A 230,686-nucleotide genomic window follows, 5' to 3' on the forward strand; every position below is an offset into this window, starting at 1 on the left:
AAAACGGTTGACATGAACATTGAACACGTTCATGAAAATGCTGACCTTAAGGGTCTCTTCCTTCAAAAAACGCTCTTCGCGTACCTCGCCGACAAAAACCACCTTGCCGTCGGCGGGCGCCACCAGCGCATTGGGTTCGTTCGGCACAAGCCTTTCGGGGTTGCGGAAAAAATAAACGCTGAACAGGGTCAAAAGAAAGAAGATAAACGTCAGAAAACCCCAGTCCAACAGGCCGAAGACCAACGTAATAAAAGCAAAAAGGCCGATAAAGGGATAACCTTCCACGGCAATGGGCTGATTACGGTTACGCATGGCATCCTCTTATCATAAGCTCAGATAAAAAAACGGGGACCGCTGGGCCCCCGTTCGGTTCACAATGATCAGTTGCGATCCTTGTCGACGATCTTGTTTTTGCCGATCCAGCTCATCATCGAGCGCAGCTTCTCTCCCACCTCTTCAATGGGGTGCTCCATGCCGCGGCGACGCATAGCTTTGAGCGTCGCCTGGTTGGCCTTGTTCTCGAGCATCCACTCAAGGGCAAACTTGCCGGACTGGATTTCATCGAGAATCTTCTTCATCTCCTTCTTGGTTTCAGCGTTTACGACACGCGGGCCCCGGGTCAGATCGCCATATTCGGCAGTGTTGGAGATGGAATAGCGCATGTTGGCGATACCGCCTTCATACATCAGGTCGACGATAAGTTTCAATTCGTGCAGGCACTCGAAGTAAGCCATCTCAGGCGCATAGCCCGCTTCGACCAGGGTTTCGAAACCGGCCTGTACGAGGGCGCTTGCGCCACCGCACAAGACCGCCTGCTCACCGAAAAGATCCGTTTCCGTTTCTTCCTTGAAAGAAGTCTCGATGATGCCGGCACGGCCGCCGCCGTTGCCGCTGGCGTATGCCAGGGCCACATCCTTGGTATTGCCGGAGGGATCCTGGTGGATGGCGATCAGGGTAGGGACGCCGCCGCCGCGCGTATATTCGTGCCGCACAAGATGCCCCGGACCTTTGGGTGCCACCATGAAAACGTTGGTATCTTCACGGGGAACGATCTGATCGAAATGGATGTTGAAACCATGGCCAAAGGCTAGATAGGCGCCCTGCTTGAGATTGGGTTCGATATCCGAACGGTAGAGATCGCCCTGCAGTTCGTCGGGCACCAGAATCATCACCACGTCGGCCGACTTGACCGCTTCACCAGTTTCCAGAACTGTCAGTCCGGCTTTTTCAGCCTTGGCCCAGCCGCTGCTGCCTTTGCGCAACCCCACCACGACGTCGAGACCGCTGTCTTTGAGATTGTTGGAGTGGGCATGCCCCTGGCTGCCATAGCCGATGATGGCAATTTTTTTACCTTTGAGTACGTCGAGATTGGCGTCCTTATCGTAATAAACTTTCATTTTCTTGCATTTCCTCCTGCTGATGGTCTTGAAATATCGACAAATAACGGATTTTTATAGCATAGCTTTTCATCAGGCACCAGAGCTTTCGCCCCGCAAACCTTCGGTCAAGCAATGCCAATGCTTGATAAAAGTCGTTAACTGCTCTTCCACCCTTTGGGGCCACGCCCGATGACCACAGGCCCAGATCGTACGATCTCTTTGATCCCCAGCGGCCGCAGCAATTCAACGATGGCATTGATCTTCCCGGGTGCCCCGGTGACTTCAACCGTATAGGATTTAGGCGTGACATCAACCACCTTGGCGCGGAAGATATCGACGATACGCAGAACTTCCGCACGGCTCTCCTCTTCAGCGCAGACTTTCACCAGGGCCATTTCACGTTCAACGAAGTCGTGGCCGGTAAAATCAATCACCTTGATGGTATCGATCAGCTTGTTGAGCTGCTTGGTGATCTGCTCCAGGATCTGGTCGTCGCCGGAAGTCACAATCGTCATGCGGGAAATGGATGGATCAAGGGTCGGAGCCACCGACAGGCTCTCGATGTTAAAGCCACGCCCGGAAAAAAGTCCGGCCACGCGCGACAACACGCCGAACTCGTTTTCCACCAGAACAGAAATCGTGTGTTTCATAACAATTCCTTTGCTTGATCAGAATAAAATCCGAACAGCCGACGATCAGCTGGCCAGAACCATTTCATTGAGTCCCGATGCCGGCGGCACCATGGGCAGCACATTCTCTTCACGGGAGATTCTGAACTCCATAATAACCGGGCCGGGAGTTTCAAGCCCTTTTTTGATCATGGCTTCCACTTCGTCAGGTTTCTCGGCGCGCAGTCCCGTTGCACCATAGGCTTCTGCCAGCTTGACAAAATCGATGGGCAGCTCCATGCAGGTCTGGCTGTAGCGGCGATCAAAGAACATCTCCTGCCACTGACGCACCATTCCGAGGAAATTATTATTGAGAATGACGATCTTGACCGGCAGGCGATACTGAACAAGCGTCGCCAGTTCCTGGGAATTCATCTGAAAGGAGCCATCACCGGAGATATCGATGACCTGCCGGTCGCGAAAGGCGACCTGGGCTCCCAGGGCGGCAGGCAAACCATACCCCATCGTGCCGAGACCGCCCGAGGTCAGGAAGGTGCGGGGTTGGATAAAATCGAAAAACTGCGCCGTCCACATCTGATGCTGCCCCACCTCGGTGGTGATAATGGCGTCATCCCGGGTCAGCTCGCGAATCTTCTCGATCACAAACTGCGGCTTGATGACGGAGGTGGAGGGTGTGTATTTCATGGGGTGGGCTTTTTTCCACTCGGCAATTTCCGAACGCCAGCCATGGGTGCGCTCTACAAGCGCATCGACTTTGTCACCCTGCTCCTTCATCTTGTCGGCCAATTTCTGCAGGACATCATTGAGATGCCCGACAATAGGCAGATCTACCCGGACGTTTTTCTTGATGGACGTCGGATCGATATCGATATGGATGATCTTGGCATTGGGCGCAAAGGTTGCGATCTTGCCTGTTACACGGTCGTCGAAGCGGGCCCCGGCGGCGATAAGGAGATCACAGTTCGTCACGGCCATATTGGAATAATAGGTGCCGTGCATCCCGAGCATGCCGAGACAGAGGGGATGGCGACTGGGAAAAATCGATTTCGCCATCAGAGTCGTCGTCACCGGCAGCTGAGCCAGTTCGGCCAGTTCTCGCAGTCCCTGCGCCGCGTCGGAAAGAACCGCGCCTCCCCCCACGTAGATGAGAGGCTTGCGGGCTTCGAGGATCATGCGGGCGGCTTTTTCAATCTGACGAGCATTGCCACCAACCGTCGGCTTGTATCCTGCCAGTTCGACCTTGTCAGGATAGGAAAAAACCGTGCTATCAAGCTGAACATCTTTGGGAAAATCAATCAGGACCGGTCCCGGCCGGCCGCTGCGGGCAATATGAAAGGCTTTTTTGACAATGGTCGTCAACTCGTTGATGTTGCGCACCAGAAAGTTGTGCTTGGTGATGGGTCGGGTGATACCCACCATATCGGCTTCCTGGAAAGCGTCGTTTCCAATCAATGCAGTCGGAACCTGCCCTGTGATGACAACCAGAGGGATGGAATCCATGTAAGCCGTGGCGATGCCCGTTACTGTATTGGTCGCCCCGGGTCCGCTGGTCGCGATAGCGACGCCCACCTTGCCGGTGGCCCGTGCATAACCGTCCGCAGCATGAACGGCAGCCTGTTCATGGCGGGTCAGAATATGATTGATTGGGTAATCCATCAGGTCGTCGTAAATATTGATGACGGTGCCTCCGGGGTAGCCGAAAACGGTATCGACCTCCTCGCGAAGCAGACATTCCAATAAAATTTTCGATCCGGTCAATTTCACCGCACATCTCCTCCGTTGTCTTAATCCTGGATATAATCATGGAATGCCGGAATCGATCAGGCCCTCCATGGCTTCCTGTGCGGACTTCCCCAATCCGCAATCATCAAAACTTTGAAATCAGAATTTCAAAAAACAATTTATTCAGGCTTTCCCGTGCCGAAGATCCGTGACAAAGGCCTCCACAACATATTGAAGCGACATGTCGACTATTCGGCCTTGGTGACCGCGCCTGTGTAGGCAGAGGTGACAACCGAGGCATAACGCGCCAACCAGCCTGTCTTGATTTTCGGTTCGGGTTTGGTCCAGTTCCTGCGACGCTCGGCAAGGGTCTCGTCATCGACATCAAGCTCAAGGCGCCTGTTGGGGATATCGAGCTTGATTCGATCCCCTTCCTGCACAAGCGCAATTGGGCCCCCCTGGGCGGCTTCGGGAGAGATGTGGCCGATACAGGGGCCGCGCGTTCCACCGGAAAAACGCCCATCGGTAATCAATGCCACACTGTCTCCAAGCCCCAACCCCATCAGCGTCGCAGTGGGAGCAAGCATTTCACGCATGCCGGGACCGCCCTTGGGTCCCTCGTAGCGAATCACCACCACATCACCGGCCTTGACATCTCCACCCATCAAAGCTTTCATGGCCTCTTCTTCGGAATCAAAACAGCGGGCGCGTCCCTCAAAATTCATCATCTTTTCCGAGACTCCGGACTGTTTGACAATCGCGCCTTTGGGTGCCAGATTTCCAAACAGGACGGCGATGCCTCCCTCCGGACGGACCGGGCGATCCACCGGCTGAATGATCTCCTCGTCGACCTCTGAAATACTGTCGATGATCTGCCGAATGGTCAAGCCGCTCAGGGTGGGATTATCAGCGATCCGATCACGCAGTTGATAAAGAACCCCGGAGACGCCGCCGGCCGCATCAAGATCTTCCATGAAATATTTGCCGCCCGGATTCATGGAGGCGAGCTGCGGTGTCTGGCGACCCAGTTCGTCAAATACTTCCAGCGGCAGGTCGACGCCGGCTTCTCGGGCCACGGCAAGCAGATGAAGAACAGTGTTGCTCGACCCACCCAAAGCGAGGTCGATGCGAATGGCATTTTCAAACGCGGCCCTTGTCATAATCTGGCGCGGTGTGATGTTGTCACGCACCAACTGCACCACACGTTGCCCCGAAGCAAAAGCAAGGCGCCTTTTATCGGCAGATACCGCCGGGGTCGTCGCGCATCGCATCAGACTCATGCCCATGGTTTCAGTCAGAATCGCCATGGTGTTCGCGGTAAAAAGTCCCTGGCACGATCCGGCCCCGGGGCAGGCCTTGTCCTCGCAGACCTGCAGCTGTTGTTCATCGATCACTCCGGCCTTGTACTGGGCCATCGCTTCAAAGGTGTCACTGACAAAGGAGTAGCGACGCCCTTCTGCGCCACGCCCGGTCATCATGGGGCCGGCCGTCACAACGATACACGGTATATCGAGTCGTGCCGCGGCCATGAGCATGCCGGGAGTGATCTTGTCGCAGTTGGTCAGCAGCACGAGACCGTCAAGGCGGTGTGCTTCGGCGACGGATTCTATCATGTCGGCAATCAGTTCGCGGGTCGGCAGAGAATAGTGCATCCCCCGGTGGCCCATGGCGATCCCGTCACACACCCCCGGGATGCCGAAGATAAAGGAAAAGCCGCCGCCGGTATGAACACCTTTTTCAATGAAGCGCTCCAGATCGCGCATGCCGATGTGTCCGGGGATCAGATCGGTGAATGAACTGGCGATGCCGATGAAGGGCTTGTCCATCTGCTCGCCCGGTACCCCGGTTCCTTTGAGCAAGGCCCGATGAGGAGTGCGTTCAAATCCCTGGGTGATGACGTCGCTGCGTTTGGGTGCCATATTCGGTGTATTCCTTATCTTTATATTGACGATTCAACACAACCCGCCCCTTTGCATCCCCGGCTGCGCTGTTGGCGCATTTTAGGAAAACAAATTGCGGCATATTGAACAGTTATATCATTTTAAATAATTTTGGGAGATCGCTTCTTCACAGAATGACAACAGGGGTCTGCAAGAGACCCCTGCCGCGAACTGAATGAAGTTGACTTTTAAGGTGTTCAGGCGTGCTGAGCAGGCTGGCAGGTCCGATCCCGCAGAATTCGCCTCATTTCGTCCTTGCCCGCCAGCTTGATCTTCTGTATTTTCTTTCGCTCGAATTCTTCCTCGGGGGATAAAAACTTTTTCCGCTCGAATTCGTCAAGTTCCCTCTCCAGCAGCTGGTGTTCCTCAAAAAGCATCCGGAATCTGGCGTTTTCACTCACCAGCTGCTCAACTAACTCCATGTCCATTTCCTCCATGGGCACCTCCCGAGAAAAGGTTAGAGGGTTTAAAAGAGCTTACGGAAACATGATTTTAAAATATCCAAACCGTCACGGGTTGTCAACCTTGCAAAGCCCCCTCGCTGCGTCGTTTTTGCCACGCAATTTCAGCTTCTGACGCTCGCAGGTAAACAGGCTTCACCAGCCGGGCGCTGCCAGCTTCAGACGCTTGCGCATCAGCGGCCGCCAGTAGGGCCACCATGGAAGCACGCGGCCAGTTCAAAGGCCCTTCCACAAAACGAGCCTGGGTACCAAGCACAGACTCAATCAGCTCGCGGTACACCATGGCGCCCTCCCCGACAAACAGGGTCGGTTCGCTGATCTGCTCAACAACCGTCGCAGGAGAAGCGACCCGCTCAGGGCAGCAGGCAGAAGCGCGTCCCTGTCGCACATGATATAACCCGGCGTAGACCTCTTTTTTGCGCGCATCGAGCATGGCACAAATCTGGCCTTCACAGCCCGCCGCATTCATGGCCAGCGCCTGCAGCGAAGAGATGCCGACCAGAGGCTTGGTCAAGGCAAGGGACAGACCTTTGGCCGCTGCCATCCCGACCCGCACTCCAGTAAAAGATCCGGGACCGCGTGTAACGGCAAAAAGATCAATCTCCTCAAGGGTAACGTCCGCATCAATCAGGGCTCGGTCGATAACAGCCGTTATACGTTCGGCATGACGTGCCCCCGTGTTGAAGTAGTTTTCGCTCAGCAGCTTCGTTCCGCGGCAGACTGCTGCGCTGCCCGCGGAGGTGGCCGTATCGATGGCGAGGATCGTCTTCATAACCTATCCCATGAAGATGCGGACAATATCATTGTAAAACGCCACCACCATCAGCATGATCAGCAGCACCAGCCCGATCTGCTGGGCAATCTCCCGTGTGCGTACAGACAGGGGCCGCCTGAAAACCAATTCGAAAAGATTGAAAAAGATATGCCCGCCGTCAAGGATCGGGATCGGCAACAGGTTGAGGATTCCCAACTGGATACTCAAAAAGGCCAGGACGGTCAGGATGCTCGAAACATCTGTCTGAGCAGCCTGCCCGGCAATCTGCACCACCGTGATCGGTCCGCCGATATTTTTCGTGGAAACGTGCCCGCTGAACAACTTCTGGACAAAAACTACGGTGAGTTCGATAAGGTCGTAGGTCCGCTCGGCCCCTGCAGCGACAGCTTCAAGAGGGCCGAATCGCTTCATCACAACATCTTGGGCGGGGGCAATTCCAATCAGATAATCATCGCCCCGATCTCCCCTCTCGGGCGTCACTATGTATTCAAGGCGCTCACCGTTTCGCTCAACGACAACCGGGACGGCCTGCCCTCCGGTTTCCTGGATTGCGTTTTTCAGATCAAACCAGGACGAAATTTCATGGTCGCCAACGGAGATTATCAGGTCGTCCTGCTCCATCCCGGCTTGCGCAGCGGGCATGTTAGGAGCAAGGGCACCGATACGAGCCGCCTGATCGGGGAAAAGCCCCAGACTTTGGAACTCAAGGTTACTCTCTTCGACGGGAATGGTGAGTTCGACGTTCTCCCCGCCACGTAAAACCTCAAAGCGCAGCGAATCTCCAGCAAGCGAAATGAGCTTTTTGTTAGCTTCATTCCAACTGGCAACGGGAATATCGTTCACCGCTTCTATGCAGTCGCCCTGAACAAACCCGGCATTCGCTGCAGGACTCTCGGGAGCGACAAATCCGACACAGGGTTCGCGATCCAGAAAAGCGGGAAGATTGACACCGAGCATGAAGGCCAGCGGCAGAACGACAAAGGGCAGAATCAGGTTCATGAAAGGTCCGGCAGCAACGATCGCCATGCGCTTTGCAGGAGACTTGGCCGCATAGGAACGCGCCTTTTCCTCTTGCGTCAATTCGCCCGTTTCCCCATTTTCGCCTCCGCCCTCACCAAGCATCTGCACATACCCCCCGAGGGGAACGGCACAGATCATATACTCGGTTTCACCCCAGGTTTTCGAGAAAAGCCTGGGGCCGAAGCCGAGGGAGAACTTCAGCACTTTGACTCCAGCCATTTTGGCGACGCAGAAATGACCGAATTCATGGATAAAAACCAGAATCCCCAGCATGATGATTCCGGCAGCAATCGTAATCATTGACTCTCTCCTCCTCAGGAAATCTCGCTGATGACTCGACGGGCACGGGTACGAGCCCACCGATCGACCCTGAGAACATCGTCGATGTGTTCAATTTCGTCCTCTCGCGGCAGCTCAAGAACGCTCGCAATGATGCGGCTGATATTCAGAAAAGAAATTCCCCCGTTGAGAAAAGCTTCCACCGCCACCTCATTGGCGGCATTGAGGACCGCAGGTGCGGAACCGCCCTCGCGCAAGGCATCGTAGGCAAGCTTGAGGCAGGAAAATTTCTGGGTGTCCGGTTTTTCAAAGGTCAGTGTCCCCAGCTCGCAGAGATCAAGCGCGGGAATTTTCAAAGGCAGCCGCTCCGGGTACGAGAGCGCATAGGCAATCGGTGTCCGCATATCGGGAACCCCCATCTGCGCAATCACCGAACCATCGATATACTCGACCATGGAGTGGACGATGCTCTGCGGATGGATGTGGACATCGAGCCGCTCGGCCGGCAGATCGAACAACCAATGGGCCTCGATCACTTCAAGGCCCTTGTTCATCATGGTCGCCGAATCGATGGTGATCTTGCGCCCCATCTCCCAATTCGGGTGATTCAAGGCATCGCCCGGCGTAACATGCGAGAGTTCAGCAAGGGAGCGGTTGCAAAAAGGGCCGCCAGAGGCCGTGAGAATCAAGCGGCGCACGTCATGCTTGCGGTGCCCCTCAAGAGACTGAAAAATAGCAGAGTGTTCGCTGTCGACAGGAAAAATGCGAACCTCTTTTTCAAGGGCACGGCTCATAACCAGAGAGCCGGCGCACACCAGTGTCTCCTTGTTGGCCAACGCGATGTCCTTGCCGGCTTCAATAGCCGCCATCGTGGGCACCAATCCGGCGGCCCCTACAATAGCGGAAACCACCATGTCGGCGTTGCCATGAGTCGCGCAGGCCACCAGGCCCTGAACACCGGAAAGCACTTCCGGGCCCTGGGGGCCGAGACGACGACGCAGCTCTTTGGCCTGCGACTCTGAAAGGACCGCAACAATTTCAGGACGGAAAGCGCGGATCTGTTCATGGAGCAGGTCGATATTGTTTCCGGCGGTCAAAGCCACCACCCGGTATTTGTCGGGATGAGCCGCTACAATATCAAGCGCGTTGACGCCAATGGACCCGGTAGATCCTAAAATCACAAGATTTTTCATAACAACGGCCTAAAAATCCTTCAGCAGGGCAAAATAATAAACGACGGGAAAAATCAAAATCAGACTGTCGAGACGGTCAAGCAAACCACCGTGCCCGGGGATCAGCCCACCGGAATCCTTGACGCCGAAACTGCGCTTGAGCATGGATTCTATAAGATCGCCGATCTGCGCCAAAGGTCCAAGAATCAACGCCAGAAAAAGGCCATCAAGGAAGCCGATTTCAGGCAGAAACCACATTGTGGCGATCACGACAGCCAGTGCGGCTCCGGCCATGCCGCCGACAGCGCCTTCGATACTCTTGTTCGGGCTGATTGCCGGATAGAGCTTGTGACGGCCCAGGGACACCCCGACAAAATAAGCGGCGGTGTCACTGGCCATAGTGAGCAGCAGGATGAAAAAAATCCAGAGCTTTCCGGAATCGAGAGTCGCCAGCGCACCAAGATGGGCCAAGGGGATGACGAGATAGAAAATACCAAGAAAAATCAGCCCGATCTGCTGCATCACCGTTTCGAGATCGTGAAAACGGAACAGAAACCAGGCCAACCAGAACACGGTGACCAGACTCAATCCGGCCAAGACCGGCACCGTATTCATGGAGGCGATCAGCAAAGACAACAAAGCGCCGAGGCCGGTCGCGAGGTGGCGCTCGACCCATCGCCCGTCAGGAAGCACGATCTGGTGAAATTCGTTTAAAGCCAGCGCCGTCACCACAAAAACAAGAAGGCTGAAGAGAAAGGGGCCGGCGAAGTAAACGTAAAGAATCAACGCGGGCAGTGCGATGATTCCAGTAATAATTCTCTCCTTAATGGCGAGCCTCCTTTGTTCCGTTTCTCGAAAACGTGAATCCGAGAGGAGTGAGGTTTCGGGATCGGCAGAGAATGCCGTTTTCGCGAAATCAGGGGAAACGGGAATTTCGGCCTGAACAAGTTGTTTCGTCCTTATTGTCGCAGCGACACGAAGGCCAGTTATTCGTCAAAATCCCCGCTACGCTGCTCATCCGTCAGTCCGAAACGGCGGCGTCGGCGCCCGAAAGCCCTGAATGCATCATGCAGATGCTGGTGATCAAAATCAGGCCAGAGCGTATGGGTAAAATACAACTCGGTATAAGCCATCTGCCAGAGCAGAAAATTACTGATGCGCATCTCTCCACTGGTTCGGATCAAGAGGTCAGGTTCAGGCAGCATTGCCGTATCGAGATGCTCGTCAATCATCGATTCGGTGATGGCATCCGCTGAAATTTCTCCATCGGCAACCCGCCTGGCAATTTTACGCATGGCGCGGGTGATTTCATCGCGGGATCCATAAGAGAGTGCGAGAGTCAGGGTCATTCCGGAGTTGCGTTCTGTACGTTTGATCGTATCAGTCAACATGCGCCGCACAGAAGTGGGCAGACGTTCTATATCACCGATCACATTGAAGCGAATGCTGTTGGACAGCATGGTTTCAAGTTCTTTTTTCAGATAGGCCGTCAGCAACTCCATCAACGCACTGATCTCTTCATCCGGCCGCCCCCAGTTTTCATAACTGAACGCATAAAGAGTCAGGTACTCGACCTCGAGACGGGAACATTCCTCGACAACCCGACGCACAGTTTCAACCCCTTGCCTGTGGCCAAAAACACGAGGCTGGGATTTTTGACGGGCCCATCGGCCGTTGCCATCCATGATAATTGCGAGATGCCGGGGAATACGCATGAAAATTCTCTGACTGGGAGATAGCGAACGAAGCCGCGAGATTTTTTAAGCTAGCATGAAAGCTTCGCGGGGGCAAGTTCTTGAAAAGACAGGCATGTTAAAAACGGGGCGCCTGAAGGCGCCCCGTGCGGAGTGTTTCAATCGAGGCAGGACTAAACTTCCATGACCTCGGTCTCTTTGGAGGAGATCAGCTCATCAACCTTTTTCACATACTGGTCGGTGAGATCCTGGATGTCTTTCTCGCCACGCTTGAGATCGTCCTCGGAGATCTCTTTTTCCTTCTCCATTTTCTTGAGCGCATCGTTGCCGTCACGCCGGACGTTACGTATTGCGATCCGAGCGTCTTCGCCCATACGCTTGACCAGCTTGACCATTTCCTTGCGGCGCTCTTCGGTCAGGGGAGGGATCGCAATGCGGATCACCTGCCCATCGGAAGAGGGATTAAGCCCGAGGTCTGATTTCAGAATGGCTTTTTCAATTTCGGGAATCAGATTTTTTTCCCAGGGCTGAATTATGATCATGCGCGGCTCGGGAACCGTCAGCGAACCCACCTGATTAAGAGGGGTCGGAGTGCCGTAGTAATCGATCCGCACCTCATCGAGCAGAGCCGTGGAAGCGCGGCCGGTGCGCACCTTGGAAAACTCCTTCTTGAGCGCATCAATTGCTTTATCCATGCCGGAGCGTGTTTTTTTCAGGATGTCATCATACATAGTCTTCACCCTCCCTTGACGATGGTCCCGATATCTTCACCCTTGACAGCTCTCACAATATTACCGTCGACGGTCAGATCGAAAACCATAATCGGCAGATCGTTATCCATACATAGCGAGGTGGCCGTGGCATCCATGACCTGAAGTCCCTTCTTGAGCACTTCAAGATAGGTCAGCGTGGAATACTTCACGGCATCATGATCTTTTTTCGGGTCAGCACTGTAGACCCCGTCAACCTTTGTGGCTTTCAGAATGATATCCGCGTTGATCTCCATCGCACGCAAACTGGCGGCGGTGTCCGTGGTAAAATACGGGTTACCGGTACCGGCAGCAAAAATAACCACCCGCCCCTTTTCGAGATGGCGGATAGCACGGCGCCGGATATAGGGCTCAGCGACCTCGCGCATTTCAATGGCAGACAGCACGCGGGTCAGAATGCCCACCTGCTCCAGGGCATCCTGCATCGCCAGGCTGTTCATGACCGTGGCGAGCATCCCCATGTAATCGGCGCTGGCACGGTCCATCCCCTTGGACGCTGCCGCCACTCCGCGAAAAATATTGCCGCCCCCGATCACCAGCGCCACCTGCACGCCAAGGTCGGTAACATCTTTGATTTCCTGTGCAATATTGCCGATAACGGTCGGGTCTATACCATACCCCTGGTTGCCGGCGAGAGCTTCGCCACTGAGTTTGAGCAATATGCGGCGATAATGAACCTCGGAAGCGGCCATGGTGACGTCCTTTTGTTGATGGGGTTCTACTTGCTCAGAGCTGCGACTTCAGCTGCGAAATCATCGGCCTTTTTCTCCAGACCTTCTCCAAGCTGGTAGCGGGCAAAACGGGTCAACCTGACTTCGGCGCCAATCTGCTTTGCCAGATCAGCGACAACTTTCTCGACCTTCAGATCGGGATCGATGACATAAGCCTGCTCCAGGAGGCAGATCTCGCCGAAAAACTTTCCAAGCTGACCCTCAACAATTTTCGGGATGATGTTCTCGGGCTTCCCGCTCTCCTTGGCCTTGGTCGCCATAATCTCTTTTTCACGGGCAACCACATCTTCCGGCACTTCATCGCGGCTCAGATACTGCGGGTTGGCCGCAGCGACATGCATGGCCAATTGACGGGCGAGGGCAGAAACCGCTTCTTCGCTACCTTTTTCGGTCTGAAGCTCAACCAGGGTCCCGATCTTGCCGCCGCCATGAATATAAGAAGCGACTGTGCCGGGCTTTGCTTCAAAACGAACAAAACGGCGAATATTCATATTTTCGCCGATGGTGGCAATCTGGTGAGTCAATTCTTCAGCGACGTTGCGCTCGGTCCCGGGAAAAGGCAGCGCATTAAGGGCGTCAACATCGTTCGGGGAATTTTCAAGAACAACCTGGGCCACGGAAGAAACGAACCCCTGGAAAGCCTCGTTTTTGGCCACAAAGTCCGTCTCGGCGTTAACTTCTACCAGTACGCCCATGGCTCCTTCACCAGCTGCAGCGACCAGTCCTTCAGCGGCAACCCTGCCGGATTTTTTGGCGGCGGCGGAAAGACCTTTTTTGCGCAGCAGATCGACCGCTTCCTCCATATTGCCACCAGCTTCAGTTAACGCTTTTTTGCAGTCCATCATGCCGGCGCCGGTTTTTTCGCGCAGCTCAGCTACCATCGAAGCAGTGATACTCACAGTGCAAACCTCCAGATTTATTTATCGGCGGCGAACCGCCGGAATAGAAATTTCTGAACAAAATCTTGGGAAAAGCTTAAAAAAGGCGGCTCCATGCAGGAAACCGCCCTTTTAGGTCAAACGAAAAGACTTCAGGCCCCGGCAGCCGGAGTCGCAGCGGATTCTTCCTTTTCGGCAGCAGCTGCCTCGGCCGCCTGCTCTTCATCCGCCTCGGCACCTTCGGCCTCGGCCCGGAGTTCCGCTTCACGATTTTTGACGCCGTCAAGACAGGCATCTGCCATGCGTGAGGCAAACAGGCGAATGGCGCGAATCGCATCGTCATTGCCGGGGATGATGTAGTCAATATCGTCAGGGTCGCAGTTGGTGTCAACCACCGCTACGACCGGAATGCCGAGTTTGCGGGCTTCTTTGACCGCGATGTGCTCTTTTTTGGGGTCGATCACAAACAAGGCACCGGGAAGCTTGGTCATGCTTTTGATGCCGCCGAGACTTCTTTCGAGCTTTGCGCGCTCACGTTCGAGCTGCAGAACTTCCTTCTTGGTCAGCAGGTCATAAGTGCCGTCCTCGGCCATGGCCTCAATCTTCTTGAGGCGATCGATACTCCCCTTGATCGTCACGAAGTTGGTCAGCATGCCGCCGAGCCAGCGGTTGTTGACAAAATACTGGTCGCAGCGCTGCGCTTCCTCGCTGATGGAATCCTGCGCCTGTTTCTTGGTGCCGACAAAGAGGATCTTGTCGCCGTTTTTGACTGTTTCGGACAGAAAATTGTAAGCGGTTCTGAAGTAGCGAACCGTTTTCTGCAGGTCGATAATGTAAATACCGTTGCGGGCGCCAAAAATGTAAGGCTTCATTTTCGGGTTCCAGCGACGGGTCTGGTGTCCGAAATGGACACCGGCTTCAAGCAGTTGTTTCATTGAAACGTGAGCCATGGTGTTTCTCCTGTTTTGCGGGTTAATGTTCCTCCGTCCTCTTCGCAACTTTCGCGACCGGTCGCCTGCCGGCACCCCACGAAAACAATCCAAGGACGTGCGTAATGAATAACCACAAGTCTATATCATGTGGAAAGCGGCTACTGCAAGTAAAAAATAGGCAATTTGGCGGTTTACAAGGGTGAAGAACTGGACTAATATTTCGCGCTATGGGACTCTTTGCCGCGCGACACCGCTATATCCTGCGTGAAATTCTTGCTCCTTTCGCATTGGGGCTGGCGATCTTCACATTCATTCTGTTGATGGGACGCCTGCTGCGACTGGTGGAGCTTGTTCTCAACAAGGGCGTGCCGCTTATAGACATCATCAAGCTGTTTGTCTTTCTGCTGCCCTCTTTTCTGGTCCTGACCCTGCCCCTCGCATTCCTGCTGGGTGTTCTTCTCGGCTTCGGCAGGCTTTCTACCGACTCCGAGATCATCGCCCTTAAATCATCGGGCATCAGTCTTTATGACATGTCAAAGCCTGTCCTTGCGCTGAGCCTCGTTGTCAGCCTGGCCACCGGAGTGCTGTCGGTTTGGGCTCATCCGCACGGCAAACGCGCCTTCAAAGAGCAGGTGTTTCATATCGCCCACAATCGCGCGACCATTGGCATCGAACCCCGGGTATTCAACGATGAGTTTGATGGACTCGTGCTCTACGCAAATGATGTCGAGGATAATAGCGGCCTTTTGAAGGGCCTGTTCATTTCGGATCAACGTATGGCGCAGGAGCCATCAATCATCATCGCCGATCAGGGGCGGGCCATTCCTGACCCCGATAAACTGACCCTGAACCTTCGCCTGCGCGATGGCACCATACACCGGCAACTTGACCGCAAAAAAGATGAGGCCTATCAGATTATCGACTTTGACAGCTACGACGTTCAGCTCGATCTTGGCTCTCAACTGCGTGACATCAGCGAGCGTCGGGTCAAGGAAAGTGAATTGAGCTTCAGCGAACTGCAATCGCTGATTTCAGAGTCCGAAGGAACGCAGCGCAACGCCTATCTTGTCGAGCACCATCAGCGCCTGGCTCTTGCGCCGGCGGCGACCCTGCTTGCCATCATCGGCATTCCTCTCGGGATTCAGTCGCGGCGATCGGGACGAGGCGGCGGCTTTGCCCTCGCTCTGATGGTCTTTCTTGCTTACTACCTGCTTTTTTCTTTTGCCCAGGCATTGGGAGCCGAGGGGATCATGCCGCCCTGGCTTGTCATGTGGCTGCCCAACATCGCCTTTTTGATCTCGGGGATCTGGCTGCTGCACTTTACGGCGCAGGAGAAAAAAATGACCGCCTTTGAGCGTTTCGATGAATGGAAGCGACGCCAGTTACAACGAATCAGGCGCAGGAGGCTTGATTGAACCGCATCAACCGCTATCTTCTGAAAAGTTTTTTCCATATCTTCATTCTGGCCCTGACCACTTTCATCGGGCTCTACCTGCTCATCGATTTTTTTGAAAAAGTCGACGATCTTCTTGAATACAAGGCGGGACTGGACCTTTCTCTTTCCTATTTTGCCTTGAAAATTCCCCTGATTTTCTCCCAGGTCTGTCCGATGGCAGTCCTGATGGCGGTTTTTATGACCATTGGCGGGCTGGCCCGCACCAGCGAATTAACAGCCCTGCATGCGGGTGGCGTCAGCCTGGCACGCATAGCAGCGCCCCTGATCGCAACCGCCTGGATGATTTCTCTTCTTCTACTGCTGGTCAACGAAAACCTGGTTCATTCCAGTGTCCGCACCATGAACCACATCTGGGACGCACAAATCAAAGGGGAACAAAGCCTGTCTTTTAAAAGCGACCGGCTGTGGCTGCGCGAAGGCAACAGGATCATCAACATCCAGACAGCCGATCCTGATCGGGAACAACTCAATGGCGTGTCCCTTTTTCGCTTTAACGAAGATTTCAGACTTCTTGAACGGTTTTCAGCGGACCAGGCAACATTCAATGAAGGGGGCTGGCAGGTTGAGGGCGGTCTGCTCTACCGTTTCAATCCGGAAAGTGGGGAAATGAGCGAGACAGTGCGCCTTGACCAGCAATTTCTGCCGCTGGATAAGTCTCCGCAGGATTTTCGGATTGTTGAACGGAAAGCAGAAGAGATGAATTTCAAGCAGCTGCGCTCTCATGCCCGAAAGCTGCGCGCTGAAGGCTACGATTCAACCCGCTTGCGAGTCGATATGCATAATCGCCTGGCTTCCCCCTTTGCCGCCCTGATCATGGCATTTATCGGCATACCCTTTGCCCTGCAGAGAAGGCGCGGCAGCAGCATCGCTCTTGGAGTGGCCATCACCATAGCCATCGGTTTCGGCTATCATGTTCTCCAGGCCATATGCCTCGCCCTGGGCTATGCTGAACTGCTGCCCGCCATCGTCGCCGCCTGGGTGACCAACCTGATATTTCTGCTGTTCGGACTTTGGCTGCTGATGAGAGAGACATCGGCCTGACACACGTCACGCCCGGGGGCCATCGCTTGCCAAATGCTGACAATCTGCTTGACTGTCTGCCACGATCTCAGTGCGGAAGTGCCGCACCAAAAACAGGGAGGTTGCCATGCACCGGATGATGTCGGCTTTGATATTATTGGTAAGTTTTCTGAGTGTTTCGAGCTTTTCAGCCGAAATTGTCTCCCTGGCACCGAACACCGGGGAACCAGGCACAAAGGTGACTTTGAAGGGGGGGCCTTTCAGCCCTGAAAGCCGGATCGAATTCGGAGGTGAGGCACTCTCCCCACGGCTCCTGTCGGAAAGTCGTGTGACCTTCCTGGTTCCGGAGGTACCGGCGGGAGATTACCGCATCACCGTCAGGGATGGGCAAGAAAGCAACGATTCCGTTTTTTTCTTCCGCGTTACAGATCCCGCACCCTGGGTCCATGAAGTATCGCCATCGGACATCGACATCTGCTCGCTGGACGGCGAGCGGCGCATCACCATCGAAGGCCGGAATTTCCATACCGAAGCACAGGTCCTGCTGGACGATGCCGCAATTCAACCGCAACAGATTACTGCAGAGCAGATCGTTGTGCAGCTTCCCGAACTCGAAGGCGGGCGTCACCTTCTGCAGGTGGTCAACCCCGATGGCAGCAGAACACTGCCCCAGGCACTGCGGGTCAACAGCATACCCGAAATCCACTCCGCTTCATCCGGAGAGGATCATGTCAATTCCTACCAGGTCATTCTGACCGGTAAAAATTTCCAATACGACTCCCACCTGCGGGTTAATGGGAAGCGGGTGGAAAAGGCGGCGCAGCAACGCCCGGGCGCTGATGCCCTTGAATACGTCGACTGCACCACCTTGATCTACACCCGCTACCCGGTCTCACGGGAACTGCGCCGCATATCACTCCAGGTGGTCAACCCCGGCGGCGAACAGAGCCCGGTGTTCCATGCGACCATGCCTTGACTGATCACGCAGCCAGGACTTAATAGCGATAATGTTCCGGCTTGTACGGGCCTTCTTTCGGGACACCGATGTAACCGGCCTGCTCGTCACTCAACTCAGTCAGCATGGCCCCAAGTTTGGTGAGTTGCAGCCGCGCCACCTTTTCATCCAGATACTTCGGCAGAATATAGACTCCGATGGGATAGCGGTCGGGATGGTTCCACAATTCAATCTGTGCCAGGACCTGGTTGGCGAAAGATGACGACATGACATAGGAGGGATGGCCGGTGGCGCAGCCCAGGTTGACCAGTCGCCCTTCAGCCAGGAGAATGATGCGCCGCCCGTCCGGCAGGATGATGTGATCAACCTGCGGCTTGATATTTTCCCATTCATACTGGCGCATGGCGGCCACCTCGATTTCATTGTCGAAATGACCGATATTGCACACGATGGCGTTGTTCTTCATCTGTACCATGTGGTCGTGGGTAATGACATTGATATTGCCGGTGGTGGTTACGAAAATATCGGCTTTATCCGCCGCGTACTCCATAGTCACAACCTTGTAGCCCTCCATGGCAGCCTGCAAGGCGCAGATAGGATCGATTTCCGTCACCCAGACCTGGGCCTGCAATCCCCGCAATGCCTGGGCACAGCCCTTGCCGACTTCCCCGTAACCGCAGACGACAGCGACCTTGCCGGCAATCATCACGTCGGTGGCGCGCTTGATGCCGTCCACCAGGGACTCGCGACACCCGTAGATATTGTCGAACTTGCTTTTGGTCACCGAGTCGTTGACGTTGATGGCCGGGAAACGAAGCCGTCCCTCCTGATGCATCTGGTAGAGACGATGAACACCGGTGGTCGTCTCTTCGGTCACGCCCCGGATATTTCCTGCAACCCGTGAGTACCAATCAGGCTGAGATGCGAGCCGCTTATTGATGGCGGCAAAAAGATAACGCTCTTCCTCACAGGTCGGGTTGGATGTGACGGAGGGGTTTTTTTCCGCAGCACATCCCAGGTGCAGCAACAAGGTCGCATCACCGCCATCGTCGAGAATCATGTTGGCTTTCTCACCGTCTTCCCAGTCGAAAATGCGATGGGTGAAATCCCAATACTCTTCCAGCGATTCCCCTTTATAGGCAAACACCGGGATGTCCTGGGCAGCAATTGCCGCCGCGGCATGGTCCTGGGTTGAAAAGATGTTGCATGAGGCCCAGCGCACCTCGGCACCAAGCGCCACCAGGGTTTCGATCAGCACCGCGGTCTGGATGGTCATGTGCAGTGAGCCGGCGATACGAGCTCCGCGCAGCGGCTTGCTTTCAGCGTATTCCTGGCGGATAGCCATCAGCCCGGGCATTTCCGTTTCGGCAATGTTCATCTCCTTGCGACCCCAGTCGGCAAGGCCGATATCATGAACAATATATTCCGGGCTGGATGTTGAACTTTTCTGCATGTTGTAGATCTCCTTTAGTGCTTTTAAAGTGAAATAACCGCTTGAGCGTGTCCGGCTATCGCTGGATGATTTCGAGATGAAGTCGAATACGAATCAATGTTTATTGCAGAGAGAAGGTTGCGGTGTGCAAACGGCCACTCTGCAACTCTTTTAACTGAAGGCGAAGCTGGGCGGGCGTATCGGCTTCAGCAGGGAAAAACAGGAAACCCCGCCCCAGAATTCCGGCATCAATCGCCTCGTTACGCAACTCTTTGTTGCCGAGATCACGCGCAATGCGACGTCCGGCGTCATTGTCCCCCAGCTCCTGAGCGCCACCGAAAACAGCGCCTCCGGCGCCGCCGAGGGCCGCACCCTTGGCAGCGGCTGTGCCGACATTTTCACCGGTCAACACACCGATCGCGGCCCCAAGAAGAGCGCCGCCAGTTGCACCCAGCACTCCGCTGCGCCCGGCGCTGCCGGCAATCCGGGAGTATTCGGAACTCTTTTCGACCCGTTCGTAGGCTGAACGGCTGTCAAGCACATTCCACAAAACACCCTGCGCGTCAATAAGAAAGGTCTGTTCAGGGACAATACGCAGGGAGGTCTCCCCCTGGTTGTCGATCACGACCTGAACAGGCTCAATCCCGGCATTGACAATATCAAAGCCGAACGCATCCTCAGCCGCGCTTTTGTCAGGGTAAGCCTGGGCGGCAACCTGAGCGCCCGCCATGACCTGCATGTTGGGATAGGCAGAAGGAATCTTGAACCCAACTTCCTGACTTTTATAGGTGTTACAGGAAAAAAGCAGCGTGAGAACCGCCAAAGCGAGCAACCCACCGATCTTCTTCTGAATAGTCATATCCGTTTCTCCCTGGTGAAAGACCGGATCGATCATCCGGCCATTGCGTCAGTCTTGGGCTGAAATGTTCCGCCCCCATAATGATAACGACCCTCGTTGCAATCAGCAACTTTTCTCCCGTTGCAAAAAAAACGGACCTCCGAAAAGGTCCGTTTTTTATCACTCAATTGAGGCAAGGATTAAAGACCGGCGCGTTTGCGCAGCGAGTCGATCCGGTCTGTTTTTTCCCAGGTGAAGTCAGCTTCAGATCGACCGAAATGCCCATAAGCCGCAGTTTTTCGGTAAATGGGGCGCAAAAGATCCAGCGTTTCGATAATGGCGCGGGGGCGCATATCGAACTCTTCGCGCACGATACGGGCAATATCGTTGGATTCAATGCGGCCGGTGCCGAAAGTGTTGATCATGACCGAAACCGGTTCGGCGACGCCGATGGCGTATGCCAACTGTACCTCGCACTTGTCCGCAATACCTGCAGCCACCACATTCTTGGCAACATAGCGCGCCATATAGGAGGCGCTGCGGTCGACCTTTGACGGATCCTTGCCGGAAAAAGCACCGCCACCATGGGAGCCCTGCCCGCCGTAGGTATCGACAATGATTTTACGTCCCGTCAAACCACAGTCACCCATAGGCCCGCCGACCACGAAACGCCCCGTCGGATTGATGAAATACTTGGTGTTTTCATCCAGCAATTCCGCCGGGATGACCTTGTTGACCACCTCTTCCACAATGCCTTCGCGAAGGGTTTCGTAGGTCACGTCAGGCGCATGCTGGGAAGAGACAACCACGGCATCGACACGAATCGGCTTGCCATTGATATACTGCACAGAAACCTGCGCCTTGCCGTCGGGGCGCAGGAAGGTCAGCAGGCCGGATTTGCGTACCTCTGACAGGCGTTTGGTCAGACCGTGGGCGAAAACGATGGGCATCGGCATGAGCTGCGGTGTCTCGTTGCAGGCGTAGCCGAACATCAGCCCCTGGTCTCCAGCGCCCTGCTCTTTATACATGCCCTCGCCTTCCGTGACCCCCTGGGAGATATCGGGAGACTGACGATCAATGCTGGTCAGCACCGCACAGGTCTCATAGTCGAACCCCATGGCGCTGTCATCGTAGCCGATCTCTTTGATTGTCTCGCGCACCACATCCGCATAATCAACGCGGGCTGTTGTGGTGATTTCACCGGCGATAACCGCCATGCCCGTGCTCACCATGGTTTCGCAGGCGACACGTGCATTCGGATCCTGAGCCAGGATAGAGTCAAGGATTCCGTCGGAAACCTGGTCGGCAACTTTATCGGGGTGCCCCTCGGTCACGGACTCGGAAGTAAAAAGAAAATCAGTCATACCCATGGGGTTTCTCCTTTGCTGAGCAAACGATATAAAAAATTACCTAACTACGCGATCGGCTTAAAAAAGTCAAGAAATTCAGACGACCAATCAGATTGCAGGCGGGCCGAATATATCGGGAAAGCGGTGCGCCATGTCCTCTTCCATGTAGCGATTCACCTCATGAGCCGTGGGCAGCTTCAGAAGCTGTTCCAGCACATCGACACCCACCTGACGGCTGATCTGGCGAATGACCCGTTTAACGCGGGGAATGCAGGCTGCGTTCATGGACAGTTCCGTAAAGCCAAATCCAAGCAGAATGGGCGCATACAGAGGCTCGGCCGCCATCTCTCCGCACATGCCGACCCGGATCCCGGCGCGACGCCCGGCATCACAGACCAGTTTAATCGCACGCAGAATGGCCGGATGAAGGGGCTCGTACAAGTAGGCAACGTGCTCGTTGCCGCGATCGACCGCAAGGCAATACTGGATGAGATCATTGGTGCCGATGGAAAAGAAATCGACCTCCTCCGCCAGCAGATCTGCGACCAACGCGGCGGAAGGCGTTTCGATCATGATGCCGATTTCCACATCTTCATCAAAGGGTTGGTTTTCCTGCAGCAGTTCTGCACAGACTTCGTCAAGAAGAGCACGGCACTGTCGCATTTCAGCGACCCCACTGATCATGGGAAACATGATGCGAGTACACCCGAAAGCCGAGGCACGCAGGATAGCGCGCAGCTGCTGCTTGAATAAACGGCGTTCTTTAAGGGAAAACCGGACGGCCCTGAGTCCCATTGCGGGGTTGGCTTCGTCGGCCAGGTTGATTTCGGGCACAAATTTGTCCCCGCCCACATCAAGGGTGCGTATCGTCACAGGTGCAGGAATCATCTTCTGCACCATGTCGCGATAAACCTTGAACTGCTCCTCTTCCGAGGGCGGCTCCGACCGGTTGAGAAAAAGAAATTCGGTTCGAAACAAACCGATCCCTTCTCCACCATGAGCGATTACTGCGGGGATTTCCTGGCTCAGCTCGATATTGCCGCGCAATACAACGAGATGCCCGTCCGTCGTCTCTGCCGGAAGATCGCGATAGCTTTCAAGTTCCTTTTCCAGGTATTCAAAAGCCTGCTTTTTGGCCAGATATTCTTTGAACGTTTCCGGGCTCGGATTCAGGATGACTGTGCCGGCGTTGCCGTCGATGACAATCGGTGTTCCAGGCCGCACCAGGGCGCTGACATTTTCAAGGCCGATGACTGCGGGGATTTCAAGCGAGCGGGCAAGAATTGCCGTATGCGAGGTCCGCCCACCGACATCGGTCACAAAGCCGGTCACCTTCTCCCGGTCGATCTGCATGGTGTCCGCGGGAGAAAGCTGGTGTGCGACGACAACGGCTTTGCGCTCGATTTCGCTGAGATTCTTCTCCCCTTCACCAAGAAGGTTTCGCATCAGGCGTTCGCCGATGGAATCGATGTCACTGCGGCGGTCGCGCAGATATTCATCCTCGATGGAATCGAAGAATTCGCGGAATTTATCCAGGGTACGCTTCAGGGCGCTTTCAGCATTGAGGCTGTGCTGCTCGATGTGCTCGATCGTGCCGTCCACAAGCATTTCATCTTCAAGGATGAGCAGATGAGTATCGATGATATAGACATGGTCACGCAAGCGGGCAGAGGTAACGCTGGCTTTGAGTTCAAGCAACTGACGCCGGGAATCTTCCAGCGCCCGGCGAAACCGGGCAATCTCATCCGGAACCTGCTTGGCCGGCACGCGCCGGTCGACGATCCCGCGACGCGCGCGGTTGTAGAGGAAGCTTTCACCGATGGAAATCCCGGGTGAAACACCGAGGCCCACCAGAAAAGTATCCATCGGGATGTTAGAGTTCTCCGAATCCGTCATTGATCAACTGTCCCAGGGTTTCCATCGCTTGCTGTTCATCGTCACCGTCGATCACCAGAGTAATGCGGCTGCCTTGAGCGGCCGCCAGCATCAGGATTCCCATGATGCTCTTGCCGTTGACCTCAACGGCATCTTTTTTGACGGTAATCTCGGAACGAAAACGATTGCAGGATTGAACCAGCTGAGCCGCAGCTCGAGCGTGTAATCCAAGTTTATTTTTTATGATAAATTCCTTGTTGATCATCTAAAAATTTCCCTCACAAAAAAAGGCCGAGGCCGATCAAAGTCAGAGTGCTCACCAGAATCAGCACCAGATTCGAAACTCCCTTCCTCGCAAGCCAGCCCAGAAGGACAACCAGAAAGGGGAAAAGAAATCCCCATGCCGCGGAAAACTGAATCTGCCTCATATGCATGAAAGTCAGGTAAGCGCCAAGCCCCCCCAGCAAAACCACGGTGGTTTCTTTGGCGCGAATGGCCAAGTCCGGAAAGTGGCGACCCTGAACCACGTCCACCAGCCGCACACCTTTGCCATAACCATGCCGGAAACCGACGACCCGGGTCCAGAGATGGGGCAGGTTGAAACACAGCAGAAAAACAAAGGGCGCCCACAATGACCCTTTGAACGCAAAAAACAGGGCAACGACCGCCGCCAACGGCCGGATCCCTCCCCAGAACAGGGCGTCTCCCATGGCAGCGAAGGGGATCATGACCATCTCCTTGAACTCAGCCGGGCCGACCGGCGGCTGTTGTCCGGCAGCGACAGTCTCCTCCAGGGCAACCGTGGTGCCGAAAACCGCAGACGCCATATAGGGGTGCGTGTTGAAATACGCCAGGTGGCGTGCGCAGGCCGCTGACAGATCCTCGCCACGGTAAAGGTGACGCAGGGCGGGGGCAATGACATAGAGCGCCCCAAGGTTCTGCATGCGCTCGAAATTCCAGCTGGCCTGCAGCAAAAAGGCGCGCAGCATGACCCGCAGAAGAGTCCCGCGAGGAACCCGTTTAATGGTACAGGGTTGCGTCATACTCCCTCACTTCAGGGCAGAATCAACCACATCAAAAGGAAAGCCGTGACAAAGGAAGCGCTGAAGAGCGTCACAGCACGGCTGACATTGATGGCGGCAAGAATTGTTGCCGTTCCCACCAGTGGAAATGCCAGCAGCAGCCATCCCTTCATCTGTGTCACCGTATCGAGTAGATCGAGACCGATCAGATAAATAACGATCCACCCCGGCACAACGATCCCTGCATATGCAAGAAAGCTCGCCAGGGCAAAATGGACAAGACCGAGCAAGTGCCATTTTTCAATGGCATGCGTCTGTCCGGCGGCAACCCCTTTTTCAACACGGCGCAGCAGATCGGCATTGCGCTCCCGCACATAGCGATCGAACATCTGTCCCACCTTACCGAAGGGCATCGCCGTCAACAGGCAGAAAAGCGCCCAGGCGGTGGGCGATCCATCAAACCGGGAAGCGGCGGCAACCGAGAGCACCGTCGCAGCCACCGTCACCTGGGTGTCATCGGGCGGGATTGCGGCACCAACCGGAAGTCTCCCCAGCCATAACAGCTCGACCAGGGCGCCGATCTGCAGACCGACCCATGCATCGCCGAGAACAAACCCGGTCAACGGGCCCGCGACGATGGGGCGGGAAATCATAAGCTGAAAAGCCGCGGTCCGATCAAGGCCGAGGACAACGGCAATCAGCGACCCAGTGAAAAATTCGCTCCAAGGCATATCAATCCGGTATGTTACGGATCAGCTTTCTCCAGTTCTGTCCTCGATCCGCAGGCACGCACCGCGAGACAATTTCCACCCCCTCGCGCTCAAGCTGGCGAAGGTTTTCAATGTCTTCACGGTCCAGATGAATGGTGCAGGAAAAAGCAACCGTCTCTTTTCCCTTGTGCATATTGCCGAGATTGAGTTGCGTAAAGGGCACCCCCTGCCGGTGAGCACGCAATGCGTCCGAGGAGGAAGCAAAAAGCAGAAGAATGCGATAAGAGGAAAACCGAGTGCTGCTGGACAGGTCCCGACTGATCTCATCCACCGTGCCGACCACCACTTTGAGGGACCGCGGCACGGAAGCCTCCACCATCATGCGCCTGATCGCGGAAGAAGCCAGTTCATCGTTTGCCACCAGGATGCAGGTTGCGTGAGTGTGGGGCACCCAGGCTTCAAGGACCTGGCCGTGAACCAGGCGATTATCGACACGCGCCAGAACGATGCTCATCGCGAGTGCTCCTCAGCGATCAAGAAAATCACTGGCCAGGGCCATGCTTTGCTGCCCATAAGCCTTGAGCATTGCTGCAAGCTGCGATACGTCCAGGTCTTCACGACTATTGAAAAATTTCAACACCATCGGGAGGTTGACCCCGGTGAGAACTTCAATCTGTCCCGGCTCCAAAAAAGAGATCGCCAGATTGGCAGGAGTCCCGCCGAACAGGTCTGTCATAATCAGAACCCCTTCGCCATCAACACGCACCGCTTCGATGGCGGCGGCAAGAGCCGACCTCGCATCCTCAACACTGTCCTCTCGCTGAATACAGACCGCTTCAGCCTCTTCGATGGGGCCGACGATCATCTCGGTCGCCCTCAGCATTTCCAGCGCTAATCCCGCATGGCTGGCGATCACCAGTCCAATCATACTTCACCTCTTCTCGATGTCGCGATGGCCGACCTCAACCACAAACCCCTGCCCCGCAAGGAAAGGGCGTAACACCTCGGCAATAGAGACGCTGCGATGTCGTCCGCCAGTGCAGCCGATGGAAATGGTCAGGTAGCTTTTCCCCTCCCGGCGATAATGAGGGAGAAGAAACCCGAGCATGTCACGCAGCTTCACCAGAAATTCCGTGGCCGCCTCCTGCTGCAGGACGTAATCCCGCACGCCCGGATTCAAGCCCGTCTGCGGGCGCAGGGCTTCGATAAAATGGGGGTTGGGAAGAAACCTGACATCAAAGACAAGGTCCGATTCGACCGGAATCCCGTAACGAAAGCCGAAGGACTGAACCTTGACCATCAGCGGTAGAGGCCCGTCAGCGCCGAGGACAGACTGTTGAACCTGGTCACGCAGTTGATGAACGGTCAAGGCGGAGGTATCGAACACCTTCGTTGCGAGACGCTTGAACCCCGCCATCAGTTCACGTTCCCGGGTTATTCCTTCGAGTACGCCTTCCTGACGGGCCAGCGGATGGCGGCGACGGGTCTCTGAGTAACGCCGGATCAAAACCGGATCGGATGCTTCAAAGAATAGAATTTCCAGCGGATGACCCGCCTGTCGGACCGCATTCAGGGTCGATTCGTAGTCCGCGAGAAAGTCCCGGTTGCGAATGTCGATCACCACCGCCACTTTCGGGGTGAACCGCACCCCCTGTTCCGTCAGCTCAAGAAAGCGGGGCAACATGGCCAACGGTAGATTGTCGACCACGAAAAAGCCCTCATCCTCCAGCACACTGGCGGCACTGGACTTGCCGGAACCCGACAGGCCGGTGATAATCAAGACCCTTTTATCTGTCATTCCAGGTTATCCCCAATGATCGTGTGGGAGTGAAGACGTGCTGTCTCGGCCATTCGCTGTTCGAGGCGATCCTGAAACTCGCGCGCGCTGTGATATCCCATCTCCTTGAGAAGCTGGTTGCGGGCCGCGACCTCGACAATCGTGGTAATGTTGCGCCCCGGTCTGACCGGAACACGCTGCAGGGGAATCGGGATATTGAGCAGAGTCAGCGTTTCTTCTTCGAGGCCGAGCCGGTCATACTCGCAATCCGCCTCCCACTCAACCAGTTCAATCACCAGATCGATCTTTTTACGTTCGCGGATGGCGGCGACCCCGAACAGATGCTTGATGTTGATAATTCCCAGCCCCCTGATCTCCATATGATAATGGAGCAGATCGATCCCCTCGCCGAACAGAACGGCGGGCAGTTTCGATCTGACTTTGACAACATCGTCGGCCACCAACCGGTGCCCGCGCAGAATCAGGTCAAGCGCACATTCACTTTTGCCGATCCCACTTTTGCCCATGAGCAGAACGCCCACACCCAGCACATCAACCAGAACGCCATGCGTAATGGTGGAGGGGAGCAACCGTTCTTCCAGAAATTTTGTAATCAGGGAGATGAAAATGGAACTTTGATGGTGAGTGCGCAGAAGCGGGATGCCACGCTGTGCCGCCTCCTTGATCAATGTTTCAGGGGGGTCCTGTCCTTTGGTAATGATGAAACAACAGACATCAAGGGCACAGATATTGGCGATGTTTCGCCCGGCTTTTTCCGGTGAAAGCTGGGCAAGGTAGGTCAATTCGGTCGACCCCAGAACCTGGATGCGGTCAGGGTGAAGATTGGTGGTATAGCCGGCCAGAGCCAGCCCCGGTTTCTGGATCCGCGGCATACTGACGCGCTTCTCCAAACCGACCTCTCCAGCCAGGAGTTCAAGATCAAGACCGGCTTCCTCTTCGCCGAGAAGTTCTTTAATGCTGAGTTCAGCCATAACTCACTGGTCAAGAAGAGTTGAATACCATCAGTAAAGCAGTAGTCTAACAGGCTTAAGCCTCTACGTCACAGGTTTTGCTCTTCATCGGCAATGATACGATGAATTTCCTCAGTGCTCTCCGCCCCCATCAACTTCTCCCGGGCTGGAATATTTTTGAGCAGTTTGGAAATGCGGGCAAGTGTTTTGAGGTGAACGCCGACGGAGTCTTCAGGGGCAATCAGCAGAAAGAAGAGATGCGCCGGACGCCCGTCCATGGAATCAAAATCCACACCGCCCCGACTGCGTCCGAAGGACAGCATGAGATGATCGATTTTCTTGAGTTTGCCATGGGGGATGGCAACGCCGTCCCCGATTCCGGTACTCCCCAACCGTTCGCGCTCTTTCAGGACGCGGATGACCTCATCGCGATCGATCCCTTTTTCAACCGACAGCAGCGCATCGGTCAAGGTTTCCAGAACTTTGGGCTTATCATCGGCCCGCAGGTCGGCAACGATCGCCCCGGGTTGCAATATATCGGAAATTTTCATGATGATGTGTCGGGCTCCTGATGACCCGATTCGCGGGCTGTCTCGCAGCGAATCAACGCAATGGGGGAAGAGAACAGATCCCCTTCCCCCATTGCGCGGGCCATGTCAAAAAATTCAAGATGCCTGAGGAATAATCAGGCCGTAATTACCATCTTTGCGGCGATAGACAACATTGATGTCTTCTGATTCGTCATCGGTGAATACCAGAAAATCCTTATGCATCAGGTCCATCTGCATGACCGCCTCTTCAACGGACATAGGCTTCACCGGGAAGCTGTGGCTGCGCACGATGACCGGCTCCTTGCCGCTCTCTTCAAAGCTTTCGGCTGCAAAAATCGATTTCCGGATCTGGCGCTCACGCCCGGAAGAAGGCTTGTGATTCTTGAGCTTTTCCTTATAACGCTTCAATTGCCGCTCGATTTTGTCTACGACCGCGTCAATGGCCGCATACATGTCATTGGTTTCTTCACTGCCCTTAATCGTCACACCTTTAGCGACCAGGGATACTTCGGCACGGTGGCGGATTTTCTTCTCGACACTCATGACAACCTGTGCATCGATGGGCTCCTCGATGTACTTCTTGACACGTTCGAGTTTTTCTTCCGCGTAATCGCGCAGAGGATCGCTGGTTTCCATGTGTCTGAACGTCACGGCAATCTGCATAAATCAACCTCCTGATGTGAAACGATCTTCGAATGAAGTCTTATTGATATTATAACCGCTAACGCCGGTCTCGCACGTGTATGCGGTTTTGCCACCGGTTCCAATTCGGGAACAAATCAATTCCGGATGAGAACCGACCTTTTATTCCTCCCCCACCGGGGATGTCTGGACACCAGCTAAAAGAGACGTTTACGCTCGGTGGAAGAACCGATGCCGAGCATCTCGCGGTATTTGGTCACCGTTCGTCGAGCTATATTGATGTTGTCTTTTTTGAGCAGATCGACAATTTTCTGATCTGAGTAGGGCTTTTTGGGGTTTTCTCCGGCGACGATTTCCTTGATGCGGCTCTTGACGCTTTCCGACGCAATGGAGCCGCCTCCCGTAGTATGAATCCCACTGTTGAAAAAATATTTAAGTTCAAAAAGCCCCTGCGGGGTTTGAACATACTTGTTGGTCGTCACACGGCTTATGGTCGATTCGTGCATCTCAATGTCTTCAGCGACGTCACGCAGGACCAGCGGTTTGAGATAATCGATCCCTTTTTCAAAAAATTCACGCTGAAACTTGACAATGCTCTTGGTCACTTTGTAGATCGTCCGCTGCCGCTGGTGGATGCTTTTGATCAGCCAGACGGCGCTGCGCAACTTCTCCTGAATGTATTCGCCGGCTTTTTCATCGACCAGAGAGTCGTTGGTCATTGCATTGCGATAGAAGGAATTGATGCGCAGGTTGGGCAAGCCTTCATCGTTAAGGACGACCACGAATTCATCGCCGATTTTATATACGAAGATATCGGCAGTAATGTACTGCACATCTTCCTGGTTATACTGTCGCCCGGGACGCGGATCGAGATTGGAGATGATCCGTGCAGCTTCAAAAACCTCATCGAGGCTGACCCCCAGAGCTTTGGCAATAGCAGGGTATTTGCGGTTCTCCAGTTCGTGGATATGATCACGCAGAATGATTCCGACGATGGAGTCCCCCATATCAAGGCTTTCGGCCTGACGCAACAGGCACTGCTGTAGATCGGGGGTTGCGATGCCGGGAGGATCAAACTCCTGTACCAGCTCCAGGGCTTTTTGTGCGGTCTCAAGGTCGCAGTCGCACGCCTCGGCGACCTCCTCCAGGGTGGCCTTGAAAAAACCGTCCTCATCGAGATTGCCGATAACTTCCGTCGCGACTGCGCGGATCCGGTCATCAACCCGGGAGAGGTTGAGCTGCCACATCAGGTGATCGGTCAGGGTGGATTTTTTGGTCAGCAGATTCTCGTAGGAAGGGCGGTCCTCATCATCTTCATAACTATCGGCAACGGACCCACCGAGATTGTACCCCTCAAGATATGTCTGCCAGTCAATGTCGTTGACGCCTTCACCGTCACCTTTGATTTCCGTGGCCGATTCCTGATCAGCTTCTGTGCCGGCCTCACTCGCCCCATCAACAGCTTCCTTCGCCTCTGCGGCTTCCTGCTCCGCCTCTTCCTCCTGCCCTTCATCGAGGATAGGGTTTTCCTCCAGCTCCTGCTGCACCACGTCGAGCAACTCCATGCGTGAGAGTTGCAGAAGCTTGATGGCTTGCTGCAATTGGGGTGTCATCACCAATTGCTGGCTCAGTTTTAATTGTTGGCGTATTTCAAGGGCCATATCTAATTATTCCGCTAAAATTCCTTAAAGATTGATTCCATTTAAACCCTATTTGAGCCGCAAAGGCCAGAAAAAATTCAGCCATTCCGCCTTCTAGAGGGCGAATTTCTCACCCAGGTAAACCTGGCGCGCCAGAGGGCTGTCGGCAATCTGCTGCGGAGAACCAAACTCGAGGATGCGCCCTTCACTCAGGATGTAGGCACAGTCACAAACTCCCAGTGTCTCTCGGACATTGTGATCGGAGATCAGAACCCCGATTTTGCGGTGCACCAGCTGGGCGATTGTTTTTTGAATGTCGAGAACCGCAATAGGGTCGATGCCGGCAAAAGGTTCATCAAGCAGGATAAAAGAGGGCTCCAGCACCAGCGCGCGGGCAATTTCAACGCGCCGCCTTTCTCCACCGGAGAGGGCATATCCATAGGAACGCGCGATGTGGGTAACGCCAAAATCCTCCAATAACTGATCGCAGCGCTGTCGCCTTTTCCGCAGAGGCAAACCGAGGGTCTCAAGAATGGCCAGCAGGTTGTCCTCCACCGTCATCTTGCGGAAAATGGAGGCTTCCTGCGGCAGGTAGGATATGCCGGCCCGGGCTCTCAGATACATGGGCCACTGCGTGATATCCTTATCGTCAAGAAAGACCTTTCCCTGATCGGGACGGGTTAACCCCACAACCATGTAAAACGAGGTGGTCTTTCCCGCGCCGTTGGGACCAAGGAGGCCCACAACCTGACCCGATTCGACAGAGAGGTCGACGCTACGCACCACCTGACGCCCACGATAGGATTTACACAACCCCTTCGCTTCGAGCCGGTGCGCCATTATTGCGTACCGTCCTTCTCATCCTTGGGGTGAAAGATTGCGCGAACCCGGGAAGAGCCCTCCCCCCGTACAGTACTGCGATTTTCATTGAGAAAGACCGTGATTTCATCCCCCTCGACGAAATCATCCCCTTCGGTTATGCGGGGCGATCCGGTCAACACAATAATGGCCTGCTGCTGATGCATCACACCGTGTTCACCTGTCGCAACACGATTACCCTGCTCGATCCGCACGCCGCCTTCCGCTTCGATGCGCTCAATAACCTCTGAATTCTGATCGAAAAAAATCCGCAGCTGATCAGCCTCGATGGTCAGATCTCCCTGCCGGGCGACAGCATCGCCGGTAAAGAAAATGCGCCGCGGATCGCTCAGAGCCTCCATGCTCTCGGAAGTGACTTTAACAGGCTCTTTATCGGAAAAACCGAGGGGCTCGGCTCCATGCACCCAAACAGGAGCCCCGCAAAGAGCGACCAGAAAAACCAGACACAGACGAATCATTCAGCTTGCCTTCCCATCAACCGTCCATCGATATGAGCTTCAACTTCCTGCGGAATCTCCAGAACGCGGTTGTCTACGTTCAGACGTAAACCACGTCCGGCCACATCAAAACCATCAAAAAGAATCCTGACCGGATCTTCAGAAGTGATAAGGCGCCGGGCGTCATCATAAAACAGACGTTCGCCTGTCAATGTATAGCCTGAGGCACTCTCCACCCGCACATCATCCCAGACTTCAAGCTCCCGTGTCTCAGTATTGACTTCACCATGACGGGCGGACAGGAAGATATTGCCGGATTCGCCTTCCTCGTTGAAAAAGATCACGCGTGGATTGGCGATCCGTGTGCGGGCCTGATCTTTGTGGTAGCCGGCTGAATCAGCCACGATGGTCCACTGTTTTTGTCCCTTGCGGGTTTCGGTGTACTCGAACTGCCCAAGGGAAAGATCAGCAACCACTTCCTCGTCTGCATTTTCGGGAGCGGGCGTTCTGGCCTGAAAATTCAGAACAACTACGACCGCAAGAATCAAGATAACCGCAACCAGAAGAATTGCGGGCCAATGTCGACTTTGGATTTTTTTAATCATCAGGCTTTCCAGTATACCACCGACACAATCTGATGTAAAGCGGCGCAGAAGCCATTGGCACGGGTTTTGAATAGAGCGGTTTTATTCCTCGGCGGAATCGGTGAAATATCGCTTCGTCACATCATCCCAGCGATTTGAATTCTTCAGGATCAGGTCGCAAACCTCCCGCACGGCACCTCTTCCGCCCTCAGCGCGTGTGACATAGTGAACAAAGGGCCTGATCTCCTCCACCGCGTCACCAACGGCCACAGCAAACCCGACCCGCCGCAGAATGGGAAGATCAACCAGATCATCACCGATATAAGCCACTTCGCTGTCGTCAAGGCCCAACTGAGACAGAACCTCACGATAGGAAACGATTTTGTTTTTGGCTCCCTGGTGCACGATCTCGATCCCAAGTTCGTCGGCACGGTGACGAACCACCTGGGACTGGCGACCGGTAATGATGCCGACCCGAACCCCTGCACGCTGCAGAAGCTTAAGACCGTGACCGTCTTTTACATTGAAGGTCTTGCTCTCAAGCCCGTTATTATCATAGATGATTCTCCCGTCGGTCATCACACCGTCGACATCGAGAAGCAGAAGTCGGATTTGACGGCAGCGCGCCTGCATCATGCCACCCCCGCCTTGAGCAGATCATGGATATGAATGATACCCACGGGAACCGGGCTCTGATCATCCTCAAAAACAAAAAGAGAAGTAATGCTGTGCTGCTCCATGCGTTGCAGCGCTTTGGCCGCAAGGTTGCCGCGCAGGATCCGTTTGGGGTTGCGAGACATAATCGAACTGATGGGCTGATTCAGGATGTCAAAACCGCTTTCGATGCAGCGGCGCAGATCCCCGTCGGTAAAAACACCGACAAGCCCTCCGTTTTCATCCACCACCCCGGTCACACCGAGCTTTTTACTGGTAATTTCAAACAGGGCTTCCTTGAGCAGCGTCTGTTCGCCAACCAGCGGCACATCATCGCCGGCATGCATCATGTCTTCAACGCGCAGCAGGAGCTTTTTACCCAGGGAGCCTCCAGGGTGAAATAGTGCAAAATCCTCTGCGCGAAAGCCGCGCTGCACCAGCAAAGCCACCGCCATGGCGTCACCCAGAGCCAGAGTGGCCGTGGTGCTGGCGGTGGGGGCAAGGCCCAGAGGGCAGGCCTCTTCCTTGACCGAAATATCGAGAGTCACATCACCCGCCCGCCCCAGGGCGCTGCCCACATTACCGGTCATTGCAATCAGGGGCAGTCCCATCCGTTTGATAACGGGAAGAATCCGCGTAATTTCTTCAGTTTCACCGGAGTTGGAAACAGCAATCACGACATCGCCCTTCATCAGCATGCCGAGATCCCCGTGAATGCCCTCTGCCGGATGTAAAAAGAGCGCAGGCGTGCCGGTGGATGCCATGGTTGCTGCCACCTTTTGACAGATCAGCCCCGATTTGCCCATGCCGGTGATGACCACCCGACCGCGGCACGCCAGAATCATCTCCACCGCCTTTTCGAAGCGGTGATCGAGACGGTCACTCAGCGCAAGAATCGCATCGGCTTCAACCTGCAGTACGTTTTTCGCTGTTTCAATCATGTGAAGGAATCTCTTTTCTGACCAGTGCGTCGATCGCCAGGATCTGTTCAAGCATGGGGCGGAGATGATCCAGTGCAAGGCTGTTGGGCCCATCGCATCGCGCGGCATCCGGATTTTCATGGACTTCCCAGAACAGTCCATCGATTCCGACAGCGGCGGCGGCTCGCGATAACGCACCGACATACTGGCGCTGGCCGGCACTGGCGGTTCCTGCCCCGCCCGGCAATTGAACGGAATGAGTCGCATCAAAAACAACCGGATGCCCCATTTCACGCATAATCACCAGTGAACGCATATCAACGACCAGGTTGTTGTAGCCGAACGACGCTCCGCGCTCAGTCAGCAGAATGCGGTCGTTGCCCGACTCTTCGATTTTTTCCACCACATTGGCCATGTCCCAGGGGGCAAGAAACTGACCTTTCTTGACATTGACCACCCTGCCGCTGCGCGCAGCGGCCACCAGAAGATCGGTCTGCCGTGAAAGAAAGGCCGGAATCTGGAGGACATCAAGCACTTCGGCTGCCGGGGAAATCTGGCTGATCTCATGAATATCGGACAGCAGCGGCAGGCCGACCTGCTCTTTCACGCGGGAAAGAATTCGCAGCCCCTCCTCCATCCCAGGACCCCGGAATGAGGAGATCGAGGTGCGGTTGGCCTTATCAAAGGAAGCCTTGAAGATGATTCCAATACCGAGGTCCTCGCCAAGCTTCCTCAGGAAAGAAGCAATGCGCAGGGTCGCCTCCTCATCCTCGATGACGCAGGGGCCCGCAATCAGAACCAGGGGGAAGCCCTCCCCCATGGTGATATTGCCGATGGTAGTTTTACAGGCCATAACCCTACAGTGCCTCCCGTTGCTTGAGACAGGCGCCGATGAACGACTCGAACAAGGGGTGGGGATCCATAGGCCGGGAACGGAATTCCGGGTGGAACTGGCAGGCAAGAAACCAGGGGTGGTCGCTGAGTTCGACAATTTCAATCAGGTCTGTGCCCGGATTGACTCCGGACAGCCCCAGGCCGCCTTCCCGCAATTGATCGCGATAGGTATTGTTGAACTCATACCGATGGCGATGGCGTTCACTGATCATCGGCTTGCCGTAAATTCGGCGCGCCAGCGTCCCTTCTTCCAGGGCGCAGTCATAAGCCCCCAGACGCATGGTGCCGCCCTTGCGGATCACTTTCTTCTGCACTTCCATGATATGAATCACGGGGTTGCGAGCCTCTTCGCGAAATTCCGTGGAATTGGCATCCTCCAGGCCGCAGACATGGCGGGCAAACTCGACCACCGCCATCTGCATGCCGAGACAGATGCCGAAAAAGGGAATATTGTTTTCCCGGGCATAGCGAATCGATTCGATTTTTCCTTCACTGCCGCGCTCGCCGAACCCACCAGGAACGAGAATTCCGTCGACCCCGTCAAAAGTCTCGCCAACCCCATGGCGCTCAATGGCTTCCGAGTCAACGTAGTGCAGCACGACACGGCAATCATTGGCAATGCCGCCGTGAATCAGGGCTTCGGAAAGAGACTTGTAGCTTTCCGTCAGCTCCACATATTTGCCGACAATGGCGATCGTCACCTCGGAGGCCGGCTCCTTGACCCTTTTGACGATGCGATGCCAGGCGGTCAGGTCCGGGGCTTTGGTCCAGATGTTGAGAAATTCGATGATCCGCTCGTCAAGCCCCTGTTCATGGTAGGCGATGGTCACCTCATAAATGGTTTCCACATCCCGTGCCGTGATCACGGCCTCTTCGCGCACATTGCAGAACAGGGCAATCTTGCTCTTCATGTCCCGCGGCACTTCCCGGTCGCAGCGGCAGAGAAGGATATCGGGCTGAATGCCGATCTCCCGCAGCTCTTTGACGCTGTGCTGGGTCGGCTTGGTCTTGAGCTCGCCTGCCGTGGAAATATAGGGAACCAGGGTCAGATGGATATAGAGGACATTTTCGGCGCCGCGGTCCGTTCGGAACTGCCGGATGGCTTCCAGGAAAGGAAGAGATTCAATGTCGCCGACCGTACCACCGACCTCGACGATGGCGACATCGACGCCTTTAGCGTTTTCGAAGATCTTCGACTTGATCTCATTGGTGATATGGGGAATAACCTGGACGGTACCGCCGAGATAATCCCCCCGGCGCTCTTTGCGGATGACGGAGTCGTAAACCTGGCCGGTCGTGAAGTTGGACTTGCGGGTCAGGCTGGCGCTGGTGAAACGCTCATAATGGCCGAGGTCCAGATCGGTTTCGGCCCCGTCATCCGTGACGAAAACCTCGCCGTGCTGAAAAGGGCTCATGGTGCCGGGGTCCACGTTGATATAAGGGTCCATCTTCTGCATGGACACCCGCAGGCCTCGAGCCTCGAGCAGCGCACCTATGGCGGCGGCCGCCAGCCCTTTTCCAAGCGACGACACGACGCCGCCGGTAATAAAGATAAATTTGGTTTTCATCGGCGAACCTCAAAAATCGGATTATTTCAAGCTCTTACATTGGCACGCAGAGCCTGTGAATCAGGATCAAAGGGCAGATTCTACACGCCCCTTCAAAAAAAGAAAACCCCCATTTGCTCCCCCCTCCATTGGCGCCGCGCTTCTTCCCGCAACTCTTTTATAAACCGATTTTGCGGGGCTTCCTACCCTTGCTGCAGAACGGCACGTACTTTTTCGAGATCTGCCGGCGTATCCACTCCCGTAGAAACCAACTCGGTGAAGGCCACGTGAATGCGAATCCCATGTTCGAGGGCGCGCAGCTGCTCAAGCTTTTCCAGCGCCTCGAGAGGGGTGGGTTGCAGACGGGGAAATTCAAGGAGAAAATCGCGCCGATACACATAAAGCCCGACATGTTTGAAGGCGACCATGCGGGAAAACTCGGCGGACAGCTCATCCGCGAAATCTCGCGGGTGGGGAATGGGTGCACGGGAAAAATAAAGGGCGAACCCCTCCTGGTCGGTGACCACCTTGACCACGTTGGGATTGAGAAACTCCTCTGCGGACCGTAGTGGGGTTTTTAGCGTCCCCATGAGAATGCTGCCGTTGTGACGCATGGGAGCCAACGCCGCTTCCACCATTCGCGGGTCGATCAGAGGTTCATCCCCCTGCACGTTGACCACCAGATCATCATCAAGATCCGCCGCCACCTCGGCCAGTCGGTCGGTGCCAGAAGGATGGTTGTCGCGCGTCATGCGGGCCTGGCCGCCGAAACCGTTCACCGCGTCATAAATACGCTGGTCATCGGTTGCAACGATCACGCGGCTGATGCCGGGGACCTGCGCCACACGCTCATAGACCCTCTGAATCATCGGCTTGCCGAAAATATCGACCAGAGGCTTGCCGGGAAAACGGCTCGAAGCATAACGGGCCGGAATGATGGCGGCAACTTTCATAATGACGGTTCCTTTCTGGGAGGGCAACGACAGAGCATCCGGAAAAGCCTACGCAATGAAACAAAAACCTGTCAAGCCAACAAAAAACCCCCGCGTGCGGCAGGGGCGTCATCTTGAAAAGAGGGAGCAACGGCGCCAGAGAACTCTCAGGTTTTGCGTACGAAAATCTCGCGAGCCAGGTCCTGGTCAACCGCAAACTGGGAATGACCCACTTTGAAAATATAGGACGGAAAGGTCTGGTTAAGAACCAGCGCCGTCCCGGGCAGAACGCCCATACTCATCAGTTTCTGCATTTTTTTAGGCTCGTCGGTGCTCAGGTAAGCAATTTCCCCGGTCTGCCCCGGTTTGAGTTCTGTCAGCGCGACAACCCCCACCTCACCGTGACGCTTGGCATCCTCGCAGCATTTTCCGGGAGGAATCGGGTTGCCGTGCGGGCAGGTCGTCGGATGGTTCAACAGGGTGCAGATCTTGGTGCCGACCCCTTCATGAAGCAGGTGCTCCAGCTCGCAGGCTTTGGCATTGCCCGCCCCACCCTTCACGTCGAAGATGTCCATCATCAGTCGCTCGGCCAGACGGTGGCGCCGCACCGTCATGCGGGCTTCAGGGCGCCCTTCCTTGCGAAGATAAACCCGGTCCCCCCTCACTTCGACAAAGGTCCGGCGCTGCAGTTCGGCCAGGGCTTCATCGTCAGGGCCGACACCCAGCGTGCTCAGATGTGCCGCATTCTCCCCCTGCTCTTCAACGGCGATCCAGAGGGCTTCAAGGATCTCTTCAGCCTTGGCGGAAACATTCATGATGACTCCTTCCCGTTCTTATCCTTCTTGTCCTTGCCGCCCTCGAGCCACTTTTTGAGCAACTTCGGCGGCAGCGGATTTTTATAGCCGCAATAAGGGCAGTGTATATTCCGGCACCCGCCGGGGCAGAGCCCGCAGGCTCGCTGTTCGATATTCTCGGGAATTTCGCGTCCACAGAAAGCACACTTCATGAGAGCAGCCCCGTCATCAGCAGAAAGCGGTTAAGTAAAGCACCGCTGGTAAAAGCAAGTATCGAGACAAAAACCAGTATACTCAGTGAAACGCGCCATCCCCGCTCTTTTTTCATCATCAGAAATTGAGCGATGCAGGGCACGAAAAGAGTCAGCGTCACTGCCGCAACGGTCAACTGCACCGGGGTCAGCAGGCCGCTGGTCTGCAGGTCATAAAGGCCGGCCGCCCCGAAATCACGCCGGAAGAATCCGAAGATGAAGGCCGCCGAGGCCTGGTTCGGCAGCCCGAGCAAAGACATGACGGGATGGAGTGAAGCAACGATCTTTTCGAGCACCCCGCTCATCTTACCCGCCCACAGCAAGACCGAAGCCAGAATAAACAGGGGGAAAATTTCGATAAAATAAGATTGCATCCGCGTCAGGGTTTTGACCATGACGTTGCGAAATTGGGGCAGACGCAAAGGAGGTATCTCCATATAGAACATCGGCTGCTCACCCGGCATCACCCGCGCCGCCAGCCAGCCGATCAGCAGGAAGATCAGGACAATGCAGAGGGTCCAGACCAGCAGGGCACCTGGGACTCCTGAGAGCAGCCCCAATATCACCCCGAGCTGGGCACTGCACGGGATAGCCAGCGCCAGCAGAATGGTGGAAATGACGCGTTCGCGTGTCGTCTCCAGGGTTCGGGTGACCATGGTCGCCATGGTGTCGCAACCGAAACCGAGCACAATGGGGATCACCGCACGCCCATTGAGACCGATACGCTTGAATACCCGGTCGACCAGCATCGCCAGTCGCGGGAAATAACCGGTATCTTCGATCAGACTGAAGGCAAGGAAGAACGTCCCGACGATGGGCAGCACCAGGGCGACCGCATAGCGCACCCCCAAGGTCAGAACACCGTATTCGCCCACCAGCAGTTCGTAAAGCCATTCCCAGACGAGATAGCGCTCGCCCAGCCCCATGATCCAGGGGTTGATATGCTCCTCGAACAGGACGCCTTCAAGAAAGTCGACCACCGTGCCGGCGCCGAAGCCGCCGACGAATTTGTACAAACCAAAATAGAGGATCAGCAGCAGGAAGGGAACCCCCGTCCAGGGGTTCATGGTAATCTGTGAAAGGCGCTCTGTCCAGGCAAGGGTACCGGATTCGCTTTGATGGATCACGCCATCCAGCAGCCCTTTGCAGACGCGTTTTCTCTCAAGGCTGATGCGTAGATGAAGGTCTGTACGACGCTCGAAAACAACCTCATTGACGGCGGCACGCACCGCGGTGAAATTTTCTTTCTCCGTGCTCTCAACAAGGCTTTCGATCTCTTCATCGCGCTGCAGTAACAGCAGGGCCAGAGCGCGAGGGGAAAGTCGATAATCGCCCTTCAGGCAAGAGGCAACTCCCTTGATATCCTGCTCAAGATCTGCTGCATAGCCGAAAACAGCGTGCCGGGAGGCGTCGTAGTCCTTCAAAATCTCCTGGAGGCGCGCCAATCCCTGACGCCGCGCCATCACCGCCCCGACAACCGGGACCCCCAGCTTTTCCTGCAACAGGTCGATATCGATCTTCATGCCGAGACGTTCGGCTTCATCCATGATGTTGACAACCAGCACCACGGGAAGCCCGGCCTCGATCAGCTGCACGGTCATGGGCAGCATGCGATCGAGATTGCGCGCATCGATGACATGAACCACCGCATAGGGATGCTGCTCGAGCAGGATCGTGCGGGCGACGCGCTCTTCCTCGGTAATCGGCATCAGAGAGTACATGCCGGGCGTATCGATCACCTCGAACTTGCGGCCTTCGATATCGCACTGCCCCAGGGAGATTTCAACCGAGGTTCCGGGATAATTGGAGACCGTCGTGTAAGCGCCGGTCAGAACATTGAACAGGACACTTTTACCGACATTGGGGTTGCCGACGAGGATGACTTTGGGAAGATCCTTCGCGGAAGGGGTTGACTCAGACTTCATAAACGCCGACCTGTAAGATTGACAATCATTTTCAGAGGAATAATTTTAAAAGGAATCAGGATGAGTGCTTTTTACGGCAATCATCGCAGAGGCCGTAAAGCTCCAGCCGATGGTTGAGAATCTTGAAACCGTGTCGCGCTGCGACCTCGTCCTGCATCTGCTCGATGCGGGGATCCTCAAATTCAATGATGCGCTTGCATTCGGTGCAGATCAGATGATCGTGATGATGGGATTCTCCCGCCACCGTTTCATAGCGGGTCTGACCATCACCGAAGTTGTGTTCTTCCGCAATTCCGCATTCGGAAAAGAGTTTCAGGGTCCGGTAAACAGTGGCATAACCGATATGCGGATGCTTTTTGCGGATTTTCAGATAAAGCTCTTCAGTCGACAGATGGGCGCCGGCCTTCAGAAACTCGTCAAGAATGATTTCCCGCTGTTGGGTCGATTTCAACCCCTGGTCGGAAAGGTAGGAGCGAAACCTGTCCCTGATGCGATCCATAAGCCCCTCTCAAAGTGAAAACGATAATCAACTTATTGATTTTCAGCGCCAGGGTCAAGGGAAAAGACGCCTGAGATATGGCGCCTAATTTCTACCCTGTCACCGGCATAATGCGATAGAGATAACCGGTCAACCTGGAGAAAAGATCGAAGAACAGCATGATTCCGACCACCATCAGCAACCCGCCGGAAACGATTTCCATGACGCGGATGTGTTTTTTGAAACGGTTGAAGAAGGAGAGAAAACTGTGAAACAGCACGCCGGCTGCAAGAAACGGGATCCCAAGCCCGGCAGAATAGGCTGAAAGCAGGTAAACCCCCTTGCTCACCCCACCGCTGGTGCCGGCGGCAAGAGCCAGTATTGCTCCGAGAATGGGGCCGATGCAGGGCGTCCAGCCTGCGGCAAAGGCCACGCCCACCAGGAGCGTGCCGATGAAGCCGGTGGGTTTGCTCGCAAGGTGAACGCGCTTTTCACCCAGGAGAACCCCGAAGTGAAACAGCCCCGAGAGATGCAGACCGAAGAGAAAGATCAGGACGCCCCCGACCTTTTGAACGATGCCGAGTCCTTCTCGCAGATGACTCTGAAAGGAGTGGGACGCCCAGCCGGCTATCGCGCCCATGGTCACGAAAACCAGGGAGAACCCGAGAATAAAGACCAGGGAGTGGAAAACCACCGACACCCGCACCTTGGTGCTGGGGTGGGCATCCTTGAGCTGACCGAAGGAAATACCGGTAATGTAGGTCAGATACGAGGGGATAAGAGGCAGAACGCAGGGGGAGAAGAATGAGAGAATCCCTGCTGAAAAAGCGATCCAGAAAGTAATATCCGCATTGGCGCTCATGGACACTCCTCTACTGGCTCATCAGGCTGGTGAGGTAATCGATGGTGTCGGACGTTGCCCAATCCCGCGGACCGATAATATGATTGACTACGACGCCATTGGGGTCAACGATGAAGGTTTCAGGAAACCGGTAAACCCGGTAGAGTTCCTGGGCCTGACGGTTGGTATCGAGGGGAATCGGGAAAGAGAGAGGCGTCTTCCGGAGAAAATCTCCCAGGACCTGGCGCGCATCCTCTTCTACATTGATGGCAAGCATTTCGAAGGGTTTGCCCTGCATGCGCTGATACAAACGTTCCATGGACGGCATCTCTTCCCGACACGGAGGGCACCAGGTCGCCCAGAAATTGATCATCACCACCTTGCCGCGCAGATTGGCGAGAGTGACCTCGGCACCACTGAAGGTCTTGAGAGTGAAGTCCGGCGCGACGCTGCCGACCCGCACTGTTGGAGCAGGCGGTGCGTCCGGACGGGGCGAACCGGCCAGGGCAGCCATAGGCGCAGCTAAAAGAAAAATCCCCGCAAAAAAAGCCAATAGACGGATCATAATGTCAAAATCCTTTCGGTCGATTCAATGTCCCATATTGAGGCCGCTCAGGGCAGTATTTATGCAATAAAAACGGATCTGCCTAAAAGCGACACTTAAATATTCCAATTCCCCTATGTTTATCTCTCACCCTGGGAAAGTCAAGACTCCTGCTCCCAAAGACGTTCGACAATGGCCATTTCGTCTTCGGAAAATCCGAAATAATGCGCCAGTTCATGCATGACGGTTTCAAGTAGAACCTTTTCCAGTGGCTGGCCGGTTTCTTCAATGTAACTCTCAACCGCACCTTGATAAATGATGATGACATCGGGAGGGCAGCTGCCGTAGTCATGGGTCCGCTCGGGCAGGGGCCAGCCCATGTAATAGCCGAGCAGGTCCCGCGGATCGGCCAGTCCAACGCACTGCAGCGTCTCCTCGTCGGCCCAGGGATGAACCTGAAAAGAGAGGTTGTCGACCCGCTCTATAAATTGGGGCGGAATCGCGGATATGGCGCGCGCCACGTGTTTTTCAAATTCGGCAGCAGTCATTCCTCGAGCCCCTGCCCGCGCGCCACACGGAAAACCGAGGAGAAACGCGCGATTTTCTCGCCCTTTTCATCCTCCAGAACGGCTTCGCCATAAAAAGTACGCCCCTGCGGCCGGCTGACCGATGCTCTCGCGATCAGGACTCCTTCCTGTACGGGAGCCATGAAGCGCGTGGTCAATTCGGTAGTTGCAAAGTGGGTTCCTTCAGGCAGCACACTTTTTATGGCCATGGCCACGGCCGTGTCGGCCAGGGCGGTAATCGCCCCGCCGTGCATCAACCCTCCCCCCTGTGCCAGCTTTACCGTGAACGGCATCCGCAGGACAGCTTTCCCGCTGGCGGCTTCATCAATCACCATACCGAGCAGGTTTTCAAACGGAGCGGTGTCGATCCAGCCTCCCATCTCAAATGGCAGCGCCTCTCCAGCACGCATCATCTGTTCGCCGTCCGTCAGCAATCGGGACATTTTCTCTCCTTTCCGGCGACGCTCCGCGATCATCGAAATCGAACAGAGCTTTCAGCTTTCACCACCGGAGTTAAACTCTTATCTGAAATACTACCTTTTAATGCCGTATTTCTCCATCCGATAAATGAGGGTGTGACGCGGTATGCGCAAAAATGCCGCGGCCCGCGTCTGGTTGCCGCCATGACGATGAAGCGCCTCGACAATGGCCTGCTTTTCAATCTCTTCCAGGGCAACCCCTTCTTCGGGCATGTTCAGCAAAGGCGGACTCTGCCCCCCTTCCCTGTCCAGTGACTGCGATTGCTCCAGTGGAGTAAAATCCTCAACAGTCAAACGATCTTTATTTCGAAGAATCAGCATGCGTTCAACGCAGTTTTCAAGTTCTCGCACATTTCCGGCCCAGGGCAGGTTGCTCAGTTTTTGCAGCAGCGCATCGTCAACCCTGACCCCCTGGCCTCCATGTTTGCTCACGAAATGCCGCACCAGCAGGGGGATATCGTCTCGCCGCTCGCGCAGGGCCGGAAGGGTCACAGGAATCACCGCAAGACGGTAGTAAAGATCTTCGCGGAATGATCCGTCCTCCACAGCCTGCCGCAACTGACGATTGGTGGCGGCAATCACACGCACATCGACTTTAACGGGATCCGCGCCAACCGGCTCGATTTCACGCTCCTGCAAAGCACGCAGCAGTTTGGGCTGAAGATCAATGGGCAATTCACCCACTTCATCGAGAAACAAGGTCCCGCCGCGGGCCTGCTCAAATTTTCCCGCCCGATCGCTCACCGCCCCGGTAAATGATCCTTTGCGATGGCCGAACAGGGTACTTTCCAGCAGATCGTGGGGGATCGCGGCACAGTTCACCGCCACAAAAGGGCCCTGCGACCGATCGCTGCCGTGATGGATGGCCCGGGCGACCAGCTCCTTCCCCGTTCCACTTTCCCCCAGCAGCAGGACGGTGGCCTCTGTTGCCGCCACACGCCGAACCACCTCGAACACCTGCTGCATGCGCGGAGAGATTCCGACGATATGAGAAAAGTCGACCCGGTCGTTCAACACCTCGCGCAACCGGGCATTCTCAGCCTGCAGACCGCGAAAATCAAGGGCCTTGGCCACCACCAGGCGCAGTTCGTCGCGGCCAAAAGGTTTGGTCAGGTAGTCATAAGCCCCCAGCTTCATGGCCTCTACAGCTTTTTCCACCGAACCGAAGGCCGTAATGACGATAACAACGGTGTCGGGGCTTTCCTCCTTGACGGCTTTGAGCACCTCATAGCCGGAAATACCCGGCATGGCGATATCGGTGATCACCAGTGATGGGTCCTCATTCCGAAACAGGTCCAGCCCTGCTTCGCCGCTTTCAGCAGTCAGCACCCGATAGCCGCTTTCTTCAAGGCTGAATTCCAGCACGCGCCGCAGGGAGGCATCGTCTTCGATGATCAGGACTGTAGGCTTCGTCATGAATTCTCCGTTGTCTCAGCGGGCACAAGGGTCAGAACAAAAGCCGTTCCCTTGCCGGGTTCGCTGGTCACGCTCAATTCCCCGCCGTTCTTTTTCACCAGTCGCTGCGTGATGGCCAACCCCAGACCGATGCCCTCGGTTCGTGTCGTGAAAAAAGGAGTAAAGATCCGCTCAAGGTGCTCCGGCGCAATGCCCGGTCCCGTGTCGCTGAAAGTGATTTCAACATGCTCCGGGTCCCGCTGCAGGCCGACGTCCAGACGCCCCCCTTCCGGCATGGCCTGCACGGCATTGAGAACCAGGTTGAGAAACACCTGCTTGAGCTGTTCCCCGTCGCCCACGACCAGGCCGGCACTCCCTTGCTTTTCAAGAGCCACGCCCTGCTTGTCCGCCTGCCTTTGGACCAGCGAGAACACATCCTCAAGCACCTGCCCTGGATCAAAAAAAGATCGCTCCATCCTGGCAGGCCGGGCGAAATCAAGAAACTGCTCGACCACGCGATTGAGTCGCTCGACCTCGCGCAGCAGAATCAGGGCGAATTCGTGGCGCCGGTCGGACGGGTCGATCCCATCCTGCAGAATTTCTGCCGTCCCACGAATAGACCCCAGAGGATTGCGGATTTCGTGAGCCAGTTCAGCGGAGAGCTCTCCCAGCGCGGACAAACGATCGGCGCGTCTAAGCTGCTCCTCCACCTCCAGGATCTGATCGGCCTGCCGACGCAGGGCAGCAAAGCTTTGTTCCAGCCGTTTTGCTGTGCGCTGATAGCGGTTTTTCTGTTTGCGCTCGGCCAGAGTCAGAAAGCCGGTCACAAAGCCGATGACGTTGTAGAGCAGAATTTCAAGATATTGTTCCGGAGCGCTGGCCGGGTGATGCCCCCATTGAAAGATGACATGGGGCATGTAGATAATTGAAATGGCCAGGGAGGTGATCAGACCGCCGCGCAGCAGAAACCACAGCCCGCCAAGAACGATGGGAAGGTAGTAGAGCCGGCGGTAGATATCGTGAAAATGCGCTTTTTCTGTTCCGGTCAGATAGTGCAGCGCAGTGATCGCCGCGACGAGGCCGATCAGAAAAACAAGACGGATTTTATCATTTTTTGTCATAGGTTTTTGTACAGCGGGAGCGCAGCTCTCCGCAACCCTTTTTATGGCTGCCAACCATTCAGGCGCCACACGGCAGGCGGCAGTTCACAGATAAATATTGGACACCTGCGACGCCACTGGGCTATTCTTCTGCGGGAAAATCCCCGAACCGCCGGGCAGGAGCGCTTCATGGTACTTTTTCTGGACATTCTCACCATCGTCATTCCAGTCTTTTTGGTGATCGGGTTGGGCTTCGTTCTCAAGCGTCTCAACCTGATCGACGATCATTTCCTCTTCCAGACAAACAGGCTTGTGTATTACGTCGCCCTGCCGCTGCTGCTTTTCTACAAGATCGGGACCGCTGATTTTTTTGCCAATTTCAACGGGTCACTGGTGGTCGGTTCATCCCTGGTGATTGCCATCGGCTTTGCTGTGAGCTATGGCTACGCCGCTCTGCGCGGATATGCACCCGCGACCCGCGGCGCCTTCAGCCAGGGTGCCTTCCGCGGAAATCTGGCCTATATCGGCCTGGCCATCGTCTTCAATGCATATGGCGAGGACGGCTTGACCCGGGCGGGAATCCTGATGGGGTTTCTGGTGCCCGTTCTCAACTTCTTCGCCATTCTTGCCCTGTTGTGGCCCCATCGCCGGGCCGGAGGGCACCAGGGACGCGCCTTCTGGGTGCGCCAGATCGCTTTCAATCCCCTGATCATCGCTTCCTTCGCTGGGATCATCTGGAGTTTTCTCCATCTGCCAATACCTGTCATTTTAGACCGCTCCCTGCATATCGCCACCGGCATGACGCTGCCATTGGCGCTGCTGGCGATCGGCGGCTCATTCTCTCTGCAGAAGCTCAAGGGGGATCTGACCTGCGCCCTGCTTTCCACCACCATCAAGATCATCTGGCTCCCGGTCATCGCCACCGCCCTTCTTTACACCATGGGAGTGCGGGGGCAGGATCTGGCCATCGGCGTGCTGTTTGCCGGAACGCCCACAGCCACGGCGACCTACATTATGGCGCACCAGTTGAAAGGAGACGCCGAACTGGCCGGCAGCATCGTCATGATGTCGACACTGCTTTCGGCGCTGACTTACACCCTTGCGCTGTTTATTCTCGGGAGTCTGGGATTGTGATCCGTCCGCAGGTTTCCATCCTGATGGCGGTCCGCAACGAACAGGCGCATCTGCCGGCGGCGCTGGCTTCCTTGCAGGCTCAGAGCCTGCGCGACTGGGAGCTTGTGGCCGTCGACGACGGCTCGCGCGACCGCACTCTGCATCTACTGCGGCAGGCAGCCGCTGCCGATCCTCGGGTTCGGATCATCCCACGCCCCCCACAAGGACTGGTCGCAGGACTCAACACAGGCTTGCGTCATTGCCGCGCCCCGCTGATTGCCCGCATGGACGGCGACGATATCTGCCATCCGCGGCGCCTGGAGCTGCAGTCACTATTTCTGCGACGCCAATCCGAGATTGGCCTGGTTGCCACACGTGTCCGACATTTTCCGCGCTGGCGATTACGAGACGGGATGCGCGCATACGAGCAGTGGCAGAACGAGGCACTGGACCATGAGAGCATCATGCGCGAACTCTATGTAGAATCACCCTTCGCTCACCCGAGCGTGATGATGCGCCGCAGCATCCTGCTTCAGGCGGGAGGGTACCGGGACATGGGCTGGGCTGAAGACTATGATCTGTGGCTGCGGCTTGCCCGTCGAGGGGTACGCTTTGCCCGCCTGCCGCAAAGCCTGCTTTACTGGCGCGACCGACCGCAGCGATTGACCCGCACGGCGCAGAACTGCTCTGCCGAAGCGTTCCGTCTCTGCAAGCTGCATCACCTGCAGAGAAGTTTTCTTAAAGATGAAGGTGAGGTCACCCTGTGGGGTGCGGGGATGGAAGGCAAAGCGTGGCGCAGGATTCTTGCGCAGGCCGGGGTAAAGGTGACGCGCTGGGTGGAAGTCGACCGCCGCAAGATCGGGCAGAAGATTCATGGTGCCCCGGTGGTTCCCATTGACGCCCTCAAAGCAGGAGAGGGCCCCGTCCTGGTCACTGTCGGCGCTCGGGGTGCTCGTTCACAGATTCGCACCTGGAGCCGTGAAAAAGGCTTGAAGGAAGGACGAGACCTGATCTTCGTGACCTGAACTCTCTTGAAAACTGCAATACAGGGAGGACTTTCAATGTATTCACCGTTTAATATCGGCGCTCGCTTCACTATCACTCCGCCGGGAGACGCCTCTGTCGAAGACGAACGCATCCCACTGGTTATCGCCAAAGGGGCATTCGGCTCCGGTGAACACGAAACCAGCGCCAGCTGCCTGGAAATCCTGGAAGAACTACCACAGGTGCAGGGGGCGCGTGTTCTTGATCTGGGCAGCGGAACCGGCATTCTGGCCATCGGCGCCCTGCATCTCGGCGCGGCACAGGCAGTCTGCATCGATATCAACCCCGATGCGGTGCGCACCTGCCGCCTCAACTGCGAGCACAACGGCGTGAGCGAACGGGTCACCCACATTGCCGGCAGCCTGGAGTCCGCCAAGGAGCGTGACTTCGACCTGATCCTCGCCAACATCTACGGTGACCTCCTGGTCGATTTCGCACCCGACCTGGTCTCGCGCGCCCGTACCGGGGGACTGCTACTCTTATCAGGGATATTGTGGGAATACAACTTCGAGGTGCGACAACTTTACGAAAAGCTCGGCTGCCGGGTTGTCAAAAACCGCATGCTGAACGAATTCAGCACGGTGCTGCTGGAAAAGATCTGATCCCGAAGTCGCAGGAACAGAGAAGGGCACTGACTTGAAATCAGTGCCCTTCTCTGTTTTCCTATTGTAGCCAATCACGCTATTTCCAGCCCTGAACCCGCTCCAGACTCTGCTGCAGAATCGCCAGTTTCTCCCGGGCGTCGGCCAACTTGCCGCGGTCTTTTTCGAGTACGGCCGGCGGTGCGTTGGCGACAAACTTTTCGTTGGACAATTTTTTGGTGAAGAAATCGACATCCTTCTGCACCTTGGCAATCTCCTTGGCGAGACGTTTTTCCTCCTCCTCGACATCGATCAGGCCGGCCATGGGCAGCAGAACCTCGATCTCTCCCGCAACCTGGGTCGCGGCTTTTTCCGGCCGTTCGATTCCGACGCCGAACTGAAGATCCTCCAACCCGGCGAGGCTTCGGATGTAGTCCTGTCCTTCTCTCACAACCTGAGCGTCGCCCTCATTCCTGATATCGAGCACCGCGGTAATGCGACGGCTTGGGGCCACATCCATTTCACCGCGGATATTGCGGATCGCGCGGATGACCTCCATCAGAAGCTCCATACGGGCCGGGCCCTCATCGCCGAAAGCGGCATAGGGAGCGCCGGTGGGGTAGTCGGCCTGCATCAGGTAAGATGTGGGCCGCTCTCCCGGCAGGCACTGCCAGATTTCTTCGGTGATAAAGGGCATGATCGGATGCAACAGCCGCAGCAGCTGCTCAAGCACCACATACAGTACGCTCTGGGCACGCCTGCGACTCTGTACATCATCCCCGTAAAGATCTCCCTTGGACAACTCAATGTACCAGTCGCAGAAGTTGTGCCAGGTGAAAGCATAAAGGATATTGGCCGCATCGTTGAATTTGTAGTCGGCTAATGCCGCATTGGTGTCGCGGGCCGTCTGGGCGAGACGGGCCAAAATCCACTGATCAGCCTGTGACAGCTCAAGCTGATCGAGGTTCACATCCTTCGGATCGAACCCTTCCAGATTCATCAGGGTGAACCGCGCAGCATTCCAGAGCTTGTTGGCAAAAGCCTTGTAGCCGGAAATCCGGTCAGTAGACAATTTAATGTCGCGCCCCATGGCGGCAAAAGCAGAAAGAGTGAAGCGGAACGCGTCGGCGCCGTACTCATCGATGATGGTCAGGGGATCGATGACATTGCCCTTGCTCTTGCTCATCTTCTGCCCCTGGGCGTCGCGCACCAGGGCGTGGATGTAGACCTCCTTGAAAGGGACCTGATCCATGAACCGCAATCCCATCATCATCATGCGGGCCACCCAGAAAAAAAGGATGTCAAAGCCGGTGACCAGGCAAGAGGTGGGATAAAATTTCTTGAGGGTTTCCGTCTGCTCGGGCCAGCCCATGGTCGAGAAAGGCCACAGGGCAGAGGAAAACCAGGTATCGAGAACATCGGTTTCCTGGCTGATGTCGCTGCTGCCGCAGTGGGCACAGACAGACGCATCTTCCCGGGACACGGTGATCTCGCCGCAGGCACCGCAGAACCAGGCCGGGATGCGATGCCCCCACCAGATCTGGCGGCTGATGCACCAGTCCTGAATGTTGAACATCCACTCGTAGTAGGTCTTCTCCCACTGCTGGGGAACAATGCGGGTTTCACCCTGCTGCACGGCACGGATCGCCTCTTCAGCCAGCGGCCCGACCTTGACATACCACTGCTTGCTCATATAGGGCTCGATGACCGTCTTGCACCGATAGCATTCACCCACGGCGAGCTTGTGGTCCTCGATCTTCTCCAGCAACCCTGCAGCTTCCAGGTCGGTCACCACAGCCTTGCGCGCTTCCATGCGGTCCTGCCCCTGGTAGGGGCCGCCGTTTTCGTTGATGCGGCCGGATTCATCAAAAATATTGATAAATTCGAGGCCGTGGCGCTTACCGATTTCAAAGTCGTTGAAGTCGTGGGCGGGGGTGATCTTCACCGCGCCGCTGCCGAACTCGCTGTCCACATACTCATCGAAGATGATGGGGATTTCGCGATTCACCAACGGCAGCATGATGCTCTTGCCTACCAGGTCGGCGTAGCGCTCATCGTCGGGATGCACGGCCACTGCTGTATCGCCGAGCATGGTTTCGGGGCGGGTGGTGGCCACCACCAGGGTGCGGTCGCTGTCCTTGACCGGGTAACGCAGATGCCAGAAATGCCCTTTTTTGTCAGCGTGTTCGACCTCAAGGTCGGAAAGGGCGGTGTGGCAGCGCGGGCACCAGTTGATCAGGCGGTTGTCCCGGTAAATGAGTTTATCCTCGTACAGGCGGACAAACACTTCCCGCACCGCTTTGGACAGCCCCTCATCCATGGTGAACCGTTCGCGCTCCCAGTCGCAGGAAGCTCCCAGGCGCTTGAGCTGATTGATGATCTGCCCGCCCGACTCCTCGCGCCACTGCCACACGCGGCGCACGAATTCCTCGCGGCCGAGTTCATGCCGGTCCTGCCCCTGCTGCGCCAGCTGCTTCTCCACTACGTTCTGGGTGGCGATACCGGCATGGTCGGTACCCGGCATCCATAGAACCTCGTGACCGGTCATGCGCTTCCAGCGTGCGAGAACATCCTGCAGGGTATTGTTGAGCGCATGGCCCATGTGCAGCACCCCCGTCACATTGGGCGGCGGAATCACAATTGAATAATGGGGCCTGGGGGAGTTTTCATCGGCATGGAAACAACGGTCCGACTCCCACCGTTGATACCATTTGTCCTCAACCTCGGTCGGCTCATATCCTTTGGGCAGCATAGGTTCCATTACAGCGATGTTCCTTTATCAATAAATGGATGATGTAAGGTGTTGAAATCAAAGGCGCCGCAGTGGATAAAGCGGCAGAAAAACGAAATGGGGATTGTAGCAATCCCCATTTCATCCGTCAATATTGTCAAGCGCGCTCGCCCCTGTGTTCGTTATTTCAAAGCGTCCTTGATCTTGCGGATTTCATCCTTGATCAGGCTCTCCGCCAGGTCGGGCACCACTTCCCAGGCGACTTTTTCCAGAATTGAACCGGCCAGGCGGTTCACCACCTCGTCGGCAACCTTCTGCACAATGGCTTCAACCCGTTCTTCATCGAGTTGAGGCGGGGCTGCGGCAACCGTCGCACCGCTCGCTGGAGTGTCCTGTGAGACTGCAGGGAAAGCGAAGGAATCGGCAGCGGGCTGCGATACGGCCGGGCCGGTTTCAAGCGTTTCCTCAGATACGGCCCCTGGCTCCTCGTCTTCGACGGTGAAAAACGGTTCTGGTGTTTGCTGTTGCAGGTCCTGCTCTTCAGAAAACTCATCCGACTGGTCATCTGACAAGAGAGCTGCGAAAGAATCCTCTCGCGATCCCGTTCCAATTTCTTCTTCGACATCATCGGCCGACTCTGAATTGTCCCAATCCGCGAGAGGGAAAGACTCCTCCTCTTCAGCTTCGGCCAGTCCCTCGCTGAAATCCTTCTCTTCAGGTGCAGCGGTCGAATCCATTTCTCCCGAGACCAGGCCGAAATCCTCATTCGCCTCATCCTCGACACCCTCCTGGAAAGGGAAGGGGTCGGTTTCATCCGACGTAGGACCAGCCTCCTCTTCAAGGATATCCGCATCGTCGAGTTCGAGAATATCCTCCTCATCCTGGCCGTCTACATCCTGAAGGCCGACCGAACCGGAATCATACACCGGGGCGGGCTCTTTCTCCGGCGCCATTTCTTCCTCGTCAAAGGAGAACTCGCCCCACACACCGGCCTCCTCGGAGGCGATCTCACTTTCCCCTTCGGCAGGGAGCTCCGCGTCAACGGGAGGTTCTTCCGCAGAGGGCTGGGCGCTCGCAGGAACGGCGAGAGATTCAGGAGCACGCTGCAGCAGCTTGTTGACCTTATCGATCAGCGCCTGTGATTCGAACGGTTTGGCAATCCAGTCATCAGCGCCGCTTGCGCGCGCCTTGTCTTCATCAAACGGCTCGAAGGTGCCGGACAGCAAAAGGACGGGAACCCCTTTGAATTGCGAATCCTTTTTTATGGCCTCACACAATTCATAGCCGTCTTTCCCCGGCATCAGCACATCAGCCAGGATCAGGTCGGGCTTCTGATCCTGCGCCATCTCAAGCGCCGTATCGCCATTATCCGCGATTGCGAGGTCAACATCCTCATTGGCGAAAGTGATTCCGATCACCTTTTGAATCGTGATGCTGTCATCGGCCAGCAGCAGTTTTTTGCTCATTCAAGCCTCCTTGGCGCCGCACCCGGACATGGGACAGCAGTAATCATGGGCAATGGGGCAAAAGCCGGTCTATATCCAGAATGGGGTAACGTTCGTTTCGGTAGATCATTTCCTGCGAGCACCCCGGGATCAGTGGTGCTTCACAGGCAGCAAAGCAATCAACACCAGCGTTCACAATTCTGACAGCGCGATCGCAGGGTAAGCCGACATATCCAAGCTCTGTCGCACAGACAAGAACATATTTTCTTTCCGTGCAGCAAGCATCCTGCCGAAAATCGTGTTTCGGAATAATTTTTTCAAAATGCAGAACGGGAACCCATTCCTTCTCGAACCGAAAAACGCCATTCATCGACGCCCGCATTCGAGGCAGTGGATAAATCCGCGGCCCGGGTTCCACCCTTAGAACTTTCCCGACAGGGATCGTGAGAGCAATGCCACCACAATGAAACAGACAGAACTTCTCATTCATGACCGCTTACCGCAGACTTTAATTCTTTCGGATCACAAACCACAAGGGGCTCATTACGCCAGAACGCTAAAAGCCGGTAACGCACCCGATCACCGTCACAGAGCAGCGGAGGCACATCGCCTATTTCAAATTCCTCTGCGGGGAAAATACCATCGACCGCATCAACCATCAATGCCAGATTTGTCTCCGCCGCGGCGACAACCAATGCGTTCGTGACTGAACTCCCGTCACTTGGCAGGCACTCAAACCAACTGCGTCCATCAACAACAGGGATTTCGCCACCACGCAGCGAAATAGTATCAACAGGGTGACACGGCAGCAAAGAATCGTCGAGAATTTCTACTAAAGAGGAAACCGGCAGGCAAAATCCAAACACGCCTATTCGAAAGACAAGATACATATTCCTATTCTCACCGGCTGCCATGCAAGACGTTCCTGATGAAACATGAAATAATATAATTAGCTAAAACTAACACCAAAAAGTCAGGGAGTCAACTTTGACGCACTCGCAAAAAACCAGAGGATGGCTAAGCAAAAATTTCGTCCTACAAGGCCTGGTGGTTTTTCAGGGGCGAAGGCATACATCAGGTATGTCGAGGTCCTGAAAAAACGCCGTAACGCCGTAGGACGGACTTTTTGCGACGCCATCAACTTTGTTCACCGCGAATTCAATGGGTTTGGAGAAGTCAGAGAATCTTCCAGGGCTGCGGCAAAAACAGTTCATGGTACAGATTCATTGCATATCGGTCAGTCATCCCCGCAAGGAAATCGGCCGTGGAGACGTCCATTGAATCACCTTCGCGCCGCCGTCCGCCATAGGCTGTCAACTGCTCCTCGTCCTGCACAAAATACTGGTAAAGTTCACGCAGGATGCGGGCGGCCTTATTGAAGTCATCGTGGACGCTGCGGATACGGTAAACATTTTCATAAAGCCAGTCGCGTAAAGAAATAACCGCGTGCGCCATCTCCTGCGACTGACGAATCTCGCTTCCACCTGCTGCCATGCTGCATTCAATCATGTCGCGCACCATGCGGTCGATACGTCGGCCATGCGTGGCACCCAGCACAGAGACAATATCGCGCGGCACCTGCTCGAAGGCAATCACTTCTCCGCGCAGGGCATCATCAAGGTCGTGATTGACATAAGCCAGAATATCGCAGCGCCGTACCACCTGCCCCTCAAGCGTCAGAGGCAAGGCTCCGGGTTGCCCCGGATCGATGGGGCCAATTCCTTTGGAGTGTTTCAGAATGCCGTCACGCACTTCGTATGTCAGATTCAACCCGTGCCCGTCCTTTTCAAGTTTCTCTACCACACGCAGGCTCTGACGCACATGATGAAAACCATCAGGCACAAGTTCATTGAGCACACGTTCACCGGCATGACCAAAAGGTGTATGGCCCAGGTCATGGCCCAGAGCAATCGCTTCCGTCAGATCTTCATTCAGATCGAGGGCACGCGCAACGGTACGTGCAATCTGAGAAACCTCAAGAGTATGTGTCAAACGGGTACGATAATGATCGCCCTCAGGAGAAAGGAAAACCTGTGTTTTGTGCTTAAGCCGCCGAAAAGATTTTGAATGGAGAATTTTGTCCCGGTCATGCTGAAAGACAGTGCGGACACTGCATTGTTCCTCAGTTTCTTCCCTGCCTCGTGAGTCAAAACTTTTCACTGCAAAAGGGGAAAGAACAGACCGCTCTCTTTCTTCTATTTTTCTTCTTATGTCCATACAGTTTACTTTCCAGAGCAAAAGAAAGACATCAGGGTGTGGTTATTTATATTGACGTTGGCAGAACAGAAACAGATCCTGTTTACAAAATAAAAGCTACAGTTCGACATTTTTACTTGATTTTATATGCAATTTTTGTATTTTCTGAAACTATAGAAACGAAACATTAATCGAACTTTCGGCAAAACAACAACTCTGGAGGACGGAACACAATGCCTACACTTCTTGAAATGGCTGCTGAAATCGTGGCGGCTCATGCATCAACCACACAAATGACAAAAGAAGACCTGGTCGCTGAACTTGCTGAAATTCACAATGCTCTGCAGGCCATTGAAAAAGGCGAATCCATTTCGGTTGGAGAAACTGACCAGGCGCAGAGTGATGCACCGGTCATTTCACGCAAAAAGGCTTTCGGAAAAGACAAGATCACCTGCATGTTGTGTGGCAAAGAGATGAAAACCCTCTCCCGCCACCTCAAAACCGCCCATGACATGAAACCGACCGAATACCGCAAGCGCTTCGACATCCCGCGCACTCAACCGCTTGCCGCCCGCAATTATTCTGAAAGCCGGCGGGAAATGGCCAAGGAACGCGGACTCGGAGAGAACCTGGCCAAGGCCCGCGCGGCACGCGCCAAGAAAAACGAATAGATTTTATCAGCAACCTATCCATTTCGCCCCGGGCGGTGACCAGAATTGATCATCGCCTGGGATTTTTACATTGAGGAGCAGAAGACCGGGCCGGTCCTCACGCGACAATCAAAAATATGATCAAAACAGGTTGAAGGAGATCGACTTGATTCGAACACCATCCTCATTCAAGATCTCCACTCTCCAGTCTCCGGTCCATTCCGGCAGGATATTCTTGGATGACCAGGTGCGCCAGTAGGAAGACCGCACCGGCAGAGTGATGCGTGCCATCTCCTCATCTTCGTAATACCACACATGGCTCACCGAAGTTTCTTCAAGCGCACCCTCAATCCGTGTGAAACAGTAGATTTTCCCCACGTCCGACGAGTAGCTTTCGATGGCATCCACCGGCGAGCGATCGATTATATCGGTGGTGATCACCGCCTCGCTGACCTCAAGTGCCCAGACATTGGTTGCCGCCATAAAAAAGAAAACAGACCACAGAATCAGAAAAACCGCCCTGTTGCGAACCGCCATGTGAATTTCTCCTTGCTGCATTTGAAAATCGGATTTTATCTGTCCTTATAGCATAAATTCCCTACTTTTTGGACAGCTGTTTAGCGAAAAATCATTAAATCATACATTGCACTTGACCTGCAGAAAAAAAATGATTAGAGTTTAATAAATATACATATACTTTCAAGGTTAAGAGGTTCACTGATTTCACACTAAGGGGCGGATCGATGAAACGGGTTCTGGTTGCGTCGAAGCATCAACATCTTCTGTCAAACCTCGATATGGTCCTCAAACACTGGGGATATCGTTCGCTGACTTCGCATCATCACGACGACATTCTGGAACAGCTCGAAACGACAGAGCCGGATCTGGTGATATTTGATGCACCCTGGTTGAGAGAGAACCAGTCCCATCTCACCCCCTTGCTCCCCCTGCTTGAACGCCGCAGCAAAACACATTATGCAATCCTGGAGGATGAAGAGACCCCTTCACCGGAACTTTCTTCTCGACTCCCGCAAAAACGGGTTGCGGCGGACATTTTTTCCATTTACAGCCTGACTCAGTCCCTGCTCCAGAACCATCCGCGCAGACGGCTCAGAACCGGGGTACATCTGCCGGGCATGTTTCGGCGCCAGGGGCGGTGCTGGAATATGGGGCAGATCATGACCCTGGGTACCGGGGGCATGTTTATCCAATCTGGCTTTCACCTTCAGCGCGATGAGGCGCTGCACCTCTGCATCCCCCTGCTTGGAATGAAACGGGAAATCGAAATAAGCGGACGTGTCCTTTACGCGATTGAACCCTGCCAGGAAAACAACTACCGCCAGGGCTACGGCATCGAATTCGAGGGGCTGGTCAATGAAACTGCACATGCCCTGCGCCGTTTCGTGGCCGGCTGTTTTCTTCACGGAATCGAAAACGATCAAACGTCAAATCCTGAAATATTTTTCACTCCTGCAAATCCCGAATACTCTTTGCAAAAGATGGCCGTTTGATCTCAGACAGCGGTTCATATCCTCAATGGTTCGCTCTGCAGCAACACCTGCAGACCGCTGATTGATCCCCCGGCCAATCACCCCCCCTTACGTTTTACATTCATCTTCAAGTATAATCGAAATTTTGAAACTGTACCGTCAGGGCTTCACTACCCCCGGGGTAGATTGTCGCCACCGTCCTGAACAGTCATTCCAGCTTTCAGGTTCGGATACCCCTATTGTTTTTTTTTATACTGCAGGAACTTATTCATGCACTCTGACTGCATTTTCGTTCATGGCGCGCGCCAGAACAATCTCAAGAATCTCGATCTGGAATTGCCTCTCGGTGAACTGGTCGTCGTCACCGGCGTTTCCGGTTCCGGCAAATCGTCGCTGGCCTTCGACACCATCTACGCCGAAGGGCAGCGCCGTTACGTGGAGACCTTCTCCCCCTACGCGCGACAGTTCCTCGACCGCATGGACAAGCCCCAGGTCGATCGCATCGACGGCATCCCACCGGCGATTGCCATCGATCAGACCAACCCGGTGCGAACTTCGCGCTCCACCGTGGGGACTATGACAGAGCTGACCGACCACCTCAAGCTGCTCTTCGCACGGGGCGCCCGCCTGTATTGCCGCCGCTGCGGCAGCGAAGTACGACAGGACACCCCGGAAACCATTGCCACCAGGCTTCTCGATCAACTGGCGGGGCGCCGCGCCCTGATCACCTTCGAAGTCAGGATCCCGGAGAAATTCGGCCCGGAGGAGATCAAGGAACATCTCGCCGCGCAGGGTTACACCCGCATCCACCGCGAAAGCGGCGACACACTGGAGGTGATTCAGGATCGAGTCGTCCTGTCCGACCTGCGCCGCGACCGCCTGGTGGAGAGCCTTGAAGCCGCCCTGCGGGTCGGGCACGGCCGCCTGAGCGTCATTCCCTTTGCTGACGACAAGACGCCTCAGCCCCCCCTGCGCTTTTCCGCCGAAAGACACTGCGCCCAATGCGATATTTCCTTTTCGGAACCGCAGTCCAATCTGTTCAGCTTCAACTCTCCCATTGGCGCCTGTGACACCTGCCGCGGTTTCGGGCGCACCATGGGGATCGATCCTAATCTGGTCATTCCGGACGAAAGCAAATCCTTGTTTGATGGCGCGGTCAAACCCTGGCAGAGCGAGAGCTACCGCGAATGCCAGGAGGATTTGATCAAGTTCGCCGATCAACGCGGCATTCCCGTGGACATCCCCTGGCGCGAGCTGAGCGACGCGCAGCGTGCCTGGGTGATGGAGGGAGATGGCGAATGGGAAGACGGCGTATGGTACGGGGTTAAACGCTTCTTCGACTGGCTGGAGGGCAAAAGCTACAAGATGCACATCCGGGTGCTGCTCTCCAAGTACCGCTCCTACGATCTGTGCCCGAACTGCGGCGGCGCGCGCCTCAAAAATGAAGCGCTGCTGTGGCGCATCGGCTCCAGAGAGGATGCAGACGCGGTGCTCGCTCCGCAGAAGCGCTTCCGCCCCACCCATCTCGACATGAGCGACGCGCAGCTACAGGCTCTGCCGGGGTTGACCCTGCACGACATCATGCGTCTTCCCATCGACCGTTGTCTGCGCTTTTTTGAGAGGCTTCAGCTGCCATCCTCCATTGCGGAAGCTGTCGACCCGCTGCTGGGTGAAATCCGCACCCGACTGCGCTACCTGGTGGATGTCGGGCTGGCCTACCTGACCCTCGATCGCCAATCGCGCACTCTTTCAGGGGGAGAAGTGCAGCGCATCAACCTGGCCACCGCTCTCGGAACTTCGCTGGTGAATACACTGTTCGTCCTCGATGAACCGTCCATCGGCCTGCACCCCCGCGACATGAACCGGGTCATCGGTGTGCTGCACCGATTACGCGACGCCGGCAATTCACTGCTGGTGGTGGAACACGATCCCCAGGTGATGTGGGGCGCGGACCGGATCATCGACATGGGACCGGGGCCGGGCAAAAACGGCGGGCAGATCGTATTCAACGGCTCCCCCCAGGCTCTGCTTGAATCAGGCCAATCTCTCACCGCTCAATACCTGTGCGGAGAAAAGACGGTCGCCGCCCCATCGAACAAGGTGCCGGAGGAAAATGCGCCCAGACTGATCATCGAGGGGGCCGCCGCACACAATCTCAAGGAGGTCGACGCCTGCATTCCGCTGCAATGCATGGTGGTGGTCACCGGCGTCTCCGGCTCGGGGAAGTCCACCCTGGTGCAGGATGTCCTGTACAACGCGCTGAGCAAGATCAAGGGCAGGCCGGTCGAACCGGCCGGGGCCCATCACGCCATCCGTGGCCATGAGGAAATCTCCGAGGTCGTCCTGATCGATCAGTCCCCCATCGGCCGCACCACCCGCTCCAATCCCGCCAGCTACGTCGGCGCCTTTGACGCCATCCGCGCCATTTTCGCCGATCAGCTCGTGGCGCGCGAGCGCGGCTATACCAGCGGCACCTTCAGTTTCAACACCGGCAACGGGCGCTGCCCCACCTGCGGCGGCAACGGCTTCGAGCATGTCGAGATGCAGTTTCTCAGCGACGTCTACCTGCGCTGCCCCGACTGCGACGGCCGCCGCTTTCGTCCCGAGATTCTCGAGATCAAGGTGCACGGGGCCGATGGCGGCGCCGGCAAATCCATCGCCGATGTACTGGAGATGACAGTCGCCGAAGCGCTGAGCTTTTTCGCAGACAGGCCTGAGGTTTTGCGCGGGCTGGAACCGCTGGAAGCGGTCGGGCTCGACTACCTCTCCCTCGGGCAGCCGGTCCCGACCCTCTCCGGGGGCGAAGCCCAGCGGCTTAAGCTGGCCGGGCATCTCAGCGCCACGCAGGGGCGCAAAAAGAAAAGCCGTAAAGGGATGCTGTTTCTGTTCGACGAACCGACCACCGGCCTGCATTTCGATGACATCGCCCGGCTGCTCAAAGCCCTTCGCAGATTGCAGTCTGAGGGGCACTCCCTGCTGATCATTGAGCACAATCTTGATGTCATCGCTGCTGCAGACTGGCTGATCGATCTGGGGCCGGAAGGAGGCGAAGGCGGCGGCAGGATTATCTGTACCGGCTCGCCTCTGGAGGTCATGGAGTGTACGGACAGCCACACGGGCCTCGCCCTGCGCCAATACATCGACCAGCAGCAGCGCAACGAAGCCTCGGCCAGGATGGGAAAGAGTGGCTCGGATCGAGGAGAAGCCGCGAGTTTTCCGTCCCCGGGGCGAAAACAATCAATCGACCGGCAGATCTGTGTTCACGGCGCCCGGGAGCACAATCTCAAAGGGGTCAACGTCTGCCTGCCCCGGGATGCATTCACCGTCATCACCGGAGTCTCCGGATCGGGGAAAAGCACCCTGGCCTTCGATATTCTGTTCGCCGAGGGGCAGAGACGCTACCTCGAATCCCTCAACGCCTACGCACGGCAGTTCGTGCAGCCCTCCTCGCGTCCCGACATCGACGCGCTCACCGGAATCCCGCCGACGGTCGCCATCGAGCAGCGCACCAGCCGCGGCGGGCGCAAAAGCACCGTCGCCACGTTGACAGAGATCTACCACTTTCTGCGCCTGCTCTTCGTCAAGCTTGGCGTTCAGTACTGCCCCGAGTGCAACATCCCGATCGAGCCCCAGTCCCATGAAGCGATCGTCGCCCGCCTGATGCGCGACTCCAAGGGACAGGAGATTTCCCTGCTCGCCCCGCTGGTGGTGGGGCGCAAAGGCTACTACACCGATCTGGCCAAATGGGCGGCCGGCAAAGGGTTCTCCCACCTGCGGGTTGACGGTGTGGATACGCCGACCGACAACTGGCCGCGGCTCGACCGCTTCCGCGAGCACAACATCGACCTTCCGGCAGGAGATGTGAAGGTCACGGCGGAGAATGAGGAGTGTCTGCGCGAGCGCCTCCATCGCGCTCTGGATTACGGCAAGGGGGTGGTCAAGGTCGCGCTCGTCGGATCCGGTACCCAAAGCAGGGACACGATCTTTTCAACCCGGCGCGCCTGCCCCGACTGCGGGCGCGGCTTTGAGGAACCCGATCCGCGTCTGTTCTCGTTCAACAGCAAGCACGGCTGGTGCGAAAGCTGCTACGGCACCGGTCTGCGCCTGGTCGGTTTCGATGAAGAGCAGAGCGGCGAGGAGATCTGGTGGAACGCCTGGTACGAGGGGGAAGAGCAGCCCTGCCCTGCCTGCAGGGGGACACGACTGCGCCCCGAGGCGCTGGCCGTGCTTTTTCACGGATACAACATCGCCGAGCTGACGGCCCTCTCCATCGTCCGCGCCGAGGAATTTTTCCGCAAGCTGAGCCTCAAAGGCCGCGAAGCTGACCTGGCACGGGACATCGTCGCCGAACTTGAATCCCGCTTCGCCTTTCTGCGCGAGGTGGGCCTGTCCTACCTCGGTCTCGACCGTGCCGCCCCCACCCTCTCCGGCGGCGAAGCGCAGCGCATCCGTCTCGCGGCACAGCTCGGGTCAAACCTGCGGGGCGTCTGCTATATCCTCGATGAGCCCACCATCGGTCTGCATCCGCGCGATAACCGCATGCTGCTCGACACCCTGGAGAAACTGGAGCAGAAAGGCAATACCATCGTGGTGGTGGAACATGATGACGAAACCATCCGCCGCGCCGGACACCTTATCGACCTGGGCCCCGGAGCCGGCGTCAATGGCGGCCGGATCGTCGCAGAAGGCACGGTCGACGACCTGATGGCCGCGCCGGAGTCCCTCACCGGCCAGTTCCTGCGGACCCCCCTTTGCCACCCGCTGCACAAACGGCGTCGCGTCACTCAGCGCAGCGCCCACCTTGAAGTCAAGGACGCCCGCCTGCACAACCTCCAAGGCTTCGATCTGCGCCTGCCGCTGGAGCGGCTGGTATGCGTCACCGGCGTGTCAGGCTCCGGCAAGAGCACTCTGGTGCGTTCCGTACTGCACGACAATCTGCGTCGCGGCCTGGCGCAGAAGAACAAGGATGATTCCCCCCCGTGGAGCGGCTGCCGTGAAATCAAGGGATGGGCCTCAATCCATCGCATCCTCGAGGTCGACCAGACGCCCATCGGTAAAACGCCGCGTTCCTGCCCGGCCACCTATGTCGGTTTCTGGGACGACGTTCGCAAACTTTTTGCAGGGACCGCCGAAGCGAAAATGCGCGGCTGGGGTCCAGGCCGCTTCTCCTTCAATACGCGCGACGGCCGCTGCCCGGACTGCGAAGGTCAGGGGACGCGCAAAATCGAGATGAGCTTTCTGCCCGATGTCCGCATCGTCTGCGAGACCTGCGGCGGGCAGCGCTTCACCCGGGAAACCCTGGCGGTCACCTACAAGGACAAACACATCGGCGACGTCCTTAAAATGACCATCAACCAGGCCACCGAATTTTTCAGCGCTCACAAAAAAATTCACCACGCGCTGCGGCTGCTGCAGGATGTCGGCCTGGGCTACCTCACCCTGGGGCAGCAGAGCCCGACCCTTTCCGGCGGGGAGGCCCAGCGCATCAAACTGGTGACGGAACTGGCCAAGGCCCCGGCAAACGGTGCTCCTCAGGGCAACGCCAAGAGCGGCAGGAAAATGCGCGGCGGACCGACCCTCTACATCCTCGACGAACCGACCATCGGCCTGCACATGGCCGACGTCGAGAAGCTGATCCGGGTTCTGCATCGCCTGGTCGACGCGGGCAACACCGTGTTGCTCATCGAACACAATCTCGACATCATCGCCGAAGCCGACTGGCTGATCGACATGGGGCCGGAAGGGGGAGAGGAAGGCGGAAGCGTCGTTGCGCAGGGCACGCCCGAACAGGTCAGCCGCAAGGAGAATGGGTCACATACCGCGCGGATTCTGGCTGAGTTTCTGAAAGAACGTAAGAAGATCGTGAGGAGTGAGGAGTGAGGAAATCAAGGATAATGTTTACTTTTACAACCATTCCGTCGCGCGATATGCTTCGTCCACACTCCAGATCGTAAGGACTCTTCGATATGTCGCACTATTTCTGTCTGCCGTTTTCCACGCACCCACTGCGCGCCGCTCTTTACGACGAACTGCACGCGCGCCCGTTTCAGATGATCTCCGCGCCGCGGCAGATGACGCACCTGGCCTTTCGCGCCGAACCTGCGGAAATGACGCAGGCCTTTGAGCTGATCTGTGACCTGTGTCGCCGCTACAGCGTCAACCAGCCGACATCCGACGAGGTGTCCTATCAACAGGATTTCGGCGAATTTACGGTGCGGTGGGAGAAGCACATGGAGTTCTACTCCCTCACCTTCTCCCGCGGCGGTCCAATCCATGACCCGCCTTTCGAGCATCCGGTCATCGACCTGTTGCCGACGGACTGGCTCTCATCCCTGCCCGGCCAGGCCGTATCGGCCTTTCACATCATCGTCGACGACGGTCAGCTGAATTTCGACCACGAGAACCTGACCCGCATCTTCGAAGGGCAGCGGCTCATGATGAGCCAGCCGAAACAGGGTAAGGCGATCATCTGCACCGCCTTTCGCCTGCACAGCGACGGCTTCGGCCGTTTCATGGTTCAGAACCGCGGCCTCTCCGACTACCAGATGGGACGGCTGATTCAGCGCATCATCGAACTCGAAACCTACCGCCTGCTGGCGCAGCTTTCCCTGCCCCTGGCCAAGCGCATTGCGCCGCAACTGCAGGAACTCGACCGCGAACTGGCCGAGATGCTGACCCACGCCCCCACCGAGGAGAGCGCTGAAACGGACCGCATCATCCTGGAACGACTCTCGCGCCTCTCGGGCCGGCTGGAAATGTGGCGCGCCGAAACCAACCACCGGTTTTCCGCGACCCGCGCCTATCATGATCTGGTCTTGAGCCGGTTGCAGAATATCAAGGAAGATCCGATCGAAGGCTACATGACCTTCACTGAGTTCATGACGCGAAGGCTCAACCCGGGCCTGCGTACCTGCGAGTCGGTGCAGAGCTGGATGGAGGACCTGTCGCGCCGCATCGAACGCGCCGGGGACATGATGCGCACGCGCGTCAATCTCATGCTGCAGGATCAGAACAAAGATCTGCTCGCCACCATGAACCGGCGGGGACGTCTTCAGTTTCGCCTACAGGAAACCGTGGAAGGACTCTCGGTAGCCGCCATCAGCTATTACATGGTGGGGCTTTTGAGCTATCTTCTCGACGGCCTGCCGCTGGACCGATGGAACCTGGAGAAAAACATCCTCCTGGCGGTGCTGGTGCCGGTGGTGGTCATTGTGATCTGGGGACTGATCCGCCGGGTCAAGCACCGTCTGATCAAACAGCCGAAACACGACATCTGACAACTCTGAAGGGAATCAACCGATGGATATTCTGACGGGGATTTTCATCGAATGCTGGAATATTCTGGCCGAATCTGCGCCCTACATTCTGTTTGGCTTTTTTGCGGCGGGGGTGCTCAAGGCCTTTCTCCCCGAGGAGGCCGTGGCGCGGCATCTGGGAGAAAAAAGCCTCGGCTCCGTCATTAAAGCATCTTTGCTGGGGATTCCTCTGCCCCTGTGCAGCTGCGGCGTCATCCCCGCGGCAGTCGGCCTGCGCAAACAGGGGGCAAGCAAGGGATCGTCCGCCGCGTTCCTGGTTTCCGTCCCGGAAACCGGCGTCGATTCCATCGCCCTGACCTGGGCCCTGCTCGATCCGATTATGACGGTGGTGCGCCCGGTGGCCGCCTTCATCACCGCCACGATCACCGGCGTGGTGATCAACCAGATTCCGGACAGTCCGTCACCCGAGGTGAAAGAGGTTGAAACGCCGGCATCCGGCTGTGGCTGACCGAGCGACCAGGGCGAAGGTTCTTCGCCCACCTCCCGCCCGTCAAAAAGCGCGCGCCTGCGCGCCGGTCTGGACTATGCCTTTGGAGAGCTGCTGCAGGATATCGGCAAATGGCTGCTGCTCGGCATCGGCCTGGCCGGCATCATCGCCTATTTCGTCCCGGACGATTTCTTTCTGCGCTTCATGGATCAGGAGTGGCTGTCGCTGCTGGTGATGCTGGCCGTCGGCGTCCCGCTCTATATCTGCGCCAGCGCCACCACCCCCGTCGCAGCGGCGCTGGTCCTCAAAGGATTGTCCCCCGGTGCAGCGCTGGTGTTTCTACTTGCGGGTCCTGCCACCAACGCCGCGACCATCACCGTGGTCGGCCGATTCTGGGGGCGCCGCGCCACCCTCGCCTACCTGATCAGCATCGCGGTCTGCTCGGTTCTGATCGGCTGGCTCACCAACCGCCTCTATGACTGGGCGGATATTGACATCACCCAATGGGTCGCGCGCGTCGGAGAAACAGCCGATCACCCGGTGATGATCATTTCGGCGGTTGTGTTGCTTTTTTTGATGGGTCGGGCTTTTTTTCGGCGGGGGTGAGAGGGCTGGGGAGCGCTTGTTCGCGAAACGGGATAGCTGGTGCTCTCTGCCAAGGGTATTTGTCGCCAGGAGGGCGACAACTAAGCGCCAGGGATGGCTTCATGCGGCCCTTGGCTGAGAGCACCAGCTATCCCGGGCACCCGACTGAAAATTTCATAAAATCAGACACGCGCCTCCTGCGGCGATTCAGAATCCTTTCCCCTCGGCAGCCGCAACGAAAGTGCTCCCGCCGCCAGAAGAAACAGCATGGAAACCCACAGGCATCCCGTCAGCCCCGCCACCTGAAACACCACGCCCGAAAGCAGGGTGCCCACCAGGCGACCTGCGGCATTGGCCATGTAGTAGAAGCCGACATTGAGGGCGACATCATCGCTTTCAGTGTAGGCCAGGATCAGGTAGCTGTGCACCGCCGAGTTCAGCGCGAACACCACTCCGAACAGAGCAAGCCCTGCCACCACCGTCACCCAGGGGGACAAGCCGGCATGGACCCCCAGCGCGATCAGCGCCGTCAGCACCGCCAGGGCAAACGCTCCCAGACTCGCGGCACCCCCCTTGGGCGTGCCGCCCGCCAATCCACGCCGCAACAGGTTGGGCGCCAATGCCTGCACGCCGCCGTAACCGATCACCCACAGGGCCAGGAAACCGCCGACCTCGGCATGCCCCCACCCCAGACCGGCGGACAGGAAAACCGGCAGCCCCACCACGAACCAGATGTCACGGGCACCGAACAGAAACAGGCGCGCGGCGGAAAGCAGATTGATTTCACGGCTTTTCGACAAAATGCTTGAAAACGCTACTTTTTTCTTCACACGCCCCATCTCGCGGGGCAGCGACAGGACCGCAGCCGCCAGCACCACCGCCAGCCCTGCCGCCATGGCGTAGAGGGCGCCGCGAAATCCCAGCGCGGTCAACAGCACGCCGCCCAGGAAAAACCCGGCTCCCTTGAGGGCATTCTTAGAGCCGGTCAGTATCGCCACCCACTTGAACAGCGCCCCCTGGGCATCCCCAGGGATCAGCACCTTAATCGCACTTTTGGAACTCATTTTGGTGAGATCCTTGGCAATCCCCGAAAGCGCCTGCGCCGTCATCACATAAGCGACTGAAACGACCACACTCCACCCGGGGTCGAGCAGCGCCAGCATGGACAACGCCAGGATCTGCAGCGCAAGCCCTGCAAACAGGGTGAGCTTGAGCCCGAAATGGGCACCGATCCAGCCCCCCACCAGGTTGGTGACAATGCCGAAGAATTCATAGAACAGAAAAAGGAACGCGATCTGCACCGGCGTGTAGCCCAGCGCGTGGAAATGCAGCAGCACCAGCATGCGCAGAGCGCCGTCGGTCAGGGTAAAGCCCCAGTAGGCCCCGGTCACCAGGGTGTAGTTGCGCAGATCACTCATCACAGACTCGAAGCTACTTTTCTGCACAGTTCCATCATGCGGTTGGCATAGCCGATCTCGTTATCGTACCAGGCGTAAACTTTGAGCTGCCGGCCGTCCACCACCATGGTGGAGAGCGCATCGATGATGGACGAACGGGGATCTCCCTTGAAATCAACGGACACCAGCGGACGGTACTCGATGCCGAGAATGTCTTTAAGGTAGGTCTCGGCGGCCTCCTGAAACAGGCCGTTGACCTCATCGACGGTCACGTCGCGTTTCATCTCGAACACCGCGTCGGTGATGGAACCGGTCAGCAGCGGCACCCGCACGGCGTGACCGTTGAGCTTGCCCTTGAGTTCGGGGTAGATCAGGGTAATGGCGGTGGCGGACCCGGTCGTCGTCGGGATCAGCGACATGCTCGCCGCCCGCGCCCGCCGCAGGTCTTTGTGCGGCGCGTCGACAATGATCTGGGTGTTGGTCATGTCATGAATGGTGGTGATCACGCCGTGGGCGATACCGATCTTTTCATGCAGCACCTTGACCACCGGCGCCAGACAGTTGGTGGTGCAGGAGGCGGCGGTAAGGATATGATCCCTGCGAGGATCGTAAAGGTGGTCATTAACCCCCATCACCACATTGAGCGCACCCTGCTTGACTGGAGCTGCGACGATGACTTTTTTTACCCCCCGGTCGAAATAGGGCTGGAGCTTCTCCGGCGTAAGGAACTTGCCCGAGGACTCAATGACGATGTCGACCCCGTATTGATCCCAGGGCACCTCCCCCGGCGCCGGGTTTTCGCTGAAACCGATCCGCTTGCCGTCCACCACCACTGCGTCCGCTTCATGTCCGATTTCGCGCGGCCAGCGGCCATGTACCGAATCGAACTCCAGCAGATGAGCGGCGCATTCAGCGCCCCCCTTGACTTCATTGATATGAACAATATCGAATTGGGGCCAGTCCCAGGCCGCGCGCAGAGCCAGTCGCCCCATGCGGCCAAATCCGTTGATACCGACGCGGATGCTCATAAAAACAAATCTCCTTGCCAAGAATGATTTTTTTCGGGAACGATAGGACTATTTCTGTTAGGAAATGATGAGGGGGGTCGCAAAAACCCATCAACAAGATGGGCTGTCTTTCTGCTTTTTGACCTCGCGCAAGCGCTTTCGATCTTCAATAACCCAGGCGCGCTGCGGAAACTGCCGTTCGAGAAGACTGATCAGCTCCTGCTGCAACGGGCATAGGGAAGGCGCCAGGCGGTAGAACATCCACACTCCCCGTCGCTCATCCTCCACCAGCCCGGCATGGCGCAGATTGGCCAAATGGCGGGAGACCGTCGATTGAGGAAGCTCAAGCACCGCCATCAGGTCGCAGACACACAGTTCTCCCTCCAGCAGCAGGGACACAATGCGCAGACGGATCGGGTCGGATAATGCCTTGAAAATTTTCGCTTCGTGTTTCATAATCGGAAATGTATCCGGATAAGCGGATTTATTCAACTATAATTTTTCAGTTTTTAAAAAAAGCACACCTTTGCAGCTCTCTCCAAACAAAAGACTGTCACCCAATAATCCGCAAGCCATCATCCGATCATCATGAAACATGCTTGCCACATTTCAGATTGTGAGCTATGACTTTCGTTATGCAGAATCCGCACAACGCTTTTGATCTCTGTCCGGATGTCACAGGAGTGATTCTCGCGGGGGGGCGCAGTCGCCGCATGGGCCGCGACAAGGCGACCCTGGAGATTGGCGGTCAGACTCTTTTCGAGCGCACCCTGACAATGTTGCAGGGCATCTTCAGCCGGGTGCTGATTGCAGGAGATCGCCCAGACCTGGCCACGGCGCAGGTTCCCTGCGTGCCGGATATCTACCCTGGCAGCGCCCTCGGCGGGCTGCACGCCGCGCTCAAGGCTGCGGCAACGCCCTGGGTGTTTGTCACCCCCTGCGATCTGCCTTATCCGGATGAACTCCTGATCCGCCTGATGCTGGACCATCGTGAAGGACATGAGGTGGTCGTACCCCGCACCCCCCAGGGTCTTGAACCGGTTTTTGCGCTCTACCACAAAAACTGCCTCCCCCTGATGGAGGAGATGCTCCGGCAGGGCGATTATCGCATTTACGATTTTTATCCGCAGGTACGTGTCCATCACCTCGATGTTCAGATTCTTTCTGCCGACTGGCAGCGCGCCCTGCTTAATCTCAATACGCCGGAAGACCTCCGGCGCCTGAAAAAGGAGTCTCTCATGTCGCCCCCCGTTGTTTCCATCGTGGCTAAAAGCGGTACCGGAAAAACGACCCTGCTGGAAAAACTGATCACTGAGATGAAATCCCGCGGCTACCGTGTCGGTGCAGTCAAGCACGATGCTCACAGCTTCAGCATCGACCATGAGGGCAAGGACTCCTGGCGCATGACCCAGGCCGGCGCTGACACCATGCTGATCACTTCGCCGGAAAAAATCGCCATGGTCAAGCAGAACAACCGGGCCGAAGAACCGCCGCTGACCGAAACCATCCAGACCTATTTCAACGATGTCGACATTGTTTTGACCGAAGGGTTCAAACGCAGCGCCATGCCCAAAATCGAAGTCCATCGCAGAGAACGAAGTCCCCGCCTGCTGTGCCGCGGCGAAGAACACGATTCCACCCTCTTCGCCGTCGCCTCCGATGAACCGCTGGAACTCGACGTTCCGGTCTATGACATCAACGACGCCAAAGGGCTTTGCGATTTGATTACGGAGTGTTTTCTGTCATGAAACCCCTGGAGGTGCGGTCCAAGATCTGGCTGGAAGTCGACGGCGCGCCTCTGCTCGGCGACGGCCGCGAGCGACTGCTGCGGCTCATCGACGAATTCGGCTCGATCAACGCCGCCGCCCGCCGGATGGACCTCAGTTACCGCCGGGCTCTGGGCTTTGTTCAGGCCATGGAGGAGAAACTTGAAATCCCGCTGGTGCTGCGGGAGAAAGGCGGGGCCGGGGGCGGCAGCTCTTCCCTGACCCCGGAAGCGCGCGTACTGCTGGGAAAATTCGATCGTCTTCGCCAGGGAGTCAACCAGGCGATCGACGAAAAATTTTCCGCCATTTTTAACGAGTGAGCAACTCCCTACCCCTGGGGTCGCAGCTCCCTTGACAAGGGTGTCTGGCGCCAGGGATGGCGCCAGTCAAACGGCCATGGACGGCGAAAAGTGCCCCTTGTCAAGGGAGTTGCGACCTCAAGCTAACCGTCACACGGATGAAAGGACTGACCGTGCAACGCATTGTCTCCATCATCATAATCTTCTGCGCCTGCATCATGCTCACGTTTCCTGCAACTTCTGCCGCCCGGGCGCAGAGACCCGCAATCGCCGCCGCGGCAGACCTGCAGTTCGCCCTGCAGGAGATTGCCGCCCGTTTTCAGGAGGAGACGGGCCTGGAGGTCAGGTTATCCTTCGGATCCTCGGGGAACTTCACTCACCAGATCGCTCAGGGAGCCCCCTTTGAGCTGTTTCTGTCGGCAGACGAAAATTACATCTTTCACTTGGCCCAGAAAGGGCTCACTGCCGATCAGGGCGCACTCTACGCGATCGGCCGTATCGTCCTGTTTGCGCCCCACGGCTCGCCACTTCGTGTCGATGAATCATTGCAGGATCTGCGGGCCGCCATAACGGACGGCCGCATCAAACGGTTTGCCATCGCCAATCCGGAACACGCGCCCTATGGCCGCGCAGCACAAGCCGCGCTCGAGCATGAGACTCTGTGGAAGCCCCTTTCGCCTTTCCTGGTTTTCGGCGAAAACGCCAGCCAGGCCACGCAGTTCGCTGCGGCCGGCACTTCTCAGGGCGGCATCATTCCCCTGTCACTCTCCAAAGCTCCGCAGATCAGCCGACTCGGCAGCTTCGCCCTGATCCCCGCCGATTGGCATGCCGGCGAGCCTCTGCGCCAGCGAATGGTGCTGATGAAAACGGCGGGCGATACAGCTCGGAAATTCTACCACTACCTGCAGCAACCGACCGCTCGTGACATATTCGTTCGATTCGGTTTTCTACTGGCTGACGAGGACAATCATTGATGGATTGGACCGCGATTAATCTCTCCGGCAAACTGGCACTGGTGACGCTTCTCTTCCTGATGCCCCCTGCCATCTTCACCGCCCGCTGGCTGGCAATGACATCCCTGCGCGGCAAACACTGGATCGAGGGCCTGCTGGCGCTGCCGCTGGTTCTGCCGCCCACCGTCGTCGGCTATTATCTGCTGGTGGCCATGGGAGGAAACGCCTTCCTCGGGGGCTGGTTCGAAGCCGTCACAGGCAGCACCCTGGCCTTCAGCTTTACCGGCCTGGTTGTGGCCTCGGTCATCTTCAATATTCCCTTTGCGGTGCAACCCGTGCAGCGCGCGTTTGAAGCGATCTCGCCGGAGATCCACGAAGCGGCCAAATGCTGTGGACTGACGTTCTGGCAGGCATTTTTCAGGATTGATCTGCCTCTGGCGTGGCCAGGGATTCTGTCAGCCTGCGTGATGACTTTTGCGCATACTTTGGGTGAGTTCGGCGTTGTGCTCATGGTGGGTGGCAACATCCCCGGAGAGACAAAAACCGTGGCCATCTCCATTTACGACAGGGTTCAGTCTTTCGATTTCGGTTCCGCCGGCGCCATGTCGCTTCTGCTTCTCGTCATCTCCCTGGCAACCATCGGGGTGAGCTATGGGCTGGTGGCCCGTCTTATGAAACGGCGGCATTCACCATGAGCCTGTCCCTTGAACTCCACCATGACGCACCGCCCCTGGATTTCCAGGCGGAGATCCCCGAGGGGCGCATCACCGCCCTGGTCGGTCCTTCAGGCAGCGGAAAGACGTCGATTCTGCGAACCATTGCCGGCCTTCTGCGCATTCGGCACGCACGCATTTCTCTCGCCGATGAAATCTGGGACAATGCACCCACACACCGTTTGACGCGAGACCGTTCAATCGGGTTGGTATCACAGAACTACGGTTTATTCCCTCACCTGAGCGTTCAGGGCAATGTTGAAGCGGCGCTGACCCACCTCCCCCCTTCCCGGCGCAGGGAGCGCGCTCTCTCTTGCCTCAAGCTCGCCCACATTGCCGGGCTTGAAAAGCGCCGCCCCCATGAGCTCTCCGGGGGGCAGCGGCAAAGGGTCGCCCTGGCACGGGCCATCGCCCGTGAGCCCCGGGTGCTGCTGCTCGACGAACCTTTCTCCGCGGTCGACCGCAGCACGCGCAAGCGCCTGTACGTGGAGCTGCGCCGTATTCACCAGCAACTCGGCGCCACCATCCTGCTGGTGACTCACGATCTGGACGAAGCTGCACAGCTGGCATCGCATCTGATCCTGATCAACCACGGACGTCTGCTCCAGGCCGGCCCCACCAACGAGGTTCTGACCCGTCCCACCAGCGAGCAGGCTGCACGCCTGCTCGATATCCCCAATATTTTTGAAGGGCTGATTGTGCCCGGATTGCAGGAGACGACTCAGCTCCGTTGGGGCCCCCATACTCTCAACACGGCCGGCGAGTTCCCGTCAACGCCGGACGGCAGGGTGAAATTTGCCGTGCTGCCGCAAAACATTCTCATGGTCAAAGAGGGCAAGCCCTGGGGGCGTCATCTTGAGAACCCGATCCCGGTCACCATTACAGAAGTTATCGCTCTCGGGGGGGAGATCGTTCTCTGGCTGAACCCCGAGGGGCTGCCGAAGGTCAACCTGCAGATGCGCCTGCCCGAAAGAGCCCTGCGGCGTTATCCAGTCACGCCCGGCACCCGGGTCACGGTCTGTCTGCGGCCAACGGAGGTGATTCCCCTGGCCGCACCTGAAGAGGGGCTACCTGAGGTGGCACAATCTTGAAACCGTTCAGCAACCTGGCCAAAAAGCAGCGCACTCCTGGTCATTGAAGAAATTTTCCCATGCCCTATCTGATTATTTAAAAAGGGGAAGAAAGAGCACCGGCAACTCAGTCTGCCGCGACACCTCGTTGGCGACACTTCCAAGAAGCGCTTCCTGAAAAAACCCCCGCCCATGGCGACCCATGACGACCAGCGAAAAACGGTCGCTGCGAGTTCGGTTGACAATTTCCTCCCAGGGGGTGCCCTCGGCCCACTCTGTTTCGACCTGGCCTCCTGCTTTCTCCAGCCGCTGTTTCAATTCATTCAGCTGGTTATCGACCTGCTTGCGGTGGTTTTCAGCCTCCTGTCCGGAAAGGTTTATTTCAACAAACTTGTCGTCGATGACGTGCAGCAGGGTCAAGGAGGATTCGTATTTCTCAAGCAATTTTTCCAGATAGGCAATGATCTGGTCGCAGTTGGCGGAAAAATCCACGGGGACAAGGATATTCTGAAACGAGTTGAAATACACCGACAGCTGGCAGCTATCCCCCTCTCCCGTCACCCGGACTGGCGCGAGAAAAACGGGGCGATCGGCGATCTGCAGCATTTTAAAGGAGACACTGCCGAGCAATGACCGCCACAGGCCATGGCCACGGGAACCGATCACGATGGCGTCCACATCATGCTGCTGCGCAAGCATGTTAAGCTCCCGGGCGGGGATGCCGAGATGCACCTCAGTTGTGACATCCAGCCCTTCAGCACGCAAAAGATCCGCCTGCCGCTGTATTTCAGGCACATCCTCGGACTTCATCCGATCCTCGAGCCCCGGGGCGTTGGCGACGTGAATGATATGGGCAAGCACCACATGCTCGAGGCCCAGGGCTTCGAATTCGCCAACACAGCGCATCAGGCAATCCGACGCCGTGGAAAGGTCGGTGCCGATCAGAATCTTTTTGAACATAATCATTTCTCCTTCCAGAGAGTTGGCGACAAATGAACTCAGGATATGAAGTAGCGCCGCTGAAACCAGAAGGCGACATTCACCAGTGCGATCATCACCGGCACTTCCACCAGAGGTCCGATAACCGCCGCGAACGCCGCGCCGGAGTTGATCCCGAAAACGGCGATCGCCACCGCAATGGCAAGCTCAAAGTTGTTACTTGCGGCAGTGAAGGCAAGGGTGGTGGTCCTGCTGTAATCCGCTCCGACTTTTTTGCCCATATAAAAGGATAGCAGAAACATCAGTACAAAATAGATCAGCAGCGGGATGGCAATGCGCACCACGTCCATAGGGATCTGCACGATAAGATCGCCCTTGAGGCTGAACATCACCAGGATGGTAAACAGCAGAGCGATCAAAGTGATGGGGCTGATCCTGGGCACCACGACATCGTGATAACGCTTGCGTCCCATCATTTTAACGCCGATCAGACGGGTCAGAGCGCCGGCGAGGAAAGGGATGCCGAGGTAAATAAAGACGCTTTCAGCAATTTGACCAATCGTAATGTCGATCACTGCCCCTTCCAACCCGAAGAACGGCGGCAGGACACTGATGAAAAACCAGGCGTAGACACTGAAAAAGATGACCTGAAAAATACTGTTGAAAGCGACCAGACCGGCGGCGTATTCAGTATTGCCCTCAGCCAGCTCATTCCAGACGATGACCATGGCGATGCAACGCGCCAGGCCGATCATGATCAGGCCGATCATATATTCGGGGTAGCCGTGCAGAAAGACGATGGCGAGAATGAACATCAGAACCGGACCGATGACCCAGTTCTGAATCAGTGAAAGCCCGAGAATACGCTTGTTGCGAAAAACATCGGGCATCTCTTCGTAGCGCACCTTGGCAAATGGTGGATACATCATCAGGATCAAGCCAAGAGCGATCGGAATGTTGGTGGTGCCCACCGTGAAGAAATTGACGAATTCCTTCATCCCTGGAATGAGCCAGCCCGCTCCAACCCCGATCACCATGGCGGCGAATATCCAGAACGTGAGATAGCGGTCGAGAAAAGAGAGTTTTCTGGTAATGCCGGTAGACATGAAGGCCTCCTTTTAATATCCGGAAAATCTGTTGAAACACGACAAAAACCTTTATATCCGGATATCCGGATTCATTCAACGTTTTTCTTGTATATTCCTGATAAATAGCTGAGAAGAAGAGGGTTTAACGAGAAGATTGGGAAAATAGCAGAACGGATCCAACCTGACTGAAGGAATCCAATCACAGGGGCGCAGTATAAATCAGCCGAATTCCGCCGGCAATCACCAGGACACCGCAGATTTTTTTGAGCAATACAGCGCCCCTGGATCTTTCATTCCAGTCCAGATAGCGTTGAATCACTTCGGTGAAGGTGCCGGCCAGAACGATGACTGCACAGTGGCCGACAATCAAAGGGATGCTTGCCAGATGGCAGGGGGAGGGCACCACGCTCAACACGCCCCAGGCCAGAGCCGCCGACAGGGCCAAAAGCGGTGCCCCACTGACCGCCTCGGTGAGTGCGATAAACAACGATTCCATTTAAAACACCACGCAAATTCATAAACAGACCTCAAATCCTGTAGCGACCCTGTCAATCCCGCAATTCTGCCGCGCATTCAGACAATGCCCGTTTCAACCCGCCAGCAGTTTGGCGATCTGCTCGGGCTTGAGCAGCTTGCCCTGTGAGACGACCTTGCCGTCGATGGCGAGTCCCGGCGTCGACAACACGCCGAATTTGGTGATTTCGTTAAGGTCACTGACTTTTTCCAACTCGATCTCCTGTCCGACGGATTGAGCCGCAGCCTTGGCGTTGTCGGCGAGTTTGTTGCACTTGGCGCAACCGGTTCCAAGAATCTGAACTTTTTTCATCTGTCATCTCCTTTAGTTGAATTGAAGCACTTGCCTGCCGTGCTTCTACAGGGTGAAAAGCGAACCGTAAATCAGACCGCTGATGGTGGCCATAATGATGACCAGCACCACAAAGACAACGGTTTTTTTGGTGCCGATGACGCTGCGGATCACCAGCATGTTGGGCAGGCTCAGGGCCGGCCCCGCCAATAAAAGAGCCAACGCAGGCCCCTGTCCCATGCCGGAGCCGATCAGTCCCTGCAGAATCGGCACTTCGGTCAGGGTGGCGAAATACATAAACGCGCCCACGACGGAAGCAAACAGGTTGGCCTGCAGCGAGTTGCCGCCCACCATCTGCGCGATCCACTCCGAGGGGATCAGCGCCTCATGACCGGGACGGCCGAGGAGCGCACCCGCGATCAGAACGCCCCAGAACAACAGCGGCAGGATCTTTTTGGCGAAATCCCAGGTGGTTTCGAACCATTCGGGCAATTCCCCGTCTTCGTCATCGGATGTCGCAGTCAGAACAGAGAGGCCGATGGCTCCTGCGACAAACGCCAGGGAAGGATACTGGGGGAAAACCAACGCCAACAGCAGCACCGGCAGGCCTGCCAGCAGCATGCGCCACTTGTTGACGTTGAACCAGGTCACCAGAATGACGGCCAGCGCAAGTGCCAGCGCCCCGCTGATCGGCCACTTCATCTGATAGATGAGATGCCACACGCCCGTCGGTTCGCTCGACTGCCCCCAGTTGGCAAAGACCAGGATCCCTACCATGCTGGCGAAATAAAGCGCATTCTGCCACAGGGGACGGCTGACTTCCGGTTCCGGCATGGCGGCTGCCGCTTCACTCTTTTCCAGCTCCTCCCTGCGGAAGAAGAAGTGCATGCAGACGCCGATCACGATGGCGAAACTCACTGCGCCCACCGCGCGGGCGATCCCCATGGACGGCCCCAGCACCGCGCCGGTCAGGACAATCGCCAGGATATTGATCGCCGGGCCTGAATAGAGAAAAGCACTGGCCGGTCCCAGCCCTGCGCCCATGCGGTAAATGCCGGCAAACAACGGCAGGATGGTACAGGAGCAGACGGCAAGGATGCTGCCCGATACCGACGCCACGCCGTAGGCGAGAAACTTGTTGGCTTTGGGACCGAGGTATTTCATGACGGAGGCCTGGCTGACAAACACCCCCACCGCGCCGGCAATAAAAAAGGCCGGTATCAGGCACAGAATCACATGCTCCTGGGCGTACCACTTGACCAGGTACAGCGATTCCCACAGGGCATTTTCCACCCGCGGCGCCTGCTGCAGCCACTCCACCGGCAGGTAATAACAGGCGATGAAAACCGCAATGATTGCGGCCAGGGGCTTCCATTCTCTGGACCAATCCATTTCAACAACTCCGCGAATTATTCTTTTTGGTCAAATAGCCAAATATCAGAACAAAAAAAGGCAGACTCAGCCCGCCTCGGGTTCAAGAAACACGGCATGCTCCCGTGCCCGGGATTTAAGCACCGATTCCACGCAATCAAAGAAATTGAGAATGCAGGGCACGCGCAAGCGGTAGAAAACCTGGTTGCCGCGCTTTTCAGCCGCGACCAGCGCCGCTTCCCGAAGAACGGTCAGATGCTTTGAAACCGTCGAGATATCCGCCCCGGCGGCATCGGTCAATTCACGCACGCAGCGCTCGGCGACGGACAACTCTTCGATAAGAAGCAGGCGGGTTGGGTGAGCCATGGCTTTGAGCACCTGCGCCCGTGCCTCGAGATGCGCTTTGCGATCTGGATTCATTGGATCTCCTCTCAATATTTGGCAATATAACCAAATAGCCAAACACGTGCAAGGGGGATTTTACATAAAATCAACTCCTCCCCCCAGCGGGGGGAGGTTGGGAGGGGGGAGCGCGCAATTTTACCGTATGCCCCCTCCCTAACCCTCCCCCGCTGGGAGGGAACCCCCTTTCTGAGAATTGACGCTCATCAGGTTGATTTTTTCCCGAACCGTCGTCCCGCAATGACGGCCTGTCCGAGAGCCAAGCCTCCATCATTGGGCGGAACCTGCCGGTGAAGCAGGACGTCGAATCCCCCCTCCGTCAGAATTCTGTTCGTTTTTTCCGTCAGGATACGGTTCTGAAAAACGCCCCCGGAAAGAACCACCCGCTCCAGCCCTGTCTGGAGTCGGATACGGCGACAGACCTCGGTGATGACTTGCGCCAGGCCGTTATGAAAGCGGATGCTGATCCATGCCGGACCGTGCCCGGCGCGAACATCCTCCACCACCTGGCGGATCAGCGGCGCAGGGTCGCAGACCAGAAGATCTCCGTCGTTACGAATCTCAAAACGGTAGGCAGCGGCCCCATCCCCCCTTTCGATGGCCTGCTCCAACTCAAGGGCCGCCTGCCCTTCGTAGCTGACGACCTGCCGTACACCGGCCAATGCCGCCACCGCGTCGAACAGCCGCCCACAGCTCGAAGTCAGCGGACTGTTGAGTTTTCTCGCCACCATCTGCTGCAGCAATCGGCGCTCCTGATCAGTGAAGCCGTCATCATGACTCAACTGTGGGATATCCTCTCCGTAAGCATGCAGCAAGGCGCTCAAAGCCATGCGACGCGGCTCGCGGGTTGCGGCGTCCCCGCCGGGCATGGGCAGGCAGGCCAGATGCCCGGCACGACGGAAATTTTCGAAATCACCCACCAGGAATTCGCCGCCCCAGATGGTCCCGTCGAGGCCAAGCCCGATGCCGTCGAAAATAACGCCGATCGCCGGCGCGTCCACGCCGTTGTCGGCAAGACAGCTCGCCAGGTGGGCATGGTGGTGCTGCACCGCCACCCGCGGCAACTCGTCGCGCGCCTGGGCATAATGGGTGGAGAGATAATCGGGATGCAGATCATGAGCGAGAACTGCAGGACGCGTCGCCAGGATCTCTTCCAGGTGCGCCGCACTCTGCTCCAGGGCACGATAGACCTCGTGGTTTTTCAGGTCGCCGATATGCTGACTCAAAAAGGCCCGGTCGCCCTGAGTCAGGCACAAGGTGTTCTTCAATTCTGCGCCCAGCGCGAGCACCGCAGGCCGGGGAGAAGACAAAGAGACTGCACGCGGGACATAGCCGCGCGAACGGCGCAGCATCATGGGGCGATCCGCCAGAACGCGGGCAATGGAGTCGTCGGTGCGGGTGTGGATGCGGCGGTCATGCACCAGGTAAGCATCGGCGATACCGCAAAGGCGTTGCGGGGCGTCGTCGTTGCGATAAACGATCGGTTCGTCACTGATATTGGCGCTGGTCATCACCAGGGCGCGAAAGTTCTCGTGCAGCAGCAGATGATGTAGCGGCGTATAGGGCAGCATCACTCCGAAGGATCTGTTGCGCGGAGCCACCAGGGGGCTGAGGCCATGTTCGGGAACCTGATCGAGCAGGACAATCGGGCGAGCGGTGGAGGTGAGCAGGGCTTGTTCGGCGGCATCGATCCGGACCAAAGCCCGGGCAGCCTCCAGATCGCGGACCATCAGAGCGAAGGGCTTTTCGTCCCTGGCCTTGCGCCGGCGCAGCTCGGCCACCGCCTCCGAATGACCTGCATCGACCGCCAGGTGAAATCCACCCAACCCCTTGATGGCCACAATCCGCCCCTGCCGCAACAGCTCGGCCGTTGCGGCAACAGGATCATCAATTTCGAGCAGCGGCTGCCCCTGCGCCGACAAAAGACGGACCTGGGGGCCGCAGTCCGGGCAGGCATTGGGTTGGGCGTGGAAGCGGCGGCTGGACGGATCTTCGTATTCCTCACGGCAGGCGTCGCACATGGCAAAGTCCACCATCGTCGACTTATCGCGATCGTAAGGAATTCCGGTCACAATGGAGAAGCGCGGCCCGCAGTGGGTGCAGTTGATAAAGGGGTAACGGTAGCGGCGATCGGCAGGATCGAACAATTCCCCCAGGCAGGCTTCACACACATGGGTATCCGGCGTGATACGGGCAGTTTTTCCCGCCGCCTCAACGCTCCCACGAATAACAAACTGCTTATCCCCCTGCAGGGGACAATCCGTAACATCAAACCGGGTAATCTCTGCCAGAGGGGGAATCTTGTCTCTTAAATCAGACAGAAAAGAATCGAGGGACAAGGAAGCGCCCTCCGCTTCAATCATGACACCGCGGGAATCGTTGCACACCCAGCCGCGAACACCATGGAGGCGTGCGATCTGATAAACAAAAGGGCGAAATCCAACCCCCTGCACAATCCCTTCGATTTCAATACGCTTGCGCTGCAACCCACAAAACCCTTTCAATCTACGCCTCACGCCTCACGCCTCACGCCTCATGCATCACGCATCACGCATCACGCCCATAACGTTACCACCCCTCAAACAATCAAAGCAATGCGAGGCGGAACACACCGACGCCCCTGCCGGATAAAAAAAATCCCCCGCTTTCGGAGGGGATGAAAGCGGGGGGATAAGGCCCGGGAGGGGACCGGGCCTTTTGGAATGGGGAAGAATCAAGTTATTCGTGCACGGTCGCTGCCCAGTTTGGAATCTGGTCGAACACCACGTCGAAAACAGGAATGACCAGCAGGTAGGTCACCGCAACCGCAAAAACGATGCCGATGATGTTGAGCCCGAAGCCGCTGCGCGCCATCTGCGGAATCGTGACGTACCCCGAGCCGAAGACAATGGCGTTGGGAGGGGTCGCCACCGGCAGCATGAAGGCACAGGAGGCAGCGATGGCGGCAGGAACCACCAGCAGCAGGGGATTCTGACCGAGCCCCACTGCCACAGCCGACAGAATCGGCATAACCATAGCGGAAGTTGCCGTATTGGAGGTCATCTCAGTCAGGAAGATAATCAGCGCAGCGACCGCCAGCACCAGCACGATGATGGGTGCGTTTTCCAGCAAACCGACACGGGTTCCGATCCAGGTCGCAAGCCCCGTTTCCTTGAAGCCAGCCGCCAAAGCCAGGCCGCCGCCGAACAGAATCAGCACGCCCCAGGGCATCTTGACCGCCCAGTGCCAGTTCATGACAAACTCGTTTTTCTTCATGTTGATCGGAATCAGGAACAGAAGACAGGCACCGGTCATGGCAATGGCCGCGTCGGTCACCAGAGCGGGATCCGGAAACAGAAACCCGAGTTGTTTGCGGAAAATCCAGGACAAAGCGGTCAGACCGAACACCAAAGCAGTCCAGCGCTCGCCGGTATTCATTGCCCCCATTTTTTTCAGCTCAGCGTTGATCAGATCGCGACCGCCGGGCACTTTTTTGAGTTTCATCGGGTTGGCCACCCGCGTCAACCACAGCCAGCACACAGGCAGCATGAACAGTACCAGCGGCACACCAACTTTCAGCCAGTCGGCAAAACTGATTTCAAAACCGTAGGTTTTCTGCAGGTAGCCGGCAAGAACCGTATTGGGCGGGGTGCCGATCAGGGTGGCGATGCCACCGATTGAGGCCGCATACGCGATCCCCAGCATCAGGTTGAGGCCGAAAGAAAATTTATCCGGGGAGAAATCGATTTCCTTGTCCAGCCCTTCTCTCTTCCCCTCTTCGACCACGTGAGCGATGATCGCCAGACCGATGGGCATCATCATAACGGTGGTGGCGGTGTTGGAGACAAAGGCCGAGAGGGCCGCAGTCGCCACCATAAACCCGAAAATCAGGCGTGCTGGGGAGAATCCGACCGTTTTAACGATGTTCATGGCGATGCGACGGTGCAGATCCCAGCGCTGCATGGACAGCGCAATGATAAAGCCACCCATGAACAAAAAGATCAGATGGCTGGCATAGGGCGCGGTCGCCTGCTTGGTATGCATGATACCTAGCAGGGGAAACAGCGCGATGGGCAGAAGACTCGTAGCTGGAATCGGAATCGACTCGCACATCCACCAGGCGGCCATCAGCAGCGCCACAGCGGCCATTTTCTGAGCGGCAGGCTCCATTTCAGTCGGCGTAGGCAGCAGCAGCATCAGCACAAAAAGAACCGGCCCCAAGATAAGACCGAAAAGCTGGCGCCGAGTGTATTCGCTGGGATCACCTTCTTCGACCCCGCCGGGTCCGGACTTCAACCGCCCGACATGCTCCGCCGGGGCTTCTTCAATTTCATCGGCCAGATCGACGTCGCTCTCCCGACGACCATTGCTGAATGCCAGGTGATCCTCTTTGAAACGCCGCAAAAGCGCCTGAGGCCGCACCAGGCAGAGGGCCTTGGTTTCGTCGTGCATACGCCAGAGGCGATCCCACATGGTTGAAAGCATCTTTCCTTCTCCTTCCAAGCAAATTGATAAAAATGCAGCACCTGAATTCTTGTGCCCCGTGGGGCTGTCCTGTCAAAAAACAACACGGAACACCAGGCGACAAAAAGACCGGTTTTGATTTTTAGCAATGCAGGTGCCAAAAACTCCGCGATATATCAAAGGCCACATGCCATATCCGGTAAAACCCTGTTTTCATACTACTTTAAGGATCACAAAAAGATTATTTTCTAAAATATCGTTATAAAATTCTTGAACATAAGTCACGACATCTTTCCTGTCAGCAAGGCTGATTTCAGCCTCTTCTGTTGATCTCCCCTCAAAGTTCTACCCGTTATTGCTGTAAACAGCATAAAAAAACCCCTGGCTGATTTTCGCCAGGGGTGTTGTGCAGGCCCTTGTTGCAGATCTTGAAGATCAGTCTTCCTGCTCCGCCAACTGGTATTTTTCCAGCTTGTATCTCAGGGTTCCCCGCGGAAGGTTAAGCAGGCGCGACGTTTTGGCCACATTGCCGCCTGTGATCGCAAGCGCCTTGGAAATCAAATCTTTTTCGACCTGGTTGATGATCTCCTCGACCACGATCCCTTCCGGTGGGATCTCAAAGGAGAAAGGCACTTCACGGCGGGGCGGTCCGCCCCAGATCTCGCGGGGTAGCATTTCGGGAGTGATCACTTCCGCATTGTGCATGATGCAGATTCTTTCAACGACGTTACGAAGCTCGCGTACGTTGCCAGGCCAGTGGTAGCGCATCAGCAGATCGATGGCCGGCCGGGAAACATCACGTATCGCCTTGTTGAACTCCCGGCTGAAGCGTTTAAAGAAGTGGTCGAGCAACTGAGGGATATCCTCCCTTCGCTCTCTTAAGGGCGGCATATGGATCGGGAACACATTGAGTCGATAGTAAAGGTCTTCGCGAAATTCACGGTCGTCGATCGCCTGCTTCAGATCGCGGTTGGTTGCGGCAATGACACGTACATCGATATCGATGTTGCGCACCCCACCGAGGCGGCGGATCTTGCGATCTTCAAGCACGCGCAAAAGCTTGACCTGCAGGTTGAGGCCCATCTCGCCGATCTCATCGAGGAAAACCGTGCCTCCGTTGGATTCCTCGATCAAACCGATCTTTCGGTTCTTGGCATCGGTAAAAGCGCCGCGCTCATGACCGAAAAGCTCTGTTTCCAGCAAGTTGAAGGGTAGAGATCCGCAATTGATTTCGACAAAGGGACGCTCCTTGCGGGACGACAACTGGTGGATGGCGCGAGCGACAAGCTCCTTGCCGGTGCCGCTTTCCCCGGTAATCAGCACGGTGGCGTGTTCATGTTTTGCCACCTCCTGGATCTGGTGAAAAACCTGCAGCAACTGGGGGCTGGAGCCGATCATGTCGGTCTCGCCGAATTGAGCACTGCCCTCACGCTTGAGATGCCGCACCTCGCGACGCAGATTCTGGGTTTCCAATGCCAGCTTGACGATCAGATGAATGGCGTCGGCCTTGAACGGTTTTTTAATGTAGTCGTAGGCTCCAAGCTTCAGCGCCTCGACGGCACTCTCTACCGTCCCATAGCCGGTGATGATGATGACCAGAACCTCCGGATCAACCTCCCGCAGTTCCCGCAGGACATCCAGGCCGCTGCGGTGACCGAGATTGAGATCGAGCAGCACCAGGTCGATCTCCTCTTCACTCACCCGGCGCACCGCTTCCTCGCTGCTGTCCGTGGAAAAAGGGCGGTAACCATCATCTGCAAGAATACGTTCCAGGTTCTCGCGGATAAACGCTTCATCATCGACAATCAGGATTTTTTCCATGGGCATTTATCCTTCTCAGCTGCCCTGCCTTTTCGGGGCAGTTCTCAGCAGAAAACAACGTAAAATATGAATAACACTGATGCTATTGATTCTGGAAGGTATTGGCAACAGAAAAATGGTGGATTTTCGCCACATCACCCCAACGGGAACCAGAGAACGAACTCAGTGCCTCCTCCCGGCTGGCTGTTGACCTCAATACGGCCGCCATGATCGGAGATAATATTGTGAGTAATCGAGAGTCCAAGCCCGGTGCCCTCCCCCTTGCTGGTGTAGAAAGGCTCAAAAATCAACGGCAGGCGATCCGGCGCAATCCCTTCTCCGGTATCCGAAATTTTCACGCAGACATGATCATCAACCCGGGCGGCGGCGACCTCGAGCCTGCCCCCTTGCGGCATGGCATCGATGGCGTTGGTCAACAAGTTGAGGAAAGCCTGCTTGAGCTTGGCGGCGTCAAGCGCAAAGCGAGGCAAGGACTCCTGGATATTTTCTTCCAGCATGATATTCGCGCGCTCGCACTGCTTCTGCACCAGAAACAGAATATCACGCAACACTGGGGCCACATCCCCCGGCTGCAAAGAGGATTGAGCCGTGGTGGCAAAGGTGAGCAGTTCGTTGACCAGGCCTTCAAGGCGCTCCATTTCGCACAGGGCACGCTGAATCAGTGCCTGGTCTTCAGGATTACGCAGCAGGCGGTCATGCAGGTCATCGAGCATGATGCTGATGCCGGTCAGGGGATTGCGAATCTCGTGGGCGATGCCGGCACTGAGGCGCCCCAGGGAAGCCAACCGCTCCATGCGCCCGAGATGTTCACGCAGGTTGACCCGCTCGGTTAAATCCTCCACCGTCAGGATGCGCCCGGACGAGCGAGGCGCCAACAACGGCAGAAATGCAATCCGCAGGGTAATCCGCTTGCCGTTTCGTTCAACCTGCAGATACTGACTCCACCGCCGACTGACATCCTGCTCCAAGGCGGGACGCAAGACCTCCAGCATCTCCGGCCACTCCTGCAGGTAATTAAAGAGGTCCAGACTTTCATCGCAGGCCGCGAGACCGAGAATAGATCGTGCAGGACCATTGACCGAAGTGACGCGGTGGTGACCATCGAGGGTCAGAATGCCCGTTTCGATATTTTCGAAAACCGTTTGTTTGAAATTGCGTTCGCGAATAATCTCCTTGCGTGAACGGCGCAATGCTTTCAACGTCTTCATCAGACGTTCACGGCGATGGTTCAATTCGCCGGCCATGGCATTGAATGCCTGGGCAAGCCGCCCCACCTCGTCATCACCCTTAACTGCAACTTCGGTTCTAAGGTTGCCGCGGGCCATCGCGCGGGTTCCATCCATCAATCTTTCCAAAGGGCCGGTAATACTGCGCGAAAGCCACCAGGCAGCCAGGAAGACGACCGCCATCGTAAACCCGACCAGCAACCATGAGCGGTGCATGAAGCGGGTCACTTCCCGTTGGATGACAGATGAGGTCTCGATAGCCGGCTGATGAAACTGCCGCAATTCAGCTCCGATAGTAACGCCTCCCCAAACCTCGCCGGAAACCCCACTTTCAACATCGTACAACACGGGCGCATAGGCCATGATTTTACGGGATCCCCCGACATTGGTGACATCGACAACACCCGAGTTACCCTCCAGAACATCCCGGGCGACGACGGGATAGTTGGGATGGATAAAACCCGCATGCAGAAGGTTGTATGGAATGGCACCACGCGCGACCGCTTCGGGCGAGGAGCGGGTCGTGTATGGCGGAACCAACCGCCCACTGGAATCGAGCCCGCGAATATCCCAGAATTTCGGGTGGGTGATGATCCACCCTTCATGATCGAACATGAAGGCGTAATTGCCGCTTTCATAAGAGGGGAAAACGACGTACTTCTCCTCCGTCGGCGTGATGTGCTGAGTAAATTCCATCAAATGGCGATGATCGAGAGAGAGAACCACCACGGCCTGCAGAGTGCCGTCCGATGCATGCAGCGGAGCGGCAAAACGAACAACCCCCCGGTATTTCCTGCCTTCCACCGCATCTTCGGGACGCCTCTCCCCTGCCAACTGCTCCCGCTTGTCGACATGCCACCCCGTCACAGGCGAAACATAGACGCCGCCAGCGGGCAGACGCCTGGCCTGCAGAAAGTAATCTTCGGTCAGGTAGGTTGTATTGGCAGGGTCGGAGACATCGCGCAGATCAGCCGAAACCTCGCCCTCCTCAATCCGCAGCATCTCCCGGCCATCGGGATGTATGAAGGCGATCTCCCGATAAAGAGGAATGGATTCACGAACCTCGACAGGCTGCTGATTGGTTCCGGCCCGATACCAGACTGAGCGGCGGTGCTGATTGTAGAAACTCAGATACGCCTCTGCGTCGGGTTCAAGCAAAGCAAGGTCAAACAGATCCGCCTCGACCCGCCTCAAAAAATCAGCAGTCGACTCTGCGACCATCTCCGCGCGCAGCACAAGTGCGCGCGAAGCCTGAGAATCGAGAGCTTCAGTCGCACTGCGCCGCAGGTAGTCCTCCACCAGCCAGAGATTATTGGCGGAATATACGGCGAGAAATCCGAGGGGAAGCAGCGCAAGCAGCAGAAAAGCAAACAGAACTTTTTTATGAAGAGTCAAACGCGGCATGGCGTGATTATACCTGAACCACACCCGTAAATAGAAGAGGCATTGGATAAAAGAACGATATGGAGAGCGTGAAGGAGGGCCTCTTTGTCAGACTCAGGAGTGGCAGCGATGCGGTTCCTGATCCTGAGACATGGGGGGCCGGCCGGCATTGATCAATCGGGTATCGAGCGCCAGCGGCAGAAGACGCAGATGCTTTTTCATGACTTCTTCCAGACAGCGTCCGTCATGAATGATGACGTCATTGGGAGCGATCTCCGTCAGGGCCAGAAGAGATCCGTTCGGCCGGAGAAAAATCTGAACTTCGTAGTCTTTGTGGTTGAAGGTCAGGGTCTGACTGTGGATGAGTGTTGCATTTTCCATTGAGGCCTCCCGCATGCGGCTGTGTCGAACCGAAAAAAAATAATGCTCTCCAATTAGCAATGAGTGCGCCAACGGAAGATTTTCCAATTAAAATCAAAAGAAACTATTTTTATTCAATAGGTTGCACATAAAAAAGCCTGACGCACAGCAGCGTCAGGCCTGGGTGAAAACTCCCAAAATGGGTGATATGGCGATAAAAGGGTTGTGCTGAATCGTTACAAAAGGTTATTTGCGCCGGGCGACGACATAATCGGATAATTCAAAAAGGGCCTGCCGGGCCGGAGAATCCGCAAAGCACTGCAAACGCCCCTTGGCCTGCTCAACCAGTTCGCGTGCCCTCATCCGGGTGTGGTCAATTCCGCCGTAATGTTCGATCAGATCGCAGACATAGTTCAAATCTTCGGCGGGGAGCTCATCCTGCTCAACGATCTCCTCCACCCTGCTGCGCTCCTGCTCGTTGCATTCGCGCAGGGCGTGGATCAGGGGCAGGGTCATTTTACCCTCCTGCAGGTCGTGCCCGCGCGCTTTGCCAAACTCCGCCTCTTCAGCCACATAATCGAGCGCATCATCCATGAACTGGAAGGCGATACCCAGGTCCATGCCGAAATCCTTGAGCGCCATGCGCTTCTGCTCATCAACACCGCCGAGAATCCCGCCCGCTTCGCAGGCAGCGGAGATCAGCACCGCCGTTTTGCTGCGGACCACATCGAGATAGCGGGGTTCGTCCATCTCCAGGTCACAGGTCCCGACCAGCTGCATGATTTCACCCTCAGCCATGCTGGTGGTTGCATCTGAAAGAACCTGCAGCACATCGAGGCTTCCGCCGCGCACCATAATGGAGAAGGATTTGGCAAACAGGAAGTCTCCGACCAGAACCGATGCCTGATTGCCCCACAGGGAATTGGCTGAAGCACTGCCGCGACGCAATACGGCGTCATCGACCACATCATCGTGGAGGAGGGTTGCGGTATGAAGAAACTCAACGACCGCCGCCAATCCCACATGCTGGTCACCGTCATACTCTGCCAGCCTGGCGCTGAGAAGCAGCAGCATGGGGCGCATGCGCTTGCCGCCGCTGGCAATGACGTAGTCACCAACCTTGCGGATCAGGTAAACGTCGGAATTGAGAAATTCCTTGAAAAGACCTTCCACCTGCGTCAGGTCATCGGAGAGAAGTTTTAGAGCATTTTCCATGATGGGCAAGTTATCCTCGAACCGTAAAAGTTCTGCCATCCTAGTGAATTATAAGGTGCCATGTCAAAGTTTTTTTCCTGCCGGGAAGGCAGGCAGAAAGATCGTGAAGCGCGCCCCGCCACCGTCGTGCCGACCGGCATGAATGCGCCCCCCGTGCTCCTCCACTAATTTGCGGGACACTGCGAGCCCCAGCCCGGTTCCTTCACCGCGTTCCTTGGTGGAATAGAAAGGATCGAAAATCCGCTCCAGGTTCACATTCTCAATGCCCGGGCCGTCATCGTCCACCTGCAGCGTCCATCCTTGCTCAACTTCACGCAGGGAAATTTCAAGGAGTCCTTTTCCTTCCATGGCCTGGGCCGCATTCAGAACCAGGTTGACCAGAACCTGCCGCAGCTGATCCTCATCGCCGCAAACAACGACCGGTGTTCTGGGCAGGTCAAATGACCATTGAATTTCGGCAAAAGTTTTCTGGACTCCGAGAGAACGACCAACCTCGCCAATAACCGCGCTGAGATCAACAGGCGCCATGCGACTGGACCCGCTGCGCGCCAACCCGAGCAAACTGCCTGTGATACGCCGGCAGCGCCGGGATTCGGCTATAATCGTCTCCACATCCTCAATCCGCGGATCATCCGGCGTCATATCCTCGCGCAACAACTGGGCGTGCCCCAGGATGATCCCTACCGGGTTATCGATCTCGTGGGAAATACCTGCCGCAACCTGGCCGACCGCTGCTAGTTTCTCTGCCCGCACCAGACTTTCCTGGGCCCGGTTCAGTTCGCGATTGGATTGTTCCAGGGCCAAATTTTTGGCAACCAGTTCGCGCTGTTTCTCAGAGAGCGACGCAGCCATATCGTTAAACGCGCCGGCCAGCGTGCCAAGTTCATCCCGGTTGGAGATGGCCAAACGAAAAGACAAATCCCCGCGGGCAATGGTGCGGGCGCCATGAATCAAACGCCTCAGCGGTCGACTGATCCAGCGGGCAGCCAGGGCAGCAAGCAGCAGGGAGGTGAGGATTGAAACCAGGGCGATACGGACGAAATGCGAACGTGTTGCCTGCTGCAATGCCGCTATTCCATCGTAAGAGATCAGAAAACGAACCGAGAGAACATGCTCACCCGTCGGACCGAGAGCTGGATGGACCAGATCGACAAATTTCCCCTCTTGCGGCAGCGTCAGGCTTTCCAGGGTCATCTCCAGGTTCCCGACGACACGGCGCTCAACTTCCGCGGCGGAGAGCGGTTTCAGGGGCAGAATCTCATCACCCAGTGGAGGGGATTCGTACAGAAGGCGGCCTCCCGCCGAATAGAGAGAGAAATGAACCAGATCGGGATTAAAGGCAAGAATTTCACGCAGCTTGCCATCTTCCAGGCGGCGGGACGGAGAAAAGGACCCACGAAAGAATTTAAGCAGTTCAGGAGTCGCAAGGCGCGCAAAAGACCTGCTTCGCGCATGCAGGTGATCTTCCCACTGCCGCACCTGTTGACGCTCCAGAACCGTCAGAGTTGCGGCCAGGACCACAATCAGCAGGATCGCGGTGAAAAAAAAGAACTTCTTTCCTATGGTCACTTGCACGGACTCACCGCCCCCCCCCCGGGAGTGCAGCAGCTAAAACCATGCGCCGGAGGAGCGTGCATTTTTCAAGGTTGAGAATTTTCAAGGGGGGCAGGTTCTTCGGCAGCAGGCGGCTTATGCGGAACGAAAACCCGCTCGTCTTCATCCCATCGATAGCCACCGGCATCCCAGATCGCTTCCAGGGCATCCCAGTCCATGTGCACACCCTCCATTTCATCGACCGTATCAGACGCCTCAAGCATCTCACCATCATCGACAATGCCGTCACCATTGAGGTCCGCCCACAGCACATGGTCCACTTTGACGACGGCATCCCCATCGAGTGAAACCGAAAGATTGCGCCCATTGGGATTGACGATAATTTCCCCGGAGAAATCGGCAGTGGATTGGATTTTATCCACATTTTCACTGACACGGAGACGATAGACTACCCGGGTGCGTTCATCTCCCGGTTTGACAATCCACCGCGCGACACCCTCCTCATTGTTCAAGCTGGTGGGCGGGGGAGCCGCTTCCACCAACTGCCACCCCTTCGGGAAACTCTCTCGCAGGATATACCCCTTGACCGTATCATCGGTTTCCAAGCGGATATGAACCGGGATCACATCCCCGGGCGCGGCATAGGGAGGCAGGAAACGATACCCTTCAAACCGGCCGACCAGCGTGTCCTGACGCTGCATCACCCAGTAAAAGATAACACCCGCAACAACAAGCAGGGCCGGCAACAGAAGCAACCATGTCCTGCTGCCCTTTGATTCCTGCGGCGGCAACGTCTCCGCAGGCTCCGCTTCTTCGTCGACACCTTCAGCGTCCCTCTCGCTTTTTTCGAGGATTTCCTCAACATCGACCTCAAGGGCTTCCGCCAGGCGAACGGCGTTTTCACGTTTTATGGAAGGGTAGCGGTTATTCTCCCAGCGTGACACCGTATCGGTGGTCACCCCGACCACCTTGGCCACGTAGAGCTGGGTGAGCTTTTTTTCCTCACGAATGCGACGAATCGCATCGCTGTCTAGATTTACCGTGGGCCGCAGGATAGAAGTCATAGGTCTCTCGGATGGCAAAATTACGTCATCCTAGCAAAAAGAAGATCAAGGCGTAAACATCAAACAGGTTCGGCTCCCTGCCCCTGGGCATCAAATGGACAGATATCCTTGAGCGAGAAGCCGGCTTCGAGCAGCTCCTGAAATTTTTCGGGGGCCAGGGGGCGCCCAAAATAGTATCCCTGTAATTCATCGCAATGACGCGCACGTAGAAACTCGAGCTGCTGGCGTGTTTCGACTCCTTCGGCGATCACCTTGATGTTGAGGCTATGAGCCACCGCGATAACCGCATCGACAATCGCCGCGTTATCCGGGTCGGCCGTCACATCACGGACAAAGGACTGGGCAATTTTAAGGCGGTCGAAGGGAAAGTGCTTCAGATAGCTCAGCGACGAATAACCGGTTCCGAAATCATCGATGGCCAGGTTGAGGCCACGTACCTTGATATCCGTGAGCGTCATGATTGTGACTTCGGCATTTTCCATGATGGTACTTTCGGTCAATTCCAGTTCAAGCTGGGCAGGATCAAAACCGGTACTCTCCAGAATGTGATCGACCATATCGATAAAACAGGGGTGATTGAACTGACGTCCCGAAATGTTGACCGCCAACCGCAGAGCGGAGTATCCCATATCCTTCCAGATGTTCACCTGCCGACAGGCCGCATCGAGAACCCATTCTCCGATTTGGAGGATAAGGCCGGTCTCCTCTGCTACGGGGATGAACTTCTCAGGGGTCAAAAGCCCCAGGCCGGGATGGTTCCATCGCAGCAGCGCCTCCATGCCGACCAGCCGACCGCTGACAAGGTCGAGCTGGGGCTGAAAAAGCAGAAAAAGTTCGTCACGTTCCAGCGCGTAGCGCAGACTCGTTTCGAGAGTGAGGCGTTCCTGAACGCGTGCGTTCATTTCGTGAGAAAAAAACTGGTAGGTATTTTTGCCCCGTTCCTTGGCCTGGTACATGGCGATGTCTGCATGCCGCAGCAGGGTCTGGCTGGTGTCTCCATCGCCGGGGAACACAGCGATGCCGATGCTGACGGTGGTCGTAATCTCATGATCCCCGAGCATCACCGGACGAGCCAGATTTTCCAGGATCTTGTGCGCAACACCTGCCAGACCGTCCTCCTGGTCGAAATCCGACAGAACGACTACAAATTCATCCCCGCCGAGGCGTGCAACCGTATCGCTGCGGCGAACGCTATCGGCAAGGCGGCGCGCCGTGACTTTAAGCAACTCGTCGCCGCAGGAGTGCCCCAGCGTATCATTGACCGACTTGAATCGATCCAGGTCGAGAAACATCACCCCTGCCTCACACTGCTCACGGCGGGCACGCGAAATCACCTGTTCGATCCGGTCGGCCAGTAGAGTACGATTGGGCAGGCCGGTCAGCACATCGAAATAGGCCAGATGCTGGATTTCCAGGTCCGCATGACGTTGAGCCACCGCGACGGCCAGCAGGTTTGCCAGTGATTGGAGAAAAACCAGATCATCCCGGTCAAAGTGCCCCTTGCTCCGGGAATAAACCGCCAGTACCCCGTGGGGGCTCGCCTTTCCAGGGATGGCAATGCCTGCGGCGCTCAGAACACCAGGAGATGAATCGAACCAAGCGGGGGCCATTATGGGCGTCTGATTTTCGAAATCACCGATCAGGACGGGATGCGTTCCCTCCATCAGGACATGCTCTTCGAAACAGATTGAGCCGCCGTCGTGAAACAGGCGCGGCGCTTCGACGGCATCCTTCCCGTACCAGGCCCGTGGTCGCAGACAGCGCATTTCAGGCAGAAGTTCAAGGATCTGGCTACAGTCGGCGTCCAGACAGGACGCTATCGCGGAAACAGCCTTCTCCATAAGGCGGTCCAACTCAACGCCCCACAGAATATCACGCCCCAACTCAGCGAAGAGTTGATGGCAATCTTTCTGACGGTTCAACGTCTGCTGCACATCAGAATGAGGCACGGTCGATTTTCCACCAGGAAAATTTTGTTGCATATAAACAGCAATTCCTTCGCCGATTGCTTTCCGGCCGCCAGAACACATAGAATCAGCCCTGAAAGGCGGCAAGGCCATTGCCGGGTTGAAGACTCAACTTAAAATTTGCCGCATCAAACAGAAACGATCCTAATAGAATAAACCAGATCAAACAAGGAATAAACAAATAATATCGCACAACTAAGGAGAGCTTGGCCTTACAGAATATTTTAGTTAGAATGTCGTCATTACTTTCATCGGAAAATCTACCCAATTCTGTATTTATGAGCATAAAGGTTGACTCATGATCAAAGCGATTTTCTGGGACAACGACGGCATTCTTGTCGACACTGAGCCCCTTTATTTTCAGGCGACGCGTGAAGTTCTGACTCGTCATAACGTTGAGCTTACAAGAGAAGAATTTATCCGCATCTCTCTTCAGCAAGGGCAAAGCGCCTTCGATCTGGCCAGGGATCAGGGATATGAGCCTGCAGAACTTGAACAGATGAGACAGCAGCGAAACAGGCGCTACACCCAACTTCTCGAGGAAGGTGCCGAAGCACTGCCGCATGTCGAGGAAACACTGAAAGTTCTCTACGGACACTTCCGCATGGGAATCGTGACCAGCTCGCTGACGGAACACTTTAATGCCATCCATTCGCAAACCGGGCTTCTGCCGTTTTTTGAATTTACCCTGACCCGCGAGCAGTACGCGCAGACTAAACCCCACCCGGAGCCTTACCTCACTGCACTTTTGCGCTGCGATCTCTCACCGCAGGAATGCATTGTCATCGAGGACAGTGAACGTGGTCTTGCCGCGGCCGTGGCCGCAGGGCTGCGTTGCATTGCAATCCCCACCGAACTCACCCGTGATGGAGATTTTTCAAAGGCTTTTGCAGTTCTTGAAGACGTGCGTGATGTCCCATCCCTGTTAAACCGAATTTGACCTTCTGCTCCCTAAACACGGCATATATTCTGCATTAAAATTCTATACACCGATACACCTCGTGGGGATGCAGCTCCCACGAACAAGGGTGTCTGGCGCCAATCAAACGACCAGGGACAGCGAAAAGTGTCCCTTGACAAGGGAGTTGTAACCCCATGCTATGCCGTTACATAAAATTTTAAACTTTTCGGCTTTCGTCGACGATAAAGAGTCAACACTTCTCCTTTTGCGTTTTAGGCCTACTTCTTTTTTCCCAGGGTTTTGCCATGGCTTTCAAACCGGTCAGCGTATTTACCGAGTTTTTCACACCACCTGATCACTCAAAGATCACCCGTGCGGGACAATCCACGAAAAGTTTTGAAAAACTTTTTGAAGAAACTGCGAGCCGCTCAGATATCACCCCGGCCCAGCAGGCCCGGGTGCTGGCTGAAACAGCAAGGCTGCGCATGATGGCAGGACTTTTCACCGACGATCCCAACGGATCAACCCAGCCTTTTATCCCGAATCTTGAAAATCTGCCCTCCGCAGCTGCTCACCATTACCGTGCTCGTGCTCAAGAGTATAAATCCGCGCACGCAGCCAACCCTGCAGTCGTAATCGCTTCGCGGGAGAAGGCCGCCGCGTTCTCGTCGCTGCCAGAGCACGAGATCAAACCGAACTCTGAGGAAATCGAGTCGTACATCAATAAAGCCTCCGCGCAATTCGGAGTCTCACCGCATTTGATCAAGGCCGTTATTCAGGCAGAAAGCAGCTTCGATCATCAGGCCGTTTCCCCGGCCGGCGCACAGGGGTTGATGCAGCTGATGCCTGCCACGGCAAGGGAACTGGGGGTCGACAACCCTTTTGATCCGGAACAGAACGTTATGGGCGGCACACGTTATCTCAAATCACTGCTCGACCGCTATGAGGGCGATCTGGACAAAGCCCTGGCCGCCTATAACTGGGGGATGGGCAACCTCGAACGAAATCCGGACGGTCTCCCCGCAGAAACCCGGAATTACCAATCCAAAGTAAAAACCTTTCTGGCCCAGGTGACTGAAAACAATCGCCGCGCCTGATCGCCAGTCACAACAGTTTGCTCCCCCCCTTTTTGCGTAAACATAATATTTTTAAGCTGTTATTAAAAAAAATTGGTTGCCAAAATCGCTTCGGTGAATTAGTATTGCGCCATGTTTCCCGATCGGCATATCCGGTCGGGTTTTGCCCCGTGATTCCCCCTCCTTCACGGGGCATTTTTTTATCCTTCGCCACTCCTCCCAATTAAATTTCCCGCATTTTTCTACAACACTCTGAATACACAAACAACAATATCTATAGTTTTTAGCGACTTTCGCCTTGACACTTCACGATCAAACCATTATTCTTAATTTCAACAAATTAAAGACCTCCGTTGTCAACCCATGGTTTCTTAAGAAATCATGCGGTTTTTTTGCCCCGTGTATCTCCTCCCTGGCACGGGGCGTTTTTTCGATCTCCAGATCAAGCCCGGCATAAAACCTGCTTAAAACTTAAATTATGCAACCTGAAGGTCAATCGTTCGACACTTTTGGTCAAAGAATTGAAAAACGACTCTTTTCCTGCGTGGGAGTAAATTTGGCGATGTACAGTTTTTCCATTCGGACAAAAATTCTGGCGCTCGGCATCATATTGCCATTGGTATTGGTTTCTCTGCTGTTTGGTCTTTTCTATTTTCATTCGGAAAGCACGGCCCTGGACGCTTTTATCGACAAGGCACGCGCGATTTGCCTGACAGCCGAATCCACCCGTGAGGAGATGGAAGACAAGTGGGCCCAGGGGCTTTTCTCCCGCGAACAGTTGCGACAATGGATGCAGAACGGAGAACAGCAGAAAATCATTGCCGCAGTTCCGGTTGTCTCGGCATGGCAGGCTGCCATGAAAAAATCGGAAGAAGGTGAGTACACGTTCCGTACCCCTAAATTCCAGCCGCGCAATCCTGCCAACCAGCCTGATCCTATGGAAGCTCGCGCACTGGAAGCGTTTCAACAGGGAGTCACCGAGTATTACGAAATCGATGAAACGCAGAATGCCGTGCGCTACTTCCGCCCGGTCGTCTTATCGCAGCCCTGCATGAACTGTCACGGCGATCCGGCCGACTCGCAAAAATACTGGGGCAACGACAAGGGACTCGACCCCACCGGCGCGCGCATGGAGGGCTGGAAGGTCGGCGAAGTACACGGTGCATTCGAGGTGATCCAATCCCTGGACTCCGCTCAGGCCATGGTGGCCGGGGCCATGTTCAAAGGAGGGATGACAGTGCTGGCAGGGATGGCGGTCTATATCCTGCTGTTCGTCTTTTTCATCAGCCGCACTTTCATTCAACCGCTCAACCGTACTGTCGCCATGATTTCAGGTCTCGAAAGTGGAGATCTCGACCATCGCCTGAAAATGGCGCGCGAGGATGAAATCGGTACCCTCGCCGACAGCCTCGACCGGTTTGCCGACAACCTCAAGCATGAGGTTTTGACCGCTTTCCAGCGCCTGGCCGACGGAGATTTCACCTTTAAGGCCCAGGGGTTGATCGCCGAGCCGCTGGCCCGCGCCAATACCAGCCTGAATCAACTGGTCTCCGAACTTCAGCAGGTGGGGGAGCGCATCAACGGCCGCTCTGCAGAAGTTGCCGATTCAAGCCAGGCTTTATCGCAGGGAGCAACCGAACAGGCGGCATCCCTTGAAGAAATCAGTGCCTCCCTGCATGAATTGACGTCACAAACCAAGAAAAATGCCGACAATGCCGGTCTCGCGGATCGACTGACCGGGCAGGTGCAAGGATCGGCGGAAAACGGCAATCAGCAGATGCAGCAGATGGTCGACGCCATGACCGATATCAATAATTCCGGGCAGAATATTTCGAAAATCATCAAAGTCATCGACGAGATCGCATTCCAGACCAACCTGCTGGCCCTCAATGCCGCGGTGGAGGCTGCGCGTGCCGGCGTGCATGGTAAAGGGTTTGCTGTCGTAGCGGAAGAGGTGCGCAATCTCGCCGGCCGCAGCGCCAAGGCGGCACGGGAAACAGCTGAATTAATTGAAGGCTCCCTCGCCAAGGCAAAGAACGGCGCAGAGATCGCTGAACATACAGCGGAGGCCTTGAAAGAGATCGTCCAGGGAATCGGCAAAATCACCGATCTCGCCGGCGAAATCGCCACAGCCAGCAACGAGCAGGCGGAAGGGATCGACCAGATCAATATCGGCATTTCGCAGATCGATCAGGTGACGCAGCAGAATACGGCCACGGCCGAAGAAAGTGCCGCGGCGGCAGAAGATCTTTCCGGACAGGCTGTGCGTCTGCACACCATGCTGTCACGCTTCAAGCTCGATAGCGCCCGGCCCCTTGCTCCGCAGCACACCGCAACACCGGCCCGGCGGCCATCCCATCCACCGGAGACAAGTGCCGCGCCCCAAAAGGGCGAAACGGTAAAAAAGGAGGAATGGGGGAGATCGGGCACATCATGCAGTCCCCCGGAAATGATTGCCCTGGATGATGATGAATTTGGCCGCTATTAAAAGAGAAGCCTCTCGTGGAGTTGCGGCCCTACGCTGGACCTCTGTAAAAATGAGCCGGAAATCAGAGTCCGTAGAGCTTCATCTTCTCCCACAGGTTTTTGCGGCTGATTCCGAGCAGGGCGGCGGATTCGGTCTTGTTGCCGGCGGTCTTTACCAGGGCCCGTTGAATGCATTTTCGCTCAGCCGCAGCAACGGCTTCCGCCAGGGTATCGCAGGCATACTCCACAGCGTCGGATTGCGTGTCGCGAATCTCTGGGGGCAGATCCCACAGCTGGATTCTGGGTGCTGGAGCGAGTACTGAAACCCGCTCCAGAATATTGCGCAGCTCCCGGACATTGCCGGGGAATTGGTAACTCTCCAGCGCGCTCCTTGCTTCGGATGAAAGCTCAAAGGTCAGTCCGCGCTCTCGGCCGAATTCCTCCAGAAAAAATTCCGCCAGCTCCAGGATGTCATCTCCGCGTTCCCGCAGGGGCGGAATTTCGAGGGGAATGACCTGCAGTCGGTAGAAAAGATCCCGCCTGAAATTGCCTTTGCGAACCTCTTCTTCCAGATTTTTTGCGGTCGCACAGATGACACGCACATCCACCGGCAGAGGGGCCTTGCCCCCTACCCGCTCAACCTCGCGCTCCTGAAGCACCCGCAGCAGCTTGACCTGAAGATCAAGAGGCATATCGCCGATCTCATCCAGAAGAATGGTCCCTTGATCGGCCAGCTCGAACTTGCCGACCGCTGTTTTATCGGCCCCGGTAAACGCCCCCTTTTCATGCCCGAAAAGTTCGGATTCCATCAGGCCGGACGGAATCGCTGCGCAATTGAGGCGGACATAAGGTTTTTCCGCACGCCGGCTTTCATAATGAATCGCCGCGGCAACCAGCTCTTTGCCGGTCCCGCTCTCACCCTGCAGCAGAACCGTTGAATCCACCGCGGCAACCTGGCTGATCATGCGCAACATTTTCTGCATGGCGGGGCTTGAACCGATAATCGGACGGCGACTGCCGCAGCAATGCTCCAGCGACACACACCGCGCCTTGACCGCCTGCATTTCCAGCAGACGGGAGATGCGCAAACTCAGATCATCCAGGTCGAAAGGCTTCAGGATGTAATCGGCCGCCCCCTTTTTCAGGCAGGCGACCGCATTATCACTGCTGCCGTAGGCGGTCATCATCACGACTTCGGTTCTGGGTGCCTGGTTTTTAATTCTTTCAAGCAGCTGCTCCCCGTCGAGCCCAGGCATACGGATATCGGACAGAACAAGGTCGTAGCGGTTGCTGCCGAGTTTCTCGACGGCCTCAGTGCCCGTGGCAGCCGCATCGACCAACCAGCCCTGATCGCGCAGGTGGTCGATCACCGTGATACGCATAATTTCTTCGTCTTCAGCCACAAGGATACGCGGGACCATCAGCTTATTCCTCCTTCTCCCGTTTCATGTCGTGAATCCGTCAGGGGCACACGCAGGGTGAACACCGCCCCACTGGGCTCTGCATTGCGGGCGCTCAACTCTCCCCCCATGCGCCGGATGAGGGAATAGGAGACGGAGAGCCCAAGACCGGTGCCCTCTCCCACTTCTTTGGTGGTGAAAAAGGGTTCAAAAATTTTGTCCATGTGTTCGGGCGCAATTCCCGGCCCGCTGTCCCCGACCTCAACCACCAGGTCCGAACCGGAGACGCGGCTGGAGACTTTGAGGACACCCCCCTTCTCACCCATGGCCTGTACAGCGTTACCCGCCAGATTGAGCATGACCTGGCGCAGTGCTTCCATCCAAACCCATACCGGTTTCTGAACACCGAGATTGAGTTCCAGAGCAATAGTGCGCCGGCCGAGACAGGTCAATTCAAGGCAGTCCCGGATCATGGAGTCCACGTCCCCGCATTTTATTTCCAGCGGTTCCTTGCGGCCGATGTTGAGCAACTGCCGCACGGTCGAACGGATACGCTCCACCCCCTGTGCCAGAAGTTCCAGATATCGTTCCTGCAATTCGGGGTTGTCTGTGTTTTTCTTCATGGTCTGGATGCAGTTGTGCATCCCTCCCAACGGGTTGTTAATTTCATGGGATATGCCCGCAACCAGTCGTCCCAACGCCGCAAGTTTTTCACTCTGGAACATCTGCTCGCGCGTCTCATCCAACTCCCTGCGGGATCGCTCGAGACGACTGCACAAATTCTCAAAATGACGGGAAAGGGTGCCAATCTCGTCGTTTTCGTCCTCCATCGCAGAAAACCTGGTCGACAAACTTCCCTGCGGATAGCGGTCCATCGCCCCGGCCAGAAGTTTCAGGCGCCTGGCGACCAAAAGATCAAACAGAACATATATGGTCAAGGAGACAATCAGAATGGTCGCTACGGCGATGTTGAGAAGCATGCGGTTATTGGTTCTGATCTCGGCGAAAGCAGGGCCCATGGGAATCGTGACGTTCATTCCGCCGCGTATGTCGCCGACCTCGTAGCCCTGGCCGGAGTGACAGCTCAGGCACTGCTGCTCGACCTCCAGAGGGGCCATGTAGCGCAGTCGGTAAGAACCGGCGATTTTTTCAATGGCGACGGTTTCGGGTGTCCCCTGGGAGAAATTTTCCAGGGCGCGCCGCTCAAAATCATCCGGTGCATTGAGGGGATTGATCGGCTGCAGGCTGGTCACATTGAACTGTCCCATCCCTTCCCGGGCGGCATAAACGGAAAGCTCCCGGGTCACCATGGCCGGATTGCGTTTGACCAGCCAGTTGCCTCGCTCGTCGCGGATGGCCCCCTCCTTGAGAAAAGGGTTATTCTCAACCCCGGGCTGTTTTACAAAGAAGAGCCCGTTGTGATCAGCAACCCATTGACGCGTCAGGCGAATCTGATGAAACAGCATCTTGGCCTGGCGCGTCGCCTGCTCAACCACAAGGTCTTCCTGAAAACTCGAGGTTCGGTAAAAAGTCACCCCGTACGAGCAAAAGGTGACCAATCCCACCATCAGAACAAATTTGGTTTTCAGCTGCATGATTCTCATCCGCCTTTCCAGCGCTAAATCCCTACACGTTACCGGAAAGTAACACATGTTCCGCACAGACGCTACCCGGAGGTAACACACCCATACACTCAATCCTCACAACATACTGTTTTAAAACACTTTTTAAGGTGGCACACCCGTTGCTACCATTATTTAGTGAAGCATGATTGAAGCCGAAAAATGTGCTGGTAAACTGAACGTAATATTTTCGGCAGGCAAATAAGGTTGATTGTGAACCGTTAACCTTCTCTACTCAAAGGCGGCTTATGCGAAACGACAACTTCATGAAGTACGTGGCCATCTGCAGCGTGGTGGCGGTAATCGGGTTGTTCGTCTATGTGGTGTATGAATCGAAGGCGCTTTCCTACCTCTCAAGCGACCCCAAGGTTTGTATCAACTGCCACACCATGAACACCCATTACGCGACCTGGCAGCACAGTTCCCATCGTGAGAGGGCAACCTGTGTGGACTGCCATCTTCCGCGCGATTCATTCGTAAGCAAAATGATCGCCAAATCCAAGGATGGATTCAACCACTCCCTCGCCATGACGCTGGGCAATTACGGCTACAACCTGCGCGTCACCCAGGACGCCGCCCAGCGTATCCAGACCAACTGCATTTCCTGTCATGAGGAGATCGTTTCCCAGATGCAGGAAAATGCGGAAAACTATCAAATCGTTCAGGACAACGTCCCCATGGGGCGCCAGTGCTGGGATTGCCATCGCGGCCTGCCTCACGGCCTGACCAGAAATCTGACCACCACGCAAAACAATCTTGGCGTCAAAGAACTCTAAAAAATCGAACCAGGAGAATCATCGATGAAAAAATCATGGATCATCACAATCGTCTCGTTGGTCATCATGGTCCCTCTGCTGCTGCTGTTGGTTTCCATCAAGGAGAACAAGGCTGAACAGCAGGCTATCAATGCAGTTCCCGACATTAAAAAACTCGACCCGCGCAGTTCAGAGTGGGGCAAATACTTCCCCCGCCAGTATGATTCATACATCCAGACCCGCAAAAGCGACGAGATCAAAGATATCCTCAAAGATGATCCCAACCTGGTCGTGCTCTGGGCCGGCTATGGTTTCTCCAAGGACTACAACGCGCCGCGCGGTCACTTCTACGCCCTGGAAGACAATATCAATACACTGCGCACCGGCGCCCCGGTGGATGAAAAGACCGGACCCATGCCGACCGCCTGCTGGACCTGCAAATCCCCCGATGTCCCGCGCCTGATTGACGAAATCGGCGAGCACGACTACTTTACCGGCGCCTGGGCCCGATTTGGCGGCGAAATCGTCAACTCTATTGGCTGCGCCGATTGTCACAACAACGAAACCATGCAGCTCAACGTGACGCGTGACTATCTCAAGCGTGCCCTTGACGCTGAAGGCAGCCTGAAGTTCAGCGACGCAACCCACCAGGACTTGCGCAGCCTCGTCTGCGCCCAGTGCCACGTCGAGTATTATTTCAAACCGACGAAATGGACCGATGAGAACGGCCAGGAACAAACCGCAAAGGTTGTCACCCTGCCCTGGAACAACGGCTTTGCCGCCGAGGACATGGAAGAATACTACGATGAAAGGGATTTTTCCGACTGGACTCATAAGCTGAGCAAAACCCCGATGCTCAAGGCCCAGCATCCCGGCTATGAAACCTTTATTACAGGCGCTCATGGGCAGAACGGGCTGGCCTGTGCCGACTGCCACATGCCTTATGTTCGCGAAGGGGGCGTGAAGTACTCCAACCACAAGGTGGGCAGCCCCCTGGACGATATCGCCAACACCTGCCTGAACTGTCATCAGGGAACGGAAAAGGAATTCAAGGCCAAAATCGACCGCAAGCTGGAGCGTAAGAACGAACTGGCCCGCGAAGCCACGGACATTCTTGCCAAAGCTCACCTTGAAGCCGCACGGGCCTGGGAACTTGGAGCCACCGAAGAGGACATGAAAGCGGCACTGCAGGATATTCGTCATGGCCAGTGGCGCTGGGATTATGCCGTGGCCGCCCACGGTGCATTTTTCCATGCCCCTGAAGAAATCCTGCGCGTGCTGGGCGGAGCCATTAACAAAGCTCATGACGCTCGCCTGAAATTGCGCGTTATTCTTGCGGAACTGGGTGATACCAACTATGAAGCCCCTGCCTACGCCAGCAAGGAAGAAGCTCAGGAGCTTGTCGGCCTTCCCATGGATGAACTTGTTGAAGAGAAGAAGGAATTCATCAACGGCCTCAAGCAGGAATGGTTCGAGATGGGTAAGGAAAAAGGCATTTATGATCCCAAACTGCGTGAAGGCATGAAGCTTAAAACATCCTTTAACTGATCCCGAAGATCAAAAACCATAACAAAAAAAACGGCCCTGTCCTTGTTCCGGACAGGGCCGTTTTTTTGTTACATAAAAGAAGCCTGTCAGGCCGCGGCCGTCATCTCCTGCAACTGATCGAGCAGCGGGGAGACCTCCGGATGACGAGCCCATTCACACTGCTCTTCAAGCACCGAGGCCAGAATGTCCTCGGTGGTCAGTGGATTGGCCAGCACCACCCGAAACACGATGATGGTCTGGCCGCGATAACGCTCGGGCGTAAGGCTGGTTCGGGAAACAAAGGTTTTTCCGGCCTCACGCTGCCGCTTCTGAATCCGCTTGGTCATTTTATCCAGCAGTTCGTTGACTTCACGAACCGTCTCCGCGTCAGCATGTGCCAAAGCCTCCTGCACAGAGGCTGGATTATAGCGGTAAGTTAAAATATTGAGTTCCGGTGCCGTCACCAGTTCGAAGTCCGGATGTTCTTGAACCATCTCGGCAAAACGGCGTGCCCGTTCAATCCCCTGGTCGATCAACAGTTCATAACCTTTGCGTCCGATAATGGACAGCCCCGCATGAACCAGCATGGCTTTGCCGGGACGCGAACCCTCCAGGGTATGGCTGCCCAGGTCTTTTGAACCGTGCCGGATGATATAAGCGGCATGATGTTCGATGGATGAAAGGGCGGCAGGATCTTTAAACAGCACCATCCCCGCCCCCATCGGCACATAGAGTTGTTTGTGTGCATCGATGGTCACCGAATCGGCCCGCTCGATCCCCTTCAGAAGACTGCGATATTTCTCTGAGAACAGTGTCGGGCCGCCCCAGGCGGCGTCCACATGAAAATGGCAGCCGATTTCCTCGGCCAGGTCCGCCATCTCTTCAAGAGGGTCCACGTTGCCGGTCTCAGTTGTTCCGGCAATGCCGATCAGACTCAAAGGCCGGATCCCCTTGTCCTGAATGCGTCGGCACTGTTCGCGTAAGGCAGCCATATTGATCCGGTTTCGATCATCCGTTTCGACCAGAACCAGGTTCTCGCGGCCGATCCCAAGCAGATCCGCAGCCTTGCCCAGCGAATAATGCCTTCGCCTGGAGACCAACACAGCGAGCCCCTGGCATCCAAGGTGCTGCATCGCCCGAAAGAATCCTTCATTGGTGATACCGCGGAAATTTCCGGAGGGGCTGCACAGTTGATTGCGCGCGGCCCACAGAGCTGTGATATTGGCGATTGTCCCCCCCGAACAGAACGCACCCAGCGCGTAACGGCTGTCATGAATCCAGCGATGGTAAAATGCGTCCGACTCGGAATAGATCAGGCGGTGCAGCATGGCCAGCACCTGCCGTTCCATGGGGGTAAATGCCTTGGAAGTTTCAACCTTCACCAGGTTCTGGTTGAGCGCGATCATGATGCGTGACAGCGGCAGCATGAAATAAGGCAAGGCTGAAGTCATATGGCCGATAAACCCGGGCGCCGCGGTGTGGACCGACTGAGCCACCAGCTTCTCTTTGATGAACTCGGTATAGTCGGATACGAAGGTCGGCTCTTCGGGTATTTTCGGATCATCGAAAGATTTCTCGATGTCGGTGATGCTGTTTTCCAAAGCGACAATATGCTTCTGGAGAAAACCGGTCACATTGTCGGATATGGCCTGGTCGATGCGCCCCAGGGTGGAATCCGGTGCTTCAGGAACAGTGAAAATCCGATAGAGGTTCTCCAGATTAGCGCGTGCTGACTCTTTTGATCTGGGCATGGGACTCGGCTCTGCTCTTCTGTACGGGGTTGACTGCAACGTCAGGCTTTGAGCACCTTCAACAGATGGGGAACAAGCTGTTTTTTACGCGACAGAACGCCTTTGAGTTCATAAAGGTCGTCTTCCACGCGCGGATAGCCGATCAGGTAGGGCAGCTCTTTTCCGCCAAGGGCAAGCAAAAGACTGGTTTCCTGAACGATATCCGTGACCAGCAACCCCGCCAGGTCGAGGTTACGCTCCTTTTTAATCTGATGCAAGGCTTCAACGATGGATGATCGCATCTGATGGAATTCTTCGAAGTTGACAACCTCCACCTGCCCGATACCGAATTTCTGCCCGCTGTCGTACTCTTTGAAATCGGCAAGAACCAGCTGCCGTGGTGAAGAATAGGCGGCCAGAGCACTGCCGGCGGCAAAAATGCGACGGCCGAACTCCTCGATATCAAACCCGGAAAGATCGCTGAGCCAATCGGCCAGGTCCCGGTCGGTATCGGTGGTTGTCGGCGATTTTAAAATCACGGTATCGGACAGAAGCCCGGCCAGCATCAGCCCTGCAGTGACCCGGTCCGGAGTGATCCCAGCCTCGCGGTACAGGGCGGCGACCACCGAACAGGTGCTGCCCAGCGGTTGGTTGATAAAGCGAATCGGATGGTCAGTGTGGAAATTCCCCAGCCGATGGTGATCAACGACTTCGAGAATTTCGACTTTTTCGGCGCCATTGACCGCCTGGGAAAGTTCATTGTGATCAACCAGAATGAGCTTCACGGGAGAAGGGCGCAGCAGGTTGGTTTTGGTCGCCACCCCGCACACTCGCCCGTCACCGTCGAGAACCACGACGCCGGGCTCGTTGCTGTGCATCAGGCGCAGGCGCAGATCCTCGAGACGATCCATCTCCGCGACCGCAGGGAAATCCTCGCTGACCAGGAAATCCACCGGGGTTGACAGGCGGGTGAGCCAACTGGTGGTCGCTGTGTCAAAAGGCGTGGATATAATAGTGACATCCTTTTCGCGGCCACGTTCGATAATTTCCGCGGGAATCGGCAGGTTGCCGGTCACGATCAGGATGCGCACGCCGATCTCCACCGCCTCCTGCAATATTTTGAGGCGATCTCCTGTCACGAGAACCATCTGCCGCGCGTCCAGCCCTTCCATCCGGGTGCGGAAAGTAGAGGAGTCCATGGCAGCGACATACATGTTCAGATCTTCGACCTGATCCTCATCCACCAGGTTGTGCGAAGTCGCCTTGAGGCATTTCATAATAGAGGAGGCGCTGGCCTGCACCCGGCGGATCTCCTTTTCCTGGCGCGGCACCAGGAAGCGCTCAGACACCCGCTTGAGGAAAAGAATCCCTTTGGGCCGATTTTCCTGATCGACCACCGGCAGCATGCGCACATTGTGCAGGTGAAACAACTCCAGCGCCCGCGACAAAGGCGTATTGTGCTTGACGGTCACCACATGCTCACCGAGTACATCGCGCACCCGCGGGTCGACATCGGCCAGCAGCGGCGGCGTCGGCAGGGCCAACTCTTCGAGCACGAACTCTGTCTGACGATTGATATTGCCCGCGCGGGCAGCCTCGATCCCCTCAAGCCCCTGATGAGAACGCAGACGGGCATAGGCCATGGCGCTGCAGATAGAATCGGTATCGGGGTTCTTATGCCCGATCACGTATATTCTGGATTGCGGCATCGTTTTAATCTCCAATCAATTGCGCAGGGTACCGCGCACATCCCCCAGTCCCAGAACCTTCTCCACCACGCCTGAGGCGGGTCGAGCCTGTTCGTCAATCCACAGATAAATACGGCCATCACCGGTTTTGAATATCTCTTTGTCGACATGCACCCGGCAGACCAATCCCTCCGCGGGAAAACGCGGGTCTCCAACACGTTCCTCCGCAGTCAGAACATCAACCGTCATAGAGGCCGGCCCTTTGCGGCTGAACGTCGGGATATCGAAATGGGCCCCGGGCTCGACTGCGCCGAAATAGCCCATGCGAAAAGTAAAGAAAGCGGTCAGGACATCGTTGACGAAATCCCTGTTCTGCAGTTCATAGGTGTCGCGCTTGAATTTTTTCCCGGTGCGTACCTGCTCCCGATAAACCTTGTCGTTCTCATAATCGAAAATATAACGCCGAACCCGGTCCTCACGACTGCTGCCGCGTCCTTTACTGGTCGTCGACTCAAATTCAAGCGATCGCAATCCACCATTTGAAGTGAGTTCCATCAGGCTGACGTGCCGCTCGCGTCTATCACGAGTGAAAAAAGCCGCGACGCCAAGCGTTTTTGCCTCCAGAACAGCCCGGTACTGCCCATCCTGATCAGCCTCTTCAAACCGCAGAGAACCTTCAGCCAGTCGATCGAACCACAGGAAGGCGATATCATAGGAAAAAGTTTCACCCACCATCGCACCGGGGGAATCGATCCGGGTGACGGGAGCCGCTGTCGAAAGCTCAGAAACCTGATCCGCAGCCGCAGCCTGAAACGAGCAGCCAATGACGAGCAAAAGCAGAACAGACACGCAGCGAAAAAAGCTCATCATAAGAACAATACTCCGATAAAAGCCAGGTACCCTGTAAGCAGAAGAGCGCCGCGAGGACGATTAAGCCGATAGCCGGGGACCAGCAACGGAATCAACGCCACGCTGAAAAGAATCATCACCGGCAGCTCCAGGCGCAGCAGCGAAGGATCCACGGCAATAGGGCGAATCATAGGGCAGATCCCCAGAACAAAAAGCAGATTGAAAATATTGCTGCCGATCACATTGCCGACGCTGATATCCATCTGCCCTTTCAATGCACTGACCACCGATGCCGCCAGTTCCGGCAGACTTGTTCCCAACGCGACCACGGTCAGGCCGATAATCACCTCTGAAACGCCCAGGGTCGTCGCAATATCGACTGCCGAGCGTACCATCAGTTCGGCCCCCGTTCCCAACCCCACCATGCCGACAACGGATTTGAAGCTGTCCCGGGCACGGGTCGCGGAAAACTCGTCGATCAGACTCGAAACACTTTCATTCACCGCCCCCCGAGCGGTGCGGAGACAGTAGAAAAGAAAGACCAGCAGGAAAAAGAAAAGGACGGCACCGTTGAAAAACCCGAGCCGGCCATCGAGGCTAAAAAGGAAAAACAGGACCGACGCGCCTATCATGAATGGAATTTCACGGCGCAGGGTTGTTTTGGCGACAGCCATCGGCATGATCAGGGACGCACACCCCAGAATCAGGCCGATATTTGCAATATTGGAGCCCACGATATTGCCGGCCGCGATATCAGACGACCCCTTGAGGGCGGCAAGAAGCGACACCATCATCTCGGGCATGCTGGTCGCAAAGGCGACAACCGTCATTCCCGTAACCAGTGGGCGTACGCCGAACGACATCGCCAGACGGGATGAGCCGTCTACCAGGTATTCGGCCCCATAGTACAGAATTAGAAGCCCGAGAACGAAAAGCACAATGGAAAGAAACACGGTATTTCGGTCCTTGATTTGAAGCGAGGAAAACTTTCAACACGCCCGCTCCTGCGCACAACTGTGAAGAACCTGTTGCGGTACGCTGGAAATCAGCCGGGGAAAACAGGAGCCAAGATTATGCGATCATAGGGAAATCTGCAAGAAGGCAAGCGTAAAAGGTCGTTTTTTTGGGTTAATTTTTGTGTGTAGCTTTGAGTGAGGCATGACAGGGCAATGCAACTTGACATAGCAGATTTACAATAATAAGATACCCGCATTCAATGACCTCTAACCACTCAAATCTCCTACAAACCTTCCGGGGGGCGCGAATCGGACTATGGAATTCGATAAAATGCAGACATTCGAGCGGGAAGCTGAAATCCTCAAGGTTCTCGGCCACCCCGTTCGGCTCAAAATCGTAGCCGGACTGATGTCCAACTCCTGCAACGTCAAAAAAATATGGGAATGCCTCGGGTTGCCCCAGGCCACCGTTTCCCAGCATCTCGCACTGCTCAAGAACAAGCAGATCATTCAAGGGCGCCGTGACGGGGTAGAGGTCTTTTATCAGGTGGTCTGCCCGGAAGCCCGGCGAATCGTGGGCGCCCTTTTCGAGCAAATCTCCTGCCAGTGATTTTTCTGTAATAACTCTCTCTGCCCGCATTTCAGCGTGCGGAGTAGAAACGCCCCTGAGCCCCCGCACCTGGACGCCCGTACTACAAGCGGGTCGCCAACCCGAAAATGACTTTATAAGTCGCGGGAACCCCCTGCGCGGTTCCGAATTTTTCCCGGTATACTTCATTCATTCGCAGCATCACCTGACGTGATGCCAGCCCGCGCGGACGCTTGACATGGGCGTTCTGCGCGCCTATTTTTTTCAGGCTTCGCAAAAGCGCGCCGGGCTCGGCATGCCACTCGATTTCCGTTTCACACCACAAATCCTCGATTTGCAAACCGGCCGCCAACAGGGCCTCCCGACTGTCCGCCACGGAAGGAAAGCGCTGAAAGTAGGATTTTTCCTCGCACCCCGCCTCGCGCAGAGCGGCGAGATGGGACTGGTGCAATTCAGACAGCGTCCCTTCACCATAAAAAGCAAAAGCGAACAGGCCGCCGGGGCGCAGAATCCGCGCAGACTCGCGAAAGGCCGCTTCGAGATCGTTCATCCACTGGTAAACTGAAGCCGAGGCCACCAGGCCGAAAACTCCGTCGCGAAAAGGAAGGCTCTGGGCATCGGCATCCGCTGCCAGCGCCCCGGGTATTCGAGACACGGCATAGCGGGTCATGCCGGGGGCGATATCGCAGAGCACCAATGGCTGATCCGGGCTGGTCCGGCGCAGACAGCAGGCAAGCTCACCCGTTCCGGTGCCCACATCTAATGCAGCCCCTGGCGGGAGTCTTCCTTCGATTGAAGATGCCAGGCGCGCCGCCACCCGTTTCTGCACGCGGGCAAAGCGGTCGTAATCACAGGCCTGGCTGGAAAAGCGCGCCCGAACCAATCGCGAAGAGAGTACCGCGCTCATTGCAGAAACTCCCTCAAGACCGCAAGCACAGTGTGCGGACGGCTTAAAAACGGGGCATGTCCCACCGATTCCACTTCCCACAGCCGTCCGTGCGGCAGATGCTCTGCAAGATAACGTCCTGCAGCCAGCGGCGTCACGAGATCCTCGCTTCCATGAATCACCAGGGTGGGCAGATCGATATTCCTGACCAGGAGGCGAAGGTCCTCCGTTTTAAGAGTCTCCAGGGCCTCCAGCGCAGCCTCCGGGTGGGGAGTACACTCCTGCGGCTGGGCAAAGGCGGCAATCTCCTCCAGACAACCGGAATCGAGTTCCCCGGCAATAAATTGTTCCTCGAAAAAAGTCTGCAGCGTTTGTTCGTACTGCCGGCTGAGTTTACGGGCCATGCCGCGCACCTGGATTTCGGAGAGGCCCCCCTCCCAATCGGAGCCGCTGATAAAACGGGGGGTGGTCGATATCAGCACAAGTCGAGTCCAGAAGGATGGGATCTCATGTGCCAGGCGAAGAGCCACCTGCCCGCCGAGCGACCAGCCCAGAAGCGCGGCCGACTTTATCGATAAAAGATCCAGGGCTTCCCTTATATCCGCAGAGAAATCAGCCAACTCATACCCCTCCCCCGGAGAGGAGCAGCCATGGCCGCGCAGGTCAAATGCCAGAACACGGAAATCCCGCGCAAGGCCTGCCGCCAATTCATCGAAGACGGCTGAACTCAGTGACCAGCCGTGCAGCAGAACCACTGGCAGCCCCTGCCCGGCCTCACGATAGGCCATTGTGCGTCCGTCCGAAAGCATCAGCGTCTTCATCGAGATTCCCCGAGCAATTCCATGAGGGTCGCCGCCGCGTGCGAAATATCCTGTGGGTCATGATCGCTCATCAGGGTGGCCCGCAGGCGGCACTTGCCTTCCGGGACAGTCGGCGGTCGAATGCCTTGAAGAAAAATGCCGGCTTCGAGCAGGCGAGAGGTCGCTTCCATGGTCGGGCCGGGCTCTCCGGTCAGAACCGGCACGATCTGGGTCACACTTCCGCACAGATCAAAACCGGCTTCGCGCAGGGGCCCGGCAAATAATTCGCGAAGGCTCCACAGGTCCTGACGGCGGCGGCGCCCTTCATCGCTCTCAATCACCGCAAGAGCTTCAAGGCCGGCGGCGACAACGCCCGGAGGCAGGCTGGTGGAAAAAATAAGCGACCTTGCACGGTTGATCAGCAGATCCACCACCGCTCGCGAGGATGCCAGGTAGGCGCCGAAGCCGCCCAGGGCTTTGCCCAACGTTCCCATGTGGAGGTCGATATCCGGCAGGCAGCCGAAGTGTTCGCCGCTGCCGCGCCCGCTGTCTCCCAGAACACCGGTGCCATGGGCATCGTCGACCATCAGCAGGGCGTCGTACTGTTTTTTCAGCGCCACCAGCTCGGGCAACGGTGCCAGGTCGCCGTCCATACTGAAGACCCCGTCGGTCACGATAAACCAATGGCCTTTGCGGTCGGGTCGCTCCCGCTGCATGAGGTCTTCAAGAGCCTGAACGTCAGTGTGAGGATAAACCAGAACACGGGCGGCGCTCAGGCGGCAGCCGTCGATAATGGAGGCGTGATTGAGAGCATCGGAGAAAATAACATCGCCGGGGCCGGCCAGCCCCTGCAGAATGCCGATATTGGCAGCATACCCCGAGTTGAACAGCAGTCCAGCTTCCGTGCCTTTGAAGTCGGCCAGACGCTGCTCGAACTCATCGTGAATGCGCATGGAGCCTGAAACCAGCCTGCTGGCGCCGCTGCTGGTACCGAGATCCCGTGTCGCGCGAGCCGCCGCCTCGACCAGGTGCGGGTGATTGGCCAGCCCAAGATAGTTATTGGAGCACAGCACCAGCACATCCCGCCCGTCCATCTTCATGCGCGGCCCCTGAGCGCCATCCAGCGTACGTGGGAAACGCCGCATACCCCGCTGCTCGAGTTCTTCCAGAAGGTCTGAAAAATCGTTCATTGCTTGAACCTTTCCGGGGGGAAGATGCGACCGATGCTGTCAGCCACAAATACCGCATGCCGCAGATAACGCAATAGCGCCTCAGGCTGCCGGCGATCCTCATCGATAAAAAAAGCACGCCCGCCGCGCTCGTCTCCCCGGGTTTTGAGAGGTGCGATGCGGTTGTATCCCAACTGCGGAGCGGCAACGTAACCGGTGGTATAATCGGGGTCATCGGACCAGCACAATTCCGCCAGCACGCCGGGTGCCGCCATGACCTTGGCTGCGAGAACCAGAGCGTCCCGCAGACGATCGCCGCCGATTCCCTGATCACACAGGGCAGCGTCAAGTTCGGCCCGACCTTTCGGGGAATAATCCATGTGACGCGCCCGAACCCCTTTTGCGCGGTCGGGCTCAAAGCGTGCGCCGCTGCGATGACCGATCAGCATGGCTCCACGCATGTTGCCGCCGCCAGGGGCGGCACCGGCTACAAGGTTCTCCATGGCGCTGCGAACCGCATCTTCACTGACTCCCGCAAGCAGAAGAAGCTGAAGAGCTTTTTTTCGCGCCGACTCGACATCAGGCGCATCAAAAGTATGCACATCGGGCAAACAGCCGAAATGAACCTGGTCCGGGTCGACGAGATCGACGCTGAGACGAATCGATTCGGCAGATCCCTGGGCATGATCCAGGGCTCGGCGCACAAGGCTTGCAGCCGCCTCTTCCACCCCTTCTTTTCCGACCAGGCGCTCGGCACCGGAGATGTGGCGATTCTCGAGAGAAGCATGCATGCGGACACTGTAAAGATGCGCTTTCATGGGATCGAAAGCTAGCATGACCCCCGCTACTTGTCAACCAGATCAACAGCGATGGTTGACAACAATTTCTTTGCCTGAAAAGAAGGCTGTGATACTCTTGCCGACCATCGAATAAAGAGAATCAGACGACGATAGAACAAACCCGATTCAGGAAAGGCTGCCCGTGACAATCTGGCTACCCAATGCTGCCCTGTTTGCCCACCTGCTGGCTGCGGCCCTGCAGGTCACCACACTTTTCAGCGACCGACGCACTCTGCGTTTTTCTGCCATCCTCTGCGTCGGGTTCGGTTTCGGTGCCCAGACCCTTTTCTTTGGACAGGCCACCTGGCAAGCCGGTTACCTGCCGGTGACCAACCTGTTCTCGACCCTGTTTTTCTTCAGCTGGGCGCTGGCCGGCAGTTACCTGTATTTTGAGCTGCGCTACCGTATCGGTGCCGTCGGCCTGTTTGCCCTCAGCGTTGTTGCGCTGCTGTTGTTCGGGGCGCTGCGCCAGGAACCGACTCTTCCGCCGCTCATCCCCGCCCTCGACACACCGCTGTTCACGCTGCACGTGGCCTGCTCTTTTATCGGCTACGCCATGTTTGCGCTGGCTTTTTCGGCCGGAGTCGCATACCTGGTCCCGGCAGGTTTACGCCCGCAACGGTTCCCCGGACGCGAACCGCTGCGGCGGCTCAATGAAGAAGCGGTCTTTCTCGGTTTTATCTTCTTCAGCCTGTGCATGATCAGCGGCAGTTTCTGGGCCGCAATGGCCTGGGGCTTCTGGTTTTCCTGGAACATCAAGGGCGTGTGGTCCTTCATCGTATGGCTGTTCTACGCCGGCATGTGTCACGCCAAATTTATCCGCCGCTGGCAGGGCACGGGCTACGCCCTGCTCTCCATTGCCGGTTTCGCCATCGTGCTACATAGCACCGACGTCAGAAAATGACCCTTCCATGGATAACCCTGGATTCTCCAGATGACTTCTGCTATACTCCCAAATCTTTAATGAAGTTTTTGATCTTTTTGGTGCAGGATGTCGTTCATCGGCCCGGGAGTCAGACTATGAGTGCCAGAATTCTGTGCGTAGAAGACGATAATGAAATCCTTGATTTGGAGATGAATATCCTGCGCCGTCTGGGTTATCATCCCCTGGCAGCACGCGATGGGCTTCTGGCCCTTGAGATCATCCTGGAGCAGCAACCTGACGCCGTCATCCTCGACATTATGCTGCCGGGCTGCGATGGATTGGAGCTGGCACGAAGAATCCGGCGCACCAGGGCCGTATGCGACACTCCCATTGCCTTCGTCACAGCTAAAGGTGAAAGTTTCGATTTCCGGCGCGGGTTTCAAAATGGCGGCCAGATCTACCTGGCAAAGCCCTTTACAATTTCAGCACTCCAGGTCGCCGTTGAAAGTCTGCTGGGCAACAAGGCCCGCCCAATGCCTACCGCAAAAAACCGCCCCTCCCCTCCCCGTAAAAGCGGGTCACGCTTTGCCTCCCTGTTTTCCACCAGCTGAAATACGGACCAATTCCTGCATAAATGGAGACGGAACAGGAGCAATTTGACCTACACCAGTCGCAAAACAACGGCCTCCACAGTCGATGAAGTCCTCAAAAGTGAACATGAACGCTTCAAGCGCTACGGCGATCCTTTTTCAGTCATCCTGTTTGATCTCGATCATTTCAAGGTGATCAACGACACACACGGGCACCTGGTCGGCGACAGAGTTCTCAAAGAGATTGCCCAGTTAACACGGGGTATGATGCGGGCCACCGATGTTCCAGGGCGCTGGGGTGGAGAGGAATTTCTCATTGTTTCTCCCCACAGCGACCTGGAAGGAGCCAGGCAGCTGGCAGAGAAACTGCGCCTCGCCATCGCCGAGCATGATTTCAAAAAAGCCGGGCGCATCACCGCCAGCTTCGGCGTTGCGACGGTCGATGCGAGTACAACTTCCGATTCCCTGCTCAAGGCTGTGGATGACGCTCTCTATCATGCCAAGGAAAATGGGCGCAACCGGGTCAGCGTCACTCCGCGTGCGGGCGCTACCTCCCGGGAGAGCTGATTCAGAGATTGATCGGGCAGTTGTCGAGCAAGGAAAGGACAGGGGAGAAATCCGGAGGTGGCGGGCATTCCAGCATCAACGGTTCACCTGTACGCGGGTGCTGAAATCTCAACCGGTACGCATGCAGCAGATGACGGGGGATCGCCAGGTGGCTCCGCACCGTTTTGAAAAACAGGGCGCCGCCGTAAAGAGCGTCACCCAGAAGAGGGAAACCCTGCGCGGCGAGGTGGACGCGGATCTGGTGAGTACGTCCGGTGCGGGGTCGCGCCTCCACCAGCGCAGCACCGCTGCCGTAAGCAAGGGTGGCAAAATCGGTATGCGCGTCCTGGCCACCTGAATCCACCACCGTGCGTCCGCATACCCCGCTTTTGAGGCAACCGTCGGCAGAAAAAGAAGCCGGCGGCCGCCCCTCGACCAGGGCCAGGTAGCTCTTTTCCACACGGCGTTCGAAGAACTGCCGATAGAGAGACTGGTTGCTCTCTTCATGCAGGGCAAAAAGCAGAAGCCCGCTGGTGTCGCGATCCAGGCGATGCAGTAGAACCGGCGAAGCCCCGCTGCCATCAAGCAAGGCGCAGACCTGGCCCAGGGCACTGTCCTGGCCGGGATGGGCCGGATGAGAGGCAAGCCCTGCCGGCTTGGCCACCGCCAGCAGGTCCGCATCGCGAAAAACCCAGGAGACCTGCGGAGACGGCAGGGGTTCGCTGAGCAAAAGGGTTCCCTCTATGCGCTCCCCACCGTGCAGGATCTGCCCGGCACGCCGCGCGACCTGCCCTTCGACAAATATCCGCCCGCCGTCGAGAGCCTGTTTGATTTTCTTGCGCGAAACGCCCTCAAGGCTGGCCGCCAGAAACCGGTCCAGACGCTCTCCTGTTCCGTGTGCCACGCGCCGGAAATTGAATTCGAAGCCGGCAGGTCTGCTCACTCGATCAACTCCCCTTCCAGCCCACGGTCGCTCAAGCGCAACACACGGACCCAAACGCAGTGCCCTGCCTGCTCTTCGGGACTCTTGAAGAAAGCGGGGAGGTAATGGCGCGTCAAACCTTTGCGCCAGCCGCTGGGCTGACCGCTTTCTTCCACCACCTCCACCTCCTGGCCGATGAATTGTTCCGAATAGGCCCGGGTCTTTCTCTCACCCAAGGCCCTCAACCTGGCCGCGCGCTCTTTGGCGACGGCGCCGGAGACCTGGTCCGAGTAGGTGGCGGCAGGGGTGCCCGGGCGACGGCTGAAGGGGAAGACGTGCAGATGAGTCACCGGCAATTCTTCAATGAAACGGAAGGTTTCATCAAATTCATCCTCTGTTTCCCCAGGAAAGCCAACAATGACATCAAGCCCGATGGCGGCGGTGGGCATTCGATGATGAATCCCCTCCACCACCCGGCGGAAAAAAACCGTATCGTAGGAGCGGTTCATGCGCTCAAGGACGGTATCGCTACCGGACTGCAGGGGGATATGAAAATGCGGACAGATGACCTTTGAGCGCGCGACACGATCCACCAGCGTGGTCGTGATCTCAGTCGGTTCAACAGATCCGATGCGCAACCGGCGGACATCGGTCTGTTCTTCCAGTAAAACCACCAGATCCTGCAGGGATGTGGCAGGAGTCAGGTCGGCACCGTACCCGCCGATGTGGATGCCGGTCAGCACAATTTCAGGGTATCCCGCCTGAACCAGCTCACGCACCTGGCTCACAACCTGTGCAGGGGGCAGCGAGCGGCTGCGGCCGCGGGCGTAGGGAATGATGCAATAACTGCAGAAAGCGTTGCAGCCATTCTGAATCTGCACGAAGGCGCGGCTGCGGTCGGGGAAACGGGACAAAGGCAGGGCCACCGCGTCACGGGCCTCGCGCATGTCGCCCACTTTGATGCGGGGAGTATCGGCGATGTCCCCCAGCAGTTCAAGAAACTCCTTCTTCTCTGCGTTTCCGATCACCAACGCCACACCGGGCAGATTAATCAGCTTCTCCGGTGCAACCTGGGCGTAGCAGCCGGTCACCACCACCCGCGCCTCCGGATTCAGCCGCCGGGCGCGCCGGATCAGATTGCGGGACTGACTGTCTGTCGCCGCCGTGACGGTGCAGGTGTTGACGATCACCAGTTCTGCCCCCGCGTCGAATGACACGACCTCATAGCCGGCAGTTTCAAGCCGCTCGGCAATGGCGGCCGATTCATACTGATTGGTCTTGCACCCCAGGGTGGCAATGGACACGCGGTGTTTCATTCGATCCATCCTCCGCCGAGAACCCGGTCGCCGTCATAAAACACAGCGGCCTGCCCCGGGGTTATCCCCTGTTGGGGCTGGCTGAACACGACTTCGGCACGGTTATCCGGCAAAGTGCGAATCTGCGCCGGCACTTCCCGATGACGATAACGGATACGGCAGGCCGCCTGCAGCGGCTGCTCGGGCGGATCGATTTGCCAGTTGCATTCCCGTACTGTCAGCCGGTCACGATGCAGATGGGACTTCTCACCGACAATCACCTGTCTTTCCTCAACATCGATACCGGTCACAAAGAGAGGTTCAGACCACGCGATGCCAAGCCCCCGTCGCTGACCGATCGTGTAGCGATAGGTCCCGCGGTGACGCCCGAGAACCTTCCCGGAGACATGGACGATCTCCCCATCGAGTTTCCCCGCGCCCCGTTCCTCCTCGAGAAAGCGCACATAATCCCCGTCAGGGACGAAGCAGATATCCTGACTCTCGGCTTTTTCCGCCACGCGCAGATCGAAACGGGCCGCGTGTTCACGCACCTCTTCCTTGGTCATGCCACCCAGGGGAAACATCACGCGGGTCATCTGCTCCGGCGTCAGGGTGAACAGAAAGTAGCTCTGATCCTTGCCCTGGTCGCGCCCCTTGCGCAGCATAAAGCGACCGTCGGCATCCGGTTCGATAATGGCGTAATGACCGGTCGCCAGCGCATCGGCTTCAAGTTCACGCGCCCGGCGCAGCAGCAGATCGAATTTGAGGCGCTGATTGCACATGACACAGGGATTGGGCGTCCGCCCGGAAAAATATTCATCGCAGAAGTGGTCGATGACCTGGCGCTGGAAGGCTTCTTCAAAATTAATGACGTAGAATGGGATATCGAGCCCCTCGGCCACCCGGCGGGCGTCATGCACATCATCGAGGGAACAGCAGGTTCCGAAGGTTTCGCCGTCGGGAGCCGCGAACCGGCTGTAGTCCCATATCTGCATGGTCATGCCGATGACTTCATGCCCCTGCTCCTTGAGCAGAGCCGCGGTGACGGAGGAATCCACGCCTCCGCTCATGGCGACGACAATGCGTTTTCTGGTGGTGTTCATGGGGGAGTTGTCCGTTGTCCTAAAAAACAAGGCCGCCGGAAAATCGCAGCGGCCTCCTTAGTTGCAGAATTTATCAGCTATTTAATTCAAGAGTGATTTTCCCTGTAATTCTTGATCGCTTCGTGGAGAGCGTCGGCCGCCAGGTTGCTGCAGTGCATCTTGTTGGCCGGCAGCCCGTCGAGAGCTTCGGCGACGGCAGCATTGGTCAACTCCATGGCTTCATCCAGGGTTTTGCCAATCGCCATTTCCGTCACCATCGACGAAGTGGCGATGGCGGCGCCGCACCCGAAGGTCTTGAATTTAATGTCCTTGATGACATTGTCTTCAACCTTGAGAAAGATCTTCATGATATCGCCGCAGGACGCATTGCCGACCTCACCCACCCCATCGGCATTCTCGATTTCACCCACGTTGCGGGGGTTGCTGAAGTGGTCCATGACTTTTTCGGTGTACATATCGATTCTCCTGTAGCTTTCTTACCAGCAACTGTTCAGCATGGGGTCGTCACTCCCATGACAAGGGACACTTTTCGCCATCCCTGGCCGTTTGATTGGCGCCCTCCCTGGCGCCAAACACCCTTGACATGGGAGTGACGACCCCGCGAGGTAAATAAATAAATAGATACTCTTGCTATAGCTTTCTTATTTATTGCCGGGATAAAGAGGACTCATTTCCCGCAATCTTTGAATAATGGGCGGCAGAATTTCCAGGATATAGTCGACATCCTCTTCGGTACTGTCAGGCCCCAGGCTGAAACGGGTGCTGGAATGGGCCAGGGCGACATCCACCCCCATGGCGCCCATAACGTGCGAAGGTTCCAGCGACCCCGAAGTGCAGGCAGACCCGGAAGAGGCCGCTACGCCCTTCATATCAAAATTGAGCAGCAGCGATTCCCCCTCGATGTAGGCAAAGCTGACATTAAGGGTGTTGGGCAGCCGCTGCGTGCGGTGACCGTTGACCTTGACATCGGGAATCTGGTTGAGGATACCCTGTTCGAGCTTGTCACGCAGGTGCGCCATACGCTCGGCATTCTGCTCCAGGTTCTGCCCCGCCAGTTCACAGGCCATTCCCAGGCCGACAATCCCCGCGACATTGTGTGTGCCTGCGCGACGGTTACGCTCCTGGTGGCCGCCGTGAATCAGCGGCGTCATGCGTGTACCGCGGCGGATGTAGATCGCCCCGACCCCTTTGGGCGCGCCGATCTTGTGGCCGGAAAGCACCAGCAGGTCGGCACCGGCTTTCTGCACATCAACGGGAATCTTTCCCACCGCCTGTACCGCGTCGGTATGAAAACGTACCTTGTGCTTGCGCGCAATCCGCCCGATCTCCTCCACCGGGAACAGGGTTCCGGTTTCATTGTTTCCCCACATGGCTGAGATCAGGATGGTTTTCTCGGTGATGGCATCTTCAAGCTGCCTGAGATCAACCATGCCGTCGCTGTCGACCGTCAGAAAAGTCACATCGCAGCCGTTTTTTTCAAGATAATGGCAGGTCTCCAAAACGGCGGGATGCTCAACACCAGTGGTAATGATATGATTACCCTTGTCTCGAAGAGCGGCCACGGTCCCTTTAAGGGCCATGTTGTCGCCCTCGCTGCCGCAGGAGGTAAAAACAACCTCTGCAGGAGAGCAGTTGATCAGCTTGGCGACCTGCTCGCGCGCCTTTTCCACCGCGCCGCTCACAGCACGCCCCGCCCAGTGCACACTGGAGGGATTGCCGAACTCTTCACGATAAAAAGGCAATATGGCATCCAGCACCTCCGGCCGCACCGGAGTTGTGGCGTTGTAATCCATGTAGATTTTCTTCACAGTCTTGCTCCTCCATCTCCTATTTCGAAATATCAGGTCTGTCATCATATAACAAGGAAACCGTCATAACCATACGCGCTAAGACCGCAGGGCCCAGCCGAACATTGCAATACGGGCCCAGTGTCCCGTTTCAGCGTGCTTCACGGGATGTCATTCTTTCACGGGCCTCACGGGTCAGATCTTCCAGGGTAATCGACCCGAGAAAGGTCCGGATCTTTTCTCCGAGCCCCTGCCAGACCGTATGGGTCACACACTGGTCGTCGCAGGCGCAGCGGCCATTTTGCTCCATGCAGGAGACCGGCACAAGGGTTTCTTCGACACTGTCGATAATCTGGTCCACCTGAATCGAATGTGCCGGTCGCGCCAGGACATAGCCGCCCCCGGGTCCACGCACACTCTCAACGATCCGCCCCCGCCTCAGCTTGACGAACAGCTGCTCCAGGTAGGTCGAGGAAATATCTTCGCGGGCGGCGATATCCTTGATCGAAGTCGGCGTTCCATCACTGTGCAGGTGCAGGCTCACCATCGCTCGCACTGCGTATTGTGCTTTAGTCGAAAGTCTCATAATGGTTGCACTGCCGCTCAGGCTTCGGCTTTCTTCCGTTTATCGGCGTTCTCAGCCGCCTCCTCGCTCGCGCAGGAGGACCGCACTTCGTTCAGCTGGTCGCTCAGGTCCTTGACCTTGCGCTCAAGGGCCCGGATCTGGTCGAACAGACAGGAGATCGCCTTGGCTTCCGGGTCGGGCAGCTTGTCATGACTCAAATCAAGCTTTTCCTCGACTTTCTTGCCTTCGGAAATCACCATGCGACCCGGAACGCCAACTACGGTACTGTTGGGCGGCACCTCTTTGACGACGACCGAATTAGAGCCGATCTTGCTACCCGAACCCACGGTAAAAGGCCCCAACACCTTTGCGCCGGAACCGATAATGACATTATCCCCCAGAGTGGGATGGCGTTTTTCCTTCGCCCAGGACGTCCCACCAAGGGTCACGCCGTGATAAAGGGTGCAGTTTTCGCCGATTTCGGCGGTTTCGCCGATCACAACTCCCATGCCGTGATCGATAAAAAAACCCTTGCCGATACGGGCTCCCGGATGAATCTCGATGCCGGTCAAAAAGCGGCCGATATGCGAAATAAAGCGGCCGAAGAAATAGAGCTTTCGCGTCCACAGTGCATGAGCCAGCCGATAAAACAGCAAGGCATGAAACCCAGGGTAACAGAAGAGGACCTCGGCCACGCTGCGCACGGCAGGGTCTCGATCGTAAACCGCTTTGATATCCTGCTTGAAGGTGTCGAACATCGTCTCTGATACTCCTTTTTCCGGCTTCCGGGAAAAACCGCCTGCCGCCCCTGTTTTAAGAGGTGCAACAGCTGCGGCCCGCTCCGCTTTCTCATCAATTCAATTCTGCTCTTGTCTATAGCATACCTGAGCAAAACCGTCAATTATTTGCCCGAAAAAAGAAAATTCAAATGTTTCGAGCGTTATTCTCCCATCAATTCAATGGCTGGGGTTTCCGCAGAAAAAGCTGAGTCAGCCGCCTACCACCTTCCCCATGGCTCACATCCAGACGGCCCTGGTGGGCTTCCATGATGGCGCGATAGAGAGCCAGATGCAGATCTCCGTTCTCATCGTCTGCCGATTCTCCATGATCTTCGATAAACACGCCGATGTATTCATTCCCGTCTTCGACCTGCACATAAAGGGTGCTGCCCAGAGGAGCCCGCTCAATAGCATCCTCCAGCAGGCCACAAAGAATCTGCTGAATCCCCGCCGTCTCAAAAAGGGCATAACAGGGGGCGGTGGGCAGGTCCCACTGAAACAGCAATCCTCTGCGCAAAGCAGACGGCCAGGTTTTTTCATACACGCAACGCAACAGGATACCCAGATCGCGCGGAGCAACATCAAGGCAGTGTCGACCTGAAATCAACCGGGACAGATCGAGAATGTTGCACAGCAAACCATTCAATTCTCCGCAATGGGCAATCACCTTTTCAAGATAGTCGCGCTGATCGCAATCCAGCTGACTGAGACAGCTCTCCCGCAGCAATGAACCAAAACCATGGATCGCCGCCACAGGCGCTCGCAGGGCGTGAAGAGCACTCGCTGTGAACTCCTCGCGATGCTGGTTGAAACGACCTCGGTCTCCGGCAACGCCCTCTGTTGCAGGAGCGAGTCCCTGATCCTCAACGACCGAGTCCAGCATCCGGGCAAACAGCATCGCCATCAGCCGACAAAGAAAGAAATCTTCTCCCGAGAGATCCGGCTCCGGCTCATGGAATCGTAAGACCATGGCACCGACAACACGCCCACGGGCAAGAACGGGGACCACTAACAGCGAACGGAACCCGGCGGAGTCAAGCCGCTTAACAACCGGCGCCATCAGCGGCGAAGTTCGAACATCGGAAACCACCAGCGGCGAGCCCGTCCTGGAGACCTCGATCAATTCGGGGTAATCGGCCAGGTCGAGGGACCATTGGGCCGACGGCGGCGCGTCGCTTGAAGCAACGACATGAGCGGATTGACGCTCCTCCTCCAGCAACGCAATCGAACAACGCCCCAGATTCTTGAAACGGCTCAATTCGCTGAGAATCTCCTGCAAAGCAAAGCGAGCCTGCTTCATATTTTCAAGGCACCGATTATCGCGAGAGAAGTCCTGACAGAGAAAGCGCCGGCGCATGATTGCGGCTCTCAATCTTGCCGCGAACTCATCAGGCGAAATTGAGCGGGGCAGATAGTCATCAACACAGAGGGAAAAGGGGTCCAGATTGGAGGAGTCGGATGGCAGGGGGTCGGAGGCAATAAGAACCAGGGCGCTGCCATGCAGATGGTCCAGGGAACGCAGATGCGTCACAAGACCGGCAGGGTCGGAGCCCATCAGAGAAAAATCGAGCAGAACACAATCTGGGTCGCCTTTCCGAATTGCATCCGGCAACCCATCCAGGCATGCAGCAACCCGAACCCTGAATCCCTGTTGCCTGAGAATTTCAGAGACAGGTGGATCCCCTTCGTCTGCCCCGACGACGATAACAGATGTGCTGTCCATAGCACCCTCCCCTAATTTCATCAATCGCAACAAAATACAAACAAGATCAATCCATTTCCGTTTGAACCGGAATTAAAAATAAACAAAAATCAATAAGGGAATAACTAAAGCAAGAAACATGCACAGTCGCCGCAACCACTTTTGCCGAGCGAATAAGCAGAGTCTCCAGACTTCCGCAACCCATGAACTTCACAACAGGATCACCAGATTTTCCATCCATCTAATTTTTTGAAACTGTTCTCAAACATCAAACCATTTCGCTGACTGGTGCGTCAAATCACGCAGAAAAGCGTTCTCACTGCGTGTAATCACCATGCCAACCCTAAAAAACGGCACCCTCCCCTCTGCGCCTATAATGAAAAAAACCCTCTCCGTCGGAAAGGGTTATCTGCTTTGTCGATTTTTGGAGCCATGAATTAAATTGCATGGCATCTAACACAGGGGCTGCTCAGCGACTGCGATTCATCTCATCAATCAGTTTCTGAGCCTGCGGAAGATCTTCTTCCGCCACCAGGATTTCCGAAGGGCCGTCACCGTTGTTCGATCTGAGGAAATACTCGATGCCGTTTTGGCGCAACAAACTCTCAATTTCTGCCTGTTCAGCGGCATCACCGGGATCGTAGAATTGAACCATGCCTGAAACCTCCTTTCTTCTGATGATCTTTCTCAGAAAAAGATTAGCAGGATTCACAGAAAAATCGAATGACACCCAGGATCAGTAAGTTTTACAAAAAGAGCCGATAGGCCGGATTGTTCGTTTCCTGCTCAAAACGGTAGCCCAGCTGCTTGAGAAATCTCTGGAAATCGGTTTCCTGCGTCTCTGGGATTTCAAGACCGATCAGAACCCGGCCGAAATCACCCCCCTGTGTCCGGTAATGGAACAGGGAGATATTCCAGGTCGCCCCCATGGCTTCCAGAAATTTCCCCAGCGCTCCGGGGCGTTCCGGAAACCAGAATCGATACAGCACCTCACGGCCGGTTTCGGGGGCGCGCCCTCCAACCATGTAGCGGACATGGGTTTTGGCAAGCTCGTTGTCGGTCAGGTCAAGATTTTCGAAACCGGCAGCGCGTAAACGGCAGCCGAAACTGTGACGTTCCTCCTCGTCTCGAATGGCAATGCCTACAAAGATGTGCGCCGCATCTCGTCCGGAGAGGCGATAATTAAATTCGGTGATATTGCGCCCCTCCACATGATCCTGACAGAACCGCTTGAGGGCGCCGGGCTCTTCCGGGATGGTGACGGCAAACAACGCCTCCTGTTTTTCGCCCACCAGGGTGCGTTCAGCCACGTAGCGCAAGCGATCGAAATTCATATTGGCGCCGGAGTTGACCGCCACCAGGGTCCGACCGGAGAGCTTTTCACGCCGCACATATTTTTTCAGTCCGGCCAGGGCCAATGCCCCCGCCGGTTCAACAATGGAACGGGTGGCCTGGTAGACACTCTTGATGGCGCTGCACAACTCATCGGTATCGACACGGATAATCTCATCGACGTAGCGCCGACAGAGATCAAAGGTCTGCTTGCCGACCTCGCGCACCGCGACCCCGTCGGCAAAGATCCCTACCGAATCGAGTTTCACGCGTCGACCGGCCTCCAGCGAACGTGCCATGGCATCGCTGTCCGCCGGCTCGACACCAATAATTTTCACATCGGGGCGCAGAGCCTTGAGAAACACCGCCATGCCGCCGATAAGCCCGCCACCGCCTACCGGAACGAACACGGCATCGACGCGACCGGCGCTCTGCCGCAGTATTTCATCGGCGACAGTCCCCTGGCCGGCAATAACAAGTTCGTCATCAAAGGGATGAATGAACGTCATGCCCGACTTTTCGATCAGCTCGGCGCAACGGTCAGCCGCCTCCGAATAATTGTCGCCATGCAGAACGATATCGGCCCCCATGGCTGCGACGGCGTCAACCTTGATTCTCGGCGTGGTGGCGGGCATGACGATGGTCGCCCTGATGCCCAATTGGCGCGCTGAAAAAGCCACCCCCTGGGCATGATTGCCGGCCGAAGCGGCGATCACCCCGGCGGCGCGCTGCTCCTCGGGAAGGTTGGCGATCTTGTTGTAGGCGCCGCGCAACTTAAAGGAGAATACCGGCTGCAGATCCTCGCGTTTGAGCAGAATCCGGTTGCCGAGGCTGTGTGAAAGACCGGGCGCCTCCTCAAGGGGTGTCTCGATCGCCGCTTCATAAACACGGGAAGTCAGAATCAATTTGACGAAACGCTGCATTTGTGAGTGCTCCATGGGAAAAACAAAAAGGCTTCTTCACCTGCGTAAATACCGAGAGAAATAAGGGAATAACACGAACCATGCTTTTTTGTCACGTGCGGGTGTTTTCCTGCTGCGTCTCGAGTACCGCGCTCCCCCTCCCGCCCTCCCCCCGCTGGGGGGAGGTGATAATCTTCGGTCGGGTTCTGTATCAGGGAAACTAGCTGTCGACAAATCTGTATACAGTATTCTATAATGACGCGCGCCGGAGGTTACGTGGTCGCCCGTCCCGTGGGCGGGCGCGACTTTAATACCCATGAGCAAAGGAGAGAAGACATGCCTGAATTTGTGTACCAGGAACCTTTCCCACTGAGTCAGGATCAGACCAAGTACTACAAGATCCCCGATTCCGAAAAGTACGTATCGGTTGCCGAATTTGACGGCAAGCCGGTTCTCAAAGTCGATCCCGAGGCCCTGACGGTGCTTGCCAACCAGGCCATGAAGGATGTCTCTTTCCTGCTGCGTCCCGAGCACAACGAGCAGGTTGCCAAGATCCTCACCGACCCGGAGGCCTCCCCCAACGACCGCGGCGTCGCCATGGCGTTTCTGCGCAACGCCGAAATTTCTGCCAATTTCGAGCTGCCCCTGTGCCAGGATACCGGCACCGCGACCATTGTCGGCAAAAAAGGCCAGCAGGTCTGGACCGGCGTCAAGGATGAAGAATACCTCTCCAAAGGGGTTTACAAGACCTACACAGAAGAGAACCTGCGCTACTCCCAGACCGTCGCTCTGGATATGTACAAAGAAAAGAATACCGGCACCAATCTGCCGGCCCAGATCGATGTCATGGCCACCGACGGAGACGCCTACAAGTTCCTTTTCATCGCCAAAGGCGGCGGCAGCGCCAACAAAACCATGCTCTACCAGGAAACTAAAGCGCTGCTGACCCCCGACAAGCTGTATAATTTTCTCGTTGAAAAAATGAAGACTCTGGGCACCGCAGCCTGCCCCCCCTATCATATTGCTTTCGTTGTGGGCGGTACCAGCGCCGACGCCGTTATGAAGACGGTGAAACTCGCCACCGCCAAAGAACTCGACAACCTGCCGACCGAAGGCAACGAGCACGGCCAGGCCTTCCGCGACATCGAGCTTGAGGACCGCCTGCTTAAAGCGGCTCAGGATCTAGGCATCGGCGCCCAGTTCGGCGGCAAGTACTTCGCACATGATGTGCGTGTCATCCGCCTGCCCCGCCACGGCGCATCCTGCCCCGTCGGGATGGCTGTTTCCTGCTCGGCCGACCGCAACATCAAGGCCAAAATCACCAAGGACGGGCTTTTCGTCGAAGAAATGGACCGCAATCCCGGTCGCTTCATCCCCGAAAAGTATCGCGGCAAGCACGCTCACGGCACCAAGATCGACCTCAATCGCCCGATGAAAGAGATCCTGGCGGATCTCTCCAAGCTCAAAGTCGGCGATCCGCTACTGCTCGACGGAACTATTGTGGTCGGCCGCGACATCGCCCATTCCAAGTTCAAGGAGATTCTCGATTCCGGCAAGCCGTTGCCCGAATACCTGAAAAATCACCCGATCTACTATGCCGGACCGGCCAAAACCCCCAAGGGCAAACCTTCAGGATCCTTCGGTCCCACCACCGCAGGCCGCATGGACAGCTATGTCGAGTTGCTTCAGGCTAACGGCGGTTCGATGGTCATGATCGCCAAGGGCAATCGCAGCCAGCAGGTGACCGACGCCTGCAAGAAGCACGGAGGCTTCTACCTCGGCTCCATCGGCGGCCCCGCTGCGGTGCTGGCGGAAGAGAACATTAAGAAGGTCGAGTGCATCGACTTCCCCGAACTCGGCATGGAAGCGGTCTGGAAGATCGAAGTCGAAGACTTCCCCGCCTTCATCCTGGTGGATGACAAGGGCAACGACTTCTTCAAGCAGCTTGGTCTTTAATCCAGAATTTTAAAGACACAAAGCCCCGGAGCTTGATGCCCCGGGGCTTTTTTTAAACCTCGAACACAGCAGAGGGAATAACCGGTGTCCGATCATCCTGCGACAAGGCCTGAAATCTCTTCTCTAAACGAAAAATTCATGCGCCGCGCCATCGCGTTGAGCACGCAGGGTATAGAGGCTGGGGATGGTGGGCCTTTCGGCGCCGTGGTTGTCAAGGACGGAATCATCGTTGGAGAAGGATGGAATCGCGTCATCGCCACCAACGACCCCACCGCCCACGGCGAAATCGTCGCCATTCGCGACGCCTGCAGCCGCCTCAACACCTTTGAGCTGGCCGATTGCGACATCTACACCACCGGCGAACCCTGCCCCATGTGTTTGACCGCCATCTACTGGGCGCGCATGCGGCGCATATTCTTCGGATTCACCATTGAAGACGCAGAGAGGATAGGCTTTGACGACAACTGCTTTTACCGGGAGATTAACAAGAGCAGGCAGGATAGAAGCATTCAGTCCATTCAACTTCTGAAAGACGAGTCCATGCAGGTGGCCCGGCGCTACATGCAAATGCCCGATCGCACTTTATACTGATTCCGCCAACGTCACTATCCAGCAGACATGCTCGACGAAAACCCGGGGCACGCCCCCTGCTCAACAGCTACCCGGCAACAACCCTTCCCAGAACCCGGCTGACCTCGTTGAAATCCACCGGTTTGCTGAGATAATCGTCCATGCCCGCCTCCAGAAAAACCTCGCGGTCCCCCTTCATGGCATGAGCGGTCAAGGCGATAATGGGCACTTCTCTTTTGCCATCATCACGGGCACGGATAGCGCGCGCCGTCTCGAGACCGTCCATCTCCGGCATCTGGATATCCATCAGGATCACGTCGAAAGAGCGCTCATCCAACACATCCAGGCAGGCCCGCCCGTTGGTGACACTGACCACGCGGTGTCCCTGAGCGACCAGGAAGCGTTCGAGAACCAGGCGATTGATACGGTCATCTTCTGCCACGAGTACATCAAAAGGCCTGTCATTCAGTGCTTTTTCCCCAGACTCCATCATCGTATGACCTGTTTTCTTCTCGAGAACATCCTGCTCACCAGCACGGTTGACGTGGCAGGTAAAAGAGACCCGGGTGCCCTGGCCTGTCGCGCTTTCAATGCGTACCCGGCCGCCCATCAGCTCGACGAGCCGCTGCACAATCGCCAGGCCCAGCCCCGAACCGCCGTATTTGCGGGTGTGGCTGCCGTCGGCCTGGGTGAAGGGGGTAAACAGCTCCTGGATTTTAGTCTCCTCAATGCCGATGCCGGTATCCCTGACGGAAAAACGCAGAACAAGTGAATCCTGAGGTTGAGAAGAGGGTGCAACCTTTGTGCAAATTTCAACCTCGCCCTTCGCGGTAAATTTGACGGCATTGCCCACCAGGTTGAAAAGCACCTGCCGCAAACGCCCTTCGTCACCGACCACAAGAGGCACTTCAGGGTCGATTGTCCAGGTCAGATCAACCTGCTTTTCGCGGGCTCCAGCCTGAAAAATGCTGACAACTTCCTCGACCGTAGCCGCTGGATCGAAACACTCCCGCTCCAGCTGCAACCGCCCCGCCTCAATGCGTGACAGGTCGAGAATATCGTTAAGAATGCCCAGCAGGCGCTGCCCGGACCCCAGGGCGGTCTCGACGCACTCGGTCTGCTCCGGATTCAACCCCTGGCTGCGCAGATGCTGCAGAACCCCGAACAGTCCGTTGAGGGGGGTGCGGATTTCATGGCTCATGTTGGCGAGAAACTCGCTTTTGGCGCGGGTGGCCTGTTCAGCCGCAGCCTTGGCTGCACGCAGCTCCTGCTCATCACGGATGCGTTCGGAAATGTCGCGCAGCAACACCTGCACCGCGGGTCGGCCATGCCAGGTGACGCCGCCGGCGGATACCTCCACATCAATAATGGAACCGTCAAAACATTGCCAGCGCTGATGATCCGGAGGACTCTTTATTTTAAACTTCAGGACGCGCGCGATGCGCTCCCGAACCCGGTCATGCAACTCTTGATCGATGAAATCAAAAGGGGTGCGGCCAATGATCGATTCCATATCCGGAGCACCGAGAAGTTCGCGCGCCGCCGCATTGGCATAGACAAACCGCCCTCCGGCATTGACAAGAATCGCATCGGGAGACAGATCCGCCAGGGTGCGATAACGCTCCTCGCTCTCCTTTAAATCTTCCTGGGCCTGACGGCGGGCGCTGATTTCGCGCAGAGTCGCGATGAGGACCGCTTTGCCCTGCAGTTCCGCTCGCCGCATGTTGATTTCACTCCAGAACAGGGAACCGTCGCTGCGGCGAGATCGCCACTCAAAGCGCACGGACTGCCCTTCTGAGGCCCGTCTTATCAACGCGGCTGCATCCTGCTGAGTATATGGCGGCTGATTCTCACTGAGGTCGCCCACTGTCATTTCACGCAAGCGCTCGGACGGATAACCGAACATTTCCTCGGTTCGAGCATTGACGTCGAGAATCGCTCCCGTGTCAATATCATGCAGAAAAATCGCATCGTCAACGCCATCGAAAATGGCGCGAAAACGGACTTCACTTTCGCGCGAAGTCCGTGCAGCCTTTTGCTGCTCGGCGAGAGCGCGATAGACCATCACATAAAAAAGCCCTGCCGTGAAAAGGATGAAAAACCAGCCTTTAATCGTCTGTAAACGAGCTAGATGGCGTGTATCGACAGCAATCAGCGTAAGGAGTTGATCGGAAAAAAGAATCCAGAGCAGGCCAAAAAGGGCGTAAAGACTCGCTGCCTTGAGGGCTTGCGAACGGATTGATGCAGCGGATGTCTTGGACATGTCGCTCCCCAAAACTGGAAGAAAAAAATTATCGGGAAATATACACGATAATATTATGTTTATTAAGCATTTTTTGCGCCAAAGACGACATAAACGCTCCGAAATAAGCGATCTTGCTCCTGAAACAAGTCGGGGTATACTTGGCACAGACCTCTTTCAGATCTCAATTAAGGAGTTGCAACATGAAAGTCTGGCCCGGCCATCCCTATCCCCTCGGCGCCACTTACGACGGCTCCGGAACCAACTTTTCCCTGTTTTCGGAAATTGCCGAACGTGTCGAACTGTGCCTTTTCGACCCGGCGGATAACGAAACCCGTATCGAACTTCCGGAAGTGACCGGATACTGCTGGCACGGCTATCTTCCGGAGGTCGAACCGGGGCAGCGCTATGGATTCCGCGTCCATGGCCCATGGAAGCCGGAGGAAGGGCACCGCTGCAATCCGGCCAAGCTGTTGCTCGACCCCTACGCCAAGGCCATAGAAGGAACGATCGAATGGGATGAGGCGGTGTTCCCCTACCAGTTCGAGGAAGGACCCGATACTCCGAACGATCTGGACAGCGCGCCCTATGTCATGCGCAGCGTCGTCCACCAGCCGCATTTCGACTGGAACGGCGATCGCCGCCTGCAGATTCCCTGGCATGAATCCGTCATCTATGAAACGCATGTCAAAGGATTGACCGCGAGTCATCCCGACATTCCGGAGGATATCCGCGGCACCTACGCCGGCCTTGCCCATCCGGTGGCAGTGGACTATCTTAAAAACCTCGGCGTCACGGCAGTGGAGCTGCTGCCGGTTCACCATTTCATTCACGATAAGCATCTGGTCGACAAGGGATTGCGCAATTACTGGGGGTACAATTCCATCGGATATTTCGCGCCCCATAACGAATATGCCGCCGATAAGCGCCCCGGCGGCGTAGTGGCTGAGTTCAAGAAAATGGTGCGCGCCCTTCATCAGGCCGGTATCGAAGTGATCCTCGACGTCGTCTACAACCATACCTGCGAAGGCAACCACCTTGGACCGATGCTGTGCTTCAAGGGGATCGACAATGCCTACTATTACCGGACCATGGCCGATGATCCACGCTATTACATGGACTACACCGGCACCGGCAACAGCCTGAACATGCGTCACCCCCACGTGCTGCAGCTGCTGATGGATTCGCTGCGCTACTGGGTGCTTGAGATGCACGTCGACGGCTTCCGCTTCGACCTGGCTTCCACCCTGGCGCGGGAGCTGCACGACGTGGACAAACTCTCTGCCTTCTTCGACCTGATTCAGCAGGATCCGGTCATCAGCCAGGTGAAGCTCATCGCCGAGCCCTGGGATGTTGGCGAAGGCGGCTACCAGGTCGGCAATTTCCCCCCGGTGTGGAGCGAATGGAATGGCCGCTACCGCGACTGCGTGCGCGACTTCTGGCCGGGACGCGACGAAGCCCTGGGAGAGTTCGCCGCACGCTTCACGGGAAGCTCCGACCTCTACGAAAACACCAGTCGCCTGCCTTTTGCCTCCGTTAATTTCATCACCGCGCACGACGGTTTCACGTTGCGCGACCTGGTGTCCTACAATGAAAAACACAATGAGGCCAACGGCGAGGACAATCAGGACGGCAGCGACGACAACCGCTCCTGGAACTGCGGCGCAGAAGGGCCGACTGACGATCCCGATATTCAACGTATGCGCGCACGCCAGCAACGCAATTTCCTCGCCACCCTGCTGCTGTCGCAGGGGGTGCCGATGCTGCTGGGGGGCGATGAGATCGGCCGCACCCAGCAAGGCAACAACAACGCTTACTGCCAGGACAATGAGATCTCCTGGTACGACTGGGACAAGATCGACGAAGACCTGCTTCAATTCTGCCGGGATCTGATCTCTTTTCGCGCCCATCACCCGGTATTCCGGCGGCGGCGGTGGTTTCAGGGGCGGGAGATTCACGGCGCCGAGGTCACCGACATTGCCTGGTTCACCCTCGAGGGCGAGCAGATGGATGAGGAAAACTGGGGCGAAGGCTATGCCAAGACTTTAGGAGTCTATCTCAACGGCAAAGCCATCCCCAACCCGAACCCCAAAGGAGAGCCGGTCACCGATGACAGCTTCTACCTGATCTTCAACGCCCATCACGACTCCCTGGAATTTATTCTGCCCGCACAATCCTGGGGGCGGAACTGGGTCATTGAATTCGACACCTGCGACGGCTGCCATGAAACATCCCAATCGTATGAAGCCGGGAAAACGATTAAAGTCGACGCACGTTCATTGACGGTGCTGCGCTGCACCGACGAGGACTGATCGCATGGGTTGGCTGTCTGAACGGTGGGAGGACCTGATATCACGAGGGGCCACTCAAGGGGACGCTGGTAACTTATGTAACTTTTTCCCCATCCGCAATTGCCCACATCTTCCGAATCGCTTTGATGACCGTAACGTACGTGCGGCCGCTCATTCTTCCCAACGCCATCAACGCCGACTCGAGTTCTTTATGCGCGCCTTCGAAAAGTTGCGCTTGGGCGGCATTCGGCCGCCTACTGCTACACGAGGCAAGAACATCGTGGACAAAACCGAGCCGATTGGTTTTACCAGGAAAGGTCTCGCACCCCTCGATGCCTCGAGCCATGACGTGATGGGATAAGCCCGGTGCCTGGATTCTCGGTTGCCGTGGCATGATTTCCCTCTAATTGCATCAAAACACGAAAAGTTACAAAAGTTACCTGCGTCCCTAACGGTCTGGCCCATTTTTGCAGCATCACTCGGCGCTGAAATCAAACCGTAGATTCGACCCGGTAGTGATGAGGTTGAGATTCGGGCCGCGCTTGAGGCGCGTGGGGCGGAAGTCCTTGACTTGGGCGTTGGCCAGGTTGATTTCGCCGTCGAGGGTGACGTTGTGCCAAAGAATATGGTTCCCTTTGAAATTTTCACCTTCAATTTGGTTGATTTCAGAATCCTGTATGATCATTTCTTCTGCTGAACCGTCCCAGAGAGAAAGGTAATGGATTCGGCTGTTAACAAGTGTGACATGAGGCATATTTGCTTCGCTGAGGCCGAAAACAAAAAATTCCGAGTCACGGGCAGAAACTTTTGGGATAACCGACCTTGCAAAGGACACTTTCATTCGACTATTGGAGATGCGGACATTGGCAGCCTGCACCGAGGCCAAGGAAACTCCACGTACCATGTCAACATCTTCAAAAGTAATGCTTTTGGCCGATGCCTGATTGAACCGTACAGGACTTTCACCTTGCTTGGCCCGGCGGAGGATAATGTCGGAGAAGTGACTGTAACCAAAGTTAACTTCTTCCAGCGTACCCCCTTCAATCACAAGTGATTGCAAGTTGTCTAGACCCATCATGTTTACGCCAGAAAGAATTGTGTTTTTGAATTTAAAGGGTATCCTGCTGTCGGTAAAAGAGGATCTCCTTGTAAAGTCAGATAATTCAATAAATAGTTCATTTCCTTCCAAACCATCAAACTCACTCTCAATCGACTTGCTGTTAATAATTTTTACATTGATGACTATGCTTTGAAGAAAATTAGATTTTATAAATTCACAATCTTCGAAAACTGTGTCAGTAAACTCAGCTTCCCAAAATTTACAATTTATGAATTTGCAGTTGATAAATTTTGTTTTTCTGAATTTCGAGTGTTCGGCAGTGATATTTTCAAACGTGACACCTTGAAAAGTTGCACCGTTAAAAATCACCCCTTCGAGATCAAAATCCTGAACTTTTAAATTTTTCAATTCAACAGAATTGGTATTTGTATATTCGTTTAGTTTTTTTACATCACTAAAATATTCTTGCCAGTTTTTACGGAAATCATTGTCAAATACGTTCATGGCTAAGCTGACTCCAGAAATAAAAAATAAAACTAATAACGCTAAAAAAATAACTTTTTTCCAAAACATGGTTAATTATTCCTTTGGCGAAGCTGGTAACTATATTCTCGAGACCAAAATTTTGCTCGCCACTTATGGTCAGGGATTTCACCATTTTCTTTATGCCGCATAATCCGCCACGTCGAGGGATTCTGCAAGGCACTTGCTGAATTAGAGATATCTTTCCCGCTGTGATTATAAAAGCCAACCTGGATGTTCCAAGGCGAGTCAAAATCGTAGTCACTGAATCCATTGCGATCCGTTAAGCACCCACCGTTAAATTTAATCGACAGAAAAATCGTTGGAATCGCGTAATCCTCTTGCATCTGAAGAATTAAACGCCGGCTGAAAGAAATACGGATTTTCTCTCCTCCGCCCACTGATGATAGACTGGCTTTGAGTGGTTTTAAGGGGACGCTGGTAACTTATGTAACTTTTCCCCCATACCCAATTGCCCATATCTTCCGAATCGCGTTGATGACTGCAACGTACGTGCGGCCGCTCATTCTTCCCAACTCCATCAACGCCGCCTCGACTTCTTTATGCGCGCGTTAGAAAAATTGCGCTCGGCGACACTCCCCCGTCTGCTGCGACCCGCGGCAGGGTCATCGTGGACAAAAACGAACCGATCGGTCTTCCCATGAAAGATCTTGCACATCTCGATGCCTCGAGCCATGACGCGATGGGTTAAACCCGGAGCATGGATTCTTGGCTGACGTGGCATGGCTCCCTCCTGATTACATAAAAAACACAAAAAGTTACAAAAGTTACCAGCGTCCCTTGGTATGGAGATAGTCGCTGCGGTCGAATTCCCCGGTGGCGCGTTTGAGGTTGTCTTCCCAATACCCGGCGACTGGCTGCAACAGCCTCCTACCGATCCGCCTCCCACATCTTGTTGAGTTCCTTCGTTTCGGAATCGTACTTATAAACAATAATGCCGCCTCCATACTGCTGGCCCATGACCAGAATGCCCGCTTCGGGTGCGGTGTCCATGGCGGCGTTGCGATGGTAGTCGCGCACAGCGGGCAGGGGGTCGCGGCCCAGGTAGAGGTATTTCAGCGGCAGGGGGCTGTTGATGTGGTAGAGCACGGCGTAGGGAGAATTGGTGAGAAAGCAAAGGTAATGCTCGGCATCAATAAAGCGAATGGTTAGAATCGCCTCATTGGAGTTGAGGTCGGGGGGCGTTGGTATCAGACCTGTTTTATCGTACCACTTGTCAGGATTGTCACTTGTGTCCTTTGTCCAGATTCCATGGAAAAGACTGGCTAGGCGATGGACTTCTGCACCGGTGTCGGTGCGCCAGGCAAAACCAAGCCCATTCTCGCAGCCGCCGACCACAAATTTGCCATCAGGGCTCAATGTGGCTGTGGTTTTGACGGAGTTTCCGGGGAATTTGAAAAGTGGGTGCTCGGACGGCAATTCCCACAGAACCACACCGGCGTAATTACTGAAAATCTGCTCGGGGTTGACTGGTGGAGTCTCCTGGATTGGCTTCTTGTCGCGCGTATCAAGACCGCTTCCAGCAGACAATAAATATCGCGCATCGGGTGACAAGGTGAGATTGATTAGCTTGCCGGTGCCGAGAAAACTCGGCGAATTGCCGTCTTGCTTGATGGGCTGCAAGTCTTCGCCATGTCCAAAAAAGATATTCCAGGTGGCGTCACTGGCAACATATCTGCCGAGATCGGCACTTAAGACATGTCCATAAGTGGGAAAATGCTTGAAAGTTTCGACGATTTTTCCGTCGAGGTTTTGGACGTAAACCACATCGTCCAAATCCTGCCAGACAATGATCTCGCGCCCTTTGACGAAATAGGCACTGTAGATATTGCTATTGTCCGCCAAAACTTGCTTGGTGCGATTTTCAATATCCCAGAGTATCAAACGGTTGTCCTGATGTGAACTCACGGCATACCTGCCGTCCGCCGAAACGCTCACGACCATGAGAATTGAAGGAGCCGCCTGGGTGGCTTGCCCATCTGAGCGGCAGCCCGCCAGAAGCAGGAGCGAAAAAATAGCGATTAAGGCTGCGAAACGCTTCATCGGTAGGCTCCAAACCCTGTAGAATCAAGAAGCAATGCCATAATCCGGTCCTGATAAACCTTCGCAAACAGCAAGTCGCTTGGAATCCTCATCCCCGAATGACTGAACAGCCAGAGGTTTTGGTTGACCAAGGCGAGCTTGCCCTCGTCTCGCATACGCCGAACAAACAAATCATTCTCAATCTCTGGCCCCTCATACCCCATGGCAGGGCGCGGCTTTTTGTTCTCGTACTCGGTCCGGGCCAGCGCCCGAAAGGTTTTCATTGAGTCGACGGCCATCTCCCGGGTGATGCGCTGACCATAGAACATAGCGCCGAGGCCCGGCAACGCGTATTCGTACCGCCTGGGCAGAAGATGGTCGGTGAACAGGCCGTTGCCGTCCCGGGCGATTTCTTCCTGAAGTGCCTGTTCGATCCTTGGTAGATTGTCCTGGATCCAGTTGCTCGCTTTTTGTACCGGGGCGCGCGTCGGCGAGGAAATCACCTCCGTGCCCGGCGCACCCGCAATGGTCGCAACATTGTAAATGCCCCCCATTTTTCCGCTCAGAGCTTCCCGCCACTCCCCCGCCGCAAGATCTTCTTGGAAAGATTGATCGTCGGCATGGGGCCCAAGTATATTGTCGCGGTTGGAATGGAGCACGACGATTTTCTTGGCGGCGCGATGAGCGTGGATGAAGTTCCAGTTGCGCAGGACGCTCGAGTCCTTGCCGGGATCGCTGGAGAGGGCCGTGTCGGGCACAGCGGGCTGCCACATGAAGGCGTGGGCGATGCACTCCAGGCGCCCGGGCATTTGGCCCAGCAGATTCATGGCGACCAGCAGTACGCGGTTGCCCAAGCTGTGGGCGATAATGTTGACGGCGATGCCTGCGCCGACCAGTTGATCAATGAGTCCGGCCAGTACGAAACCGGCATCATTGGCTCTGCTTTCTGCGGCCATGTAGTCGAGCGCAAACACATCGCCTGACCAGGCCAGATGAATCATCCGGGTGAATTTGCGGTAGTCGTCGCGGTTGAACAGCCCAGTGGCGCGGTTGAGGTTGTCTTCCATGTGGATGAACCAGTTGTGACCATCACTGCCGTTGAGATTCTCCAGGTCGATGCCGGCATACAGATGAGGATACCGTTCCTGCCAGCGACGGTATTGGCGCGCCAGGGTGTCGCGGTCGCGATATGTGGTGGCAAACTTGTCGTTATAGGATAGCCGCGGGGCTATGGTCTGGTTTCGCAAGATGTCGTGGCCCCAGTCAAACAATTGCACATGGTGGGAGAAACGGCCATAGGGGACATTGAATCCATGGATGAAAATGGTGGCGTTGTTGCCGTTTTTTTGAAAGTAGCGGAGTTCATCCTCCCGTAAGAGATCGCGTGCCGAGGGATCGGCGCCGGGTTGGCGATCTTCGCGCGCATTGACGATGACGGCCGGTGCAACGTCCCAAGAAGTGCAGCGCGGACGGGGGCTGGCAATGCGTATGATCGCCTCATTGGAGGGGTTTGTCAGTTGGGTACTCATGGGCATTACTCCCCGGCCTCGAAAAACATGGGTTCACCGTCGGCCAGTAATTGCCAGGGACCGACCGGGACTTTCTCGAAAATGACCTCTCCTGCCCGAATCTGGGACACGTGGCAACGCCCGCCTGCATCGACCAGATGATAGGCACCACCGTCGTGCAGGGGCAAGCCCTCCCAATTTCTGGGCGTGAAAATCAGTGTCGTGGTGAGGTGCAGTCCAGGGGATCGCGCCGAGCAGGCCGCGCCGACGACCACCTCGAAGACGTAGGTGAGGGGCTGCGGATCAAGGGCGTTGGCGTCGTTGTACAAATCTTCCTGAACCTGCTCCGCCGAGCGCTGCCAAGACAGACGATAAAGGCCGAAGCCGTCATCGAGGGTGAAGGGGATCCGGTCGACCTGGCGGCTGCTTCCATCGGCATTGACCTCGAAAATACGCACTTCACCGCCTTCACCGCCGCGAAAATTCTTGACCGTGAACAGCGCTTCAGCTGGCTCACCCAAGGGCACGGATTGGCTGCCCCAGGCCGGATAGACGATGCAGGCATCCCCCTCGTGCGCCAACACATTGATCGCCTGCGCCTCGAGCGGCTTGGCAACACCCGTCGCCGGCATCGCTTCCGCCCCGCCGATCTGGTAACTGGTGGGTCCGTTGAGACAGGCGCCGCCCTGGCCGGCAAAGCTCACGCTTTTGCCGTAGATGCGCACGTCGCCTGCGGCAGTGACGATGAAGCCGCCGCCGTTCTGGGAAAAGGTTATATCACCGCCGCCCTGGCCCTGAATGTCGATCTTCCTGGCCGCTTGAATGTGAACGGCACCGTTGAGAACGCTGAAGGTCGCCTCGGGGCCGCGCACGGTGAGATTCTGCCCCCTGGCAACATCGAATCGCAGACACTGGGCGCTTGTCATTTCGGTGTTCTGGGCGCTCTCCAGGTTCAGGTTTGAGGCGGCCTGATAACGGTGATCGCTGGCGGCCTGATGATGGATTTCGGCGCTGCGGGTTCGGGTGGCATGACGATTTTCGACGGTGTGACTGCGATCGCTGCCGCTTTGCTCGGTGAGGCTGTCGCCGCATTGAATTTTCTGCGTCTTTTCGGCCCGTATCTGCATGGCGCCCTGGTGGCTGGCTAGCGCGATGCGATGACCAAGGGCTGTGGCGTTGAGTTCGAGGATATTATTACCGGCGAAGGTGGAGAGCCCTATGACCTCATGCTCGCGGCGGTCATCCATGAGCAGCTGGTTGTCAGCGGCTGTGCGCAGGATATTCTGCGCGGGATTGTCCCCTGTCACAGGACTGGGTGTGGCCGGATTGGGCAGCGCGCCCATCAGGACGGGACGGTCGGGATCGCCGTTGAGACAGCTCAGCAGCACCTCGGCCCCATCGCGCAGCGGCGAGTGCCAGCCGCAAGCCTGCTCCCCCGGCGGTCCGCCGAGAGGCGCAAGGCGATGCAGAGGGATACTGGCTTCACCAAGTGCTGCCGCGCCCTGGTCGAAATGGGCGCGAACCGGGGTATGTCCCTGTTCATCGAGGGGAGCATAGGTCCCACTGCCTTCGATGCGCGCGCTGAAGGTAAACGGGATGCGGGGGCGTGTAGGCCACGGGGGCCGGAAAGGGATCTCGCGGGGGATCAGATTTGCCTCGCAGTTCAAGGCCAGATCGTCCCCCGCGGCCTGGGCGCCCGCCCGCTGGCTCAGTTGCAGGCTCACCTCTTGAACCAGATAATCATCACCATACTGTTGCAGGAAAACGCCAGCGTCCAGGCTTATAACCTGTCCGACGCGCAGATCGGCCACGTCGGTTTGCGCCTGCAGTTCAAAGCTGCAAGCCTTCGCTTGCTGCGCTTCGGTGCGCGCGATCTGCTCGGCTTCGTTGAGATCCTCCACACCGGTGGCGTACCGATAGCGGCGCATGCGCCCCTGCCCGCCGTTTGAAGCCTGCGCGTACAGGGAACAGGAAGGCTGCAGCCGGCTTTTCTCCTGCACCTCAAACAGATCGGCCACCATCCGCCGGCGCACCTGCAGCGCACGCACGCCGCAGCTCTCAGGTTCCATCCCCGCCCCAGGCCGATATTGCAGCGCTGCACCGGGCCGCTCGCAGAGATTCCCATTATGGTCGCTGAAGCACAACAACTCACCGTCGGTGCCCGCCTCGCTCCAATAAAAAATCCCCGCTCGGGCCAGCAGGCGAGAGATAAAATCAAAATCGCTCTCATTGACCTGCAGTGTCCAGGGCTGCACTGGATAATGACGGCTCAAGCGCAGGCGCAGGCGGTCATCGACGATTCCGTGTGACGCCAGGACCGCCCTCAGAATCTGCGGTAAACTCTGATGAAGAAAGATGCGCGTGTCATGCTGCAGACGCAGACGCGCCAGAGAAGATTCCACGGTGAGACTGAAACAGCGGCAGCCATCATGGTGGGGATCTTTTTCCTCAAGAGAGGTCACCACGCCACAGATGATGCGACAACCACCGTCGCTGCCGACAATCGAAATCCGCGCCGGCAGATCGAGCAGCTGCGCGCAGGAGATTTCCGGTGCAGTAAGAATATCGAGATGATAACAGAAAGGCTGGGAAAGTCCTTCTCGGCCCGAAAGAGCCAGAGCGGACAGATCGAGGCCGCCCACCTCGACGGACAGGCGGGCAGAGTTGAAAATCGATGACATGCTCCCCCTCCAGGGATAAAACCATTTCAGTAAAAATTGCAGCAATAAGCGCACAGGGGCTCATTAATACTCGTGCTGCAGAAAAAAATCAAGGATTTTACTAATAGGAGGCGGGATCAACGGGGGCTCCGAAGAATCGGAGCCCCCCTGTATTAATCAGGCGCTGCCGAAATTGCCGACCAGATGCGGATATTTCTTGAGGCCGGGAAAACCGTGCTGGCCGGCAGCATCTCCACATGGGTGTAGATATTGATCCCCTTGCCTTCGGTCTGTTTGAGCAGTTCCTCGAGCAGCTTGAGGTCATGACCGGAAACCAGGATCGCCTTGCCCGCCTGCACGGCACCAGCGTCAACAACGCCATCCTCATGCTCGATTTCGTCATCAACGCCGGCCGCGGCGCCATCCGCGATGTTCTCGATGCCGAGGCGGCTGTGTTTGAAACCCGCTGCCTGCTGCATCAGGCGGAACGGGGCATTCTGATTGCACGGCTGGCCGAAGGGCTGGCCCGTGGCAGCCTGAACGCAGAACAACTGCATCGAACCGTTCAGGGGCAAGACTGATGATTTTCCCGGTCGCTGATCTCTTCTCCCGCCAGCAGCTCATTGAGCGACTGGGCGTTATATCCCCTTAAAATGTCCTGATGGGTCAGAATCACCGGCACGATCGGCTCCTGGTCCGGAAAATGAATGCGGTGGATGGCCAGCAGTTCCTGGTAGGCCTGGCGGCTCGTCGTGATATTGCGAAGATGCGGCACGATCAGGGCATCGGCCAGGATATCGAGGGTATGGGCACAATAGGGGCAACCGTCCCTGATATAAACGACAACCTCCCCTTCCGGCACCTGCGGCACGCTAATACTGGGATCGGCCGGTGGCAGAGTCGTGCATCCCGCCAGAAGCAGGAAGAGCAGCAGTAGTCCTTTTTTCATCCGGCATCCTTTGTAAAGGCTTAAAGCTTCAACGCAGAGTCGCGGAGAAGCTGAGGCGGAGAGAAAAGCAGAAGTTCCGGTTCAGAAGTAACGGTTCAGGGACAGCATGATTTCCGCCTTGGACTGGTCGAAGGCACGCTCCCAGCCGGCTTTTAGAGTGACTCCGCCTTCACGTGACAAGCGGTAGTTCTGTTCCAACACGGCACGATAGTGTTCATGCTCTTCGAAACCGTAGAACAGGGCGCCGCCGTGCAGATGTGCTTTCCAGTCGCTGGTCAATTGCAGCAGGCAACCCAGGGTCGGCCCCGCCCCTAGGGACACTTTATCTCGGAAACGGTCGCTGAGATTCAGGTCGGCGTCGGCCATCAGATAGAGCAGAGCGTCCGGGCCCAGATTCCAGGCCATCCCGCCACCGGTATTGATCCCCACGTAAAGAAGATCTTCGCCATCCGTAAAAGGCTTGCGCTCCAATCCGCCGCGCACCTTCCACGAAATGGGAGAGAAGAAAAGGTCGCGCGGCGCCAGGGAGAAGATATCGACCAGGTGCAGGTTTTCCAGACGCAGGTTGTTGCGCTCTGGAAAATAGCGCGCCTTCAGTGAGATGAAATTGATCTGGGCGCCCTGCGTGAATCCCTCATCGGGGTCGAGCAGATCATGATAGGCCGCCCGCCAGTTGAATTCGAGAAAGTAGCGGCTGTCGCGCGCACCGGCGCCCAGCGCCCAGCGCCCGGGGGCATGCCCCAGCTCCGGGGGTACGGGGCGTGGTACTTCAACCATCTCATCCTCGGTTCCCAGAGCGCTGCGTGCGGCCAGAACCGGCAGATAGCGCTTCTTGTAACGATCTTCTTCAATCTCCTTGCGGGAGAAGCGGTATCGCAGGTACTCCGCCGACAGATCAAGGATCTGACGCTGTTCCTGAAGTGAATAATTCTCGGCGAGTTCACGGGGTGACGCCCCCGCGACGGCAATGGCGTGAGATTTGCGGCGGGCAGATTCATCCAGCAGAGACGCTTTGTGTTCGATGCGCGTTGCCAGCGAGGGGCGGTATTTGACCTCCTCCACCAGCCCGGCTTCTTTGACGGACACAATGGTATCGGAGGGGATCACCCAGAAGGAAAACCGATCATAGTACGGCTGCGTCAGGTTCAATTCAGGACGGGCCGCTTCGAGCAGATAGAGCAGCAGGAAGGAGCAGTTTTCATCGAAGAAGAAATAATCGGAGGCGATCCCCTGCATCTCCCAGCTGTGCAGGACCAGGCGTCGCACCTCTTCAGGTTCCAGGTTCAGCCGGTATTCCCACACATCGCGATGCTCCAGCGAGCTGTACTCGTTGAGCTTTTCGTAGTAGGGCAAAACCGTGAAATAGCCGTCATAGAGTCCGAAAAGCCCTTTGAAGGCGTAGATCAGGCCGTTGGTGTCGGTGGAAAACGCCGCGTAATTGATGGCGTGGGACAGCAGTTCGCTCTGGTATGAGCTGCCGATGCGCAGCAGGGTGTGGCCGAACATGGACGCCGGGCCGTTGTTATGGGCGGCAGGGAAAACCAGCACCGCCGACTGTGGATCGACCTTGGCGAGAGCTTCGTCGCGTTTGACGCAATCGGGGCGCGAGAGAATTTGCGGATCGACATCCAGCGACTCCACCAGCCATTCGCTGCGGGCCGGGTAGCGGCAGATGAAGTGCTCATCCCCCTGGTCGGGAGGCGCAAGCATTGCCTCGACGGAAGCGGCCAGCTCCGCAGCGGGATCGATCTTGCCCCGGGGAGCGAAGAAATAGTCCGGGTCATCGACCAGGCTCTCATATCCGCTGCCCTTGGCGCGATAGTGCATCAGAACGTGCCAGAGGCGCTCTTCAGCCAGGGCACGTTCCTGCACCATCCGTTTGAGGGAGGTTGCATCGATCGACGGTCCCGTCCCGGCAGCACTGCCCGAAGGCAACAGGACAAGCAGGGAGACGGACACGAAAAAAAGGCATGCGGAAAAAGTTACTCCGCATGCCTTTACTTTTTCATACATGCTCAAACCGGGATCAGCGGGTGAGCAGCGCGGTGTTGTCGATCACCTCGGCCATCACCACCTGGTCGGAAGTGAAAACCTGATCGAAATTTTTCTGCAGGGTCTCGGCAAAGGCCGCACGCTGGTCAACGGGAACTTCCATCAGCTCGGCAAAAGCGTCGAGGGTTTCACCCTGCCCGGCAGCGATGTCGGCCGCCAGAGCGTCCATGTTGTGCGCGACGAACTGCTTGGTTTCGGCGCTGCCGGTCACCCAGATCGGGTCACCGCAGTTGAGGGTGCCGGTGGTGATGCCGAAAGTCTGGTTGCCGAAGGTCGCGTTGGTGGTCGCGGCGAAGATCTGCACACCGCCCGGCTCATCCTTGAACAGCACCGAGCCCAGGCCGCAGCCCGCAGTCCCGTAGGGTGCCGCCAGGGCCAGAGTTGAAACAGACGTCATCAGCACGGCGGCGCAAAGCGCCACTCCCAGTTTTCTCATAGTCAACCTCCATTTGAATATTAAATCGAGAAACGCCCCCATGGCCTTTCCCTCGACAGCCGTTATGACGAAAAGCCATGCCAGCCGCCTGCATTCCGATATCATAGTCCGACTTTTTGTACTGCTTTCACCAAATATCGCTATCACTTTAACAGCCTACAAACTGCAAGTTATCTTAGAGGATATTTTTCATCTGTCAAGAATCCCGTCAGACACGCCGGGATACGCGTATTCGCAGCAACCCTCGTGAGAATCGTTCCTGTGGTCCAACTCGAATGGAGCAGCCAACGAACGTCTTCAATTTCCCACATCAATTTTCTTCTGCTGATTCCAGGGAACCAGGATATTCATGCTTTCAACACGCTCAAGCAGCGGGCTGATACTGAGAAAAAAACCATCCCGCTCCATGCCGGGCTCCAAGCCGGTGATGACGGTTTTGCCCACCAGCCAGCGCCCTTCACGGTTGGTCAGTGTCCTCGTACGCACCCCCCAGAGAGTGTGCAACAGCGCCGCCCGCCCCTCGTGCTCGCCAAGGTACAGCATGATGTGACCGGGCAGCCGCACCAGCGTCACAAAGGGAATCCCCTCCTGCAGCAGGCGCTTCTCCCGTTGGCGAGGTGCAAGATCCTCCAATGACATGACCTCGCCGACCTGGGCCTGCTGTGAAGAATTGCGCGGCAGCCACAGGCCGAAGGGAGCAAACAGGTCTTTGACCGTACCCGAGCAATCCCGGTTGCCATAGAGATCCCCCCATCCGTAGGGCTGGCCTATCATGGCATCGGCCAGGGTGGCGATACGCCGGGGAGTCAACTGCAGCGGGAAAACGTCCCCTGCTTCAGTTGGAATCGGGGCTTTTCTCAGCAACGCCTGGCGATCTGCGTCGGCAACGGCGATGTATGCCTCATATTCCATGTCCCCTGTCTTGATCAGAGGCAGAACAGTCCCTATGCCGGCGCTGAAACGGTAAATGCCTTCGGTGTCGAAAAGGGCAAGATTCTCCCGGGTCAATGCGAGATAGCGCCCGGTTTCAAAAGTATCGACAAACTCTTCATCCACCCAGGCAAGGTCGGTCACCGGCATCCATCCATAAAGCAGCGGGGTCTCGACGAACACCCAGGTCCCATCCTCGCTCAGATGGGTTGCAAGGAGCGGCGTGTTGGCGGCCAGCGCGCCATGCTGCAGGTAATCGAAGGGAAAGCCCTGTCCGGGCGTGCGCGGGTCATTGAACAGGGGGCTGTCAGTGGGCAGGGCACGCAGATCGCAGCGGCGCACGGTGACGGCGCGACGGCTGAGGCTCGGATAGTCTGAAGCTGCAGCCTGCTCGATCAATTCCTTGATCCGCCCCTTCTCCACCGGCCGCAAATTTTCGCCGAAGACCTCATTTTCACAAGCCCATTCCACCGCCCAGAAAGGGTTGCGGGTCTCATCAAAGGGCCCATCGGTATGCCAGGGAGCAAAAAAGCGCTCCAGAAATTCAACCGCCCGATGCTGCTGTCTTTCGGCGGGCTTAAGAGGTTGATCTCCGCCAGCCTCGTCAACATAGGCGAGCGGGGTTTGCGGCATCCGCTGCAGGTCGGCAATCTCAATCTTTTCCAAGGCAGGAATGCAGCCCGGGGCTAGAAAGAGAAAAGCGGCAAGAACCGAGACCGCCAGAGATTTCTTCAATTGACTGCGCATAAGCTCCCACATCCTCCGCCGCCCATCATACCAATCCGGCGTGCATTTAAAAACCTCTGATCACCTGTTTGACTTGTGCAGAACCTGGTGGTACTTTTCGAAAGAAAGTTTAGCGATATTTAATTTTTTTCCAACTACCAGTCGCCAGGAGGCTGGCCATGATCGACCTGCTGATCCGCAATGCCGCACTGCCCGACGGGCAAAGCGGAATCGATGTTGCAATCCATGGAGAACGCATCAAGGAGATCGGCTCCGCCATAGATGCCAAGGCCCGCCGCACCATCGATGCCATCCGCCTGCGACCACAGCGGCTCTACGTCATCCGGCGCGGCCGCCTGGTTGCCGAAACGGCCCCGGCCGTTCCCCAACTGCATCTCGACAACGGCACTGAGAAGCTTGATCTCTCCAGCACGGTGTACGAAAACAGCCCGGTATAATTTTCTACAAAAGGATTCCGCATGCCCCGGATGAATTGTATCAGAAACAACAATCCGCCCCGCTGGCTGATTCTGATCCTGCTGTGCCAGGTCTTTTGGCTCGGCAGCCTCAACCCGGCATCCGGGGCTTCCATTACTGGAAAGAAAGTTTCTCTGGAAGCCCGCATCGGCCAGATGCTGATGGTGGGGTTTCGAGGCATGACGGTCGGGCCGGATCATTTTATCATGCGCGACATCCGCCGACACAACCTGGGCGGGGTGATCCTTTTCGATTATGATGTCGTTGAGAAACAGGCGGTGCGAAATATCGAATCACCACGCCAGGTCAAGGCGCTGATTTCCTCTTTGCAATCTGCGTCGAAGACTCCTTTGCTGATCGCCGTCGACCAGGAGGGGGGTCGCGTCGCTCGACTGAAAGAACGCTACGGCTCCCCGCCGACTCTCTCTCACCGGGAATTGGGTCAGAAAGATGATCTCTCTGAGACGGCACACCACAGCCGCCAGCTGGCCGAAACCCTCTCAGGTCTGGGCATCGGACTGAACATGGCACCGGTAGTTGACCTCTGCGCCAATCCGGACAACCCGGTCATTGCCAAACTCGACCGCTGCTTTTCATCCGATTCGCAGAAGGTCACGCAGCATGCGGCGGAATTCATCAAGGCGCACCACCGATCGGGCGTACTCACCACCCTCAAACATTTCCCAGGGCATGGCAGCTCTCGCGCCGATTCGCACCTGGGATTTACCGATGTGACAGATACCTGGACCGCAGATGAACTCGAACCTTACGCCCGGATTATTGCAGAGGGGCAGGCCGATGCCGTGATGACAGCCCATGTCTTCAATGCCCGCCTGGACGAGGACTATCCCGCCACCCTCTCCCAACGCACCATTGAAGGGATCCTCCGAAAAGATTTGGGGTTTGACGGGGTGGTCATATCCGACGACATGCAGATGGGGGCAATCGCCGATCATTACGGCCTTCAGGCTGCGATCCACAAAGCGATCGAGGCAGGCGTCGACATCCTTGTTTTCGGCAACAACCTGGAATATGACGAACAGATTGTTGCCAAAGCCACGGCGATTGTTCGCGACCTGGTGCACAGCGGCAAACTCGACGAGGCGCGTATCGACAAATCCTACCGCCGCATCATGCGCCTCAAAGAGCGGCTCACATCCTCAATTGAAGAAAATCTCCCGCAGGAGTAAACTCCGGTCGTTGAACAAACCAGAAACCGCCCCGGGGAAAAGCAATGAAAAATCACGAATCAAATTCAAGCAGTCCGTCGTTGCCGTGCTCCTCTCGTCAAACCTCCCGCGCCGATTTGTGGAAAGCCATCGGCCCGGGGATTCTCGTCGCCTGCGCGGCGGTGGGCGGCTCGCACCTGGTGTGGTCGACCCGGGCGGGCGCCGAGTTCGGCTGGAGTCTTATCGGGCTGATCCTGCTAGCGAATCTTCTGAAATTCCCCTTTTTCCTCTACGGCCAGCGCTACGCCGCCGCCACCGGCGAGAGCCTGCTGGCCGGCTACCAGCGCCAGGGGGTTATCTACCTTTACATCTTTCTGCTGGTCAACATCCTCACCGGCATCATCAATATCGCCGGCGTCGCCATGCTCAGCGGGGCGCTGTTTGCCGGCTACGGGATCGGAGGGATCGGCATTGCCGGCCTGACGGTGATCATCCTGCTGGTGTGCATGGCGCTGATTCTCCTGGGACACTACCGCCTGCTCGACTCGGTCGCGAAAGTCGTGGTCATCCTGCTGGCCCTGACGACCTTTGTCGCCGTCGCGCTGGCATTTTTCCAAGGATCGCCCGCGCCTGCGGACTTTGTTCCGCCGAGCCCCTGGACCTGGGGGTCGTTCGCGTTTCTGATTATCCTGCTGGGCTGGATGCCCGCCCCCGTCGATCTTTCGACCTGGTCGTCCCTCTGGATGTTCAGCCGCGAGCGCCAAACCGGACATTTCGCCACCAGCCGCGAAACCTCCATCGACTTCTATCTCGGCTACATCATGGCTGTGGTCCTGGCGGTCATGTTCCTCGCCCTCGGCAAGCTGGTCATGTTCGGGACGGGCGAGTCGTTTTCCGACAGCGGTATCGTCTTCTCCCAGCAGTTGGTCAGCCTCTATTCAGGGCATATCGGCGAATGGTCAAAACCTCTGATCCTCACCGCCGCTTTCGTCACCATGTTCAGCACCACCATGACCTGCGTCGACGGTTATCCCCGCTCGCTTGCGGCCTGCTGCGCCCTAATCGGCGGCTTCTCCGTGCAGAAATTTCAACTGATCCACCGCATCTGGATTGCGGTTTCCGTGGCCGGGGCCTGCGCCCTGGTGCTGTTTTACGTCAAGAACCTGATTCAGCTGCTCGCCTTCGCCGCCGTCATTTCATTTATCACCTCGCCCATCCTCGCCTATATCAATTACAAGGTCATGAACGGCGCAAACGTGCCCGAAGAGGAGCGTCCAGGGGCCATTCTCAAAATCCTGAGTTGGGCAGGGATAATCTTTTTCGTCCTGATGACGGCGGGGTTTGTTTACGTGAAAGTGTTTTATTGAGGGGACGCGAAGCGCGGGACGCAAAATTCAAAGCCCGGGGACGTTGTTTACTTGTTGACTTGCGCACCAGTGGCTATTTTTTCCCGCCGATCTTGTCCAGCACATTGATCTTCAGGATGGTCTGATTATAAGCCAGCAGCAGGTCGCTTTTCTTGAGAATACCGACGAGATTACCGTTGCGCGCAACCACCGGCAGGGTCGAGATCTGCTTGCCCTCGAAGATCTCAAAGGCCGTCTCGAAGTGATCGTCCGGGCGCACGATAATCACCCGTTTGGTCATGATTTCCGAGGCAACGACAAGATTGCTGAGATCGCCAAGCTGGGCCAGGAAGCTTCGCAGATCGCTCATGGAGAGCATCCCCACCAGGCGCCCCTCAGAGTCAACCACCGGGAAATGGGGGTAGTGGCTCTTTTCGGATTTTTCGAGGATCTCCCCCAGCACCATATCCTGACGAACCGTCTCGAAATCGGTCGCCATGTAATCGCCGACCTTCATGGTGCGCAGCAGATTGACATCGCGCCCGCGCACCATGCGCACCCCCTTGCGAAGCAGCTTGGTTTCGTAGATGGAATAACCGTAGATTTTCTGCACCGTCACCAGGCTGATGATGCAGCAGGTCATCAGCGGCAGGATGATTTCAAAATTATAGGTCAGTTCAAAAATAGTGAAAATTGCGGTGATCGGCGCCAGAGTGGTTCCGGCCACCACCGCGCCCATGCCGATCAGGCTGTAGGCTGCGGCAGTGCCCATCTCCCCCGGAAATATTCGACCGGCCGAGGCGCCGAATACGCCGCCGAGCAGCGAACCGAGCACCAGGGACGGGGCAAAGATGCCGCCCGAGAAACCCGCCCCCACTGAACCCGCCGTGGCGACAAGTTTGAGCAGTAGCACCACCGCCATGAGAGCGATTCCCATCTTCGCGGTCAGGGCCTGATTGATGGTCTCATAACCGACGCCAAGGATATGGGGCCACCCAAGGGCCATAAGACCCAGCATCAGCCCTGCGATAGCCGGCCTGAACTGAAACGGCACGCCGACGCGGGTGAAGAGATCCTCGGCAGCAGACACAGAGCGGATGAAAAGGACCGACAACAGCCCGGCGAGCAGCCCGAGAAGGCCATAAAGGGGAAGTTCTGCATAGCTGACAAGTTCGTAGGATGGAATCTGAAAGGTCGGAAAACTGCCGAGAAACTTATGGGAAACCACCGTCGCCGTAACGGCTGAAATGGCGATATGACTCAGATAGCGGACCTGGAAATCAACCAGGATGATTTCGGCGGCAAACAGCATCCCCGCCATCGGCGCGTTGAAGGTAGCGGCGATCCCGGCAGCCGCGCCGCAGGCGAGAAAAACCCGCTTCCACTCCACCGGCAGTTTGATCCACTGCGCAAGCGAGGAGCCCACAGAAGAGCCGATATGCACCACCGGCCCTTCCCGGCCGACAGAGGCGCCGCATCCGATGGACAAAGCCGTGAAAAGGGTTTTGAACAGCGCGGTTGTATGACGGATTGCACCGCCCCTGGTCACAACAGCTTCAATGACTTCAGGCACCCCGGCACCACGTGACTCAGGCGAAAAGCGGCAGATTAACGGACCGATCAACAGACCGCCGAAAACCGGCACCGCAACCACCAGATACCAGGGATACTGCTGGTTGACTTCCAGCATGGCCTGCGGGTCAGGCCAGAACAGCCCCGTGGTCAGAAGCAGCAGATAACGGAAGCCAATGGCAAGAATCCCGGTCACCAGCCCGATCACAATAGCAATGAGTAACAGCAGGATCAGGTTGTCACGGCTTGGGCTGTATTTCCACATGAATTTCACGGATGCGGGCTCTCCGGTGGCTCAGGCGTGATAGGAGAAGCCTAGCATGGCCAACCGGCTTTGTCATTTGAAGCCAGTTTTTCAATTCGGCGGGCGGTGCGGGAAAGATTGTCCCACACACCGTTTAAAGGTATGCTGCCGACATGAATGAGATGATTGTCACTGATGAAGAAGCGGGCATGCTTGCCGAACGCTTTCTGCAGGCAAGAATACCTGCAGCCCCTCTTTCTTATCTGCGGAAGCTGCTCAAGTCCGGTAAAATCCGCGATCCGCAAGGGCCTCTTTCCATGACCAAACCTCTGGCCTCAGGAGATCGGATTTTTTTACCGGACAGCGCCCGCCTGCGCGAACTGCGCAACGCCTCTGAACAACGATCTCCGTCTATTATTTATGAAACGCCCAATATTCTGATCGTGGACAAGCCCGCAGGATTGGCAACCCATGCCGGTGAAGGTCACGACGAGGACAACCTGACCGACCGGATATGGCAATGCATGAAAGACCAGGGCGAGCGCTTCAGGGTGGCGCCCATTCAGCGACTCGACCTGGAAACCTCCGGTCTCACAATGTTTGGGAAAGGGAAAAAATCCTGCTCGGTGCTGGGTCAGATGATGATGACGCAACCTGTCACCAAAACCTACCTGGCCCTGGTTTCAGGGAAGATGGATGAAAGCGGCATTCTGGTTTCGGAGATTCCCGCCAAGGGAAAACTCAAAAAAGCCGAAACCGCGTATCAATGCCTGGCCGCCAATTCCAGGGCATCTTTCCTGCGCATCGTGCTCCGCACCGGCCGTCAGCACCAGATACGACGCCAATTCAAGGATATCGGACACCCGCTGTTCGGTGACAAGCGTTATCAGGGGCCGAAGGCAGACGGCCTGAACCGGCTGTTTCTGCATTGCGGTCAACTTGAATTCACCGACCCCTTCAGCCATGAGCCGGTTTCAATCCGGTCGGAACTGCCCGCCGAACTGAACAGAGCGCTGAAGAAGTTCGGCCTCACAATATAAAGACCTCAAAAAGGGGACAGGACCTCAAAAAGGGGACAGGCTACTTTTCCTATTAAAAAGTAGCCTGTCCCCTTTTTTCTATCCTAATCAGGTAAAAAAATGGCCCAAGAGGGGACCATTGAAAACAAAGAAGTTATCGCGGGCTTTATAGCTCCAACCGCCGGAGCCGCGGGGCATCAGTGGTTTTGGATTATATAATTTGGCTCGTCCTGCCCATCAATCCAGGCAGTCAAAAGATAGCAGATGCCGTCCTCATCGACATAGTACCGAACATGGATACGTCTATAGGCGAGATCTACTATTGCCAGATGAAATTCATGCTGGTTTCCTCCCAGCATTTTCCGCTTAACCGGCCATGCGCGAGGATGCTTCTCAATGACATCAAGAATTGTCGTCATTGCAGACGGCAACGCCAGGTAGGCAACCGGGCTTTTCTCCCGAAGGTGGGTCCTCAGTTCGGAGAAGGCGGCAATGAAGGTCGGGGTCTGGCGGATGTTTTTGTATTTGCTGGCCATCACCGCTTCTTCTTGGCCGGGAGATGACCGCTTCTGACCATTTTTTCTCCTATCTTTTTATCTTCCTCAATCATTTCGAGCAGATCATCGATCGGCGCAGAAAGCCCCGCCTTCATCTCCCGCATCGCCTGCATAGTCATGAGATCAGCTTTTTGTTCAAGGATATCCCCGTCGATGAGACGTTGCGCACCGACCTTGAAAAAGCCTTGCGGTGTCATGCCGTGAACGCGGCAGTATTCGTTGACATTGTTCATCTCCGTCTCATCGAGGGTGATGTTGATCTGGTTGCGCTTTGACATGGCTCCCCTTTCGCTAGGTTTGATAGTAATTCTATCAATGCCGTTTTTGTTGCGCAAGTATTATTGATGTGATCGGCAGCTTCTGACATCGGACAATTACAACTGATCAACGGGCAAATGCTTTTCCTCCAGTCAAATGCCAGGGAGCCATTAGCGAACGTCGCCCAATGTTTTTCGTTCAGGAAAAGTCAGTGGCCACAAACGGTCAGATTCCAGGCTTTCTGCAGCGTCGCAAGGGTCCGGCTCTGCATGCCGATGGCCCTTTCTTTCTTTTTTTCCCATTGAGAAATTCTGCTGGCAGTTATTTTCAGTCGTAACGCAAACTGGGCCTGAGACTCGCCGAGGGACGACCTCCAGTCGAAGATGGCATTGCCGGTGAGTGGATCGGGGAAGGGAACCTTCGGTAACGGTTCGTTATCCATTCCCTTTTGAATTGCCTTTTTTACTGGATTTTTTGTCGGGCTAGCCGATGGTTCTGATCGGCCGGTAGTTGATCTGGACGTTTTACCCGGTCGTGACTTCCTGGACGGAGTGGGAGGACATTCGACATCCAGGTTATCGGCTTCGGCCAGGTCGATGCCGAAAACATCGGCAATGCCGGTCGCGGCAATGCGCCGTCGCGAGCTGCCTTTTCGGGTCGTATCGGCCAAAGCGGCGGAAACATCGACCAGCTCCTCATGGTTGACCCCGCGGAGCACAAAAAGCATTTCCGGGGCATGATCAAGCCTGGCCCCCACTCCGTAAAGCACCGCGGCAACATGCTTGCACATGCCGGCCCAGTCCGGGCAATCACAGTCGAATTGCATCTCGCCGGGCAAGGGGAAAAGACCCTCCTTTCGGTCCGACACGACTTCCATGACCCCTTGATCGAGTTTTCCTCGCAACAGATCGATTAAAGATGCGATTTTACCCGAACAGGCGCGCCTGACGGCGGCCCATTTATTATTATTCAACGGTGTAATGGTAATCTGGACGTTGTACAATTCGGAACCACTGACGATAGCATCGATCCGGCCATTCGCGATGTCGAGATGACAGACTGATCCGTTTCTGACGTAACTCCGGCCCCGAGGCAGGCGGTTGTCATAATCGCCGAATGACTCCATGTGTTCACACCACCCTTTACCCCAGAAAGAAGCGGCAATCTTGCGGCCGCTCAGTTCCACCGGTTGAACAGCAAGTCCCTTCTTTTTCATCTTTTCAAGATGCTTCCTGGCCTTGGCCCGACGCTCCGCCACTGTGACGTAGGGAGCCCACCCGTAATAGCTCATATCTTAGATATCTCCCGCGATCATATCGTCGTCTTTTCAATATCGAGGGTCACTAAACGCAGCAAGGCTTCATCGTTCATCTCGGTCAGAAGCGTTTCCGCGCCTTCCAGCAGTTCGGTCGCCAGGTTGGCCTTGGTTGCGATCAATGCATCGATCTTTTCTTCCACCGTTCCCTTGCAGACGAATTTATGCACCACCACATTCTTTTTTTGACCGATCCGAAACGCTCGGTCGGTCGCTTGATTCTCCACCGCCGGATTCCACCAGCGGTCAAAATGAATGACATGACTGGCGGCCGTCAGGTTGAGACCTGTTCCGCCGGCCTTGAGGGATAGTACAAAAAAAGGTGGTCCCTCGTCACGTTGGAACTGATCGACCAATTTTTTCCGCTCCGCCACCGGGGTCCCGCCATGCAGAACCAGGCCTGAACGACCGTACACCTGGGCTAGAAACGTCGCCAGCGGCGTGGTCATCTCCCGGAACTGGGTAAAGATCAAGACCTTTTCCTGCCGCGTCGCGATCTCTTCGACAAGTTCCCGCAGCCTTGCGAATTTGCCACTGCGCTCTTCGGCAAAGTCACCGTCACCGAGAACCTGATCGGGATGATTGCAGATCTGCTTGAAACGCATCAGCGATGAAAGAATCAGGCCTCGACGCTTCATCCCCTCCTGCTGCTCTTTAAGCGCAGCGGCCAGATCCTTCACCGCCTGACCGTAAAGCCGAGCCTGGAACTTGCTGAGACCGCACCATGCCGCCACCTCGACCTTGTCGGGAAGATCACTGATCACTTTCTTATCGGTCTTGAGACGCCGCAGGATATAGGGTTGCACCAGTGCGCGCAAAGGCGCATAAGACGGGGGATCATGCTGTTCCAGGCAGGCGATGAACTGCTTGAACCGGGTCGCCGATCCCAGCAGGCCGGGACAGATAAAATCGAACAGCGACCAGAGATCGGAAAGCCGATTTTCCACGGGGGTTCCGGTCAAGGCGATCCGGGACTTGCCCGAAAGAGTCTTAACTGCTTTGGTCTGCTGCGTGCCGGAATTTTTGATCGCCTGTGCCTCATCCAGAACAATCAGGTTCCACCTCGGTTTCTGGAGCCAATCCTGACGTTGCAGCATACCGTAAGTCGTCAGCACCGCATCGACACAAGCCAGGGCCGGTTCGGGATCGGCGGCGATTTGTTCCAGGTCCCGGCGCTCCATTTCCGACGGATGCAGACAAACAGTCTTAAGGGATGGGGCAAAACGCTCCAACTCGCTCTTCCAGTTGGAAAGGAGCGAGGCCGGCAGAACCAGCAGGCTGGGAGCTTGCTTTTTCCCGTGACCCTTCTGAGCCAGCAACAGGGAAATGACCTGAATGGTCTTGCCCAGGCCCATGTCATCGGCCAGGCAGGCGCCGAGTCCCAGTTCCGAGAGAAACCAAAGCCAGTTCAAACCGGTCTGTTGATAGGGTCTCAGCTTCGTCTGCAAGCCGGGAAGATCTCGAACCGCTTCCAGTCGGGCGGGATCCCTCAGCCCGGCCAGCAATTCGCGCAACCGGTCACCGGCCTCCACGTAAGCCCAACCCGTTTCTTCCAGCATGGCGTCCTGGCCGGAAAGATTCCGCTGAACTCCCGCCAGCAAGCGCATCCCTTCGATAAACGAAAGTCCGTCATCTCCGACCTCGGCTTTTACCTTTTGCCATTGTTCGAGAGCTTCCCGGAGCTTTTCGCCATCCACCTCGACCCACTGGCCGCGCACCATGGCCAACCCTTCCCCGGAGGCGGTCAGAGTGGCGACTTCCTCCGGCGTCAGCGGGGCGCCGTCCAGGGTCAGCTGTACCTGAAAATCAAGCAGAGCCTGAGCCGAGAGAGTATTTTCGACTTTTGAGCCGACGGTGATCTGGGCCTTGGGGCGGGGGCGCTTCTTCCACCAATCAGGCAGCCGCACAACCAGTCCGCTCTCTTCAAGAGCCTGAACTTCTTTTAAAAAAGGATAAGCCTCCTCGGGCGTCCACGCCAGCGGATGGTAAATATCATTGCTTTCCAGCAGATCCTTCACCCAGGGGCAACGATTACCTGCTTCGTAGACCGGTTCCATCAGGCACAACAGCGCCTCTCTGTTATTGGCTCCGGCGTGCTCGCGCAAAGCCTGGCTCAGGGGAAGGTGCTGGGCGCGGGCGTTTTTACCGAGACGGGGAATATAGGTCGCCATGAAGGCAAACGGAAATTCAGAGTCGTGCTGATTTTCAGCCAGATGGAAACAGACCCGGCCGACCTGCCGCCAAAGAGGCGCATGGCGGTGCAGAAACCCGGCCAAACCATCGGGATCGCGGGCAATCGATGCCAGCGTCCAAGTGTCGAGGTTGCGCCAGATCACTGCAAGAACCTCGGGGTTACAGTATTCCGCACCTGGCATAGGGGGAATACTCAAATGGAGGGCGGCCAGAGTTGCAGCGTCAAGATTTGGTGACGGCTCAAGCCGTTTGGCAGTTGACTGGTTTTGACAGAGTTGCTGCAGATATCTGGCGCCGAAATCGCGCCAGTACAGCCAGGCAACAGGCCAGTCCGGCGCAGCTTTCCCCCCTGCCAGCGCTATGATCCCAGCCGGCGCAGAGTCAGCGAAGGCACGGACAATACTGGCATAACGATACTTCGATGTATCGGAATCGGAGGTTTCGACCATCACCAGATGGCCGGAGGGATTAAGAGTCAGTTCCACAACTGTAGCAACTTCCTTCAGATTCTATTGAATGGGATAGATGTATAAAATACACTCCATTTCGGAGTCATTCAAACGCAAAAAAGAACTGAGAAGCTGAGAGCATCATTCAGCCATTCATAAACTCGCTGTTAATTGCTATTCAGGACAGCCTTCTATGCCCACGTTGCGGATTGTTCGGGGTGGAAGGCCAAGAGGTCAATCATGACCCGTTGTAGCGCGGCGTCGTGCCCGATCCGGGGCACCAGGAAAGCCGTTCAGCATCGCTCCGGTGATCTTCTTGCCTTCCCAGCCGCTCCAACCGAATTGCGCAACCAGTGGCAGCACAGTTTCTTACACAGTTGGTACGAGATTCTCCGAACCAGCCAGAATCACTCGCTAAGGGTTTAAGTTAAGTCGAGTTCTCCTTGCCGGTCCAACTCTTCTTGATTCCTGACGTACGCTCGAATCGTCTCTTCATCCATTCCGACCGTACTGACACAATACCCACGTGACCAAAAATGCTTCCCGGTGAAGCCCTTCTTCACCCCTTGCAACTGCCGATGGATATGGATGGCTGACTTACCTTTCAGATATCCAACGAACATCGCAATGCTGTACTTCGGTGGAACACTCAGCACCAGGTGAACATGGTCGGGCATCGCGTGCCCTTCGATAAGCTCAACTTCCTTCTGGCGACACAACTGCCGGATGATCTTCCCAATCTCCCTGCGAATCCGCCCAAATAGGGCCTTCTTCCGATACTTCGGTACGATCACTACATGGTATTTGCACTCCCATTTTACATGGGCTAAAACTTTGCCACTCTCGCATGGCATTTCCTCCTGCGGGATTTCCCTTAGGGGCTTTCCTCGGGAGGAAATGTCTTATAAATCGCTGGAACGGCAAAGCCTTTTCTAGTCACACCGGCAGAGCCGGTGGTTTACTGAAAGTCTCAATTAAAACCTACTAAATTCCGGCGACTTCGTCAAGGCCGAGACGTTTTATCCCTCGACGAGTGGACGACCTTTCACCTTAAACCATTGATAGCGCGGCATATGAAATGCGCACTTGAAGCACAAAAGACGAAAGGGATTAGCGAAAAATCGCTAATCCCTTGAATTTTCTTGGTGCGCAATGCAGGATTCGAACCTGCGACCTTCGGCTCCGGAGGCCGACGCTCTATCCATCTGAGCTAATTGCGCATGGACTGCTTTGTATATCTTATCCATGATTCAAATGCAACATGAAAAAAGGCAATCGGTACAGCTAAAACTTGTGTTCCCCGTCAGAATCCTGGTAAAGTAAAAATCGGCTAATTTTAAAGATCGGGTTTTGACATTATGCGTATATTCTTAGCTCTTCTCGTGGTCTTACTGGTGGCGGTTCCAGCTTCTTTCGCAGCCCCTTCGAGCTATCGACTTGAAAAGCTCGATGAGGGCATTTATGCAGCCTTGGTGGTGCCCGGGGGGCAGGCGTCATCCAACGCGTTGGTCGTGGAGTGCGAGGAAGATGTGGTGGTGGCGGGCGCGCATTTTACCGGCGGTGCAATCCGTGACCTGACAGCCCAGGTGGCTCAGGCCACCATGAAGCCGGTGCGCAGCTTTGTATTGACCCACCACCATGGCGGTTATGCCTATATCGATCTTGATTTTCCGCCGGGCAAAGATGTGCTCATGTCCTGGCAGACCTGGAAGGATTTGGAGCAGGAAGTTCGAGAGATCGAATTCCCAGTGATGTTTTTCAACGAGGGGCTGACCATGAAACGCGGCGGCCGCACTCTTATCCTGACCAATATGGAAGCCGGCCACAGTCGCGGGGATACGGTCGTCTATCTCCCGGAAGAGAGCATCCTGTTCACCAGCGATCTCTTCTACAACGGCTCGACCGGCTATCTTGGTGACGGCCACATGCAGGAATGGATTCTGGCTCTGGAATTTCTTGAGCGCCTTAAGGTTGAAAAAATCATACCCGGCTACGGCAACGTTGGATCCACCGAGGACCTGGTCGCGTACAAAAAATTTCTCAAAGCGTTTTTAACAGAGGTCCTGCAGATGATTGAGGAGGGTAAGTCCCTGGAGCAGATCAAGAAAGAATTCAGCCTCCCTCGCTATGAAACGCTTCCGGGGTTTCAGCAGTTTTTATCCGCCAACATTGAAAGAGCGTACCAAGATCTGCATTCTCATCTAAGAGAGGGGGAATATTAACCCTTTTTTGCCCCCCTTCCCTGCGTCCACATCTTCTTCAACGGCGGGAAAATGATCGACAAACCAGAGCAACTGCTCCCCGGCCAACTCATAGGTTTTAGCCCGCGCTGCCGCCAGCCGCTGATGCAGAGCCGACTGAGTAATGCCGACCTTTTCAGCGGCCAGCGCCTCGGTTCCATGCTTGCGGTAGGCAAGATAAGCCTCAAGCTGCTTGCGTGTCCAGGTCTCGAAAATAGTCTGCAGCAGCATGGAGATGGTATTGGCACCTGTATCTAGAGGAACAATTCCAGTGGCGAGAAAAACTCCACCCCGGTGACGCCTGGCGCGCTCGATTCCCTGACGCGCTCGTATCACCGCCGGCCCGCCGATCGTATTACGGTCATCAATGTAGCCATCGGACACTTCACCCGCCCCGATGCCGGTGGCGATTCTAATGGGGAACAGGCGCTGCCGCAGAAAAAAATCGACCTGAAAAGCAGCCGAAAGAGTGCGAACCAAGCCACGCCATTCATTTCCGGCATGTAGTTCCAGCGGCAGATCTGCCTGCTCACCAAAGCGTTTGTTGGCTTCGGCCAGCGCATCTTGCAGGCGCGCGGTGAGATCCTCCTGGTGCTTTTTGCCTGCGATCGGGACAAGATCGCCATTGATACAAACTGAACGGGGAGCGTACTTCATGAATCCCTCGTGAAATTAAGATAATAAAAGGACATAGCCCGACATTGGGCACGATTTAAGGTTTAACCGATAATTACGGCCTGTCAACTGAACAGGACCAGAAGCCTTTGCGCGCAAGCCTTTTTCCAGAGAATCCGAGAAATTTTCCAAAGTTCTGCTATCCTTATCGGAAAAGTTATTTCACGTAGAAAAGGAGAGAAGAATGGCGGAAAAAATCAATTTGCAAGAAGCGGTCAAACGCTCGGTCCAGACTGAAAAAAATGCGATGGATTTTTATGCTCTGGGCGCCAAGAACATGAAAAATGTTGAAGCGAAGAAGACATTCGAACTTTTGGCGCGAGAAGAACGCGATCACGCCAAGCAGTTTTTCGATGTCTATGAAGGCTCCGATCTGCCGGATTTTGAAACATTTATCAATTCCGATCCGGTCAAGGAAGGGGAATGGCTCACCGACATGGAGAAAGCCCTGATCTCGGATTTCAACGAGCGCAAGGCCATGGAGCTGGCGATGCAGAAAGAGCAGAATCTGGAAAAGAGTCTGCGTGAGATGGCAGCTAAAATTGAAGATCCTCAGGTCAAAGCGGTTTATGAGGCCAATGCCAAATCGACACATCAGCATTATCAACTGATCGAGTCGGAATATGCCCGCCTCATGGGGATGGTTCACGAAACCGACATCGACACCTACGTCCGCGAATAACCTGGGACATTGCTGCAACAACAAAAAAAAGCCGGTACCTCGATTCCAACGGGGCGCCGGCTTTTTTTATTGTTTACTGCTGCAGATCAGGGAGAAACCGTACCAAAGATCGGCAAACGGATTTCCGTGATCGATGGGTGGCTGGTGGGGATTATGACATATCCGCTCAACCGCCCCTGTTCCTGGTCCGGAACGACCGAAAGATTCAAAATCACACTCGATTTCGGCTCAATAACATCGCTTTGCAACTCTGCTTCGACTGCGGGATTGCTCACTGTCACGTCGCCAAGTTCAATGGCCTCACTGCCATTGTTGGCGAGGCGCACTTCCGTTTGCCTCTGCTCCCCAGACTTCATTACGCCAAAATCGACACGGGGAGGTTCAGCGGCAATAACCCTGTTGACCTTTCCGCGCAACGACAACTGCACCACATCATGCAGCGGATCATTCGTATAGAGGTAGATGGTCTTTACGACCTGTCCGTTGAACCTGCGGCTGTCAAAAACCGCCTCAACCTCACCGACATCTCCCGGCGCCAGAACCTCAGCCGACAAGCGCGGCACCGTGCATCCGCAGGACGAGCGAACCCGTTCAATATTGAGGGGGGCATCGCCGGTATTGGAAAAACGAAAGACATGCGTGACCTTTTGCCCCTCCTCAATGGAGCCGAAATTATACTCCGACAAGTCCACCTCGATTCGGGGCTGAGCGGTAAAAGCAGTTGAAGCGGTGGTGAAAATAAGTAAAAAAGTCAACAAAAGTGATCGCTGCAACATGGGTGCTTTCCTTTCGTGAGTGGATATTCTATCAACGAGCCATATTACCATATTTCATACCCCGCGCCATCCTTTCTCAAAAGTCTCTTCCAGCGAAGGTATTGATTGACACGACAGGGCGATTCTTGCTATACAAAACTTTATTAAATCTAATTTTCCGGATCAATGTCTATGAGCGACGCACGCCTTGAACTACTCTATTCCCGAGACCGCATAGCACAGGAAGTCAATCGACTCGCACAACAGATCGGCCGCGATTACAGTGAACGCCAAGTGCTGCTGGTTGTGGTGCTGAAAGGGTCCCTGATTTTCGGTGCGGATCTGCTGCGGGCACTTCCCATAAAAGCATCGGTGGATTTTGTTCGCCTGGCCAGCTACGGCTCCGAAACCCATAGTTCCGGGATTGTTGAATTTCGCTACCATCTCGAAACTCCCATCCGTGACCGGGATGTCATTATTGTTGAGGACATCGTCGACAGCGGCTATACTCTGACATCACTCTATAACAAGTTACTCAACCAGAATCCGCACACGTTGCGAATCTGTACCCTGATCGACAAACGAGCCCGGCGTGAAGTCGAGATCGAAGCCGATTACGTTGGCATCACCATGGAGGACGGTTTTATTGTCGGTTACGGAATGGACCACGACGAAAGATACCGTCAATTACCGGATATTTACCTGGTGAAATCCTGATCCCGAGAACAAGGGAGAAGCACCTCGATGATCATTCAATGTGAAAAGTGCGGCACCCGTTTCCGCCTGCCGGACGAGAAAATGCGTCCGGAGGGGATCAAAGCGCGATGTGCACGTTGCAAGCAGATTTTTTTTGCTACTCCTCCCCCTTCCCAGGAGCCCGATGATTTCGGGTCTTTTCCTCAGGCCGGGGCCGACGGTGTTACACCGGGCCAATCCGAGATCAGCGATTCTGAAAGGGAGATGATACAGGAAGGCCTCGCCAGTGACTCCGAGACCTCGAGGAAAATGTGGGACGAACCTCTGGGACTGGAGAAAACAGAGTCAGAGATCGAGCAGAAAACGGACAAGCTATCCACCACGCCTATGGATGAAGAAGGGGCGGCATTTGAACAATCTCTCGACAGGGAAGAATCCTGGGATCTGCCGGTAGAAAAGACGCCCGAGGATCAGTCGCCGCAACAAGCCCAAAAAGAAGAGAGCGAGAGTTCTTTCGAGGATGGCAGCTTTGGTGAATTCAGTTTTGGTCTCTCTCCTGAACAGGAAGAAGAGGAATTCGGCGAACTTGAGCAGCCGGAAAAGAACCTGGAAGACGAAGCCTTCACGTTTGATCCGGTCGATGAGAAGCCTGAGGAAAAGGAGCTTGAGGAACCGGAGCAGGAACTTCTGAAAGAAGAGGCAGCTGCGGCCGACGAGCCCATGTTCAGCTTCGAGGAGGCCCAGACTACCACGAAAAGCGACGGCCTGCTTGATGAAGTTGCCCCGACCAAGGACAGTCCAAAGCCGGAGACGGCAGTGGAAGCAGAAAAAGAACACTTTGAGGCGGCAGCACCGCAACGCAAGAGTCCGGTGGCCTCATTGATGATCTTTTTCCTGATCGTCCTGATTATTCTGACCGCTGTAACCGGTTACCTTTTCTGGAAACAGGGGCCCCAGGCCTTTGAACGTATGCTTCTGGAGTTGACCGGCAGCAAATCCCAACCGGTTGTCTCGGTCGGTCGCATAGAACTCAACGACTACACCGCCTCTTTTATGCAGAATGAACAGGCGGGGGAATTGTTCGTCATCCACGGTCGCGCCCGCAATCTTTATGAAGAGCCGCGCTCGACGATTCAGATCAAAGGGGTCATTTTCAATGAGGCGGGAAAACCGGTCATGCAGCAAACGGTCTTCGGCGGCAATGCCCTGAGCGAAGAGCAGTTGACCACCCTGCCGTACAGCAAAATCGAAGAAGCCATGACCAACCAGTTCGGCGACCACCTCTCCAATCTCAATGTAGCGCCGAGCGACTCAATCCCCTTCACCATCGTATTCCGCAATCTGCCTGAAGGCGTAGCTGAATTCACCGTCGAAGTAGTCGATTCCAGGCCGGCCACACCAACAGACACGCAAAAGTAGATCCTGCTCTGAGTCGTATACAGAAAAAGCCGCAGACCTCCAAAAAGGGTGCGGCTTTTTATTTTCTTTACAATATCTTTACCCGGTCAGGCGACGCAGCAGAAATCACTCTTTCTTGTCGCCGGCGGCATCATCACTCTTTTTTTTATCCCCGCCATTCTCTTCACCTTCTTTTGGCGTGATATCAATCTCATCGTCATGCTCGACTGACTTTTTAAAATTGCGTATCCCCTTGCCCAGGGCATTTCCGATATCCGGCAGTTTGCCGGCTCCGAAAATGACCATAACCAGCACCAGGATAATAATAAGCTCTGTTGTACCCAATCCAAACATATTACAGGCCTCCACTCTCACCCGGGAAGTATCTCAGCTTAAACCTCAGCGACACTGAACGCTTCAAAACAACGGGAACGCTCCAAAAACAAAGGGGCGGCCAAGGCCGCCCCTTTCCAACTGTGCGAAAACCCAATCAGGCAGGGTGAATCGCGTCTACCGGGCAGCTGTCAACACATGCGCCGCAATCGGTGCAGGTATCGGCGTCGATAACGCGCTTGTCGCCCTGCTCGCTGATGGCCTCGACCGGGCAGGTCGGGTCGCAAGCACCACAATTAATGCATTCGTCGTTGATTGTGTGAGCCATGGTATCTCCTCCTCAGATGATTTTCGATGGAGTTTACAATAAACGCAGGATGGATGTCCACCCCAAACACCTTTTTCCCGGGCACCAGGAAAATTCTTGCAATAAGGCACCCCATATTATATCTTTTATAACGTTTTTTCGCTTTTAATCCTTTAGGATCAATGCGCCTGCCCTTCAACGAGCCAGCGGCAATGGGGAAGCGACAAAGAAAATGTAAACGTCGTTTTGCCGGGCTCGCAGGCGGTGGGCATTCAGACGAGGAGGATCACTTATTTATGGATATTCTGGCTCTCAATTGCGGCAGCTCGTCTGTCAAGTACCAGCTTTTCGACTGGAAACGCGGGGAGGTCATTGCCAAGGGGATGGTAGAGCGTGTCACGGTTGGAGATTCTTTCATCGTCCACGAAGTCCCGGGTCGCGAAACCTATCGTGAAGAATACGAATGTCCCTCGCATGAAACGGCCATTCACCTGATTATCAAAATTCTGGCCGACGCCGAACATGGTGTGGTTAAAGAGATCGACGAAATTTCCGCCGTTGGGCATCGCGTGGTGCATGGCGGCGAAAAATTCACCCGCTCGGTCATGATCGACGACGAAGTTCTGGCCGGCATCAGAGAAGTCCAGCACCTGGCACCGTTGCACAATCCGCCGAATATTGCCGGCATTGAGGCTGCACGCTCTGTTCTGCCCGACGTTCCCCATGTGGCAATTTTCGACACCGCATTTCACCAGACCATGCCGGAGCATGCCTATACCTACCCGCTGCCTCATGAGTGGTACACCAAATACGGGGTACGCCGCTACGGCTTCCACGGCACCAGCCATCTTTATGTCTCAAAGCGCGCGGCGGTGCTGCTGGGCAAAGATCCCAAGGACTGCAATATCATCACCATGCATATCGGCAACGGCGTCAGCCACTCCGCCATTAAAGGCGGCATCTCGGTTGACACATCCATGGGGCTGACGCCGCTGGAAGGTGCCATGATGGGAACCCGCTGTGGCGATATCGATCCCGCTATCCCCATGTTCATTCAGCAGCAGGAGAATCTCGGGCCGAAAGAGATTGACTCCATTCTGAATAAAAAATCAGGGGTTCTCGGAGTCACGGGCCAGTACACTGACCGGCGCGATGTGCTTGAGGGGATCGAGAAAGGCGACGAGCGTTGCCGCCTTGCCCTTGAGATCGAAGCCTACCGTTTGAAGAAATACATCGGCGCCTACGCCGCCGCAATCGGTGGAATTGATGCCGTTGTATTTACCGCCGGTGTCGGCGAGATGGCCTGGCAGATCCGCGAAAAAGCCCTTGAGGGCCTGGAGTTCATGGGGATCATTCTCGACCGGGAGAAGAACCGCAACACCCAGACCCGCAAGACGGAAAACGTTATCACCACTCCTGATTCAAAGGTCAAGGTGTTTGTCATCCCCACCGACGAGGAACTTGTCTTCACCGAGGATGTGGTGGCAATTCTGGAAGGCACCTATACCGATCACATGAGGTTCGACTACAGCTTCTGCCACAAGGAGTTTCAGCGCAAATAAGCGCGCTTCAGCACAATGATCATAAACAGCAAAGGCCGGAGGATATCCCCTCCGGCCTTTGCTGTTTTACCCATGCAGTCGCTTCAAAAGGCGTTGTTATCCCTGAGCCTGCACCGCGGTAATGGCGGCCACGGAAACGATATCATCGACGGAACAGCCCCGCGAGAGGTCATTGACCGGCTTGGCCAGCCCCTGAATGATGGGCCCGACGGCTTCGGCGCCGGCTAAACGCTCCACCAGCTTATAGCCGATATTGCCGGCATCGAGGTCGGGGAAGATCAGGGTATTGGCTTTACCGGCGACAGGTGAACCGGGCGCTTTTTTCTCACCGACCTTGGGCAGCAGTGCAGCATCGGCCTGCAATTCGCCATCGATCTGAAGTGACGGATCAGCCGCTTTGGCAATTTCCAGAGCCTTGAGCACTTTATCCACATCGTCGTGCTGAGCGCTGCCCTTGGTTGAGAACGAAAGCATGCCCACCCGTGCATCGACACCGAGGAAGCTCTTGCAACTGCTGGCGGTCGCAAGGGCGATCTCCGCCAATGACTGGGCATCGGGATTGGGATTGACTGCACAGTCGGCGAACAGGATGGTGCCGTTTTCGCCGAACTCAGGGGTTTTGGTGACCATCAGGAACACCGAGGAGACTGTTTTCATCCCCGGGGCAGTGCCGATCACCTGGAAGGCGGCACGCAGAACATCACCGGTCGTGTTGTAGGCTCCGGCGACAGCTCCCCCGGCGTCACCCTTGCGCACCATCATCGCGCCGAAATAGAGGTTGTCGTCGCCGGTCAGCAGCTTACGGGCCTCTTCATCGGTTAACCCTTTTTTCTTGCGCAATTCGACCAGTTCCGCCACATAACCATCAAGCTTGTCCGAGGTCTTGGGGTTTTCCAGGGTGACGCCATCGAGAGTGCAACCCAGTTCAGAGGCTTTACTCTGCAGTGCATCCGGGTCGCCTAGCAGCACGACCCTGGCCAGTCCGTCCTTGACAATGCGGCCAGCAGCCTGCACCATGCGATCGTCATACCCTTCGGGCAGGACCACCGTCTGCAGACTCTGTCGCGCTTTTTCCTTGATCTGATCCACCAGGTGCATAGAATCTCCTCCTCCAAAACAAAGTTTTAAATCGGTGCATGAAGTTATACCCGATGCCTCGGAGGCGGTCAACCCCATGCCGCCCTTCGCCAGACTAATCCATACCGGTGAAATTTTCTACCCCGGACTGGTGATGATCTGCCGGATTCGGGTATAATCGAATGCTGCTTGTTATTTTATCAACCACGAACCGGTTTTCATGAATTTTCGCAGTCGAAAAATATCTTTTCTCTGGTGGTCCATTCCCCTGTCAATCGCGCTGCATCTGCTGCTTCTGCTGCTGATACCGGAGAAAACTCTGCTACCGACTCCAGACCGGGACGAACCGGTCATGGTCGAAGTGCGCCCCCCTCTGGAAGAAACCCGCCCCCGCGAACTCGACATCCCGCCGCAGCCGGAGCCGCCCGAGCCGCGGGAAGAGCCGGCAAAGCGGCTGGGACCCCAGGACATGGAGGTTGAAGAGGAAACCGCTCCAAAGGGTGAGGATACGGACGATATGGCGCCGACAGCCCCTCCGGCTCCTTCCCCACCCCGACCGGCTCCAAAACCTGAGCCCCAGAAACCTGAGCAAAAACCGGAGAAGAAAGAAACCGCAGAAGCGGCTGCGCCGGTTGAGCGTCCTGCTGAGAAGCACGAAGCGGAGTTGGCACCGCCGGCCGTCGATGAACCCGCGTCCGAAAAAGCGGCTACAGCAGCCCCCGACCAGCCGATGCCGAAACTGGACGACCTGCTCGACCTGCCGCAGAGCACCGCCAGTCGTATTACGGGAGAAGAGCGCCGCAAGAGACGGCCTGACGTTGCAGAGGGCGATGCCATCTGGCTGGACACCGAGAAGGATCTGCTCATCTCCTTCTTCCAGCGTTTCAAAGCCAACATTTACGGGGTTTGGAATTATCCCGTCAAGGCGGCGGAGCGTGGCGAACAGGGCACCAGCCTGCTGCGCATCACGGTGCGTCGAGACGGCAGCGTGGAAAGCGTCAAGCTGGTGGAGTCGTCCGGCTCGAACACCCTTGATCGCGAAGCGATTCGCGCCGTCTGGACGGGAGCCTCCTATGGCCCCCTGCCCCGCGCTTACGAGGAAGAAACGCTGACCATCTTCGCTTTTTTTCAGTACACCCTGGGCGGCCGCCCCTTTGTGCATGGCGGCAGATAGAGTGTAGAGCCTCTCCAGCGGCTAGGGTTGCCACCGCAAACGGGGGCGGCGAGCGGCTCTCGTTTCATCGAGACGGCCAAGGCGCGTCAGACGCGGCGCGTCTTTGAGCAACCCCGGATCTTCGCTTGCCTCACGCGCGATCGCTTCCATCGCCTCGCAAAACTCATCAAGGGTTTCCTGACTTTCACTCTCCGTCGGCTCGATCATGATGGCGCCGCTGACCACCAGCGGAAAATAGATGGTCGGCGGATGGAAGCCGTAGTCGATGAGGCGCTTGGCCAGATCAAGGGTTTTGCACCCGCCGCCGAGGTTCCTGTCGGAAAAGACGACCTCATGCAGACTGCGGGCCACATAAGGCAGATGGTAGCTGCTCTCCAGCCGGGCACGCACATAGTTGGCGTTGAGCACCGCCATCTCGGCCGTGCGACGCAGCCCTTCCGCGCCCATGGCACGAATGTAGGTCCAGGCCCGCACCAGCACGCCGAAATGGCCGTAAAATCCCTTCATCCGCCCGATGGAGTGCGGGCGATCCCAATCGAGAAAATACCCCTCCGCGGTGCGGTCTACCACCGGCACGGGCAGAAAAGGTTCGAGTTCGGCACTGACCCCGACAGGGCCCGCCCCGGGGCCGCCACCGCCATGAGGCGTTGAAAAGGTCTTATGCAGGTTGAAGTGCATCACATCGATGCCCATGTCGCCGGGCCGGGCGATTCCCAGCAGGGCATTGAGGTTGGCGCCGTCACAGTAAACCAGTCCGCCGCGTTCATGCACCACACGGCAGACATCGGCGATGTAGGTTTCAAACAACCCCAGCGTATTGGGGTTGGTAATCATCAGCGCCGCCACCCCGTCATCCATCAGGCCTTCGATGGTTTCCACCGTTACCACACCGTTTTCGGAAGGCACCGGCACCACCTCATAACCACACAGAGCGGCCGTTGCCGGGTTGGTGCCGTGGGCGGTGTCGGGGATCAGCACCTTGTTCCGCTGAGCGCCCCGCGCCTGCTGCCAGGCGCGGACCATGAGCATGCCGGCCAGTTCGCCATGCGCCCCGGCTCCGGGTTGCAGAGTGATGCCGTCAAACCCCGAAATCTCCTTAAGATCCTCCTGCAGTTCATACATCAGCGCCAGCGCGCCCTGTGCCAGTTTCTGCGGGGTATGGGGATGCAGATCCGCAAAACCGGGCAGGCGGCAGGCAACCTCATTGACTTTGGGATTGTACTTCATGGTGCAGCTGCCCAGCGGATAAAATCCCGAATCCACCCCGTAGTTCCAGGAGGAAAGGCGGGTGAAGTGGCGCGCCACATCAATCTCCGACAACTCCGGGAAGCCGGGGATGTCATCGCGCACCAAGGCTTCTGGCGGTTCGGCCGATGGAACGTCGAGGGGTGGCAGGTCATAGCCGCAGCGCCCGGGGCGCGAATGTTCAAACAGCAGCTTCTCGTTCAGCGACAGTCCTCTGGTCCCAACCCGGTTCATGCCTCACCTCCAGACAGAGCCTCTACAAAGGCATCGATATCCTCGCGACAGTTGCGTTCGGTGACGCACACCAGAAAACGGTTCGACATATCGGGGAACCACGGCGACAGGGCAACGCCACCCAGGATGTCACGCTCCTGCAGTTTCTGGAGAATCCCCTCGGCGGCCCTGGGCCCTTCGACAACAAACTCATTGAACACCGGAGCGTTGAAAGGGAGCGAGTAGCCGTCAACGGCGGCAATTCTCTCCCGTGCGTAGCAGGCCTTGGAATAATTGTGCCGGGCCAGCTCGGGCAGCCCCTGGCGCCCCAGCAGGGCAAGGTAGATGGTCGCAGCCAGGGCGCACAACCCCTGGTTGGAGCAGATGTTGGATGTGGCTTTTTCCCGGCGGATGTGCTGCTCCCGAGTCGCCAGGGTCAGCACGAATCCACGCCGCCCTTCCGTGTCGACGGTTTCGCCGACCAGACGCCCGGGCAGATTGCGCACATCGGACTCGCGCGCTGCGAAAAACCCCAGATAGGGACCGCCATAGGAAAGGGGCAATCCGAAACTCTGCCCTTCACCCACGACGATATCGGCGCCCAATTCACCCGGAGATTTGAACAGCCCCAGGGACAAGGGTTCCTGTACCGCGACGACGAGGCGGGCATCATGTTCGTGCGCCAAGCGGGAAACGGTCGCGAGATCCTCCATCACTCCGAAAAAATTGGGGTAGCCGACAACCACCGCCGCACACTCTTCGTCCAGCAATCGCGACAGCGCATCCGGGTCAAAAGCGCCATCTTCACCGAAGGGCAGATCGACCCACTCCATGTCGAGATAACGTCCGTAGGTACGGATCGTTTCCAGGTAGTCAGGGTGCAGGGCACGGGACAGAATCACCTTGCGCCTTCGCGTAACGCGGCACGCCATCAGCACCGCTTCCGCACAGCTCGAGGCACCGTCATACATGGAGGCGTTGGCAACCCCCATGCCGGTCAACTGGCAGATCAGGGTCTGGAATTCGAAAATCGCCTGCAGAGTTCCCTGGCTGATTTCGGGCTGGTAGGGAGTATAGGCGGTATAAAACTCGCTGCGGCTCAACAGGTGATCCACCACCGCAGGGATGAAATGGTCATAGGCGCCGGCGCCAAGAAAGGCCCGGTAGGTGCCGCCCGCACCATTGCAGCGCGCTATTCTGGCAAGTTCGGCGAGCAGATCGGATTCCGCCCTGGCTGCCGGAAGATTGAGGGGAGCATCATGGCGCAGTGACGATGGAACCTCTTCAAAAAGGCTCTCCAGCGTATCAACGCCGATGGCATCGAGCATCCGCAGAACATCTTCTTCGTTATGGGGGATATAGCGCATGAACAAATCCTCCCTGGAGTTGAAAAGCACCTACAGGAGCCGTCGCACAGATGTGAACCTTTTATGCTGAAAACGCTATTCTTCCTCGATCAGCTCACGGTAGGCGGCGGCGTCCAACAGCTCATCAAGCTCCTCGGGCTCGCTGTAGCGGATCTTGACCATCCAGCCGTCTTCGTAGGGAGAGGTATTGAGGACTTCCGGTTCGTCGGGCAACTCCTCGTTGACTTCCACCACCTCCCCTGTCACCGGGGAATATATATCGGACACGGCTTTAACGGATTCCACCACCCCGAAAGCCTTGCCCGCCTCAACCCGCGCGCCGACCTCCGGAAGTTCGACAAAAACGATATCGCCCAGAGAGTCCTGGGCAAAGTCCGTGATGCCAACGGAAACGACGTCATCCTCAACCAGCACCCATTCATGTTCCTCGGTGTACTTGAGTTCCTCGGGAAAATCCATGTCCCTGCCTCCTGAAAATTAATTTTTCGCAACAACCGTCCCCGGTCAGGAACGGAAAAACGGGGGTTTGACAACTTGCGCCGCAACACGGCGCCCACGGATTTCAATATAAACGTCCGTACCGGGCAGCAGCGGAGCATGCTCAATAAGGGCCAGGGCGATCCCCTCGCGCAGAGAGGGAGAAAGCGTGCCGCTGGTCACGTGACCGATGCGCCGATCACGGTGAAAAACCGCATAACCGGCACGAGGGACTCCGGCCTCGGTCATCTGCAGGCCAATCAATCTCCGGGGCGGTCCCTGGTTCTTGATACGAGCCAGAGCGGCGCGGCCGATAAAATCACCCTTGTCCAATTTGACGATCCACCCCAGCCGTGCTTCGAGAGGGCTGATGTCCGGACTCAGCTCATGGCCGTAGAGAGCAAATCCCGCCTCAAGACGCAGCGTATCGCGCGCTCCGAGACCGGCCGGCAGTAGTCCATCGGGTTTCCCCGCCTCCAGGAGTGCCTGCCAGACCGGCTCGACCTGATCAGGGGCCAGATAAAGCTCGAAGCCGTCCTCCCCCGTATAGCCGGTGCGCGAGATGATCATCGGCACGTCAGCCACCAGGCCCTCGTGAAAATGGTAGTAGGCGATTTTATCCAGTTGAGTCTGGGTAAGGCGGGATAATATGCCCTCCGCGGCAGGTCCCTGCAGGGCGAGCTGCGCAAATTCGTCGCTGCGGTTATGGCAGAAAACCTGAACGTAGCCGCTGTCTGTGCGGGCCTGCTCGATCCAGGCAAAGTCTTTGTCAATGTTGGCGGCGTTGACGCACAGCAGGAAATGGTCGTGGTCGAAACGGTAGAGGGTAAGATCGTCCACGGTACCGCCGTGGGGATAGCACATGGCGGTATACTGCACCTGGCCGTTTTGCAGCAGACTCACATCGTTGACGGTCAGATCCTGCAGAAAGTCCAGGGCGTCGGCACCTTTGACTTCAATTTCGCCCATGTGGGAGACATCGAACAGACCGGCAGCATTGCGAACGGCCAGATGCTCGTCGATTACTCCGGAATAGCGCACGGGCATCAGCCATCCGCCGAATTCGACCATGCGCGCGCCAAGCGATTGATGGATTTCATGGAGAGGAGAATGTTTCAACATGGCACCTCCCTGCCTGTCAAAAATACTGCGTTCAAACAAGCCTAACAAAGAATCTCTGAAATCCTATCCTCGCACCCCAGTGTCATCAGATGCACACCCTGACAATGCCGGCGGGCCAGCCTCACCGTTTCACGGGCAATGCGCACCCCTTCTTCCAGCGGATCGGCCGCGCCATCCAGGCGGTCGATCAAATGCTCCGGCACCCGCACCCCGGGCACATGCTCGTGGACAAAGCGGGCCATGCGGGCATTTTTCAACAACAGAACCCCGAGCAGTACCGGAACGCGCAGAGGGGCGGCCTGCTCCATAAAGCGTGTCAGGGGGGCCTCGCAGAAAACGGCCTGGGTCTGAAAGAACCGCGCCCCGGCCTCGACTTTCTTACGGAACTTCTGGAACATCAGCTCGAAGGGCTCAGCCTGCGGGCTGACAGCCGCGCCACCGAAAAAAGCCGGTGAGCCGGCCAGGGGCCTGCCGGCCAGGTCCTGCCCGGCGGTCAGTCTGTCCGCGGCCTGGAGCAGCTGCACCGAGTCCAGATCGAACACCCCGCGCGCATGGGGATGATCGCCGAAGCGGGGATGATCCCCGGAGAGCAGCAGCAGATTTTTGATGCCGAAGGCGGCCGCTCCAAGCAGGTCGGATTGCAGTGCCATGCGGTTGCGATCGCGGCAGGTCATCTGCAGGACGGGTTCAACGCCGCCCTGGTGAAGCAGCGCCGCCACCACCAGAGGCGCCATGCGCATATTGGCCCCTTGATTATCCGTCACATTGACGGCAACCACTTCAGGAGGAAAACAGGCCGCGGTTGCAAGCACACCGTCGAGATCCACCCCTTTGGGCGGAGCGACTTCAGCCGTGACCACGAACTCCCCGGCGATGAGTTTTTCGGCAAGTTTGGACATGACTATCGAATCTTGTGTCTTCCGGGCTGATGGCGGTGGCCCCAGTCCTTGGCAGGGACCACCCGTGCAAAGACACCTTTGCGCCCCTGTCGCGAGAGTCGCTCATAAATCAGCATCCAGGCACAATCAAGGTCGCGGTCTGACTCACATTTGCCTTCTTCCATACCGCCGCAGGGGCCATTGAGAAGTCCCTTGGCGCAATTGGTGACGGGGCAGATGCCGGCGGTTTCATTGAGAATGCAATCACCACACAGGGAGCACTTCTCTTCGTACTGGCCGAGGCGGCGAACATTGCCGAGAAACAAAGAATCCAGGGCGCCGATGACCCGCTTTTCGGTGTGACTCGAAATTGACTGGATCCCCGCGCCGCAGGTCATGACCATCAAGGCATCGGCCTCTCCAACGGCGCTCCTGTTATGTCGCAGATCACGACCGGCCCGCATGATATGGCAGGCCTCGTCGATCACGACACTGCCGGTGACCTCCCTACCGGTGGAAACCAGCCATTCCTGCATCTGGGAAACCTCTTCCTCGCCGCCGGATTTGCACACGGTAGCGCAGGCGCCACACCCCACCAGAAACACCTTATGCTTGCCTTCCAGGTGACGCAGCAGATCCTCTTTGTCTTTTTGCCTGCTGATGATCATGACATTATTCCTCACAGGGCCGGCAAAGAAAAAAGCGCCCGCCGATCCCAAAGGAATCGTGGACGCTCTATTTTTCCCAGCTACTTGCCGCAGCCACATCCGGAGGCGCGCCGTTTGGCGCTTTCCAGGGTATTCTGCAGCAGCATGGCAATGGTCATGGGTCCCACCCCGCCGGGCACCGGCGTAATGGCGGCGGCCTTTTCAGAGGCCGCGGCGAACTCCACATCACCCACCAGTTTTTTCTCGCCCACGCGGTTGATGCCGACATCGATCACCGTGGCGCCGGGCTTGATCCATTCTCCCTTGATCATCTCAGGGCGGCCCACCGCTGCAATCACTACATCCGCCGCTCTGACCCGCTGGGCCAGGTCGCGGGTGCGGGAATGGCAGATGGTCACGGTCGCGTGCTGGGCCAGGCACATCAGGGCTACTGGTTTGCCCACGATATTGGAGCGGCCGACCACGACAACATCCGCGCCGGTCAGGTTGACGCCGGCGTGCTCGAGCATCTTCATCACGCCATAGGGCGTGCAGGGTTTAAACAGGGGATTTCCGGTCGCGAGACGCCCCACATTGTAGGGATGAAACCCGTCAACGTCCTTTTTCGGGGAAATCGCCTCCAGCACCTTGCTCTCATCGATATGACCGGGAAGAGGCAACTGCACCAGGATGCCGTCGATGCGCTCATCGGCATTGAGTTGGGCCACAAGTTCCAGCAGCTGCTCTTCACTGGTTTCCGCCGGCAGCTTGTGTTCATCGGAAAAAATTCCCGCTTCGGCACAGGCCTTTTCCTTCATGGTGACATAAACCCGGCTGGCCGGATCATCCCCCACCAGCACCACCGCCAGGCCGGGAGTCACATCACATTTTTTCAGCTCTGCCGTTTCGTCCTTGATCCGGGCCCGGATTCCCTTCGCAATCGCCTTACCGTCAATAATTTGAGCCACGCCTGTCATACCTCCTGAAATCGGATTGGAATCTATCGAATAAGGATACCAAACTATACGCAACGGCAGCGGGAAAGTAAAGACGGCCGTACGGTCCGCAAAAGGTCGAAAACGCAAAAGACCCCGGAGCCGGCCGGGGTCTTTTGCGTTGCATCGTTGATCGAAATGGATTTACTCGTTTGCAGCCTTCGGGCAGGACGCGCAACCGCCGCTGTCGCCGCTCGCTGCCGCGCAGGCAGCCGGAGCTTTTTCCTGCGCCGAGCCATAGCCCTGCTGGTACCAGCCGCCCCCCTTGAGAGTGAAGGCAGTCTGCGAGATCAGTTTGGTCACCGGACCGTCGCCACAGAGTTTGCAGTCGCTCAGGGGAGCATCGGAAAATTTCTGCCGGGCTTCGAAAACCTGGCCACAGGCATCGCACTGATATTCGTACATCGGCATATTTAAACACCTCCATTAGGTCAGAAATCGCGCTTAATTTAATCCCGGGGATCCGCTATGTCAAGGCACAGTGGGAAAAAAGTGACCGACTCCTATTTCAGCCGTTCAAACGCAGCGGCCGCGTCAACGCCGCGAATCAAAAGTCGCTTATGTCTGGACTTGTCGCCGGAAACCAACGCCACATCCGATTTAGGCACCCCGAAAAGCTTGGCAAGAAACTCGCGGCAGCGCCGATTGGCCGCCCCTTCCACCGGCGGTGCGGTCAGCCGCACGCGAAGGGCATCGCCATGCATGCCGACCACCTCGTCGCGGCTGGCGCGCGGCTGCACATAGACAGCCACAATGACACCTTCCTGAGTTTCAGTCAGTGCCGAATTCATCACTTTCTTCGTCTTCTTTCTTCGGGTTGCTTCGGGTATGCTCCTCCCCCTCGACCAATTCTTCCAGAGAGGATGCCGACTGCAATGCATCTTGTGCAGCCTCGCTGCGACTCAACGGCAGGAGGTCAAGATCGAGCAGCCGCAGATGGCTTTCAACCAGGGCGCGTACGCCGGATTCAAAAGAGACCTTCTGGCGCTTAAGTTCCTGGACCTCGTTGATCAGCCCGATGCGCCGGTTTTCTGCCTCCCGCACAATCTGCTCCGCCCTTATCTGGGCGTCCGCGATAATCACTTCGACTTCCTTGCGCGCGTTGTCGCGCAGTTCGTCGGTGACTTTCTGCGCCGTAATCAAGGTCTGTTTGAGAGTCGATTCGCGCTCGCGCATCTGCGCCAGCTCTTCCTGGGCACGTGCCAACTCCTCGCGCGTCTGTTGCTGTTGCAGGTGGAGTCGTTCAAGGTCGTCGGCCACCAGTTCAAGAAAACGGTCGACGGCAGCCTTGTCATACCCCAGAAGCTGAGATTTGAATTGATGCTGCTGGATGTCTATGGGCGTAATGGCCATGAAAGCTCCGCTAAAAGCCTCGCGTCATGCCGATGGCTAAAGAATTCAGCAGGGCGGAAACCAGATAGAGGCCGAAAATCAGAACAATGGGAGAAAGGTCAAAACCTCCCATCTGCACCGGGAGTACGCGGCGGATCCGATCAAGCAAAGGATCTGTCGCATTGCGCAGAAAACGCACAATCGGGTTGTAGGGATCGGGATTGACCCATGAGATCAGGGCGCTGGCAATCACAATGTAAATATAGAGGGTGATTCCCAGGTTGATGATTCTTATGACCGCGGCGAACAGGCTCCCCAGAATATCCATGTTTTTAAAGTCCTTTCATACCAACACGCCGAAACGTGAAATCAGTTTGCAAGACAACGAAACTCTTTTTAATTTGAAAGCCTTTTATACCGAAATCCTTAAATTCATGTCAAACGATTTACCCATTTCAACCAAAACTTTGCTACAGTCGAAAACCTGCTCCACACCAGCACTTAGCAGCATCACAGGTTTGACAACAGGCTATGGAGTCACGTAAATTATCGTGCATTGCAATCAACCATTCCCACGCCTTGGGATATTAACTGTCAACATATCCGGATCGGACCGCGCCTATGATTCGCACCAACAATCTCAAAGTCAAAACATTTACTCCCATCGTTTCTCCTTCGGACCTCAAGCAGGTGTTTCCATTGTCGGAGAAAGCCGCCCAGTTCGTGGCCGCCTCCCGCCAGCAGGTGCTTGACATCATTCACCAGCGCGACCGCCGCCTGATGGTTGTGGTGGGGCCCTGCTCCATTCACGACCCACGCGCCGCCATCGAGTATGCGGAGCGACTGGCCGGCCTGCACCGGGAACTATCCGATGATCTGCTGCTGGTCATGCGGGTTTATTTCGAGAAGCCGCGCACCACCATCGGCTGGAAAGGGCTGATCAATGACCCGGACCTCAACGGCACGCACCAGATATCCAAAGGCCTCGGCGTCGCCCGGCGGCTGCTGAGCTCCATCACCGACCTCGAACTGCCGGTGGCCGGCGAGATGCTCGACCCCATCACCCCCCATTACCTGGCCGATCTGGTGAGCTGGGGAGCGATCGGGGCGCGCACCACCGAATCCCAGACCCATCGTGAAATGTCGAGCGGACTTTCCTTCCCCATCGGGTTCAAAAACGGAACCGACGGCAACCTGCAGATCGCCCTCGATGCCATGGCGGCGGCGCGTCATTCCCACAGCTTTCTCGGCATCAACAACGAGGGGCGCAGTTCCATCGTGCATACCATCGGCAATCCCGACACCCATATTGTATTGCGCGGCGGCAATGACAAACCCAATTATTCGGCACAGGACATTGCCCGGGTGGAAGAACTGCTGACCCGCAACGATCTGAATCAGGCGATCATGGTCGACTGCAGCCACGCCAATTCCCGCAAGAATCATGACCTGCAGGAGCAGGTCATGCTCGACGTGATCGACCAGATCAAGAACGGCAACCGTTCAATCTGCGCCCTGATGATCGAGAGCAACATTCACGCCGGCAACCAGCCCATGAAACAGACCCTCAGCGAATTGCAGTACGGCGTCTCCATCACCGATAAATGCGTGGACTGGGAAACGACCGAACGCATGCTGCGGCACGCGGCGCAGCAACTGCGCGAACATGGCGGCCGACGCATCAGCTGATTGGTAACCATTCTCGCCAATTTCAGAAGTTCAAATTAAAAAAGACCCCCGCTCTGCGTGCTTTTCGCATCGGGGTTCTTTTCCAACCCCCTCCTCACCAGGCCCAATACCGGCGGCAACACTCCTGCTTTAAACAACAACTCACCTTCCGCCTCGATTCTACAGCCCTTCCACTTGTCAAGCATTCTTAACCTCGACCAATATTGGGCTTGAAAATTGCAGAACTGTTTCGTACAACCCAGCACAAAAAGAAGTCAAAAGAAGACGATTTCTCTTTACAATGCCCTCTGAGCAGGACTATCATTTAAAGAAACTAATCAACAGAAGATGAAGATCACACGCGATGGATAATGCCATTCTCATTGTCGACGACTCCAAGGTCGGACGGCAGCATATTCTCGAAATCCTCCAGCAGAACTCCCTGTTCAATCGCTATTTTGAGGCTGGTGACGGCCTGGAGGGTTTTAAAAAGGTTGTTGCGCAACCGGTGGATGTTGTGCTGTGCGATGTGGATATGCCCGGCATCGACGGCTTCAAATTCCTCGCTATGGTGAAAACCCGCGAGGAGCTGCGGGACATCCCGGTGATCATGCTTACCGGCAAAGAAAACCGGGAAGATAAAATCCGCGGTCTTGAGCTGGGGGCCAGCGATTATGTCACCAAACCTTTTGACCCAGGCGAACTGGTCGCCCGCGTCAAAGTGCAGCTCAAGGTCAAATCCCTGCAGGACAGCCTCAAGGAAAGCAATCAACTGCTGCTTGAACTTTCCAACACCGACCCTCTGACGCGGCTGGCCAACCGTCGCCACCTTATGGAGACTCTGGCCCGGGAATTCAAGCGCAGCAGCCGCGGCGAGGCACCTTTTTCACTGATCATGGTCGATATCGACCACTTCAAGAAATTCAACGACACCTTCGGCCATCAGGCCGGAGATGAAGTCCTGACTGAAATGGCCAACCTGCTGCGCAAGCATCTGCGTGAATACGACCTGGCCGCGCGCTACGGCGGCGAGGAATTCGCCCTGGTCCTGCCGGATTCGAACCTGGAGATGGCCGTGCAGGTGGCGGAGCGACTGCGTACAGCCACCGGCGAACTGAGTTTCGGCGGCAATATGGTGAACGAGAAAATCAGCGTCAGCCTGGGCGTAGCCTGTTATCCTTGCGAAAATATTCATTCTGTGGACGATCTGATCCGCATCGCCGATGACGCGCTCTATCTGGCCAAAAAAGAGGGCCGCGACTGCGTCCGCACCATGCACGATCTTTGACCACAGCTGAAAAATCAAAAAAGCCCCGTGCTGCATGGCGATGTGCTGCACGGGGCTTTTTTCGTGGTGAACTGCGCTACTTGAACTTCTTTTTGGCCGCTTCCCAGGCACCTTTCAGATCCTCCATCGCATGATCAATCCCTTCGCTGATGGAGTGCCAGGCATCACCGCTTGATTTTTTAAGCTCATCAAGGCGGCCGCGCAGATCCTCGCGGCGTTTTTTCAAAGATTGAATCTGTTCATCAAGCTTGATGCGCAGATCGGCATCGGCCTGCTTGGCTTTGGCTTTGAGCTGGTCGATGCGTGCCCCCCATTCATCAAGCTGGGCTTCTATTTTGCGCCGATAAATCTCTTTTTTTTCCTGGGTATCCATCTTTTTCCTCCCAACAAAATCTCCAACAGTTTCGCTTCCTGACAACAATCCAGACGACTTGCACCGTGATGAGTAACATGTGCGTCGCCTCTTCTTCGACATGTGGATCTTTTATGAGGACTTTACCTTAAGGAGGGAGAATTGCAAGCGGACAGGGTCAACTCCAGGGATCCCTTTCGCGGCGCGTTTCCCCTTCATTGGTGACACGGATCGCCGAGGCCCCTTCGACCGGGCAGCGGGTCTCGCAGATGCCGCAGCCGATGCAACGCTCGGCGACCACCCGGGGAATTTTCAATGTGCGCACACCTTCAGCGGTATGCACCTTTTCCTCTTCAAAAACAATCGCCTTCTGGGGGGTGGGGCAATGCTCTTCGCACACCAGGCATTCTTCTCGGCGTGCGAACGGCAGGCAGCGATCCTGGTCGAAGACGGCAATGCCCAGCACGAATTTTCTTTTCTCCTCGAGCGGCAGCAACTTCAACGCACCGGTCGGACAGACCTGACCGCACAGGGTGCAGTTGTATTCGCAATACCCGATGCGTGGGACCAGGCGCGGCGTCCATAACCCGACAGCCCCCGCTTCAAGCAGGGCCGGATGCAACGCGCCGCCGATGCAGACCTTCATGCACTCTCCGCAACGGATGCAGCGCCGCAGAAATTCATCTTCCGCCAGCGCCCCGGGAGGGCGCAGCAGATAAGAGCGGCGGTCAGCCTGGGCAGGGGCAGCACGCGCCACCGATGCCACCAGAACACCGGTGGCGACTGCCGCCATCAGGTCGCGGCGCGGCAGGTTGACACCGGCCGAAGGCTGAGGAGCCCCCCAGTGGAAACGGACCTTTTCCTGCGGGCAGAATCCGCTGCAATCGAGGCAGACCAGACACTCATCCGGATGGCGGCGTCCGTCGTTATCCACCCCGCTGCGGCAATTCTGCAGACAGGAAGCGCACCCGGCGCAAGCGCTGGAAGGTTCTCGCTGCAACAGCGCATAACGGGAGCAAAGCCCCAGCAGCGCCCCCAGGGGGCAGAGATTTTTGCACCAAAAGCGTCGCTCGATCTTCTCCAGGGCGATCAGAAGGATAAAAACCGCCAGGGTCAACAGTCCCAGGGTGAAAACAGGCGGATGAAAAGCCAGAACGTGCTGGCGGAAAAAGTCATAGGAGCCGTTGACCAGGGATGAAATCAGCGGCACATCATGCTGGTAGAAGAAATCGAACACCGCATTCATCATCAGATCGAACGCGGGATAGAGACTCAGGGTCAGGGTACGCAAAAAGATGCTGAGGGGATCGAACAGTCCGAACAACTGAAGACCGAAAAGGCCTGCGGCTGTAAGCGCAATCAGAAGCAGATATTTCAGACGGCGCCAGGACGGCTTGACATTTCTGCCGCGTCCGCGCCCGACCAGACGCCCCATGCCATCGAGGGTGGTCCCCAGCGGGCAGATCCAGCCGCAGAAAAAGCGTCCGAGAATGAAAGTCAGCGCAACAACTACCAGCGCCGGCCACAGCAGCCCCAGGCTGAACGCCCCCGGTGCCAAGGCATCGGCCAGTGCGGCCAGCGGATCGATGCGAAAAAGGAGGCTGACGGGGTATTGAAGAGAGTCCTGCCCGCGATACTCCGTGAGCAGAAAGAGAACGAAAAATCCGAGCAGGCAGAAGACCTGGACAAAAATCCGCAGAGATGAAAGGCGCACGGATCAGACCTGTTCGACACGGGCGGGGTCCATCACGCCGAGTCCGCGCCGTGCCGCCACGGTAATCATGGGCAGGTCATGAGGCTCCAGGTCGAACAGGCGGGTAGCCTCACTGTCGGCGGCAACGATATCGGGGGAAGCGATCAGGGTGCGGGCCTCCCGCACATCCTCCAACCTTCCCCCCTGCGGGCCGTTGGCCACCAGAATGCGTGTGGCATCGATGACCGTCAGGTCCGAGTGGACCACGGTATTGATGTCCGCAAGGGCTTCCGGCAGACTGCGATGCAGCACCCCGCGATTGCCGCCGATGACGCCCATGGTATTTTTCAATCCGAGAGTGAGGGTGGAGAGGCCATGGTGTTTCGCCACGGGAACATTGATATAGCGATCGGCATCCAGCGCAGGCTGATAAAAGGGCCAGCGCTGCAGTTCCACGCCGGAGCGGATGGCAATTTCGCGATAGGCGCGGCGATCCATGTGAGAGATGCGCACGCGGTCCGACTTCAAACCCCTGACCATCTCCTCGATGCCGCTGCTGACATAACAGCGACGCGGGTCGTTGCAGCTGCGGTCAAACAGATCAACCGATTTGGCGCCGGCCTCAAGGCAATGCTCGATCAATGCCCGGACCACCAGCGGATGAGTATTGGCGGCGGTCTCCGGCGTCCGGTCCCAGCCGATGTTGGGCTTGATCACCACCGTTTCGCCGGGCCGCACAAAAGACTCCATCCCGCCGAGGGCGGAAAGCGTCTGCGAAACAAGCTCCTCGATATCGGAGGATTGACGACGCGCCAACCGCACCTTCCCCTGTACAGGCGAGGCGAGCGCCGAGATGTCAAGCAGGGGGAGAGCGCCGAAGGCCGCACCGGCGAAGGCACAGCGCAGCGTATTGCGGATAAAGGCACGGCGATCGATGGAAGTCATAGAATCCTTTCGCTGGGAAAATTAAACGACCCGGTCAGATCAGACGGTTGTCGCGCAGAAAATCACGCGCCACATCCCGCATGGCACGTTCCTGGACCTGCCCATCCAGGGCACTTAGATTTTCGTTGTCGATCACACCGCCGAGCTTGTTGATCAAACGCGCCAGGGCAGGAAACTTTTTCAGCGTATCCTTGCGAACCACCGGTGCGACCTGATCGGCCACCTCAGCCGAAACTGAAGACGGATGTTCAAAACCGAAGGGCTGCAGCCAGATCAGGTTCAACTCTTTGTTGTAGCGCTCCTTGATCTGGTCGAACAAAGCCTGAGCGTCTTCCGCCGGGGCTTCCTGCAGCACGCGCACCCAGCCTTCTCCGGTATAGCCGATGGTGATGTCGACCTCGGCACGCATCTGCGCCTGATGAGTCTCGTCGGCCCCCTCGAAACGCTCGATCTTGACGGTCGTCCCCGTGCGCTCGGAAATCAGAAGGGAAACAATCTCGGCCAGCAGCTGCTGCTGCGCACTCGGCGTGGTTCCGATCACAAGGGTTTTTCCCACGCAGGCGGTGGCTTGTCCGGCACCGGACGCCACAACGGAAACGGTTGCGAAAACGATCAGAAGCCAGGTTGCAATCCGGTTCATCGAAAAAACCTCCCGGTAAGGATTGATCATCTCCTGAATTCGCACAAAACCGAATCGGGAGAAACGGAATTCAGAAATTCACCAGCGCGGCCCCGCATCGTTTACGGGCGCCATTCGCCAGGGATCGTACAGAACACGATCGACGGGACCACCCGCACCGACCATGCCTTCGCCATAGTCTACTGCGGCATAGTCGTCGCGGTCAAAAAAGATCGTCGGCTGCTCCGAAGACTCTGGTGAGCGGAGCGCTTTCGTGGCAGCCCCCCACCAGTTGTCGCGTGCGTCAACGTAATCCTGGCCCGCCAGCGGCCCATTCTGCTGCGGTGCCATTTGGCGCTCAGGGGCGCGTTCAGGGGCTCTTTCACCTCCAACCATGGCCCCCTGCGGCAGTGCTCCTGCGGCACTCTGCAGGGGGCCGAGCTTGATGGCGAGCGGATTGCCCAGGAAGTTATTGTCACGCACCAGCGGATAGGAACCAAGGTCACAGAAAAGCGCCACATCGTTGTCACGGAAGATATTGTAATTCACCAGGGGCGATGCGCGGCGCGTCAGGCGCAGGGCAGAATCATTTTTTTCAAACAGGTTGTATTGAAAAACTCCACCGGCAAACTGGTCGCCCGTTATTGCGGTGCGATTGTGCACAAACCGGTTGTCGGACAGCTGCGGCCGCGAAAAGGTGGTGCTGACCAGGGCCTCATCATTGTCTTCAAAATGATTGCCCGACAGGGCCGGCCCCTCGCCGCTGCGTTGGCAGACAACGGCCTGACCATTGCCGACAAAGCGATTTTCCCTGAGTACCCCCGGAAACTTGCGCATCCCCAGCACGCCCTGTCTATTTTCACTGAACCGGCAACTCTCAATGTGGACGACACTATGATTGGCGGCCTTCAGAGCCGCATCCCCGTGTCCCGAAAAGACCGTATCACGAATAACCGCCCGAGACTTGAGTTCAAGGTCGATCCCCACCCCGTTGTTCAAAAAACGGTTTTCGAGAACATTTAATTTCGACTCACGCACGGCCTTGAGCGCCAGGGTACAACTTCGAAACACCGCCTGATTCACCAGCGCCTCGGCTCCCCGAAGCAAGAGCGCGGTTTCGGCAGAAGAAAAATGCGCATGGTGGATTTCGGCAGGGGGCGCCCCCTGTTCCACCGTAATCCCCTGCCACCCGGCAACCGTTTCAAAACGTACCGGGTTGTCCGCGGTGCCCTGTATACGCAGCCTGCCTTCGATCTTCCAGGCCGCATCCGGCTTCTCGATGCGGACCACCGTTCCCGGCTGGAGAGACAACTCCGCCGTGGGCGGCACCCGCAAAGCGCTTTCCATCACAACCTCGCCGGACCAGTGAACCGCCCCTTCCAGCCGCTGTTCGGTCGCGGAAAAAGCAGGTTGCGCATGGAACACCCCCATAACCAGGGCTGTCAGCAAATGAAGGCGGATGAATCCTTGGGGCAGCGCCATCAGAAAACCTCGCTTGAAACTCCAATTGCGACGGAGGGGGATATCCGGAAAAGATGCACGACGCCATCCCGTACACCCACCGCCAGGAATTCCCCCCGGACGAGGGGCCCGCCCTGAATGGCAGCGGGCAGATCCTGTTTGACAAGAAGGCCCCCGCTGTCGGCGTTGAACACCTGCAGCGTTCCCTCGTTATCCCCCACATAAACCCGTCCGCCATGAACCACCGGGGTGGCGTAACCAGCGCCGGACAGGTGAGCCCGCCATAGAACCGAGCCGTTACGCACGTCGATTTTCCATAGACTCCCGCCTGCGGTGGCCACGAACATTGAGTCACCGGTTAGCACCGGTGCGGCGTAAAAGCAGACTTCACCCAGTTCTTTCCGCCAGAGAACCGCGCCGTCATGAGCCAGGGCGGTCAAAACGCCGTCACGAGTCAGAAAAACCGGACCGCCGTCGCTTATAGCGGCAGGAGTCAGGACCGCGGCTCCCAGTCCGGAGCGATAAAGGATTTCTCCCGCAGGACCGATCTTGAATACCTCGCCGTGGACATTTCCAATCCACAACGCTTCTGCGTCCAGAGAAGGCGCCGCCCTCAACGCGGCCCCCAGGTCGAGAGACCAGCGGGGGTCGCCGTTGCCCAGTGATAATGCGTAAAGCGTGCCATTCCACGTGGGCACCAGCAGCAGGTCGCCGCGCGTCACCAACGCGCCCTGCCGATGATCGTCGGCTGCGGATGGGGGATAGGACCACTGCCACAGAATCTCTCCGTTGTCACGGTCAAGGGCGTAAACGCGCCGCCCCCAGGTCTGCACGAACAGTCGATCGTCCTGCGCCGCAGGGGCTGCGTCGATGACATCCCCCAGCGGCCGTGTCCATAGAACACTCCCGTTCAGGTCAAGCGCCCGCAGGGTACCGTCCCAAGAGCCGGCATACAGAGTGTCGTCATCGTCCGCAGAGAGCGCATCCACGAAGCCTCCCGTTTCCCGCTGCCACAGGGAAGTCAGCGACAGGTCGTCGCGTGGGCCGCTGCCCTCTATCCACTGACCTGCCGGAGCGATGCCGACCGTGCCGATTTGCGGATCCTCTCCCCGGTCGTGAATGCGGGAGGCGGCTTCTGCCGCCTCAGCTCCCTGCCACCAGTTATGGGAAAGCGTCAGATGGCCGGTGAAAAAATCTCCCAAACGCAGATGCAGATCATTGTCGTAAAAATTGTTGTCCTGAATCAGGGAGTCCTGATCCTTTTCAAAAAGAAAGATCCCCACCCGGTTATAGCGCAGGATATTTTTTCGGATCTCAACCCGCGAGTCACGGAAATTGATCCCTTTGCCGATATTGTGCTCGATCAGATTGTTGCGCAGGGTAAAACGCGACCTTCCGAGGCGGGTTCCATCAATATTTTCAGCCAGAACGCAGTCCTCGACCACCCCCTTGGTGAAATGGGCATGGAGGCCGTGCGCGGAATGGCGAATCTCGCAATAGCGCAGTTCGATGCGCGGCGAAAAATCAACATGGATTTCGAGCCAGTCGCCCGGGCGGGGTGCGGCTTCAGCACTGTGAAAGCGGATGGGCGCCGCAGGCGTTCCCACGGCCACAAGTTCGCCATCGATCATCAGTCTGGCGTCGCCAAGGCCATCCTGATCTGCGTCCCGACGCACGAAGGCAATATCGGTTCCCGGGGCGATGGTCAAGGTCTTTCCCTTGCTCAAATGCACCGTGCCGTCGATGACAATCGAGTCGTTCCAGAAGGTGTCCTCGGTCAGATGGACGTCCCCCGACAAGCGCACCGGCTCGCGGGAAGCCGTTTCAGGCCGACTCGACAAGTCCGGAGAGACCGGCTGCGGCAGGCATCCGGCAGAAACAACAAGCAGTACGATCAGCACAAACGTCCTTACCACAATGCCTCCACCTTGATGTCGATCCCCTGCAGATGATCGCCCGTTTCGACCTTGAGCGCCTCACCATCCGCTCCCACGTAATCACCCATCAGTTCACCTGAAACGGGCTCGCCGCCGATGTTGCTGCGCGCACGCAGATAATAGCGTCCAGGCTCGGGGAACGAGAGCACATAGGCGCCATCGGCATCGGTGGGCTGGGATACGAACAATGGACGATCGAGCATGCGCGGGTTGTCATAGAGAAGCACCCGCAACCCCGCAACAGGCCGCCCTTGCTGGTCGACAACCCGACCGGAGAGGCTGATGTCGCCGAAGAGATGATCTGCCTGCTCGACCACCTTGTCCGGCACTTCCTGCAGAGAAATGGCCGCTCTTTGAACCTGACCGGTTTCGACCCGCAGGGGGTTGTCATTCCAATAGCCGATAAAATCCCCGGCACGCAGCGGCCCCACCATGGAGCCGTCCCGGCGCAGTCGCGCCACCAGGTAATAGGTTCCGACCGGCAGATGAGCCTCGAACATTCCTTCGTCATCCGTTGGCCCAAGCACGGCAAACCCCATCCCCTTGAACCCGCGGGAGGGGTCGAGGTAGACATGAATCATCGTCCCCGCCACGGGCTTGCCGCGATGGACGACACGGCCAAGAATCCCCTGTGAAATCTCCGGCAGCAGGTCAAACCCGCCGGACGAAATCCCTTTCACACCAAAGGTAACTCCGGCGAGACCTGCAGAGGACACGCGCACCGGGTTGCGCCCATAGTAACCGAAACGCCCCTCCCCACGCGCCAGCAGATAATAATCTCCGCCCTGCGGCAGGGTGAGTGTGAAGTGTCCCTGTTCATCCGTGGGTGCGCTGCGATGGGGGGCTTCGCCGGCCAGGGCCAGAGAGCCCGCGGGCCAGGCCTCGACGTGCATCCCGGAAACCGGCAGCCGCTTATCATCGGCCACCTTGCCCGAGAGTTCCACAGAGGAAGCCGCGCCGGATTGCGGTACGCAAAACGAAAAAGCGAAACAGATCAGGGCGAGAAAAACGGGAATTGAAGGCATCAGGCAAATACTCCCGGGATGTGGCAGAAAATCGTCAACTCGACCGTTGCGGGCGACAGACCCCGGTCAGGCAACCAACAAGGTCGAACCAGCGATCAGAGGGTCAGCTGATAAATCCAGCCCACTCCGATTGACGCGCACAGGCCGACCGCCAGAAAGACTCCAACCACGCGGCGATGAAACATCCCCCACAGGGCAATGATCGCAGGCAGGCTGGTGACCGGGCCGGCAAGCAGCAGAGTCAGCGCCGCCCCCGGATCGATGCCGCGCTCGATGAGTCCGGCCAGGATCGGGATGAGGGGGATCTGATTGCTTGGCAGCGGCAGGCCGATCAGGGATGCGGCCACCAGGGACTGAATGCCGGGCTGTCCCACCAGTACGGTGATCCAGGAGATCGGCACAAAGGTCACCAGCAGCGCCTCCAGCACTATCGCCAGCAGCAGAAACTTCCCGGTGAACAAGGCCGCATCGACGGTGCGGTCAAAAATAAACCGGGCCCGGTTCGCACGAGGCTCAACCGTCATGGTTTTAAGCTTGATCCCATGGGCCTTTCCCACTTCATGGGCGCTGGCCAGCGTGCCATCCTCCCGGTAGACGGGCTTGAGCCGCACCAGGTCGCTGTTGAGCCAGCCGCGACTCTCCAGCATCAGCGTAACGGCTCCGGCACACAGGCCGAGCACGCCGGAACCGATGATTTTCCAGGTCGCCAGATCGCTGCCCAGCCCGCGCCAGGTCAGCAGCAGCGCATCGGGCCCCATGGTCGGAGAGGTTGCCAGCAAGGCCATCAGCGGCGGCAGCGGTGTCCCCATCAGCGCCAGAGAAATCACCACGGGCAGAATGCCGCAGGCGCACAGCGGAGAGACCATGCCGACCGCAATGGCGATCAGGATCCCCCAGAATCCGCTGCGGTTGACCGCATGGCGGATTTTGAGATCGAGTTTGTACCCCTTGATGATGCCGACCAGCAGGCAGGCCAGCAGAAAAAACCACCACATGCGGCGGATTTCTTCGTCGATTACCGACAGAAATTGGGTCAGGGCTGAATCAGGCACGGTCGATCTCGCATCCGGGGGCAGAGGTCGGGGTAAGGTCAGAATTCATAGTGATGGGGACAGTCCATCGTGCGGATTCGGTGATACTTCTCCGTCATGTCGGGGGTCAGAAAAGGGCGGATCTCTTCCAGGGCTTTCGTGAAATGAGCCATGGTCACAATGCGGGCGTCTTCCTTGATGGCATTGACTGTCGCACGCTTGCACAGGCTTTCGATATCCCATCCGACATAGCCTTCAGCCGCCTCGGCCAGGGCGCGCCGGTCGACGTCATCCGCCAGATTGGGCATGCGCTTCAGATAGATTTCAAGCATCCCCTCGCGATCATCCGCAGTCGGCGGAGGGACAAACACCTTGCGGTTAAAGCGCTTTTTCTCCTTGATCAGCGCCTGATCCACCGTATCGATGCGATAGCAGGACCCCATCAGCGCAACATTGGCCACACTGTTAATGCGGTCGACCTGTTCGATAAAGAGCCGCGACAGGTCCTTGTCGGCAAAGGTCGGCGGAATCGCCCGAAAGTTTCCCGGCCCCCACTCGTAATCACAGCCCGCACGGGGGGCAAGCCACTCGCAATCCGAGACAAACAGCACGCAGGGCGCTTCGTGCACGGCGCAGTCAAAAGCCTCCACCAGCTCTCCGCCCTTACCCAGCATCTCCTGCCCGGAGATATAGACGAAGGACACTCCCGCCTCGCGCGCGCAAGCCTCGGCCAGCATGGTAATGCCGGTCCCCAGAGGGCCCCACATCATCACTCCGGCGGGCAGACCGAGATTGTGCAGAGAGATCAATCCCGGCTTCATCAGCGGCAGGCAGACCATTTCGCGCAGAGTCTGCTTGACTTCCGAATATCCGCCGATATCGTCCCACTCCAGAAGGGGATCACGAACTTCATAAAAGATATTGCTCAGTTTGCGATGCATGGCGTTTGCAACCAATCCTTTCGCTTGAGATGGCTTGGATAAAAACAGTAAAAGGGAATCGACGCCTTCAAGACGCCTTCAACGAAGGCGCCGACCATAGATACGCTGCGTGGAGACCGTCGGCAACAACAGTCACAGTCAGCAACTTACATGCCATCAAAGGTCATTCAATAACCGATAAATCTGCTGCTCAAGCTCCCAGACTTCAGCCGCCCGGTCAGGTTCTCCTCCTTCGTCAAGCAGCAGCCGCGCACGATCAAGCACGAAATGGCTTTTAAGCAGTATGGGGGTGAGCTTCTCCTCCAGGCGGATGCGGGGAATCTCTCCCACGGCCTCGTCAAAAGGCGCCAACTCGCCGAGAGCTTTTTCGAACAACTGCGGCACGCGCTCTGTTTCCGCGGAGCCTTCGCCCTGAAAGCCCTGCGAAAAGGCCAGAATATCCTGATACAATTTGCGATATCGCTCGGAAATCGTCATCGTCTTTATCCTTCCGTGCCTCTGAGTTCGACAATTAAGTGTTCAAGACAAAACAAACGGATTTGGCGTAATTTTTCATGATAGAGAACAACCCCCTCAGGTGACAATGAAAAACGCGATTGAAGTAATCTCTGACAACCATGTGTCATCGTCAAAAAATATCCTGATTAGCACTGATCTTCCGCTAAGCGAAGCCAGCGCTCGGACCGTTTGCCTGTGTTGACTGCCGCGAAGGTCATACGCGTGAGCAAAGTTGCAAGATTGAAGCGGCGGTTGAATCGGTACTGATACTCACCGAGATAACGGTGAGCATATTTCTCGAAGTCGAACGCATGGTACGTCCCGTTAATCGCATTCTTGAGGTTGCCCAAAATGGTATTGACCCAGGAAAAGCACTCCATATCCGTGCTCTTTCGGCCTGGCCCGACAATTTCACGTTGTTGAGTGCAGCCAGACTCGGTAATCGACCTGAAGCACCAAAGGCCGTCAGAGACCACGGTCGTTGCCGGAACCAGTGAGCGATCAGCCCAGGTTTTGATCTCAGCACGGCTGAACGCTTTGACCCTGGAGAAAACAACATACAAGGGATGATGCTTCTCGTTTGTCTGACCAGCGGCAATAAAGGGGACTTTGTTCTCGGACCCACGGTCGGCCTTGCCGCCCGAATTTTCGCCTCCAAGGTAGGCGTCATCCATTTCGACACGGCCGCAGAGCCGGATGGTGCTTTCGCCCTCATACATGACCTGCATGAGCTTGTGCTTCATGCGCCAGGAGGCCGGATAACTCAGGCCAACAAGGCGCCGCAGTTCCAGGATCGAGACGTTGTTTTTGGTCTGGCTGAGAAAATACATCGCTTGGAACCATTTGGTCAGTGGCAACTTTGTCGAATGAAAAATCGTGGCTGCGGTCAGTGTTGTCTGAGTTCGACAAACGCGACACTGGAAGACTTTCACGCGACCACGCCGAGACGAAGAATGCTGCTGCTCTTGGCACTTCGGGCACTGAAAGCCTCGGGGCCAACGAGCTTCTTCAACAATCGCCTCACACTGGGGCTCAGTGCCATAATCGGCAAGGAACTGGTTCAGACTCATCCCGGCTTGAAACTGGATTCGATTCATTTTCACGGCATGCCTCCTTGAGGGAAATGCCATGAATTTAATGCCCCGCCGTGTCACAATATGTCAATCTGTGGCCGGCAGAAGATTCGTGCTAATCAGGTTTATTTTTAAGCGCCATTTCAAAAATTTTCCTCTTACCAAGTTGCCGGAAAAATATTTTCTCGCCTCATGCAAATCTCATATTTATAAAATTTGAATCTAACATCCCGTCTCTATCTTTGGCCTCAGCAAAGGAGATGTCTAGATGTCTGTATATCAAATTGAAAAAGGCGCGGGCTGCCAGCCTGCCTATCGCCAGATCAGCGAAAAGCTGACGAAAGAGGTTCAAAGCCTATATCAGCCGGGCGATCTGTTGCCGCCCGAAAATGCACTGGCGTCGCTGTTTGGGGTCAACCGGCACACACTCCGCAAAGCGGTCGATGAACTGGTAATCGACGGGCTGGTACAGCGTCAACATGGCAAGGGGATCTATGTCCTCGATACTGCGATTAAGTATTCCATCGGCTCACGAACCAGGTTCACCGAAGCGCTTGAGGCTCAAGGATATTCTACCGAAAGCCAGGTGCTGGATAAAAAGGTCATCTCCGCCAGGGGGAAAGTCGCGAAACGGCTTGGAATTGCCGAAGGAGAGCAGGTGATCTATATCGAAAGCCTGCGTAAGGTTGAAGGCAGGCCATTCTGCCTGATCTCTCACTATCTGCCGCTTGCCATCTGCCCTGAGCTGATCGAGAACTACGACAGCGGTTCGTTACATAAATTTCTGGAAAAATCCTGCGCCATAAACCTCACCCGTCAGGAAAGTCTGGTGAGCACGACTCTGCCTGATGCTGACGAAGGGAAGAAGCTGCAGATGCCTCTGCGGATACCGATCCTGAAAGTCAAAAGTATCAACATCGATACCAAGACCCAAATACCTGTCGAATATGCGGTGACGCGGTTTCGTGGTGATTCCGCAGAACTGAGCTTTAAACCGTAAAAAATCGAATTGGAGAAAAGAAGATGAAAGCGAGAGCCCTTATCGGCCTTGTCCTGTTGATTTCCTGCCTCGCTGGAGGGGTATTTGCCGCTAACCTTCCAGATGGGTCTAAACAACGGCCCTTGCGCGTACTCATGGTGCCTGCTGATACCGGCACAAATGACATTACCCAGGACTATGCACCGGTTTTTAACGGTATCACTAAAAATTACGGAATCCACTTTGACCTCAAGGCGGGCAACAGCTATGCGGCTGTCGTCGAAGGGATGTGTAACGATCAGGTCGATATCGCCTGGTTTGGCGCATCGACCTATGGGCTAGCCAACGAAAAATGCGGTGTTGAACTGCTGGCCGTTGATGTCACCCAGGGGGATTCGTCCTACTATTCAGGGGTCTTTACCCGCAAGGGGAATGACATCAAGTCGCTTGCCGATCTGAAGGGAAAAAGCATGGCCTTTGGCAGTCCCAATTCAACCTCATCCTTTAACTTCCCGGTTGCAATGTTGCTCGCCGGGGGAGTTGATCCAACAACTGATCTGAGCAAAATCATCATTGCCGGCTCCCACTCTGCTTCAATCGCTGCTCTTGCCGAAGGCAAAGTTGACGCTGCTGCAGCCTCTTACAATTCCTTCGAAAAAGCCGTCAAAAATGGCGCCATCGATCCGGGGAAATTTGCTCCTCTCGCCAAGTCACAACCGATTCCCAACCCGCCTCTGGCCATGAATAAGGGGCTGGACAGCGAACTGAAGAAGAAGCTGCGTAAAGCCTTCAGTGAGATTCACACCAAGATTGATCCCTCAAAAATTCGTGGTTACGGAGGGAAAAAAGTCGACCGCTACGATGCTGACTTTGACGAGCAGAAAATTATCGCCGCTCTTTCCAAGCTGAGTGCCGTGACCAAGCAGGTCAAGGAAAGCATGCTTGACAAGGCAGGAACGCGTTAAAGGCAAATATAAAGGGGTGGTGGAGAGACATTTCTCTCCATCGCCGCGACAAAAGGAGTTTGAAATGTTACGTTTTGAATCTGTAAACCGCACTTACGCCGATGGAACCCGAGCGATTAAAGACGTCTCGCTGCACATTAAAAAAGGCGAGTTTTGCGTATTGCTGGGGCCTTCCGGCGCGGGAAAATCAACGTTGATGAATATGGTTAACGGAATGGTCGAGCCATCAAGCGGCCATGTTCATATCGGCGATTTGGAACTCAACAGGAAAAACCGGGTCAAGATTCAGCGCCGAATCGGCATGATTCACCAGCAACTGCACCTGGTTCCTCGGCTGTCCGTTTTACACAATGTCCTCGCGGGCCTGCTTCCGGACGTCAATTTCTGGCGCAGCCTGGTCAAGTCCTTTCCATTTAAAGACCAGCGGCGCGCGTTTCAACTGATGCAGGAAGTTGGTCTCGAAGAAAAGCATCTCAAGCGCAGAGCATCGGATCTTTCAGGAGGGCAACAACAACGGGTGGCGATTGCGCGTGCCTTTATTTCAAACCCGGAAGTTGTGCTCGCAGACGAACCTGTTGCCAGCCTCGATCCCGCCATGAGTCGCAGTGTGCTGAAAAGCTTGAAATCGGCAGCGCAAAGCCATGGCGCGACGGTGATATGCACCCTCCATCAGCTTGACTATGCCCTTGAGTTTGCCGACCGTATCGTCGCCTTGCGAGAAGGAGAAGTTTTTTTTGACGGTCACCCGAGTGACCTCGATCTGGCGACTCAGGATCAACTCTACGACATGACTCGCCCTGCACCGCCAAGACAGGAGAAGGTTGCAGCGTGAACTCGTCATCCGACCAGAGCAGGCCTTGGCAGCAGTGGGATTTTCACCGCGCAATAACCCCTAAAAATATCTTCATTGCGCTTGTCTTGTTTGTTCTTCTTTCGATTTCAGCTCACAACACCGAGATCGACATCGCTGTCGTCAAAACCTCAAAAGCGATTCTTTCGGCCATCGGAATTGGTGAATCTCAAGTTCTTGATGGGGCCGTCCGTTTCGCCGGCAAGGCGTTTCCACTGCAGATTGCCCAGCGCACGGAAGTTTCGCGGGTGGAAGATTTCGACCCTGAGAATTTGCCGCTTTTTGCCTACGTCGAGTTCGCAGAAAACCGCGAATACGATGTCATGACCAACACCTGGTCATCTGAAACAGTCGAGTTTCTGGTCGAGCCGGTCGGATATCTCACCAAGGTCCTAAAGAAAATGTGGGAGACCGTTGAGATGGGGTTCTGGGGCACCATGATTTCCATCATGATCTCCTTGCCTCTAGGGATTGCCGCCAGCCGGAATTACGCACCCTTCAAGTGGGTCTATTCGCTCACGCGGGGAATATTGAGCTTTCACCGGTCTATGCCGGAACTGATCCTCGCCCTGTTTCTGGTACTTATGTTTGGTTTTGGACCTATTGCGGGTGTTCTGGCGCTGGCGATTCACACCAGTGGAGTTTTGGGGAAATTTTTCGCTGACGAAATCGAAAATGCTCCTCCTGGTCCCCAGTTGGCTCTTGGCTCTTCAGGGGCCGGGCGCTTGAAGGTCCTTTACTACGCGGTCGTGCCGCATGTCCTGCCGGCCTGGATTGCATACGTTCAGTACATTTTTGAACGCAATATCCGTACGGCGACCGTTCTCGGCATCGTCGGTGCCGGTGGCATCGGTATGGAGTTGAAAGGCCGCTGGGACCTGTTCGACTACGGCCATGTCGCAACGATTCTACTGATTATTTTTATAACCGTTGTTCTGCTGGAAGCGGTCTCGCAACGTATCCGCAAAAAGACGATATAGGTCAAAAAAATTTCTACTGATGATGTCTAGATATCCAGACAACAAGAGGTCCTATGATTGAACGCAGTCAATGGTGCAGTGTCTTGCAGGCGTTGCCCGAAGAACAGATCCTGTCCCTGACAAAAAAGATGATGAGCTCCTGGCGGGTGTGGCCGAAGGTGATTCCCCAGGCCGGCCTGGGAATGCTGAAACTGAACGACAGTGCCCTTTGCGAACCCTTCTACCTGGGGGAATTCCCCCTTGCGACGGCATGGATCGAAGTGGAAACCGCAGAGGGAACCCTTGCCGAAGGCGCTGCCCAGATCATGAGCGATCGCACCGAGCTTGTCGAAGCGCTGGCCTTGTGCGACGCCGTTCTTGCCGCGCGTCTTCCGGGCTGGGAGCAGGTTGCGCAACTGCTGGCCGAAGGCGCAGCGATCCGCGCACGGATGGCGGCGGAAAGGAAGCAGATTCTCTGCCGTACCCAGGTCGATTTCTCGCTGCTGGATGAAGCGGGGTGCGAAGATGCTTGAGTTGAGTTTGATCTGGAAACCGGAGATACAGCAACAGCTCTTCAGGGCTCTGCTCAACGCCATGGCTCGCCCCGGGTCGCTGGAGGAGAGCGTCTGCACTCCGGAGGGTGGTGCCTCTGGTTTGCCGGTGCTGGCGATGCTGGTGGACGGTGAAGTTTCTCTTGCTGACCCCCATCAGTTGTTACAAAAACGCGACTGGTCGCTCTTGCAAGCCTCAGAAAAATCTGCCGATACGGCCGATTATGTTCTCTGCAATGGAAAAAGAACTGCGGAGTTTACACCTAAGCTCGGCACACTGACCAGTCCGGAGCAGTCGGCCACTCTGGTGATTGCGGTCAGCGACTTAAATTCTGGAACGACCCGTCTGAAACTTATGGGGCCAGGCATTGCCGAGACGACATATCTGCATATTGATGGGCTCGATACGTCCTGGATTCAAGCACGGCAAGACTGGGTGTGCGAGTTTCCCCTCGGCGTCGACCTGATCCTGGTCTCTGAGACACAGCTGGCGGCCATCCCCAGAACGACGAAAGTAGAGGTGCTCTGATGGGATACGTAGCAATCAAGGGTGGTGGCCGGGCCATTGCCGGCACCAAGGATGTTTTTGACCATCTGCGCACCCGGCAGGGAGAAGCAGGAACTCCTCTCAATACCGACACTATCGAGCAGCAGCTGCGGCTGCTGCATAGTCGTGTCCTCTCGGAAGGGGGCGTTTATGCGCCGCAGCTGGCTTCGCTGGCGCTGAAACAGGCCCAGGGGGATACGCTGGAAGCGGCATTCATTTTACGCGCTTACCGTTCAACCCAACCCCGGCTCACCGAAACGCCACTGCTCGACACCACAAAGATGCGTCTGACCCGGCGCATTTCGGCGGCTTTCAAGGATATTCCCGGCGGGCAGATGCTGGGCGCGACAACCGACTATCACCTGCGAATGCTGCGCATGGAGCTGCTCAAGGAGTCGCCGGAAGAGTTCCGCCGGATCAGTCGGGACTGGTTTTCATCGGCCGCAGAGTCTGATCTGCCCGACAGCTTTCCCAAGGTCCTTGACGGGTTGCGGAGGCAGGGCCTGCTCCCCCAGCCAGACGTTGCTGCGGCTGAACGTGAGCCTTTTGATATCACCCGCGAACCGCTGATCTTCCCGGTCCCGCGCTCGGCTGCACTGGCGACAATGGCGCGGGCCGAACAGGGATCTTTACTGGCCATCGCCTATTCGAACATGCGCGGCTACGGAGATGTTCATCCGACGGTCGCCGAGCTGCGGGTCGGCTATCTGCCGGTTCTTCTGCCGCATCCGATCACCGGGGAACTGACCGAAGTGGGCGAAGTTGAAATGACCGAGTGTGAGGTCATCGCCATGTACGAAGACAACGCCGATCAGAGCAAGGCGGTTTTCACGCTTGGTTATGGTGCCTGCTACGGCCACAACGAAGTCAAGGCGATCAGCATGGCGATTCTCGATCGCGCCCTGCAAGCAGGGGTGAAGTCTGGCCCGCGCAACCCGTCGGAAGATCCGGAGTTTGTTCTGCTGCATGTCGACGGCATCGACTCCATGGGCTTTTGCACCCACTACAAGATGCCCCACTACGTGACTTTCCAGTCTGACATGGATCGCTTGCGCACCACCCAGAAAAAACAGACCGACAAGGAGCAGGGTTGATGAGCAGTGCACAAAATTTTGGCTATCTGGACGAATATGCCAAGAAGGAAGTTCGGCGCAGCGCCTTGAAAGCGGTGGCGATCCCCGGCTACCAGGTTCCTTATTCCAGTCGGGAAATGCCGATGGGCAGAGGCTTCGGTACCGGCGGCTTGCAGCTGACCCTGTCGCTGATCGGGCCGCAGGAGACTCTCAAAGTGATCGACCAGGGTTCGGATGATTCGGTGAATGCCGTCAACCTGCGCAGCTTTATCGAGATGACCTGCCCCGGCATCGACACAACCACCAAAACAGCCGCAGCCAGCCTGATTCAATCGCGCCACCGGATTCCGGAACAACCGTTGCGCGAGGATCAGATCATCGTGTTGCAGGTTCCCTATCCCGATCCCCTGGTGCTGGTTGAACCGTCAGAAGACAAGCGCAAGCAGATGCATGGCGAAATGGATTATTCACGCCTGCTGGTCAAGCTTTATGAAGATATGGTCCGGTTCGATGAAATTACGATTTCGCATCGTTACCCGACCCGGATCAACGGTCAGTATGTCCTCGACCCGTCGCCGATCCCGCGTTGGGACGTGCCGAAAATGAATCACGCAAAAGCGCTGATTCTGTTCGGTGCCGGGCGGGAGAAAAAAATCTACGCCGTGCCGCCGTACACGGACGCCGAGCCGCTGGTCTTCAGTGATGTTCCCTTCCGCGTCGAAGATTTCACCGACGAGGCGGGCAACCGTCGCGCCTGCCGGATCTGCGGCTGCCGATCAAGCTTTCTGGATGAATACAACGATTCCCGCACCGGGGAGACCGTCTACCAATGTTCCGATGCTGACTGGTGCCAGGAATTCAGCCAGTCCTCAGACCTGAATAGAGGGGGCAGTCATGAATAAAGTTCTTAACGTTTCCAGCCTGTCCAAGGTGTACGGGTCCGGTTGCCCCCACTGTTTCAATCTGACCGGGCCACAGTTTGACACCAACATCTGCCCTCGCTGCAAGAGTGTGGTTGCCGCCCATAATGTCTCCTTTGATCTCTATCAAGGGGAAATTCTCGGCATTATGGGGGAATCCGGATCGGGCAAATCAACCGCAGTCAAGTGCCTCTACTTTGATGAGCCGCCGACGGCCGGGCGAGCAACCTTTTTCGCTGTGGATGGAAAACAGCATGACCTGTTTTCGTTGAATGCCGCGCGCCAGAGGTGGTTGGCCAACCATCACTTCGGGATGGTTTATCAGAATCCGCATCTGGGCCTTAACTTCGACATCACCGCCGGCGGGAATATCGCGGAACGTTTGTTGATGTCAGATGTCGACAGTTTTAACGATATCCGCAGTCGTGCCAAAGAATTGCTGACCCGGACGGAAGTGCTGACGGAGCGAATGGATGAACTGCCGAAGAATTTTTCCGGGGGGATGCAACAGCGGGTTCAGATCGCTAAAGCACTGGCGACCCAACCCAGCCTGTTGTTTCTCGATGAGGTGACGACGGGCCTCGATCTCTCAGTGCAGGCCGCCATTCTTGACCTGATTATGGAAATTCAGCAGGAGATGGCGACCGCCATGGTTGTCGTGACCCATGATCTGGGCGTGATACGCCTGCTGGCCGGTCGGACTCTGGTGATGAAATACGGCCGGGTGATCGAATCGGGATTGACCGACCAGATTCTGGAAGATCCGCAACATGCCTACACCCAGCGGCTGGTTGCTTCAGCGCTATAAAGCCGAAAATGTGGAGGAAAGAATGACCTTGGAGCCGATACTCCGTATAGAAAATTATTCGAAGCACTTTGATCTGCACGAGCAGGATAAGCAAATCCCTTCGTCCGATAATGTCAGCCTGAATGTTTACAGCGGTCGCTTAACAGCTCTGGTCGGTCCGACCGGTGCAGGCAAATCGACTGTCCTCAAAGGTGTCTACCGAACCTATCTGCCGTCAAGCGGGCGCTTGCTCTACCGCGATGCCACTCACCACCTGATCGACCTGGCCCAAGCCGATGAGCATCAAATTCTGGCCCTGAGAAAGACCGAAATCAGTTTCGTGACCCAGTTTTTGCACGCCCTGCCGCGGCAGGCCACAGAGGATGTCGTCGCACAGCCCCTGTTTCAACGGGGTGTCGATCGTGAGGAAGCCCGGGGAAGAGCCCGCACGCTACTTGCCGCCATGAATCTTCCGGAAAGATTGTGGGGGATTTCACCGGCAACCTTCTCTGGCGGAGAAAAACAACGGGTCAACCTGGCCCGGGGCCTGATTGCGAAACCGCGGCTGCTGCTGCTGGACGAGCCGACGGCCAGTCTGGACAAGAAAACCAGTGAACGTGTTGTGTGTTTGATCGAGCAGTTGAAAGATGAGGGGACCGCCATTCTGGCTATCTTTCACCATCCGGAGTTGATCACCCGCATGGCAGATCAGGTCGTTGAACTCGAAGCCCCTTTTGACAACACCAAAATTCTTGCGGAGGTCAGCTGATGTCCTGTATTTTTATCTCTCATGCCCGCCTGGTTTTACCGGATCAGGTTCTGAATAGCAGCTCCCTGCTGATTGAGGATGGAATTATTCGCAGCATCGCCGGTACGTGCCCGCCAACCGCGACTGAGGTCGACTTACGTGGCCAAACCCTTATCCCCGGAATTGTTGATCTGCACTGCGATGCGCTGGAAAAGGAAGCGGAACCGCGACCCAACGTCTTTTTTCCACCCGGTCTTGCGGTTTCGCAAATTGATCGACGTAACGCTCATGCCGGGGTTACGACTGCTTTTCATGCAATCTCTTTTGCCGGTAAAGAGTTGGGGGTCCGCAGCATCGATATGGCACTGCAGCTGGTTGCTGCGCTGCGCCAGGCCAGTGACACAAGCCTCATTCATAATCGGATTCATTGCCGTTACGAAGTCACCGATGCCCAAAGCCTGCCTGCGCTGGAAGAGCTTCTTGCAACCGGTTCGATCGATCTTCTTTCTCTGATGGATCACACCCCGGGGCAGGGACAGTTCAAGGATCCGGAGGCCTACGGGAACTATCTGGCCAAAAGCTATGGCAAATCGGCAGCCGAAATAGACCAAATCCTGGATTTGAAGCTTGCGCAGCAGTCATCCTCTACAGAACGGATTGAACGGCTGGCACTGTGCGCCAAAAAATACGCGGTGCCTCTCGCCAGCCATGATGATGACAGCAGCGTGCGGATTCAGATTATGAAATCACTCGGGGTCAGAATTTCTGAGTTTCCGATCAATCTCGAAACCGCACAAGAAGCCTGTGATCAAGGATTGAAGACCGTCTTCGGCGCACCAAACGTTCTACGCGGGAAAAGCCAGAGCGGCTCTGTTCGTGCCCATGACGCTTTGGCTGCAGGGGTCGCCAGCTGCCTTTGTTCTGACTACCATCCCGGAGCCTTGCTGCCCGCAGTCCTGAGATTGGAGGCAGAAGGGATGCCATTTGCCGATGCCGTTCGGCTGATCACCTGTAATCCCGCCCAGGCCGCCGGCTTGACGGATCGAGGGTCTTTAACCGTGGGCTATCGTGCCGATCTGGTGGCATTTGTCTCTGACTCCGGCGTTCCTCAGGTCACCCAAGTGTGGCGCGATGGAATTCAAGCGTATCTTGCGAGGTGGTGCCATGCTGCGTAAGTCTGGTCGATTATTTTATGTCATCGGGGCCTCGGGAGCCGGCAAAGACAGTTTGCTCAATTACGCACGGCAGCAGTTGAAAAATATTCCGACCATCGCCTTCGCTCACCGCTATATCACGCGACCTGCGTCAACCGATGGGGAAAATCATGTCGCCCTGAGTAATGAAGAATTCATGGTTCGTGTGCGCAACGGGATGATCGTCATGCACTGGCAAAGCCACGGCAATCACTATGGAGTCGGCAGCGAAATAAACAGCTGGTTGGCCAATGGAATAGACGTAGTTGTCAACGGTTCCAGGGAATATTTGCCTACAGCAGCGAAGCTTTTTCCGGAGATTCGACCGGTACTGATAAATGTTTCAGAGGTGGTCCTGTTGCGCCGCCTGCTGGGCCGCAATAGGGAAGATAAGGAAGAGATCGCAGCACGAATTAATCGGTCGAAGCAGGTTTCTGTCACGCAAGAATGGCCCAATATTCACATCATAAATAATGACAGTAAGCTTGAAAATGCCGGGGAGGAGTTCATCGAGCTTATCACTATGGCGCGAGAGTCTGAATGCGTCTGACCTTGCTTGGAACAGGTGCCGCTGGTGGCGTGCCATTGTACGGCTGTCAATGTTCTGCCTGCCAACGGGCGCGAGATTATCCCCGCTATCAAAGACGCCCATGCAGCGCTCTTCTGGAGGTTGGCAATAAACACTATTTACTGGATGCCGGGCTGATGGACCTTGATCAGCGATTTCCTGTGCAGACACTGGATGGCATTTTCTTGACCCATTTTCATCCTGATCACGTCCAGGGACTGTTCCATTTACGCTGGGGTACTGGAGACCACATCCCGGTTTACTGCCCACCGGATCAGGACGGGTGTGCGGATCTGTATAAGAATCCCGGCATTCTAGCGTTCCGCGCCATGCAGCCCTTTGTCAAAGAAGATATGGGAAACTTTTGTGTTACCCCTCTCCCGCTGATTCATTCCAAGCTAACCTTTGGCTACCTGTTTGAATCGGTCCACAAGCGCATTGCCTATTTAACCGACACCAAGAGCTTATCACAAGAGGTGCTGAATATTTTACACACAGGTTCTCTTGACCTGGTCGTTCTCGATGCCTGCACTCCGCCAAGCGTGGAACACGCCAACCACAATTCCATCGATGAAGCCATCGCTCTGGTCGAAAAAATATCACCCCGTAAAGCATTCCTAACTCATATAAGCCACGATCTAGATCGTTGGTTATTGGAAAAAAAGCCTGCCCTTCCTCAGAATGCGTTGATCGCTGAGGATGATATGCTTGGAGTTGTTAGGTGAATCGCCATGATGTCCTCAGTGACTGATCGCAAAATTATACCTGATTAGCAACGCACGCCGCAGCGCGGCGTGCGTTGCTAATCAGGAAAAATATTGACGGACACTGGAACCAATGATAGCGTGAAAAATTGCAACACCATACAGAACGAACGCCCTAGGGGAGTGGAAACTGAGAGTTCCGCCGACACGGTATGTCGCGGAAGACCCTTGGAACCTGATCCGGTTTGCACCGGCGGAGGGAAGCGGCGTCGGCAACAGACTCTATTAGATCTGCATTCCGACCAGGCCGCATTCGCGGTCTTTTTCCGTTTATCCCCTCCCTCCATCATGCACGCCGTTGAAAGACAGGCCATCATCGCATGGATATTCTGATCAACGAAAAAAAACAAACCGTTGCGGAGGGATCGTCTCTTTACCAGATCCGCGACCGCTTCAAGCCGCTGGCCGATGTTCTGATCGTCAACGGATTCCCGGCCGCGGACGACCTGCCGCTGGCTTCAGGCGACCAGGTCATCCTGATCCGGCGCGGCGAAATTCCCGCCGCGGATGAACTCGACGCCTTGATGCGTGCCCGTCACACACCGGGCGTGCATGAAAAGCTGCGCACGGCCTGCGTCGGCATCGCCGGTGTCGGCGGACTCGGCTCGCATGCGGCCATGGCCCTGGCCCGTATCGGGGTGGGACACCTGATTCTGGTCGACTTCGACGTGGTCGAACCCTCGAACCTCAACCGCCAGCAATACTTTGTCGATCAGATCGGCCAGCCGAAAGTCCAAGCCCTGGCCGAAACACTTGCCCGCGTCAACCCGTGCGTCACAATCACTCCCGTTCACCTGCGCCTGAAGCCAGGCAATATCGCCGAAGCTTTCTCACAGGCGGACATCCTGGTCGAAGCGTTTGACCTCGCTCAGCAGAAAGCGATGCTGGTGGAGGCTTTTCGGCATCATTTCCCCGAGCGCCCCGTTGTCGCCGCATCCGGACTTGCAGGCTGCCACCCTTCCAACACGGTCGTCACCCGGCGCGCCGGACGCAACCTGGTCCTCGTCGGCGACGGGGAGAACGCCGCCCGCCCCGGTGAGGGGCTGATGGCGCCGCGAGTTGGAATTGCGGCTCATCACCAGGCTAATGCCGTAGTGCGACTGCTGCTGGGCGAGGAACCCTGCTGACCAAAAGGAGCACGAACCTCATGAAGATTACCGTCAATGGCCGCGAGCGCGAAGTCGCAGACGGACTGACCCTGACACAGCTGCTCAGCGAGATGAAGCTGGACCCGCGCAGCCTTGCGATTGAACGCAATCAGACCATCGCCGAACGTGAGAACTTTGACACGACCATCATTGAAGATGGAGACCGGCTTGAAATCGTTCAATTTGTCGGCGGCGGCTGAGCCGGACAGAGTTATATCAATTCCTCAAAGAAAGGTTACCCATACCATGACGAACGATTCACTGGTGATCGGCGGGCGCACATTCACCTCACGCCTGCTGGTTGGAACCGGAAAATTTTCCTCCAACAAAGCGATGATTGAAGCCATGGAAGGTTCGGGCTGTGAAATCGTCACCGTCGCGTTGCGGCGGGTGGATATCGAGAACCCCGAGGACAGTATGCTCTCTCATATCGACCGCGACCGCTACCTGCTGCTGCCCAACACCAGCGGCGCACGCGACGCGGAAGAAGCGATGCGGCTGGCAAGGTTGGCACGCGCGGCCGGGTGCGAACCCTGGGTCAAGCTGGAGGTCACCCCCGATCCCTATTACCTGCTGCCCGATCCCATTGAAACCCTGAAAGCCGCCCGGATTCTGGTAAAAGAAGGGTTCACCGTGCTGCCCTATATCAACGCCGACCCGGTGCTGGCCAAGCATCTGCAGGAAGCCGGCACTGCGACCGTCATGCCGCTCGGCGCCCCCATCGGGACCAACCGGGGGCTTCGCACCCGTGACCAGATCCGCATCATTATCGAGCAGGCTATCGTTCCGGTGGTGGTTGACGCCGGCCTCGGAGCTCCTTCCCATGCCGCCGAAGCCATGGAGATGGGCGCCGACGCGGTGCTGGTCAATACTGCCCTGGCCGTCTCCCCCAACCCCGGCGCCATGGGCGCCGCCTTCAAAAAGGGCGTTCAGGCCGGGCGAGAGGCCTTCCTTGCAGGACTGGGCGAGCAGAGCCAGAAGGCGCAGGCCTCGAGCCCCCTGACCGGCTTTCTCCACGATTGAAACCTGAGTAGATGCAGGCTGAAACGGGCCTGAGGGACACCACATGACTTTCCACGACATCCTGAACCAATACGATATCGACCGCCTCGAAGAAATGATCAGCACTCAAACAGCGCAGGACGTACAGCGCGCCCTGGCGGTTGAGCGGCCGGGACCGGATGAATTGATGGCGCTGCTGTCGCCCGCCGCTGAACAGTTCGTTGAACCCATGGCGCAGAAGGCCCATGCCATCACGGTGCAGCGCTTCGGGCATAATATCCTGCTTTATGCACCGCTCTACATCTCCAACGAGTGCGTCAACGGCTGCCTGTACTGCGGTTTCAGCGCCCGCAACCGCGTGCCGCGTCACACTCTGAGCCTCGAGGATGTGGAAAAAGAAGCGCGCTACCTCCACGCGCAGGGCTTTCGCCACATCCTGCTGGTGACCGGCGAGTCACCCAAAGCGGTGGACAACGATTACCTGGCCGCAGTGGCACGGCGCCTGCGCCCGCTGTTCAGCTCCATCAGCATCGAAGTCTATCCCATGGAAACCGAGGGCTACCGCCAGATGGTGGAATCGGGAGTCGATGGGTTGACCATCTACCAGGAGACCTACGACCGGGATCTTTATGGGCGCATGCACCCTTCCGGCAAGAAAAGCGATTTCGATTTTCGCCTGGAGACGCCCGAGCGCGGCGGGCGGGCGGGACTGCGCCGCATCGGCATCGGTTCGCTGCTCGGGCTGGGTCGCTTCCGCAGTGAGGGTTTTCTGACCGGGCTGCATGCCCTTTTTCTTTCCCGTCATTACTGGCGCACCCAGGTCTCGGTCTCTTTCCCGCGCATTCGGCCGGCTGACGGCGGTTTTTCCCCGCTCCACCCGGTTTCCGACCGCCAGTTTGTTCAACTTTTGTGCGCCCTGCGCCTGCTGCTCCCGGATGCCGGCCTGGTTCTGTCGACCCGCGAGAGTGCCGCCCTGCGCGACAATCTGCTGCCACTGGGCATCACCCAGATGAGTGCCGGATCCTGCACAGCACCGGGAGGATATTCAGACCCCAACCACAGCACCCAGCAGTTCGCCATCGATGATGACCGTTCTCCGGCCGAAGTCTGCCGCCTGATCCGCGCCAAAGGTTATGAAGCGGTGTGGAAAGACTGGGACGGCGCGTTTCTCGACCGTACTGCTGAGCAGTAGACACGGGTCATGAATGCCATGGCGGTGGATTTTTCTCTTTACCTGATCACCGACCGCACCTGTCTGCCCACGGGCCGCACCCTGATTGATGCGGTAGCGGGCGCCCTTGCCGGGGGAGTGCGGGCGGTACAGCTGCGTGAAAAAGATCTCAGCGCCGCACAACTCTATCCCCTGGCCTGTGCCCTGCGGGAACTGACCGCCCGGTACGGAGCGCGTCTTCTGATCAACGACCGTCTCGACCTCGCGCTGGCGGTCCAAGCCGACGGGGTGCACCTGGGCGAACACTCCCTGCCGCCAACCGTGGCGCGCAAGGTTCTCGGCCCTGGATACCTGATCGGGGTGTCCACCCACGCTCATCATCAAATCCGCTCAGCCCATGAAAGCGGCGCGGATTTCGTCACCTTCGGTCCTGTCTTCACCACCCCTTCCAAAACCCGCTTCGGGCCGCCGCAAGGGATTAAGGCACTGCGTTGCGCCTGCGCTTCTGCCCCCCTGCCCGTTTTCGGTCTGGGCGGCATTGAATACCGCAACCTCCCCCAGGTTCTTTCCGCCGGTGTTCAGGGCGTTGCCCTGATCCGCGCCGTTCTAGCCGCCTCAGATCCGGCAATGGCCGCCGACAGCCTGCTCAAAGCGATCAATACTCCAGCATAAACACCCCAGCATAACTCGGCCGTTTTCCCGCCCCACGCCTGTAGAGAAGTAAGCAAAGCCCTCCCTTGTCAAAAGTTAACGAATTATCATTGACAGATTTAAACTAGAGAAATTATACTGAGCAGAGTTTGTCACCCACAGGAATATGAGCGACCAACGGGGTTAATCAGGCGGGAGTTGAGAATGAATGTTTCGATGAAATTAACGGGAAGCTTTGTTGTCCTGGCGCTGCTTTTTATCCTGACCGGCACCATCGGCTGGAGCGGCCTTGGTACTGAGGGTTCCCGGGGCAGCGTATTGCTGGTGATGACAATATCGGGGGCGGGCGCTCTCGTAGCGATTGCGGCCGCTTTGTCTTTTGCCCGCGGTTTCAGCGCACCGTTGAAGGCGCTGCACGCGCAGGTTGAAAATCTGCGCAGAGGCAGAAGAACACTACCGCTGGAACTCAAGCGCAACGATGAAATCGGGCGGCTGAGCACCTCGCTCGATGCGCTTGGCCAAAGCCTGGAAAAGGAAATCGTCGCGAGCTTGCAGAAGATGTCCCGCGGACACTTCGATGAAAGTATCCGCCCCCTCGACAGTGAGGATATTCTGCGCCATGCTCTGCGAGCCCTCAGTGATGAGATGAGGGAGCTCCTCGGCCAGATCGGGCTGGTGGGCAATCAGATCGGCTCGGCCGCATCACAGGTCGCCGATTCCAGCCAGACCCTGTCGCAGGGGGCCACGGAACAGGCCGCTTCCCTGCAGGAAATATCGGCCTCCATGAACCAGATCACCTCGCAGACCCAGCTCAACGCCGACAACGCGGGACAGGCCAGCACACTGGCCGGGCAGGCACGCGACAGCGCCGACCGCGGCAACCAGCAGATGAGCGAAATGGTCAACGCCATGGCCGCCATCAATGAGTCAGGGAACAGCATCTCGAAGATCATCAAAGCCATCGATGAAATCGCTTTTCAGACCAACCTTCTGGCGCTTAACGCCGCAGTGGAGGCGGCACGGGCCGGTCAGCACGGCAAGGGCTTTGCCGTGGTTGCCGAAGAGGTACGCAATCTCGCGGCGCGCAGCGCCAAAGCCGCCCAGGAGACCTCGGCCCTGATCGAGGATGCCGTTGCGCGCGCCGAATATGGCTGCAAAATCGCCGACCAGACCGCAGAATCACTCACCGAGATCACCACCGGCATCACCCGGGTTGCGGATCTGGCGGCGGAAATTTCGGCAGCGTCCAGTGAACAGGCGCAAGGTCTCGAACAGATCAATATCGGCCTCGGGCAGATCGATCAGGCCACTCAGCAGAACACCGCCAGTGCCGAAGAAAGTGCAGCGGCTGCGGAGCAGCTCTCCGGCATGGCAGCAGAACTCAACCAGCGCCTGGAACAGTTTCACTGCACAGCGAAACAAAGCAACGCTGGGCGCAGGGAGTTCTCGGCATCTCCAGGTTCCCCTCGCTCCAGATCAACACAGATCGCAGCGCCCTCGCACCGGCCTGCCGCGGCGACAAAACCATCCACGGGAAAAGAGGAGACCACGCACTCGCTCATAGACTGGAGCGACGATTTGAGCGTTAACATCGGGGTGATCGATATGCAGCACAAGAGGCTGGTGGAGATGATCAACAAGCTCTACCACGCCATGAAAACCGGCAAGGGCGACCAGGTCATGGGCCCGCTGTTCGTGGACCTGATCGAATACACCGGCAAGCATTTCGCCACGGAAGAACGGTTCATGAAGGACAAGACCTATCCCGATTATGAAAGCCACAAGGCAGAGCACGAAAAACTCGTCGCCCGGGTGCTTGAGCTCAAGGCGAAACTCGAGAAAGGCGAAAAGGTTTTCTCCTCCGAGGTGTTCAATTTCCTCAAGGGCTGGCTGATCAACCATATCCAGGGAACTGACAAAAAATACGCCCCGTTCCTGAACGAAAGGGGCGTCTACTGAATCAGAAACGATCCTCCCGATAATCCGGGACCTCGTCGTACCACTCGGGACGCTGGGCCGCCAAATTCAGGGCCTCCTGCGCCTGGGAGATGATCTTTTCACGATCCCGCGGGTAGCTGCCTGCCAGGTTCAGGATGTTGGAGACGTGATTGGAGCGAAGAATGGTCCGCCGTGGATTAAGCTGCGTAACAAGATTCAACGCTTCTGCCAGGATGCCGCCGCGCGTGAGCGGTTCCAGCGAGCGGAAGAAATCGTCATTGTGTCGATGGAACAAGGTCAACAGAGAAAAATAGGTGGGCGACAGGGCATTGATCCAACGGGCGGTGGCGGCCGCATGCACATCGGAACGCTCCCGCCCTGCCAGTCCGAGAATGGCGGTGACGGAAAGCTTCATCCCGGTCTCATGCGCTTTGCGGCATAAAGCGAGCATTTCATCCGCGCCGTAGCCCTTGTTCACCTCACTCAACGTCCGGTCGTCGCCGCTTTCCAGCCCGAAATAAAGAAGCTTCAACTTCTTTTCCCGCAACAGCACCAGATCATCGACCGTCTTCGTGGTCAGGCTGCTTGGTGAAGCGTAAGCTGCCACCCGGCGCAGGTTGGGCAGCATCTGATCAAGGGCGTCGAGGATTTTCACCAAACCCTCCTGTGGATACACCAGGGCATCGCCGTCAGCAAGAAAGACCCGCTGAATCATTGGGCGGTGTGTCGCCGGAATCGCGGCAACCTGGGCCACCACCTCCTCGGCCGGACGCACGGTAAAGTGCTTTGTCTTGTACATGCCGCAGAATGTGCAGCGATTCTGGGAACATCCAAGCGTAACCTGCAGAATCAGCGATTGTGCCTCTGACGGTGGCCGATAGACCGGTTCGTCGTAATCGAAATACCAGAACATAACCTACTCTTCCCCTGATTTTCGTAACTGTTTAGCATGCCCCGGAAACCGATCCATCCCCCAGGCGATGCCGAGTCCGCCTAAAAAACCTCCGATATGGGCGCCATGGGCGACCCCACCGCCTCCGCCACCACCGGTGAGCAGAAACGGCAGCAGGTTGTCGATCACCAGGTAAAACCCCAGCACCAGGCGCGCCGGCACCATGAATGTGTTCATGATAAACGGAAACAGAAAAACGAAAACTTTGACCATGTTACGGGGAAACCACAGGAAGTAGAAGCCGAGCACCCCCGAAATTGCCCCTGACGCCCCCACCATGGGGGTCTGAGAATGGGGGACAAACACGGCGAAAAACACCGTGGCCAGTATTCCTGTCACCATGTAGGCAAAAAAGAACGGAATATGGCCGATGCGATGTTCGACATTATCGCCGAAAATCCATAAAAAGAGCATATTCCCAATCAGATGGAGCCATCCGCCATGCAGAAACATGGCCGTAAAGAGAGTCAGAAAAGAGGGGTCGGCCGGGCGATAGCCATACTGGTAGATAAACAGATCGTAGGCACTGACCTGCTCGAAGATAACTCGGGCGGGAACGGACCCCTGAACACCCAGATCCCTGAGGTACTGCATCAGAACAGGATCGTTCAGATCGGGGCGGGCCGTGCTCAGCGGCAGGGCAACCACCAGCCATACCACGACATTGGCCGCAATAAGAAGATAGGTCATGACCGGCGTGGTGCGTGGGTTAGGATGATCGCCAACCGGCAGGAACATCTTTTTATCCTTTCTGGAAGCGTAATGGCGAAAGTTTGAATATACCATGTCGGCAAAGTACGCTGAACAGGCACTCTGCCAGGCTCACTCATTGTCATGAAAGAACGGCAGGAAATGAACTTTCCTGTCATTTCCTCTTCATTCGCGAACAAGGAATGGTAAAATGAAAGACGTATCCGATCAACCGACCAAAACAAATCGGCACATTCTCACAAAATATACACCCCTGCGCAAATAAAGGAGAAAAAAGATTCATGCATATGGTGCACATGCGCGGCAGCAGCCGCAACTACAACGTCGGCAAAATCATCTGCCTCGGTCGCAATTACGCAGAGCATGCGCGCGAGCTCGGCAATCCCGTTCCCAAGGAGCCTGTCATATTTCTCAAGCCCGCCACCGCCATCATTCGCAGTGGTGAGCAGATCGTAATACCGTCCTATTCCAACGAGTGCCACCACGAAGTGGAAATGGCCGTTCTTATCGGAGGTTATGGCCGCAACATTGAGAAGGACAAAGCACATGAGCTGATCGCGGGTTACGCGGTGGCGCTCGATATGGCCCTGCGCGATGTACAGAACCGCCTCAAAAAACAGGGATTACCCTGGGAGATTGCCAAAGGATTCGACACCTCGTGCCCTCTTTCCGACTTCACCCCCCGTGATAAGGTGACCACGCCTGAACGTCTCGGCATCCGCCTCAGCATCAACGGGGCCATCCGTCAGGAAGGCAACACGGATCAGATGATTCTGGATCCCGCCGAAATTATTGCGCACGCATCGACGATCTTCACCCTTGAGGAGGGAGATATCATTCTGACCGGAACTCCGGCCGGCGTCGGCCCGGTTCGGAGCGGCGATCAACTGCGCGCGGAGATTGACCAACTTGGATCGCTGGAGGTATCGGTCAGATGAAACCGAAACGACTAGCCATTATCGGCACAGGCGCAGTGGGACAGAGTGTCGCCAGCCTGCTGCATGACGCGGGGCACGATATCCGGGCCATTATCAGCCGCGACCGCAGACGGGCCGTCTCTGCCGCCCGCTTTGCCGGGGTTCGGCAGGCGGCCACGACGGATATGTCCTGCGTGCGCGAGGCGGAAATCATCCTGCTGGCGGTCAGCGACGACCAAATCGGTTCAGTAGCGGCCCACCTGCGTCGCAAAGTCGGGTTGGCCCCCGGCACAGTTTTGATCCATTTCAGCGGCATCCACCGCGCGGACATTCTGCTGGGAGATCAGGCGGACGGGCTTCACGCCCTGGCCATTCACCCCCTCAAATCATTCCCGGATGAGGTGGTCGGTGTCCGGGCCCTGCCGGGCAGCCCTTTTGCAATAGAGGGTGACGAAGAACTTCTGCCGCTGGCGCAGGAACTGATTCAGGCAATGGGCGGGATCGCCTTTCGTATCAAAGGGGAACAGAAACCCCTCTATCACGCAGCGGCCTGCGTTGCCTCCAACTACATGGTCACTCTTGTCAGCGTGGCGCGCGACATCATGGCGGCCTGCGGCTTCAGCCAGCAGGACGCCTTCCGCATGCTGACCTCGCTGATGAAGGATACAGGAAAAAACCTGGCCGCCCTCGGTCCGGAAAACGCTCTGACCGGTCCTATCGCCCGTGGCGATGTCCGCACCGTGGAAAAGCACCTGCGCGCCCTGGAAGCGTTGCCTGAAGATGTCGGGGAAATTTATCGTGTGCTGGGTCGAAAAACGGTTGAACTGGCACGTCATAAGGGAGCGTTGGCAGCCGAACAAGCCCGCGAAATTCTGAAAGCGCTTGATGAGTAGCTCTTAAAGCTGGCAGCGCAACATCTTGCGCCCCTGCTCGAACAGCACTTCCATCTTATTCGGCTTGAAAACCGCAACCACCTGGCCAAGACCGAAAACCGGGTGACGCACGAGATCTTCAACCTCGAAGCTGCCATCCATCGTATAACCGACAGCCGCAGCAGGATCGCGGTCGCGCACATTCTGCTGCCACTCTTCCTGATCAGCCGTTGCTTTTTTCGAACTGGCGGCTTTATCGGTCACCCGTCGTGCTCCGCCGCTCGCATTAGCTTTAGTCGTACGCATAGCTTTGGCAGGCCGGTATTTATGCGTACCTTCGCAGGTATTGCATTGTACCTTGACAACCGTGGCCTCCACCATGGCAACAATTGTGTGATTGGTCACACGACCGCACTTGGTGCACTGGGATTCGACATGCCCACCAACCGTAGGGTTTTGTACAGAACTCATAAAACTCTGAAATTCCTCTTCAAAAATAATGGGTTACTCGCTAAAAATTCCCGTTCCATCGAAAGAAGGGAACCTTTTGTATCATTGCATGATTGACGGCGTCAAGGGACGAACCCCAGAAGTCCATACCAGAAAAGGCCGCCCCCCAGGGAGCGGCCTTTTCTGGTATGACAGAAGTGGATGGTATAAGGGATCAAGCCTCGTCCATTAGTGCGGCGTGGGCAGCCGCCAGCCGGGCGATCGGTACCCGGAAAGGCGAGCAGGAGACATAATCGAGCCCAATCTTATGGCAGAAGATGACGCTCTCGGGATCACCGCCATGCTCGCCGCAGATCCCGAGCTTGATTCCGGGGCGGGCCTTGCGTCCTTTTTCACAGCCCATTTCCACCAACTGTCCAACCCCACGCTGATCGAGCGTGACAAAGGGATCATTGGGCAGGATGTTCTGCTCGACATACTGCGGCAGGAACTTGCCGGCGTCGTCACGGGAAAGACCGAAGGTGGTCTGAGTGAGGTCGTTGGTGCCGAAGGAAAAGAAATCAGCCTGGCTCGCCACTTCGTCAGCGGTCAGGGCTGCGCGCGGCAATTCGATCATGGTCCCGATCAGGTATTCGACTTTGGCGCCCAGGCGTTCAATCACACCATCGGCTATGCGCACGGCATTGGCGCGCATGATTTCCAACTCCTTCACATGGCCGACCAGGGGAATCATGATCTCCGGCACGATCCGATAGCCCTCTTCCTGAATCAGTTCGCAGGCCGCTTCCATAATCGCCTGCACCTGCATGTCGTAGATTTCCGGATAAGTGATGCCGAGGCGGCAGCCGCGATGACCCAGCATGGGGTTGAACTCGTGCAAATAGTCGACCTTGTGCCGCAGCACGGATGCGTCGACACCCATCACTTTAGCGATCTCTTCGATTTCCGCTTCCTTCTGCGGCAGAAACTCGTGCAGTGGCGGATCGAGCAGGCGGATGGTGACCGGCAGCCCCTTCATTTCGCGAAACAGGCCCTTGAAATCACTTTTCTGCATGGGCAGGATCTTGGTCAAGGCTTTTTTGCGCCCTTCGACGTCTTCCGAGAGAATCATCTCACGCACCGCCATGATCCGCTCTGCATCGAAGAACATGTGTTCGGTACGGCACAGGCCGATTCCTTCGGCGCCGAACTTGCGTGCGACAGCTGCATCGTTGGGCGTATCGGCGTTGGTGCGCACCTTGAGCTTGCGGAACTTGTCCACCCACTCCATCAGCATGGCGAAGTCGCCGGTCAGTTCAGGCGACACGGTGGGAACCGCACCCTGCATGACCTCACCGGTAGAACCGTCAAGGGTGATCACATCGCCCTTGCGAATTATGGCACCGCTTTTGGTGGCGAACTGCTGCTTGGAATAGTCAACCTTGATATCACCGCAGCCGGCCACACAGCATTTACCCATACCGCGTGCCACCACAGCCGCGTGGGAGGTCATTCCCCCGCGGGCGGTCAGGATCCCCTGAGCAGCGTGCATGCCGTGAATATCTTCGGGGCTGGTTTCGATCCGCACCAGAATCACTTTGAGCCCGATGCGGGCGGCATCTTCGGCTTCGTCGGCGGTAAAAACCACCTCGCCGTTGACCGCACCGGGCGATGCGGGCAGTCCCTTGGCGATGACTTCCTTGCTTGCCTTGGGATCAAGCGAGGGATGCAGCAACTGGTCGAGCTGACGCGGCTCGACCCGCAAAACCGCTTCCTTTTCGCCGATCAGGCCCTCTTTGACCATGTCCACGGCGATTTGCACCGCCGCCCGTGCGGTGCGCTTGCCGCTTCGCGTCTGCAGCATATAGAGCTTGTGCTTTTCAATGGTGAATTCGATATCCTGCATGTCGCGGTAATGAGTTTCGAGGATCTGCTGAATTTTCATCAGCTGCGCGTAACACTCGGGCAGAACCTCTTCCATGGATGGCAGATCGGAATCGCCCTTCCCTTTGTTGATCGGCTGAGGCGTGCGGATACCGGCCACCACGTCCTCGCCCTGGGCGTTGACCAGGAATTCGCCGAAAAAGATTTTTTCGCCGGTGGACGGGTTGCGGGTAAAGGCCACGCCGGTGGCGCAGTCGTCTCCCATGTTGCCAAACACCATGGACTGTACGGTGACTGCAGTGCCCCATTCAGCAGGGATATTGTTCAAGCGGCGATAGGTAATGGCGCGGGGGTTCATCCAGGAGCCGAACACCGCACCGATGGCTCCCCACAGCTGCTCGCGGGGATCGGTGGGGAAATCGCGTCCCAGGGTCTCCTTGACCTTGTCCTTGAACTGCTGAACCAGGGCCTTCATGTCGGCAGAAGAGAGCTGGGTGTCGAGCTCGACGTCACGCTCCTCTTTCATCTCTTCGAGAAGATCTTCAAGGATTTCGCCGTTCATGCCCAGCACCACGTTGGAATACATCTGAATGAAACGACGATAGGAATCGTAGGCAAACCGCTCGTCCCCGCTCTGCTTGATCACCCCTTTGACGGTTTCATCATTGAGCCCGAGGTTGAGGACGGTATCCATCATGCCGGGCATGGAGACACGTGCGCCGGAGCGAACCGAAACGAGCAGCGGATTCTCAGGATCACCGAACTTTTTCCCCATCAGCTCCTCGACCCGCGCAAGGTTCTTTTCCACCTCTTCGGTGAGTCCGTCTGGATACTGACGGTTGTTCTTGTAAAACTCGGTGCAGACCTCGGTGGAAAGGGTGAATCCGGGCGGTACGGGCAACCCGATGGAAGTCATTTCCGCCAGGTTGGCTCCTTTGCCGCCCAGCAGCTCTTTCATGTCGCCGCGGCCTTCGGCTTTCCCCTCGCCGAAGAAATAAACATACTTCCGTGCCATCAATCGACTCCTCCTCGTCAGTGATGTTGGTTCAGACCGAAATGGTCCGCGCGCCGACTCCCCGGATAAAATTCAGTCTGAGATCCGAGAAAAGTCAGCAATCCCCTGAAACAGCCGGGCCACGGAGGTCAGAAGCGCAAGACGGTTGTTTCGCACCGCCTCATCTTCCGCCATGACCATGACCCCTTCAAAAAAAGCATCCACAGGAGCACGCAACCCGGCAATGGATTGAAGGGCTCCTGCATAATCTCCATTTCCAACCTGCCGCTGCACTTGGTTTGAGACACTTGATACCGCCTCAGCCAGGTCCTTTTCGCATGCGGCTTCGAACAGCCCGGCGCGCACCACGCTGTCGACTCCGCCCTTAATGATATTCACCACCCGCTTGAATGCAACTGCCAGGGCATCGAAATCCTGGCGTTGCTTCATTTCAGCCAGTGCTTTGACGCGCTGCAGCGCATCGACGGGGTCGTTGAAGGCTTCAGCCAGCACCGCATCGACCACATCATGGGCAAAGCCCTGTCCGGTCAGCATGTTGAAGAAGCGCAGCCGGATGAATTCGATCACATCTTGGCGCACATCTCCTACAGGGCGCTGCAGCTTGGGCTCCAGCAGGTCGAGGCTGCGATCGACCAGTTCCGCAACCGAAAGCCGCAAGCCGCGGTCGAGAACGATGTTGAGAATCCCGATGGCATTGCGGCGCAGCGCATAGGGGTCGGCAGTCCCGGTGGGGATGAGGCCGACGCCGAAGCAGCCGCAGATGGTGTCGATCTTATCCGCAAGCGACACAAAAGCGCCGATACTGTCCGAGGGCAGCTCGCCGCCGGCCTGAATCGGCAGATAATGTTCATGGATCGCCTTGCAGACGCGGGGGTCCTCCCCTTCGAGACGCGCATATTCACGCCCCATAACCCCCTGAAGCTCCGGGAATTCGTAGACCATGCCGGTCTCGAGGTCACACTTGGCCAACAGCGCGGCACGCTCCACAAGGGGAGCGGACTGCGGCTCGAATTTTTCGGCCAGGTCGAGGGCGATCTGCTTGAAGCGCATCACCTTCTCGTAGCTGGTCCCCAGCTTTGCCTGATAGACGACGTTCTTGAGCGCCTCAAGACGATTTTCAAGGGGGGCCTTGCGGTCCTCCTGCCAGAAGAACATGGCATCGGCCAGCCGCGCCCGCAATACGCGCTCGTTGCCCTTGATCACCACCGCAGGATCGCGCGGTTTGGTATTGGCCACCGTGATGAAGCGCGGCATCAACTGCCCGTCGGATCCGGCCACGGTAAAATAACGCTGATGCTCCCGCATGGTGGTAATCAGCAGTTCGCGGGGAAGTTCGAGATATTTCTCCTCGAAACTGCCGCACAGAGCCACTGGATATTCGACCAGAAAGGCGACTTCATCGAGCAGCTGCGGATCGGGGTTGACGGTCCCCCCGGCCTCACGGGCAGCACGATCGATTTGATCAGCAATAATCTCTCTGCGTTTTTGGGGCTGTGGCAGCACGAACTGCTGTTCACACTGCTTCAGCCAACTCTGGGCGTCGCGGACGGTAAAGCTGTCCGGCGCCATGAAGCGGTGCCCGCGGGAGAGCACTCCGCTGCTCAGGTTGCCAAAGGTGAAGGGAACCACATCGCCGTCAAAGAGAGCGACAATCCAGTGCATGGGACGTGCGAATCGAATATCGAGATCTTTCCAGCGCATCGATTTCTTGAAAGGGATCGCGCCGATGACGCGGGGCAGCATTTCAGGAAGGATCTCAGAAGTGGGCCGACCTTCGACCACCTTGGAAATATGGACGTACTCCCCTTTTTCCGTCTCGACCCGGCCGAGGTCAGCCACATCCACCCCGTTGGAGCGGGCGAATCCCATGGCGGCCTTGGAGGGGTTTCCATCCGCGTCAAAAGCGACCTTGACCGAAGGCCCCATCAGGTCAAGTTCCTGGCGCTGCTGTTCCGGAGCCACATCGGCGACGGAGATCGCCAGGCGGCGCGGGGTGGCGTAGGTCGTCACATCTCCGTGGGCGATACGCGCCGACTCGAACTCCTTGCGCAGCAGGCGTTCAAGATCAGCTTGAGCAACCGGCAGAAAGCCGGCGGGTATTTCTTCGGTTCCAATTTCCAAAAAAAGTTCGGCAGACATGCAATCTCCGGAAGTAACAAGTCTTTTATAGTGTCAGATCAATTTTGAAGGCAACTACGCCCACCCCGGCCTGATGGTCGAACCTGCGGCAGGGGTGCGATCAGCCTTTTTTAAGTAGCGGGAAACCCAGCTTTTCGCGCTGCGCCACGTAACCCTGAGCGCAAAGCTTGGACAAATTGCGCACGCGCCCGATGTAGTTGGCGCGTTCAGTCACTGAAATAGCGCCGCGCGCATCGAGAAGATTGAAAGCATGGGAGCACTTGAGCACGAAATCGTAGGCGGGAAACACCAGGGATTTTTCCGCCAGGCGAATGCATTCCTTCTCGTACATGCCGAAAAGGGCGAACAGCATATTGGTATCGGCCTCCTCGAAATTGTAATGAGAGAACTCGACTTCGGTCTGATGGTGCACATCGCCGTACTTGACGCCTTCCACCCATTCGAGGTCGTAGACGTTGTCCACGCCCTGCAGGTACATGGCAATACGCTCGCACCCGTAGGTGATTTCGCCACTGACCGGTTTGAGGTCGATCCCGCCCGCCTGCTGAAAATAGGTAAACTGGGTGATCTCCATGCCGTCGAGCCAGACTTCCCAGCCCAGCCCCCAGGCTCCAAGGGTGGGCGACTCCCAGTCGTCCTCCACAAAGCGGATGTCGTGTTCAGCGGCGTCGATACCGAAACTTTTGAGGGAGTCGAGATAGAGTTCCTGAATATTCATGGGCGAGGGCTTCAGGATAACCTGAAACTGATAGTAGTGCTGGAGGCGGTTGGGATTTTCGCCGTAGCGGCCGTCAGTGGGGCGGCGCGAAGGTTCAACATAGGCCACCTTCCACGGCTCGGGCCCCAGCACCCGAAGAAAGGTGGCGGGGTTGAAAGTCCCGGCACCTTTTTCCAGATCATAGGGCTGCTGGATGATGCAGCCCTGTTCGGCCCAATATTGCTGAAGGGAAAGAATCAGGTCTTGAAAGGTCACGTGCCCTCCGAAAAAACAGTGTTTTTAAATCATCGTCAAAGACGCGAAAAGCGTATACTGTGTACAAAATTAACAGAACGCAAAGCCTAGCCCACTCTGTGGCCTCTGTCAAGGCGGAAAAAACCGGCTCAGGGCCCGTTTTTATCGTACTGACGCGGGGTTGCGTTCTCCAGAAAGCGATCGACAAATGCCTGGCTGCGCAAGGCATGAGGCAGATGAACCCGCAGGGCGTCGCCGAGGACAGCGGCCCCCTCAGCCATGGTCAGGGAACCGAACCGGAATCCGGTGAAACGATCGGCCGCCACATTCAGGCAACGCGCCAGGGTTCCCAAGGTCAGGGGGGAGAGGCGCAGGCGGAAATCGCTGCCGGCACAGGACGGGCACAGCCGCCCGCCCCGCTCGGCAGAGAAGGCCACCTGTGAAGGCGTGGCCGTCTCGCCGCATTCGGCACAGTGGAGCAGGTGCGGCAGGTAACCGGCCGCCCGCAGCAGGCGCAGCTCGAAGAGCAGCTTGTAAGCGGCCCGCTCCTGCGCCGTTCCGGCAGGCAAGGCCACCAGATACGCCTCCAGCACGTCGAAGACGTCGGCATGAGGTTCACCGTCGGCAAACAGAGCTTCAAGTACTTCGCATCCGTAGGCGGCCAGTGACAGGGTATCAAGTTCGGCCCGCAGATCGGGGCGCAGGTCCTGCAGTTCGGCTTCGCGCAGCCGCGCCAATCCGTCTCCACGCGCAGGCTGCCAGTGCAGCGTGATACGCGCGAAAGGCTCCAGGGCCGCTCCGAAACGACGACGACTGCCCCGGGCATGTGCGGCAAAACCTTTGATCAGGCCGGCATCGCGCGCATACAGGGTCACAATACGGTCAGCCTCCCCGTAATCGATACGCCGCAGAACAATGGCTTCGGAGCGTAGAATTTTCATGCAGACCAGATACCGCGGTTACAACAAAAGCTGCAGAAACATGGTGGCTGTCCCGAAATAGATGAGAATGCCGGTAATATCGTTGGCCGTCTGCACAAAGGGGCTGGAGGCGATGGCGGGATCAACGCCTATTTTCTTGAAAAAGGTCGGCGCCAGCACTCCCATACTGGCCGCAACCGTCATAGCGGTCACCATGGCCAGTCCCACCACCAGCCCCAGGTACGGGTTATGGTGCCAGAACCAGGCCACCAGCCCGATCGTCGAGCCGCAGACCGTCCCCATGATAAAACCAACGCGCAGCTCCTTGAAAAAAACCCGTCGCAGAGTCCCCATATCGATGCGGCCGGTGGCAAAACCGCGCACGACGATGGTGGCGGACTGACCGCCGACGTTGCCCCCCATGCCCGTGATGACCGGCACGAAGGAGACCAGGGCAACGATCTGTTCCAGGGTCGCCTTGAACATCCACATCAGGTAGCCGGTGATCACTCCGCCAAAAAGATTGACGAGCAGCCAGGGCAGGCGCAGACGGGCGATTTTAAAGGATTTGAAGCCGTAGAGCAGCTCCTCCTCACTGGCGCCGGCCATCTTGAAGATATCCTCGGTGGCCTCTTCGCGCATGACGTCGATGACGTCGTCGACGGTCACGATACCCATCAGCTTGTTGCTTTCGTCTACGACGGGGATAGCCAGGATATTGTAGCGCGCCACCAGGTGCGCCACCTCTTCCTGGTCGGTGTCGGTGGTGACGCGGATGACATCACGCGTCATGATATCCTTCAGCTGTGTTTGGGGCGGCACGGTCAGCAGCTGACGCAGAGAGAGCACGCCGACCAGATGGTTGTATTCGTCGGTGACATAGAGATAGAAAACCATCTCCACATCTTCTGCCCGCTGCAGCGCCTCGATGGCCTCCTGAACGCTCATGTCCTCGCGCAGCGAGAAAATCTCCGTCGACATGATGCCGCCGGCGCTGTCTTCATCGTAGCTGAGAAGCTGTTCGATCTCGGTGGAATCCTCATCCTGCATGATGTTGAGGATTTCCTCCGCAAGCTCGTCAGGCATGTTGCGGATAATATCTACCGCATCATCATACGGCATTTCCTGAAGCACTTCGGTGATCGTCTCACGGTCGATCTGCTCAAGCAGCTGCGCTCCCGTGCTGTGATCGAGTTCGGACAGCACGTAGGCCGAAATTTCCGGGTCCTCGATCAGGTTGAAGAGAATGCGCTGCTCTTTAAGATCGAGGTAACGAAAGAGGTGCGCAATATCTGCAGGATGTATTTTGGAAAGCAGCTTGGAGAGGTGCGGATAGGCACCTCGACGAATAAGACGACGCGCCGTATCAAGGAGAAGCTGATGCTTTTGTTCCATAGGGGTCTCCTTGGGCATTCAGTAAAGAAATCAATCCAGCAACGACGGAAAAAGCAAGTGGGATGCCTTTGAAGCCGAGCAGAAAATTGCAAACACGCCATTGTATAGACTGCGTCGCCGGGCTGTCAATGAGGGCTCGCTGAAAACAGCTGTGCCTTAAAAAACAAAGCCCCGGCACCGCATTGCGGACCGGGGTTTCTTCATCTGGCATTCTTATCTGTTCGTGCAGGTGTCAGGCCGCACTCTGTTTTTCGTATTCTTCCACCATGCGCCGGTAGCGACTTTCAATGTCCGGGTCCCGCGCTTCGGCATCCCGGTAGGCCTGTACCATTTCGGGCCGGACCTCGGCGGGCAGCACCCGTTCAGCCAGGGGATAGAGAATGTTGTCTTCCTTGTCGATGTGATCGCGCAGCAGTTCGGCATAGCCGCGCGCATTTTCTGCAATCACCGGAATCTGCCCCGTTTCACCCGCCTGCGCTTTCAAAGCCGCTTCTTCCATGGCACGCACCAGAGTCCGCCCCTGGTCATGGGTCATCAGCATCGCGGCGACCGGTGAATTCTCCTTGGGCATGCCGTTCTTCACCAGGGCCTCGAACAACACGTCTTCCTCTTTGGCATGGTGAAAACGGTCGGCATAGTTGCGGATAAAATCAACGGCATCGAGGAAAAACTGCCAGTCGCGAAAGCGCCCCTGCTCCATCTGTTCGACGTTGCGCTCAAGCAGGGCGATCATGCGCAGAATAAGCCGGTGTTCCTCCACCATCACCTGGGTGACATCCACCTTTTCCATGCTCAGCTTCTCCTTTCACCATCGACCCCGATGATCGCTACCTCGAAGGGAATATCCTTGCCGGAAGCTTCCAGAGCCTGCTTGGCCATCATGGCAAGCCCGCGGCAGCAGGGTACTTCCATGATGGTGACGGTCAGGGATTTGATGTCGTTGTTTTTCAGAATCGCCGTCAGCTTCTCCATGTACGGGCCGGTGTCGTCCAGCTTGGGACAGGCATTGACCAGCACTTTGCCCTTGATGAAATCGCGGTGGAAGTCGCCGTAGGCGAAGGGCGTACAGTCGGCGGCGATCAGCAGATGGGCGTCCTGCAGCCAGGGAGCGCTGGGCGGCACCAGGTGCAACTGGGTCGGCCATTGGCGCAGTTCGGAAGCCACTTTGCCGGTGGTGCTGTTGCTGGTTTCGTTCTTTTCGATGGTTCTCACGTTGCTGCCGGGGCAGCCGCAGGCCAGGTTTTTCATAGTTCGATCTCCTTTTAAAATCAATAACTTTAACGCTGAGTCGCTGAGAGGGAGAGATTTTGAGAAAAAATCTTTTGGTTTTACTCTCCGTGGATTCTTAGGCTCTGCGTCTCTCCGTTTAGATCTTGGCGCCTTGGTGGCTGCCTTCTATTCCTGCTCTTCCAGGTAACTGTTGATTTCCTCTTCGATCTTCGCTTCCGCCTGTTCGCCCAGGGCGTGGATGCCGACCACGTCCTTGAGCAGGCAGATGCCGACGCCGCAGGTCACGCAGCCGATATCGTATTTCTGCAGAATCTCCCCGATGCGGGGATGTTTTTCGAGTACGGTCTGAATCTGCTCGTTGCCGAGATCGTTTTTCAGGTTCATGCCTGCCTCCTCTTTGTTGATCTGGACGCAGAATATCGCAGAACCCGCAAGGGGAACATGACCTGGGTCAAAAACCGGGGAAAAATGTTTTTTTCAGGGATGAAAGGGGAAAAAGTGACTGTCGAAGAGATAAAGGCACTCGCCGAACCTACTCGCGCGCCGGACCCGGGGTATCGTCGCCGCGAGGGTTGGTCCCGGGGAGAGAGGATCCGGAACCGGGGATGGAGCCGGTGTCGAAATTGACTCCGCCCGGCTGAACGGCGTTCTGCGGAGTTTCGTAGATAAAGTCCCACTGGGAGTAGCGTTCAGCTCCGGAAAAAGCTTCCAGCCCTGCCGGAAAATTGTCCGTTTGAAACGGTTTTTCGTCACTGGAGCTGCGCACCCCACGGATACGACCGCCCTGATCCTTGATCAGCACAAAGGGCTCGCCGGTCATGGGGTCGGGATAGATGCTGCGAAGATGACGCACCACGCCGGCAGAACGCGGGTCACGCACAAGATCCTCGAGGCGGCTGGGCAGCATTCCGGTACCGCTGGAGGTTTTTTCACGCCCCGGGGGTTGGAACGCACGAGGCTGGGATCCCCCGCGGAAATCGGCATTATAATAACTTTCAATGGCGCGCTGATACTGCTGGCCGACCCAGAGCAACTGCTGTTCGCGCGCCCGCTGGGTGATGGTTTTCCAGCTGGTACCGGCCAGGGCCGCCCCCAGACCCATTACGACCACCGCAACCAGCACGACAATCAACATGGCGCCGCGCTGATTGCGCAGGGGGTGCAACGGAGAACTGAGACAAGACTTCATCGCAGATCACTTGCGGCCAAATCGCACACCGGGTCCGGAATCATGAAGGCCATTTCGTGAAAAAACGGCTCCCCCGGCGGCGAAGCAACATATACGGGCTGAAGAACTCTCACACTTTACCTTTTAAATCAGCAACTTGCACTGAACCCTTCGCTTCGCAAGCGAAAGGCATGATTTTTGGATGACATTTAACAGGATGTTCATAGAAATTAGCGTAAAACCACCCTCCAGGGCAAGAGTTCGCATCGTATCAAGGCGGCTGCAGCCCCATTTTCCAACCGGCGGAGAAACTGAATGAGCCGACAATTTCTCGTTATCAACCACTCTTCAACCCTGCGCAAGATCGTCCGCACCCAGATCCGTGCCACCCTCAACGACACGGTGGTTCTCGAGGCTGAACAGGCGGACGAAGCTCTGCGCATGATCCGGGACCGGCAATGCCACACGGCCCTCTTCCTTTGGGATCAGGCGTTGCCGCAGAATCGTGAACTGCTGGAGAAGCTGGCGGAACTGCCGGAAGATCAGCGGGTGCCGACACTGGTCATGACAACGGACGTGCGCAGCGAAACCCTCGACCTCTTCAGGCAGACCGGCATCAATGAACACCTGCCATGGCCCTGCCCTTCGGAAACACTGGCAGAGACACTCAACCGCATCTGCAACCCGGTCTCTTTACGCCGCGACAAACGCCACGCCTTCTCCCACGCCAATTTTCTTCTCGAACAGCGCGGCCACGCTTTTGAAGGAACCCTCGTCAATGCCAGCCTCGGCGGACTGCTGGGTGAGATGCCTTACAGCGACAATTTCAACTGGTCGCTGCCCGCCACCGCCAGCATCAACCTGACCGTGGATGGCGACAGTTATATCGCGCCCCATCTCTATTGCGCGGTGGTCCAGGTGACCGTCATTCGGCGCTACCCGGACTTTTCCCCCAAGATGCTGCGGATTTCTTTCAACTTCCTGCAGATCCCGGAAACCTCCCGCCAAACTCTCGAGCGGGCCTTCGAGCGTGCCGAAGCGGCACAGGATCCTGGAGAGAACCTGTACGCAGAGAAGATCACCGCAAACTGAAATCACCTTTGCTGCCAGCTGCCGTCAGACTGCTGCAGGTACCAGCCGGGGCGCGCCTTCTCACGCCAGCTCTGGGCAAAAATCTGCTGGACTTCGTCAGCTTTATCGGCAAAACCGTTGGCGCGGGCAATCTCGGCATAGAGCCGCAAACGGTCGGCGTTTTCATCAGCCACCAGCCGGTTGACCCGTGCCCGCTCCTTCAATTCCAGACCATCGGGAGACCGCACTGCCAACAAACCATCCTGCCCGATTCCGATATGCCCGGAGTCAAGGAAGGGCGCCAATTCGGCGCCACGCTCGGTCATGGCCGCACGAATGGCGCGAATCTCCGGCGTGCTGATATCGATATCCTGCTGCGCATAGGCGCTTCGCGCCCCGAACAGCTGCTGCAGAAAGCTCCCGGGTCCGACTGGCGCGTCCTGCGCAGGGGACCTTTCCGCACCGGGTGCCCCTGGAGTACCGTACACCTCGTCCACGATCCGCTCCGCCGCCTGCCGCACATCCTCCGCCGGGAAATAGATATTGATCGTGACACAGGATACCGCCACAAGCATCCCGAACATCGCCCAAAAAAAGGATTTTCTCATTTCGCCTCCTCACTCCTGATCATCACTGCACCCGCTCCATCCGTCCGAGCCGCTTGAGCATCTCCCGAAAGGAAATCTGATTCTGCGGAGCGATGATGTCGATTTTGGGCGGCAGCAGCCCCCCGTCCACAAGAACGTTACGCGCCGGGTCAGCCGTTCCCCTCAGCGTGAAAACATCATTTTCCAAAGTACAGGACAACCCGATGGCACGGTAGTTATACGAATCGATAAAGCGGTGTATGCCGCTGGAAAGCGTCCCGTAGAGCCCTCCCTGGCTGAGTAGCGTCAGGTTGCGTACCGCTTTGACGTTGATGACACGCTCCCCCTCGGGGCGGGTCGCAAGGGTGGCCCGAAAATGCGTCGGCATGGTCCCGAACAAACTCAGATCCTGTACCCTGCCGTCCATGGTACCGGTGATCTCCCCGAGCTCGGCGGTTCGCGTCAACTGCCCGAGGTCGATCCCCTCGAAGGTCAGCTCTCCGCCGAAAACGGGAAAGCGCGTTCCGATGTGTTCCGCCCGGATTCCATCCAGCCGCACTTGTCCGTCAAACACGTTCGCAACCGCCTGCCCTTGCGTTTCCAGGCTGCCGTTACGGTAGTGCAGACGGGGCAGATCGGCTGCCAGTCGCCCGCTGATGCGCGGCAGGTCGTAACGTGAGGCGAGCAGATCCAGATCGATATCGGCAATCATCAGGCGGCCGAGAGCCTGAAACCCGTCGGGGCCCCAATCGAACTCAACCCCCGACAGACTAAGAATGCCACCTGCAAGAAAAAATACCAGCGGCGATCGCACTTCAATATGGTTGGTCCCGACCATCAGATCGATGCCCTGTTGTGGCGCAAACCGGGCGGGACCCAAAACCAGGTAGGAGGTCTTAACAAAACCCGCACGCGCTGCAGAACCCGCCGATTCCGGCATTGGGCCCTGCAAAAGCCAGTCGACAGGGATTCGTCCCTGTAGCCCGCGGACCTCGAAGGCATGACGGGGCCAGCGCAGGCGCACATTTTCCGGTTGGAGCACACCCTGCAGCCTCAAGCTGTCCTTCGCGCCCTGCAGCGAAGCATAGGCCCCGAAGCGGCCGGAAATTTCCAGATCGTCATCGGCGAGAACAGGCGGCAGATCAATGCTCTGTCGTAGAGTCTGCCAACTGCGCTGCAGATCGGAAGCGGTCAGGCTGACTCGGAGATCGAGTTCGTCCCCCTGCCAAAGGGCGCTGCCTTCGATCGACGCCAGATCAGCAAGCTCGAAGTCGATCCTTTCCAGGTGACGGCGCTTCAGATCGGGCGAGAGCTCGCCTGCCAGCGAGAAGCGACCCTGCCGCCCGGAAAAGTCGGCAAAGAAATTGTTATGCAGAATCTCGCCGACCCCAATCTCTCCGTTAAAATTCCAGCGCAAGCCTGAATCAGGGTGCCAGATCAGCTCGCCCGTCAATCCGGCCGCCCCGCGGGTGAATCCGGAAAGACCGCTGGCGGCCAGATATTCAAAATCGGACAGCCGCACCGATTCGGCAGCCAGGCGCGCCGCCGCCCCAACTCTGTCATAATGGATCTCCCCCTTTGCCTGCAGCTTAGCCTGAAGATCTTCTCTGCCCAGATCCGCAGAGAGGCTATTCAAGCAAAAGTGCACTTCATCGGGCGTTACGCGGGCATTCCCGGTCAGAGCCGGTGAAGAAATTTCCACGTCCTGCCATCGCAGGGCATCGGCATCCGCTCTTATCTTTTCCAGCCGAATCGGATCGCCGGGATGAAAAACCAGGGAGGCCTGGCCACCGCGAAGCGAAAGACCGGTGGGCAGCGCATTCCGGTTGAAAAGAGACGCAAATGTGGAATCGTCCAGGTTTGACAGACGTGCCTCCAGGCGCATCATTGTTCCCTGCAGATCGAGCAGCGTCCGCCCGCCCACAGACAAACGACCACCGATGGAGAGAGAGGGTGTGACTTCAAGCCTGAACTTCCCAGCCAACTCTTCGAGGCTGACCATCATTTCCGGGGAATCGGACAGTGGATCTTTCGACTTTTGCCCCTGAAATTCCACGTCAATGACAGGCGCGTCATAGGTGCCCGATAAATGAGCAAGCGTCCTCAGCCCGCCACGAAGAGGAAAGGCCTCCTGCTGTATGAGAAGTTGCTGCAGCCAGGAACTCTCGACATACGGGGACGACAGCACGCCGGTTATCTCTTCGCCCGTTCCCTGCACCCGCCCCTGTACCTTCTGCTGCCCGAGCGGAGTCAACGACAGATCCGCGCGCCAGCGCGAATCGCCGGCCCCCAGATGGATCTCTGCGCCGCTGAAATCGAGCGTGCGCTCTTCGTGGGCAACTCGCCCCCGGGAAGCCGTCAGGAGAAGTTCAATGGCATCTTCTGCCGGCACCAGTCTGGCGACGAGGTCCTGCAGATCGAAGTCCAGCGAAGGAGGGAGGGCCAGAGAATGGCCGAAAACGGATGTCCAATGGAGAAGATCCTCTTTGTTGAACCGGGCAAGGGCGAAATGGATCTCGGAGGCTGAAAATCGCTCTCCGAAAAGAACGCGCACCGGGCGGCTCAGCAGGTCATGCTGATCCCAGTTCAGGGTCTCCAGTGCCAGAACGGCCTCGGGGGGTGGCGTAAGAGAGCCTCGTGCGGTCAGCGCAACGGAGCGTTGCTCGCCGACACGCGCACTCAGGTCAAAATCTAAAGGATCGTCCCGTGACCGGCTCTGCGCCTTCAGGTTCACCTGCTGCATCCGCAGGTTCAGGGTTCCCAGGTCGAAATGCAGGTCGCCCTGCACGATCTGAAGCTGTTCGACGTGAAAGCCTTTTGTCCCGGGGATGACGAGACCCGAGGAGTCCTGATCCGTTCTGGATTGGACCGCCAGGCGAGGATTTTCGATTTCTACGGCGGCCAGGGTGCGGTTTACGAGCAGTTGTTTCGGGGAGTAACGCAGCTGGATTCCGGGAACTTCAAAATGGAAATCGGGCGAGCGGCTCACCACCAGATCATTAATGCGAGCCCGGGACTTTTCCAGGTGCAAAGACCCGATACGCACCTGTCCCTCGAGGCGCTCGGCCAGAAAAGCCTCGATCCGTGGACGCGCCACCTCGTTCAACAGCGGATCGCGCCACAGCCAGGCCGCGCCCAACAGGATACAGACGCCCGCAATGAGGATGGCGAATAGAACCAAAGCATTACGGAGCGTCTTCATAGGTCTTTCGCCCGGTGTGTTTGAAGTTCACGTCCGGATCAAATCCCGGCATTCCGCCAGCATTACAGATCAATGGGCTTCGCGCCAATTGGCGCCCACTCCCACCTCCACATCCAGCGGCACCCGCAATTCTACCGCGTTTTCCATTTCGTGCTTGACCAGCGCACTGACCTCATCCAACTCTGCGCGCGGCACATCGAAAACCAACTCATCATGAACCTGCAGCACCATGCGGGTTTTGAGGGACTGGGCCTGCAGACGTTTGAAGACACCGATCATGGCGAGTTTGATGATGTCGGCCGCCGACCCCTGAATAGGGTAATTGGTGGCGTTGCGCTCGGCATAGCTGCGGAAGTTGGGGTTTTTGCTGTCGATCTCGGGGATGGCACAGCGCCGGCCCAGCAGGGTTTTGACGTACTTGTTGCTGCGCGCCTCCTCGCGCCTGGCCTCGAGAAACTCCGCCACACGCGGCAGCCGCTCAAAATAGGCGTCGATAAAGCCCTGCGCCTGCTTGCGGTCGATCCCGAGGCTTTTCGCCAGGCTGAACGCGCCCATGCCGTAAAGCACGCCAAAGTTGATGGTCTTGGCCTGGCGGCGCTGTTCATCGCTGACCATCTCGGGAAAGACGCCGAAGATCTCGCAGGCGGTACGGCGATGGATATCCTCGCCGCGTGCGAAACTCTCCTTGAGAACCTCCTCGTCGGCCAGGTGCGCCAGAATGCGCAGCTCGATCTGAGAGTAGTCGGCGGCCAGCAGGACGTTGCCCTCATCGGGGATGAAGGCTTCGCGAATCCGCCGCCCTTCCGGTGTGCGGATCGGAATGTTCTGCAGGTTGGGATCACTCGAAGACAGACGGCCGGTGGCAGTCACCGTCTGGTTGAAACTGGTGTGGATGCGCCCCGTTTCGGGATGAATCAGCTTCGGCAGGGCATCGGTGTAAGTGCCCTTGAGCTTGGAGATGCCGCGGTGTTCGAGGATGCGCGCGGCGATGGCGTGATCCTCGGCCAGCTTCTGCAGAACCTCGACATTGGTGGACCAACCGGTCTTGGTCTTTTTGCCGCGGGCGAGGCCAAGCTTCTCGAACAGAACTTCTCCGGTCTGCTTGGGTGAGGCGATGTTGAACGTACAGCCGGCCAGCTCATGAATCTCAGATTCCAGGGCGGAGAGCTTCTGTTCCATCTCGCGGGAGAGATTGCCCAGCACCTGCGGATCGACGCGCACCCCCTGCCATTCCATATCGGCGAGGATCGCCACCAGCGGCATCTCCACCTCATGGAAGAGCTTTTCCTGTTCGCTCTTGTTGAGCATGGGGGCGAGCTTCTGCGCCAGCTGCAGGGTGACGTCGGCATCTTCGGCCGCGTAGGTCACCGCCTTTTCCACCTCGACCTCGGCGAAGCTGATCTGATTGCGCCCGCTGCCGGCGACCTCTGAGAAAGGGATGGTGCGGCGCCCAAGCAGCTCGGCGGCCATATTGTCCATGCCGTGGCTCTTGGCGGCAGGGTTGGCCAGATAGCTCGCCACCATGGTATCGAAATCGGTGCCCTGCACCCGGATGCCGGCCCGGCGCAGGACCAGCAGGTCGTACTTGGCGTTCTGGGCGATTTTGGGTTTATTGGGATCCTCCAATAGCGGCCGCAGCCGCTCCAGCACCCGGTCGCGGTCCAGCTGCTGCGGGGCTCCCAAGTAGTGATGCCCCAGGGGGATATACCAGGCCTCGCCCGCCTGGACGGCAAAGGAGATCCCCACCAGATCGGCACGCATGGCATCGAGACTGGTCGTCTCGGTGTCAAAGCTGATGCGGGAAGCTTCTTCCAGCCGCTTTATCAGCTGATTGAGCGCCTCTTCAGTCATCACCGCCTGGTAGTCATCATCGCGTGAGCCGGCATCGGCAAAAAACTCCTGCTGCAGCTTATGAAATTCCAGCTCGCCGAACAGTGCGGTCAATGCTTCACGATCCGGATCACCGGTAGCCAGGGCATCGTATCCGACCCCCAGGGAAAGATCATCGCGCAGCGTCACCAACCGCTTGGAGAGCAGCGCCTGTTCACCGAACTCCTGCAGCTTGTCCTTCATCTTGCCTTTGACTTCATCGAGGCGGGCCAGCAGATTCTCCACCGTACCGAACTGGGAGATAAGCTTGACGGCCGTCTTCTCCCCGATTCCAGGCACCCCCGGCACGTTGTCGGAGCTATCGCCGGCCAGCGCCTGCACTTCCACCACCTTGTCCGGGGAGCCGCCGAAGCGCTCCTGCACCTCCTGCAGCCCGAAGACCTTGTCCTTCATGGTATCGAGCATGCGCACCCGCTCGGAAATGACCTGCATCAGATCCTTGTCGCCCGAAACGATGGTCACCTCCATCCCTTCGGCGGCATGCTTTCTGGCCAGCGTAGCGATGATATCATCGGCCTCGTAGCCCTCAAACTCCAGCGCCGGCAGGTTGAAAGCCCGCACCAGATCCTTGATCAGCGGAATCTGCGGCACCAGGTCCTCCGGCATCGCCGCGCGGTTGGCCTTGTATTCGGGATAAATCTCCTTGCGGAAGGACGGCCCCCTGGCGTCAAACACCACCGCCAGGTGATCCGGCGCATGCTCGCGCATCACCTTGAGCAGCATGTTGGTAAAACCGTACACGGCATTGGTCGCCATCCCCTTGGAATTGGACAGGTGGCGGATGGCGAAATAGGCGCGGTAGATATAACTCGAACCGTCGATCAGGTAGAGGCGTTTGGGCTGTTCGGTCATGCAAAAGTCTTCCTTTCGTGGGATGGCCGGCATTATTCCACAGAAGGCGACAAAGAAAAAGACCGCTTGTTGACAAGCATGCCACATTGAAATACAATTTGACACACAAAATGAACACAGGAGAATTTATGCCCTCTCTAAGCCTACGTCTCCCCGACGACCTCGACCAGCGCCTCGAAAATGAAGCCCGCCGCAGCGGTGTGCCGCGCTCAGAAGTTGCGCGAGCGGCCATCGGCGAGTTTCTTGCGCGTCGCGAGCGTGAGCGCTTCATGGCCGAAATGGTCGCCGAGGCGCGCACCGCCTATGGCAACGAAGAGATCCACCAGGACGCCCTGGATTTGGAAAAAGACTTTCTCGATCTGGGCACACAACAAGACAAATCCCCCAATAGCCATAAAAATCCGCAAGACAGATGGTGGAAATAATGCGCCGCGGTGAAATCTGGGTGGCCAACCTCAACCCCGGTCGCGGCCGTGAAATCAGCAAAATCCGCCCTGTTCTCATCATCCAGGATGATGCCTTCACCGAGAGCGGCACCCCGATGGTCATCATCCTGCCCCTCTCCACGCAAGTCTATCCGTCATTCAAACGCTGGCGCATCAGCATCGCCCCTCGCGAGCGCCTGCTGAAAGCCTGCCAGGTCATCGTCGATCAACCACGCGCCCTGGATCGTACCCGGCTGGGCGAAGGCCCCCTGACCATGCTGACAACGGATGAGATAGCCGCCGTGGAAAAAAGCCTCAAAGCGGTTTTGGGGCTACTTTAAATGAAGCGCTGCCTACAAACGGCAGCGGCCGAACCCTGACGGATCCGGCCGCTGCCCTCTGCCCTCGCATGGTGTTGCATAAACAAACAGGCGCTTACCTGTCGTCTTCGTCACCCAGCACCAACGTCGCACTCCCTGCCAGCAGGGTGACATATCTTCGATCATCCTCGAACACATGACGCACAGCGATGCGCGTCTCTGCATCGGTGGGTTCGAGGACATCGCCCTCATGGAGTTCATACTCCTCGTCGAGCTGCATCACGATGACGCCGTCTTGCGCTGCATCGCTGCGGTTATTGCTGCTGCCGCACCCCGCAATCCAGAGCCCCCCCACCAGAGCGGCAAGAACCAGACAAAGCGATTTTATATTCATAGGGAGTAACTATTCTGCTCCCAAGCCGAGCCGAGTGACATAGATGCTTGGAGATGGGTCAGTCCGATTCCATAAATCGAGGCGATTTGCCCTCAAACAACAGGCGCAAGGCAGCAGAGGCACTCAGCCCCTGCTTTCGGCATGTAGACAAGTAGCTGCGAATTCGGCAGAACATCTTTGCGCCTTCCCAGGAGCGGAAGCAACCTGAGATCTTCTGCTGAACCTTGGTCATTCGAAGGTCATTCTCAGCCTGATTGTTCGAGAAGGGGACCTCGTCTTCGACCATGAATCGCAACACATCGTTCTCAAAGTCTCGCAGTCGCTCCAGAAGGTTGCGGGCTTTGGAGCGAGCAAGCCGTCCCCTGCGCCCCTTTCGCTGACTTTCATCGGGGGCGGGGCACTCTTTTTCGGCCACATCGAGCAAGGCTCGATAGCGTTTTCGGTAAATGCCGGCAGCGAAATCGTCGAGATGGCCGCCGGCGTCCACAGTGGCCTTGTTGATCTCTTTGAGCAGGATCGTCATCTGTTGCGCCCACTGCTGCTTGTCCTGCTCCCAGGCCCGTTCCAGTTCTCTGAGGTGGTGAGCATTACACAGCGCATGGCAGGCGCCGTATTTATAGTAGGGCTTCCAATGGTCATGGCACAGGATGCCTGAGAACGCTGGCAGAATGCCGATCTCATCCAGGGCCTCGCCTCCTCGCTTGGCGTGAGGATGGAAAAAGGTGAACTCGGCATTGGATGCACTGTGCAGCCATTGGCGCTTGCCCTCGATATTGATGCCGGTTTCGTCGGCATGGATCAGCCGCGATGCAGAAAGCTGCGCCCTGATCCATCGGTCAAAGGCTTCCAGCCGGTCATAGGCATCCTGGTTGAAATTGTAGATCGAACCAACGCTGACCGGAATCTGTATCTGCTCCCAGAAATGATCCCCGATACGGTTGTAGGGGAGCAGTTGGAACTGGGACATGTAGACAGCGTTGACCTTGACCCCGATGCCGTACTGTACCGCCCGGGTGACCCCTTCGGGGAAGGGCGCCACATGGCGGTTGCCGCGCTCGTCCTCGAGAATCTGGGCCCGGTATTCGGTGACGATTCGAGAGATGTCCAGATCCACGACCTGCCGGGACTCGTAGCCGATCTCGCGGTAGTTGCCCGCCGGCAGGGTACTGCGATCAAGTTGGAGCACTTCGATTTCATCGGGATCGGCGACCGGCTGCAGCGTTGTGCCGCGACGCCCTGGTTGCCCTCCCGGCTTGCGGTTGCTTTTGGCTCGGGACTGCTTCTCACGATTCGGATCAGCCGATGGCGGCTTGCTGCTGTTCTTGCTGTTCAGGCCAAAGCGGTTGGCAAGCAGCGTGACCAGGAGCAGAAGGACCTCAAGACTCGACTTGACCGCCGGGGACAGATCCTTCTCTTGGGCCAGCAGCGTTTTCACCTGCTCAATGGTCGCATCGACGTCGATATTGTTAATCGTCATTCTGGTCACCCGTGCTGAAGATGAGACATCTTAACACGGGTTTTCAGAATGGAATTTTTGTCCTGAGGTTGCCTTGTGTGGCGATATTTTTTCGCAGCCAATGCCGCATGCGCGAGCCGGGCGCTCTGTCCGACAAGCGCAATTCGGGGCATCTTCAGTGGGCCAATATGAGTACTTAGCCGAGAGCAAGCGATGCTGGCAATTTTTCAAAAAATCGCTGTCAAGAACTTTTTTCAATCCCCAGCTGAATAGTTACAATAAAATGTTTGTCAAGATAGCTGCGCACGGCGTCAAGCTGTGCGGCGGTCGCAATCTGGTAGGGAGCATCCGACTCTCCCGTGCCGCCGGCAAAGGGAGGGTCAACAGCCCAGGCAGGCGAAACGAAAGCAAAGACAGACAGAGCGACTAGCCAGGCGAGAACCTGCAACCGACCAACTCTCATGGTTTAATCCTTTCACCGGTTAATAGTTGGGCGGCACAGGGCGCCGCCCCCCAATAATTATCGACTCATCTCAGCTAGTTGCAACGTTTCAAACCCCGACTCGATCAGAGTTCCGCTTTCATCGTCCTCTTCGTAGAACACCTCAAAGGTTTCAACGCCCTCGTCTTCGCCCTGCCCGACAAACCACATGCGGATTTCAGCGGCGCCTGACGCCTCCGGCCGAAGGGTCAGCAGACCGCTGGCCTGGTCGTAGGTCCAACTTCCGGTGAGGTCCTCGTTAAAGGGGTGAAACAAAAGGAAAGAACCATCGATTGCGAGGTGGACCCCTTCGAATTGCTCTTCGCCTTGAATCAGGTAGGACGAGGAAAAAACAAATCCCTGGCCCTCGATCTGCTCTTGTTGCAGCAGCAGGGGCGACAGCAGGCGGGTATCCTCGTCATAAACCAGTTCACCATCGACGTCAGAAATCATCACTG

Annotated in this window: 213 protein-coding genes, 1 tRNA gene and 3 pseudogenes (2 of these 217 cut by a window edge); 64 read left to right on the top strand and 153 right to left on the bottom strand. The window is 56.6% G+C overall.

Going from position 1 to position 230,686, the window contains the following annotated elements; translation table 11 throughout:
* The 15 genes from GSUB_RS10910 to rpsB all read right to left on the bottom strand — a co-directional run.
* A protein-coding gene (locus GSUB_RS10910) for a phosphatidylserine decarboxylase family protein (protein ID WP_040200807.1) crosses the window boundary here: on the bottom strand, positions 1-312 show its beginning. It extends 333 nt beyond the left edge of the window; the window shows 312 of its 645 coding nt (coding positions 1-312); it begins with the start codon at positions 310-312; its stop codon lies beyond the left edge, outside the window.
* Between the two features lie 68 nt (positions 313-380).
* Positions 381-1,397, bottom strand: coding sequence for a ketol-acid reductoisomerase (ilvC, locus tag GSUB_RS10915; RefSeq protein WP_040200808.1), 1,017 nt, complete (start codon positions 1,395-1,397; stop codon positions 381-383).
* A gap of 137 nt (positions 1,398-1,534) precedes the next feature.
* Complete coding sequence (gene ilvN, locus GSUB_RS10920) at positions 1,535-2,029, bottom strand: acetolactate synthase small subunit (protein WP_040200809.1); 495 nt, start codon at positions 2,027-2,029, stop codon at positions 1,535-1,537.
* A gap of 45 nt (positions 2,030-2,074) precedes the next feature.
* Positions 2,075-3,772 carry a biosynthetic-type acetolactate synthase large subunit gene (gene ilvB / locus GSUB_RS10925; RefSeq protein ID WP_040200810.1) on the bottom strand — a complete coding sequence of 566 codons (1,698 nt, stop codon included), beginning with the start codon at positions 3,770-3,772 and terminating at the stop codon, positions 2,075-2,077.
* 206 nt (positions 3,773-3,978) lie between these two features.
* A complete protein-coding gene (ilvD, locus tag GSUB_RS10930) occupies positions 3,979-5,649 on the bottom strand; it encodes a dihydroxy-acid dehydratase (RefSeq protein ID WP_040200811.1) in 1,671 nt (556 codons plus the stop codon).
* 218 nt (positions 5,650-5,867) lie between these two features.
* The gene (locus GSUB_RS10935) at positions 5,868-6,107 is read right to left on the bottom strand and encodes an HP1242/YdcH family protein (RefSeq protein WP_040200812.1); all 240 of its coding nucleotides are present in this window, start codon (positions 6,105-6,107) and stop codon (positions 5,868-5,870) included.
* 82 nt (positions 6,108-6,189) lie between these two features.
* Positions 6,190-6,903 carry a tRNA (adenosine(37)-N6)-threonylcarbamoyltransferase complex dimerization subunit type 1 TsaB gene (gene tsaB, locus GSUB_RS10940; RefSeq protein ID WP_040200813.1) on the bottom strand — a complete coding sequence of 238 codons (714 nt, stop codon included), beginning with the start codon at positions 6,901-6,903 and terminating at the stop codon, positions 6,190-6,192.
* Positions 6,904-6,906: 3 nt separating this feature from the next.
* Positions 6,907-8,226 (bottom strand): RIP metalloprotease RseP, encoded by a 1,320-nt coding sequence (gene rseP / locus GSUB_RS10945; protein ID WP_040200814.1) that lies wholly within the window; start codon positions 8,224-8,226, stop codon positions 6,907-6,909.
* Positions 8,227-8,240: 14 nt separating this feature from the next.
* The gene (locus tag GSUB_RS10950) at positions 8,241-9,398 is read right to left on the bottom strand and encodes a 1-deoxy-D-xylulose-5-phosphate reductoisomerase (RefSeq protein WP_040200815.1); all 1,158 of its coding nucleotides are present in this window, start codon (positions 9,396-9,398) and stop codon (positions 8,241-8,243) included.
* Positions 9,399-9,407: 9 nt separating this feature from the next.
* Positions 9,408-10,367, bottom strand: coding sequence for a phosphatidate cytidylyltransferase (locus tag GSUB_RS10955; RefSeq protein ID WP_084211961.1), 960 nt, complete (start codon positions 10,365-10,367; stop codon positions 9,408-9,410).
* Entirely contained in the window at positions 10,364-11,092 is a 729-nt protein-coding gene (uppS, locus tag GSUB_RS10960; protein ID WP_040200817.1) for an undecaprenyl pyrophosphate synthase, read from the bottom strand. The genes GSUB_RS10955 and uppS overlap by 4 nt, the downstream gene beginning before the upstream one ends.
* A gap of 152 nt (positions 11,093-11,244) precedes the next feature.
* Positions 11,245-11,802 (bottom strand): ribosome recycling factor, encoded by a 558-nt coding sequence (gene frr, locus GSUB_RS10965; protein WP_040200818.1) that lies wholly within the window; start codon positions 11,800-11,802, stop codon positions 11,245-11,247.
* Positions 11,803-11,807: 5 nt separating this feature from the next.
* A complete protein-coding gene (gene pyrH / locus GSUB_RS10970) occupies positions 11,808-12,533 on the bottom strand; it encodes a UMP kinase (RefSeq protein WP_040200819.1) in 726 nt (241 codons plus the stop codon).
* 26 nt (positions 12,534-12,559) lie between these two features.
* Positions 12,560-13,471: a translation elongation factor Ts gene (gene tsf, locus GSUB_RS10975; RefSeq protein WP_040200820.1), complete on the bottom strand. Its 912-nt coding sequence runs from the start codon at positions 13,469-13,471 to the stop codon at positions 12,560-12,562.
* Between the two features lie 131 nt (positions 13,472-13,602).
* Positions 13,603-14,400 carry a 30S ribosomal protein S2 gene (gene rpsB, locus GSUB_RS10980; protein WP_040200821.1) on the bottom strand — a complete coding sequence of 266 codons (798 nt, stop codon included), beginning with the start codon at positions 14,398-14,400 and terminating at the stop codon, positions 13,603-13,605.
* A 209-nt stretch (positions 14,401-14,609) separates the two neighbouring features.
* On the opposite strand from rpsB, the gene lptF reads away from it, so the two are divergent.
* The 3 genes from lptF (at position 14,610) to GSUB_RS10995 (ending at position 17,834) form a co-directional block, all read left to right on the top strand.
* Entirely contained in the window at positions 14,610-15,797 is a 1,188-nt protein-coding gene (lptF, locus tag GSUB_RS10985; RefSeq protein WP_052464864.1) for an LPS export ABC transporter permease LptF, read from the top strand.
* The gene (lptG, locus tag GSUB_RS10990; protein ID WP_040200822.1) at positions 15,794-16,879 is read left to right on the top strand and encodes an LPS export ABC transporter permease LptG; all 1,086 of its coding nucleotides are present in this window, start codon (positions 15,794-15,796) and stop codon (positions 16,877-16,879) included. Before lptF ends, lptG begins: the two co-directional genes overlap by 4 nt.
* Before the next feature lie 118 nt (positions 16,880-16,997).
* Positions 16,998-17,834: an IPT/TIG domain-containing protein gene (locus GSUB_RS10995; RefSeq protein ID WP_235269948.1), complete on the top strand. Its 837-nt coding sequence runs from the start codon at positions 16,998-17,000 to the stop codon at positions 17,832-17,834.
* Positions 17,835-17,853: 19 nt separating this feature from the next.
* On the opposite strand, the gene ahcY is transcribed toward GSUB_RS10995, so the two are convergent.
* The 31 genes from ahcY to GSUB_RS11155 form a co-directional block, all read right to left on the bottom strand.
* Positions 17,854-19,266 (bottom strand): adenosylhomocysteinase, encoded by a 1,413-nt coding sequence (gene ahcY, locus GSUB_RS11000; protein ID WP_040200824.1) that lies wholly within the window; start codon positions 19,264-19,266, stop codon positions 17,854-17,856.
* Positions 19,267-19,366: 100 nt separating this feature from the next.
* Entirely contained in the window at positions 19,367-20,104 is a 738-nt protein-coding gene (locus GSUB_RS11005; protein ID WP_052465074.1) for a hypothetical protein, read from the bottom strand.
* Between the two features lie 179 nt (positions 20,105-20,283).
* Entirely contained in the window at positions 20,284-21,453 is a 1,170-nt protein-coding gene (gene metK / locus GSUB_RS11010) for a methionine adenosyltransferase (protein ID WP_040200825.1), read from the bottom strand.
* An 87-nt stretch (positions 21,454-21,540) separates the two neighbouring features.
* Complete coding sequence (gene ptsP / locus GSUB_RS11015; protein ID WP_040200826.1) at positions 21,541-23,298, bottom strand: phosphoenolpyruvate--protein phosphotransferase; 1,758 nt, start codon at positions 23,296-23,298, stop codon at positions 21,541-21,543.
* A gap of 7 nt (positions 23,299-23,305) precedes the next feature.
* Positions 23,306-23,572: an HPr family phosphocarrier protein gene (locus tag GSUB_RS11020; protein ID WP_040200827.1), complete on the bottom strand. Its 267-nt coding sequence runs from the start codon at positions 23,570-23,572 to the stop codon at positions 23,306-23,308.
* 13 nt (positions 23,573-23,585) lie between these two features.
* Positions 23,586-24,350: a PTS system mannose/fructose/sorbose family transporter subunit IID gene (locus GSUB_RS11025; protein WP_052464865.1), complete on the bottom strand. Its 765-nt coding sequence runs from the start codon at positions 24,348-24,350 to the stop codon at positions 23,586-23,588.
* 11 nt (positions 24,351-24,361) lie between these two features.
* Positions 24,362-25,060, bottom strand: coding sequence for a PTS sugar transporter subunit IIC (locus tag GSUB_RS11030; protein ID WP_040200828.1), 699 nt, complete (start codon positions 25,058-25,060; stop codon positions 24,362-24,364).
* Position 25,061: 1 nt separating this feature from the next.
* Positions 25,062-25,553: a PTS sugar transporter subunit IIB gene (locus tag GSUB_RS11035; RefSeq protein WP_052464866.1), complete on the bottom strand. Its 492-nt coding sequence runs from the start codon at positions 25,551-25,553 to the stop codon at positions 25,062-25,064.
* Between the two features lie 12 nt (positions 25,554-25,565).
* Positions 25,566-25,967, bottom strand: a complete 402-nt coding sequence (locus GSUB_RS11040; protein WP_040200829.1) for a PTS sugar transporter subunit IIA — start codon at positions 25,965-25,967, stop codon at positions 25,566-25,568.
* A gap of 3 nt (positions 25,968-25,970) precedes the next feature.
* Entirely contained in the window at positions 25,971-26,837 is an 867-nt protein-coding gene (rapZ, locus tag GSUB_RS11045; protein WP_040200830.1) for an RNase adapter RapZ, read from the bottom strand.
* Positions 26,834-27,808 (bottom strand): HPr(Ser) kinase/phosphatase, encoded by a 975-nt coding sequence (gene hprK, locus GSUB_RS11050; RefSeq protein WP_040200831.1) that lies wholly within the window; start codon positions 27,806-27,808, stop codon positions 26,834-26,836. Before hprK ends, rapZ begins: the two co-directional genes overlap by 4 nt.
* Positions 27,809-27,876: 68 nt before the next feature.
* Entirely contained in the window at positions 27,877-28,338 is a 462-nt protein-coding gene (locus GSUB_RS11055) for a PTS sugar transporter subunit IIA (RefSeq protein ID WP_040200832.1), read from the bottom strand.
* A gap of 114 nt (positions 28,339-28,452) precedes the next feature.
* Complete coding sequence (hpf, locus tag GSUB_RS11060; protein ID WP_040200833.1) at positions 28,453-29,001, bottom strand: ribosome hibernation-promoting factor, HPF/YfiA family; 549 nt, start codon at positions 28,999-29,001, stop codon at positions 28,453-28,455.
* A 176-nt stretch (positions 29,002-29,177) separates the two neighbouring features.
* Positions 29,178-30,641: an RNA polymerase factor sigma-54 gene (rpoN, locus tag GSUB_RS11065; protein ID WP_040200834.1), complete on the bottom strand. Its 1,464-nt coding sequence runs from the start codon at positions 30,639-30,641 to the stop codon at positions 29,178-29,180.
* A gap of 93 nt (positions 30,642-30,734) precedes the next feature.
* A complete protein-coding gene (gene lptB, locus GSUB_RS11070) occupies positions 30,735-31,460 on the bottom strand; it encodes an LPS export ABC transporter ATP-binding protein (RefSeq protein ID WP_040200835.1) in 726 nt (241 codons plus the stop codon).
* Positions 31,460-31,957 (bottom strand): lipopolysaccharide transport periplasmic protein LptA, encoded by a 498-nt coding sequence (gene lptA / locus GSUB_RS11075; RefSeq protein WP_052464867.1) that lies wholly within the window; start codon positions 31,955-31,957, stop codon positions 31,460-31,462. Before lptA ends, lptB begins: the two co-directional genes overlap by 1 nt.
* Positions 31,954-32,541 (bottom strand): LPS export ABC transporter periplasmic protein LptC, encoded by a 588-nt coding sequence (lptC, locus tag GSUB_RS11080; RefSeq protein ID WP_040200836.1) that lies wholly within the window; start codon positions 32,539-32,541, stop codon positions 31,954-31,956. The genes lptA and lptC overlap by 4 nt, the downstream gene beginning before the upstream one ends.
* Positions 32,542-32,622: 81 nt before the next feature.
* Positions 32,623-33,153 carry a KdsC family phosphatase gene (locus tag GSUB_RS11085; protein WP_040202418.1) on the bottom strand — a complete coding sequence of 177 codons (531 nt, stop codon included), beginning with the start codon at positions 33,151-33,153 and terminating at the stop codon, positions 32,623-32,625.
* A complete protein-coding gene (locus GSUB_RS11090; protein ID WP_040200837.1) occupies positions 33,153-34,115 on the bottom strand; it encodes a KpsF/GutQ family sugar-phosphate isomerase in 963 nt (320 codons plus the stop codon). Before GSUB_RS11090 ends, GSUB_RS11085 begins: the two co-directional genes overlap by 1 nt.
* A complete protein-coding gene (kdsA, locus tag GSUB_RS11095) occupies positions 34,108-34,947 on the bottom strand; it encodes a 3-deoxy-8-phosphooctulonate synthase (protein WP_040200838.1) in 840 nt (279 codons plus the stop codon). The genes GSUB_RS11090 and kdsA overlap by 8 nt, the downstream gene beginning before the upstream one ends.
* Positions 34,948-34,951: 4 nt before the next feature.
* Complete coding sequence (gene pyrG / locus GSUB_RS11100) at positions 34,952-36,556, bottom strand: CTP synthase (RefSeq protein WP_040200839.1); 1,605 nt, start codon at positions 36,554-36,556, stop codon at positions 34,952-34,954.
* A 182-nt stretch (positions 36,557-36,738) separates the two neighbouring features.
* Positions 36,739-37,488 carry a 3-deoxy-manno-octulosonate cytidylyltransferase gene (kdsB, locus tag GSUB_RS11105; RefSeq protein ID WP_040200840.1) on the bottom strand — a complete coding sequence of 250 codons (750 nt, stop codon included), beginning with the start codon at positions 37,486-37,488 and terminating at the stop codon, positions 36,739-36,741.
* A 146-nt stretch (positions 37,489-37,634) separates the two neighbouring features.
* Positions 37,635-38,282, bottom strand: a complete 648-nt coding sequence (locus GSUB_RS11110) for a metal-dependent transcriptional regulator (protein WP_040200841.1) — start codon at positions 38,280-38,282, stop codon at positions 37,635-37,637.
* 187 nt (positions 38,283-38,469) lie between these two features.
* Positions 38,470-40,437: a ferrous iron transport protein B gene (gene feoB, locus GSUB_RS11120; protein ID WP_040200843.1), complete on the bottom strand. Its 1,968-nt coding sequence runs from the start codon at positions 40,435-40,437 to the stop codon at positions 38,470-38,472.
* 55 nt (positions 40,438-40,492) lie between these two features.
* Positions 40,493-40,936 carry a Fur family transcriptional regulator gene (locus GSUB_RS11125; protein WP_040200844.1) on the bottom strand — a complete coding sequence of 148 codons (444 nt, stop codon included), beginning with the start codon at positions 40,934-40,936 and terminating at the stop codon, positions 40,493-40,495.
* A 91-nt stretch (positions 40,937-41,027) separates the two neighbouring features.
* Entirely contained in the window at positions 41,028-41,777 is a 750-nt protein-coding gene (locus GSUB_RS11130) for a cytochrome c biogenesis CcdA family protein (protein ID WP_040200845.1), read from the bottom strand.
* A gap of 10 nt (positions 41,778-41,787) precedes the next feature.
* Positions 41,788-42,321, bottom strand: coding sequence for a TlpA disulfide reductase family protein (locus GSUB_RS11135; RefSeq protein ID WP_040200846.1), 534 nt, complete (start codon positions 42,319-42,321; stop codon positions 41,788-41,790).
* A gap of 140 nt (positions 42,322-42,461) precedes the next feature.
* Positions 42,462-42,848, bottom strand: coding sequence for a metallopeptidase family protein (locus GSUB_RS11140; RefSeq protein WP_040200847.1), 387 nt, complete (start codon positions 42,846-42,848; stop codon positions 42,462-42,464).
* Entirely contained in the window at positions 42,845-43,309 is a 465-nt protein-coding gene (locus tag GSUB_RS11145) for a PaaI family thioesterase (protein WP_040200848.1), read from the bottom strand. Before GSUB_RS11145 ends, GSUB_RS11140 begins: the two co-directional genes overlap by 4 nt.
* Before the next feature lie 90 nt (positions 43,310-43,399).
* Positions 43,400-44,761, bottom strand: a complete 1,362-nt coding sequence (locus tag GSUB_RS11150; RefSeq protein WP_040200849.1) for a sigma-54-dependent transcriptional regulator — start codon at positions 44,759-44,761, stop codon at positions 43,400-43,402.
* Complete coding sequence (locus GSUB_RS11155; RefSeq protein WP_040200850.1) at positions 44,758-45,861, bottom strand: two-component system sensor histidine kinase NtrB; 1,104 nt, start codon at positions 45,859-45,861, stop codon at positions 44,758-44,760. The genes GSUB_RS11150 and GSUB_RS11155 overlap by 4 nt, the downstream gene beginning before the upstream one ends.
* A 168-nt stretch (positions 45,862-46,029) precedes the next feature.
* On the opposite strand from GSUB_RS11155, the gene GSUB_RS11160 reads away from it, so the two are divergent.
* The 3 genes from GSUB_RS11160 to GSUB_RS11170 are packed head-to-tail and all read left to right on the top strand — an operon-like array spanning position 46,030 to position 48,599.
* Positions 46,030-46,974 carry an AEC family transporter gene (locus tag GSUB_RS11160; RefSeq protein WP_040200851.1) on the top strand — a complete coding sequence of 315 codons (945 nt, stop codon included), beginning with the start codon at positions 46,030-46,032 and terminating at the stop codon, positions 46,972-46,974.
* Complete coding sequence (locus GSUB_RS11165; protein ID WP_084211965.1) at positions 46,971-47,978, top strand: glycosyltransferase family 2 protein; 1,008 nt, start codon at positions 46,971-46,973, stop codon at positions 47,976-47,978. The genes GSUB_RS11160 and GSUB_RS11165 overlap by 4 nt, the downstream gene beginning before the upstream one ends.
* 36 nt (positions 47,979-48,014) lie before the next feature.
* Complete coding sequence (locus GSUB_RS11170; protein ID WP_040200852.1) at positions 48,015-48,599, top strand: 50S ribosomal protein L11 methyltransferase; 585 nt, start codon at positions 48,015-48,017, stop codon at positions 48,597-48,599.
* Positions 48,600-48,678: 79 nt separating this feature from the next.
* On the opposite strand, the gene GSUB_RS11175 is transcribed toward GSUB_RS11170, so the two are convergent.
* From GSUB_RS11175 to GSUB_RS11195, 5 genes are all read right to left on the bottom strand, one after another.
* On the bottom strand, positions 48,679-51,339 hold the full coding sequence (locus tag GSUB_RS11175) for a valine--tRNA ligase (RefSeq protein ID WP_040200853.1): 2,661 nt from the start codon (positions 51,337-51,339) through the stop codon (positions 48,679-48,681).
* A gap of 152 nt (positions 51,340-51,491) precedes the next feature.
* Positions 51,492-52,775, bottom strand: a complete 1,284-nt coding sequence (locus GSUB_RS11180; protein WP_040200854.1) for a response regulator — start codon at positions 52,773-52,775, stop codon at positions 51,492-51,494.
* Positions 52,776-52,818: 43 nt separating this feature from the next.
* Positions 52,819-53,244: a chemotaxis protein CheW gene (locus GSUB_RS11185; protein ID WP_084211967.1), complete on the bottom strand. Its 426-nt coding sequence runs from the start codon at positions 53,242-53,244 to the stop codon at positions 52,819-52,821.
* Positions 53,237-53,668: a chemotaxis protein CheW gene (locus GSUB_RS11190; RefSeq protein ID WP_040200856.1), complete on the bottom strand. Its 432-nt coding sequence runs from the start codon at positions 53,666-53,668 to the stop codon at positions 53,237-53,239. Before GSUB_RS11190 ends, GSUB_RS11185 begins: the two co-directional genes overlap by 8 nt.
* A gap of 262 nt (positions 53,669-53,930) precedes the next feature.
* Positions 53,931-54,971, bottom strand: a complete 1,041-nt coding sequence (locus GSUB_RS11195; RefSeq protein WP_040200857.1) for a deoxyguanosinetriphosphate triphosphohydrolase — start codon at positions 54,969-54,971, stop codon at positions 53,931-53,933.
* 212 nt (positions 54,972-55,183) lie between these two features.
* Here GSUB_RS11195 and GSUB_RS11200 point away from each other — a divergent pair, with 212 nt between their 5' ends.
* A complete protein-coding gene (locus GSUB_RS11200; protein ID WP_040200858.1) occupies positions 55,184-55,621 on the top strand; it encodes a Ros/MucR family transcriptional regulator in 438 nt (145 codons plus the stop codon).
* A 120-nt stretch (positions 55,622-55,741) separates the two neighbouring features.
* On the opposite strand, the gene GSUB_RS11205 is transcribed toward GSUB_RS11200, so the two are convergent.
* Positions 55,742-56,137 (bottom strand): DUF2914 domain-containing protein, encoded by a 396-nt coding sequence (locus tag GSUB_RS11205; RefSeq protein WP_040200859.1) that lies wholly within the window; start codon positions 56,135-56,137, stop codon positions 55,742-55,744.
* 206 nt (positions 56,138-56,343) lie between these two features.
* On the opposite strand from GSUB_RS11205, the gene GSUB_RS11210 reads away from it, so the two are divergent.
* The 4 genes and pseudogenes from GSUB_RS11210 (at position 56,344) to GSUB_RS19655 (ending at position 65,439) form a co-directional block, all read left to right on the top strand.
* Positions 56,344-57,111 (top strand): PilZ domain-containing protein, encoded by a 768-nt coding sequence (locus tag GSUB_RS11210; protein WP_040200860.1) that lies wholly within the window; start codon positions 56,344-56,346, stop codon positions 57,109-57,111.
* Positions 57,112-57,360: 249 nt separating this feature from the next.
* A complete protein-coding gene (uvrA, locus tag GSUB_RS11215) occupies positions 57,361-62,970 on the top strand; it encodes an excinuclease ABC subunit UvrA (protein ID WP_040200861.1) in 5,610 nt (1,869 codons plus the stop codon).
* A gap of 86 nt (positions 62,971-63,056) precedes the next feature.
* Entirely contained in the window at positions 63,057-64,367 is a 1,311-nt protein-coding gene (locus GSUB_RS11220) for a DUF3422 family protein (RefSeq protein ID WP_040200862.1), read from the top strand.
* Between the two features lie 22 nt (positions 64,368-64,389).
* Positions 64,390-65,439, top strand: a pseudogene (locus GSUB_RS19655) (SO_0444 family Cu/Zn efflux transporter).
* 161 nt (positions 65,440-65,600) lie between these two features.
* Here the strand turns inward: GSUB_RS19655 and arsJ are convergent.
* The 3 genes from arsJ to GSUB_RS11240 all read right to left on the bottom strand — a co-directional run bounded on the left by arsJ (position 65,601) and on the right by GSUB_RS11240 (position 68,278).
* The gene (gene arsJ, locus GSUB_RS11230; protein WP_040200863.1) at positions 65,601-66,836 is read right to left on the bottom strand and encodes an organoarsenical effux MFS transporter ArsJ; all 1,236 of its coding nucleotides are present in this window, start codon (positions 66,834-66,836) and stop codon (positions 65,601-65,603) included.
* Positions 66,836-67,843, bottom strand: a complete 1,008-nt coding sequence (locus GSUB_RS11235) for an ArsJ-associated glyceraldehyde-3-phosphate dehydrogenase (RefSeq protein WP_040200864.1) — start codon at positions 67,841-67,843, stop codon at positions 66,836-66,838. The genes arsJ and GSUB_RS11235 overlap by 1 nt, the downstream gene beginning before the upstream one ends.
* 90 nt (positions 67,844-67,933) lie before the next feature.
* Positions 67,934-68,278, bottom strand: coding sequence for an ArsR/SmtB family transcription factor (locus tag GSUB_RS11240; protein ID WP_040200865.1), 345 nt, complete (start codon positions 68,276-68,278; stop codon positions 67,934-67,936).
* 167 nt (positions 68,279-68,445) lie between these two features.
* Between GSUB_RS11240 and mobAB the strand changes: the two genes are divergently transcribed.
* From mobAB to GSUB_RS11265, 5 genes are all read left to right on the top strand, one after another.
* Positions 68,446-69,570, top strand: coding sequence for a bifunctional molybdenum cofactor guanylyltransferase MobA/molybdopterin-guanine dinucleotide biosynthesis adaptor protein MobB (mobAB, locus tag GSUB_RS11245; protein ID WP_318025919.1), 1,125 nt, complete (start codon positions 68,446-68,448; stop codon positions 69,568-69,570).
* A complete protein-coding gene (locus tag GSUB_RS11250) occupies positions 69,567-69,908 on the top strand; it encodes a winged helix-turn-helix domain-containing protein (protein WP_040200866.1) in 342 nt (113 codons plus the stop codon). Before mobAB ends, GSUB_RS11250 begins: the two co-directional genes overlap by 4 nt.
* Before the next feature lie 197 nt (positions 69,909-70,105).
* The gene (modA, locus tag GSUB_RS11255) at positions 70,106-70,861 is read left to right on the top strand and encodes a molybdate ABC transporter substrate-binding protein (RefSeq protein WP_435051172.1); all 756 of its coding nucleotides are present in this window, start codon (positions 70,106-70,108) and stop codon (positions 70,859-70,861) included.
* Positions 70,861-71,535 (top strand): molybdate ABC transporter permease subunit, encoded by a 675-nt coding sequence (gene modB / locus GSUB_RS11260; protein WP_040200868.1) that lies wholly within the window; start codon positions 70,861-70,863, stop codon positions 71,533-71,535. The genes modA and modB overlap by 1 nt, the downstream gene beginning before the upstream one ends.
* Entirely contained in the window at positions 71,532-72,644 is a 1,113-nt protein-coding gene (locus tag GSUB_RS11265; RefSeq protein ID WP_040200869.1) for a sulfate/molybdate ABC transporter ATP-binding protein, read from the top strand. Before modB ends, GSUB_RS11265 begins: the two co-directional genes overlap by 4 nt.
* Positions 72,645-72,716: 72 nt before the next feature.
* Here GSUB_RS11265 and GSUB_RS11270 read toward each other — a convergent pair whose 3' ends face one another.
* The 15 genes from GSUB_RS11270 to GSUB_RS11340 all read right to left on the bottom strand — a co-directional run bounded on the left by GSUB_RS11270 (position 72,717) and on the right by GSUB_RS11340 (position 92,243).
* Positions 72,717-73,583: a universal stress protein gene (locus GSUB_RS11270; protein ID WP_040200870.1), complete on the bottom strand. Its 867-nt coding sequence runs from the start codon at positions 73,581-73,583 to the stop codon at positions 72,717-72,719.
* 38 nt (positions 73,584-73,621) lie between these two features.
* Entirely contained in the window at positions 73,622-74,668 is a 1,047-nt protein-coding gene (arsB, locus tag GSUB_RS11275) for an ACR3 family arsenite efflux transporter (RefSeq protein WP_040200871.1), read from the bottom strand.
* Positions 74,669-74,849: 181 nt separating this feature from the next.
* The gene (locus tag GSUB_RS11280) at positions 74,850-75,146 is read right to left on the bottom strand and encodes a hypothetical protein (protein WP_040200872.1); all 297 of its coding nucleotides are present in this window, start codon (positions 75,144-75,146) and stop codon (positions 74,850-74,852) included.
* A 93-nt stretch (positions 75,147-75,239) separates the two neighbouring features.
* Complete coding sequence (locus GSUB_RS11285; protein ID WP_040200873.1) at positions 75,240-75,476, bottom strand: thioredoxin family protein; 237 nt, start codon at positions 75,474-75,476, stop codon at positions 75,240-75,242.
* Positions 75,477-75,521: 45 nt separating this feature from the next.
* The gene (locus GSUB_RS11290; protein ID WP_040200874.1) at positions 75,522-76,847 is read right to left on the bottom strand and encodes a permease; all 1,326 of its coding nucleotides are present in this window, start codon (positions 76,845-76,847) and stop codon (positions 75,522-75,524) included.
* 66 nt (positions 76,848-76,913) lie between these two features.
* Positions 76,914-77,246, bottom strand: a complete 333-nt coding sequence (locus GSUB_RS11295) for an ArsR/SmtB family transcription factor (protein WP_040200875.1) — start codon at positions 77,244-77,246, stop codon at positions 76,914-76,916.
* A gap of 188 nt (positions 77,247-77,434) precedes the next feature.
* A complete protein-coding gene (hypF, locus tag GSUB_RS11300) occupies positions 77,435-79,744 on the bottom strand; it encodes a carbamoyltransferase HypF (RefSeq protein WP_235269802.1) in 2,310 nt (769 codons plus the stop codon).
* Positions 79,745-79,946: 202 nt separating this feature from the next.
* Positions 79,947-81,692: an SLC13 family permease gene (locus GSUB_RS11305; RefSeq protein WP_040200877.1), complete on the bottom strand. Its 1,746-nt coding sequence runs from the start codon at positions 81,690-81,692 to the stop codon at positions 79,947-79,949.
* 414 nt (positions 81,693-82,106) lie between these two features.
* Positions 82,107-83,492 (bottom strand): sigma-54-dependent transcriptional regulator, encoded by a 1,386-nt coding sequence (locus GSUB_RS11310; RefSeq protein WP_040200878.1) that lies wholly within the window; start codon positions 83,490-83,492, stop codon positions 82,107-82,109.
* A 134-nt stretch (positions 83,493-83,626) separates the two neighbouring features.
* The gene (locus GSUB_RS11315) at positions 83,627-86,122 is read right to left on the bottom strand and encodes a PAS domain-containing sensor histidine kinase (protein WP_040200879.1); all 2,496 of its coding nucleotides are present in this window, start codon (positions 86,120-86,122) and stop codon (positions 83,627-83,629) included.
* A gap of 93 nt (positions 86,123-86,215) precedes the next feature.
* Entirely contained in the window at positions 86,216-86,482 is a 267-nt protein-coding gene (locus GSUB_RS11320; protein WP_052464868.1) for a hypothetical protein, read from the bottom strand.
* A 225-nt stretch (positions 86,483-86,707) separates the two neighbouring features.
* Complete coding sequence (locus GSUB_RS11325) at positions 86,708-87,676, bottom strand: polyprenyl synthetase family protein (RefSeq protein ID WP_040200880.1); 969 nt, start codon at positions 87,674-87,676, stop codon at positions 86,708-86,710.
* Positions 87,677-87,739: 63 nt separating this feature from the next.
* Complete coding sequence (locus tag GSUB_RS18090; protein WP_144402003.1) at positions 87,740-89,251, bottom strand: ATP-binding protein; 1,512 nt, start codon at positions 89,249-89,251, stop codon at positions 87,740-87,742.
* A gap of 65 nt (positions 89,252-89,316) precedes the next feature.
* Entirely contained in the window at positions 89,317-90,294 is a 978-nt protein-coding gene (locus tag GSUB_RS11335; protein WP_052464870.1) for a helix-turn-helix transcriptional regulator, read from the bottom strand.
* Between the two features lie 59 nt (positions 90,295-90,353).
* The gene (locus GSUB_RS11340; RefSeq protein ID WP_158414077.1) at positions 90,354-92,243 is read right to left on the bottom strand and encodes an EAL domain-containing protein; all 1,890 of its coding nucleotides are present in this window, start codon (positions 92,241-92,243) and stop codon (positions 90,354-90,356) included.
* Positions 92,244-92,559: 316 nt separating this feature from the next.
* On the opposite strand from GSUB_RS11340, the gene GSUB_RS11350 reads away from it, so the two are divergent.
* The 3 genes from GSUB_RS11350 (at position 92,560) to GSUB_RS11360 (ending at position 96,726) form a co-directional block, all read left to right on the top strand.
* Entirely contained in the window at positions 92,560-93,201 is a 642-nt protein-coding gene (locus GSUB_RS11350) for an HAD family hydrolase (RefSeq protein WP_040200882.1), read from the top strand.
* A 266-nt stretch (positions 93,202-93,467) separates the two neighbouring features.
* Positions 93,468-94,259, top strand: a complete 792-nt coding sequence (locus GSUB_RS19890) for a lytic transglycosylase domain-containing protein (protein WP_084211979.1) — start codon at positions 93,468-93,470, stop codon at positions 94,257-94,259.
* 541 nt (positions 94,260-94,800) lie between these two features.
* The gene (locus GSUB_RS11360; RefSeq protein WP_052464872.1) at positions 94,801-96,726 is read left to right on the top strand and encodes a methyl-accepting chemotaxis protein; all 1,926 of its coding nucleotides are present in this window, start codon (positions 94,801-94,803) and stop codon (positions 96,724-96,726) included.
* Between the two features lie 61 nt (positions 96,727-96,787).
* Here the strand turns inward: GSUB_RS11360 and GSUB_RS11365 are convergent, their stop codons facing one another.
* Together GSUB_RS11365 and GSUB_RS11370 are read right to left on the bottom strand one after the other, a co-directional pair.
* Complete coding sequence (locus GSUB_RS11365) at positions 96,788-98,125, bottom strand: sigma-54-dependent transcriptional regulator (protein ID WP_040200883.1); 1,338 nt, start codon at positions 98,123-98,125, stop codon at positions 96,788-96,790.
* Positions 98,125-99,699, bottom strand: coding sequence for an ATP-binding protein (locus GSUB_RS11370; protein ID WP_040200884.1), 1,575 nt, complete (start codon positions 99,697-99,699; stop codon positions 98,125-98,127). The genes GSUB_RS11365 and GSUB_RS11370 overlap by 1 nt, the downstream gene beginning before the upstream one ends.
* Positions 99,700-99,974: 275 nt before the next feature.
* Here GSUB_RS11370 and nrfH point away from each other — a divergent pair, with 275 nt between their 5' ends.
* On the top strand, positions 99,975-100,502 hold the full coding sequence (gene nrfH, locus GSUB_RS11375) for a cytochrome c nitrite reductase small subunit (protein ID WP_040200885.1): 528 nt from the start codon (positions 99,975-99,977) through the stop codon (positions 100,500-100,502).
* A 24-nt stretch (positions 100,503-100,526) separates the two neighbouring features.
* Positions 100,527-102,029 (top strand): ammonia-forming cytochrome c nitrite reductase, encoded by a 1,503-nt coding sequence (gene nrfA, locus GSUB_RS11380; RefSeq protein WP_040200886.1) that lies wholly within the window; start codon positions 100,527-100,529, stop codon positions 102,027-102,029.
* An 86-nt stretch (positions 102,030-102,115) separates the two neighbouring features.
* On the opposite strand, the gene panP is transcribed toward nrfA, so the two are convergent.
* Genes panP through GSUB_RS11400 form a run of 4 tightly spaced genes read right to left on the bottom strand, consistent with a single transcriptional unit; the run spans position 102,116 to position 107,228 of the window.
* Positions 102,116-103,759, bottom strand: coding sequence for a pyridoxal-dependent aspartate 1-decarboxylase PanP (gene panP / locus GSUB_RS11385; protein WP_040200887.1), 1,644 nt, complete (start codon positions 103,757-103,759; stop codon positions 102,116-102,118).
* Between the two features lie 41 nt (positions 103,760-103,800).
* On the bottom strand, positions 103,801-105,447 hold the full coding sequence (locus GSUB_RS11390; RefSeq protein ID WP_040200888.1) for a putative manganese-dependent inorganic diphosphatase: 1,647 nt from the start codon (positions 105,445-105,447) through the stop codon (positions 103,801-103,803).
* A gap of 15 nt (positions 105,448-105,462) precedes the next feature.
* A complete protein-coding gene (locus tag GSUB_RS11395; protein ID WP_040200889.1) occupies positions 105,463-106,296 on the bottom strand; it encodes a DUF3108 domain-containing protein in 834 nt (277 codons plus the stop codon).
* On the bottom strand, positions 106,293-107,228 hold the full coding sequence (locus GSUB_RS11400; protein ID WP_040200890.1) for a calcium/sodium antiporter: 936 nt from the start codon (positions 107,226-107,228) through the stop codon (positions 106,293-106,295). The genes GSUB_RS11395 and GSUB_RS11400 overlap by 4 nt, the downstream gene beginning before the upstream one ends.
* Before the next feature lie 319 nt (positions 107,229-107,547).
* Between GSUB_RS11400 and GSUB_RS11405 the strand changes: the two genes are divergently transcribed.
* Positions 107,548-107,841 (top strand): ArsR/SmtB family transcription factor, encoded by a 294-nt coding sequence (locus tag GSUB_RS11405; protein ID WP_040200891.1) that lies wholly within the window; start codon positions 107,548-107,550, stop codon positions 107,839-107,841.
* A gap of 82 nt (positions 107,842-107,923) precedes the next feature.
* Here the strand turns inward: GSUB_RS11405 and GSUB_RS11410 are convergent, their stop codons facing one another.
* Genes GSUB_RS11410 through GSUB_RS11425 form a run of 4 tightly spaced genes read right to left on the bottom strand, consistent with a single transcriptional unit; the run spans position 107,924 to position 111,511 of the window.
* Entirely contained in the window at positions 107,924-108,727 is an 804-nt protein-coding gene (locus GSUB_RS11410; protein WP_040200892.1) for a methyltransferase domain-containing protein, read from the bottom strand.
* Positions 108,724-109,527, bottom strand: a complete 804-nt coding sequence (locus tag GSUB_RS11415) for an alpha/beta fold hydrolase (RefSeq protein ID WP_052464873.1) — start codon at positions 109,525-109,527, stop codon at positions 108,724-108,726. The genes GSUB_RS11410 and GSUB_RS11415 overlap by 4 nt, the downstream gene beginning before the upstream one ends.
* The gene (gene bioF / locus GSUB_RS11420; RefSeq protein ID WP_040200893.1) at positions 109,524-110,696 is read right to left on the bottom strand and encodes an 8-amino-7-oxononanoate synthase; all 1,173 of its coding nucleotides are present in this window, start codon (positions 110,694-110,696) and stop codon (positions 109,524-109,526) included. The genes GSUB_RS11415 and bioF overlap by 4 nt, the downstream gene beginning before the upstream one ends.
* Complete coding sequence (locus tag GSUB_RS11425; RefSeq protein WP_084211987.1) at positions 110,693-111,511, bottom strand: 6-carboxyhexanoate--CoA ligase; 819 nt, start codon at positions 111,509-111,511, stop codon at positions 110,693-110,695. Before GSUB_RS11425 ends, bioF begins: the two co-directional genes overlap by 4 nt.
* A gap of 145 nt (positions 111,512-111,656) precedes the next feature.
* On the opposite strand from GSUB_RS11425, the gene ccsA reads away from it, so the two are divergent.
* From ccsA to GSUB_RS11440, 3 genes are all read left to right on the top strand, one after another.
* Positions 111,657-112,418, top strand: coding sequence for a cytochrome c biogenesis protein CcsA (gene ccsA, locus GSUB_RS11430; RefSeq protein ID WP_052464875.1), 762 nt, complete (start codon positions 111,657-111,659; stop codon positions 112,416-112,418).
* A gap of 116 nt (positions 112,419-112,534) precedes the next feature.
* Complete coding sequence (locus GSUB_RS11435) at positions 112,535-112,990, top strand: response regulator transcription factor (protein ID WP_052464876.1); 456 nt, start codon at positions 112,535-112,537, stop codon at positions 112,988-112,990.
* Between the two features lie 45 nt (positions 112,991-113,035).
* On the top strand, positions 113,036-113,536 hold the full coding sequence (locus tag GSUB_RS11440; RefSeq protein ID WP_052464877.1) for a GGDEF domain-containing protein: 501 nt from the start codon (positions 113,036-113,038) through the stop codon (positions 113,534-113,536).
* Position 113,537: 1 nt separating this feature from the next.
* Here the strand turns inward: GSUB_RS11440 and GSUB_RS11445 are convergent, their stop codons facing one another.
* From GSUB_RS11445 to ilvA, 10 genes are all read right to left on the bottom strand, one after another.
* Positions 113,538-114,458, bottom strand: a complete 921-nt coding sequence (locus GSUB_RS11445) for an RluA family pseudouridine synthase (RefSeq protein ID WP_052464878.1) — start codon at positions 114,456-114,458, stop codon at positions 113,538-113,540.
* Positions 114,455-115,753: a tRNA (N(6)-L-threonylcarbamoyladenosine(37)-C(2))-methylthiotransferase MtaB gene (mtaB, locus tag GSUB_RS11450; RefSeq protein ID WP_040200894.1), complete on the bottom strand. Its 1,299-nt coding sequence runs from the start codon at positions 115,751-115,753 to the stop codon at positions 114,455-114,457. Before mtaB ends, GSUB_RS11445 begins: the two co-directional genes overlap by 4 nt.
* On the bottom strand, positions 115,750-116,835 hold the full coding sequence (mnmA, locus tag GSUB_RS11455) for a tRNA 2-thiouridine(34) synthase MnmA (RefSeq protein ID WP_040200895.1): 1,086 nt from the start codon (positions 116,833-116,835) through the stop codon (positions 115,750-115,752). Before mnmA ends, mtaB begins: the two co-directional genes overlap by 4 nt.
* Positions 116,836-116,921: 86 nt before the next feature.
* Positions 116,922-117,290: a Fe-S cluster assembly scaffold protein NifU gene (gene nifU, locus GSUB_RS11460; protein WP_040200896.1), complete on the bottom strand. Its 369-nt coding sequence runs from the start codon at positions 117,288-117,290 to the stop codon at positions 116,922-116,924.
* A 186-nt stretch (positions 117,291-117,476) separates the two neighbouring features.
* Positions 117,477-118,643: a cysteine desulfurase NifS gene (nifS, locus tag GSUB_RS11465; RefSeq protein ID WP_040200897.1), complete on the bottom strand. Its 1,167-nt coding sequence runs from the start codon at positions 118,641-118,643 to the stop codon at positions 117,477-117,479.
* Positions 118,644-118,773: 130 nt separating this feature from the next.
* Complete coding sequence (locus tag GSUB_RS11470; RefSeq protein WP_040200898.1) at positions 118,774-119,208, bottom strand: RrF2 family transcriptional regulator; 435 nt, start codon at positions 119,206-119,208, stop codon at positions 118,774-118,776.
* Between the two features lie 17 nt (positions 119,209-119,225).
* Positions 119,226-119,945: a serine O-acetyltransferase gene (cysE, locus tag GSUB_RS11475; protein WP_052464880.1), complete on the bottom strand. Its 720-nt coding sequence runs from the start codon at positions 119,943-119,945 to the stop codon at positions 119,226-119,228.
* 193 nt (positions 119,946-120,138) lie between these two features.
* A complete protein-coding gene (locus GSUB_RS11480; RefSeq protein ID WP_040200899.1) occupies positions 120,139-121,689 on the bottom strand; it encodes a GAF domain-containing sensor histidine kinase in 1,551 nt (516 codons plus the stop codon).
* 448 nt (positions 121,690-122,137) lie between these two features.
* Positions 122,138-122,323, bottom strand: coding sequence for a putative signal transducing protein (locus GSUB_RS11485; RefSeq protein ID WP_040200900.1), 186 nt, complete (start codon positions 122,321-122,323; stop codon positions 122,138-122,140).
* 91 nt (positions 122,324-122,414) lie between these two features.
* Positions 122,415-123,923 (bottom strand): threonine ammonia-lyase, biosynthetic, encoded by a 1,509-nt coding sequence (ilvA, locus tag GSUB_RS11490; RefSeq protein WP_084211998.1) that lies wholly within the window; start codon positions 123,921-123,923, stop codon positions 122,415-122,417.
* Positions 123,924-124,238: 315 nt separating this feature from the next.
* Here ilvA and GSUB_RS11495 point away from each other — a divergent pair, with 315 nt between their 5' ends.
* Together GSUB_RS11495 and GSUB_RS11500 are read left to right on the top strand one after the other, a co-directional pair.
* Positions 124,239-125,858, top strand: a complete 1,620-nt coding sequence (locus GSUB_RS11495) for a fumarate hydratase (protein ID WP_040200902.1) — start codon at positions 124,239-124,241, stop codon at positions 125,856-125,858.
* Between the two features lie 84 nt (positions 125,859-125,942).
* On the top strand, positions 125,943-126,449 hold the full coding sequence (locus tag GSUB_RS11500) for a nucleoside deaminase (protein WP_200890140.1): 507 nt from the start codon (positions 125,943-125,945) through the stop codon (positions 126,447-126,449).
* 67 nt (positions 126,450-126,516) lie between these two features.
* Here the strand turns inward: GSUB_RS11500 and GSUB_RS11505 are convergent, their stop codons facing one another.
* Positions 126,517-128,691: a PAS domain S-box protein gene (locus GSUB_RS11505; RefSeq protein WP_052464881.1), complete on the bottom strand. Its 2,175-nt coding sequence runs from the start codon at positions 128,689-128,691 to the stop codon at positions 126,517-126,519.
* Positions 128,692-128,873: 182 nt separating this feature from the next.
* Here GSUB_RS11505 and glgX point away from each other — a divergent pair, with 182 nt between their 5' ends.
* A complete protein-coding gene (gene glgX, locus GSUB_RS11510) occupies positions 128,874-130,982 on the top strand; it encodes a glycogen debranching protein GlgX (protein WP_040200904.1) in 2,109 nt (702 codons plus the stop codon).
* Between the two features lie 454 nt (positions 130,983-131,436).
* On the opposite strand, the gene GSUB_RS11520 is transcribed toward glgX, so the two are convergent.
* The 9 genes and pseudogenes from GSUB_RS11520 to GSUB_RS11580 all read right to left on the bottom strand — a co-directional run bounded on the left by GSUB_RS11520 (position 131,437) and on the right by GSUB_RS11580 (position 143,868).
* Positions 131,437-132,594, bottom strand: a complete 1,158-nt coding sequence (locus tag GSUB_RS11520; protein WP_084212000.1) for a pentapeptide repeat-containing protein — start codon at positions 132,592-132,594, stop codon at positions 131,437-131,439.
* 840 nt (positions 132,595-133,434) lie between these two features.
* Positions 133,435-134,607 carry a WD40 repeat domain-containing protein gene (locus GSUB_RS11530; protein WP_040200908.1) on the bottom strand — a complete coding sequence of 391 codons (1,173 nt, stop codon included), beginning with the start codon at positions 134,605-134,607 and terminating at the stop codon, positions 133,435-133,437.
* Positions 134,604-136,115 carry an alpha/beta hydrolase gene (locus tag GSUB_RS11535; protein WP_040200909.1) on the bottom strand — a complete coding sequence of 504 codons (1,512 nt, stop codon included), beginning with the start codon at positions 136,113-136,115 and terminating at the stop codon, positions 134,604-134,606. The genes GSUB_RS11530 and GSUB_RS11535 overlap by 4 nt, the downstream gene beginning before the upstream one ends.
* 5 nt (positions 136,116-136,120) lie before the next feature.
* Positions 136,121-138,775 (bottom strand): type VI secretion system Vgr family protein, encoded by a 2,655-nt coding sequence (locus GSUB_RS11540; RefSeq protein ID WP_052464882.1) that lies wholly within the window; start codon positions 138,773-138,775, stop codon positions 136,121-136,123.
* 159 nt (positions 138,776-138,934) lie between these two features.
* Positions 138,935-139,104 (bottom strand): annotated as a pseudogene (locus GSUB_RS20115) (hydroxylamine reductase); the annotation flags it as partial.
* Positions 139,105-139,319: 215 nt separating this feature from the next.
* Positions 139,320-139,703, bottom strand: coding sequence for a glutaredoxin family protein (locus tag GSUB_RS11565; RefSeq protein WP_052464884.1), 384 nt, complete (start codon positions 139,701-139,703; stop codon positions 139,320-139,322).
* Between the two features lie 81 nt (positions 139,704-139,784).
* The gene (locus tag GSUB_RS11570; protein ID WP_158414078.1) at positions 139,785-141,662 is read right to left on the bottom strand and encodes an Lnb N-terminal periplasmic domain-containing protein; all 1,878 of its coding nucleotides are present in this window, start codon (positions 141,660-141,662) and stop codon (positions 139,785-139,787) included.
* 67 nt (positions 141,663-141,729) lie between these two features.
* Entirely contained in the window at positions 141,730-142,191 is a 462-nt protein-coding gene (locus tag GSUB_RS11575) for a DUF3015 family protein (protein WP_040200915.1), read from the bottom strand.
* Between the two features lie 297 nt (positions 142,192-142,488).
* The gene (locus tag GSUB_RS11580; RefSeq protein ID WP_052464886.1) at positions 142,489-143,868 is read right to left on the bottom strand and encodes an SH3 domain-containing C40 family peptidase; all 1,380 of its coding nucleotides are present in this window, start codon (positions 143,866-143,868) and stop codon (positions 142,489-142,491) included.
* Positions 143,869-144,026: 158 nt separating this feature from the next.
* On the opposite strand from GSUB_RS11580, the gene GSUB_RS11585 reads away from it, so the two are divergent.
* From GSUB_RS11585 to GSUB_RS11595, 3 genes are read left to right on the top strand one after another with little or no spacing between them, the layout of a single operon-like run.
* Entirely contained in the window at positions 144,027-144,305 is a 279-nt protein-coding gene (locus GSUB_RS11585; protein ID WP_040200916.1) for a hypothetical protein, read from the top strand.
* Positions 144,306-144,335: 30 nt separating this feature from the next.
* Entirely contained in the window at positions 144,336-145,514 is a 1,179-nt protein-coding gene (locus tag GSUB_RS11590) for a glycoside hydrolase family 3 protein (RefSeq protein WP_052465076.1), read from the top strand.
* A 44-nt stretch (positions 145,515-145,558) separates the two neighbouring features.
* On the top strand, positions 145,559-146,860 hold the full coding sequence (locus tag GSUB_RS11595) for an NRAMP family divalent metal transporter (protein WP_052464887.1): 1,302 nt from the start codon (positions 145,559-145,561) through the stop codon (positions 146,858-146,860).
* Positions 146,861-146,933: 73 nt separating this feature from the next.
* On the opposite strand, the gene GSUB_RS11600 is transcribed toward GSUB_RS11595, so the two are convergent.
* On the bottom strand, positions 146,934-148,676 hold the full coding sequence (locus tag GSUB_RS11600; protein WP_040202448.1) for a chloride channel protein: 1,743 nt from the start codon (positions 148,674-148,676) through the stop codon (positions 146,934-146,936).
* 152 nt (positions 148,677-148,828) lie between these two features.
* On the opposite strand from GSUB_RS11600, the gene GSUB_RS11605 reads away from it, so the two are divergent.
* Positions 148,829-149,695: an RluA family pseudouridine synthase gene (locus tag GSUB_RS11605; protein WP_040200917.1), complete on the top strand. Its 867-nt coding sequence runs from the start codon at positions 148,829-148,831 to the stop codon at positions 149,693-149,695.
* 176 nt (positions 149,696-149,871) lie between these two features.
* On the opposite strand, the gene GSUB_RS11610 is transcribed toward GSUB_RS11605, so the two are convergent.
* The 6 genes and pseudogenes from GSUB_RS11610 to GSUB_RS11635 form a co-directional block, all read right to left on the bottom strand.
* Positions 149,872-150,210, bottom strand: a complete 339-nt coding sequence (locus GSUB_RS11610) for a hypothetical protein (protein WP_040200918.1) — start codon at positions 150,208-150,210, stop codon at positions 149,872-149,874.
* Positions 150,210-150,509, bottom strand: coding sequence for a hypothetical protein (locus GSUB_RS11615; protein ID WP_040200919.1), 300 nt, complete (start codon positions 150,507-150,509; stop codon positions 150,210-150,212). The genes GSUB_RS11610 and GSUB_RS11615 overlap by 1 nt, the downstream gene beginning before the upstream one ends.
* 188 nt (positions 150,510-150,697) lie before the next feature.
* Positions 150,698-151,780: an SWIM zinc finger family protein gene (locus tag GSUB_RS11620; protein WP_040200920.1), complete on the bottom strand. Its 1,083-nt coding sequence runs from the start codon at positions 151,778-151,780 to the stop codon at positions 150,698-150,700.
* Between the two features lie 20 nt (positions 151,781-151,800).
* A complete protein-coding gene (locus tag GSUB_RS11625; protein ID WP_040200921.1) occupies positions 151,801-154,482 on the bottom strand; it encodes a DEAD/DEAH box helicase in 2,682 nt (893 codons plus the stop codon).
* A 386-nt stretch (positions 154,483-154,868) separates the two neighbouring features.
* Positions 154,869-155,295, bottom strand: a pseudogene (gene tnpA / locus GSUB_RS11630) (IS200/IS605 family transposase).
* Positions 155,296-155,589: 294 nt separating this feature from the next.
* Positions 155,590-155,666, bottom strand: a tRNA-Arg gene (locus tag GSUB_RS11635).
* 138 nt (positions 155,667-155,804) lie between these two features.
* Here GSUB_RS11635 and GSUB_RS11640 point away from each other — a divergent pair.
* Positions 155,805-156,668: an MBL fold metallo-hydrolase gene (locus tag GSUB_RS11640; protein ID WP_052464889.1), complete on the top strand. Its 864-nt coding sequence runs from the start codon at positions 155,805-155,807 to the stop codon at positions 156,666-156,668.
* Here GSUB_RS11640 and GSUB_RS11645 read toward each other — a convergent pair.
* Positions 156,648-157,343, bottom strand: coding sequence for a SatD family protein (locus GSUB_RS11645; protein ID WP_040200924.1), 696 nt, complete (start codon positions 157,341-157,343; stop codon positions 156,648-156,650). The two genes, GSUB_RS11640 and GSUB_RS11645, sit on opposite strands and share 21 nt — an antisense overlap.
* Before the next feature lie 202 nt (positions 157,344-157,545).
* On the opposite strand from GSUB_RS11645, the gene GSUB_RS11650 reads away from it, so the two are divergent.
* Positions 157,546-158,043, top strand: coding sequence for a ferritin-like domain-containing protein (locus GSUB_RS11650; RefSeq protein ID WP_040200925.1), 498 nt, complete (start codon positions 157,546-157,548; stop codon positions 158,041-158,043).
* A gap of 86 nt (positions 158,044-158,129) precedes the next feature.
* Here GSUB_RS11650 and GSUB_RS18100 read toward each other — a convergent pair whose 3' ends face one another.
* Complete coding sequence (locus GSUB_RS18100) at positions 158,130-158,819, bottom strand: DUF1573 domain-containing protein (RefSeq protein WP_052464890.1); 690 nt, start codon at positions 158,817-158,819, stop codon at positions 158,130-158,132.
* A 171-nt stretch (positions 158,820-158,990) separates the two neighbouring features.
* Between GSUB_RS18100 and hpt the strand changes: the two genes are divergently transcribed.
* On the top strand, positions 158,991-159,515 hold the full coding sequence (gene hpt / locus GSUB_RS11660) for a hypoxanthine phosphoribosyltransferase (RefSeq protein WP_040200926.1): 525 nt from the start codon (positions 158,991-158,993) through the stop codon (positions 159,513-159,515).
* 27 nt (positions 159,516-159,542) lie between these two features.
* A complete protein-coding gene (locus GSUB_RS11665; RefSeq protein ID WP_040200927.1) occupies positions 159,543-160,913 on the top strand; it encodes a DUF3426 domain-containing protein in 1,371 nt (456 codons plus the stop codon).
* Positions 160,914-161,018: 105 nt separating this feature from the next.
* On the opposite strand, the gene GSUB_RS11670 is transcribed toward GSUB_RS11665, so the two are convergent.
* A complete protein-coding gene (locus tag GSUB_RS11670) occupies positions 161,019-161,246 on the bottom strand; it encodes a twin-arginine translocase TatA/TatE family subunit (protein WP_040200928.1) in 228 nt (75 codons plus the stop codon).
* Between the two features lie 136 nt (positions 161,247-161,382).
* Positions 161,383-161,553 carry a 4Fe-4S ferredoxin gene (fdxA, locus tag GSUB_RS11675; RefSeq protein ID WP_040200929.1) on the bottom strand — a complete coding sequence of 57 codons (171 nt, stop codon included), beginning with the start codon at positions 161,551-161,553 and terminating at the stop codon, positions 161,383-161,385.
* 275 nt (positions 161,554-161,828) lie between these two features.
* Here fdxA and GSUB_RS11680 point away from each other — a divergent pair, with 275 nt between their 5' ends.
* Positions 161,829-163,094, top strand: a complete 1,266-nt coding sequence (locus GSUB_RS11680; RefSeq protein WP_040200930.1) for an acetate kinase — start codon at positions 161,829-161,831, stop codon at positions 163,092-163,094.
* A 96-nt stretch (positions 163,095-163,190) separates the two neighbouring features.
* Here GSUB_RS11680 and pta read toward each other — a convergent pair whose 3' ends face one another.
* Complete coding sequence (gene pta / locus GSUB_RS11685; RefSeq protein ID WP_040200931.1) at positions 163,191-164,192, bottom strand: phosphate acetyltransferase; 1,002 nt, start codon at positions 164,190-164,192, stop codon at positions 163,191-163,193.
* 199 nt (positions 164,193-164,391) lie between these two features.
* On the opposite strand from pta, the gene GSUB_RS18105 reads away from it, so the two are divergent.
* Positions 164,392-165,345 carry a TonB family protein gene (locus GSUB_RS18105; protein WP_052464892.1) on the top strand — a complete coding sequence of 318 codons (954 nt, stop codon included), beginning with the start codon at positions 164,392-164,394 and terminating at the stop codon, positions 165,343-165,345.
* Between the two features lie 21 nt (positions 165,346-165,366).
* Here the strand turns inward: GSUB_RS18105 and gcvPB are convergent, their stop codons facing one another.
* The 11 genes from gcvPB to GSUB_RS11745 form a co-directional block, all read right to left on the bottom strand.
* On the bottom strand, positions 165,367-166,824 hold the full coding sequence (gene gcvPB / locus GSUB_RS11695; RefSeq protein WP_040200932.1) for an aminomethyl-transferring glycine dehydrogenase subunit GcvPB: 1,458 nt from the start codon (positions 166,822-166,824) through the stop codon (positions 165,367-165,369).
* Entirely contained in the window at positions 166,821-168,170 is a 1,350-nt protein-coding gene (gcvPA, locus tag GSUB_RS11700; protein ID WP_040200933.1) for an aminomethyl-transferring glycine dehydrogenase subunit GcvPA, read from the bottom strand. Before gcvPA ends, gcvPB begins: the two co-directional genes overlap by 4 nt.
* A 75-nt stretch (positions 168,171-168,245) precedes the next feature.
* A complete protein-coding gene (gene gcvH, locus GSUB_RS11705; RefSeq protein WP_040200934.1) occupies positions 168,246-168,629 on the bottom strand; it encodes a glycine cleavage system protein GcvH in 384 nt (127 codons plus the stop codon).
* Between the two features lie 45 nt (positions 168,630-168,674).
* The gene (gene gcvT, locus GSUB_RS11710) at positions 168,675-169,769 is read right to left on the bottom strand and encodes a glycine cleavage system aminomethyltransferase GcvT (protein WP_040202453.1); all 1,095 of its coding nucleotides are present in this window, start codon (positions 169,767-169,769) and stop codon (positions 168,675-168,677) included.
* 41 nt (positions 169,770-169,810) lie between these two features.
* A complete protein-coding gene (locus tag GSUB_RS11715; protein ID WP_040200935.1) occupies positions 169,811-170,668 on the bottom strand; it encodes a methylenetetrahydrofolate reductase in 858 nt (285 codons plus the stop codon).
* A gap of 2 nt (positions 170,669-170,670) precedes the next feature.
* Entirely contained in the window at positions 170,671-171,315 is a 645-nt protein-coding gene (locus tag GSUB_RS11720; RefSeq protein WP_040200936.1) for a methylenetetrahydrofolate reductase C-terminal domain-containing protein, read from the bottom strand.
* An 80-nt stretch (positions 171,316-171,395) separates the two neighbouring features.
* Positions 171,396-172,262: a bifunctional methylenetetrahydrofolate dehydrogenase/methenyltetrahydrofolate cyclohydrolase FolD gene (gene folD, locus GSUB_RS11725; protein WP_040202456.1), complete on the bottom strand. Its 867-nt coding sequence runs from the start codon at positions 172,260-172,262 to the stop codon at positions 171,396-171,398.
* Positions 172,263-172,433: 171 nt separating this feature from the next.
* A complete protein-coding gene (locus GSUB_RS11730) occupies positions 172,434-172,700 on the bottom strand; it encodes an FmdB family zinc ribbon protein (RefSeq protein ID WP_040200937.1) in 267 nt (88 codons plus the stop codon).
* 92 nt (positions 172,701-172,792) lie between these two features.
* Positions 172,793-173,080, bottom strand: coding sequence for a DUF167 domain-containing protein (locus GSUB_RS11735; RefSeq protein ID WP_040200938.1), 288 nt, complete (start codon positions 173,078-173,080; stop codon positions 172,793-172,795).
* On the bottom strand, positions 173,061-173,642 hold the full coding sequence (locus GSUB_RS11740) for a DivIVA domain-containing protein (RefSeq protein ID WP_040200939.1): 582 nt from the start codon (positions 173,640-173,642) through the stop codon (positions 173,061-173,063). The genes GSUB_RS11735 and GSUB_RS11740 overlap by 20 nt, the downstream gene beginning before the upstream one ends.
* 10 nt (positions 173,643-173,652) lie before the next feature.
* Positions 173,653-173,949 (bottom strand): YggT family protein, encoded by a 297-nt coding sequence (locus GSUB_RS11745; RefSeq protein WP_040200940.1) that lies wholly within the window; start codon positions 173,947-173,949, stop codon positions 173,653-173,655.
* Between the two features lie 293 nt (positions 173,950-174,242).
* On the opposite strand from GSUB_RS11745, the gene GSUB_RS11750 reads away from it, so the two are divergent.
* The gene (locus GSUB_RS11750; protein WP_040200941.1) at positions 174,243-175,310 is read left to right on the top strand and encodes a 3-deoxy-7-phosphoheptulonate synthase; all 1,068 of its coding nucleotides are present in this window, start codon (positions 174,243-174,245) and stop codon (positions 175,308-175,310) included.
* Positions 175,311-175,653: 343 nt separating this feature from the next.
* Complete coding sequence (locus GSUB_RS11755) at positions 175,654-176,577, top strand: diguanylate cyclase (RefSeq protein WP_040200942.1); 924 nt, start codon at positions 175,654-175,656, stop codon at positions 176,575-176,577.
* A gap of 76 nt (positions 176,578-176,653) precedes the next feature.
* Here the strand turns inward: GSUB_RS11755 and GSUB_RS11760 are convergent, their stop codons facing one another.
* The 11 genes from GSUB_RS11760 to GSUB_RS11810 form a co-directional block, all read right to left on the bottom strand.
* Entirely contained in the window at positions 176,654-176,950 is a 297-nt protein-coding gene (locus GSUB_RS11760; protein WP_040200943.1) for a sll1863 family stress response protein, read from the bottom strand.
* A gap of 157 nt (positions 176,951-177,107) precedes the next feature.
* The gene (locus GSUB_RS11765) at positions 177,108-178,643 is read right to left on the bottom strand and encodes a 4Fe-4S binding protein (RefSeq protein WP_040200944.1); all 1,536 of its coding nucleotides are present in this window, start codon (positions 178,641-178,643) and stop codon (positions 177,108-177,110) included.
* A gap of 3 nt (positions 178,644-178,646) precedes the next feature.
* Positions 178,647-179,567 (bottom strand): DUF362 domain-containing protein, encoded by a 921-nt coding sequence (locus GSUB_RS11770; protein WP_084212010.1) that lies wholly within the window; start codon positions 179,565-179,567, stop codon positions 178,647-178,649.
* Positions 179,568-179,601: 34 nt separating this feature from the next.
* Complete coding sequence (locus GSUB_RS11775; RefSeq protein WP_158414079.1) at positions 179,602-180,207, bottom strand: glycine betaine ABC transporter substrate-binding protein; 606 nt, start codon at positions 180,205-180,207, stop codon at positions 179,602-179,604.
* 78 nt (positions 180,208-180,285) lie between these two features.
* Entirely contained in the window at positions 180,286-181,668 is a 1,383-nt protein-coding gene (locus GSUB_RS11780) for a right-handed parallel beta-helix repeat-containing protein (RefSeq protein ID WP_040200946.1), read from the bottom strand.
* Complete coding sequence (locus GSUB_RS11785) at positions 181,668-183,563, bottom strand: outer membrane protein assembly factor BamB family protein (protein WP_144402006.1); 1,896 nt, start codon at positions 183,561-183,563, stop codon at positions 181,668-181,670. Before GSUB_RS11785 ends, GSUB_RS11780 begins: the two co-directional genes overlap by 1 nt.
* Complete coding sequence (locus GSUB_RS11790) at positions 183,557-184,609, bottom strand: carboxypeptidase-like regulatory domain-containing protein (protein ID WP_040200948.1); 1,053 nt, start codon at positions 184,607-184,609, stop codon at positions 183,557-183,559. The genes GSUB_RS11785 and GSUB_RS11790 overlap by 7 nt, the downstream gene beginning before the upstream one ends.
* A 95-nt stretch (positions 184,610-184,704) precedes the next feature.
* The gene (locus GSUB_RS11795) at positions 184,705-185,661 is read right to left on the bottom strand and encodes a permease (RefSeq protein WP_040200949.1); all 957 of its coding nucleotides are present in this window, start codon (positions 185,659-185,661) and stop codon (positions 184,705-184,707) included.
* 38 nt (positions 185,662-185,699) lie between these two features.
* Positions 185,700-186,581 (bottom strand): AAA family ATPase, encoded by an 882-nt coding sequence (locus GSUB_RS11800; RefSeq protein WP_040200950.1) that lies wholly within the window; start codon positions 186,579-186,581, stop codon positions 185,700-185,702.
* Between the two features lie 156 nt (positions 186,582-186,737).
* The gene (locus GSUB_RS11805; protein WP_040200951.1) at positions 186,738-187,058 is read right to left on the bottom strand and encodes a hypothetical protein; all 321 of its coding nucleotides are present in this window, start codon (positions 187,056-187,058) and stop codon (positions 186,738-186,740) included.
* Positions 187,059-187,225: 167 nt separating this feature from the next.
* Positions 187,226-188,182: an IS1595-like element ISGes1 family transposase gene (locus GSUB_RS11810; RefSeq protein ID WP_102607466.1), complete on the bottom strand. Its 957-nt coding sequence runs from the start codon at positions 188,180-188,182 to the stop codon at positions 187,226-187,228.
* Positions 188,183-188,420: 238 nt separating this feature from the next.
* On the opposite strand from GSUB_RS11810, the gene phnF reads away from it, so the two are divergent.
* The 19 genes from phnF to GSUB_RS18110 all read left to right on the top strand — a co-directional run bounded on the left by phnF (position 188,421) and on the right by GSUB_RS18110 (position 204,987).
* Positions 188,421-189,152, top strand: coding sequence for a phosphonate metabolism transcriptional regulator PhnF (gene phnF / locus GSUB_RS11815; RefSeq protein WP_040200953.1), 732 nt, complete (start codon positions 188,421-188,423; stop codon positions 189,150-189,152).
* Positions 189,153-189,175: 23 nt separating this feature from the next.
* Positions 189,176-190,096, top strand: a complete 921-nt coding sequence (locus GSUB_RS11820) for a phosphate/phosphite/phosphonate ABC transporter substrate-binding protein (RefSeq protein WP_040200954.1) — start codon at positions 189,176-189,178, stop codon at positions 190,094-190,096.
* Positions 190,097-190,160: 64 nt separating this feature from the next.
* Positions 190,161-190,928: a phosphonate ABC transporter ATP-binding protein gene (gene phnC / locus GSUB_RS11825; RefSeq protein WP_052464893.1), complete on the top strand. Its 768-nt coding sequence runs from the start codon at positions 190,161-190,163 to the stop codon at positions 190,926-190,928.
* A complete protein-coding gene (gene phnE, locus GSUB_RS11830) occupies positions 190,925-191,926 on the top strand; it encodes a phosphonate ABC transporter, permease protein PhnE (RefSeq protein WP_040200955.1) in 1,002 nt (333 codons plus the stop codon). Before phnC ends, phnE begins: the two co-directional genes overlap by 4 nt.
* A 53-nt stretch (positions 191,927-191,979) precedes the next feature.
* On the top strand, positions 191,980-192,438 hold the full coding sequence (gene phnG / locus GSUB_RS11835) for a phosphonate C-P lyase system protein PhnG (RefSeq protein WP_040200956.1): 459 nt from the start codon (positions 191,980-191,982) through the stop codon (positions 192,436-192,438).
* Positions 192,431-192,985, top strand: coding sequence for a phosphonate C-P lyase system protein PhnH (gene phnH, locus GSUB_RS11840; RefSeq protein WP_040200957.1), 555 nt, complete (start codon positions 192,431-192,433; stop codon positions 192,983-192,985). The genes phnG and phnH overlap by 8 nt, the downstream gene beginning before the upstream one ends.
* Complete coding sequence (locus GSUB_RS11845) at positions 192,985-194,097, top strand: carbon-phosphorus lyase complex subunit (RefSeq protein ID WP_040200958.1); 1,113 nt, start codon at positions 192,985-192,987, stop codon at positions 194,095-194,097. The genes phnH and GSUB_RS11845 overlap by 1 nt, the downstream gene beginning before the upstream one ends.
* Positions 194,097-194,978 (top strand): alpha-D-ribose 1-methylphosphonate 5-phosphate C-P-lyase PhnJ, encoded by an 882-nt coding sequence (locus GSUB_RS11850; RefSeq protein WP_040200959.1) that lies wholly within the window; start codon positions 194,097-194,099, stop codon positions 194,976-194,978. The genes GSUB_RS11845 and GSUB_RS11850 overlap by 1 nt, the downstream gene beginning before the upstream one ends.
* Positions 194,971-195,804 (top strand): ATP-binding cassette domain-containing protein, encoded by an 834-nt coding sequence (locus GSUB_RS11855; protein WP_040200960.1) that lies wholly within the window; start codon positions 194,971-194,973, stop codon positions 195,802-195,804. Before GSUB_RS11850 ends, GSUB_RS11855 begins: the two co-directional genes overlap by 8 nt.
* Before the next feature lie 22 nt (positions 195,805-195,826).
* Entirely contained in the window at positions 195,827-196,552 is a 726-nt protein-coding gene (gene phnL / locus GSUB_RS11860; RefSeq protein ID WP_040202462.1) for a phosphonate C-P lyase system protein PhnL, read from the top strand.
* Entirely contained in the window at positions 196,552-197,706 is a 1,155-nt protein-coding gene (locus tag GSUB_RS11865) for an alpha-D-ribose 1-methylphosphonate 5-triphosphate diphosphatase (protein ID WP_040200961.1), read from the top strand. Before phnL ends, GSUB_RS11865 begins: the two co-directional genes overlap by 1 nt.
* Positions 197,696-198,274 (top strand): phosphonate metabolism protein/1,5-bisphosphokinase (PRPP-forming) PhnN, encoded by a 579-nt coding sequence (gene phnN, locus GSUB_RS11870; RefSeq protein ID WP_040200962.1) that lies wholly within the window; start codon positions 197,696-197,698, stop codon positions 198,272-198,274. The genes GSUB_RS11865 and phnN overlap by 11 nt, the downstream gene beginning before the upstream one ends.
* Entirely contained in the window at positions 198,265-199,017 is a 753-nt protein-coding gene (gene phnP / locus GSUB_RS11875; protein ID WP_040200963.1) for a phosphonate metabolism protein PhnP, read from the top strand. The genes phnN and phnP overlap by 10 nt, the downstream gene beginning before the upstream one ends.
* A gap of 359 nt (positions 199,018-199,376) precedes the next feature.
* Complete coding sequence (gene thiF, locus GSUB_RS11880; protein WP_040200964.1) at positions 199,377-200,183, top strand: sulfur carrier protein ThiS adenylyltransferase ThiF; 807 nt, start codon at positions 199,377-199,379, stop codon at positions 200,181-200,183.
* Positions 200,184-200,203: 20 nt separating this feature from the next.
* Positions 200,204-200,404, top strand: a complete 201-nt coding sequence (gene thiS, locus GSUB_RS11885) for a sulfur carrier protein ThiS (protein WP_040200965.1) — start codon at positions 200,204-200,206, stop codon at positions 200,402-200,404.
* A 46-nt stretch (positions 200,405-200,450) separates the two neighbouring features.
* Positions 200,451-201,227, top strand: a complete 777-nt coding sequence (locus GSUB_RS11890; protein ID WP_040200966.1) for a thiazole synthase — start codon at positions 200,451-200,453, stop codon at positions 201,225-201,227.
* A gap of 43 nt (positions 201,228-201,270) precedes the next feature.
* Complete coding sequence (gene thiH / locus GSUB_RS11895) at positions 201,271-202,398, top strand: 2-iminoacetate synthase ThiH (protein WP_040200967.1); 1,128 nt, start codon at positions 201,271-201,273, stop codon at positions 202,396-202,398.
* An 18-nt stretch (positions 202,399-202,416) separates the two neighbouring features.
* Complete coding sequence (gene thiE / locus GSUB_RS11900; RefSeq protein ID WP_040200968.1) at positions 202,417-203,049, top strand: thiamine phosphate synthase; 633 nt, start codon at positions 202,417-202,419, stop codon at positions 203,047-203,049.
* A 183-nt stretch (positions 203,050-203,232) separates the two neighbouring features.
* Positions 203,233-204,987, top strand: coding sequence for a bacteriohemerythrin (locus GSUB_RS18110; RefSeq protein WP_052464895.1), 1,755 nt, complete (start codon positions 203,233-203,235; stop codon positions 204,985-204,987).
* A 1-nt stretch (position 204,988) separates the two neighbouring features.
* On the opposite strand, the gene GSUB_RS11910 is transcribed toward GSUB_RS18110, so the two are convergent.
* Both GSUB_RS11910 and GSUB_RS11915 read right to left on the bottom strand, forming a co-directional pair.
* Positions 204,989-205,879 (bottom strand): radical SAM protein, encoded by an 891-nt coding sequence (locus GSUB_RS11910; protein ID WP_040200969.1) that lies wholly within the window; start codon positions 205,877-205,879, stop codon positions 204,989-204,991.
* Positions 205,880-205,882: 3 nt separating this feature from the next.
* Positions 205,883-206,656, bottom strand: coding sequence for a rhomboid family intramembrane serine protease (locus GSUB_RS11915; protein ID WP_052464896.1), 774 nt, complete (start codon positions 206,654-206,656; stop codon positions 205,883-205,885).
* 254 nt (positions 206,657-206,910) lie between these two features.
* On the opposite strand from GSUB_RS11915, the gene GSUB_RS11920 reads away from it, so the two are divergent.
* On the top strand, positions 206,911-207,567 hold the full coding sequence (locus GSUB_RS11920; protein WP_040200970.1) for a fumarylacetoacetate hydrolase family protein: 657 nt from the start codon (positions 206,911-206,913) through the stop codon (positions 207,565-207,567).
* Entirely contained in the window at positions 207,564-208,439 is an 876-nt protein-coding gene (locus GSUB_RS11925; RefSeq protein WP_040200971.1) for a Rossmann-like and DUF2520 domain-containing protein, read from the top strand. The genes GSUB_RS11920 and GSUB_RS11925 overlap by 4 nt, the downstream gene beginning before the upstream one ends.
* A 3-nt stretch (positions 208,440-208,442) precedes the next feature.
* Here the strand turns inward: GSUB_RS11925 and GSUB_RS11930 are convergent, their stop codons facing one another.
* The 10 genes from GSUB_RS11930 to GSUB_RS11975 form a co-directional block, all read right to left on the bottom strand.
* Entirely contained in the window at positions 208,443-208,889 is a 447-nt protein-coding gene (locus GSUB_RS11930; protein WP_040200972.1) for a hypothetical protein, read from the bottom strand.
* A gap of 193 nt (positions 208,890-209,082) precedes the next feature.
* Complete coding sequence (gene ppdK / locus GSUB_RS11935) at positions 209,083-211,746, bottom strand: pyruvate, phosphate dikinase (protein ID WP_040200973.1); 2,664 nt, start codon at positions 211,744-211,746, stop codon at positions 209,083-209,085.
* Positions 211,747-211,818: 72 nt separating this feature from the next.
* Positions 211,819-213,885: a glycine--tRNA ligase subunit beta gene (gene glyS / locus GSUB_RS11940; protein ID WP_040200974.1), complete on the bottom strand. Its 2,067-nt coding sequence runs from the start codon at positions 213,883-213,885 to the stop codon at positions 211,819-211,821.
* Between the two features lie 100 nt (positions 213,886-213,985).
* Positions 213,986-214,858: a glycine--tRNA ligase subunit alpha gene (gene glyQ / locus GSUB_RS11945; protein WP_040200975.1), complete on the bottom strand. Its 873-nt coding sequence runs from the start codon at positions 214,856-214,858 to the stop codon at positions 213,986-213,988.
* A 128-nt stretch (positions 214,859-214,986) separates the two neighbouring features.
* The gene (gene recO, locus GSUB_RS18115; RefSeq protein ID WP_052464897.1) at positions 214,987-215,778 is read right to left on the bottom strand and encodes a DNA repair protein RecO; all 792 of its coding nucleotides are present in this window, start codon (positions 215,776-215,778) and stop codon (positions 214,987-214,989) included.
* A gap of 18 nt (positions 215,779-215,796) precedes the next feature.
* Positions 215,797-217,152 carry a magnesium transporter gene (gene mgtE, locus GSUB_RS11955; RefSeq protein WP_040200976.1) on the bottom strand — a complete coding sequence of 452 codons (1,356 nt, stop codon included), beginning with the start codon at positions 217,150-217,152 and terminating at the stop codon, positions 215,797-215,799.
* Positions 217,153-217,384: 232 nt separating this feature from the next.
* The gene (locus GSUB_RS11960; protein WP_040200977.1) at positions 217,385-217,942 is read right to left on the bottom strand and encodes a hemerythrin domain-containing protein; all 558 of its coding nucleotides are present in this window, start codon (positions 217,940-217,942) and stop codon (positions 217,385-217,387) included.
* 2 nt (positions 217,943-217,944) lie between these two features.
* Positions 217,945-218,400 (bottom strand): hypothetical protein, encoded by a 456-nt coding sequence (locus tag GSUB_RS11965; RefSeq protein ID WP_052464898.1) that lies wholly within the window; start codon positions 218,398-218,400, stop codon positions 217,945-217,947.
* 147 nt (positions 218,401-218,547) lie between these two features.
* Positions 218,548-218,766, bottom strand: coding sequence for a hypothetical protein (locus GSUB_RS11970; RefSeq protein ID WP_040200978.1), 219 nt, complete (start codon positions 218,764-218,766; stop codon positions 218,548-218,550).
* A 148-nt stretch (positions 218,767-218,914) separates the two neighbouring features.
* Positions 218,915-219,571 (bottom strand): type II secretion system protein, encoded by a 657-nt coding sequence (locus GSUB_RS11975; protein WP_052464899.1) that lies wholly within the window; start codon positions 219,569-219,571, stop codon positions 218,915-218,917.
* 294 nt (positions 219,572-219,865) lie between these two features.
* Here GSUB_RS11975 and GSUB_RS11980 point away from each other — a divergent pair, with 294 nt between their 5' ends.
* Positions 219,866-220,642 carry a response regulator gene (locus tag GSUB_RS11980; RefSeq protein WP_040200979.1) on the top strand — a complete coding sequence of 259 codons (777 nt, stop codon included), beginning with the start codon at positions 219,866-219,868 and terminating at the stop codon, positions 220,640-220,642.
* Positions 220,643-220,644: 2 nt separating this feature from the next.
* Here GSUB_RS11980 and GSUB_RS11985 read toward each other — a convergent pair whose 3' ends face one another.
* From GSUB_RS11985 to polA, 3 genes are all read right to left on the bottom strand, one after another.
* Positions 220,645-221,229 (bottom strand): YdbL family probable chaperone protein, encoded by a 585-nt coding sequence (locus GSUB_RS11985; RefSeq protein ID WP_040200980.1) that lies wholly within the window; start codon positions 221,227-221,229, stop codon positions 220,645-220,647.
* Positions 221,230-221,251: 22 nt separating this feature from the next.
* Positions 221,252-224,410, bottom strand: coding sequence for a hypothetical protein (locus GSUB_RS11990; protein ID WP_040200981.1), 3,159 nt, complete (start codon positions 224,408-224,410; stop codon positions 221,252-221,254).
* A gap of 69 nt (positions 224,411-224,479) precedes the next feature.
* A complete protein-coding gene (gene polA, locus GSUB_RS11995; protein WP_040200982.1) occupies positions 224,480-227,152 on the bottom strand; it encodes a DNA polymerase I in 2,673 nt (890 codons plus the stop codon).
* A gap of 128 nt (positions 227,153-227,280) precedes the next feature.
* Between polA and GSUB_RS12000 the strand changes: the two genes are divergently transcribed.
* Together GSUB_RS12000 and GSUB_RS12005 are read left to right on the top strand one after the other, a co-directional pair.
* Positions 227,281-227,577 (top strand): ribbon-helix-helix protein, CopG family, encoded by a 297-nt coding sequence (locus GSUB_RS12000; protein ID WP_040200983.1) that lies wholly within the window; start codon positions 227,281-227,283, stop codon positions 227,575-227,577.
* Positions 227,577-227,918: a type II toxin-antitoxin system PemK/MazF family toxin gene (locus tag GSUB_RS12005; protein WP_200890141.1), complete on the top strand. Its 342-nt coding sequence runs from the start codon at positions 227,577-227,579 to the stop codon at positions 227,916-227,918. Before GSUB_RS12000 ends, GSUB_RS12005 begins: the two co-directional genes overlap by 1 nt.
* A 94-nt stretch (positions 227,919-228,012) precedes the next feature.
* On the opposite strand, the gene GSUB_RS12010 is transcribed toward GSUB_RS12005, so the two are convergent.
* From GSUB_RS12010 to GSUB_RS12025, 4 genes are all read right to left on the bottom strand, one after another.
* Positions 228,013-228,291, bottom strand: a complete 279-nt coding sequence (locus tag GSUB_RS12010) for a hypothetical protein (protein WP_040200985.1) — start codon at positions 228,289-228,291, stop codon at positions 228,013-228,015.
* A gap of 58 nt (positions 228,292-228,349) precedes the next feature.
* Positions 228,350-229,768, bottom strand: coding sequence for an IS66 family transposase (tnpC, locus tag GSUB_RS12015; RefSeq protein WP_040200986.1), 1,419 nt, complete (start codon positions 229,766-229,768; stop codon positions 228,350-228,352).
* Between the two features lie 220 nt (positions 229,769-229,988).
* Positions 229,989-230,210 carry a hypothetical protein gene (locus GSUB_RS12020; protein ID WP_040200987.1) on the bottom strand — a complete coding sequence of 74 codons (222 nt, stop codon included), beginning with the start codon at positions 230,208-230,210 and terminating at the stop codon, positions 229,989-229,991.
* A gap of 57 nt (positions 230,211-230,267) precedes the next feature.
* Positions 230,268-230,686: the end of a hypothetical protein gene (locus GSUB_RS12025; protein ID WP_040200988.1), read on the bottom strand. Its footprint extends 1,624 nt past the window's final position; only the last 419 of its 2,043 coding nucleotides appear in the window; its start codon lies off the right edge, out of view; its stop codon occupies positions 230,268-230,270.

Origin of the sequence: Geoalkalibacter subterraneus (assembly GCF_000827125.1) — a bacterium.
Lineage (GTDB): Bacteria > Desulfobacterota > Desulfuromonadia > Desulfuromonadales > Geoalkalibacteraceae > Geoalkalibacter_A > Geoalkalibacter_A subterraneus.

What these genes read in the sequence shown, in the direction of transcription:
- ilvC (WP_040200808.1), bottom strand. Translation starts at nt 1,397, where the DNA reads ATGAAAGTTTATTACGATAAGGACGCCAATCTCGACGTACTCAAAGGT.
- ilvN (WP_040200809.1), bottom strand. Translation starts at nt 2,029, where the DNA reads ATGAAACACACGATTTCTGTTCTGGTGGAAAACGAGTTCGGCGTGTTG.
- ilvD (WP_040200811.1), bottom strand. Translation starts at nt 5,649, where the DNA reads ATGGCACCCAAACGCAGCGACGTCATCACCCAGGGATTTGAACGCACT.
- GSUB_RS10935 (WP_040200812.1), bottom strand. Translation starts at nt 6,107, where the DNA reads ATGGAGGAAATGGACATGGAGTTAGTTGAGCAGCTGGTGAGTGAAAAC.
- tsaB (WP_040200813.1), bottom strand. Translation starts at nt 6,903, where the DNA reads ATGAAGACGATCCTCGCCATCGATACGGCCACCTCCGCGGGCAGCGCA.
- rseP (WP_040200814.1), bottom strand. Translation starts at nt 8,226, where the DNA reads ATGATTACGATTGCTGCCGGAATCATCATGCTGGGGATTCTGGTTTTT.
- GSUB_RS10950 (WP_040200815.1), bottom strand. Translation starts at nt 9,398, where the DNA reads ATGAAAAATCTTGTGATTTTAGGATCTACCGGGTCCATTGGCGTCAAC.
- uppS (WP_040200817.1), bottom strand. Translation starts at nt 11,092, where the DNA reads ATGCGTATTCCCCGGCATCTCGCAATTATCATGGATGGCAACGGCCGA.
- frr (WP_040200818.1), bottom strand. Translation starts at nt 11,802, where the DNA reads ATGTATGATGACATCCTGAAAAAAACACGCTCCGGCATGGATAAAGCA.
- pyrH (WP_040200819.1), bottom strand. Translation starts at nt 12,533, where the DNA reads ATGGCCGCTTCCGAGGTTCATTATCGCCGCATATTGCTCAAACTCAGT.
- rpsB (WP_040200821.1), bottom strand. Translation starts at nt 14,400, where the DNA reads ATGGCTCACGTTTCAATGAAACAACTGCTTGAAGCCGGTGTCCATTTC.
- lptF (WP_052464864.1), top strand. Translation starts at nt 14,610, where the DNA reads ATGGGACTCTTTGCCGCGCGACACCGCTATATCCTGCGTGAAATTCTT.
- GSUB_RS10995 (WP_235269948.1), top strand. Translation starts at nt 16,998, where the DNA reads ATGTCGGCTTTGATATTATTGGTAAGTTTTCTGAGTGTTTCGAGCTTT.
- ahcY (WP_040200824.1), bottom strand. Translation starts at nt 19,266, where the DNA reads ATGCAGAAAAGTTCAACATCCAGCCCGGAATATATTGTTCATGATATC.
- GSUB_RS11005 (WP_052465074.1), bottom strand. Translation starts at nt 20,104, where the DNA reads ATGACTATTCAGAAGAAGATCGGTGGGTTGCTCGCTTTGGCGGTTCTC.
- metK (WP_040200825.1), bottom strand. Translation starts at nt 21,453, where the DNA reads ATGGGTATGACTGATTTTCTTTTTACTTCCGAGTCCGTGACCGAGGGG.
- ptsP (WP_040200826.1), bottom strand. Translation starts at nt 23,298, where the DNA reads ATGGATACTTTTCTGGTGGGCCTCGGTGTTTCACCCGGGATTTCCATC.
- GSUB_RS11020 (WP_040200827.1), bottom strand. Translation starts at nt 23,572, where the DNA reads ATGATCAACAAGGAATTTATCATAAAAAATAAACTTGGATTACACGCT.
- GSUB_RS11025 (WP_052464865.1), bottom strand. Translation starts at nt 24,350, where the DNA reads ATGACGCAACCCTGTACCATTAAACGGGTTCCTCGCGGGACTCTTCTG.
- GSUB_RS11030 (WP_040200828.1), bottom strand. Translation starts at nt 25,060, where the DNA reads ATGCCTTGGAGCGAATTTTTCACTGGGTCGCTGATTGCCGTTGTCCTC.
- GSUB_RS11035 (WP_052464866.1), bottom strand. Translation starts at nt 25,553, where the DNA reads ATGAGCATCGTTCTGGCGCGTGTCGATAATCGCCTGGTTCACGGCCAG.
- GSUB_RS11040 (WP_040200829.1), bottom strand. Translation starts at nt 25,967, where the DNA reads ATGATTGGACTGGTGATCGCCAGCCATGCGGGATTAGCGCTGGAAATG.
- rapZ (WP_040200830.1), bottom strand. Translation starts at nt 26,837, where the DNA reads ATGACAGATAAAAGGGTCTTGATTATCACCGGCCTGTCGGGTTCCGGC.
- hprK (WP_040200831.1), bottom strand. Translation starts at nt 27,808, where the DNA reads ATGGCTGAACTCAGCATTAAAGAACTTCTCGGCGAAGAGGAAGCCGGT.
- GSUB_RS11055 (WP_040200832.1), bottom strand. Translation starts at nt 28,338, where the DNA reads ATGAAAATTTCCGATATATTGCAACCCGGGGCGATCGTTGCCGACCTG.
- hpf (WP_040200833.1), bottom strand. Translation starts at nt 29,001, where the DNA reads ATGCAGATTGCCGTGACGTTCAGACACATGGAAACCAGCGATCCTCTG.
- rpoN (WP_040200834.1), bottom strand. Translation starts at nt 30,641, where the DNA reads ATGGCCCTTGAAATACGCCAACAATTAAAACTGAGCCAGCAATTGGTG.
- lptB (WP_040200835.1), bottom strand. Translation starts at nt 31,460, where the DNA reads ATGGCGCACCGGCTCGAAGCGAAGGGGTTGTGTAAATCCTATCGTGGG.
- lptA (WP_052464867.1), bottom strand. Translation starts at nt 31,957, where the DNA reads ATGATTCGTCTGTGTCTGGTTTTTCTGGTCGCTCTTTGCGGGGCTCCT.
- lptC (WP_040200836.1), bottom strand. Translation starts at nt 32,541, where the DNA reads ATGATTAAAAAAATCCAAAGTCGACATTGGCCCGCAATTCTTCTGGTT.
- GSUB_RS11085 (WP_040202418.1), bottom strand. Translation starts at nt 33,153, where the DNA reads ATGCAGGCGCGCTGCCGTCAAATCCGACTTCTGCTTCTCGATGTCGAC.
- GSUB_RS11090 (WP_040200837.1), bottom strand. Translation starts at nt 34,115, where the DNA reads ATGATTGAAACAGCGAAAAACGTACTGCAGGTTGAAGCCGATGCGATT.
- kdsA (WP_040200838.1), bottom strand. Translation starts at nt 34,947, where the DNA reads ATGGCCTGTAAAACTACCATCGGCAATATCACCATGGGGGAGGGCTTC.
- pyrG (WP_040200839.1), bottom strand. Translation starts at nt 36,556, where the DNA reads ATGAAAACCAAATTTATCTTTATTACCGGCGGCGTCGTGTCGTCGCTT.
- kdsB (WP_040200840.1), bottom strand. Translation starts at nt 37,488, where the DNA reads ATGAAAGTTGCCGCCATCATTCCGGCCCGTTATGCTTCGAGCCGTTTT.
- GSUB_RS11110 (WP_040200841.1), bottom strand. Translation starts at nt 38,282, where the DNA reads ATGAATGTTTCCGCCAAGGCTGAAGAGATCCTTGAAGCCCTCTGGATC.
- feoB (WP_040200843.1), bottom strand. Translation starts at nt 40,437, where the DNA reads ATGAAGTCTGAGTCAACCCCTTCCGCGAAGGATCTTCCCAAAGTCATC.
- GSUB_RS11125 (WP_040200844.1), bottom strand. Translation starts at nt 40,936, where the DNA reads ATGGATCGCATCAGGGACAGGTTTCGCTCCTACCTTTCCGACCAGGGG.
- GSUB_RS11130 (WP_040200845.1), bottom strand. Translation starts at nt 41,777, where the DNA reads ATGAGCGCCAATGCGGATATTACTTTCTGGATCGCTTTTTCAGCAGGG.
- GSUB_RS11135 (WP_040200846.1), bottom strand. Translation starts at nt 42,321, where the DNA reads ATGATCCGTCTATTGGCTTTTTTTGCGGGGATTTTTCTTTTAGCTGCG.
- GSUB_RS11140 (WP_040200847.1), bottom strand. Translation starts at nt 42,848, where the DNA reads ATGACTGCTGCCGAATTTGAAAAACACGTGGCGCGCGCCATATCCGCG.
- GSUB_RS11145 (WP_040200848.1), bottom strand. Translation starts at nt 43,309, where the DNA reads ATGTCCCGATTGCTGACGGACGGCGAACAGATGATGCGTGCTGGAGAG.
- GSUB_RS11150 (WP_040200849.1), bottom strand. Translation starts at nt 44,761, where the DNA reads ATGACGAAGCCTACAGTCCTGATCATCGAAGACGATGCCTCCCTGCGG.
- GSUB_RS11155 (WP_040200850.1), bottom strand. Translation starts at nt 45,861, where the DNA reads ATGACAAAAAATGATAAAATCCGTCTTGTTTTTCTGATCGGCCTCGTC.
- GSUB_RS11160 (WP_040200851.1), top strand. Translation starts at nt 46,030, where the DNA reads ATGGTACTTTTTCTGGACATTCTCACCATCGTCATTCCAGTCTTTTTG.
- GSUB_RS11170 (WP_040200852.1), top strand. Translation starts at nt 48,015, where the DNA reads ATGTATTCACCGTTTAATATCGGCGCTCGCTTCACTATCACTCCGCCG.
- GSUB_RS11175 (WP_040200853.1), bottom strand. Translation starts at nt 51,339, where the DNA reads ATGGAACCTATGCTGCCCAAAGGATATGAGCCGACCGAGGTTGAGGAC.
- GSUB_RS11180 (WP_040200854.1), bottom strand. Translation starts at nt 52,775, where the DNA reads ATGAGCAAAAAACTGCTGCTGGCCGATGACAGCATCACGATTCAAAAG.
- GSUB_RS11185 (WP_084211967.1), bottom strand. Translation starts at nt 53,244, where the DNA reads ATGAATGAGAAGTTCTGTCTGTTTCATTGTGGTGGCATTGCTCTCACG.
- GSUB_RS11190 (WP_040200856.1), bottom strand. Translation starts at nt 53,668, where the DNA reads ATGGCAGCCGGTGAGAATAGGAATATGTATCTTGTCTTTCGAATAGGC.
- GSUB_RS11195 (WP_040200857.1), bottom strand. Translation starts at nt 54,971, where the DNA reads ATGGACATAAGAAGAAAAATAGAAGAAAGAGAGCGGTCTGTTCTTTCC.
- GSUB_RS11200 (WP_040200858.1), top strand. Translation starts at nt 55,184, where the DNA reads ATGCCTACACTTCTTGAAATGGCTGCTGAAATCGTGGCGGCTCATGCA.
- GSUB_RS11205 (WP_040200859.1), bottom strand. Translation starts at nt 56,137, where the DNA reads ATGGCGGTTCGCAACAGGGCGGTTTTTCTGATTCTGTGGTCTGTTTTC.
- GSUB_RS11210 (WP_040200860.1), top strand. Translation starts at nt 56,344, where the DNA reads ATGAAACGGGTTCTGGTTGCGTCGAAGCATCAACATCTTCTGTCAAAC.
- uvrA (WP_040200861.1), top strand. Translation starts at nt 57,361, where the DNA reads ATGCACTCTGACTGCATTTTCGTTCATGGCGCGCGCCAGAACAATCTC.
- GSUB_RS11220 (WP_040200862.1), top strand. Translation starts at nt 63,057, where the DNA reads ATGTCGCACTATTTCTGTCTGCCGTTTTCCACGCACCCACTGCGCGCC.
- arsJ (WP_040200863.1), bottom strand. Translation starts at nt 66,836, where the DNA reads ATGAGTGATCTGCGCAACTACACCCTGGTGACCGGGGCCTACTGGGGC.
- GSUB_RS11235 (WP_040200864.1), bottom strand. Translation starts at nt 67,843, where the DNA reads ATGAGCATCCGCGTCGGTATCAACGGATTTGGCCGCATGGGGCGACTG.
- GSUB_RS11240 (WP_040200865.1), bottom strand. Translation starts at nt 68,278, where the DNA reads ATGAAACACGAAGCGAAAATTTTCAAGGCATTATCCGACCCGATCCGT.
- mobAB (WP_318025919.1), top strand. Translation starts at nt 68,446, where the DNA reads ATGACTTTCGTTATGCAGAATCCGCACAACGCTTTTGATCTCTGTCCG.
- GSUB_RS11250 (WP_040200866.1), top strand. Translation starts at nt 69,567, where the DNA reads ATGAAACCCCTGGAGGTGCGGTCCAAGATCTGGCTGGAAGTCGACGGC.
- modA (WP_435051172.1), top strand. Translation starts at nt 70,106, where the DNA reads ATGCTCACGTTTCCTGCAACTTCTGCCGCCCGGGCGCAGAGACCCGCA.
- modB (WP_040200868.1), top strand. Translation starts at nt 70,861, where the DNA reads ATGGATTGGACCGCGATTAATCTCTCCGGCAAACTGGCACTGGTGACG.
- GSUB_RS11265 (WP_040200869.1), top strand. Translation starts at nt 71,532, where the DNA reads ATGAGCCTGTCCCTTGAACTCCACCATGACGCACCGCCCCTGGATTTC.
- GSUB_RS11270 (WP_040200870.1), bottom strand. Translation starts at nt 73,583, where the DNA reads ATGTTCAAAAAGATTCTGATCGGCACCGACCTTTCCACGGCGTCGGAT.
- arsB (WP_040200871.1), bottom strand. Translation starts at nt 74,668, where the DNA reads ATGTCTACCGGCATTACCAGAAAACTCTCTTTTCTCGACCGCTATCTC.
- GSUB_RS11280 (WP_040200872.1), bottom strand. Translation starts at nt 75,146, where the DNA reads ATGGAATCGTTGTTTATCGCACTCACCGAGGCGGTCAGTGGGGCACCG.
- GSUB_RS11285 (WP_040200873.1), bottom strand. Translation starts at nt 75,476, where the DNA reads ATGAAAAAAGTTCAGATTCTTGGAACCGGTTGCGCCAAGTGCAACAAA.
- GSUB_RS11290 (WP_040200874.1), bottom strand. Translation starts at nt 76,847, where the DNA reads ATGGATTGGTCCAGAGAATGGAAGCCCCTGGCCGCAATCATTGCGGTT.
- GSUB_RS11295 (WP_040200875.1), bottom strand. Translation starts at nt 77,246, where the DNA reads ATGAATCCAGATCGCAAAGCGCATCTCGAGGCACGGGCGCAGGTGCTC.
- GSUB_RS11305 (WP_040200877.1), bottom strand. Translation starts at nt 81,692, where the DNA reads ATGCTTTCAACCATGTGGGATCGCCTCTGGCGTATGCACGACGAAACC.
- GSUB_RS11310 (WP_040200878.1), bottom strand. Translation starts at nt 83,492, where the DNA reads ATGGAAAAAATCCTGATTGTCGATGATGAAGCGTTTATCCGCGAGAAC.
- GSUB_RS11315 (WP_040200879.1), bottom strand. Translation starts at nt 86,122, where the DNA reads ATGCCGCGTTTGACTCTTCATAAAAAAGTTCTGTTTGCTTTTCTGCTG.
- GSUB_RS11320 (WP_052464868.1), bottom strand. Translation starts at nt 86,482, where the DNA reads ATGGAAAATGCAACACTCATCCACAGTCAGACCCTGACCTTCAACCAC.
- GSUB_RS11325 (WP_040200880.1), bottom strand. Translation starts at nt 87,676, where the DNA reads ATGGAAAATGCTCTAAAACTTCTCTCCGATGACCTGACGCAGGTGGAA.
- GSUB_RS11335 (WP_052464870.1), bottom strand. Translation starts at nt 90,294, where the DNA reads ATGACTTCTATCCTGCGGCCCACGGTAAATCTAGACAGCGATGCGATT.
- GSUB_RS11350 (WP_040200882.1), top strand. Translation starts at nt 92,560, where the DNA reads ATGATCAAAGCGATTTTCTGGGACAACGACGGCATTCTTGTCGACACT.
- GSUB_RS19890 (WP_084211979.1), top strand. Translation starts at nt 93,468, where the DNA reads ATGGCTTTCAAACCGGTCAGCGTATTTACCGAGTTTTTCACACCACCT.
- GSUB_RS11360 (WP_052464872.1), top strand. Translation starts at nt 94,801, where the DNA reads ATGTACAGTTTTTCCATTCGGACAAAAATTCTGGCGCTCGGCATCATA.
- GSUB_RS11365 (WP_040200883.1), bottom strand. Translation starts at nt 98,125, where the DNA reads ATGGTCCCGCGTATCCTTGTGGCTGAAGACGAAGAAATTATGCGTATC.
- GSUB_RS11370 (WP_040200884.1), bottom strand. Translation starts at nt 99,699, where the DNA reads ATGCAGCTGAAAACCAAATTTGTTCTGATGGTGGGATTGGTCACCTTT.
- nrfH (WP_040200885.1), top strand. Translation starts at nt 99,975, where the DNA reads ATGCGAAACGACAACTTCATGAAGTACGTGGCCATCTGCAGCGTGGTG.
- nrfA (WP_040200886.1), top strand. Translation starts at nt 100,527, where the DNA reads ATGAAAAAATCATGGATCATCACAATCGTCTCGTTGGTCATCATGGTC.
- panP (WP_040200887.1), bottom strand. Translation starts at nt 103,759, where the DNA reads ATGCCCAGATCAAAAGAGTCAGCACGCGCTAATCTGGAGAACCTCTAT.
- GSUB_RS11390 (WP_040200888.1), bottom strand. Translation starts at nt 105,447, where the DNA reads ATGCCGCAATCCAGAATATACGTGATCGGGCATAAGAACCCCGATACC.
- GSUB_RS11395 (WP_040200889.1), bottom strand. Translation starts at nt 106,296, where the DNA reads ATGATGAGCTTTTTTCGCTGCGTGTCTGTTCTGCTTTTGCTCGTCATT.
- GSUB_RS11405 (WP_040200891.1), top strand. Translation starts at nt 107,548, where the DNA reads ATGGAATTCGATAAAATGCAGACATTCGAGCGGGAAGCTGAAATCCTC.
- GSUB_RS11410 (WP_040200892.1), bottom strand. Translation starts at nt 108,727, where the DNA reads ATGAGCGCGGTACTCTCTTCGCGATTGGTTCGGGCGCGCTTTTCCAGC.
- GSUB_RS11415 (WP_052464873.1), bottom strand. Translation starts at nt 109,527, where the DNA reads ATGAAGACGCTGATGCTTTCGGACGGACGCACAATGGCCTATCGTGAG.
- bioF (WP_040200893.1), bottom strand. Translation starts at nt 110,696, where the DNA reads ATGAACGATTTTTCAGACCTTCTGGAAGAACTCGAGCAGCGGGGTATG.
- GSUB_RS11425 (WP_084211987.1), bottom strand. Translation starts at nt 111,511, where the DNA reads ATGCTAGCTTTCGATCCCATGAAAGCGCATCTTTACAGTGTCCGCATG.
- GSUB_RS11435 (WP_052464876.1), top strand. Translation starts at nt 112,535, where the DNA reads ATGAGTGCCAGAATTCTGTGCGTAGAAGACGATAATGAAATCCTTGAT.
- mtaB (WP_040200894.1), bottom strand. Translation starts at nt 115,753, where the DNA reads ATGAAACACCGCGTGTCCATTGCCACCCTGGGGTGCAAGACCAATCAG.
- mnmA (WP_040200895.1), bottom strand. Translation starts at nt 116,835, where the DNA reads ATGAACACCACCAGAAAACGCATTGTCGTCGCCATGAGCGGAGGCGTG.
- nifU (WP_040200896.1), bottom strand. Translation starts at nt 117,290, where the DNA reads ATGTACACCGAAAAAGTCATGGACCACTTCAGCAACCCCCGCAACGTG.
- GSUB_RS11470 (WP_040200898.1), bottom strand. Translation starts at nt 119,208, where the DNA reads ATGAGACTTTCGACTAAAGCACAATACGCAGTGCGAGCGATGGTGAGC.
- cysE (WP_052464880.1), bottom strand. Translation starts at nt 119,945, where the DNA reads ATGTTCGACACCTTCAAGCAGGATATCAAAGCGGTTTACGATCGAGAC.
- GSUB_RS11480 (WP_040200899.1), bottom strand. Translation starts at nt 121,689, where the DNA reads ATGGACAGCACATCTGTTATCGTCGTCGGGGCAGACGAAGGGGATCCA.
- GSUB_RS11485 (WP_040200900.1), bottom strand. Translation starts at nt 122,323, where the DNA reads ATGGTTCAATTCTACGATCCCGGTGATGCCGCTGAACAGGCAGAAATT.
- ilvA (WP_084211998.1), bottom strand. Translation starts at nt 123,923, where the DNA reads ATGCAGCGTTTCGTCAAATTGATTCTGACTTCCCGTGTTTATGAAGCG.
- GSUB_RS11495 (WP_040200902.1), top strand. Translation starts at nt 124,239, where the DNA reads ATGCCTGAATTTGTGTACCAGGAACCTTTCCCACTGAGTCAGGATCAG.
- GSUB_RS11505 (WP_052464881.1), bottom strand. Translation starts at nt 128,691, where the DNA reads ATGTCCAAGACATCCGCTGCATCAATCCGTTCGCAAGCCCTCAAGGCA.
- glgX (WP_040200904.1), top strand. Translation starts at nt 128,874, where the DNA reads ATGAAAGTCTGGCCCGGCCATCCCTATCCCCTCGGCGCCACTTACGAC.
- GSUB_RS11520 (WP_084212000.1), bottom strand. Translation starts at nt 132,594, where the DNA reads ATGTTTTGGAAAAAAGTTATTTTTTTAGCGTTATTAGTTTTATTTTTT.
- GSUB_RS11530 (WP_040200908.1), bottom strand. Translation starts at nt 134,607, where the DNA reads ATGAAGCGTTTCGCAGCCTTAATCGCTATTTTTTCGCTCCTGCTTCTG.
- GSUB_RS11535 (WP_040200909.1), bottom strand. Translation starts at nt 136,115, where the DNA reads ATGAGTACCCAACTGACAAACCCCTCCAATGAGGCGATCATACGCATT.
- GSUB_RS11540 (WP_052464882.1), bottom strand. Translation starts at nt 138,775, where the DNA reads ATGTCATCGATTTTCAACTCTGCCCGCCTGTCCGTCGAGGTGGGCGGC.
- GSUB_RS11565 (WP_052464884.1), bottom strand. Translation starts at nt 139,703, where the DNA reads ATGAAAAAAGGACTACTGCTGCTCTTCCTGCTTCTGGCGGGATGCACG.
- GSUB_RS11575 (WP_040200915.1), bottom strand. Translation starts at nt 142,191, where the DNA reads ATGAGAAAACTGGGAGTGGCGCTTTGCGCCGCCGTGCTGATGACGTCT.
- GSUB_RS11580 (WP_052464886.1), bottom strand. Translation starts at nt 143,868, where the DNA reads ATGCGCAGTCAATTGAAGAAATCTCTGGCGGTCTCGGTTCTTGCCGCT.
- GSUB_RS11585 (WP_040200916.1), top strand. Translation starts at nt 144,027, where the DNA reads ATGATCGACCTGCTGATCCGCAATGCCGCACTGCCCGACGGGCAAAGC.
- GSUB_RS11590 (WP_052465076.1), top strand. Translation starts at nt 144,336, where the DNA reads ATGAATTGTATCAGAAACAACAATCCGCCCCGCTGGCTGATTCTGATC.
- GSUB_RS11595 (WP_052464887.1), top strand. Translation starts at nt 145,559, where the DNA reads ATGAAAAATCACGAATCAAATTCAAGCAGTCCGTCGTTGCCGTGCTCC.
- GSUB_RS11600 (WP_040202448.1), bottom strand. Translation starts at nt 148,676, where the DNA reads ATGTGGAAATACAGCCCAAGCCGTGACAACCTGATCCTGCTGTTACTC.
- GSUB_RS11605 (WP_040200917.1), top strand. Translation starts at nt 148,829, where the DNA reads ATGAATGAGATGATTGTCACTGATGAAGAAGCGGGCATGCTTGCCGAA.
- GSUB_RS11610 (WP_040200918.1), bottom strand. Translation starts at nt 150,210, where the DNA reads ATGGCCAGCAAATACAAAAACATCCGCCAGACCCCGACCTTCATTGCC.
- GSUB_RS11615 (WP_040200919.1), bottom strand. Translation starts at nt 150,509, where the DNA reads ATGTCAAAGCGCAACCAGATCAACATCACCCTCGATGAGACGGAGATG.
- GSUB_RS11620 (WP_040200920.1), bottom strand. Translation starts at nt 151,780, where the DNA reads ATGAGCTATTACGGGTGGGCTCCCTACGTCACAGTGGCGGAGCGTCGG.
- GSUB_RS11640 (WP_052464889.1), top strand. Translation starts at nt 155,805, where the DNA reads ATGCGTATATTCTTAGCTCTTCTCGTGGTCTTACTGGTGGCGGTTCCA.
- GSUB_RS11645 (WP_040200924.1), bottom strand. Translation starts at nt 157,343, where the DNA reads ATGAAGTACGCTCCCCGTTCAGTTTGTATCAATGGCGATCTTGTCCCG.
- GSUB_RS11650 (WP_040200925.1), top strand. Translation starts at nt 157,546, where the DNA reads ATGGCGGAAAAAATCAATTTGCAAGAAGCGGTCAAACGCTCGGTCCAG.
- GSUB_RS18100 (WP_052464890.1), bottom strand. Translation starts at nt 158,819, where the DNA reads ATGTTGCAGCGATCACTTTTGTTGACTTTTTTACTTATTTTCACCACC.
- hpt (WP_040200926.1), top strand. Translation starts at nt 158,991, where the DNA reads ATGAGCGACGCACGCCTTGAACTACTCTATTCCCGAGACCGCATAGCA.
- GSUB_RS11665 (WP_040200927.1), top strand. Translation starts at nt 159,543, where the DNA reads ATGATCATTCAATGTGAAAAGTGCGGCACCCGTTTCCGCCTGCCGGAC.
- GSUB_RS11670 (WP_040200928.1), bottom strand. Translation starts at nt 161,246, where the DNA reads ATGTTTGGATTGGGTACAACAGAGCTTATTATTATCCTGGTGCTGGTT.
- fdxA (WP_040200929.1), bottom strand. Translation starts at nt 161,553, where the DNA reads ATGGCTCACACAATCAACGACGAATGCATTAATTGTGGTGCTTGCGAC.
- GSUB_RS11680 (WP_040200930.1), top strand. Translation starts at nt 161,829, where the DNA reads ATGGATATTCTGGCTCTCAATTGCGGCAGCTCGTCTGTCAAGTACCAG.
- pta (WP_040200931.1), bottom strand. Translation starts at nt 164,192, where the DNA reads ATGCACCTGGTGGATCAGATCAAGGAAAAAGCGCGACAGAGTCTGCAG.
- GSUB_RS18105 (WP_052464892.1), top strand. Translation starts at nt 164,392, where the DNA reads ATGAATTTTCGCAGTCGAAAAATATCTTTTCTCTGGTGGTCCATTCCC.
- gcvPB (WP_040200932.1), bottom strand. Translation starts at nt 166,824, where the DNA reads ATGAACCGGGTTGGGACCAGAGGACTGTCGCTGAACGAGAAGCTGCTG.
- gcvPA (WP_040200933.1), bottom strand. Translation starts at nt 168,170, where the DNA reads ATGCGCTATATCCCCCATAACGAAGAAGATGTTCTGCGGATGCTCGAT.
- gcvH (WP_040200934.1), bottom strand. Translation starts at nt 168,629, where the DNA reads ATGGATTTTCCCGAGGAACTCAAGTACACCGAGGAACATGAATGGGTG.
- gcvT (WP_040202453.1), bottom strand. Translation starts at nt 169,769, where the DNA reads ATGTTGAAACATTCTCCTCTCCATGAAATCCATCAATCGCTTGGCGCG.
- GSUB_RS11715 (WP_040200935.1), bottom strand. Translation starts at nt 170,668, where the DNA reads ATGTCCAAACTTGCCGAAAAACTCATCGCCGGGGAGTTCGTGGTCACG.
- GSUB_RS11720 (WP_040200936.1), bottom strand. Translation starts at nt 171,315, where the DNA reads ATGATCATCAGCAGGCAAAAAGACAAAGAGGATCTGCTGCGTCACCTG.
- GSUB_RS11730 (WP_040200937.1), bottom strand. Translation starts at nt 172,700, where the DNA reads ATGCCGATGTACGAATATCAGTGCGATGCCTGTGGCCAGGTTTTCGAA.
- GSUB_RS11735 (WP_040200938.1), bottom strand. Translation starts at nt 173,080, where the DNA reads ATGAATTCGGCACTGACTGAAACTCAGGAAGGTGTCATTGTGGCTGTC.
- GSUB_RS11740 (WP_040200939.1), bottom strand. Translation starts at nt 173,642, where the DNA reads ATGGCCATTACGCCCATAGACATCCAGCAGCATCAATTCAAATCTCAG.
- GSUB_RS11745 (WP_040200940.1), bottom strand. Translation starts at nt 173,949, where the DNA reads ATGGATATTCTGGGGAGCCTGTTCGCCGCGGTCATAAGAATCATCAAC.
- GSUB_RS11750 (WP_040200941.1), top strand. Translation starts at nt 174,243, where the DNA reads ATGATTCGCACCAACAATCTCAAAGTCAAAACATTTACTCCCATCGTT.
- GSUB_RS11755 (WP_040200942.1), top strand. Translation starts at nt 175,654, where the DNA reads ATGGATAATGCCATTCTCATTGTCGACGACTCCAAGGTCGGACGGCAG.
- GSUB_RS11760 (WP_040200943.1), bottom strand. Translation starts at nt 176,950, where the DNA reads ATGGATACCCAGGAAAAAAAAGAGATTTATCGGCGCAAAATAGAAGCC.
- GSUB_RS11770 (WP_084212010.1), bottom strand. Translation starts at nt 179,567, where the DNA reads ATGACTTCCATCGATCGCCGTGCCTTTATCCGCAATACGCTGCGCTGT.
- GSUB_RS11775 (WP_158414079.1), bottom strand. Translation starts at nt 180,207, where the DNA reads ATGAACCGGATTGCAACCTGGCTTCTGATCGTTTTCGCAACCGTTTCC.
- GSUB_RS11780 (WP_040200946.1), bottom strand. Translation starts at nt 181,668, where the DNA reads ATGGCGCTGCCCCAAGGATTCATCCGCCTTCATTTGCTGACAGCCCTG.
- GSUB_RS11790 (WP_040200948.1), bottom strand. Translation starts at nt 184,609, where the DNA reads ATGCCTTCAATTCCCGTTTTTCTCGCCCTGATCTGTTTCGCTTTTTCG.
- GSUB_RS11800 (WP_040200950.1), bottom strand. Translation starts at nt 186,581, where the DNA reads ATGCATCGCAAACTGAGCAATATCTTTTATGAAGTTCGTGATCCCCTT.
- GSUB_RS11805 (WP_040200951.1), bottom strand. Translation starts at nt 187,058, where the DNA reads ATGACGATTTCCGAGCGATATCGCAAATTGTATCAGGATATTCTGGCC.
- phnF (WP_040200953.1), top strand. Translation starts at nt 188,421, where the DNA reads ATGTCTGTATATCAAATTGAAAAAGGCGCGGGCTGCCAGCCTGCCTAT.
- GSUB_RS11820 (WP_040200954.1), top strand. Translation starts at nt 189,176, where the DNA reads ATGAAAGCGAGAGCCCTTATCGGCCTTGTCCTGTTGATTTCCTGCCTC.
- phnC (WP_052464893.1), top strand. Translation starts at nt 190,161, where the DNA reads ATGTTACGTTTTGAATCTGTAAACCGCACTTACGCCGATGGAACCCGA.
- phnG (WP_040200956.1), top strand. Translation starts at nt 191,980, where the DNA reads ATGATTGAACGCAGTCAATGGTGCAGTGTCTTGCAGGCGTTGCCCGAA.
- phnH (WP_040200957.1), top strand. Translation starts at nt 192,431, where the DNA reads ATGCTTGAGTTGAGTTTGATCTGGAAACCGGAGATACAGCAACAGCTC.
- GSUB_RS11845 (WP_040200958.1), top strand. Translation starts at nt 192,985, where the DNA reads ATGGGATACGTAGCAATCAAGGGTGGTGGCCGGGCCATTGCCGGCACC.
- GSUB_RS11850 (WP_040200959.1), top strand. Translation starts at nt 194,097, where the DNA reads ATGAGCAGTGCACAAAATTTTGGCTATCTGGACGAATATGCCAAGAAG.
- GSUB_RS11855 (WP_040200960.1), top strand. Translation starts at nt 194,971, where the DNA reads ATGAATAAAGTTCTTAACGTTTCCAGCCTGTCCAAGGTGTACGGGTCC.
- phnL (WP_040202462.1), top strand. Translation starts at nt 195,827, where the DNA reads ATGACCTTGGAGCCGATACTCCGTATAGAAAATTATTCGAAGCACTTT.
- GSUB_RS11865 (WP_040200961.1), top strand. Translation starts at nt 196,552, where the DNA reads ATGTCCTGTATTTTTATCTCTCATGCCCGCCTGGTTTTACCGGATCAG.
- phnN (WP_040200962.1), top strand. Translation starts at nt 197,696, where the DNA reads ATGCTGCGTAAGTCTGGTCGATTATTTTATGTCATCGGGGCCTCGGGA.
- phnP (WP_040200963.1), top strand. Translation starts at nt 198,265, where the DNA reads ATGCGTCTGACCTTGCTTGGAACAGGTGCCGCTGGTGGCGTGCCATTG.
- thiF (WP_040200964.1), top strand. Translation starts at nt 199,377, where the DNA reads ATGGATATTCTGATCAACGAAAAAAAACAAACCGTTGCGGAGGGATCG.
- thiS (WP_040200965.1), top strand. Translation starts at nt 200,204, where the DNA reads ATGAAGATTACCGTCAATGGCCGCGAGCGCGAAGTCGCAGACGGACTG.
- GSUB_RS11890 (WP_040200966.1), top strand. Translation starts at nt 200,451, where the DNA reads ATGACGAACGATTCACTGGTGATCGGCGGGCGCACATTCACCTCACGC.
- thiH (WP_040200967.1), top strand. Translation starts at nt 201,271, where the DNA reads ATGACTTTCCACGACATCCTGAACCAATACGATATCGACCGCCTCGAA.
- thiE (WP_040200968.1), top strand. Translation starts at nt 202,417, where the DNA reads ATGGCGGTGGATTTTTCTCTTTACCTGATCACCGACCGCACCTGTCTG.
- GSUB_RS18110 (WP_052464895.1), top strand. Translation starts at nt 203,233, where the DNA reads ATGAATGTTTCGATGAAATTAACGGGAAGCTTTGTTGTCCTGGCGCTG.
- GSUB_RS11910 (WP_040200969.1), bottom strand. Translation starts at nt 205,879, where the DNA reads ATGTTCTGGTATTTCGATTACGACGAACCGGTCTATCGGCCACCGTCA.
- GSUB_RS11915 (WP_052464896.1), bottom strand. Translation starts at nt 206,656, where the DNA reads ATGTTCCTGCCGGTTGGCGATCATCCTAACCCACGCACCACGCCGGTC.
- GSUB_RS11920 (WP_040200970.1), top strand. Translation starts at nt 206,911, where the DNA reads ATGCATATGGTGCACATGCGCGGCAGCAGCCGCAACTACAACGTCGGC.
- GSUB_RS11925 (WP_040200971.1), top strand. Translation starts at nt 207,564, where the DNA reads ATGAAACCGAAACGACTAGCCATTATCGGCACAGGCGCAGTGGGACAG.
- GSUB_RS11930 (WP_040200972.1), bottom strand. Translation starts at nt 208,889, where the DNA reads ATGAGTTCTGTACAAAACCCTACGGTTGGTGGGCATGTCGAATCCCAG.
- ppdK (WP_040200973.1), bottom strand. Translation starts at nt 211,746, where the DNA reads ATGGCACGGAAGTATGTTTATTTCTTCGGCGAGGGGAAAGCCGAAGGC.
- glyS (WP_040200974.1), bottom strand. Translation starts at nt 213,885, where the DNA reads ATGTCTGCCGAACTTTTTTTGGAAATTGGAACCGAAGAAATACCCGCC.
- recO (WP_052464897.1), bottom strand. Translation starts at nt 215,778, where the DNA reads ATGAAAATTCTACGCTCCGAAGCCATTGTTCTGCGGCGTATCGATTAC.
- mgtE (WP_040200976.1), bottom strand. Translation starts at nt 217,152, where the DNA reads ATGGAACAAAAGCATCAGCTTCTCCTTGATACGGCGCGTCGTCTTATT.
- GSUB_RS11960 (WP_040200977.1), bottom strand. Translation starts at nt 217,942, where the DNA reads ATGGAAAAGGTGGATGTCACCCAGGTGATGGTGGAGGAACACCGGCTT.
- GSUB_RS11965 (WP_052464898.1), bottom strand. Translation starts at nt 218,400, where the DNA reads ATGAAAAACCTGGCCTGCGGCTGCCCCGGCAGCAACGTGAGAACCATC.
- GSUB_RS11970 (WP_040200978.1), bottom strand. Translation starts at nt 218,766, where the DNA reads ATGAACCTGAAAAACGATCTCGGCAACGAGCAGATTCAGACCGTACTC.
- GSUB_RS11975 (WP_052464899.1), bottom strand. Translation starts at nt 219,571, where the DNA reads ATGAAGTCTTGTCTCAGTTCTCCGTTGCACCCCCTGCGCAATCAGCGC.
- GSUB_RS11980 (WP_040200979.1), top strand. Translation starts at nt 219,866, where the DNA reads ATGAGCCGACAATTTCTCGTTATCAACCACTCTTCAACCCTGCGCAAG.
- GSUB_RS11985 (WP_040200980.1), bottom strand. Translation starts at nt 221,229, where the DNA reads ATGAGAAAATCCTTTTTTTGGGCGATGTTCGGGATGCTTGTGGCGGTA.
- GSUB_RS11990 (WP_040200981.1), bottom strand. Translation starts at nt 224,410, where the DNA reads ATGAAGACGCTCCGTAATGCTTTGGTTCTATTCGCCATCCTCATTGCG.
- polA (WP_040200982.1), bottom strand. Translation starts at nt 227,152, where the DNA reads ATGACCGAACAGCCCAAACGCCTCTACCTGATCGACGGTTCGAGTTAT.
- GSUB_RS12000 (WP_040200983.1), top strand. Translation starts at nt 227,281, where the DNA reads ATGCCCTCTCTAAGCCTACGTCTCCCCGACGACCTCGACCAGCGCCTC.
- GSUB_RS12005 (WP_200890141.1), top strand. Translation starts at nt 227,577, where the DNA reads ATGCGCCGCGGTGAAATCTGGGTGGCCAACCTCAACCCCGGTCGCGGC.
- GSUB_RS12010 (WP_040200985.1), bottom strand. Translation starts at nt 228,291, where the DNA reads ATGAATATAAAATCGCTTTGTCTGGTTCTTGCCGCTCTGGTGGGGGGG.
- tnpC (WP_040200986.1), bottom strand. Translation starts at nt 229,768, where the DNA reads ATGACGATTAACAATATCGACGTCGATGCGACCATTGAGCAGGTGAAA.
- GSUB_RS12020 (WP_040200987.1), bottom strand. Translation starts at nt 230,210, where the DNA reads ATGAGAGTTGGTCGGTTGCAGGTTCTCGCCTGGCTAGTCGCTCTGTCT.